Below are 229,706 nucleotides of genomic sequence, written 5' to 3'. Positions count from 1 at the left end.
CGATGGCGTCGAACGCCAGGGTGGTGATGTCCCCCTGCCAGATGTGCAGGCGGGAATCCGGTGCGTCGGCCTGCGCCACGCTCAATCGAGCAACTGTTCCAGCCAGTCGCGCACCGCGTCCTCGTCGGGCAGGCGATAGCGCGCATGCGAATTGCCGGGGCCGACCTTGATCGAGATGCCGTCCAGCGCATTGACGGCGAGGAAGCCATCTTCGTCGGTGATGTCGTCGCCGATGAAGACCGGTTTGCGCCCGGCGAAGGGGAAGGCCTGCATGAAACGGTTGATCGCCGCGCCCTTGCTCGCTTCCACCGGCTTGACTTCGACCATGCCGCGGGCGTGCATGACGCGCACGCCGCTGCCGGGCAGGCAGCCGGATTCAGCCGCCTTCGCCGCGGCCTCGCGCAGCTCAGGGTGACGATGGAAGTGCAGCACCATCGACAAGGCCTTGCGCTCGAAACGCACGCCGAGCGTGAGGTTGGCGAATTGCTCGCAAGCGGCGTGGGCCGTGACGAGGCCCGGCGGCGGCACCAGTTGCTCGCGCGTGGCGTGGGGCGTGAAGCGCCATTCGGCACCATGCTCGCCCGCAGCGGCCAGGCGCAGCGGTTCAAAGAGACTGTCGATGACTTCGATGCTGCGGCCGCTGACCATCGCCAGCGCGCCGTCAGCACGGTTGCGCAGTTCGGTCAGCAACGAGCGCAGACCATCGTCGACCAAGGGCACGGTTTCGTCGGGTTTGTCGAACGGAACCAGGGTGCCGTCGAAGTCGAGGAAAAAGGCGAGGGCTTCTGCCGCGAGGCGCGGGGGGGATTTTGTTTGCATGGGGGTAGTCCTTGCTGGGCGTGCGCGCTCTTCTGGGTATAGACGCTTGCCGCGGAAACTGGGTGTGCATTATCCCTGACTGTGCGTCCGGCCGCTTGTTCCGGCTCAAGGAAACAAAGCCGTGTGGCCGCGAAACTGGCTGCACCCCAACGAACCCCAAGAGGTGATCCATGTCGTGTTCCGACACCCTTGCGCAAGAGAACGGCGTGTTCGGCTTTGATGCGCGTGCCATTTCCAAGCGTTTCCGCCACGCCGCAATCTTTGGCGCGCTTGAGTCGCTCAACGATGGCGACGTGATGCGTTTCCAGAACGACCACGATCCGCTGCCCCTGCTGGATCAGATCCGCCACCGCTATGGCGACCAGATCAAGATTGACTATGTGGCGCGCGAGCCGGGCAACATCGTCATCGACTTCCGTGTGGAGTTGGGCGCTTACGCCGAGGCAGCCGCCCAGCAGAGCGCTGGTGGCGGCTGCGGTGGCAACGGTGCGGGTGGCTGCGGCTGCGGTAACTGAACGCGGCGGCTTTAGCGCGACGGGCGTCCCGACTCAGGTCTGGGCGCCTGTTTTCTTTCCAGCGCACGCATTCGCGAGCCAGTCACTCAGGTGGCCGACAAAGCCGCGCACTGCCGCCGACAGATGGCGGCGCGTTGGATACACCGCGTAGATCGTCAGCGGCTGTGCGCGCCAGGCGCCGAGCACTTCGACCAGCCGGCCGCTGTCGATCAGCGGTTGCAGGATGAAGTCCGGCGCCGAGGTCAGGCCGAGCCCCTGTGCGGCCAGTTCGGCCAGCAGCGGGCCGCTATTGGCGTGAGCCGGTCCGCGCACCGGCACCTTGATGCGCTCGCCCTCGGGGCCGCGGAACACCCAGTTCAAACCCTCCGAAGCGTAGGCGTAAGTCAGGCAAGCGTGCCGTGCCAGATCGTCCGGATGGCGGGGCTCGCCATGGGCCGCGAGGTAGGCGGGGGCCGCGGCAATCATCAGGCGTGCCTGGCCGATCGGCCGCGCGACGAGCGTCTGGCTACCGACCTCGCCCACGCGGATCGCGAGATCCAGGCCTTCCTCGATCAGATCGACCTGCCGGTCTGACAAAGCCACGTCGACGCGAACCGCCGGGAAGCGCGCCACGTAGGCCGCGATGGCGGGCGCCAGGTGGCTCACACCGAAGCTGATCGGGGCGGTGAGGCGCAGGGTGCCGCGTGGCTTTGGGTCGCGCGCGCCGGCGAGTTCTTCGGCCTCGGCGATGTCGGCCAGCAGTTGCACGCAACGTTCGTAGTAGGCGCGGCCGTTCTCGGTCAGCGAGAGGCGGCGGGTGGTCCGATGCAGCAGGCGGGCGTCGAGCAAGGTTTCGAGTTGCGCTACCTGGCGTGAGACGGCGGAGGTGGAGCGTTTCAGATGTTCCGCTGCAGCGGCGAAACTGCCTAGCTCCACCACCTTAGTGAAGATCGTCATTGCTTCGATGCGATCCATTCAATTGTCCCGATTAATGCAATAAATAATTGTCGTACGGCTACTTTATCCCTTTTTGTATTGATTGCAGACTGCGCTCCATCGCACTTCGCGAACCCCACAGAGGAGAGCAAACATGGAACACGCACAAACCGCCCAGATCGGCACCTTCGTCTTGCGCATCAGCCTTGGCTTGATGTTCGTTGCCCACGCACTTTTGAAGTTGCTTGTCTTCACCTTGCCGGGTACGGCCGCATTCTTTGCATCGCTCGGTTTGCCCGGCATGCTGGCCTACCCGGTGTTTGCGGCCGAGTTGCTGGGGGGTATCGCGCTACTGCTCGGCTGGCGCACCCGCCTGGTTGCCGCGCTGCTCACGCCGGTGCTGCTTGGCGCAAGCTGGGCGCATCTCGGGAACGGATGGGTCTTTTCTGCGCCTAACGGCGGCTGGGAATATCCGGTGTTCCTGACCGTGGCAACCATCGTGCAGGGCTTGCTCGGTGCTGGCGCGTTCGCGGTGGATGGTCGCAAGCCCGTCGCGGTGCCTGCCTTTGCCTGATTCACACCCCCGGGCGACCATGGGTTGCCCGGCGCTACAGCTCAACCCTCAACCCAACGGAGAAACCAAAATGAAACTGTTCTTCTCGCCCGGCGCCTGCTCGCTTTCGCCGCACATCGCGCTGCTCGAAGCCGGCCTGCCGGTTGAACTCGTGAAAGTGGATCTGAAGACCAAGCAGATGGCCGACGGCGGCGACTTCACCGCAATCAATCCGAAGGGCTATGTGCCGACCGTGCAACTCGACAGCGGCGAAGTCCTCACCGAAGGCCCGGCGATCGTGCAGTACATCGCCGACCAGAAGCCGGAAAGCGGCCTTGCGCCGGCGAATGGCACGATGGCGCGCTATCGCCTGCAGGAGTGGCTGACCTTCATCAACTCCGAACTGCACAAGACCTTTGGCGCACTGTTCAACCCGACGGCACCGGCCGAGACCAAGGATGCCGCCAAGGCCTTGCTCGCCAAGCGCTTCGAATATGTGGTGAGCCAGCTTCAGGGCAAGGATTACCTCACCGGCAGCCAGTTCACCGTGGCCGACGGCTACCTCTTCACCGTCATCAACTGGAGCCAGTGGGTCGGTATCGACCTCGCCCAGTGGCCGGTGCTGGCCGCTTTCCACGCCCGCGTTGCGGCGCGCCCGGCAGTTCAGGCGGCGCTGCGTGCCGAAGGTCTGCTGAAGTAAGCCTTGCCATCGTGACGCGGGTCGTGCCGACCCGCGTCACCTCATTCGGGAATTGATCATGAACACCGCTGCTGCCCAGTCCGTCCTGTTTCTCTCGCATGGTTCTCCGCTGCACGCAATGCTCGACAGCGACGCGGCCAGGGCCTGGGCGAAGCTCGGTGCATCCTTGCCGCGGCCGCGCGCGATCATCGCGGTGTCGGCGCACTGGAACACCGGTATCCCGATGCTGACCGGCGCCGAGGCGCCTGCAACGATCCACGACTTCGGCGGTTTCCCGGATGCGCTGTATCGCTTGCGCTACCCGGCCCCGGGCGCGCCGGCTTTGGCCGAGCAGGCGCGTGGGCTGCTGCGCGACGCTGGCCTTACTGCCGGCATTGATGGCGCGCGTGGTCTGGATCACGGTGCCTGGGTGCCGCTGCTGCACATGTTTCCGAAGGCCGATGTGCCGGTGATTCAGTTGTCGGTGCAGCCGGAGTTGTGCGCCCGCCACCACTATGCGGTGGGCAAGGCGCTGGCGCCGCTGGTAGCGGACGATGTGCTGATCGTTGCCTCCGGCCACACCACGCACAATCTGCGCGACGCCTTCCGGCGGCCGGATCTGCTGGGCCAGTCGGTTGAGCCGATGCCTTACGTAAAAGCGTTTGACGATTGGGTCGCGGCTGCGATCGAAGCGCGCCGCATCGACGATCTGCTCGACTGGACGCAACGTGCGCCGGATGCACTACGTGCCCACCCGAGCCCGGAGCACTTCCTGCCCCTGTTCGTCGCGCTCGGTGCAGCGGGCGACGGGGTCGGCGTGGAGCGTTTTCTCTCGGTGTTCGATGGCCCCGCGCTGGCGATGGACAGCTGGCGCTGGACGCCCGCTGCGGCCTGAACGGCGTTGCCTTCAGCCGTCGCTGCGGCTGTGCGTCACCCAGACGAGCTTGTCGGTCGGCAAGCCGAGTACTTGGGCATCGCGGATCAGTTGGTCGCGGACTTCCGGCGCGAGCTGTTTGTCGCGCGCCAGGATCCACAGGTAGTCGCGGCTCGGGCCGACCACCATCGCCCAACGGTAATCCGGATCAAGCCGCACGACGTGGTAGCCACCGTAGAAGGGGCCGAAGAATGAAACCTTCAGCGAGGCCCGGTTGGTGTCGCCGATGAACAGTGCGCGGCCGACCGCTTCGCGCCAGTCGTTTTTCTGCGCATCGAATCCCCGGTTGATGACCTCGATGCTGCCGTCGGCCTGCTGGCGGTAGCGTGCGCTGACGTCGCTCAGGCCGCGTTCGAAGCTGTGGTCCAGCCGTGCGATCTCGTACCACTTGCCGGTGTAGCGGGCAGCATCAAAGGGTGTGACCGACGTAATGCCTTCGGGCGGCGCGGTGGCGCAGCCAGCGAGTACCAGGGCGGCAAGGGGCAGGAAGATGCGACGGAGCGCAATGCGACGCAGGCTGAACATGGTGGACTCGCAGTTTGGGCCTAGGTGAAGGATGCGCCGATTCGATCAGCTTCGCCGGAGAACGTTCCGCGCTCTGCGTGGCGCTCCGCCTGCCGCGCAGGCCGATCGGAGCCCCCCGCGGCCAGCCTGCCTTGCTGTGAATGCCATATTTGACTATATTGAGTGCCATATGGCGAAAGGTGGTGCAGCATGAGTTCAGCCGCGTTGCAGCGAGAAGATCTGTCGATACAAGGCCTGCTTGGCGGGCACCGTGTGTTGCAGAGCGTGCCGCGCACGCCGCTCGAATGGGTGAGCCTGATTCGCCACGGGATACCTGCGCAGGCGGTGGAGTCGCTTGCCCGCATGATCCAGATGACCCAGGCGGAGCTCGCTGGCTCGCTGGGCATTCCCGAGCGCACGCTGGCGCGGCGCAAGCGTGAAGGCCTGCTCAACAGCGAAGAGTCGGCTAAGGTGGTGCGGCTGGCGCGGGTGGTGGAGCGCGCAGAGGAGGTGTTTGAAGACCTCGATGTCGCACTCGATTGGCTCAAGTCGCCCAACGCCGCGCTGTGCGGCGCTACGCCGATGTCGCTGCTGGATACCGATATCGGCGCCGAGAGCGTGCTGGATACGCTGGGGCGGATCGAACACGGCGTGTTTGCCTGATCGATGACCCTCACGGTCTGGCGGCTCGTCACCGCCCGATTTGCCGACAGCGCGTTCAGCGGTGAAGGCGCCCGCCTGTACGGCGGGCGCTGGAATCGCAAACATGTGCCGATGGTCTACACCGCGGCCACGCAGTCGCTCGCGATGCTCGAACTGCTGGTGCAGGACGACCCGCTGCGTGCGCGCTACGTGATGATCCCGGCGTTCATTTCCGCTGACCTGTCGATCGAACACCTGGCGGCCAACAGCCTGCCCGAAGGCTGGCGCGAGATGAGCGCGCGCGAGCACTTGCAGCAGATCGGCACGGAGTGGGCCCGTAGCCGCCGGAGCGCGGTGCTCGCAGTGCCGAGTGCAGTGATCCCTTCCGAGACCAACTACCTGCTCAATCCGCAGCATCCGGCGTTCAACCAGATCCAGGTTGGGGCACCGCTCGAATTCATCACCGATCTGCGACTCATCCGGCGGCAGCGCGGCACCCGCTGACAACCGATCGGGCCCAAGTGGGCCTTCAGGGGCCTTTAGCTTTGCCCACGCGCTGCCGTTAGTACCTCCGTACCCCTGTAACCCGGACAACGGACGATGGCGGTGGACCGCGACGACCACTCGAAGGATCACTTCATCACCCCGCAGCAACTGTGCATCGGGCTGCACATCCACCTCGACCTGTCGTGGATGGATCACCCGTTCACGTTCTCGAGCTTCAAGATCAAGAGCCTCGACCAGATTGCGACCCTGCAGTCGCTCGGGCTCGAGCGCATCCGTTACTCGCCCTCAAAGAGCGAATCGGAACCGCTTGCGCAGCCAACCGGCGAGATTTCGCCCCCGCCGCCGCCCGCGCTGTCGAAAGAGGATGACCCGGCCTACAAGGCCAAGCGTGAGCGCATACAACGGCTGACTGAGCAGCGCACGCGGGTAAACGCTTGCGAGCGTGAGTTCCAGAGCGCGACCAAGGCGATCAAGGCGATTACGCAGAACCTGTTCGCGCGCCCGAAGGAATCGTACGAGGCCGCTCGCGGCCTGGCCGAAACGATGGTCGACTCGATGCTGACCGATGCCGATGTCGCGATCACGCTGATGAACGACAAGGCCGGCAACGAGGATGTGTACTTCCATTCGCTCAACGTGGCGGTACTTGCCATGATGCTGGCGAAGGAACTCAAGGCGCCGGCCGAAGCGATCAAGTCGCTGGGCGTTGGTGCCCTGTTTCACGATATTGGCAAGGTCGAGATCCCGGACAAGGTGGTGCGCAAGACCGATCCACTGACGCACGCCGAGCAACAGCTGATGCAGCAGCATGTGATCTACGGGCTGGAGATCGGCAAGAAGCTCGAACTCAGCGGTGAGGTCATGGCGATCGTTGCCCAGCACCATGAGCACGCAGACGGAAGCGGCTATCCGCGCGGGTTGCAGGGCAATCAGATCTCGCTGCTGGCGCGCATCGTCACGATCGTCAACGCCTACGACAACCTCTGCAACCCGCCGAATCCCGCCAAGGCGATGACGCCGCATGAGGCGCTCTCGGTGATGTACGCGCAGCAGCGTGCGCACTTCGATGCCAATGCCTTGTCGGTGTTCATCCGTTGCATGGGCGTGTATCCGCCGGGTTCGATCGTTGTACTGTCGAACGAGACAATTGGCATCGTCGTGTCGGTGAATAGCACCCGGCCGCTCAAGCCCACCTTGTTGGTGTATGACCCCGCCGTGCCGAAAGAAGAGGCAATCCTTGTCGACCTGGAGCAGGAGGCCGACGTCACCGTGGCGCGCACGCTCAAGCCGCAGCAGTTGCCGCGCCCGATCTTCGAATACCTCTCGCCGCGCCGTCGCGTCACCTACTACTTCGACGCCGAACCTGGCGGGGCGCCCAGCGCATGAACGACACAAGCCAACTCCCGGCGGACTCGTTGATCCTGCAATGCCTGGCCCAGGGCGGCAGCACTGCGATGCTGCTGGTGTCGGCCGCTACGCGCTGCGTCGTGTTCGCCAATACTGCCGCTGGTCGTTTGTTGGGTATCGACGCCGAAGCCCTGCGCGGCCGCTCGATCAGCGACTTTGAAGCAAGCCTTGAGGACATGTTCTTCTGGGAGGAGGTGGCCTCTGGTCAGGCGCGCGACGCAGACCGCGTGCCGGGCGCCTACCGCCATGCCAACGGCAGCACGGTCCACGTCGAGAAACAGATCCGTGTGCTCGGCGACCCGACCTCGCCCCTGATCGCGCTGAACCTCACCGATGTCACGGCCGATGTGGCACGGGCGGACGAGACGGCCGAGCTGGCATCGTTGCTGGCCGCGACGCTGGAATCGATTGCCGATGGTGTGTTGGTGACCGATCTCTCCGGCACCTTGCGCAATTTCAACCGCCGTTTCGCGCACATGTTCGGTATCGCCGGGCGCGAGCTGGACGGCCCCGCCGTGATGGCTGCGGTACGGGACTTGTTGGCCGACCCGGTGCCCTGGCGTGCGCTGCTCGCGGCGGTTGCGGACGATCCGCAGGCCGACAGCGTGATCACCCTGGTGCTCGCCGACGGGCGCTACATCGAATGTGCGGCGCGCCCGCAATGGCTGCGCAAGCGTCCGGTCGGGCGCCTCTTCACGTTTTCGGATGTAACCGATAGCAAGCGCTACGAAGCCGCGCTGGTCGCGGCACGTGAAGCGGCTGATCGCGCCAACCAGGCCAAGTCGGCCTTCATCGCGTCGATGAACCATGAGCTGAAGACGCCGCTCAACGCGATCCTCGGCTTCGCCGATCTACTGCGGGCCGACTTGCCACCGGCCGAGGCCGAGTTCGCAGAGCACATCTACACCGCCGGTCAGCATCTGCTGGAGCTGATTGGCGACGTGCTGGATCTGGCGCAGGTAGAGGCGGGGCGTGTCGATCTGCATCCGGAGAATCTGGCGATGGAGGCCTTGCTCGACGAGTGCTTCACGATGACCGCGCCGGTCGCGTCGCGCTACGGCGTGACGCTGTCGCACGCCGTAGCGGCCGACGCCATCGCTTGCGCCGACCGACGTCGCACGCGCCAGATCGTGATCAACCTGATTTCGAACGGCTGCAAATACAACCGGCAGGGCGGGGCGCTGAAGGTCAGTGCCGAGCTTGACGGGCAGCAGCTCAAACTCAATTTCGCCGACACCGGCATTGGCATCGAAGCCGGCGATCTGGTTCGCATCTTTGAACCCTTCACTCGCGTGGGGGCGAGTCGCAGCGAGGTGGAGGGTACCGGCCTTGGCCTTGCGCACTCGCGCAAGCTCGCAAACTTGATGGGCGGCGACATCAGCGTCAGTAGCGTTCCCGGCGAGGGCAGCGTCTTTTCCCTGACCCTGCCGATCACCATGGAGCGCTACGAAACCCTCGACGATTAGGCATCGGCACCCTAAACGGAGCGCGTTGGCGCCGGCCCGGCTAAAATGCAGGCTTCGCGGCTGCGGTAGACGCCGCTTTGGAGTTGTCACCACTCGATGGAATTCTTCCTGCTGATTGGCCTGATCGTCATCAACGGCCTGTTCGCGATGTCCGAAATCGCGCTGGTCACCGCCCGCAAGGCGCGCCTTGCCAAGCTGGCTTCCGACGGCGACGCGAATGCAGAAGCGGCGGTGAGATTGGGCGAGGAGCCGACGCGCTTCCTCTCCACGATCCAGATCGGTATCACCTCGATCGGTATCCTCAACGGTATCGTCGGTGAGTCGGTGTTTGCCGCGCCACTCGCCAAGTGGCTGGAAACCTTCGGCTTGCAGGACCGCATCGCCGAAATCGGCTCGACCGCGCTGGTGGTGCTGGTCGTGACCTACATCTCCATCGTGGTGGGCGAGCTGGTGCCCAAGCGCATCGGCCAGAGCAACCCGGAACTCATCGCCCGAATCGTCGCCCGCCCGATGGAAGGCTTGGCGCTGATCACGCGCCCCTTTGTCCGCTTGCTGACGTTTTCGACCGACGCCCTGCTGCGGCTGTTCGGCATCGACCGTAACGGCGGGCCGGCGCTGACCGAAGAAGAGATCCACCTGATGCTCGAGGAAGGCTCCGAGTCGGGTGTCATTGAATCGCGCGAGCACGAAATGGTGCGCAACGTGTTCCGGCTCGACGAGCGCGAGATCGGCTCGCTGATGGTGCCGCGCGCCGACATCGTGTACATCGACCTGGAGCAACCGCTGGAACAGAACCTGCACCATGTGGCGGGTTCCGAATACACGCGGTTCCCGGTCTGCCGTGGCGGCCTCGATCACTTGGTTGGCGTGGTGCACGCGAAGCAGATCCTCGGGCAGACGCTGCGCGGCGAGAAGCCCGATTTCGAGAAACATTTGCAGCCCTGCGTCTTCGTGCCGGAGACGCTCACCGGCATGGAGCTGCTGGAGCACTTCAAGGCCTCGGCCACGCAGATGGTCTTCCTGATCGACGAATACGGCGAAGTGCAGGGCATCGTCACGCTGCAGGATTTGCTTGAAGCGGTGACCGGTGAATTCAAGCCGCGCGATGTGGATGACGCCTGGGCGGTGCAGCGCGATGACGGCAGCTGGCTGCTCGATGGACTGATCCCGGTGCCTGAACTGAAGGATCGCCTCGAACTCAAGGAAGTGCCGGAGGAAGACAAGGGGCGCTACCACACCCTGTCTGGCATGGTGATGCTGCTGCTGGGTCGCTTGCCGCACACTGCGGACGCGATCGAATGGGGTGGCTGGCGCTTCGAGGTTGTCGATATGGATGGCAAACGCATCGACAAGATCCTCGCCAGCCGGCTCGGACTCGGCGAAGAAGCCGACGGCTGAGTGGTGCAGCGCGATGACTGAAGCTGCGGGCAGGCGCCCGCGCGTCGCCATCATCGGCGGCGGCCCGGCTGGCCTGATGGCGGCGGAGGTGCTGTCACAAGCCGATGTGGCGGTCGATCTCTTCGAGGCCATGCCCTCGGTCGGGCGCAAATTCCTGATGGCCGGCAAGGGCGGCATGAACATCACGCATTCCGAGCCGCGCGAGCCCTTCCTCGGCCGCTACGGGGCCCGCCGTGACGTGATGACACCGATCATCGACGCGTTCGCGCCCGAGGCATTGCGTGCGTGGATCCACCAGCTCGGTGTCGATACTTTTGTCGGTAGCTCTGGCCGCGTGTTTCCGACCGACATGAAAGCCGCGCCGCTGCTGCGCGCCTGGCTTCACCGCCTGCGCGAGCAGGGTGTGCGTATCCATGTGAGGCACCGCTGGACCGGCTGGGGGGCCGACGGTGCCCTGAGTCTTTCGACACCCGAGGGCGATACCAGCCTGCGAGCGGACGCCGTGGTGCTTGCGCTTGGCGGCGGCAGTTGGGCCCGGCTCGGTTCCGATGGCGCCTGGGTGCCGTGGCTGCGGGCTCGGGGCGTGGATGTAGCGTCGCTGGTGCCAGCCAATTGCGGTTTCGAGGCGGGCTGGAGCGAGCATTTTCGTGAGCGTTTTGCCGGGGAACCGGTGAAGGCGGTGGTGGCGCATTTTCGCGATGTGTCAGGGCGCGAATGGCAGCGCCAGGGTGAGTTCGTCGTCAGTGCCACCGGGCTTGAAGGCAGCTTGATCTACGCACTCTCGGCGCCCTTGCGGGACGCGATTGCCCAGCTTGGCAGTGCCACGTTGCACCTCGATCTTGCGCCGGGCAAAACACTGGAGCGGGTGAGGGCAGAGGTGGCCCATCCGCGCGGTTCGCGCTCGATGGCAAGCCACCTGCAAAGCCGTGTCGGCATCGCTGGCGTGAAGGGCGGCTTGCTGCGCGAATGCACGTCGCGTGATACCTACGACGACGCTGATGCGCTTGCCGCGGCGATCAAGGCGCTACCGGTTCGGCTGCTAGCACCGCGCCCGATTGACGAAACGATCAGCAGTGCCGGCGGCGTGCGTTTCGAGGCGATGACCCGCGGGCTGATGCTTGAGGCGTTGCCTGGTGTGTTCTGCGCGGGAGAAATGCTCGACTGGGAGGCGCCGACCGGGGGTTATCTGCTGACCGGTTGTTTTGCAACCGGGCGGGCAGCGGCGCGTGGCGTGCTGGCCTGGCTCGGGCTGCAAGCGGTCGCTGATACAGCGAGTTGAGTTTGAGTCGATCGCGTGCCAAGGCAAGAACCTGCAGCGCCGCCGGCCGTGGTCTCTTCAGTAAAGGTTGCCATGAAAGCCCTTCCTAACACGGTGTGCCCGCTTTGCGGCGGTGCCAATTCGTGTGCACCCGCGCAGGCCGGGCGGCTCGACGTCGAATGCTGGTGCACCAAGACCATCATCAGCCCCGACGCCCTGGCGCGGGTTCCCGCCGAGCTTCGCAACAAGGCCTGCCTGTGTCCGCGTTGCGCCAGCGTCCTGAGTGCCGAGGACTAAGCTGGGCTGATCGGCGGACGAGGCCTGGACGCGCGTGCATGGGCGCTGCGCCGGCTGATCCGGATGACTGAAATAGCGCTGCCAACGGCCGCTGCATCGCGCGCGCCTCGCGGCTGCTCGCCGGTAGCGGTTTGCACTCATTTCGCCACATAACCCGGCAGGTTGTGATGACTGGGTTATCCTATCCCCCAGGATAGGAGTGCCGCCCATGAGTACCCACGCTTCACACCCCGACATCATCAAGCGTCTTCGCCGCGCCGAGGGCCATCTCAGAAGCATCGTCACGATGCTTGAGCAGGGGCGTGGCTGCCTTGAGATTGCCCAGCAGTTGCAGGCCGTCGAAAGCGCGGTGGCGAGCGCGAAGAAGACCCTGGTGCACGACCACATCGACCATTGCCTTGAACATGCGGTCCGCGATGGCCGGCAGAGCGCGGACGAGACGATCCGCGAGTTCAAGGCCATCACGAAGTACCTCTGAGACGTCCCCATGACTGATTTTTCGACCCTGCTGCAACAGGGCGCGGCCAACGCTTGGCTGTTCATCCCCAGCGCGATCCTCCTGGGGGCCTTGCACGGTCTGGAACCGGGCCATTCGAAGACGATGATGGCGGCGTTCATCATCGCCGTGCGTGGCACGCTCACGCAGGCGGTGTTGCTGGGCCTTGCTGCCACGCTGTCGCACACCGCGGTGGTGTGGGCAATTGCCCTGGGCGGCCTGTATTTCGGCCAGCAGTGGAGCGCCGAGACGAGCGAGCCGTATCTGCAGGTGGCTTCGGCGGCGCTGATCATTGCCGTGGCGGTGTGGATGCTGTGGCGAACGTGGCGTCACCGCCCCGGTTCGGATCACGGCCATGAGCATGATCATCATCACGACGCCGAGAAGCGCATCGATACCGGGCACGGTGTCGTGCGCCTCGAGGTGTTCGAGGAGGGCGTGCCGCCCGTCTTCAGGATGTATGCCGAAGGCGGCCGCAGTTGGGCGGCTGACGAGGTGGTCGTCGAGACCGAGCGTGCCGACGGAAGCCGCCAGCGCTTTGCGTTCGTTCAGCGCGAGGGCTTCGTCGAGTCCGATCAGGCGATTCCGGAACCGCATGAGTTCGTCGCGCGCCTGAGTCTGGGTCATGCTGGGCACCAGCATGTCTTCGACGTCGAGTTCGTCGAGCATGATCATCATCACCATGCCGTGGCCGATTACGAGGGGCTCGATCTGGCCGCGCCCGGTTACCAGGACCCGCACGAACTCGCCCACGCCAACGACATCCGCCGACGCTTTGCAAACCGTGAAGTGACGACCGCCCAGATCATCGTGTTTGGCCTGACCGGCGGGCTGATTCCCTGTCCGGCCTCGATCACGGTGCTGCTGCTATGTCTGCAGCTCAAGGAAATCGCGCTGGGAGCCACGCTGGTGCTCTGTTTCAGCGTCGGGCTTGCGCTGACCATGGTGACCTCAGGCGTGCTGGCGGCGCTGAGCGTCAAGCATGTCGCGACACGCTGGAGCGGCTTCGGCGAGTTCGCGCGCAAGGCGCCGTACATTTCAGGCGCGCTGATCCTGCTGGTTGGCCTCTACCTGGGGGTGCATGGTGTGACGGGTCTGATGCACTAGGCCGTTGTGCTGCCGCCAACACGTTGAGCGACCGACCGGCGGGCCAGGCGAAATTCTGACCGGTCTTTGATTTGATGGACTTCTGCCCGCGGCGTTTCCGGTCAGAGTATGGCTTTCGGGCGCAGCGTCACACGGGCTTGGTGTCTGGCTGCTTCGCTCTGTAGGGTCCATGGGCCGACCAGCGAACTCGCCCGAGACATGCCCCCTACGACGCCCGACGACACCCGCGACACCAGCGCCGAGAGGCGCTGAAGACCTTCCCGGATACGTAGCAATGTCCCTCGCACATATCACCACCTTGCTCAACAAACACAAGCTCGTCGAGGGGTTGGTGCATAGTCAGCCGATGGCGCGGCAAGCCCTCGTTGAGGCGATCGTCCACCGCAAGCATCTCAATGAAGTGCTGCAACTCCTTGAGAGCACTCCCGCCGCCGACATCGGGGTGGTGCTCGAATCGGTGCGATTCGATGATGCGGCATTCCTGTGGCAACAGTTGCCGGATGAGCGCCGCGGCGAAGTGCTGTGGGAGATTTCGGAGGAACTGAAAGACCACCTCAGCCTCGTTCGCGCAGTCGAGGTTGCCGAGAGTCAGATCAACGCTTTCGAGCTGATCGACGGCCGCCTGCGCCAGCGGGCGATTACATGCCGCGCGGATCTGGAAGGTATTCGCCCGATCTGGATTGATCTTTTCCATGCCAGCGATGCCGAGCGTGCTTATGTAGGCGCCCACTTCGGCTTGGTACTGCCAGATTCCGGCGACACCACCGACCTGGAAGTCAGTTCGCGCTTCCATGTTGAAGAGGCGGGTGAAATCCACCTGCACTCGAACTTCCTGCTTGATCGCGAAGGCAATTCGCGCAGCGTGCCGGTGGCTTTTGTGCTGCACGGCGACATCCTGTTCTCCGTGCGCAACGAAGAGCTACCGGTGTTCCGCCTGCAGCGGCGCAGGGCGCGGATGCAGCAAGGTTATGTGTCGGACTGCAAGGATGTGCTGCTCGATCTGTACGGTGCCGACGTCGAGTACTCGGCCGATGCGCTGGAAGGTGTTTACAACACGCTCGGCAAGGTGGGCCGCCAGGTGTTGAGCGAGACGATCAGCGATGAGGAAGCCGCCGGCATCCTGGCCGATATTGCCGAGGAGGAAGACCTCAACGGGCGCATTCGCAGCAACATTCTCGATACCCAGCGCGCGCTCTCGTTCATGATGCGTTGCAAGATGCTGTCACCTGCGGAAATCGAAGACGCGAAACAGATCCTGCGCGACATTGAATCACTCAACAGTCACACCGCATTCCTGTTCGACAAGATCAACTTCCTAATGGACGCCACGATCGGTTTCATCAACATCAACCAGAACCGTCGTGTATCCCAGCTGACTGTATTCGGCGTGGTCTTCATGCCGATCAACATCCTGGCCGGTATCGGCGGGATGTCGGAATTCTCGATGATGACGGCGGGCATCCCCTGGCCGATCTCGTTTGGTGCCTTCGTCGTCGGCATGGGGCTGATCGGCTGGGGCACCTACGTCGCGCTGCGGTATACAGAGGTCCGCAGGGCACGACAAGCGTTGAAGTCGAAGGCCGCGGCAATCTCCTAGGCACCCGGGGCCGCGAGTCCGCTCCGGGGGTGTGCGTCGGCCAAGCGCCGCGACGCCTGAACGCAATCTCTCGTCACTTTACGGACTGCCACCGCTCCGCCAAGCGCACAGACTGCGCGCACCTTGCGCCACTACTGCGCCACTGACGGAGCGTTCATGACCCAAGCCCACCCCACCGGCGCCCGCGCGCTGGTCGATGCCCTGCTGACTCACGGTGCTGACACTGCTTACTGCGTGCCAGGCGAAAGCTACCTCGCGGTGCTTGATGCGCTGTACGACGTGCGTGACCGATTGAAACTGGTCGTGTGTCGGCAGGAGGGGGGCGCCGCTTACATGGCGGACGCCTACGGCAAGCTCACCGGCAAACCCGGCATCTGCTTCGTGACCCGCGGACCAGGTGCGACCAATGCGGCAGTGGGCGTGCATACCGCGTTTCAGGATTCGGCGCCGATGATCCTGTTCATCGGTCAGGTCGGGCGGGGCATGCTGGAACGCGAGGCCTTCCAAGAGATCGACTACCGCCGCATGTACGGCCAGATGGCGAAGTGGGTGGCGCAGATCGACGACGCTTCGCGCATCCCCGAGTTCGTCTCGCGCGCCTTCCATATCGCCACCTCGGGCCGCCCCGGCCCGGTCGTGCTGGCGCTGCCGGAAGACATGCAGCACGAGCCTTGCACGGTAGCGCAGCCGCAGCCCTTCCGCCGCGTGATGCCGTCGCCCGCGCTGGCCGACATGGCCGAGTTGCGCAGCCGGCTTGCGGCCGCCCAGCGGCCGCTGATGATCCTCGGCGGGCGCGGTTGGAATGATGCCGCCTGCGCCGATATACGCCGCTTTGCCGAGGCTTGGCAGCTGCCGGTGGCCTGCGCCTTCCGCTACCAGGATTCGTTCGACAACACGCATCCGCTCTACGCCGGCGATGTTGGGCTGGGCATCAATCCCAAGCTCGCCGCACGCGTGCGCGAGGCGGATCTGGTGCTCGCGGTGGGCCCGCGCCTGGGCGAATCCACCACCAGCGGCTACGCCTTGTTCGACATCCCGCGCCCGAAGCAGGCTTTGGTGCACGTGCATGCGGGCATCGACGAGTTGGGCCGGGTGTATGCGGCCGATCTGCCGATCAATGCCGGCTATCCTGAATTTGCCGCTGCGGCGAGTGAGCTTGTACCGCCTGCAAGCCTGAACTGGGTCGGTAGTGCCGAGACGGCGCGCGGCGACTACCTCGCCTGGACCGAGCCACCCGCCACGCCGGGCGAACTGCAGATGGGCGAGGTGATGCGCTGGCTTCGCGAGCGTCTGCCGGCCGACGCGATCCTCACCAACGGCGCCGGCAACTACGCGATCTGGCTGCATCGCTTCTATCGCTATCGCCGGTTCGGCACGCAGCTGGCACCGACCAATGGCTCGATGGGTTATGGCGTGCCATCTGCGGTGGCGGCCAAGATCGCGCAGCCGGCGCGGATCGTCGTGTCCTTCTCCGGCGATGGCTGCTTCATGATGAACGGGCAGGAGTTCGCCACCGCAGTGAAGTACGGCGCGGCGGTGGTGTTCGTCGTGGTGAACAACAGCATGTACGGCACGATCCGGATGCATCAGGAGCGTGAGTTCCCGGATCGCATCTCCGGCACCGAATTGGCCAACCCCGACTTTGCTGCGCTGGCGCGCGCCTATGGCGCCCTTGGCGAAGTCGTGACGCGCACTGATGAGTTCGCGCCGGCGTTCGAGCGGGCGCTGTCCGCTGGCGGCCCGGCGCTGATCGAGCTACGCACCAACCCTGAGGTGATCACCCCCTCGGCAACCATCACGCAGATCAAGGGGCAGTCGAAGCGGCGCTAGGGTGCCGGGGTTGGGACGCAGGCGCTAACGGTGTCGCCGGCGGCTCGATCGTCGGGAACCCTCGACCTTGTTTTCAGCTCTCACCGCCAGATACCTCCAAGGCCCACAACCATGCCGACCAGATTGAAGATTGATTTTGTTTCCGACGTTTCCTGCCCCTGGTGCGCGATCGGACTCTATTCGCTGAAGAAGGCGCTGTCGGAACTGGGCGGCGAGGTAGCAGCGTCGCTGCATTTCCAGCCCTTTGAGCTCAACCCCGACATGGCGCCCGAGGGTGAGGAGATCCGCGCGCATCTGCGCAGGAAGTACGGATCAACCGACGAACAGCTCGCGCGTATCCAAGAGACAATTCGCGAACGCGGCGCGCAGTTGGGTTTTGATTTTGCGGTCGGGAAGCGTGCTGGCATCTACAACACCTTCGACGCACACCGACTGCTGCATTGGGCTGAACAGGAAGATCGGCAGCTGGCGCTGAAGGAGGCGCTGTTCCGGCGCTATTTCACGGAAGGCCAGAATCCGTCCTCCCACGAGGTCCTGCTGGCGGCTGTGCGTGAGGTGGGGCTGGACGAGGCAAGGGCCAGTGCGATTCTGGCCTCGGACGAGTTCGCGGCCGATGTACGCACCGCGGAGGCGCGCTACCTCAATGCCGGGATCAACTCGGTGCCTGCCGTGATCATCAACGACAGGCATCTGATCCAGGGTGGGCAACCGCCCGAAGTATTCGCCCAAGCGCTGCGGCAGATCGTCGGGCAGGCTTGAACTGGCAGGGGCGGTCGCAGCGGCGACCGCCCGCTGCGACCCGAGTCCGCCTAGCTGCGTAGCCGCGCCGCGACGCCGCCGACCAGACTGACCAGTGCCAGAACCACGCCGCCGGCGATGACGCCCGCCAAGGCGTTGAGCACCGTTGGTGTCAGTGCGGCGAGCAGGCCGCCGATCAACGGTGTCGATGCGACGGCGTTTGCGGCGGCTTCGAGCCAGTGATGAGCTTGTGGCAAACCGTGCAGCAGGATGCCGCCGCCGACGAGGAACATGGCAGCCGTGCCAATCACCGCCAAGGCCTTCATCAGGTAGGGCGCTGCGTTCACGAGAACGCGGCCGATGCCGCGCTGCAACGCTGCCCAACCGTTGGAGGCGGTTTTGCGCAGCAGGTAGAAGCCGGCGTCATCGAGCTTCACGATGCCGGCCACCAGGCCATACACGCCGGCGGTCATGATCAGTGCGATCCCCGACACGACCGCCACCTGCGAGCCGAATGCAGCGTCCTGCACCGTGCCGAGCGCGATCACGATGATCTCCGCCGACAGGATGAAATCGGTGCGCACGGCGCCCGCGATCTTGTCTTTCTCGAAGGCAACGATGTCGACCTCGGTGTCGCTCAGCGCTGCGGCCTCTGCCGCGTGTGCCGCCGCGTCGTCGCCGGATCCGTGCATGAACTTGTGCGCGAGCTTTTCGAAGCCCTCGAAGCACAGGTAGGCACCGCCGATCATCAGCAGCGGCGTGATCGCAACCGGAAGCAGGGCTGACAAGGCGAGTGCGGCCGGTACGAGGATCAGTTTGTTGCGCAGCGAACCCTTGGCAACCGCCCAGACGACCGGCAATTCGCGCTCGGCCCGCACGCCGGAGACCTGCTCGGCGTTCAGCGCCAGATCGTCGCCCAGCACGCCGGCCGTCTTGCGCGCGGCAACCTTGGTCATCAGGGCTACGTCGTCGAGTACCGACGCGATGTCGTCAAGAAGGGTGAGGAGGCTGGCGCCGGCCATCGGTTGATCCTGCTGTTGGTGTGGGCAGCAATGAAACCAGAAAACGTCGCGTGCTGCAGTGCTTTGCGCACCGGGGCTTGTCTGAACGGACCCGGCGAGGGCGACGCGGGCGCCGACCCGCCACAGAAATGTGACGTTTCATATTGCTGTCACATTCGTGTCGCATCCTGCACGGCGTTGAGTCCGGAAACCCGCAAAACGGTCCCCGGATACTGATGTAACCCCTCTGGAGAACTCCATGCGTTCGATGAACAAGACTGTCCTTGCCGCTGCCAGCTTTGCCCTGTTCGCCTCCGCTGCCCATGCCGAAGCGATCGTGAAGATCGACGGTTCGAGCACCGTGTATCCGATCACCGAAGCCGTCGCGGAAGACTTCCAGAAGTCCACCAAGGGTGCAGTCAAGGTCACCGTCGGCATTTCCGGCACCGGCGGCGGCTTCAAGAAGTTCTGCCGCGGCGAGACCGACATCTCCGACGCGTCGCGCCCGATCCTGAAGAAGGAAATGGAAGATTGCGCGAAGGCCGGCATCAAGTATTTCGAGCTGCCGATCGCGTTTGATGCACTGACCGTGGTGGTCAACCCGAAGAGCAAGATTACCCAGCTGACGGTTGCCCAACTCAAGGCGATGTGGGAACCGGCTGCCCAGGGCAAGGTCACGAAGTGGAACCAGATCGACGCGTCGTTCGGCGATGCCAACCTGAAGCTGTTCGGGCCGGGTTCGGATTCGGGCACCTTCGACTACTTCACCGAGGCGGTGAACGGCAAGTCCAAGGCCTCGCGTGGCGACTACACCGCGTCGGAAGATGACAACGTGCTGGTGCAGGGTGTTTCGCGTGACGCTGGTGCGATCGGCTACTTCGGCTACGCCTACTACTTCGAAAACAAGAACAAGCTCAAGGCGGTCGCGATCGTCAATCCGAAGGGCAAGGCGGTGCTGCCGTCCGAGCAGACCGTGATCGATGGTTCGTACAGCCCGCTGTCGCGCCCGATCTTCATCTACGTGAATGAGAAGTCGCTCGAGAAGGCGGAAGTGCGCCAGTTCGTCGAGTTCTACATGAAGAACGCCGCCGCGCTGACCTCGGAAGTGAAGTACGTACCGCTGCCGGCCAAGGCTTACACTGCGAACCTCGAGCACATCGCGAAGAAGAAGCTGGGCACCGTGTTCGGTGGCGAGGCTGATGTGGGTGCGACGATCGAAGAACTGATGTCGCGCGAAGCCAAGCTCTGATCCTGCCCGGATCAATCTGCCCGGGCAGTTCCTCTGCCCGGGCTGTTTTCATTTCGCGGAGGCCGCTGGTGAGCGCATCCCACACCTTGTCGCAGGGCATTGAATCAATGGAAGTGACCACAGTCAGTGACCGACTTTCCCGGAAAGTGGTCCGTAACATCAAGGAACGCGCGATCGAGGCGGTCATGTTTGCCGCTGCATCGATTTCCGTGCTGACGACGCTGGGCATCATCTGGGTGCTGGTGTCGGAGTCCTACCACTTCTTCGAACATGTGCCGATCTGGACCTTCCTGACCGACACCATGTGGACCCCGCTGTTCTCCGAGCCCCGCTACGGCATTCTGCCGCTGCTGATGGGCACGCTGACCACCTCGCTGGTGGCGCTCAGCGTTGCGATTCCGCTCGGCACGATCATCGCGATCTATCTTTCCGAATTTGCCTCGCCGCGTGTGCGCGAGGTGGTCAAGCCCTTCCTCGAATTGCTCGGCGGCGTGCCGACGATCGTCTATGGCTACTTTGCGCTGACGGTCGTGTCGCCGGTGCTGCAGTACTTCTTCCCGTCGCTGCCGGGCTTTTCGATGCTCGCGGCTGGTCTGGTGATGGGCGTGGCGATCGTGCCCTACATCAGCTCGCTCTCCGAAGACGCGATGCGCGCGGTGCCGATGAGCCTGCGCGAAGGCGCCTATGCGATGGGCAGCACCCGCTTCCAGACCGCCGTGCGCGTGGTGCTGCCGGCGGCGATCTCCGGCGTGCTGTCGGCCTACATCCTGGGTATTTCGCGCGCGGTCGGCGAGACGATGATCGTCGCGGTTGCAGCGGGTATGCAGCCGAACTTCACCATGAACCCGGCCGAGCCCGCGCAGACGATCTCGGCCTACATCGTGCAGGTTGCAATGGGTGATCTGCCGCACGGCTCCGTTGGCTATCAGTCGATCTTCGCTGCCGGCCTGAGCCTGATGCTGATGACCTTGTTCTTCAACATTCTCGGCCACGTCATCCGCCGCCGCTACCGCGAAGCCTATTGATCCGGATCCGACCATGAATCAAAAAGAACTCGCCGCGATCCGCGGCACCATTCGATCAAACCGCCGGCTGGACATCATCTTCGCGGTGGCTGGATTTGTCGCACTGCTGATCGGTGTGATGGCCTTCGTCACGCTGTTTGCGCAGATGGCCTACAACGGCTGGGAGCGCCTGAATCCGGACTTCTTCATGAACTTCCCGTCGCGCCGCGCCGCCAACGCGGGCATCCTCTCCGCCTGGGTGGGTTCGCTGCTGGTGATGCTGGTGACGGCGGTGTCGGCCGTGCCGCTGGGCGTGGCCGCCGGGGTGTACCTTGAGGAGTACGCGCCGAAGAACCTGATCACCGACATCATCGAGATCAACGTTTCGAACCTCGCCGGTGTGCCGTCGATCGTGTATGGCCTGCTGGCGCTGGGCGTGTTCGTGTATGCCTTCGGCTTCGGCCAGTCGATCCTCTCGGCGGGCCTGACGCTGGGTCTGTTGATCCTGCCGGTCGTGATCGTGGCGACGCGTGAAGCGCTGCGCTCGATCCCGATCCATATCCGCGAAGGCGCCTACGGCGTAGGTGCCACGCGCTGGCAGGTGGTGCGTGATCATCTGGTGCCGTACTCGACGCCGGGCATCATGACGGGCGTCATCATCGGCATGTCCCGCGCGATCGGCGAAACCGCGCCGATCATCACGATTGGTGCGCTGACTTTCATCGCCTTCCTGCCGCCGATGCCGATCTCAACGACTGCGCCCTTCGTCAGCTTTGACTGGCTGTGGTCCGGCTTCACGGTGATGCCGATCCAGATGTTCAACTGGACTTCGCGTCCGGAAGAGGCGTTCCAGCAGAACGCTGCGGCCGCCGGCCTGATCCTCGTATTCATGACGCTGATGATGAACGGCGTTGCGATCTGGCTGCGCTACCGCCTGCGCAAGTCGATCTCCTGGTAAGCCGCAAACCGATATCGCGAACGAACAAAGATACTTTCATGACGACGACCAACCAGACGCTGCCGACCAAGGCTGAAACCCGCGATTTCAACTTCTACTACGGTGCGTTCCACGCGCTGAAGTCGATCAACCTGCCGGTGGTGGAAAAGCGCGTCACCGCGCTGATCGGGCCTTCCGGCTGTGGCAAATCGACGCTGCTGCGGTCTTTCAACCGCATGCATGATCTCTACCCGGGTAACCGCTATCAGGGGTCGATCGTGCTGCACCCGGACAACACCAACATCCTCGACCCGAAGGTCGACCCGATCGAGGTGCGGATGCGCATTGGCATGGTGTTCCAGAAGCCGAACCCGTTCCCGAAGTCGATCTACGAGAACGTCGCCTACGGCCTGAAGGTGCGCGGCGAGAGCAGCCGCAGCGTGCTCGACGACAAGGTCGAGAACGCACTTCGCGGCGCCTCGTTGTGGAACGAGGTCAAGGATCGCCTGCATGCGCCGGCGACCGCACTGTCCGGCGGCCAGCAGCAGCGCCTCTGCATTGCGCGCTGTCTTGCGACCGACCCCGAACTGCTGTTGTTTGATGAGCCGACCTCGGCGCTCGATCCGATCGCTACCGCGAACATCGAAGAACTGGTGACCGAGCTGCGCGAGCGCGTGACGATCCTGATCGTCACGCACAACATGCAGCAGGCCGCCCGTGTGTCGGACTACACCGCCTACATGTACCTCGGTGAGTTGATCGAGTACGGCGTGACCGACGATGTCTTCATGCGCCCGAAGAAGAAGGCCACCGAGGACTACATCACCGGGCGTTTCGGCTGAGCAGAGTGGCTCGCCGCATCGAAAAGCGCGACCGTTTGGTCGCGCTTTTTTTATGGGGCAGCGGCTACCAGCCGTTCTCCAACGCGATATGCGCGGGCGCACGCAGGCGGCTGAGTCGGTAGCCCATCCGCATCAGTTGTCGGTGCGTGCCTTCGACCATCGCCGGGCCGCCGCAGACCATGAAACGTGAGAGCTCTGGCGTAAGCGCCAGGCCCGCGGCCGATTCGAGCGCACCCGATGCGAGCAGCGCCGGAATGCGTTCGCGCAGGCCCATGTAGCCGGCCTCTTGGGTGACGACTGGCACGTAGGTGAAGCGGGCGCGGCGATCCTCAAACAGCGGGTGATCGGCCGCGGGCTCCAACGCATCACGGTAGGCCAGTTCGGACGATTCGCGCACGCAGTGCACCGCGACGATGTGATCGAAGCGTTGCCATGTCGTGGGGTCGCGAAGGATCGAGACGAAGGGGGCGAGGCCGGTGCCGGTTGAGAGCAACCACAGGTCGCTGCCGTCCGCGAAGCGGTCGATCGTCAGAAAACCCTGCGGGGTCGCGTCGAGCAACAAGCTGCTGCCCGGTGTGAGCGGCCAGAGTTCGTTCGAGAACGGGCCGTTCGCGATGTGGACGACGAGGAACTCAAGCTCGTCGTCCCACGCCGCTGAGCACATCGATAGCGCGCGCCACACAAAGCCGCCATCGGCGCGCTGGATGCCGACGCGTGCAAATTGCCCCGGCGTGAAGCGGTAGCCGCGTGGGCGCGTGATGCGCAAGCTGCGTTGGCGGGCACTCCAATCGCGTAGATGGGTAATCGTCTCGCGGGTGAAACGGCTGTTGTCAGAAGCCATGGCTTGAACCTCCCGAATAGTTGATTAAAATACTCGGAAAAGGTTCCAGCCGCGCTTCAGCCGCCTGCCGGGCTCTCGAACCATTGAGCTACCGTTGCCGGGGCCGGCACGCCGCCAGCGTGTACGACCTTGCCGTCGATCACCACGGCGGGCGTCCGCATGACCCCGTAAGCCATGATCTTCTGCATGTCTTCGACCTTCTCCAGCGCGATTTCCACGCCGCGCTGCTGTGCGACTGATTCGACGATCTGCACCGTATTGCGGCAGTTGGCGCAGCCGCTACCAAGCACCTTGACCTGTTTCATGAGTTCCCTCCGGATTCAGAGTACGAGGTTGAAAACGTAGCCGACCAGCAGGATGCCGGCAGCGACAACGCCTACGAAGGTGGCAATCAGCCGGGGCTTGAGTACCTTGCGCAGGATGATCATCTCGGGGGCGGACAGCGCGATCACGCTCATCATGAACGCCAGCACGGTGCCCAGCGCCGCGCCCTTGCCGATCAGGGCTTCCACGATCGGGATGATGCCGGCCGCGTTGGTGTACATCGGCACGCCCAGCGCGACTGCGACCGGTACCGACCACCACGCGTCGCGGCCCATGATGCCGGCCATGAAGTCTTCCGGCACATAGCCGTGGATGCCCGCGCCGAGCGCAATGCCGGCGACTACATAGGGCCAGACCTTGCCGACGATTTCCCGAACATGGGTTCGCCCCGCGTCGAGGCGCTCGGCCCAGGCGGGGTTTGCGTCCGGTGTATTGATGGCGCCGCCTTCAATGATCGGGCGCACCCAATCCTCGAGATGCGCCTCCATGCGCAGGCGCCCGATCACCAGGCCCGCGCCAATGGCGACGGCGAGCCCCAGCACGAGGTAGAGCGCCGCCACCTTCCAGCCGAACATGCCGAACAGCAGCACCAGCGCGACTTCGTTGACCATGGGCGCCGAAACCAGGAACGAGAAGGTGACGCCGAGCGGGATGCCGGCCGACAGGAAGCCGATGAAGAGCGGCACTGCGGAGCAGGAGCAAAACGGTGTGACGATGCCGAGTGTCGCGGCCAGCACGTTGCCGACCCCTTCGCGGCGCCCGGACAACAGGGCGCGCGTGCGTTCCGGAGCGAAGAAGGTTTGCACCACGCCCATCACGAACACGATGCCTGTCAGCAGCAGCAAGACCTTGGGCGTGTCGTACAGGAAGAAGTGCAATGCCTCGCCGAGCGCGTTGCTCCGGCTCTGGCCGATCAGCGAAAGGGCGGCATCCGCGAAGTCAGTGAGCCGCCCGTAGGCCAGCCACCAGAGTGGTGCGAGCACGGCGAGCGCGACGAGCCAGCGCAGCAGCCGACGATCGTGGCGCAGAGGAGAGGGGGCAGACACCGACATGTGCGACTCCGGAAACCGCGCGGAACGGTCCGCTTACCCGGAAGACGCATCAACGCGGAAAAGGATGCAGCCTGGCGACCTCAGTCGCGCGGCACGAAGCAGCAGACCCGCCCGGCCTCGTCGAAACGCACCTGGCAGGCGGTGGCGAGCCGCGCTCGCAGGCGCTTGCGAGCACGCTGCACGCGCGACTTGGCGGCGGCGAGCGAAATGCCCAACTCGTCTGCATACGCCTGTTGCGACACGCCGGCCAGATCGCAACGCTCGATGGCGTCGCGGTCGTCTGCGCTGAGTTCCGCCAGTACGCGCGGCAGGCAGCGTGCGAGGCTATCCACCGGCGCAGGTGCCGCGTCCGACGCCGGCAGATCCTCAGGCAGTGGAAGCGCGGCGTGAGCGCGGCGGAAGTGGTCCGTCAGCCGGTTGCGCGTGACTTCGAACAGCCATGCGCGCCCGTTGCGCAGCGTTTCGATCTCTCCGCGATGTCGCATCGCTCGCAGGAACACGTCCTGCAGCAGATCGTCGGCGAGCGCCGGGTCGCCGCTGTGGTGCAGCAACCAGCCGCGCAGTTCGCGCTCGTGTGCGTGCCAGAGTTCGGTAAGCGTTTGCATGGGCTGTCGGTTCGAACGCGGCGCGCGGCCGCGTTCGATGAGTATGCGCCAGACTCAGATGAACAAGGTCGTACCGGACTCTGCTGCTTCACCGAGGAAGGCCGCGACGCCGCCCAGCTCGACGCCGTCGATCAGCTCTTCCTGGCGGATGCCCATGACGTCCATCGACATATTGCAGGCGATCAGCTGGGCCCCGCCGTCGACCAGGCCTTTGAGCAGTGCGGTAGGCGTTTCCACGCCCTTCTGACGCATCACGGTGCGGATCAGCTTCGCGCCCATGCCGGCGAAGTTCATCGTCGAGATCGAGTTCAGGCGGTCGGTGCCGGCCGGCATCATCGCGCCGAACATCTTGTCCATGAAACCCTTGGGTACCGCTGGCGCATCGGCGCGACGCAGCACGTTGAGCCCCCAGAAGGTGAAGAACACCGAGACCGGCTTGCCCATCGCGAGCGCCCCGTTGGCGATGATGAGGCTGGCCATGACCTTGTCGAGATCGCCGCTGAAGACGACCAAGGTGGTCTTGTCGCGCGCCGGTAGCAGTTGGGCGGCGCTGGTGGCGGGCAGGGCGGGGGCAGACTTGCCTTTGCGGATCAGCACCGTCACGAGGCCCTTCTCGGTCTCGACCGAGAGCACGTCGTTGCCGGTCTTCTTCGCCCAGGCGCGGATGTCGCGGCCGAAGGCGGGGTCGGAGGCCGTGACCTCGAGCAGCTCGCCCTCGTTCATCGCGCCGGCCGCGCGGTAGGTCTTCATGATCGGGCCGGGGCACTGCAGGCCGACCGCGTTGAGCGTGTGGCGGTTGCCGGCGTTGGCGACGATTGCGCAGCGGCCACCGCGCTCGGCTTCAATCTCGTCCGGGTCGCGGCGCTTGATGTCTTCGTAGTCGAAGATGTCCGGGTTCGATTGCTTGTCGATCGCCCAGGCGTAGGTCTTGTAGCCGCCGGACAGGTTACGCACGTCGGCGAAGCCTGCCTGCTTGAGGATGCGGTAGGCGAGGTAGCCGCGCAGGCCGATCTGGCAGAACACGATGGTCGGTTTGGCTGGATCGAGATCCGCCAGATGCTCGCGCAGGGTGTTCACGTCGATGTGGCGCGCGGCACGGATCGTGCCGAGCTCGAACTCCTCGGCGGTGCGCACGTCGATCAGCTGCACGGTGGTCGGGTCTATGCCCTGCAGCGTGCGCCAGTCGAGCAGCTCATGCGAGCCGTTGAGTACGTTGGCAGCGACGTAGCCGGCGATGTTCACCGGATCCTTGGCCGAGCCGAAGGGCGGCGCGTAGGCGAGTTCCAGCTCGGTCAGGTCTTCCACCGTCATGCCGGCATGGATGGCGGTGGCGATCACGTCGATGCGCTTGTCCGCACCATCCGCGCCCACCGCCTGCGCGCCGAGGATCTTGCCGTCCGGTGCATAGAGTAGCTTCAGGCTGATCTGCTTGGCGCCGGGGTAGTAGCTGGCGTGAGAACCGCCGTGGGTGATGCTGGTGCGGTAGTCGGCGCCGGCGGCGATCAGCTGCTTCTCGTTGAGGCCAGTGGAGGCGGCTGCGAGGTCGAACGCCTTGAGGATCGCCGTGCCCAGCGTGCCGCGGTAGGCGCGTTGGTTGCCATGCACCATGTTGTCCGCCGCCATGCGGCCCTGGCGGTTGGCCGGGCCGGCGAGCGGGATCAGCGCTTCACGCCCGTTGAGCGTCTGCGTCACTTCGATCGCATCGCCAACGGCGTAGATCGCCTCGTCGGAGGTCTGCAGGTATTCGTTGACCTTGATGCCGCCGGTGGCGCCGATCGCGAGCCCCGCTGCACGTGCCAGCGTGGTTTCCGGCCGCACGCCGATCGCCAGCACCACCACATCGGCCTGCAGGCGCTTGCCGCTTTGCAGGTAGACGACGGTGTGGTCCGTCTTGTCCTCGAAGCGTTCGATCTTGTCGGCGAGGTAGAGCTCGACATTCTTGTCGCGCATGTGGGCATGCACGATCGCGGCCATTTCGTAATCGAGCGGCGCGAGGATCTGGTCCGCGCCCTCGACGAGCGTGGTGAAGAGTCCGCGTTCATGGAAGTTCTCCGCGACCTCGATGCCGATGAAGCCGCCGCCGATCACTACTGCGCGGCGCGGCTGCTCGGTCTTGAGGTGTTCCATGATGCGGTCGAGATCCGGGATGTTGCGCAGGCCGAACACCCGCTTCGACTCGATGCCCGGCAGCTTCGGCCGCACCGGCTCGGCGCCGGGCGAGAGCAACAGGCGGTCGTAGGGCTCGTCGTACTCCTCGCCGGTGGCGAGATTGCGCAGGCGCACGGTCTTCGCCGCACGGTCGATCGCGATTGCCTCGGTGCGACTGCGGACGTCGACGCGATAGCGCGCCTCGAACGCCTCTTCACTGGTGACCAGCAGATGTTCGCGCTCGGCAATCGCGCCGGAGAGGTGATACGGCAGGCCACAATTGGCGAAGCTGATGTAAGGGCCGCGCTCGACCATCACGATCAGGGCGGACTCGTCGTTGCGGCGAATGCGGGCGGCTGCGGTGGCGCCACCAGCGACGCCTCCGACAATGACGAACTTCATGAGGGGATCTCCAAAAATCAACAAGCGCTATATAGCCAAAAAGCGATTAATTGAATTCTAAATCGAACGGTGTGGGCCGCACACCACGCGGATCATAGAATTTCCAGAAAGCTTTATAGCTATTGGGCTATGTCAACATCGGCAGCCGTCGTGACCGCAAAAATCGTCAAGTCAGTCGATTCCAGCGTGTGCCCATGTCCGAAGCCAAGCCCGTCGCCATCCCCGTCAAACCGGTCAAAGCCACCGATGAAGTCGCCTTGTACGAGGTGCGCCGCAAGGTCTATCCGCGTGCAGTGAGCGGCATCTTCGCGCGCTGGCGCTGGGCGATGGTGTGGTTCACGCAGCTCTTGTTCTATGGCCTGGCGTGGGTGCAATGGAACGATCGTCAGGCGCTGCTGTTCCACCTGACGGAGCGCAAGTTCTATCTGTTTGGATGGGTCTTCTGGCCGCAGGACGTGTTCTACCTGACCGTGCTGCTGATCATCTGCGCCTACTCGTTGTTCTTGTTCACCGCAGTGGCGGGGCGCCTGTGGTGTGGCTATGCCTGCCCGCAGACGGTCTACACCGAGATCTTCCTTTGGATCGAGCGGAAGATCGAAGGTGACCGCGCCAAACGGATGAAGCTGGACAACGCGGCGCCCAGCTTCGCGAAGTTCGCCACCAAGGCAGCCAAGTACGGGGCCTGGGGCGCATTGGCCTTGTGGACCGGCATTACCTTCGTTGGCTACTTCTCGCCGATCCGCGAGCTGCTCCCGAACATCGCCCGCTTTGAGCTGGGCGGCTGGGAGCTTTTCTGGATCTGCTTCTACGGTGGCTTCACCTACCTGATGGCCGGTGTGATGCGCGAGCAGGTGTGCAAGTACATGTGCCCCTATGCGCGTTTCCAGGGCGTGATGTTCGACCCGGATACCCTGGTCATCACCTACGACCCGGAGCGTGGCGAACCACGCGGGGCCAAGCGCAAGCAATCCGAACAGAAGCTGGGCGATTGCGTCGACTGCGGTATCTGCGTGCAGGTGTGTCCCACCGGCATCGATATCCGCGATGGTCTGCAGTACGAATGCATTGGCTGCGCTGCCTGTATCGATGCCTGCGATCAGGTGATGGACAAGGTTGGCTCGCCGCGTGGGCTGATCCGCTACACCACAGAGAACGCGATGAAGCAGCACTGGGGCATGCGTGATGTGCTGCGCCATGTGATCCGGCCGCGGGTGCTGGTGTACCTGTCGGTGCTGCTCGCCATCATCGTTGCAGGCGGCTGGTCGCTTGCCCACCGCGACACCCTGCGTGTGGATGTGATCCGCGACCGCACGACGCTGTCACGCGAGGTCGAAGGCGGCCTGATCGAGAACATCTACACCTTGCAGATGATGAACATGGCCGAGACCACGCGGCATATCCACGTGGGCGTCTCCGGGCTGGATGGCGTGACACTGGTCGAAGCGCCGGACTTCGAGCTGCCGCCTGCCGGGAACAAGGGCTTCACGATTCATGTACGGGTGCCGGCGGATTCGGCTCCCAAGGGTTCGCACAAGATTGTTTTCGACATCCGCAGCGATGGGGCCGAGGCCGCGCGATTGAGCGAAAAGGCCAGCTTCATGATGCCCTGAGGCTGCATCTTCTGACGGGGGACTCACCATGGCACTCGAAATCCTGTTTGGCAGCGACATCGGCTTGCTCAGCCTCTTCACCATCGTCTTCGTATTGGGCATGGGCGGCTACATCTGGCACTTCGCCCGCAAGCACATGAAGGACGAAGAGGCGCACCTGCCTCACTGAGCGCCTTTTGGCCATTGCTGCCCCGGCATTGCGGCCGGGGCTGTGCATGAGTCAGCGCTGCGTGTCGCCAGCCGGGCGCGGGGGGGACGATTTGTCACCCGGTGCGGGCGCAGCTGAGTCGCCGTCGGTGGGATGTGGCCGATTGGGGCGCGCCACCAGTCCCTTAGGGGAACTCGCGCATGTCGCAGGCACCACGCCTTCCGGGGTGGCGTGCTGCACCGTGGTGCCTTCTTTCTTACCCTTGCAGTCGGCGTAGGCCTGTGGTGGCGGTTCGTGCCGCTGGAGCTCGTTGCCGGGCGGCGTCGCCGTGGTCTGCGCGACGGTTGTGCCTGTTATCAATGCAGCGGTCAGAGTAAGTGCGGCGCTCATGATCTTCATGGTGGATCTCCCGGATTCCTGGGCCATCTGATGTTCACGGCGCGGCGAACAAAGCGTCGGACGCCGCGAGGTAGCTGCTGATCGTGCTCACGTCGGTGATTGGCGCTGCGTACAGGTAGGGCGCGGTCGCCGTGGTGTAGTCGAAGGGCGTGCCGTTGGCATAGCTGCCGGACAGGATCGAGTGGCGCAGCGCAGCCAGCTGGATCTTCTGCGCGGCCGACAAGCTGGCGTAGACCTGTGTGAAGACCGTCGCGTAGCGGTAGTTGTTCTCGCCGTCCAGTTCGCCGTAGGTCGCCGAGAGCGCGAGCACCTTCGCCTTCACCGCGTCCGCGTCTGCCGCCGAGACCCGCAGGCTGCGCAGCAGCAGGGCGATATCGGTACGCAGCTGCACGATATTGGTCGGGCCGGTGTAGAGGTTGGCGCGCTGCGTGTCCACCAGGCTGGACATGGTGGCCGCTTGCGCAGTGGTGACGTAACCCTTGCCGGCGTCGCTGAGCGCTGCCCCGGCGGTTGCTGTGAGCTGCTCGCTGATGCTGTAGCCCTCATGGCCGACGGCAGGCGCATCCTTGATGTAGAAGCCGCCGTAGTAGGTGCCATGACGTTCGGGGCAGAAGTACACATCGGCGTCGACGCTGCCGGCATACCAGCTGAACAGGTCACTGGCGTAGGTCATCACCGCCACCGCAGTGCCTTGCGGCAGACCGGCCATCTTCGCCTTGATCTGCGCGTCGGCGATGTCGGGCCACGAAGCCCAGCCCTTGCCCTTCATCGCGTCGAGGTAGGCCTTCTGGCTGGCGTCGAGCGAGCGGTAGAGGTTCGCGTAAAGCAGGGCGCGGTCGAAACTGATCTGGCCGTCGATCAGGTACAGCGCCCGCGAGGCCGCCTTCACCGCATCAAGGTTCAGGGCGGTGCCGCTGGGCATGTTGCCATCCATCTGGCGGCGGAAGGCCTGCATCAGCGTGAAACGCTGGTAACCGTACTGGTTGATCTGGTCGAGCTGGCTGGTTGCCAGCGCCTTGAGCTGCGCGAACTGCGCATCGTTGAGGATGTAGAGCACGTTGTTGGCCACCCGCGTCAGGAAGCTGGTGTTGTGCCCCATGTTGTCCGGGTCGTTGTCGCGCAGGTACTGGAAGCCGGTGTAGTCCGCCACCTTTCCGGGCGGGAAGAAGGACTGCGCCGCCAGGTTGCCCGTCATCAGCGCCAGGCCGTCGAAAGCGAGCGTGGTGCGCTGCGCTTGATCCGACAGGGTTTGCACCATGTTGAACGCGGGCGATCCGGCGGGCGTCTGGCCCACCGTGATGCGCTGGCTGCTGCTCAGCTTGCCGGCGGCGGTCGTGGCGGTCAGCGTCACCGTGTAGGTGCCGGGGGCCGCAAAGGCGTGCCCGGTGTTCTGCTGCGTGCTGGTGCTGCCATCCCCGAAATCCCAGGCCCATGCGCTGGGGCTGCCGCTGCTCGCATCGGTGAACTGCACGATCTGCCCGGCGACCGCCGCAGCGGTGGAGGGCGTGAAGGCGGCGCCGCTGGTGGTTCCGGTGGTGCCGGTCGTCCCGTTTGTGCCGGTGCTTCCCGTGCTGTTCGTTTCAGAGCCGGATCCCCCACCGCCGCAACCGGCGAGTACGAGGGCAATCAGCAAGATCGCCCGACGCAGCGGCTGGGCGGAAGGCTTGGGTCGTTTCATGATGGGTCTCCCCGCTTGGATGACGCTTCCATCGTGGCTCTGCCGGATGGCGGCTGACCCCGCCGCTCGATGACAGATCTGTAATGGATTCGCGCGCCGATCGGGCTAAGCTGCGCGCAGGAGGAGTGCATGAAAGTCCTGCTGATCGAGGATGAACGCAAGATCGCCGATTTCGTCACCGCCGGTTTCCGGGAGCAGGGTTTCGTGGTCGAGCACTGCGCCGACGGCAACCTCGGCTACGAAGTCGCCCGGCGCGGCGGGCATGACGTGATCCTGCTCGACATCATGCTGCCGGGGCGCGACGGCCTCTCCATCCTCAAGGCGTTGCGGCGTGCCGGCGATGCGACCCCGGTCCTCCTGCTGACTGCGCGCAACGAACTGGACGACCGGGTCGAGGGGCTCAACCTCGGCGCCGACGACTACCTGGCCAAACCCTTCTTCTTCGAAGAGTTGCTGGCGCGGGTGCAGGCGCTGCTGCGCCGGGTTTCCGGCGAACGTCAGAACTTCCTGATCGTGGGGGATCTTCGGCTCGACCGCATCGCCCGCGAAGTCACCTGGTGTGGCAAGGCGGTGGATCTCACCAGCCGCGAGTTCAACCTGATCGAGTATCTGATGCGCGCCCCCGGCCGGGTGCTGACCCGCACCCAGATTCTCGAACACGTCTGGGGCTACGACTTCGACCCGAGCACAAACGTGGTCGACGTCTGCATCCAGCGCATCCGCAAGAAGCTCGCGTCGCTCGAGGGTGAAACCGCGGGCGATTCGCCGATCGAGAGCGTGCGCGGCGTCGGCTACCGCTTCCGGAAGCCGGTGTGATTCGCAGCTTCCGATTCCGCCTCGCCTTGCTGGCCAGCCTGCTCACCGGGGCGGCGCTGCTGGCTTTTGGCGGCGGCGCATGGGCCTTGCTGAGGGTGCAGCGGCTGGACCGGCTCGATGCCGACCTGCGCGCCCACGCCGAGCGCGAGACTGGCCGGCGGCGCGATGTGGACGACTGGCGCCGAATCGAGTCGAGGCTTGCGGCAGACCTGGGTTTCGACGATGCGCGCGCGCTGGCCCTGGCGGTGAGCGACGGACAGGGCAGCGACTACCGCTCGCCGCATTGGCCCGCCGGACTCGCGATGGCGGCGCTGCCCTGGCCCGCTGCCGCCGAGGGGCGCGTGGGAGAAGCACCGCCGCGCCGGCCGCCACGGGAGGCACCCTCTGCGCCGCCACCACCTCGGCAGGACGAGGCGGGGGGCGATCGGCCGCTACCGCGAGATCGTCCGCCGCGTGACCGAGGGGGCGAGGATGGTTCGCCCGCCGAACGGCCCCATGTTGTGTCGCTTACCCGTCGCGCAGGCGAGCAGACCTGGCATGTCGCACTGGCGGTCGCAGGCGGCAACCGTGTCGCCGTCGCTGCCGACGAGCAGGTGGTTGCCGCCGAGATGGCGGAAGTGCGACGCGCCTTCGTCTGGGCGTTGCCGCCGGTGCTGCTGCTGGTCGGCTTCGGCGCCTGGCTGTTCTCGGCGCGGGCCTTGCGGCCGCTGAAGACTCTGACCGCGGTCAGCCGCGAGCTCAGTGTGGCGGCGCTGGACCGGCGCATTCCTGCGGCGGGCGAAGACGCCGAATTCGTCGAACTGATCGAAGTCTTCAACCACATGCTCGCGCGGCTCGAACGCAGCTTCGAGCAGGCGCAGCGCTTCTCGGCCGATGCGGCCCACGAGCTGAAGACTCCGCTCGCGATCCTGCAGGGCCAGCTGGAGCGCGCGATCCAGTCGGCCGAGGCGGGCTCGGCGCTGCAGGCGCAACTCGCGGACATCCTTGACGAAGTCCGTCGCCTTTCAAGCATCTCCGGCAAGTTGTTGCTGCTGTCGCGGGCCGATGCCGGGCGACTTCGCCTGCATCGCGAAGCGGTGGACCTGAGCGCCGCGCTGGCCGAGCTGATCGAGGACGCGCGCCTGCTTGCGCCGCACCTTCAAATCAATGCGAAGGTGCCTCCCGGCCTGGTCGTGCAGGCCGACGGCGCGCTGCTGCAACAGGTCCTGCATAACCTGCTCAGTAACGCGATCAAGTACAACACCGAGTATGGCTGGATCCGGTGCGAGGCATCGGCGGGCGCGCAGGGCATGACGCTACGCATCGCGAACGCCAGTCATCAACCGGCACCTTCAGATCCCGAGCAGTGGTTCGCGCGTTTCGTGCGTGGCGATGTGGCGCGCACCCGTGCGGTGGATGGCGTCGGGCTGGGGCTTAGCGTCGCACGCGAGATTGCGCGCGCCCATGGCGGGGACTTGCGTTGGGTGCCCGGCCCCGTGGGGGTGGTGTGCTTCGAACTGCAGTTGCGCTGACGGGCGGGCGCCCCAACTGAAACGCCCGCCGTCGGGTTAGCCGCCCATGCGCGACTGGAAGACCAGCCCCGCGTGCTCGCGCAGCGCGTGGAACTTGACCTCCGGGTAGCGTTCGCCGGCCACCTGCAGCTCGGCGCTGTGGCTGGCGAGGAAGGTCGGCGCATCGACCACGTCGTAGGCGATGCGGTGCGCGTTGGCGTCGATGAAGCGCTTGAGGATGTTCGGGTCTTCGCAGGTGACCCAGCGCGCGAGGCGGTAGTTGGTGCTGCCAAGACGCGCCTCGACGCCGTACTCGGTCTTCAGGCGGTGCTGCACCACTTCAAACTGCAGCGTGCCGACTGCGCCGAGCAGGATCATCGTGCCCGCTTGCGGGCGGAAGACCTGGATCGCGCCTTCTTCGCCGAGCTGTGCAAGGCCTGTGCGCAGTTGTTTGGTGCGCAGCGGGTCTTTCACTTCGACGGTCTGGAACAGTTCCGGTGCGAAGAAAGGCAGGCCGGTGAATTGCAGCACTTCGCCTTCGGTCAGCGTGTCGCCCAGTTGCAGCAGGCCGTGGTTCGGGATGCCGATGATGTCGCCGGGGAAGGCCTCGTCCACGATCTCGCGGCTTTGCGACAGGAAGCTCACCACGTTGTTGGTGCGCAGTTCCTTGCCGTTGCGCGAGATCTTGAGCTTCATGCCGCGGTCGAAACGGCCGGAGCAGATGCGCACGAAGGCGACGCGGTCGCGGTGCGCCGGGTCCATGTTGGCCTGGATCTTGAACACCACGCCGGAGAATTTCGGCTCGTCGACATGCACATAGCGCTGGATCGCGGTGCGGTCGCCCGGGGGCGGTGCCATGTCGACCAGCGCGTCGAGCACTTCCTGCACGCCGAAGTTGTTGATCGCCGAGCCGAAGAACACCGGCGTCTGCTTGCCGGCGAGGAAGGCTTCGCGGTCAAAGGCGGGCGCGGCCATTTCGACCAGTTCGATGTCGTGCTGGGCATGCTCCCAGCGGGTGTCGAAGCGCGCGGCGATTTCCGGGTTGTCGCGGCCGTCGATGGATTCCTCCTCGCCCGACACACGCTCTTCGCCAGCGCGGAACACCCGCATGCGGTTCTTCGGCATGTCGAACACGCCGGCGAATCCCTTGCCCATGCCGACCGGCCAGGTGAAGGGCACGGCCGGCATGCCCAGCGTGCGCTCGATCTCGTCGATCAGCGACAGCGGTTCCTGCACTTCGCGGTCGAACTTGTTGATGAAGGTGATGATCGGCGTGTTGCGCGCGCGGCAGACCTCGAGCAGGCGCAGCGTTTGCGACTCCACGCCGTTGGCGCCGTCGATCACCATCAGCGCCGCATCCACGGCGGTCAGCACGCGGTAGGTGTCTTCCGAGAAGTCCTGGTGGCCCGGGGTGTCGAGCAGGTTGATGACGCAGTCGCGGTACTCCATCTGCATCACCGACGAGGCGACCGAGATGCCGCGCTGCTTTTCGATCTCCATCCAGTCCGAGGTCGCGTGGCGGCTGGCTTTGCGTGCCTTCACGCTGCCGGCGATGTGGATCGCGCCTGCGAACAGCAGCAGCTTTTCCGTCAGCGTGGTCTTACCCGCATCAGGGTGGGAGATGATGGCAAAGGTGCGGCGTCGGGCGACTTCGCGCTCGATCGGGGAAACGTCGGACATTTTTGAACCCGCAGGCGGGCGCGTGGCGCCCGTGAGATGACGTAAAGCGTTGAATTATCGCACGTAAGCTGACCGTGGCGCTCGGCTTCAGGCAGCGTGTTGCGTGCCGCCGGCGACGATGCCCGCGTGCAACAGTGTTGAAACCTCGGCCGCCGGCATCGGGCGGGCGAAGTAGAAGCCCTGCGCGGAGTGGCAGCCTTCCATCGTCAGGAAGTCCAGTTGCGAGGGCGTCTCGACCCCTTCGGCAATTACGTCGAGCTTCAGGCTGCGTCCGAGCTGCACGATTGCACGGACGATTGCCGCATCGTCCGGATCGTCCGCCACGTCATTGACGAAGCTGCGGTCGATCTTCAGCCGGTCAACCGGGAAGCGCTTGAGGTAGGAGAGGCTCGAATAGCCGGTGCCGAAGTCGTCGATCGAAAGCTTCACGCCCAGCGCCTTCAGGTCGTTCATCGTGCGCAAAACCTCCTCGGCGTTGTGCATCAAGAGCGATTCGGTCAATTCAAGTTCGAGCATGCCTGGCGGGATGCCATGGCGGTCCAGCGCGGCACGCACCTTGCCAACAATGTCGGTGCGGCGGAATTGCAGCGCCGAGATATTCACCGCGACGGTGAGTGTGTCGATACCTTCGTCGCGCCAGCGCCGCGCCTGCGCGCAGGCTTCGCCGAGCACCCACTCGCCGATCGGCACGATCAGGCCGCTTTCTTCCGCCACCGGTATGAAACGTGCCGGCGAGACGTTGCCCAGGACCGGGTTGCTCCAGCGGAGCAGGGCTTCCACACCCAGCAAGCGCGTTGTCGTCAGCTCGACCTGTGGTTGGTAGTGCAGTGAGAGTTCGCCGAACTCGAGCGCCTGGCGCAGCGCGTTTTCCATGCGCAGGCGATCGATGGCCGAAAGGTTCATGGCTTCGGTGAAGAAGCGGAATGCGTTACGGCCCGAGTCCTTGGCGTGGTACATCGCCGAGTCGGCGTTCTTCAGCAGGGAGTCGACGTCGACGCCGTCTTCCGGGTAAAGCGCGATGCCGATGCTGGCGCCGGTGGACAAGGTTTGCGCCTGCACGTCGAGCGGCAGTGAAAGCTTGTCGACGATCTTGCGCGCAACGATGCCGACATCCTGCTCGTTCTCCACGCACTCAAGGACGATGAGGAACTCGTCGCCGCCGAGCCGCGCCACGGTGTCGGTGTCGCGCACGCAAGTGCGCAAACGCGCCGCGACCGCGCGCAGCACCTGGTCGCCGAAGGCGTGGCCAAGCGAATCGTTGATGTTCTTGAAGCGATCCAGGTCGAGGAACATCAGCGCGGCCCGCTTGCCGGCACGCAGCGCACGCGCCATCGCTTGTTGCAGTCGGTCGCGCAGCAGCGTGCGGTTGGGCAGGTCGGTCAGCGGGTCGTGGTGTGCAAGCCATTCAAAGCGGGCCTTGCTGGCGCGCTGTTCGGTGACATCCTCGATCGCGCAGATCAATTGTTCCGGCGCGCCGCTCGTGTTGCGCATCATCGACACGGTGGCGCTGACCCACAGCTCGTGGCCGTACTTGTGCTGCAGCCGTGCCTCGAGGCTGAAAGACTGTTGTGCGCCGCTCAGGCACGCTTCCACTTCGGTGCGATAGGCGTCTCGCGCGCCGTTCTCGGTCAGTGCAGCGAAGCTGGTGGCCAACAAGTCGACCGCGCCGTAGCCGGTGATGGCGCAGAAACGCGGATTGACCTGAAGGATTCGGCCATCGAGCGCGAGTATCGCGATGCCGACTGGCGCATTCTCAACGGTCAGGCGGAACCGTGCCTCGCTGTCACGCAAGGCTGCTTCGGCCCGCTTGATGTCGGTCAGGTCGACATCGATGCAGTACATCTCCGGCTCGCCATAGCGGTTGTGCGTCATGACGTGGCTTGAGAACACCGATACCAGCGAACCGTCCTTGCGCTGCAGATCGAGCTCGCCGGCCGGAATCGGTTCTCCGGTGCGTAACCAGTGCGTGTGCAGTCGCACCACCTCGTCACGCATCGGTTCGGGGATGATCAGCTCTTCCAGCAAGCGCCCACGCACTTCGCTCGCGCTGTAGCCGTACAGGCGTTCGCTCGCGCTGTTCCAGAACACCACGCGGCGTTGCGGGTCGTAGCCCTGGACGGAGATGTTCGGCACCTGTTCCATGACCGCGCGGAAGCGATGCTCGCTGTCGGTCAGGGCATGGTTCAGCGCGCGATCGCTGGTGACGTCGATCATCACGCCGGAAAGGCCGATCGCGTTGCCATCCTCGTCGAAGCGCACAACGACCAGGTCGCGGACGAACACCGCATGGCCGCCGGCGTGCACCATGCGGTATTCGATCTCGTAACGGTCGCTCTCGGCCGCGTGTGCCGCATCGAACGCCAGCGCGAAGCCGCGATCGTCCTGATGCAGATGGGCCTGCCAGAATCCAGGCGTGTACCACTCATCCTTCGCGTAACCCAGCAGGGTTTCCGCGTAGGGCGAGACGAAGCGGAACCGCCTTCCCGGCAGGTCCGCTTCCCACATCACCAGGTCCAGCCCCGCTGCGAGCGCAGCGAAGCGATCGTCATTCATGCTTGGGCGCTCCAGCCTCTGTTCGGCGGCCGGGCAAGCTTCCCGGCCCCGCGTCGTATCCGTGTGCCTTGCAGGCTATCGTTGACTTTGGCTACCAAAAGCCAAGCTGATTCGAGCGTTATCGGCGCGCCGCGGAAAACCTTGAGGGCCGGGTGTCACCTTTCAGGTGCCGCGCAAACCGCGCGCCCAGCGCCGATAGATCGCGTCGGCCACGCGCTGGCTCTGTGGCAGCAGGCTAGGTGTCCGTGAGTGGATTTCGGCTACGGACTGGACACCTGGCGATTGGCTTGCCGAGATTTCGGCGCGTCCCTCGGTGCTGGTGGTCCAGTCTGTGATCTTGTCGGCGGTGATTTCGCAATGAAATTGCATCGCCAGATGCAGCGAGCCGACGCTGAAAGCCTGATGGCGGCAGTGTTCGCTGCTCGCAAGCAGTTGCGCGCCGGCTGGAAGATCGAAGCTGTCGCCGTGCCATTGGAAGATCGGGAAGCGCTCGGCGCCAAACCAGGTGTTCGCGTTGGTCGCGGGATGCGTCGCGATATCGACCCAGCCGATTTCGGCGTGCGGGGCGCGCCGGATCGTTGCTCCGCACGCGCTGGCGAGCAGCTGCCCGCCGAGGCAGTGGCCGAGAACCGGCACGTCAGCGGCCATCGCGGCGCGGATCAGGTGCTCGGTCGCGCGCAGGTGGGGGAGCGGATCGTTCACGCTCATCGGGCCGCCGAGCACGCAGAGGCCGGCAAAGCCCCCTACCTGTTCCGGAACTGCATCGCCAGCCCAGATCCGGATGATCTGCAGCGTGTGGTTGTGGCGATCGGCCCAATCCGCGAAGTGGCCGGGGCCATCGTTGGGCACGTTCTGAATGACTGCGATGGGCAAGCGGGCCATGGGTATTTGAAACCTTGCGAGGACGATTGTGCGCGGCTAGACGGGCTACCGGCCTGGATTTTCAAATGGTACTATCGCAACACTAAAACGACGACGTCAAGAGTGCCAATTTGGTGCGTCGGCATCATTGTGGTGCCGAGTCGTCGGTTTGACTTTGCGCCCTGGAGGTTTGATGAGCGATCACGCCTTTCCGTACCTTTCCGCCAGCACCTTCTTGCTGGCGCCTACCCGACAACAGGCCCCGGATCGGCCGTTCTGCGTGGCCGGAGTCGCGTGGGATGGTTCGGTGACGAATCGGCCAGGTGCGCGTTTTGGCCCCTCAGCGATCCGGCGCGCGAGCCAGATGCTGTGCGATGCGGAGCATCCAGTGTTCAACCGCACGCCGCACGGTCAGGTCTGTGACGCGGGCGATCTGATGTTGCCCAACACCAGTCTTGAGACCATGCGCGCGGCGCTGCAGCCGCAAGCCGAGGCCTTGATTGCCGCGCATCGCATGGCGTGGATCGGAGGTGACCATTCGATCACGCTGCCGCTGCTGCGAGCCTACCGAAAGGTCCTTGGGCGCCCGCTGGCACTGGTGCATTTCGATGCGCACTGCGACACCTGGACCGACCACTTTGGCGAGCCCTCCGGCCACGGCACCTGGACCTACGAGGCCTTGCAGGAAGGGCTCGTGATTCCGGAGGCGACGGTGCAGATCGGTATCCGCTCTTCCGGCCAGCGTGAGGCGCGCGAGTATGTGAATAGCGTCGGCGGCAGGGTCTTCACGGCGCGTGAGTTACGTGGCGCCGAGAGTCCGTCGCAATTGGCCTTCGTGATCGACGAGATCCGGCGGCGCGTGGCGGCGGCCGGCAATCCGCCGCTATACCTGTCGCTCGACATTGATTGCCTTGATCCGGCGTTTGCGCCGGGCACCGGCACCCCGGAGCCCGGTGGCATGACCTCGGCGCAGGTGCTGACGATTCTGGAGGAAACCGCCGGCCTGCCTTGGGTGGGCATGGACTGCGTGGAAGTCGCGCCGCCCTACGATGTTTCCGAGCTCACCACCAACGCGGCATCCACCTTCGTATGGACCTGGCTCGCGGGACAAGCCCGATGAATACGCTGAACCAAAAACTGTCTGACGATCCGCGCGAACGCTCGCTGACCTCCAATTCCTACTACCTCGCGAGCGCGCCCTCGGTGGGGGCGTGGCCGGTGCTGGCCGGGTCGGCCGACTGCGATGTATGCGTGGTTGGCGGTGGCTTTGCCGGCTTGTCTGCGGCGATCGAACTGGCGCGGCGTGGCTTCAGCGTCACGGTGCTTGAAGCGGAGCAGGTGGGCTGGGGGGCATCCGGGCGTAACGGAGGCCAGGCGATCGTCGGTCATGCATCGGACGCACCGATCGAGAACCAGCTTGGCGACGATGCGGCGCGGCAGGCCTGGGCGGTGACGGTGGAAGGCTTGAACCTGATCCGCGAGCGGATTGCGGAGTTCAACATCGATTGCGACTTCGTGCCCGGCTACAAGTACCTCGCTGTGAATGAACGCAAGGCGCGGGCTCTGCACGAGTGGTTCGAGCATGTGACGCACTTCTACAAGCACCCTTACTGGCGCTGGGTCGGGCGCAACGAAATAGGCGAGCACATCGCCAGTCCGCGCTTTCATTCGGGGCTGCATGACACGCTATCGGGCCATCTGCATCCGCTCAAATACTGCCGCGGCTTGGCCCGCGCTGCCGCGAGCCTGGGCGTGCAGATCCATGAGAACAGCCGGGTGGTTGCAATCGAACGGGGCGAGCGCCCACTGCTCAAGACGGCTGCCGGCCAGGTGCGCGCGCGTTTCGTGGTGCTGGCGGGCAATTCATACCTTGGCGGTTTGGTGCCGGAACTGCAGCCGCGAATCATGCCGGTGGGCACTTATGTGGTGGCGTCTGAGCCGCTCAAACCTGAACTGGCGGATTCGCTGATCCGCGAGCGGGCTGCGGTGTGCGATTCCAATTTCGTGCTCGACTACTTCCGCGTGTCGCCCGATCACCGAGTGATCTTCGGTGGGCGCGTCAGCTATAGCGGCATGACGCCGCCGAACCTGGCTGCCGGCATGAAGCAGCGCATGCTCAAAACCTTCCCGCAACTGGGCGAGGGGGTGAAGGTGGATTACGCCTGGGGTGGCTTTGTCGATATCTCGATGAACCGCGCACCCGATTTCGGCCGGCTCACGCCCAACATCTACTACCTGCAGGGCTTTTCGGGTCACGGCCTGTCGCTCACCGGCATGGCGGGGCGCCTGGTGGCGGAAGCCATTGCGGGGCAGGCCGGGCGTTTCGACATTTACGCGCGTCTGCGCCATTTGCCGTTCCCCGGGGGGGCGCTGCTGCGCACGCCGGCCCTGGTGCTGGGGATGGCCTGGTATCGCCTGCGCGACCTTCTCTGACAGGGAGCGATGATGACAGCCAGCCTGATCGCGTTCCGCGAGAGCAGCACCGAACCGGAGGCGTTTGCGCCCGCCCCGGATCGCGTGTTGAGCGGTAATCCGCAGCAAGCCGCAATCAACTATTACGCCAGCGCGGGCGACCGGCTACTCGCAGGTGATTGGCGCTGCGACCCCGGTAGTTGGCGCGTGTGCTACGACCCGGATGAGTACGAGTTCTGCCAGATACTCGAAGGCCATGTTCGCCTGACCGACGAAACCGGGCTGGCGCGGGAATTCCGTGCTGGCGACGCCTTCGTGATCGAGGCGGGGTTCCGTGGGGTGTGGGAAACGCTCAGTTACTGTCGCAAGCTCTATGTGATTTGTCGCGTCCCGTGAGTCGCAGTGCGGCGTTTTTTGACGGCGACTAACGTGCGCCGGACGGTGGGCTGACGACGCCAGACCGTCGGCTTGGCCGAATCTGGATCGACCAAGCTAGGCTACCGAGAGTGGCAGCAAGCATGTCCTTGTGGGCGTCCCACATATCGCCTTGCTGGCCGTTGTACGACTCGGCATCCTGCGCCGAGAGCGTGGCGGCAACTAGCCATTCGAACCACTCATACCAGAGGCTGGTGACCATGATGGCGCTAACCGCGATGACGAAGCTGACTCTCGCGTTTGTCGCCCATCGCTGCACGGCAAAGCTCATGACAGCAGGCGTCAGGCAGAAGCCGTAAAGAAAGTGCACAAGGCGATCGAAGTTGTTCCTCTTCCAGCCCAATGCGTGTTCAAGCGAGAAACCGAAGGCTGCTGTGAGCCAGCGGTCGTAAGGAACGTTTGAATACAGCCAGCGGGCGGCAACCGAATGCACCGCCACGAATAGCATGATCAGCAGGTAGTCGCGATCGCTCGCACCGTGTAGTTTCACATGCCGCCATAGCAGGGCTACGCCGGCTATGGTCAGCGAACAATGCAGCAATTGTTCGGCAGGCCAGATCGGGTGAATCCAGGTCGCGCAAAAGACGGCGAGTGTCAACGCCGTGGAAACGGATTTTGGCGGAATAAGGGGCATCGCACGGAGGGAAACGCTTGGGGCGTCAAGTGAATGAAGCGCGAGGTTGTTGTACTACGGCGCGACGCTATTGAGTTGCTCCTGCGCTTCCATGAACTTGCGGCGGAACTGCATTGGATCTGCGATGTGAGGGATCGGCGCCTGGGCTTCACCGGCACCCGAGATCAGCAGCGAGCCGAAGTTGAGCAAACGCCCAGCGACGCTTTGGTCGACCTGAATGCTCTCGACCCGCGCGAGGTTGATTTCAACCGTGCGGCGTCGAATGAAGCCGAACTTCGCGATCACGCGCTTGTTGGTGATGGCGAGTTCCGTTGAGCGGCTGCGAACCCACGCGACGCCCCAGAAGATCAGGCCAACGCCAAATGCAGGCAGGAGCAGCAGCCCGAGCAGGATCGTGCCGGTTTGCGACCACAGGCTGATGCGGCCGATGTGAACGATGTGTTCGCCCTGTGTGAGGGCATCGTTGATGTAGCGGGTCATGGGTTTTGTGTTGCAGACGGGGGTAGGCCCGGCGCTTGGAGCGTGGGGCTGCTCAAACCGACGTGCCGCCAGGGGCGGCGGTAGTCGTCACCTGCGGCAAGGCGCAGCGGGTGCACCTTGCCGCGGGATTTTCAGCCGCCGCGCATCTTGCGGCGGGTTTCGTAGCGCTCTTGCGCTTCGACACTGAAGGTGGCGGTCGGGCGCGCGATCAGGCGTGCCACGCCGATCGGCTCGCCGGTCTCTTCGCACCAGCCATACTCACCGTTGTCGATGCGCTGAATCGCTTCGTCGATCTTGTGCAGCAACTTGCGTTCGCGATCGCGTACGCGCAGTTCCAGCGTGTGATCTTCTTCGACCGAAGCGCGGTCCGACGGATCGGGCGTGGCTTCGTTGTCGCGCAGATGCAGCGTGGTGTCCTTGGCCGATGCAAGCAATGCATCACGTTCCTGAATGAGGCGCGCGCGGAAGAAGGCCAGTTGCCGCGGCGACATGTAGTCGGCCTCCGGTGCGGCGAGCATCTCTTCCTGGGTCGGTAGCGTGCGCGGGGCGTCGAGGGTTTCGTTCATGGTTTTCCTCCTGTTGGCGCATTGTCCCGGAAACAGGCCCTCGTGTTTCGGGCAGGAATCCGGCTGATTCGGTGGCGCTTGGCTATTGCGTCAATGTTTGTCTCGCCGCGTCTTTGCACCATACACCACAAGCGCGTCCCGGCGTGCGCTGTGTGTTGCATGATTACCTTATCCGTCCCCCTGTGTGATGTATCTGTGGCGCGTCAAATGCCGGCGATGCCTTATGTCACTTAACGTCGGCCGGCCGAGGCAGCTTTGACGACGTTGCCGAGCAGGCGGCCGTAGTACGCGATTTTGTCTGTCGGCACATAGGCATAGCCGACCACCAGGCCACGTTCCTTCTCGGCACCAAGGTAGTAGGTTGATAGCGCGCGCACCTGCAGGCCCTGTTCGGCTGCCTCCTGGGCCAGGCGTTCATCGTCGGTACCGGGCGGCAGCTGGATTACCAGGTGCAGGCCCGATTCCTCTTTTGAGAGCGTGGCTGCGTTGCCGAGGATGGGCTTGAGCGTGCGCTGCAGCAATTCACGGCGTTGGCCGTAGAGCTGACGGATGCGGCGCACATGGGTTGCGAAATGGCCTTGTTCCAGAAAGTCGGCCAAGGCGGCTTGCTGCATCATCTGGCCGGGTCGTTGCAGGTCATAGAGCGCGCTGCGAAATGGTGCCACCAGTGCAGGCGGCACCACCATGTAGCCCACCTTGATGCCGGGGTAGAGGATCTTCGAGAAGGTGCCCATGTACACGACACGGTCGTGCGTATCGAGCCCTTGCAGCGACGACAGTGGCCGTCCGGTATAGCGGAACTCGCTGTCGTAATCGTCTTCAAGAATCCATGCGCCGGTGCGCGCTGCGATATCGAGCAGCAGGCGGCGGCGTGCGAGGCTCATCACCACGCTCTTGGGGTACTGGTGCGACGGTGTCAGGTAGATCAGGCGCGGCGGTTTGTGCTGGTCCTCGGCAGTGGGGTTCATGCCTTCGTCGTCAACCCGCACCGGATGCAAATCGAGGTCGCGTGATTCGAACACGCGTTGCGCACCCCAGTAGCAGGGGTCTTCAACCCATGCGGTGTCGCCGGCGTCCGCCAGCAGCTGTGCGCAAAGGTCCAGGGAATGCTGCGTGCCGCCGGTGATCAGCACCTGATCCACCGTAACACGCACCGAGCGCGATACCCGCAGGTAGTCGGCGATGGCGCGGCGCAACGGCAGGTAGCCGCCGTTCTGGCCGTAGTCCAGCAGCTCCGGTCGCGCCTCTCGCCAGTATTTGTTTTGCAGGCGTTGCCAGAGCTTGATCGGGAAGACCGAGAAATCGTCGTCTCCGGGCACGAAGGGCTGGATCTCGTAGCGATGGCCGGCCGCATGGTCTGCAACACGGCGCCCACGAACCGACAGCGTGGCACCCACGGCAGCAGTGGTGCCTTCTTGTGGTGCATGCTGCGGTGCAATGGCGCCATTGTGATGCGAATTTCTTGATTGTCGCTCCGGTGCCAATTCTTCGGTCGCTGGTTCGGGCAACGTGTCGGCCACGAAGGTGCCGCTGCCGGTACGGGAGCTGACATAACCTTCGGCGAGCAATTGCTCGAACGCCGTTACGACGGTGTTCCTTGAAAGTCCTAAATCCCTTGCAAGATCTCGTGTTGAAGGCAGTTTGCTGCCAACAGGAAGGCGGCGGGAGAGGATTGCGCTGCGAATCGCCTCGTACAAACGACGATGACGCGGCACGTTTCCTGCGCGGGCGCTCTGGTCCATTTCGGCCAGAATTAGATCGGCAATCGGCAGAGAGCTCACGGTGGCACCATCGAAAACGACAAAGTGGTGCTTTCAATAATACCAAAACGCGTTACATTGTCACTACCAATTGGATGGTTCAGCGACCACACTACACAGGTGGTGTGCGACGGGCGAGCGAGGGGGGAGACCATGCTTGTAGGCGTAACCAAGGAAATCAAGAACCACGAGTACCGCGTCGGCCTGACGCCGGCGGGGGCCGCGGAGTTGGTGCGAAATGGCCATCAGGTGCTGGTGCAGACTCAGGCGGGGGCTGGGGTCGGGTTCAGCGATGCGCAGTACGAAGCCGTCGGGGCGCGTATCGCGCCAGATGCTGCCAGCGTGTTTGCACAGGCGGAGATGGTGGTCAAGGTCAAGGAGCCGCAGCCGGACGAGTGTCGCGCGCTGCGGCCCGGTCAGGTGCTCTTCACGTATTTGCATCTCGCTCCGGATCCGGAGCAAACACGCCTGCTTGTGGAATCGGATGCGGTTGCGATCGCCTACGAAACGGTGACCGATGACCGCGGTGGCTTGCCCTTGCTGGCGCCGATGAGCGAAGTTGCGGGCCGCATGGCGATTCAGGCTGGCGCCAAGGCGCTGGAAAAGTCGCAAGGTGGTTCTGGCGTGTTGCTGCCTGGCGTGCCCGGCGTGCCCGCCGCCAAGGTGCTGGTCGTGGGCGGCGGTGTGGTCGGTGTGAATGCGGCGCGTGTCGCGATGGGAATCGGCGCGCAAGTCACGATTCTCGACGTGTCGCTCAACCGGCTCAAGGAACTCGACGCCCTTTACGGCCCGCGGCTGCAGACGCTCTACTCAAACCGCGCGAACCTCGAAGACGCGCTGCGCGAAGCGGATCTGGTGATCGGTGCGGTGTTGATTCCCGGCGCGGCTGCGCCAAAGCTGATCACGCGCGAGATGCTCGCGCTGATGAAGCCCGGTTCGGTGATTGTCGACGTCGCGGTGGATCAGGGCGGTTGTGCCGAAACCACGCATGCGACAACCCATCAGGAGCCGACCTACATCGTCGACGGCGTGGTGCATTACTGCGTCGCCAACATGCCCGGCGGCGTTGCGCGTACCTCAACGCTCGCGCTGACCAACGCCACGTTGCCCTTTGTTCTCCAGCTCGCGAACAAGGGCTATCGCCGCGCCCTGCAGGATAACCATCACTTGCGCAACGGCCTGAATATCCATCGCGGCAAGGTGACCTGCGAGGCCGTGGCGCGTGAGCTGGGTTACACCTACCACGCCGAATTCTGACCACTACCTCTGCCGATGAAGAAGCCAATCGTCCTCGTTCCCGCCTGCAGCAAGATGCTCGGCGCGCATCCATTCAATGCAGTCGGCAAGAAGTACCTCGATGCAGTGGCCGTGGTCGCCGATTGCCAGCCGCTGCTGATTCCGGTGCTGGGCGATACGCCTGATCTCGATGCGCTGCTGGATATCGCAGATGGCGTGATGCTGACCGGTTCCGTCTCCAACGTGCATCCGGCGCATTTCGATCAGGCGGTGCGAAATCCGGCGCTGCCGCTCGACCCGGCGCGCGACGCGGTGACGCTGCCGCTGACCCGCCGTGCGATCGCGCGTGGTGTGCCGCTGTTCGCAATCTGCCGCGGCTTTCAGGAGATGAACGTTGCGTTTGGTGGCTCGCTTCATCAGGCGGTGCATGAGACGTCGGGCTACATGGACCACCGCGAGGACAAGGCGGCCTCGCTCGACGTGCAGTACGGCGAAGCCCATCCGGTCACCTTGTCGGGCCGGCTCGCGGAGATCGTCGGCGCCACGCGCGTCGGCGTGAATTCGGTGCACGGCCAGGGTATCGATCGGCTTGCGGATGGCCTGGTGGCCGAGGCGCTGGCGGACGACGGTCTGGTCGAGGCCTTCCGGGTGGCAGCGGCCGAGGCGTTCGCCCTCGGTGTGCAATGGCACCCGGAATGGAAGGCCGCCGAGAACCCTGTGTCGACCCGGATTTTTGCTGCGTTTGGCGACGCCTGTCGCAAACGGATGCTGGCGCGGAGTGCGTGATGAACCGTGAATCCCGATTCGTCGTCTGGTTGGCCTACCTGCCCTAAGGGCGAACGCCAGCCAGCGGGCTGGCGGCGAGCCCGAACCCCAGCGAGGGGCCGATCGCCGCATGCGACGAAACCAAAGAGACCGACTATGACTTTGCGTGAAAACTTTTCCCATCAGGACATGGAGCGCTGGCTCGACGAGAAGCGCGTGACCGAACTTGAATGTCTGGTGCCCGACCTGACCGGTGTGGCGCGCGGCAAGATCCTGCCCCGCGAGAAGTTCACCCAGGACCGCGGCATGCGCCTGCCCGAAGCCGTTGTGGCGGGCACTGTGACCGGCGAGTACCCGGACAAGGATGAAGGCTACAACGGTGTGATTTCGGGCAACGATCGCGACATGGTCTTGCTGCCCGACCCCGCTACGGTTCGCCTGGTGCCTTGGGCTGCAGACCCGACTGCGCAGGTCATCCACGACTGCTACTTCTCGAATGGCACCCTCGTGGATTTCGCGCCGCGCAGCGTATTGCGCCATGTGCGCGACCTCTACACCGAGATGGGTTGGAAGCCGGTGATCGCGCCGGAGCTGGAGTTCTACCTGATCGCCCGCGCGCCGGACCCGGATATTCCGCTGCGTCCGCCGGTCGGCCGCAGTGGCCGCTCCGAGACCAGCCGTCAGGCCTACTCGATCGATGCGGTGAACGAGTTCGACCCGCTGTTCGAGGACATCTACGACTACTGCGACGCGATGGAGCTGGACGTCGATACGCTGATCCACGAAATCGGTGCCGGCCAGATGGAGATCAACTTTCTCCACAACGAGCCGCTCGGTCTTGCCGACAAGGTGTTCTTCTTCAAACGCACGCTGCGTGAAACTGCGCTGCGCCACGACATGTACGCCACCTTCATGGCCAAGCCGATGGCGGGCGAGCCGGGATCGGCGATGCATGTGCACCAGAGCGTGGTGGATGCAAAGACCGGCGAGAACATCTTCAGCAACCCGGACGGCACTGCATCGAAGGCCTTCTATCACTACATCGGCGGGCTGCAGAAGTACCTGCCGGCTTGCATGGCGCTGATGGCGCCGTACGTCAATTCCTATCGTCGCCTGGTGCGGCACACCGCTGCGCCGATCAACGTGCAGTGGGGTGCAGACAACCGCACCGTCGGCCTTCGCGTACCGCATTCCGACCCGAAGAACCGTCGCGTGGAGAACCGCGTGATCGGCGCTGATGCGAATCCATACCTCGCCTTTGCTGCCACGCTGGCCTGCGGCTACCTCGGCATCAAGGAACAGATCGAACCGACACCGGAAGCCAGCGGCAGCGCGTATGACTCCGACTACCAACTGCCGCGCAGCCTGGCTGAAGCGCTTGACCTGTTGCGTGGCTGCGAGCCGCTGCGCAAGGTGATCGGCGACCGTTTCGTAACCGTGTATTCGGCAGTGAAGGATCACGAATACGAAGAGTTCATGCGCGTGATCAGCCCTTGGGAACGCGAACACCTGTTGCTGCATGTGTGATTGACGCTGCCAAGGCGCGCCCGCGTGGCGCGCAAAGGGCGCCGTCTTGTCTGCGAGAGCATTCGAAGGAACACGAAACCATGAACATGAATGAAAACACCCGGGTGGATACCAAGGCGATCCAGGCGATCGACGGTGCGCACTACCTGCATCCCTTCACTGACAACCAGGCGCTCGGCCAAAAAGGGGCGCGCGTGATGGTGAAGGGGGAGGGGATCTATGTGTGGGATTCTGAGGGGCACAAAATCCTTGATGGCATGTCCGGGCTCTGGTGTGTGAACGTCGGCTACGGGCGCAAGGAACTCGCCGACGCGGCCTACAAGCAGCTGCTTGAGATGCCGTACTACAACAGCTTCTTCCAGACCACCAACGTACCCGCCGCGCAGCTTGCCAAGCTGCTGACCGAGGTGACGCCACCGCAGTTCAACCACGTCTTCTTCTCCGGCTCCGGCTCGGAGGGTAACGACACGGTGGTACGTATGGTGCGCCGCTACTGGGATCTCCTGGAGCAACCGCAGCGCAAGGTAATCATCAGCCGTCATAACGCTTATCACGGTTCGACGATGTGTGGCGCATCGCTTGGTGGCATGAGCGGCATGCACGCACAAGGGGATCTGCCGATCCCCAATATCGTGCATATCGAGCAGCCCTATTGGTACGAGAACGGTCGCGACATGGACCCGGACACCTTCGGCTTGAAGGCAGCGGGCTGGCTCGAAGAGAAGATCCTTGAAATTGGTGCCGACAAGGTGGCCGCTTTCATCGGCGAGCCGGTGCAGGGCGCCGGTGGCGTGATCATTCCGCCCAAGACCTATTGGCCCGAGATTCAGCGCATCTGCGACAAGTACGGAATTCTTCTGGTTTCGGACGAGGTCATCTGCGGCTTTGGCCGGCTGGGTGAATGGTGGGGCTGCGAGAAGTTCGGCTACAGGCCGGATCTGATGACCTTCGCCAAGGGCGTGACCTCGGGCTATGTGCCACTTGGGGGCGTCATGGTCGGCGATCGCATCGCAAAGGTGCTGCTGGAAAAAGGTGGCGAGTTCAACCACGGCTACACCTATTCCGGGCACCCGGTTGCCTGCGCCGTGGCGCTGGAAAACATCGAGATCATTCGCCGCGAACACCTGGTCGAGAAAGTGCGCGAAGAGACTGGTCCCTACCTGAAGGAGAAATTCGAGGCCCTGGCCGACCACCCGCTGGTGGGCATCGCAGAAACCTGCGGCCTGGTTGCCGGTTTGGTGCTTGTGAAGAACAAAACGACGCAGGAAGCCTTCGATCCTGCACTGGAAGTGGGCATGGTCTGCCGCGGCCACATGTTCGGCAACGGCATGATCATGCGGGCGGTCGGCGATCGGATGATCATTGCGCCGCCGCTGGTGATTACCAAGGCGCAGATCGATGAAATGGTCGGTCTGATCCGCAGCTGTCTCGACAAAACCTACGCAGACCTCAAGCAACGCAACTGGATCTGAGTGCGGCTGCATTTTGTGCAGGTGCACGGGTCCGATTTTTGCTAAGTTCGTGACATGCGTCAGAGCGGGGCGTTGCCGTGAAACAGCAGCCCCCTCAGCTCGCAAAGATGAAGCGTCATTCAGTCACTCGTTTTCCAGCCACCAGGAGGCTTCCAATGAAAGTGTTCTCGAACCGCGTCCTCAAGCGATGTGCGGTGGGCGTGTTTGCTGCGCTGGCTTTTGCGGCGCATGCGGAAGAAGAAAAGGTCCTGAACGTCTACAACTGGTCGGATTACATCGCGGAAGACACGCTCAAGAACTTCGAGAAGGAAACCGGCATCAAGGTCCGTTACGACAATTTCGACAACAACGAAATCGTTCACGCCAAGCTGGTGGCTGGCAAGACAGGCTATGACGTGGTGGTGCCGTCGTCCTACTGGGCGAAGATCCAGGCTGATGGCGGCCTGCTGATGAAGCTCGACAAGAGCAAGCTGCCCAACCTGAAGAACCTTGATCCCGACTTCCAGGCTGCGCTCGCGAAACTCGATCCAGGCAACCAGTACATGGTGAACTGGCTGTGGGGCTACACCACGGTTGGCATCAACGTTGACAAGGTGAAGGCGGCACTGGGCAACATGCCGATGCCGGAAAATGCCTGGGATCTGGTTTTCAAACCGGAATACATCTCCAAGCTCAAGAGCTGCGGCGTCTCCTTCCTCGACTCGGCGACCGAAGTGGTGCCGGCCGCGCTGCACTACCTGGGCAAGCCGGCCTACAGCAAGAATGTTTCCGACTACGGCCAGGTGCCGGCGCTGCTCAAGAGCGTGCGCCCGTACGTGACGCTGTTCAGCTCGTCGGGTTACATCAATGACATGGCGAATGGCTCGATCTGCCTGTCGCTCGGCTGGTCTGGCGACATCAACATCGCGCGTCAACGTGCCATCGACGGCAAGACCGGTCAGAACATCCAAGCCCTGATTCCGAAGACCGGCGGCATTGTGTTCATGGACACGATGGTCATCCCGGCCGATGCGCCGCACCCGGACAACGCGCACAAGTTCATCAACTACATCATGCGCCCCGAAGTGCATGGCAGCCTGACGAACAAAGTCTTCTACGCGAATCCGAACAAGGAATCGAAGAAGTTCGTGAAGCCCGAAGTCGCCAGCAATCCGACCGTTTTCCTCTCCGATGCGGACATGAAGAAGATGGCGATGCCGGACGCGATCAACAACGACATTCGCCGCCAGATGACGCGGATTTACACGTCGTTCAAGACTGGTCTGTAAGCGGACCCGAACGAGACGGAACGGAGGGAGGGGAATGGTGGTTTCGCAAGCACCGGCGTTTCTTCAGATCAAGGACGTCGTAAAGGACTTTGGCGGCGTGAAGGCGGTTAATCACGTCAGCATCGACATCGCCAAGGGAGAAATTTTCGCGCTGCTCGGATCGAGCGGCTGCGGCAAGACGACGCTCTTGCGGATGCTTGCGGGATTCGAAACCCCGACCTCCGGGCGCATCATCCTTAATGGCCACGATCTGGCGGGTCTGCCGCCTTATCTGCGGCCGATCAACATGATGTTCCAGTCTTACGCGCTGTTCCCGCATCTTTCGGTGGAGGAGAACGTCGCCTTCGGCCTGAAGCGCGATGGCATGCCGAAAGACGACATCGCTGCACGCGTCGAGAAGATGCTCAAGCTGGTGCAGCTCTCGAAGTACGCAAAACGCAAACCGCACCAGCTCTCCGGCGGTCAGCAGCAGCGCGTGGCGTTGGCGCGCAGCCTCGCGAAGCGACCCGATCTGTTGCTGCTCGACGAACCACTCGGCGCGCTGGACAAGAAGCTGCGCGAGGAAACCCAGATCGAGCTGGTGAACATCATCGAGCAGGTGGGTGTCACGGTCGTGATGGTGACGCACGATCAGGAAGAGGCGATGACCATGGCCTCGCGCATCGCGATCATGAGCGAAGGCAACATCCTGCAGATCGGAGCACCGAGCGAGGTGTACGAAACGCCAGCGAACCGTTTCGTCGCGGACTTCATCGGCAACGTGAATCTGATGGATGGCACGCTGATCGATGACAACCCCGACCACGTGATCATCGAGTGCGCCGACTGCAAGCACTACGTTGGCCACGGCATCACTGGTAACGAGGGGATGCCTGTTTCGGTGGCCGTTCGTCCGGAGAAGATCCACGTCACCCGGGAACGCCCGGAAGGCGAATACAACCATGTGCGCGGCACGATCAAGGACATGGTGTATTTCGGCAGCCACACCGTTTATCACATCCAGCTTGGCAGCGGCCTGGTGCTCAAGGTCAGCGAGAGCAACATCGCGCGTCATCGCGATGATCCGCTGACCTGGGGCGACGAGGTATGGGCGAGCTGGACGCCGCTGTCGCAGGTTGTGCTCACGCAGTGAAGGGCGCGCGATGAGACCTCAAACCTTCCTCGCGCGCTTGCGCAAGTCGAAGCTGCTGAGCGGACGCACAGCGGTTATCGGCGTGCCTTACGCCTGGCTGCTGGTGTTCTTCCTGCTGCCCTTCCTGATCGTCATGAAGATCAGCGTCTCTGAAATGGAGACGGTGCACTTCAAGGACTTGCTGACCTACAAGGACGGGCTGCTTCAACTCACGCTGAAGCTCAGCAACTACGAGTTCATTGCTGAAGATCCGCTGTACTTCAAGACCTACCTCGCGAGTTTGAAGTACGCCGCGATCACGACGCTGCTCTCGCTGCTGATCGGCTATCCGTTCTCCTACTTCATGGCGCGTGCCAAGCCTTCGCTTCAGCCTGCGCTGCTGATGATGGTGATGCTGCCGTTCTGGACTTCCTTCCTGTTGCGCGTTTATGCGTGGAAGGGCTTGCTGGGTGAAAACGGCTGGGTCGCCAACCTGCTCGAATTGCTGCGCATCGACCACCTGCTTGTAGCGGCAGGCTTGATACCGGCGCTGGGCAAGTTCATGAACACGCCGTTCTCGCTGGTGCTGGGCATGGTCTACACCTATCTGCCCTTCATGATCCTGCCGCTCTACGCCAATCTCGCGAAGATGGATCTGCGCCTGCTGGAAGCTGCGGCGGACCTCGGCGCCACGCCCTGGACCACGTTCTGGAAGATCACCGTGCCCTTGTCCAAGGCCGGCATCATCGCTGGCTCCATGCTGGTCTTCATCCCCTGCGTGGGCGAGTTCGTGATTCCGGAACTGCTCGGCGGGCCAGAGACGCTAATGATCGGCCGCGTGCTGTGGGACGAGTTCTTCTCGAACAACGACTGGCCGATGGCCTCGGGTGTTGCCGTGGTGATGATCCTGCTGATCATCGTGCCGCTGGCGATCTTCAACAAGTACCAGGCTGAAGCACAGGAGGCCCGCTGATGAATGGCAAGAAGCCGCCGATCTTCGGCGAAACCTTCAACCGGCGCTTCGGCAAGGCCTGGCTGGCGGGGGGCTATGCCTTCCTTTACCTGCCGATCGTCGCGCTGGTGATCTACTCGTTCAACAACTCGCCGTTGCCGACCACATGGGGGGGCTTCACCTTCAAGTGGTACGGCAAGCTGATGAACGATACCGAGATGCTCACCGGCTTCTGGCTGTCGCTGAAGGTGGCGTTCTTCACCGCCTGCGCCTCGGTGGTGATAGGCATGTTCGCTGCCTTCACGCTGGTCAAGTACAAGCGCTTCTTCGGCCGCACGATGTTCACCGGCATGGTCAACGCGCCGCTGGTGATGCCGGAAGTGATCATCGGCCTCTCGCTGCTGCTCATGCTCGTATCGGTGCAGCACTGGCTGGGCTTTCCGGAGCGTGGCGCGATGACGATCTGGATGGGCCACCTGCTGCTTGGCCTTGCCTATGCCACGGTGGTCATCCAGGCGCGCCTGCAGGATCTGAACCCGCAGATCGAAGAGGCCGCCATGGACCTGGGTGCCAAGCCGCACCAGGTGTTCTTCCTCGTGACGATGCCGATGATCGCGCAGGCCCTGGCTTCCGCCTGGCTGCTGACCTTCACGCTGTCTCTGGACGATGTCGTGCTGTCGGCCTTCTTGTCCGGCCCCGGCTCCACGACGATGCCGCTGGTGATCTTCTCGCGCGCACGCCTTGGCCTGAACCCCAGTGTCAATGCCGTCGCCACCGTGATCATCGCGGTCGTATCGATTGCAGTGATCACCGCCAGTTACCTGATTGCCCGTGCGGAGCGCCGTCGCGCCCGCGAAATGGCCGCCGCTCAGCGTGCGTCCTGATCCATTTACCAGACCAAACAGATTTCACCCAAGAGGAGAGCCCGATGAAAGCCTTGAAGGTCACCACCCTGGCACTGGCATTGGCCGCGGCGTTTCCTGCGGCCGCGCAGGCGCAGTCGAACAAGGAGCTGCTCAACGAACTGCGCGCGCTCAAGCAGCGGGTGACTGAGCTTGAGCAAAAGCTCAAGTCGGAAGAAAGCAAGAAGGCCGCTGCACCGGCTACCGCCGCGGTCGCCGTGCCGGCTGCCGAACCCGTACAGCCGGGCATGACGCCTGATCAGCAAGCCGAGTTCAACCGCATTGCGGTCAAGGCTGAGGCGCTGGAGGACGCGCGTGATGCCTCTGGCCTGCGGGGCTTGAAGATCAGCGGCTATATCGATCCGACCTTCATCTACAACCAGCGCCAGGATCGCGCCGGCTTCCAGTTCCTCAACCAGGTCGGGGACGATGGCTACAACTACGACAACGGCTACTTCGGCATGGGCCAGCTCGACATTCAGAAAGAAATGGATGGCGGCACGAAATGGCGCCTGACCTTGCAGCCAAACCGTGGCGTGGGTGAGGTGTTCAGCCCGGGCAACATCATCGCCGAGGCTTCGGTCTCGGTACCTTTGACCGATCTCCAGACGCGCTTCATCGCTGGTCAGATCCCTGATTGGTCTGGCTACGAATACCTGCCGGGCACGCAGAACAAGCTGATCACCCACAACCTGCTGTTCGACTTCACGCTGCCGACCGCTTACACCGGTGCCGGTATGGAAATCACCAGCGGTAAGTGGATCGTCAAAGGCCTGCTCGCGAACATGAACGCGAGCAAGAAGAACAGTGGCAACAAGGCTCCGGTGCTTGCCTACCGCGTTGACTACGCGAAGGGTGAGTTCAATGGCTTTGGCTTCGCCGGGGTGCATGGCAAGGCGGCGAACCTTCGTGCGGATGAAACCGATGACACCGGCAGCCTTGTGTACCCGGATCAGTCGGGCAAGGACACCGCGCTCAACTTGTTTGAACTCGACGGGTACTTCATCCGCGGTGACTGGACGGTGCAAGGCCAGGTCTCGTTTGGCCAGCAGAAGAAGGCGGCGGTCTACGCGAATCCCGATACAGGCGAACTGCAGGACGCACGCTGGTGGGGGCTCTCTGGCCTTGCTGCGTACAAGTTCACGCCGCAGCTCGAAGGCATCATGCGCGCCGACTACATCAACAACAGCAAGAACGGTGGCGGCTTGCTCGGATACAACTTCTCCGATGGTCGCAACGGCATCGGCCCGGGCTTTGTCTATGACGACGCAGCCGGCACCTGGGGTGAGGATCCGGACAGCAAGGGGTCCAACCGTTATGCACTCACCTTCGGTCTCGGCTACGCGTTCAACCTGAATACCGTGTTCAAGATGGAATACCGCTACGACGGTTCCAACAAGCATGTGTTCGAGAACGTGAAGGACGGTTCGTACAAGAAGGACAACCAGTTGTTCGGGGTCGCAACGGTGGTTTCGTTCTGACCCCCTGCTGGCCGCTTCGCTGGGGGGCGGAGCGGCCAGTACTTTCGCGCCGGGCGGGCGTCCGGCGCGGTTCAAAGCGCTGACGGAAAAATCTCATGGAACTGCAACGCAAGGACCTGCTGCGCCAGCAGGCCTATATCGATGGTCGTTGGTGTGACGCCGACAGTGGAAAGACTGCCGAGGTCATCAATCCTGCGACGGGGGTGAAGCTCGGCACCGTGCCGATGGCGGGTGTCGCGGAAACGCGCCGTGCGATCGAAGCAGGGCGAGTTGCGCAGAAGGCCTGGGCAGCCAAGACTGCCAAGGAACGCGCCGCAGTGCTGCGCCGCTGGTTCGACCTGATGATGAAGCATCAGGACGACCTCGCGCGCATTCTGACTGCCGAGCAGGGCAAGCCCTTTGCCGAAGCGAAGGGGGAGATCGCCTACGGGGCATCATTCATCGAATGGTTTGCCGAAGAGGGTAAGCGCATCTACGGCGACACCATCCCGCAGCACCAGGCGGACAAGCGGCTGATCGTCATCAAACAGCCGATCGGCGTGTGCGCCGCGATCACGCCGTGGAACTTCCCCAACGCGATGATCACGCGCAAGGCTGGCCCGGCGCTGGCAGCAGGTTGTGCGATGGTGCTCAAGCCCGCGACGCAGACGCCTTTCTCCGCGCTCGCGCTCGCCGCGCTGGCGGAAGAAGCCGGCCTGCCGGCGGGCCTCTTCAGTGTCATCACCGGCTCGTCAACCGAGATCGGTGGCGAGATGACCGGCAACCCGACCGTCGCGAAGCTGAGCTTCACGGGCTCTACCGAGGTGGGCCGGATCCTGATGCGCCAGTCCGCCGACACGATCAAGAAGCTCTCGCTCGAACTGGGCGGCAATGCGCCCTTCATCGTGTTCGACGATGCCGATCTCGATCAGGCCGTCGAGGGTGCGTTGATATCCAAGTTCCGCAACACCGGCCAGACCTGCGTGTGCGCGAATCGCCTGTTCGTGCAGGAGGGCGTTTATGAGGCCTTCGCCGCCAAGCTCGCCGCCAAGGTGGGTGCGATGAAGGTCGGCAACGGCATGGACGAGGGCGTGCAGCAAGGCCCGCTGATCGACAGCAAGGCGCTCGCCAAGGTCGAGGAACACGTCAGCGACGTGCTCGCCGCGGGCGGTGCGGTGGCGACGGGTGGCAAGCGCCATGCGCTGGGCCGCACTTTCTACGAGCCCACCGTGCTGACTGGTGTCACCCGCGACATGAAGATCTTCCGTGAGGAGACCTTCGGCCCGGTCGCCCCGCTGATTAAGTTCAAGGACGAGGCAGACGTCATCGCCATGTCCAACGACACCGAGTTCGGTCTCGCCAGCTACTTCTACAGTCGCGACATCGGCCGCATCTTCCGCGTCGCCGAGGCGCTGGAGTACGGCATGGTGGGTGTCAACACCGGCCTGATCTCGAACGAGCTCGCGCCCTTCGGTGGCGTGAAGCAGTCCGGGCTGGGGCGTGAAGGTTCGAAGTACGGTATCGAGGACTATCTCGAGATCAAGTACATCTGTCTCGGCGGCATCGACCGCTGAGCGTTGGGGGATAGATCTACTGCGCAGCCCGATCCCGACACTGCGATGCTCGCCGTACCGCCTGTACGGCTGCGCTTCTCCTGTCAGCCTCGGGCCGCTCGCGACGATCTCTCCACCAACGCCACGCCGCGTTGGGAACCGAAGAAAGCACAGGAATTGAAGTCATGACGACACAACAGAACTCCTGGACCGAGATGGCCGGCCGCATGAAGTTCGACGGCCGCGCCCTGATCAACGGTGAGCGCGTCGCTGCCGTGAGCGGGCAGACCTTTGAATGCAATTCGCCGGTCGATGGGCGCTATCTCGCCGCTGTTGCGCGGGGTGATGCGGCGGATATTGATGCCGCGGTGGTGGCGGCGCGCGCGGCGTTCGAGGACCGTCGCTGGGCCGGGCTGTCGCCGCGTTCGCGCAAGCAGATCATGGTTCGCTTTGCGGACCTGATCCTCGCGCACAAGGACGAACTCGCGCTGACCGAAACGCTCGACATGGGCAAGCCGATACGCAACGCCCGCGCGACCGACGTCAACGCCTGCGCAAATACGATCCGTTGGTACGGCGAGGCGATCGACAAGATCTACGACGAGATCGCGCCGACCAGTGACAGTGCGCTCGCACTGATCACCCGTGAGCCCGTCGGGGTCGTCGGTGCCATCGTGCCGTGGAACTACCCGATGCTGATGGCCTCGTGGAAGATCGCGCCGGCGCTGGCGGTGGGCAACAGCGTGGTGCTGAAGCCTTCCGAAAAGTCGCCGCTCACCGCACTGCGCCTCGCGGAGCTCGCACTGGAGGCGGGGATCCCGCCCGGCGTGTTCAACGTCGTGCCAGGCTTCGGTCACGAGGCCGGCAATGCGTTGTCGCTGCACATGGATGTCGACTGCATCGCCTTCACCGGCTCCACCCGCGTCGGCAAGCTCATCATCGTCAATGCGGGCCAGAGCAACCTCAAGCGCGCTTGGACCGAACTGGGCGGCAAGTCGCCGAACATCGTCTGCGCTGACTGCCCGGATCTGGACCGCGCGGTGGCGTCTTCGATCGGCTCGATCTTCTACAACCAGGGCGAGAGCTGCAACGCGCCGTCGCGCCTCTTCGTCGAGCGTTCGATCAAGGATGCCTTCATCGAACGCGCGCTGGCACTGATTCCCAAATACGCGCCGGCCGACCCGCTGGCTGACGAAACGGTAATGGGCGCCCTGGTCGACCGCACCCAGCTCGATACCGTGCTGCGCTACATCGACTCTGGCCGCAAGGAAGGCGCCAAGCTGCTTGCTGGCGGTGAGCAGGCGCGCGCCGAAACCGGTGGCTACTACGTCGCGCCGACGCTGTTCGATGGCGTGCGCAACGACATGACGATCGCGCGCGAAGAGATCTTCGGCCCGGTGCTCTCGGTGCTTGCCTTCGACACGGTCGAAGAGGCGATCCAGCAGGCGAACCAGACCATCTATGGCCTGCAGGCCGGCGTGTGGACCCGCGACATCAACAAGGCGCATCGCATTGCCCGCGCGCTGCGTGCCGGCACCGTGCATGTGAACCAGTACGACGAAGACGACATCACCGTGCCCTTCGGCGGCTACAAGCAGTCCGGCAACGGGCGCGACAAATCGCTGCACGCGATGGACAAGTACACCGAACTCAAGACGACCTGGATTGGTCTTGAATGAACAGCAGGAACCTGAACATGGCCAGCAACAAGGAACTCCACGAACGCCGTCTCGCCGCCACGCCGCGCGGTATCGCCGTCGGCAATTCGTTCTTCATCGATCGCGCCGAGAACGCCGAGCTGTGGGATGTGGAAGGGCGCCGCTACATCGATTTCGGTGGCGGCATCGCGGTGCTCAATACAGGGCATCGTCACCCGAAGGTGATGGCCGCCGTCGCCGAACAGCTTGAGCGCTTCACGCACAGCTGCTACCAGGTCGTTCCCTACGAGAGCTACGTCACCCTCGCGGAGAAGATCAACCAGCTGACGCCAGGCACGCATGCGAAGAAGACGGCGTTCTTCTCGACCGGTGCTGAGGCGGTCGAGAACGTCGTGAAAATCGCGCGCGCGGCGACCAAGCGCTCCGGCATCATCGCCTTCTCGGGCGCCTTCCACGGCCGCTCGATGATGGCTGCGGCGCTCACCGGCAAGGTGGTGCCCTACAAAGTCGGCTTCGGGCCATTCCCCGGTGAGATCTTCCACGCCCCATTCCCGGTGCCGCTGCATGGCGTGAGCGTTCAGGATTCGCTCGACTACATCCAGCACCTCTTCAAGTCCGATATCGAACCCGCGCGCGTCGCGGCGATCATCCTCGAACCGGTGCAGGGCGAGGGCGGTTTCTACCAGGCGCCGGTCGACTTCATGGTGGCGCTGCGCAAGCTGTGCGACGAGCACGGCATCCTGCTGGTTGCCGACGAAGTGCAGACCGGCTTCGGCCGCACCGGCAAGTGGTTTGCGATGGAGCACTACCCGGTGCTGCCGGACATCATGACCATGGCCAAGAGTATGGCCGGCGGCACCACGCTGTCGGCTGTCTGCGGCCGCGCCGAGATCATGGATGCGCCGCTGCCCGGCGGTCTCGGTGGTACCTATGCCGGTAGCCCGATGGCGATTGCCGCCTCGCATGCCGTGATTGATGTGATCAAGGAGGAGGGGCTGATCGAGCGCTCCAACGCCTTGGGCGAGAAGCTGCGTGGTTTCCTCAACGCGCAGCGCGCGAAGGTGCCGCAGATTGTGGATGTGCGCGGGCCAGGCTCGATGGTTGCGGTTGAATTCAACGACCCGGCCACTGGCAAGCCGGACGCGGACTTCACTAAGCGGGTGCAGGCCAAGGCACTGGAGAAGGGCCTGATCCTGCTGACCTGTGGCGTCTACGGCAACGTGCTGCGTTTGTTGTATCCGCTCACCACGCCCGACGCGATTTTTGACGAGGCGCTAGGGATTCTGGCCGACGCGCTGGCGGCGGCGTGATCGGCGCGGCGCGCCGTGCCCGGCTAAGGGCGGCTGCCGCGATCGCTCTGCTATGCGGTGCGCCGGCGAGCCAGGCGCAGACGGCCCGGCCTGCGATGGCCGTGGGCGTGAGCCTGCCGCTCTCTGGCGCGTCGGCCGAGATTGGCGTCAGCTTTCTCGATGGATTGCGCACCTGCTTGGCGTCTGATCCGGTTGGGCGAGGCGTGACATTGAAAGTCACGGACGACGCCGAGGCCGAACTGGCGGCGGAAGATCTGCGAGCATGGGAACTGGCGGGCAAGGACAGCGTGATTGCGCTGACCGGCTTCTTCGGTCGACACGACGCGGCGGAAGCCGCCAAACGCGCGGCCGCAGCGCGCCTGCCCCTGGTGGCGCCAATGTCGGGTGCGCAGACGATCATGCAGGACGCCAGTGGCTGGGTCTTCCCGGTCCGTAGCCCAGACAGAACGATTGCGACGAGCCTGGTTTCGCAGGCCGCGCGCCTCGGCGTGAAGCGACTAGGCGCGTTTGCAACGCGCGATGCGGCGGGTGCCGAATTGTTGGCTGTCGTGCGCGCCGCAGCGGCCGCGAACGGGGTTCAACTGGTTGCAGTGGCCGAGGCGGAGACCGGCTCGATGGAGCTCGATCCACAGGCCAGAGCGCTGCTCTCCGCCCGCCCTGACGCTGTGCTTTCGCTGGCCGGCTATACCTCGACGGCCGATGTGTTCATGCGCTTGCGCAGGGCCGGTTTCGTTGGGCAACTGCTCGCCCATGGGGATGTTGGCTCGCGTCCGCTGACGCGCTTGATGGGCCCCAGCGCACGCGGTGTCGGGATCGGCCTTGCCGTGCCGTCGCCCGCCAATGCCTCGCTACCCTTGGCCCGCGACCTTGAGGCGGCAGCACGCAAAGCCGGAAAGGCGCCGGATGAGTTCACGCTGGAGGGTTGCATGGCCGCACGCGTGATCTCGGACGGGCTGCGCCGTGCCGGCAGCCAACCGACGCGCGATTCCCTGCGCCGCGCCCTTGAAACGAACCGAAGCGTCGACGCCGGCGGCATCACCGTCATGCTTGCGCGCGAAGATCGTGAGCGGAACGTTGGCGAACTCGTGGTACTCGGGGCTGATGGCCGCATCCTGCGCTGAGCGTTACACGTAATCACAATGAAGAACCCCGAACGGAGAGATCGCCATGACCGCATCGAATGGCGTTGAGCAGCATCAGATTGACGCTTTGCGCCGCCGCTTGGGCGACGCTGGCGTGCGCTACGTGTTCGCGCAGTTCACCGACATCCAGGGTGTAGCCAAGGGCAAGACGGTACCGTTGAGCCACCTGGAAGATATCTTCACTGCGGGCGCTGGCTTTTCGGGCCCGTCGATCTGGGGCACGGGGCTGCCGCGCCATGGGCTGCGGTCCGAGTACTACGGTCGTGGCGATATCTCGACCGCGCAGGTACTGCCGTGGTTGCCGGGCCATGCGCGCGTGGTCTGTGATGGCTACGTGGGTGGCGAGTCGTTCGCGCTGTGCCCGCGCCAGATTCTGCGCCGCCAGGTGGCGCGGCTTGCGGAACGTGGCTGGACGCTGAACGCCGGCCTGGAGCCGGAGTTCTTTCTGCTGCAGCGCAACCCGGATGGCAGCGTCAGCCCCGCTGACGGACACGACCGCCTCGAAAAGCCTTCGTACGACTACAAGTCCCTCACGCGTCAGCAAGCGTTTCTGGGTGCGCTGACCGATGCATTGCAGGCGTGTGGCCTGGACGTGTTCCAGATCGACCACGAGGATGCCAGCGGCCAGTACGAGGTGAACTACCACTACAGCGATGCGCTGTCGGCAGCGGATCGCTTCATGCTGTTCAAGATGGCGGCACATTCGATTGCAGAATCGCTGGGCATGGTGTTCTCGATGATGCCCAAGCCCTTCGCGAACATGCCCGGCAGTGGCTTGCATTTTCACCTGTCGATCGCGGATGCAGGCGGGCGCGCGGTATTCACCGATCGCAGCGATGCGCAGGGGCTTGGGTTGTCGCAAACCGCTTACCACTTCCTCGCCGGCCTGCTGCATCACGCACCGGCGCTGGCTGCGCTGTGCGCGCCCACAGTGAATTCCTACAAGCGCTTGGTGGTCGGCGAGTCATTGTCTGGCACGACCTGGGCGCCGGCGCATATCGGCTATGGCGACAACAACCGCACCACGCTGGTTCGGGTCGCACATTCGCGGCTGGAGTGGCGTCTGCCCGATGCTTCGGCAAACCCCTATCTGGCGCTTGCGGGCGTGATCGCCGCCGGGCTCGATGGTGTCGAACGCAGCCTGTCTCCGGGTGCGCCGGTTGCCGATGATCTGTATGAGCTGATGCTGGCGGAGCTGCGCGTGCGTGGCATTGCCCAACTGCCGCAGAACCTGGGTGAGGCGGTGGCGGCGTTGGAGTCTGATACCTCGCTCGGCGAAGCGTTGGGTTCGGCGTTTACCGCAGAGTTCTGCCGCTTCAAGCGAATGGAGTGGGTCGAGTATTCACGTGCGGTGCATGCCTGGGAAACCGAACGCTACGCTGACCGCTTCTGAGGACTTTTCCACTTCACGGCAGGGGGCGCATGGGGCATGCTAGCCCGATGCGCCCATCGAACGTTTCCCGCCTCCTCGTATTTGCCGCCTGCGCGGTGACCTGCAGTGCCTGGGCGGACACCCTGCGTGTCGGCCCCGCCGAGCGTATCCACACCATCGCCGAGGCAGCCCGCGTTGCGCGTGACGGCGATGTCGTCGAGATTGCCTCGGGCGATTACAAGGCGGATGTCGCGGTCTGGACCCAGCAGGACCTGACGATTCGTGGTCTTGGCGCGATGCCGAAGTTGATCGCGATGGGGGCCGCGGCCGAGAACAAGGCGATCTTCGTCGTGCGTGGCGACCGCATCCGGATCGAGAACCTCGAGTTCCGCGGCGCCAAGGTTCGCGATCGCAACGGTGCAGGGATTCGCCACGAAGCAGGCAAACTGACCGTGGTCGGTTGCCGCTTTCTTGAAAACGAGAACGGCATCCTCACTGCCAACGACGAGCGCCTGTCGCTGGAGATCGAGCGCAGCGAGTTTGGCTACAACGGCTCGGGCGAAGGTCAGAGCCACAACCTGTACGTTGGTACCATTGCCAGCCTGCAAGTCACCGGCAGCTACTTCCACCACGCCAAGGTCGGTCATCTGCTCAAGTCGCGCGCGCGCGATAACCGCATTCTCTACAACCGTCTGACCGACGAAATCGGTGGCCGCGCGAGTTATGAGCTGGAGTTCCCATCCGGCGGTACGGCGCTGGTGGTGGGCAACCAGATCGAGCAATCCAGCACCACCGAGAACAGCAAGATCATCAGTTTCGGTGCAGAGGGGCTCAAGTGGCCCAAGAACGCGCTCTACCTGTCGCACAACACGATCGTGAACGATCGGCCACAAGGCGCCAGAATGCTCGATGTGCGCGCCGGTGTTGCGGTCGTGGCGGTGAATAACCTTCTGGTCGGGCAGGGCGCCTCGCTGGATCTTCCGGCGGGCGCCGGGCAGGGCAACGTCGTGGGCGATTGGCCGGACTTCGTGCGCCCGCAGCGTGACGACTACCACCTGCGCCGCGATTCGAAGCTGTTTGGCGCTACCGCCAAGGCGGGTCTGGCGTCTGGCGGCGTCGACCTCACGCCGGTTGCCGAGTACGTCCACCCACTACAAACCCGGCCCGTCGCGCCGCAGCGCTGGTCGCCTGGCGCCTTTCAGTCTCCCGGCGGCTAGGTCACGCGGCGCGAGGCTGGCGCCGCTCGAAGCGCATCTCGCGCAGGGTTTCGACGCGGCCGTCTTCGTGCTGGGTCTCAAGCCGTACGTTAAATCCCCATAGCCGCGCGACGTGTCGCAGCACTTCGTCCATCCCTTCACCAATTGGTCGGCGATGGTAGGCGTGGTGGCGCAGTGTCAGCGACCGATCGCCACGCAGATCGACGTTCCAAACCTGGATGCTGGGTTCGCGGCTGCCGATGTTGTACTGGTCCGATAACTTCTCGCGGATCGCGCGATAGCCGGCCTCGTCGTGGATCGCCGTGACATGTAGCTTCTGGTTGCGATCGTCGTCGAGTACGGCGAACAGCTTGAAATCGCGAATCAATTTCGGCGACAGGAACTGCGCGATGAAGCTCTCATCCTTGAAGCTGCGCATCGCGAAGTCGAATACCTCATGCCAGTTGCCGCCGGCGATGTCCGGGAACCAGCGGTAGTCTTCCTCGGTGGGGTGCTCGCAGATCCGGCGGATGTCGCTCCACATCGCGAATCCCAGGGCGTAAGGGTTGATGCCTGAATACCATTTCGAGTTGTACGGCGGCTGCATCACCACGTTGGTATGCGAGTGCAGGAACTCCATCATGAACGAGTCGGTCAGCAGCCCTTCGTCGTAAAGCGTGTTGAGCAGGGTGTAGTGCCAGAAGGTCGCCCACCCCTCGTTCATGACTTGTGTTTGCCGTTGCGGGAAGAAGTACTGTGCGATCTTGCGCACGATCCGGACCACTTCCCGTTGCCAGGGTTCGAGCAGCGGAGCGTGCTTTTCAAAGAAATACAGCACGTTCTCTTCCGGCTCCGGCGGAAAACGCACGGCTTGCACTTCGCTGGGCTTCACCTCGTGTGCGGGCAAGGTGCGCCACAGATCGTTGACCTGGCTCTGCAGGTACTCCTCGCGTTCATGCTGACGCAGTTGCTCTTTTTCCAGTGAGAGCTTTGGCGGCCGCTTGTAGCGGTCTACACCCACGTTCATCAGGGCGTGGCAAGAGTCCAGCAGCAGCTCGACCTCTTCCTCTCCGTAGCGCTCCTCGCACTGCGTGATGTAGCTGCGTGCGAACACCAGGTAGTCGATGATCGCGTCGGCATTCGTCCAGGTGCGGAACAGGTAGTTGCCCTTGAAGAAGGAGTTGTGGCCGTAGGCGGCGTGAGCGATCACCAGCGCCTGCATCGTCATGGTGTTTTCTTCCATGAGGTAGGCGATGCAGGGGTTCGAATTGATCACGATCTCGTAGGCGAGCCCCATCTGCCCGCGCCGGTAGCCTTTCTCGGTGGACAGGAAATGCTTGCCGAAACTCCAGTGGTGATAGTTCACCGGCATGCCGACCGAGGCGTAGGCATCCATCATCTGCTCGGATGTGATCACCTCGATCTGGTTGGGATAGGTGTCCAGACCGTGCATTTCGGCAACGCGAGCGATCTCGCGGTGGTACGCGTCGATCAGCTCGAAACTCCATTCCGCCGGGGCGGGTAGCGGTTTGTTGCGGCGTTTTTTCATACGCTGCTCTTCTTGAAGAGTTCGCGAAAGACCGGGTAGATGTTGGCCAGTGCCTCGATGCGCTGCATCGCAAAGTTGCTGTGGCCGCCTTGCAGCTTTTCGTACTCCCGCCAAAGGTTCTGCGGCTCGCCCGGCGTGATCTCGATGTAGGCGAAGTGCTGCACGAAGGGAAGGATGTTGTCCGCCAGCAACTCGCGGCAGCGCGGCGAGTCGTTTTCCCAGTTGTCGCCGTCCGATGCCTGGGCGCCGTAGATATTCCACAGGTTGGTGGCGTAGCGTTCCTGGATGATGTCCTTCATCAACTCCAATGCGCTCGACACCACGGTGCCGCCAGACTCGCGCGAGTGGAAGAAATCCTCTTCGTCGACTTCCTTTGCCACCGTGTGGTGGCGAATGAACACCACTTCGATCTTTTCGTAGTTCCGCGTCAGGAACAGGTAAAGGAGCATGAAGAAGCGCTTGGCCGTCGCTTTCTTCTCCTCGTCCATCGAGCCGGAAACATCCATGACGCAGAACATCACCGCGCGCGTGGAAGGCTTGGGCACGCGGATGCGGTTGTTGTAGCGAAGGTCGACTTTGTCGATGAAGGGAATGCCCTCGATCTTCGCTCGCAGCGTGGCGATTTCTTCCAGTAAAGCCTCGACCTCCGGGTCGGTGTCTGGACGCGTCTTGCGAAGGGTGTCGAGTTTGCCGAGCGCTTCGCGGAGTTGCGTGGAGTAGGGCGAGCCGAGCGCCAACCTGCGCCCCAGCGCACCGCGCAAGGAACGCACGATGTTGATATTGGCTGGCGTACCGCTGGATGTAAAACCAGCCCGCTGGAGCTTGTATTCAGGAATCGCCGCCAGCTGCGTCTTCACCAGATTCGGCAGCGCGAGATCGTCGAAGAAGACATCGAGGAACTCCTCGCGTGAGAGCTGGAAGACGAAGTCGTCCTCGCCTTCTCCCTCGTTGCTCGCCTTGCCCTTGCCGGAGCCGCCGGCTCCACCGATGGGGCGATCCACCTCGTCACCAGCGGCGAACTGGTCGTTGCCCGAGAAGACCGTCTCCCATTCGCCTCCACGCCCCAAGCCGAACTGCGGCTCGGAGATGTCCTTGGTTGGGATCGACACGCTTTCGCCGTTGTCGACGTCGCGGATCGAGCGGCCATCGATCGCGTCGGCTACCGCCTTGCGTATCTGCTGCTTGAAGCGCCGAAAGAAGCGCTGGCGATTGACCGCGCTTTTGTTCTTGCTGTCGAACCGCCTGTCGATGATACGGACCATCGTGGGCATCCCCGCGCCGGCTGATGGCCGGCGCAACCGTTCAGAAAGACGTGGCGATCAGGAAGACTTGCGAACGCGCAAGTACCAGTCGCACAGCAGCCGTACCTGGTTCTCGGTGTAACCCTTGGTGATCATGCGATTGACGAAGTCCTGGTGCTTCTTCTGCTCCTCCTGGCTGCCCTTGGGCGTGAAGGAAATCACTGGCAGCAAATCCTCGGTGTTCGAGAACATCTTCTTCTCGATCACGGCACGCAGCTTCTCGTACGACGTCCAGCTCGGGTTCTTGCCATTGTTCTTGGCGCGCGCCCGCAGCACGAAGTTCACCACCTCGTTGCGGAAGTCCTTCGGATTGCTGATGCCAGCCGGCTTCTCGATCTTCTCCAACTCATCGTTGAGCGCAGACCGATCGAAGATCTCTCCGGTGTTCGGATCGCGGTACTCCTGATCCTGGATCCAGAAGTCCGCATAGATCACATAGCGATCAAAGATGTTCTGCCCATACTCCGAGTAACTCTCGAGGTAGGCGGTCTGGATTTCCTTGCCGATGAACTCGGCGTAGCGGGGCGCTAGAAACTCCTTGATAAAGGCGTTGTAGCGCTGCTCGACCTCGGGCGGGAACTGCTCCTGCTCGATCTGTTGTTCCAGCACGTACATCAGATGCACCGGATTCGCCGCGACTTCGCGGTGGTCGAAGTTGAACACCCGCGACAGTACTTTGAAAGCGAAGCGGGTCGAGAGCCCGGCCATCCCCTCATCCACGCCAGCATAGTCGCGGTACTCCTGATACGACTTGGCCTTCGGGTCGGTGTCCTTCAGGTTCTCGCCGTCATACACACGCATCTTCGAATAGATGCTGGAGTTCTCCGGCTCTTTCAGGCGCGACAGCGCAACGAACTGGGCGAGCATCTTCAGCGTGTCCGGTGCGCAGGGCGCGGCCGACAGCGAGCTGTTCTGCAACAGCTTCTCGTAGATCCGGATCTCTTCCGACACCCGCAGGCAGTAGGGCACCTTCACCGTGTAGATGCGGTCGAGGAAGGCTTCGTTGTTGCGGTTGTTGCGGAACTGGATCCATTCGGATTCGTTCGAGTGCGCGAGGATGATGCCGTCGAAGGGAATCGCGCCGAATCCTTCCGTTCCCTTGTAGTTGCCTTCTTGCGTGGCGGTCAGCAGCGGGTGCAGCACCTTGATCGGCGCCTTGAACATTTCGACGAATTCAAGGAGACCACGGTTCGCGAGGCACAGGCCGCCCGAATACGAGTAGGCATCCGGGTCGCTCTGCGAATAGCGGTCGAGCATGCGGATGTCGACCTTGCCAACCAGCGAAGAAATGTCCTGGTTGTTCTCGTCGCCCGGCTCCGTCTTGGCCACCGCAGTCTGGTGCAGCGCGGACGGGCGCAGCTTCACGACGCGGAACTTCGTGATGTCGCCGTTGAATTCATGCAGGCGCTTGACCGCCCATGGCGACATGATCGTGTTGAGGTAGCGGGCAGGGATGCCGTAGTCGTCCTGCAGGATCCGCCCATCCTCCTTGAGATCGAAGAGCCCCAACGGCGATTCGTGCACCGGCGAACCCTTGATGGCATAGAAGGGCATCTTCTCGATCAGGGTCTTCAGCCGTTCGGCCAGCGATGACTTTCCACCACCCACCGGCCCGAGCAGGTAGAGAATCTGCTTCTTCTCTTCGAGGCCCTGCGCCGCGTGCCGGAAGTAGGAGACGATGTTCTCGATCGCCTCTTCCATGCCGTAGAACTCGCGGAAGGCCGGGTAGATCTTGATGACCTTGTTGGAGAAGATCCGCGACATCCGCGGGTCGAGCCGCGTATCGAGCATCTCTGGCTCGCCAATCGCCATCAGCATGCGTTCGGCCGCGGTGGCGTAAGCGAGTGGGTCGGACCGGCAAAGTTCGAGGTACTCCTGGATCGAGAGTTCCTCTTCCTTCGTGGCGTCGAATCGGGCCTGGTAGCTTGCGAAGATGCTCATGACCGAACCTCCTCCTCATGCCGTCCGATGGGATCGGACTGGCGCCGCACATGAGTTGCAATAACGGTTTTGCTGCCGGAAAAGTTGAGGTGATCGCAAAACGCCCCTGTGCGAGGACAGGCGTTCATTGAGTCTGGTTCCCTTAACAATAATCTGCCAGCCGGTTTTTGCGACGGTGTGTGGCGATGTTGCCAGTGCGTTGTCCGGACGCGTTTCGGTGGCGGTCCTGCGGGGCCCGCAGTTCTCCATTGAAAACAATGGCTTGGCCATGCGCGTTGGCCCTGTAGGGATGGTGCGGGTCGAGCCGGCGTGCTGTGGTAGCATTAAAGGTTTCGAGAACCACCGAAAATTACTGGCGGGCTCTCTGTCCTCCTGTGTCTCGCCGTACCGGCGACGCCACGGATAGGTGGCGGGGCGCCCTTCTGTCGTCATCCAAGGAATCAACTGAATGCAGACCAACGAAGTGACGCTTGGCGCACTCGAGCGCCGCATCGACATGTCCGTGACTGTCGCCGACGTCGAACGCGAAGTCGAAGCGCGCCTGAAGAAGCTCTCCCGCACTGTCAAGATGCCCGGTTTCCGTCCGGGCAAGGTGCCGTTCAAGATCGTCTCGCAGACGTATGGTCCGCAGGCGCGCTCCGAGGCGATCGGCGCCGCGGTTGAAAAGGCGTTCGGCGAGAAGGTGCGCGAGCAGAACCTGCGCGTTGCAGGCTATCCGCGCATCGAAGCGAAGCCGGGCAATGCGGCCGAAGTGCTTGAGTTCTCGGCGACCTTCGAGGTGTATCCGGAAATCGCACTGGCCGACATCAGCGGCAAGTCGATCGAGCGCCCGGTCCTGACCGTCGGCGAGGCTGAAGTCGATCGCACGATCGAGATCCTGCGCAAACAGCGCACGACCTTCGAGGCAGCCGATCGCGCCGCCGAAGAGGGCGATCGCGTGACCGTCGACTTCGTCGGCAAGAAGGACGGCGAGCCGTTCCAGGGCGGCACCGCCGAAGATTTCCCGTTCGTGATCGGCGCCGGGAACATGCTCGCCGATTTCGAGTCGCAGGTTAAGGGGCTCAAGGCTGGCGACAGCAAGACCTTCGATCTGACCTTCCCGGCCGAATATCAGGCGCAGGATCTTGCCGGCAAGACCGTGCAGTTCGAAGTTGCCGTGAAGAAGGTTGAAGCGCCGAAATTGCCGGAAGTTGACGGCGAATTCGCCAAGACCCTCGGTGTGGCCGACGGCGACGTCGCCAAGATGCGTGAAGAAGTGAAGGCCAACCTCGAGCGCGAAGTTCGTCGTCGTATCCAGGCGCGCGTCAAGGAGCAGGCGATGAACCTGCTGCTCGAAGCAAACCCGGTCGATGTGCCGAAGGCTCTGGTCGAGACCGAGAGCGCGCAACTGGCTGACAACGCGCGTCAGGATTTTGCTCAGCGCGGCATGGATGTGTCGAAAATGCCGATTGAACCGGCCTGGTTTGCCGATCAAGCGGTGCGTCGCGTGAAGCTGGGCCTTGTGCTCGCTGAAGTCGTGAAGAAGAATGAACTCCACGCCAAGCCGGAACAGATCCGCGCGATGGTCGACGACTACGCGTCGAGCTTCGAGGATCCGGCCGAAGTCGTGAAGTGGTACTACTCGCAACCGCAGCGCCTGGCGCAAGCGGAAGCTATCGTGATTGAAGACAACGTGGTCGAGTGGGTGCTCAAGACGGCGCAAGCGACGGACACTCCGGTTGCTTTCGACGAACTGATGGGCAACAACACCGGCCGCTAAGCGGAAGGGCTATATGAACCGTAACCGAACCAGCGCTTCGTGGCAGTCGGACTGGGAACCCCAGGGTCTTGGTCTGGTGCCGATGGTCGTCGAGCAGAGCGGTCGTGGCGAGCGTGCCTACGACATCTACTCGCGGCTGCTGAAGGAGCGCATCGTCTTCCTCGTCGGCCCGGTCAATGACGCGACCGCCAATCTGGTGGTCGCCCAGTTGCTGTTCCTTGAGGCAGACAATCCGGACAAGGATATCTACTTCTACATCAACTCCCCCGGGGGGTCGGTTACGGCCGGCATGGCGATTTTCGACACCATGCAGTTCATCAAGCCCGACGTCAGTACGCTGTGCGTCGGGCAGGCGGCAAGCATGGGCGCGTTCCTGCTGGCTGCCGGTGCGAAGGGCAAGCGGATCTCGCTGCCCAACTCGCGCATCATGATTCATCAGCCGCTGGGTGGTTTCCAGGGGCAGGCGTCCGATATCGAAATCCACGCGCGCGAGATTCTCTCGCTGCGTGCCAAGCTCAATGACATTCTGGCTCGTAACACCGGGCAGACGGTCGAGCAGATCGAGCGTGACACCGATCGCGACAATTTCATGTCGGCCGAGGACGCCGTGACCTACGGCTTGGTCGACAAGGTGTTGTCGAGCCGGGTTCAGGTCGGCGAGTAAAGAAGACGTAATTTAGCGAGACGCGAGCATGGCTGAAAAAAAGACCGGCGCTGAAAAGCTGCTGTATTGCTCGTTCTGCGGCAAGAGCCAGCACGAGGTCCGCAAGCTGATTGCGGGCCCGTCGGTGTTCATCTGCGACGAGTGCATCGAGCTGTGCAACGACATCATTCGTGATGAAGTCGGCGGTGATGCCACGGCCAAGGCCGATCGTGCGGACTTGCCGACCCCGAAAGAGATCGGTGCGATTCTCGACCAGTATGTGATCGGGCAGGATCCCGCAAAGCGGATTCTTTCTGTTGCCGTTTACAACCACTACAAGCGCCTGCGCCACCAGTCGCGCAGCGATGATGTCGAAATCTCGAAGAGCAATATCCTGCTGATCGGCCCGACCGGCTCCGGCAAGACTCTGCTTGCCCAAACCCTGGCACGTCTGCTGAACGTGCCGTTCGTGATGGCCGACGCGACCACGCTGACCGAGGCCGGTTACGTTGGCGAAGACGTCGAGAACATCATCCAGAAGCTGCTGCAGAAGTGCGACTACGACGTCGAGAAGGCGCAGCAGGGCATCGTCTACATCGACGAAATCGACAAGATTTCGCGTAAGGCGGACAACCCGTCGATCACGCGCGATGTGTCGGGCGAGGGCGTGCAGCAGGCGCTGCTGAAACTGATCGAAGGTACGGTTGCTGCTGTGCCGCCGCAGGGCGGGCGCAAGCATCCGAACCAGGATTTCGTACAGGTCGATACGACGAACATCCTGTTCATCTGTGGCGGCGCGTTCGACGGGTTGGAAAAAGTCATCCGCAATCGCTCCGAAACGGTGGGTATCGGCTTTGGCGCTTCCGTGAAGAGCCGGGACTCCCGCAACGTCGGTGAGGCATTGCGTGCAGTCGAGCCAGAGGATCTGATCAAGTACGGTCTGATCCCGGAATTCATCGGTCGCCTGCCGGTCGTCGCGACCTTGCAGGAACTCGATGAAGCTGCCCTGATCCAGATTCTGGTCGAGCCAAAGAACGCACTCGTCAAGCAATACCAGAAGCTGTTCTCGATGGAAGGCGTCGAACTGGAAGTGCGGCCGACCGCGCTGCAAGCGATTGCACGCAAGGCACTCAAGCGCAAGACGGGTGCGCGTGGGCTTCGCTCGATCATCGAAGCGACGCTGCTCGACATCATGTACGAGCTGCCCGGTATGGAAAACGTGTCCAAGGTCGTCGTCGACGACAGCACGATCGAAGGTACCGGACAGCCGATTCTCATCTACGCTGACCAGCCGAAGGTTTCCGGCTCCAACTGATCCGGCCCTCACAGGTCGGCTTGAAACGCGCACCGGGGATCCCCATATCCCCGGTACTCGCCAAGAAGGAAACGGACATGTCAAGCTTGCCTGACCTCCCCCAGGAACAGATCGAACTCCCGCTGCTGCCGCTGCGGGATGTGGTCGTGTTCCCCCACATGGTTATTCCGTTGTTCGTCGGGCGCCCGAAGTCGATCAAGGCGCTTGAAAATGCAATGGAGGCCGGCAAGAGCATTTTGCTTGTTGCCCAGAAGTCTGCCGCCAAGGATGAGCCGAGCGCCGAGGATCTCTACGAGATCGGCTGTATCGCCAACATCCTTCAGATGCTCAAGCTGCCCGATGGCACGGTCAAGGTGCTGGTTGAAGGGACGCAGCGAGCCCAGCTGAATGCGGTCGAAGACCAGCGCACGGTATTCGTTGCACAGGTTGTGCCGCTCAAGGGCGACGAAGTTCAGAACCATGAAGTCGAGGCCATGCGCCGCGCGATCCTCGCGCAGTTCGACCAGTACGTGAAGCTGAACAAGAAGATTCCGCCGGAGATCCTGACTTCGCTGTCAGGTATCGACGAACCGGGCCGCCTTGCTGACACCATCGCCGCGCACTTGCCGCTCAAGCTTGAGCAGAAGCAGAGCATTCTTGAGCTCGTCAGTGTCATCGAACGGATGGAGCGTCTGCTTTCTCAGCTTGAGACCGAGCTGGACATCCTGCAGGTCGAAAAGCGCATCCGTGGTCGCGTCAAGCGCCAGATGGAGAAGAGTCAGCGCGAGTACTACCTGAACGAGCAGGTAAAGGCGATTCAAAAGGAGCTCGGCGAGGGCGAAGAGGGCGCGGATCTCGAGGATCTTGAGAAAAAGATCAAGGCGTCCGGCATGAGCAAGGAGGCGACCGCAAAGGCGCAGTCCGAGCTCAAGAAGCTCAAGATGATGTCGCCGATGTCGGCGGAGGCAACGGTCGTTCGTAACTTCATCGAGACGCTCGTTGGTTTGCCGTGGAAAAAGAAGTCACGCATCAGCAAGGATCTCGCCGAGGCGCAGAAGATCCTCGACAAGGATCATCATGGCCTCGAGAAGGTCAAGGAGCGGATTCTTGAGTACCTTGCTGTCCAGCAGCGTGTCGACAAACTGAAGGCGCCGATTCTGTGCCTTGTCGGCCCTCCGGGTGTTGGCAAGACCTCGCTCGGCCAATCGATCGCGAAAGCGACAAACCGCAAGTTCGTTCGCATGAGTCTGGGCGGTGTGCGCGACGAGGCGGAAATTCGTGGCCATCGCCGGACCTACATTGGCTCCATGCCGGGCAAAATTCTGCAGAACATGACCAAGGTTGCGGTTCGTAACCCGTTGTTCCTGCTGGATGAAGTGGACAAGATGGGTGCCGATTTCCGTGGCGACCCAAGCTCCGCCCTGCTTGAGGTGCTTGATCCGGAGCAGAACAGCACCTTCGTTGATCACTACGTCGAGGTGGAGTACGACCTCTCGGACGTCATGTTCGTTGCGACGGCAAACAGCCTGAACATCCCGGCGCCGTTGTTGGATCGCATGGAGATCATCCGGCTGTCTGGCTACACCGAAGATGAGAAGGTGAGCATTGCGCAGCGCTATCTGCTTCCGAAGCAGATGAAGAACAACGGCCTCAAGCGCGAGGAGCTGTCGGTAACCGAGGATGCAATCCGCGACATCGTTCGCTTCTACACCCGAGAGGCCGGCGTGCGGAGCCTTGAGCGCGAGATTTCGAAGATCTGCCGCAAGGTCGTCAAGTCGATCGTGCTTCGTGCCCGTAGCAGCAAGATCGTGGTGAACGCCAAGAACCTCGACAAGTACCTCGGCGTGCGTCGCTACATGTTTGGCGTTGCCGAGAAAGACAATCAGGTTGGCCAAGTCACCGGTCTTGCCTGGACCGAAGTGGGTGGCGAGCTGCTGACGATTGAGTCGGTCGTTCTGCCGGGCAAGGGCAAGGTTCTGACGACCGGCAAGCTGGGCGAAGTGATGCAGGAGTCGATTCAGGCTGCGCTGTCAGTGGTCCGAAAGCGCGCCAAGCAGCTTGGCATCGCTGACGACTTCTACCAGAAGAGCGATATTCACATTCACCTGCCCGAGGGTGCGACGCCGAAGGATGGCCCGTCGGCGGGCATCGCGATCGCCACCGCCTTGGTGTCGGTGCTGACCGGTATCCCGGTCCGGGCTGACGTCGCGATGACGGGCGAGATCACCCTGCGTGGTGAGGTGTTGGCAATTGGCGGCCTGAAGGAGAAGCTGTTCGCCGCGGTTCGTGGTGGTATCCGGACTGCGCTGATTCCTGAGGAAAACGTCAAGGATCTTCAGGATCTGCCTCCTGAGATTCGCGACCGCCTGGAAATCGTTCCGGTGAAGTGGATCGATAAGGTGCTGGAGCTTGCGCTGGAGCGCAAACCTGAGCCGATCGACGAGGTTGTCACGGAGGATGCCGCGACGCCGCCGCAGGCTGAGGGTGAGCTGTCGGCGGCGCTCTTGAAACACTGATCCAGCCGCTGGCACTAGAAGAGGGCCGGACACTTTTTGAAGTGTCCGGCCCTTTGTTTTTCTGGCGTCTGACCCTGCTCAGCCTTGCCGCAAAGCGGCTTGACACCGTGCTTTCGGCTCGTTTATAAAGCCCTGACAGGCTTGTGGATGCGTGGGGTGCCGAAACCCGCGCCAGCATTGGCTTGCAGGATCCCATTTCCCACTACCGAAGAATTGAGGGGGCTTTTGTGAACAAATCCGAGTTGATCGAGGTCATCGCAAAGCAGGCCGAAATTTCCAAGGCAGCAGCAGGGCGCGCGCTGGACGCGACGATCGCTGCAGTCAAGCAGTCGCTCAAAAAGGGCAACGATGTGACGTTGGTTGGTTTTGGTACGTTCTCCGTCGGCAAGCGCGCAGCGCGTACCGGGCGTAATCCGAGAACTGGCGCGACCATCAAGATCAAGGCGGCTAAGGTTCCGAAGTTCCGCCCTGGCAAAGCGCTCAAGGATGCGGTAAACTAATTCGCTTTACTGATTGCCGCAGATTTACGGCGGCGCTCAGCAGAGCGGGTGCTTAGCTCAGTTGGTAGAGCGTCGCCCTTACAAGGCGAATGTCGGCGGTTCGAGCCCGTCAGCACCCACCAGCCCTTGGCTGGACAACTAGGCGCGGAGTGGTAGTTCAGTCGGTTAGAATACCGGCCTGTCACGCCGGGGGTCGCGGGTTCGAGTCCCGTCCACTCCGCCAAATCGAGGCGAACGTGAGTTCGCCTTTTTTGTATCCATAACTTTTCTTGGTCCCCCGATCGCAGCATGTTCGACGCAGTCCGCAACAATAAGCGCATTGTCCAGGTGCTCCTGGCGCTCATCGCGATTACTTTCGCGTTTTTCGGCATCGAGTCCTATCTGCAGAATATCGGGCGCGATGATTTTGTGGCCAAGGTTGGCCGTAGCAAGGTCACCCAGCAGGAGCTCGATCAGGCGCTGCGCGAAGAGCAGGATCGTCTGCGTAGCCAGATGGGCGAGGCTTTCGATCCGGCGATGCTGCAGCGCCCTGAACTGAAGCGCTCGGTGGTTGAGGGGCTCGTCAATCAGCGCCTGCTCCACTTGCAGCTGGATGCAAATGCGATGCGCGCTGCACCCGACGCTTTGCGTCAGGCGATCGCAGGCATTCCCGCGTTCCAAGAGAACGGCAAGTTTTCGCCGAAGCGTTACGAGCAGATGCTCGCCGCGCGCGGTTACTCGGTCGATCGATTCGAGTCTGGCCTTGCGCAGGATCTGGCCCAGCAGCAACTGATTGGCGGCCTTGCCCGGTCGGCGATTGTACCGGCGGCGACGATCGATCGTTGGCTTGAGCTTCAGGATGAAAGCCGCGAAGTCTCGATGTGGTCTCTCTCGGCAGCCACTTACGTTCCGCAGGTCAAACTCGCGGATGGCGCTGCCAAGAAGGAATACGAGGCCAATCGCTCGCGTTTCGAGACGCCGGAGCAGATCAAGGTCGAATACGTGCTCCTCTCGCAAGACGAGTTGGCCGCGCAGGCCACGGTGAGCGATGACGAAATCCGCAAGCAGTACGATGCCAACAAGGATCGTTACTCGGCGCCGGAAGAGCGCCGCGCGCGCCACATTCTGATCGAAGCGGCGAAGGATGCCGGCTCATCCAAGCGTGCTGCGGCCAAGGAAAAGGCGGAGGCGCTCCTCAAGCAATTGCAGCAGAAGCCGGATAGCTTCGCCGCGCTTGCAAAAGCCAACTCGCAGGATCCGGGTTCGGCCGCGAATGGTGGCGATCTCGGGTTCTTCGGCCGAGGCGCGATGGTCAAGCCGTTTGAAGATGCTGCGTACTCACTCAAGCCGGGGCAGTTGAGTGGCGTTGTTGAAACGGACTACGGCTATCACATCATCCGTCTGGAAGAGGTGCGTGGTGGCGGTACCAAGTCCTTCGATCAGGCCAAGGCCGAGATTGCGCAGGAACTGAAGCGTGCGGCTGCAGCGAAACGCTACGCGGAAATCGCCGACAGTTTTGGCAATACCGTGTACGAACAGCCGGACAGCCTCAAGCCGGCGGCCGACAAGTACAAGCTCGCGCTGCACCAGAGTGACTGGATCATCAAGGGTAGCAAGGGACCTGCGCCGTTCGACAATGAGAAAGTCATGGCTGCGTTGTTCGCAGCGGATGCCTTGAAGAATCGACGCAATACGGAAGCCATTGACTTGGGTAACAACACGCTCGTGTCACTCCGCGTGGTTGAGCACAAACCTGCGGCAGTGCGTCCGTTCGAAGAGGTGCGTGCAGCCATTGAACAGAAGCTGACCACCGAGGAAGCAATCAAGCTGGCAGCCAAAGATGGCGAAGCGCAGATCGCAAAGCTCAGCAAGGGCGAGGCGGTTGACGCCAAGTGGGGGCCGAGTGGTGCTGTTTCGCGTGGTAAGCCGGGCCCGCTTCCGCTTGAGGCGCTGAAGGCGGTCTTCCGGACGCCGGTCGACAAATTGCCGGCCTATGTGGGTGTGGCGGTACCGAACCAAGGCTTTGCCGTGTTCCGTATCAGCCAGGTGACGAAGCCGCAACTCGCGGCGAATGACCCGCGCCGCACTGCGCTTGCCGGTCAGTACGGCCGTCTGCTTGCAGAAGAGGATCTGCGTGCCTACGTTCAGGCGCTCAAGGATCGCTATTCGGTGAAGTTCAGCGCCAAGGCCTTCGAGGCGAAGGACTGATAGCGTTTCTGCCGCTGAATAGAGAAACGGGCCCAATCGGGCCCGTTTCTTTTTGCCTGTGAGGTGCCGTCAGCGCGACGGCACCTGTTTGGCGACTATTCTGCTGCGGCCAGTGCGGTGGTATTGAAACCGCCATCGACATACATGATCTCGCCTGTGATACCGGAGGCCAGGTCCGAGCACAGGAAGGCGGCGGCGTTGCCGACTTCTTCAATCGTGACATTGCGACGCAGCGGCGCATTCCGTTCGTTGAATGCCAACAGTTTGCCGAAATTGCCGATGCCCGATGCAGCAAGGGTCTTGATCGGCCCGGCGGAAATGGCGTTTACGCGGGTACCTTCTGGGCCGACGCAGGTTGCCATGTAGCGCACCGACGCCTCAAGGCTTGCCTTGGCGAGGCCCATAACGTTGTAGTTCGGCAGGGAGCGAACCGCGCCCAGATAGGACATCGTCAGCAAGCAGCCGTTGCGCCCTTTCATGAGTGGGCGTGCGGCCTTGGCGAGCGCAGGGAAGCTGTATGCGGAGACTTCCTGGGCGGTTCGGAATGCGTCGCGCGAGAAGCCGTCGAGGAAGTCGCCCTCAAGCGCGTCGCTGGGCGCGAACGCGATCGAATGCACAAGGCTATCCAGGCCGTCCCAGCGCTTGGCAATCGCGTCGAACAGGTCCGTGATCTGCGCGTCGTCGGCGACGTCGCAGGGGAAGATCATGTCCGAATCGAACTCTGCCGCGAACTTGCTGATCCGCTCATGGAAACGGTCGTTCTGGTAGGTGAAGGCAAGGTGTGCGCCCTCACGATGCATGGCCTTGGCAATACCGTAAGCAATCGAGCGATTGCTGAGCAGGCCGCAGATGAGGATGCGTTTGCCGGCGAGAAAACCCATATACAGTCTCCTTGTTGCGGACCCGGGATTATATCGGAGGTCCGCGCTGAACCCTTAACCCTGTCACGGCCGCAATGAAGGGCCATTGATACCAGTATATGAATTGCTGGAAGGTATGACGGAGGCCCTCACGAATCAGGCGATCACAGCGAGGCGGATCGAACTGGAATCCGTGCTGCTTGCGGCGGCCCCGTTCTGGCGCGAGATGCCGTTTCGCATCGAACGGCCGCAGTGGGTGGATGCGTTCCCGGAACTTGATGCAGAACTTCAGTGTATGCCGATGGGCGCGCTGGCGCAGCTACTTGGCGATAACAGTGCTTTGGTGCAATGGCTCTCGGATCGTGTGGCGATTCCCGGCTATCGCTCGGGTCTGATTCATGTGGCAGCGCTTGCCCGAGTTGGCGGCAATGTTGAGGCTCGTTCCGCATGGGGTGTGCCCGGGCGAAAGCTGGCGCAGATCGAGGCGTTCGCGAGTGCGGTTGGTAAGCCGCCGGCGGCCGTACTCGAATGGTGTGCGGGCAAGGGGCACCTCGGGCGTCTTGTCGCGATGACCCGTGGTGTGGACGTAACGTCGCTTGAGATCGATCCGGCGCTGTGTCACGCGGGAGAACGATTGGCCGAGCGAGCCAGGGCTGCAGGGCAGACCTTTGTGGTGGGTGATGCGCTAAGGCCAGAAGCCGCGGCGATGGTGGCTGGGCGTTACGTGATGGCGCTGCATGCCTGTGGCGACCTGCATCGCGACCTGGTCAGTGCGGCGGCCGGGGGCGGCGCAGCTGGGGTGGCGATATCTCCGTGTTGCTACTACCGCCTACGAGAGATCGAATACTGCCCGTTTTCTTCCGATTCCCGGTTGCGCGTATCTCGCGATGAACTCCACCTCGCGGTGACCGAGACGGTTACAGCGCCGGACCGCAACGTCCGAGAGCGGGATCGCGCTGCGCAATGGAAGCTCGCCTTTGTGGCATGGCGCGAGGCCTCGGGCGGCGGCTATCAAACTTTCAAACCGGTGCCGTCGGCCTGGATGCTTCAGCCTTTTTCCGAATTCATGGCGCGCATCTGCGATCGGGAGGGGCTAGCGAGTCCGCCGTCGTCGGCATTGTCTGGACTGCTCAAAGAAGGCCAGCGTCGATTCGACGTGATGATGCGGCGATCGGCCGTCCGCCTCGCGTTTCGACGGGTGATGGAGTTGTGGCTGGTCTGCGACCTTGCGACGCCCCTGATCGACGCCGGGTTCCGTGTGTCGATTGACGCTTTCTGTGACCGCATGCTGACGCCGCGCAATTTGCTGCTGAACGCCACGGCGCCGGGCTGACCACCCCTATCTCGGAGCGCCTTCGGGCTTAATTTGTTGGTTGAGTGCCTGTGCTGCGGCCGGCTCTATAGTGACGCGCGTCCGATATGCAAGCCAACGTGAGCGCCAGAAGTAGGCAGCCAGACCCGCTAGGGCAGCGGCAGCCAGCAACCAGAAGGTGACGTTCTCCCAGAAGGCGAGGGGATCGCTGCTAATGCTGAAATGATGTTCGATCGGCTGGCGGATCGTAATCCCGCCGGTGAGGAGGGCCCGCAAGGCTTTTGAGGCGGGCCAGCTGGCCGGGAGCAGGCTGGTCATGACGGCGCCGATCGTACAGACCAAGTCGGCCGCGTTGGCGCGGCTTTGCCTTCCAGGGCGGATATTGCTCTCGGTGCGCAGGAAAAGCGCTGCAACGAGGCTGGCGATAGTGCCGAGCGGTAGCACGATGAGGCCGAGTCCGAATGCGGTGGCTGCCGCAAGGAACGCAGCGCCTTCGAGCGCTGCGATGTGGGACCAGGTTGGCAAGAGCTGCCAACCGAGCAGTGCGGTCGGGATCGCCAAGACCAGAGTCAGCAAGAAAAAACGGCGGCTGCGGGCAAGCAAACGCTCGCCATCGCTCAGGGGCAAAGGGCTGGGCACGGTGCTGATCAATGGAAGCCGTTGCGGATCAGGCCAACGACAATGCCTTCCAACTGAAACTCGTCAGGGTGGGGTTCGATTGGCGCGAAGTCCGGGTTCTCGGCCAGCAAGCGGATACTGCTGCCGCGACGCTCCAGCCGTTTCACGGTGACGTCGTCGCCGAGCCGCGCAACCACGATCTGGCCATTGCGGGCCTCCGGCGTGCGATGAACCGCGATCAGATCGCCATCAAGAATGCCTGCATCGCGCATCGATAGCCCCTTGACCCGCAGCAGATAGTCGGCCGCAGGTGCAAACATCGCGGGATCCACATCGAGGCGCTGTTCGAGGTTTTCGCTGGCAAGAATCGGGCTGCCCGCTGCGACGCGGCCCACCACCGGCAGGCCCGTTTCTTCAAGCAGGCGGATACCCCGTGCTCGCCCTTCTTCCATCGCGATCGCGCCTTTTCGGACCAGTGCCTTCAGGTGTTCTTCCGCAGCATTGGGAGAGCGGAAGCCGAAAGCCTCACAGATTTCGATCCGTGTCGGAGGGCGGCCCTCTGTTCTAACGGTGCGCCGAATCAGGTCGAGGATTTCGGCCTGGCGAGGGGTAAGGTCGGATGCGTGCGTCATGACTGTATTTTTGTACAGAAACAGCTGTTGCGCAAGCGAGCTCAGGGGATCAGGACGGCTGCGCCCTGCAGCTTGCCGTTGCGTAGCTGTGCGAGGGCGTGGTTTGCGCGTGCAAGCGGAAAGCGTGTGACCTCGGTATGCACCGGATGCTGGCGCATGAGTTCAAGGAATGCGGTGCCATCCTGACGGGTGAGGTTGGCGACGGAGCGGATCTGACGTTCGCCCCAAAGTGCTGCGTAGGGAAAGCCCGGAATGTCGCTCATGTGGATGCCGGCACAGACCACCACACCGCCTTTGCGAAGCGCTGCGAGTGCCTTGGGCACCAGCGTGCCGACCGGAGCGAAGATCAGCGCCGCGTCGAGTTGCTCGGGCGCGGCCACGTCCGAATTTCCCGCCCACACCGCACCGAGCGAACGCGCGAATTGTTGGCTTTCGTGATCGTCCGGCCGGGTGAATGCATACACCTCGCGGCCTTGCTGGCGTGCCACCTGGGCGACGATGTGGGCCGCCGCACCGAATCCGTAGAGCCCGATTCGTGTGCCGCTGCCGGCCATGCTGAGCGCGCGGTAGCCGATCAGGCCTGCACACAGCAGCGGCGCCAAGGAGGCGGCGTCGACGCCATCCGGCAGCGCGAAACAGTATCGCGCGTCGGCGACGCAGTGTTCCGCATAACCGCCGTCGATCTGGCATCCGGTGAAGCGCGCCTGATCGCACAGGTTCTCGCGGCCGCTCACGCAATACGCGCATCGGCCACATGTCCAGCCAAGCCAGGGCACGCCAACGCGCTGGCCGCGACTGAAGCCGCCAACGCCTGCCCCGACAGCCTCCACTCGCGCGACGATCTCGTGTCCCGGTACGATGGGCGTGTGCGCTTGCGGCAGTTCGCCGTCGACCAAGTGGAGATCTGTGCGACAAACGCCACAGGCTTCGACGCGAAGGAGCAGTTGGCCGTATGCTGGCTGCGGCACAGCGCGTTCGATTTCGACGAGCGCTTGATTCGGGTGTTGCAGTTGCATTGCGCGGGACGTGCGAACCATGAGACCTCCTGATGTCGGATGCTTGTGGTGCAGCGTGGCTTGATCTAATCCTAGTGGACTTGCGGGCGCATGGCGCAGGAGGTGCGGCATGGAGTGCGGCGTCGGGGCAGATCGACTTCCGGTAGAATCCGGCCCACACCCGGGAGGCACAGCATTGGCTCCGGGCTGCGTCGCGCCGCACTTTGTGCTGCCCGATGCGGACATGGAGACTTTCGACCTGCGTGATGCGACGCAGCGTGGCGTGGTCGTGCTGTGCTTCTACCCTCGTGATGGAACACCTGCCTGTACGCGGCAGGCGATTGAATTCAGCGACCACGAAGACGACTTCATCCGTGAAGGGGCGGCCGTCATCGGGATCAGTCCGGACGATTGCCTGACGCACGCCGCGTTTCGCGATGAGCATGGGATTTCGATCCGCCTGCTGTCCGATCCCGACCTGGAAGTGTGCCGACTCTATGGGGTGCTGCACCGACGTGAGGGCTGTGAGCGCGATACCGTGCGCCGCACAACCATCCTGATCGATCGCGCCGGTGTTGTGCGTCACCTCATTGATGACGTTCAGCTACGTGGGCACGCAGCCGAAGTACTCAAGCTCGTTAAAGAAATAGCAAGGAACAACTAATGGAAATCGTAAAGAACGCCGTCGTGACCCTGAACTACACCGTTCATGACCCGGACGGCAACATGATCGACGACGGCAAGAACCCGCTGGTCTATCTGCATGGTGGCTACGACGCCATCTTCCCGCACCTGGAAGAGGCGCTGCATGGCAAGTCGGTTGGCGAGAAGATCGTCGTCAAGCTTCAGCCGGAAGATGCGTTTGGCGATTACGACGAAAGCCTGGTCATGATCGAGCCGGCCGACCTGTTCCCGGACAACATCGAGATCGGCATGGCGTTCGAGCGCGTCGGTGAAGACGGTGAAGAGGACATGCTTTTCCGCGTGACCGATATCGCCGAGGGCAAGGTCGTGGTGGATGGCAATCACCCGCTCGCTGGCACCGCGTTGGTGTTCGACGTGACGGTGGCGGAAGTGCGTATGGCGACGGCGGAAGAGATTTCGCATGGTCATGTGCACGGCGCAGGTGGTCACCAGCACTGATTGCTGAAGCGCCCGGCTTGCCGGGCGCTCTGCATGCAAGAAAACGGCATTCGGGCCTTGGCCTGGATGCCGTTTTCTTTTGTGCCGCCAGCAGGAAAGTTTCGGGCGCCTGGCAACAAGCGCTCAAGTCGGCAGCCCGGTAACGTCCGCCGCGTCATTGCAGTGTGGCGGGCCGCGTTGTTGGCACCGTGGTGGTGCCAAGTTGCTTGCCTGGAGGTGTCAGGCTTGGGATGTGGCGCGCGGCATTGCTTGCGACCTAGGCGGCGCTTGTCGATTGATATGCGGTGAATGTTGCGCGGAATGCGACTGGAAGTTCGATGTATTGCGTGAGTCGTGAAGAGCAGGGTGTGTCCAGGTCGTCGGATGGCTGCTTTGGCATGAATGCTGCTAAACCCGAAACTTTTACTGGATTCGTGTCTGATGTTTGAACCGATGTTGGATGCTGTAGCGCGGGATCGCGCGATTCGGATGAGTCTTGATGCCGGGTCGGCGCCGCGATGGATCGCGTCGTCATGATCGCGACAAAGCTGGGCTATCTGGCGGCGTTGCTGATGGGCGCGGCGCTCGTCCTGACCGGTTGTGATGAGGTGTGGAACAGCCCATATCCTGCGGCTGAGCGAGAAAAGCGCTTCCTGCACGAAGAGTTCAATTCGCGCCCGAAACACTTTGATCCGGTGCAGTCCTACGTCGAAGACGAAGCGTGGTTTACCTACTCGATCTACGAGACGCTCTACGAATTTCATTACCTCAAGCGCCCGTTCGAGTTGCAGCCGGGGCTTGCTGCCGCGATGCCGAAGGTCAGTTACCTCGACAAACAGGGCCAACCGCTGCCAACGGACGCCCCGGCAGCCGACATCGCACAAAGCGTCTACGAAATACCGTTGAAGTCGGGGGTGCGCTTCCAGCCCCATCCGGCCTTGGCGCGTGATGGCGCCGGCAAGCTGCGGTATGAGGGGCTCGACGATGCGAAGCTGGGCGGGCGTTCGCAGATCACCGATTTCGAGTTCACCGGCACGCGTGAGCTGGTGTCGGAGGACTTCGCCTACGGCATCAAGCGGATTGCGCGTCCGAAGCTGGAATCCCCCTCGCTCGAGCTATTCAAGCAGATCCTTGGTTTTGATGAGCTGATTGCCCAGTTGGAAGCCGACGTGAAGGCCGGCAAGGCGGACCCGGATGGCTGGATCGATCTGCGCAAGTACCCTTTGGCCGGCGTTGAGACGCCTGATCCGCACACGCTGCGGATTCGCCTGAAGGGCAAGTATCCGCAGTTCATCTACTGGCTTGCGATGCCGTTCTCGGCGCCGATGCCTTGGGAGGCGGAGAAGTTCTACGCTCAGCCGGGCATGGCCAAGCGCGAACTGACGCTCGACATGTGGCCGATCGGAACCGGCCCGTTCATGCTCACGCGAAATCGCCCGCTGCGCGAGATCCTGATGGAGCGGAATCCGAACTTCCGCGATCAGACATACCCGTGCGAAGGCGCGCCCGGCGACAAGGAGCGCGGCTTGCTCGACGATTGCGGCAAGCGTCTGCCGATGATCGACGGCGTGAAGTTCGTCTACGAGAAAGAGGCGACGCCGTTCTGGAACAAGTTCCTGCAGGGCTATTACGACTTCTATGCCTCGACTCGCTTCAAGACGATGGCGAGTTTCGATACCGCGCTGCAGATGCAGGGCGGTGGGCTCTCGCTATCTGATGCGATGAAGAAGCAGGGCATCACGCTGAAGACCGAGATCGAACCGGCCACCGAGTACTTCTTCGTGAACATGCTCGACCCGCTGATCGGCGATGGCGGGTCGACGCCGCAGGCGCGTGAGCGTGCCCGCAAGGTACGCCAGGCGATGGCGATCGCGTTCGACATGGAGGAGTACCTGTCGATCATGAAGAACGGCCTCGGCATTCCCATGCAGGGACCGATTCCGCCGGGGATCGCCGGCTACAAGACAGGCGAGGCGGGCATCAACCCCTATGCCTTCACCTGGAAGAACGGTCGCCCCAAGTTGCGCTCGATCGACGAGGCCAAGCGCTTGCTGGCCGAGGCGGGCTATCCGAACGGACGCGACGAAAAAACGGGCGAACCGTTGGTCATCAACCTCGACGTCTACGACGTATTCAAGCGCGAGCAGTTGGAGATCGTCATCAAGCAGATGAAGCGCATCGACATCCAGCTGGTGCCGCGACTGACAGAGTGGAACCGCTGGCAGGAAATGCACCGCAAGGGCGCGGCTCAGCTCTCGTTCTGGGGCTGGAACGCGGACTACCCCGATCCGGAAAACTTCCTCTTCCTCTTCTACAGCAAGAACAGCAAGGCGAAATACCAGGGTGAGAACGTCACGAACTACAACAATCCGGAGTTCGACAAGCTGTTTGAGCAATTCCGTGGCATGGACGTGACTGCAGACCGGCAGCCAATCATCGACAAGATGGCCGATCTGGTGAGGCGCGATGCGCCGGTGCTGGCCGGCTGGCACAACGAGGCCTTCGAGCTCTCACACAGTTGGCTGCGTAACTCGATGCCGGTGCGCATGCTGCACACCAATCGCAAGTACCTCTCGCTCGACGTTGCGAAACGCAATGCGCTGTCGGCACAGTGGAATCGCCCACAGCTGTGGCCGTTGGCGCTGCTGTTCGCGGCAATCGCTGCGCTCGCTGTGCTCAGCGTGCGCCACTACCGCCGCCATGAAGCCCAAACGGCCCGCTCGGAGGCTGCCCAATGATTGCTTACCTCATCCGGCGCCTGCTGTGGGCCTTGCCCACTTTGCTGGGCGTCAATCTGCTCGTCTTTGCTTTGTTCTTCATCGTCAGCAGCCCTGACGACATGGCGCGTGCACAACTGGGCGCCAAACGCGTGACGCAGGAGGCAATCGAACGCTGGAAGGCGGATCACGGCTACAACAAGCCGCTGTTCTACAACCACGACGCGGAGGGCTCGGCGCGGTTTACCGACACCATCTTCGTGCAGAAATCCGCCCGCATGTTCCTGCTCGATTTCGGCAAGAGTGACCTCGGGCGCGACATCAACCATGAGCTGTCTGCGCGCATGTGGCCGTCGCTCGCGCTGGCACTTCCGGTCTTCTTGATTGGCCTTTTTGTTGCAGTCGTCGCGGCAATGGTGTTGGCGTTCTTCCGTGCGACCTGGCTCGACTACTCCGGCGTGATTGCCTGCGTTCTGCTGATGTCGATCTCCAGCCTGTTCTACATCATCGCCGGTCAATTCATTGTCGCCAGGGCATGGAGCCTTGTGCCGATTTCCGGTTACCAGAGCGGCATGGATGCGATGCGTTTTCTGGCGCTGCCCGTGCTGGTCGGCGTGGTGGCGGGCTTGGGCTCGAACGTGCGTTGGTACCGCTCGATCTTCCTTGAAGAAATCGGCAAGGATTACGTGCGTACCGCGCGGGCCAAGGGCTTGTCCGAGGGCGCAGTGCTGTTCCGCCATGTGTTGAAGAACGCAATGATCCCGATCCTTACAGGCACCGTTGTGGTGATTCCGTCGCTGTTCCTCGGCAGCCTGATCAGTGAGGACTTCTTCGGCATCCCGGGGCTGGGCAGCTTCACGATCGAGGCGATCATGATGCAGGACTTCGCCATCGTCCGCGCCATGGTGTTCATCGGCGCCTTGCTCTACATCCTGGGCCTGATCCTGACCGACCTTTCCTACACCCTGGTTGACCCGCGGGTGCGACTGCAATGAGAGATTTCCAGATTGTTGTCCTGTGGTCGGACGTGCTGTTCGCGGTTCTGCTTGCTGCGCTCGCGGCCGGCATTACCTATGCGTTTCGCCATGAGCACCTGCGCCGCGCATGGCACACCGTGTTCGCGAACCGCAGCGCGATGGCCGCGTTGGTGATCCTGCTGGCTTACCTGCTGGTAACCGTGCTCGATTCCTTCCATTACCGCCCCGCGCTCGACCAGCCGGACGGTGCGCCGCAGACCAAGGTGCAGTACTCGGTCGAGGTGCTGTCGGTGTTGGACGTCGCGCTTTCAACGCTGCGCGATACCCGCGAGAAGACCTACTCCGCGCCATTCGCGACGCACTTCTTCGAAAAGCAGATGCTCGAAGCGCCGGACGGCAAGCAATACCGCGACTACCCACGGCTCAAGTTCGGCGGCGCGCACCTCAAGGATCCGGCGGAGCGCGCCGGCGACATTGCTGTGCGTGCCGCATGCGGCGCCGCGCTCGGCGGCCTTCTGTGGCTGCTGGCTATGCTCCCGATCGTGCGGGGCGTTGCGCGTAGGCATGGTTGGACGCTTGCGCGGGCCGCACACGAAGTGCTGCGCGGCGGCACGCAGATTGCATGGGACGGCTTTGCCTGGGCGTTGCTGTTCGTGCTGGTTCTTGCGGGCGTGCTCGGCATCCTGTCGGGCCACTACCATGTGTTCGGCACCGATGCGACCGGCAACGACGTGCTCTACCAGACACTCAAGGCGATGCGCGTCGCGCTGATGATCGGCACCCTGGCCACGCTCGTGGTGCTGCCGCTTGGCATCGGCCTCGGGCTCGCCGCGGGCTACTACCGTGGTTGGGTGGACGACACGATCCAGTACATCTACACGGTGATCAGTTCGATCCCCTATGTGCTGTTGATTGCCGCCGCATCGCTGATGATGACGATGCTGATCGAACGCAACGGGGCGCTGTTTACGACCGCTGCATCGCGCGCCGACGCCAAGCTGGTGGCCCTGTGCGCCATCATCGGCGCGATTTCCTGGACCACGCTGTGCCGGCTGATCCGCGCCGAGACCCTGAAGCTGCGCGAGCTCGACTATGTGCAGGCGGCGCGCTGCTTCGGTGTGTCGAGCCTGCGCATCATGCTGCGCCACATCCTGCCGAATGCCTTCCACATCGTGCTGATCACCGTGGTGCTGGATTTTTCCGGCCTGGTGCTCGCAGAAGCGGTGCTGTCGTTCGTCGGTGTGGGCGTCGATCCGACATCGATCAGCTTCGGCATGATGATCAACAAGGCGCGTGGCGAGCTCGCGCGCGATCCGCTGATCTGGTGGTCGATCAGTGCAGCCTTTGTCTTCATGGTGAGTCTGGTGCTCGCCGCCAACCTGTTTGCCGATGCTGTGCGCGAGGCGTTTGACCCGCGTGCTTTGCCGTCGCGCCGCCGCCTTCGCCTGGGAGCCGCAAAATGAGTCAGGCCCCCGTTGAAACCGTACTCGCGCTGCGCGAGCTTTCGATGCACATCGATAGCGAGCGGGGCGTCGTGCGCGCGCTCGATCGCGTGTCATTCGAAATCCGCGCCGGTGAGACCTTCGCGCTGCTCGGCGAATCCGGCTGCGGCAAGTCGATGACCGCACTCTCGCTGATGCGGCTGTTGCCGCCCGCGGGGCGTGTTGCCGGTGGCGAGGTGCGCATGGGTGGGCGCGATCTCTGCAGCCTGACCGAGGCGCAGATGCGCCGGGTGCGTGGCGGCGATCTCGCGATGATCTTCCAGGAGCCGGGCACCAGCCTCAATGCGGTGCTGACGGTCGGCCAGCAATTGGGCGAGGTGCTGGCGATCCACCGCGGCCTGAAAGGTGCTGCGGCGCGCGCCGAGGCTGTGGCGTTGATGAAGCAGGTCGGTATCCCCGATCCGGAACGCAGACTGACTGAATATCCGTTCCAGTTCTCGGGCGGCATGAAGCAGCGCGTGATGATCGCGATGGCGCTTGCCGGCAAGCCGAAGCTCCTGATCGCTGACGAACCGACGACCGCGCTGGATGTGACAATCCAGGCGCAGGTGCTCGATCTGATGGCGACGCTGCAACGCGAGCAGCGCATGGCGATGATGCTGATCACGCACGACCTGGGTGTGGTCGCCAAGATGGCGCATCGCATCGGCGTGATGTACGCCGGCCACTTGATCGAGGAAGCGCCGCGTGAGCGTTTCTTTGCCAAGCCGGCGCACCCCTATTCGGTGAAGCTTTTTGAGGCGCTGCCGGAGGGGCATCGCCAAGCCGGCAAACTTGCGACGATTCCGGGCTCGGTGCCGCCGCTCACCACTGATTTCATTGGCTGCCGTTTCGCCGAACGGTGCCCGCACGCGTGGGACCGTTGTCGGGGCGAAGCGCCTGCGTGGCACGACTTGGGCGAGGGGCAGCGGGTGCGTTGCCACCTTTACGATGCGGTCGAGGCAGGGCGCCTGGCCGCGCGCTCGGGCGCGGCAGAGCAAGTTGCAAAGCCGGTTACGCGCAGTGGCGATACACTGCTTGAAGTCGAGCAATTGCAGGTGCACTTCCCGATCAAGCGTGGGGTCTTCCAGCGCACCGTGGGCCACGTCAAGGCTGTGGACGGCGTGAGCCTGACGCTGCGCGCCGGTCGCACATTGGCGCTGGTTGGTGAATCGGGTTGCGGCAAGACCACCGCCGGCAAGGCGATTCTTCGCTTGATCGAACCCACCGGCGGTCGTGCCCGGCTAGGCGGGGCCGATCTCGGCGGGCTCGATGGCAAGGCGCTGCGTGCGCTGCGATCGAAGATGCAGATGGTGTTCCAGGACCCGTTCGGCTCGCTGAACCCGCGTTTGCGTGTGGCCGAGATCATCGACGAGGGGATGGATGCGCTGGGCATCGGTGGCGATGCCGACGCACGCCGGCAACGCATCCTCGAAATCATGCGGCTGGTTGGTCTGCGGCCCGAGATGGCGGATCGTTACCCGCACGAGTTTTCCGGCGGCCAGCGTCAGCGTATCGCCGTGGCACGGGCGCTGGCGGTGTCGCCTCAGCTGATCGTGTGCGACGAGCCGACTTCGGCGCTGGATGTGTCGGTGCAGGCGCAGATCCTGAATCTGCTGCAGGAACTGCAGGCGGAGCTGGGCCTCGCTTACCTGTTCATCACCCACAACATCGGCGTCGTCGAATACCTCGCGCATGAAGTGGCGGTGATGTATCTGGGCCGCATTGTCGAGCAGGGTAGCGCCGAAGAGGTGCTCAAATCGCCGCGCCACCCCTACACGCAGGCGCTGCTGGCGGCAGTGCCGCGGGCGGAACTGAGTGAAGCGCAAGCAAGCGCACTGCCGCCGCTGAAGGGTGATTTGCCATCGCCGTCGAACCCGCCGCAGGGCTGTCATTTCCACCCGCGCTGCCCGAAAGCCGGCGACGCATGCCGGCAGGACTATCCGCCCTCCGTCGCCATGTCCTCAACGCATACGGTGGCTTGCCACTTCGCGCGTTGAGCGCGATCGGTCCAGCAACAAGGCACCGTCGGGTGCCTTGTTGCTTTAACGGCGCGCATCGAAGAATCTGCTGCAGTCGGCGAATTTGACAAATCGCTTCTCGCGCTGGCTGCGTGCATAGAAAAGCAACGGGGATTCAGTTGCTTGGCGGCTGGGTACGTCTGATGCTTGTTTCAGGACAAACGCCTTTGGTTGTCAAAGGAGGGTGTCATGAGACGTCTGAACCAAGCAATTGCGGCGCTCGCCGCTGCGGGTTTTGGCCTCGCCGCAGCGCCGGCACAGTCCGCCGCGATCTCTGAATGGGGCTTCACGATCGACTCGGGCTTCATCGCCTACACGGATACCTACGGCGGCACGGCGGGCATCAGTGGCAGCGCGGCCAACGCACGCCTGAGCGCAGAGAACGGCATCATTGGTCTGCAGGGCGGCGGCGGGTTTGATTTTTCAACCGTTGGCGATGTGTATTCGAAGCTCGCCTGGGGCATTCCGGCCAGCGCGGGCGGGCAATCCTCGCTGTCGGTCGGTGCGGCGACGAATGGCCGTGAAACCGGGTCGCTGATGACCAACGGCGGTGAAGTGGCGACCGTCAAGGTGGTGCACAACAACTTCCCGGTCTATGCGCCATCGCTGCGCAGCGCGACCTTGTTCGACATGGTCAATCTGGATCCGTTGGTGCCGGATCTGCCGGGTTTCGATGCGCCGGCTTTGCTTTTTGCGATCCACTTCCTCGAAACGGATAACGACGGTTCCTGCGAAGTGGCGAGCCCGATCCCGTGTAACGACATCTTTGTGATTGATGTGGCGGGCGCCGGTTTCAACCCGGTCGACAAGACCTTCAATCAGACCTTTGCGTACGGTGCTGATCTCTACAACGCCAAGGTCAGGGTGGATGGTGTTGATGTGCTGACGAATGCCGCATGTGGCGCCGTGGGTGTGGCAAATGGCTGCCTTGGCTTCACGACCGTGGAAGGCCTGAGCAACGAGTTCCAGGTGTACTTCGAGATCACCGATAAGCCGTACGAAACGCCAGAGCCGGCTGCGCTCGGCTTGCTCGGCGCGGCGCTGGCCTTGCTTGCATGGCGGCAACACCGCAACGGCAGATGACCGACGGGTTTCGATCGAACAACGGCGGGGCAACCCGCCGTTTCTTCATTCCGGCAAGACCTTCGCCGGGTTGAGCAGATTCAAGGGGTCGAGTGCTTGCTTGATCGCTCGCATCACTGATACGGCCGTTTCTCCGTGCTCAAGCGCGAGGAACTGCGCTTTGCCGAAGCCGATGCCGTGCTCACCGGTGCAGGTGCCTTCATGGGCCAAGGCGCGCCGCACCAGGCGATCGTGAAACGCCTCGGCACGCGCGTTGTCATCGGGGCTGGCCGGATCGGTGAGCACCAGCACATGAAAGTTGCCGTCGCCGACATGGCCGAGGATCGGGGCGATCAATCCGTTAGCCTCGATATCGTCTCGCGTCGCGGCGATGCAGTCCGACAGTTGTGAGATCGGCACGCACACATCAGTCGTCAGTGAGCGCCAGCCAGGTTTGAGGTTGATGCATGCAAAGTAGGCGTCGTGACGCGCCTGCCATAGCCGGCTGCGGTCTTCTGGCCGGTTCGCCCACGAAAAATCGGTGCCGCCAAACTCCTTTGATACGGCTTGCACCGTACTTGCCTGTTCGTCGACGCCGGCAGCGCTGCCGTGGAATTCGAAGAACAGCGTTGGCGCTTCTTGCAGCGCGGTCTTGCTGTAGGCGTTGATCGCCTGAACCGACAGCGTGTCCAGCAGCTCGATGCGCGCGATTGGTACGCCGAGCTGGATCGTCTGGATCACGCAGCGCACCGCGTCATGCACGCTCGGAAAACAGCACACGGCGGCGGCGATGGCTTCGGGCACCGGGTAGAGCTTCAACGTGAGCTCGGTGATGATGCCCAGCGTACCTTCGGAGCCGACCATGAGGCGCGCAAGGTCGTAACCGGCCGCGCTCTTGCGCGCGCGCCCTCCGGTGCGAAGGACGCGGCCATCGGCCAGCACGGCGGTGGCGCCGAGCAGGTTCTCGCGCATCGTGCCGTAGCGCACCGCATTCGTGCCGGATGCGCGGGTCGCGGCCATGCCGCCCAGCGTCGCATCGGCCCCCGGATCGATCGGAAAGAACAGCCCGCTATCGCGGATTTCGGCGTTCAGCTGCTTGCGGGTGACGCCTGGTTGCACGGTGACATCGAAGTCCTCTGCGTGCAGGGTGACGATACGGTTCATCTGTGTGAGATCGATGCACACCCCGCCTCGTACCGCGAGCACATGACCTTCCAGCGAGGAGCCGGCGCCAAACGGAATCATCGGCACGCCGGCCGCATGGCAGGCGCGTGCGATCGCCGCGACTTCGTCAGTCGTATGCGGGAACACCACAGCGTCCGGCAGGGCAGGCGGGAAGTGCGACTCATCGCGGCCGTGATGCTCGCGCACCGCCTGCGCGACGCTGACGCGACCCGGCAACATGTGCTCGAGCGTTTCGATCAATGCTGCGGGAAGGCGGTTCATCGTCATGGTGTCCGCAGGCGCCCTTGGGGCTCAGCCTAGCGTTTCGAAATCGCTGTCGGTGAGTTCGCGCCAGAGGCCGTCGACGCGCCCTTCAAGCGGGCGGAAGCGCGACTTGTAGTTCATCTTTCGACTGTCACGAATCCAGTAGCCCAGGTAGAGGTAGGGTAGGCCGGCACGTCGGCAGGCGTCGATCTGCCACAGGATCGCGAACGTGCCGAGGCTCGCCGATTCGAGGTCCGGGTCGTAAAAGGTGTAGACGCTCGACAGCCCGTCGGTGAGGCAGTCAACGATGCTGACCATGCGCAGCACACCGGCCTCGCGAAACTCGATCAGTCGCGTGTCGATGTGGCTTTGCAGCAGAAAATGCGAGTACTGCTCGCGGCTATCCTGGTCCATGCCGCCACCGGCGTGGCGGCTTGCCTGGTAGCGCTGGTAGAGGTCGTAGTGCTCCTCGTTGAACACCAGTGCGTGCTCGGCAGCGACCAAGCCGGCATTCCGTTGGGCGGCCCGGCGCTGGCTGCGTGCTGGCAGGAAGCGATCAACCGGGACCCGCACCGGTACGCAGGCGCGGCAGGTATCGCAATGCGGCCGGTAGGTGAAGACGCCGCTGCGGCGAAAGCCATTGCGCAGCAAGTCGCTGTAGAGCGGCGTGTCGATCATGTGGCCCGGCGTAGCAACCTGCGAACGTGCGATGCGGTCGGGCAGGTAGGAGCAGGCGTAGGGCGCCGTGGCGTAGAACTGCAGAAACGCGTAGGGCAGGTCTTTCAGCAAAGTCATGTTTGCATGTCCCCCCAGTCAATGTCCTGCATTTGCGTGCGCAGCCAGCGGGCAGGCTGCGCGTCGGCCGCGTGGGCGTCCAGCAATGCGACGAACTCGCCACGCGGAACCTCTCTACCGCCAAGCGAGGCCAGATGCGCGGTGTTCATCTGGCAATCTATCACCTTGAAATCGCGGCGTTCAAGGTCGCGCACCAGATGGGCGAGGGCTGCCTTGGAGGCATCGGTTCGGCGGGCGAACATGGATTCACCGAAGAACACCTTGCCAATGGCCATGCCGTAAAGCCCACCGACCAGCTCGTCGCCCTGCCAGCTTTCGACGCTGTGCGCCCAGCCGAGTTCATGCATTTCGCAGTAGGCGGCGCGCATCTCGTCGGTGATCCAGGTGCCGCCGCCCGGTTCACGCGGGGCGGCGCAGGCGGCAATGACCTGTGCAAATGCGGTGTCGCAGCGGATTTCGAAGACACCGCGGCGCAAGGTCTTGCGCAGCGAGCGGGAGTACTTGAATTCACGCGGGAGCAGCACCATGCGCGGATCGGGGCTCCACCAGAGGATCGGGTCGCCCGGCGAGAACCACGGAAAAATGCCGCGGCGGTATGCCGCGAGCAGCCAGTCCGGTGCGAGTTGCCCGCCAGCCGCGAGCAGGCCGTTCGGCTCGCGTAGTGCGCGGTGAAACGGCGGAAAGGCAGGGCGACGCGGGTCAAGCCAGTCGATCATTGGGCGGGCGCATGGCAGCAGTATCGGCGCGAGTATAGGCCGGGCGCGACGCGGGCGACGCTGGCGCGCCCGCGCGTCGCCTATTCGCATGCGGCTGCCGCGCTCGCGAACGCTGGTGCTGCGCCGCAACGGCATGATCGGTCACTTTGACACGTCACGGCAGCTGCAACTGTTGGCTGCGTTGAACCGGGAGCATGCAATGCGGAAGAGTCTTGCCTGTGTGGGTCTGTTGTTGGGTACGAGTGCGGCACTGCCGGCCTATGCGGCAGAGGCGCAGGCCATGCAGGGTGCGATCAGCATCCCCGGCGCGGAGCAGATTCCGCAGCGCTGTGACGAGGTGCTGGCCTCGCTGCGCGCGCAAGTGAAAGCGCTTGAGGCGATCCCGCCCGGCAAGCTTTCCGCCGCGAGCGTGTTGAATGGCTGGAATCGAATGGCGCTCGATGAATATGCGCTGGTTGGGCCCTTGTCGCTTGCCGCGGAGACGCATCCCGAGGCGGCGGTGCGTACCGCCTCCGAGGCCTGCACGCTGAAGCTGGCTGCGTTCGACAACGAATACCTGCAGAGCGAAGCCCTGTTTCGCGTGATCAAGGCTGCGCAGGGTCAGGACGCAATCGAGCGCAATGCCCTCAGCCGCATCCTCGAGGACTTCGAAGACCGCGGCATCGGGCTCGACCCCGCGCGCCGCGAGCGGCTGCGCACGATCTTCGAACGGATCGAATTGCTCGCACAGGAGTTCAATCGCAACGTGCGCGACGTAACGACTCGCGTCAGCTTCACTGCCGCCGAGCTGGACGGTGTGCCTGCGGCCTACCTGGAATCCGCCAAGAAGAACGAGCAGGGCGAGTATCAGATCGGGCTGGATTATCCGGATCGCGATGCGATCCTGCAGAACGCGAAGAACGAGGACACCCGGAAGCGTTTCTACATCGAGTTCTTCCGGCGCGGTGGCGAGCGCAACCTTGCGATCCTCAACGAAGTGGATGGTCTGCGTACCGAGATTGCGGGCCTCTTCGGCCTGCCCAGTTACGCCGCGTGGCAGTTGCGTACCCGCATGGCAGGTACGCCGGAAACGGTTGATCGTTTCCTCGCCGAGATGCAGGCCGCTGTTGCGCCGGTGGAGCGTTCGGACATCGCGGTGCTGCGTGATGCAAAGCGCAAGCTGACCGGCCAGCCGGATGCCGAACTGAAGCGTTGGGACGTCGATTTCTACGACAACCTCGTCAAGCGCGAGCGCTTCAGCGTCGATCCGCAGCGGGTTCGCGCGCAGTTCCCGACCGAGCCGACGGTGGCCTGGCTGCTCGATGTCAGCAGCCGGCTGTACGGCCTGCGTTTCAAGGCCAACAGCACCTTGCCGGTGTGGCACAAGGATGTGCGCCCCTACGATGTAATCGATGCGAAGAGCGGGCGTTACCTGTCGAGCTTCTACCTCGATCTGTTCCCGCGTGAAGGCAAGTACAAGCACGCTGCCGCGTTCCCGGTGCGTCAGGTCAGCACGGCCGCGGGCTCGACGCCGATTTCCGTGATGGTGAGCAACTTCTCGCGCGAGGGATTCAGCCAGGACGAAGTGGAAACCCTGTTCCACGAGTTCGGCCACATCCTGCACGGCGTGTTGTCGCAAACCCGCTATGCGATGGATGCCGGCACCTCAGTTCGGCGCGATTTCGTCGAAGCGCCGTCGATGATGTTCCAGGAATGGCCGTGGCGGCCCGAAGTCACACGCCGCTTCAGCGCGGTGTGTCCGACGTGCAAGCCGCTGGATGCCAAGTTGATCGCCCGACTTGAAGCCGCGAGCCGCTTTGGCAAGGGCATCTGGTTTGCACGGCAGAATTTCTATTCACGCTACGACATGGCGCTGGCCAGCGCCAAGCCGGGTGAGGCCCAGTCGGTATGGCGTGCGATGGAGGCAGAGACCCCGCTTGGCACCGTTGAGGGCACGCTGCAGCCGGCCAACTTCGGCCACCTGCTCGGTGGTTATGCGGCGGGCTACTACGGCTACATGTGGGCGATGGCGTTGGGCCTGGACATGCTGACGGCCTTCGGCAAGGACGCAATGGACGTCAAGGTTGGCGCCCGTTATCGCAGCACCATCCTGGAACGCGGTGGTGAGGTTCCCCCGACCGAACTGGTCACGCAGTTCCTCGGCCGCAAGCCCGACAACCGGGCCTTCTTCAATCGCATCAACGGCAAGCCCTGAGGACGTTGCGCATGAGCGTGCATCACGATATCCGCTACACGATTACGCCGGTTGATCCGGCTGCGCACCTCTTCGAGGTGACACTGGAAGCGGACGCCCCGGAATCCGGCATGCAGTTCGTACTGCCGGCCTGGATTCCCGGGAGCTACATGGTGCGCGAGTTCGCACGCAACATCGTGTGGTTGAAAGCCGAGGTCGATGGCGAACCGGCAGCAATCGAGAAGTGCGACAAACACACCTGGGTGCTCGGCCGAGTGCCGGGCGGCGCGAAGTCGGTGCGGCTACGTTACGCCGTCTACGCATGGGATTTGTCGGTGCGTTGCGCGCATCTGGATCAGAGCCATGGGTTCTTCAATGGCACACAGGTCTTCCTGCGTGTCCTGGGTCGTGAAGCGCTACCGCACCGCGTGCGGATCGACCCGCCGGCGGGTGTGCGCGATTGGACTGTGGCCACGACGCTGCCTGAAGCCAGCGGGCGCGGTGCGGCGAAGCGTCGCGGTTTTGGCTGGTACGTGGCCGCCGACTACGACGCGCTGATCGACCACCCGGTCGAGATGGGGCGTCTGACCTGGGCGAGTTTCGATGTGCGCGGCGTAGCCCACGACTTCGCGATCAACGGCCGGCATGACTGCGATCTCGAACGGCTGATGGCAGATCTTGCGAAGGCCTGTGAGGCCCAGTGCGCGTTGTTCGGCGACGCACCGCCGCCGTTCGGCCGCTACCTCTTCATGCTGACCGTGGTCGGCGACGGCTACGGTGGTCTCGAGCATCGGGATTCGACGGCCTTGCTGGCGTCGCGGAGCGATCTGCCCTTCGTCGGCATGAAGGCGACGACTGAGGCGTATCGGGGCTTCCTCGGCCTGTGCAGCCACGAGTACTTCCACGCCTGGAACGTCAAGCGCATCAAGCCGGCCGCCTTCGCACCCTACGACCTCCAGCAGGAGAACTACACACGGTTGCTCTGGTTGTTTGAGGGCTTCACCTCGTACTACGACGACCTCGCGCTGGTGCGGGCGGGGCTGATCACGCGTGACGAGTATCTCGGCATGCTGGCGAAGACGATCTCTGCGGTTCAGCGCGGCGCCGGGCGCACGCTGCAATCGGTGGCGGACTCGTCTTTCGACGCCTGGATCAAGTACTACCGCCAGGACGAGAACGCACCGAATGCGATCGTCAGCTACTACGCCAAGGGCTCGCTGGTGGCGCTGGCGCTTGATCTGGCTTTGCGCGCGAAGAGCGGCGGCGAGAAGTCGCTCGATGATGTGATGCGCCTGCTCTGGGCACGGTTCGGCGACGGCTCTGGCGTGCCTGAGGCCGCGCTGCCTGCGCTGATTCGGGACGCGACCGGCGTCGATGTATCTCGACTGCTGCGTCAGGCGACAGAGGGCTGCGAGGATCTACCGTTGAGCAAGCTGCTGCGGGCGCTCGGTGTAAGCCTGACTTGGGAGGCGGATGGCGAGTTGCCGTCGATCGGCGCGAAAGTGGCGAGCGAGGGTGAGTCGATCAAGCTCGCGCAGGTCTTCACGGATGGCCCCGCGCATGCAGCGGGGCTGTCGGCTGGGGATTTGCTGGTGGCGCTCGATGGGCTGCGGGTCAAGGCCGGTGGGCTCGATGCGCGCCTCGCCCGCATGCAAGCCGGCGCCACCGTGTCAGTGCACGCCTTCCGCCGCGATGAACTGTTTGAGACTCGCCTGCAGTTGGCGCCGCCGCCTACGGTGAAGGCCAAGTTGGCAGAAGACAAGCGCGCCGGCAAACCGGTGGCTGCGCTGCGCGAGGCGTGGATCGGGCGTCGTTGAACGCCGTCAGGCGATCGGCTCGGGGTTGGTTGTGAAGCCGAAGCGGGCGGCCACGTCGGCCGCCTGAATCGGATTGACGGAGACGGTTCGTTCGCCCAACGCGAGCTCGCCGTGTTGAAGGTCGGCACCGAGCCGGAGTTGATCGGCGAGTGCGACAAGATCCTGGCTGGCGATGAGCCCGACACCAATGTCGGTGTCGACGAGCAGTGCGCCATGTTCGTCGATAAACGCTGCGCACGCGCTTGCAGTGTGGCCGGTATGGCTGATCAGTCGCTGCGGTGTCGCGGCATTCCAGCCAAACACCCACGGCGTGTAATCAAGGGTGACGTATACGCGCTGCGGGCCGTTCTGGAAGAACCAGCGCCCCTCATCATCGTGTTGATAGTTGCGGCCGATGAATTCCGCCAAGCCGCGATGGCGCACGACTTCGCCCTGCAAACGCCAGCGGCCGCCGCGATCCAGCGACAACCAGCCGTAGCAGGCCGGCACATTCGGCCAGCGAACGAGCGATCGGAGGACCGCCTCGTCCATCAGCTCAGGCGCTTACCAGATCTTCCACCACGGCCGCGCATCGGGACTCGCGTCCTTGTTGTAGCGGCTTTGTGGATAGTTGAGTGCCAGCACGCGGCGGGTGTCCGCCGCCAAGTCCTTCATCCCCAGCTTGTCGTAGCTGAAGATCATGATCGCCAGCGCGTCTTCGACTGAGGGCGAATTCGGGAAATTCTTGATCGTCGTCTGTGCCCGGTTGGCCGCTGCGAGGAATGCGTTGCGGTTCTGGTAGTAGCGTGCGACGCTGATCTCGTGTTTTGCCAGCGCGTTGACCAGATAGGCCATGCGAACCTTGGCGTCCTCCGCATAGCGGCTATCCGGGAAGCGCGTCGCAAGCTCCTTGAACGCCTGGAACGAATCGAGCGCAGCTTTCGGGTCTCGCTCGGTCAGATCCTGCTGGCCGATCAGGCCGACGAAGCCCTGATCCTCATTGAAGGTGATCAGGCCTTTCAGGTAGTAGGCGTAATCGACGTTCGGGTGATTCGGATGCAGCTTGATGAAGCGGTCGATGGCCGCCGAGGCTTGTGCCGGATCCTGGGCACGGTAGTACGCATACGCGATTTCGAGCTGTGCCTGCTGGGCATAGCGGCCATAGGGGTACTTGGCTTCCAGTTGCTCGAAAAGCTTCACCGCGCGGTCGTAGGACCCCGATTCCAGGTTGTCCTTCGCGTCGGCGTAAATCTCTTCGGCGGGGCGCTGGTCGATCTTGCCGCCCTTGTCCGATTCAAACCAGGAGCTCACTGTGGAGCAACCGGCGATCGAAACCGAAAGCAGCAGGCTTGCGGCTACACTACGCGCTCGCAAAAACGGCATCAAAGCACCCGTGAGTGAACAAAGCGACGATTATAACGGATGCGACGAGCTCGACCCCGACGCGTCATCGGTTCGACAGCTGTGCGTGCCGGATGCCGAGGCAGGTAGCCGGCTCGACCAGGCGCTCGCGCGTCTCGTCCCCGAACATTCCCGCAATCGGCTCCAGGCCTGGATCCGCGACGGGCGCCTGACTGTTGACGGGGTCCTGGTCGACGACCCGAAACGCAAGCTTCGCGGTTCGGAACGGCTCGAATTGACCGAGCCGCCGCCCCTCGATGTGGTGGCCGCGAGCCCTGAAAATATTGCGTTATCAATTGTGTTCGAGGATGCCGATATCCTCGTCATCAACAAGTCCGCCGGGCTGGTTGTGCATCCTGGCAGCGGCAACTGGAGCGGCACGCTGCTCAATGCGCTGCTGCATCACGTGCCTGAGGCGAGCCAATTGCCGCGGGCCGGCATCGTGCATCGTCTGGACAAGGATACGAGCGGCCTGATGGTCGTCGCGCGTACCCTGCTCGCGCAGACTGATCTGGTTCGGCAACTGCAGGCGCGGACGGTGAAACGGCAGTACGTTGCCCTGGCGCGTGGTGTGCTGCCCCGTAACACGCTGGTCGATGCACCGATTGGCCGCCACCCAACGCAACGCACGCGCATGGCCGTCGTGCCGGGTGCGCGGGAAGCACGTACCCAGGTCACGGTGCGCGAGCGCTTTGCGCGATGCACGCTGGTGGAATGCAGCCTGGAGACTGGGCGTACGCATCAGATTCGCGTCCATATGGCTCACCTCGGGCATCCGCTGGTCGGCGACACGCTCTATGGTGGCGGACGTGGCGCGCCCGAGTTTCATCGGCAAGCATTGCATGCCTGGAAGCTCGGATTGATCCATCCCCGCACGGGTGAAGCGATGAGCTGGGAAGCGCCGCTGCCCGATGATTTCGCCGCTCTGGTGGAAACACTGCGTGCGGAGTCCAGCCATGAATGACTGGATCATCCCGGACTGGCCTGCGCCGCCCTCGGTACGTGCGATCTTCACGACCCGCAAGGGAGGCGTCAGCCTCGCGCCCTACGCTGATCTCAACTTGGGGACGCATGTCGGGGATGATCCGGCCGCCGTCAGCGCCAACCGGGCACGGGTGAGAGCCTTGCTGCCCGCAGAACCCTGTTGGCTGGAGCAGGTGCATGGCGTGACCGTGGTGGATGCGGCCTTGCCGGCCGAGCGCAGGGCCGATGCGGCTTTTGTTGCAGTGCCGGATGTGCCATGTGTGGTGATGGTCGCCGACTGCTTGCCGGTCATCTTCTGTAACCGGGCTGGAACAGTGGTGGCCGCGGCCCATGCGGGCTGGCGTGGGCTGCTGGACGGCGTGCTGGAGGCGACACTGGCGAAGATGGGTGTGCCTGTATCCGACGTCATCGCCTGGCTTGGGCCGGCGATCGGGCCCGACTCATTCGCGGTGGGGCCTGAGGTTCGCGATGCGTTTGTGTCAAGGGCAGGGGACGACGCAGGGTGCTTCAGATCAGGGACAGGAGATCGCTGGTTTGCGGATATCTTCGGGCTTGCCCGTGCGCGACTCCGCCGGGCCGGCTTGGGGGCTGACGCGGTGTTTGGCGGGGGCGTGTGCACCGTGAGTGATCCGGCACGATTCTTTTCCTACCGGCGTGATGGGGCGTGCGGCCGGATGGGGGCGTTCATCTGGATTGCGGGGGATCGTTCGGCGGGGTGAGCGTTTCTGCCTGAGCCTCCCGTTCCGCCTGTCTGCGGCGTCGGGCGCCAGTGCCCGCGAGCCAGAGAAACAGGGCCAGCGGGAGCGTGAAACCAAGAAAGGTCATCACACCGCCGATAACGGATTGAGCGCCGATGGCGGCCATCAGCGCGACGTAAATCCAGGCGATTGCGGCGATATACATGCTTGTGTTGGGCGTTCGTGTGGTGCATCCCGGCGCAGTGTAGTGCTTGACCGGAAGTTTTGTGCGGTGCAAAAATCAGTCGAAACCCGCGCCAAATCTGGCTGCTTGGGCTGTGACAAGGCCCTGGCGTGCGGTGAGCGGCGAGCATTTTGACGTGGAGAACACAATGTCGGTTTCCAGTGAGCAGCCAGCTTTCGATGCCTCTGTCTGGCTCAAGGCCGGGCAGGGCATGATGCAGGGCTTGTTCGATTTTGCCTCGCGCCAGCAAGAAATGCTGAAACAGGCCGGGATCAATATCGCGCCGCTTGAAGCGGCGACAGCCGATTCTCAGCCCCTCGCGAAGCTTCAGCAGGAGATTGCCGAGCAGCATGCGCGTTTGTGGGCCGGCCTGGTTCAGCGCAAGCCTGACGAGCCTTATACGCCGGTGGTGCCGCACGACGCCGACCGTCGTTTTGCGGCCCCCGCATGGGCTGGCAGCCCCATGTTCGATTACATGCGTCAGGCTTATCTGCTGAATGCCGCATTCCTGACGCGTGCGGCCGACGTATTGCCGGTGGCAGACAAGCAGGCGAAGAGTCGCCTGCAGTTTCTCGTCCGTCAGTACGTCGATGCGATGAGCCCAGCGAACTTTGCGGCGACCAATCCCGAGTTTGTCGAAAAGGCGATCGCCAGCAAGGGTGAGAGCATCACGCGCGGCATCCTGAACATGATCGCGGACCTCGAAAAGGGCCGCATCGCGATGACCGACGAGAGTGCTTTCGAGGTTGGACGCAACCTTGCGGTCACGCCCGGCGCGGTGATCTTTGAAAACGAAGTGATGCAGTTGATCCAGTACGCGCCGCAGACCGCTGAGGTCTGCGAGCGGCCGTTGCTGATCGTGCCGCCATGCATCAACAAGTACTACATCCTCGATCTGCAGCCGGAGAACTCCTTCGTGCAGTACGCGGTGTCCCAGGGCATCACCACCTTCCTGGTGTCGTGGCGCAATCCGCAGCAGGCTCAGGGGCGCCTCGGCTGGGACGACTACATCGAAGACGGCGTGCTGCGAGCCCTGGAAGTTGTGCAGGCTGTCAGCAAGTGCGAGAAACCGAACATCCTCGGTTTCTGCGTCGGCGGCACGCTGACCAGCAGCGCACTGGCGGTGGCCGCTGCACGTGGCGAATTGCCGGTCGAGAGCCTGACGCTGCTGACGACGCTGCTGGATTTCGAGGAATCTGGCGATCTTGCGTGCTTTGTGGACGAGGCGAGTGTGGCCACGCGCGAGAGCACGATCGGCCAGGGCGGTCTGTTGGCCGGACGCGAGCTTTCCAGTGTGTTCTCGGCGTTGCGGCCGAATGACCTGATCTGGAATTACGTCGTCGACAAGTACTTGAAGGGCAATGCGCCGCCTGCCTTCGATCTGCTTTACTGGAATTCCGATAGCACCAACTTGCCTGGTCCGTTCGCGGCCTGGTACCTGCGCAACATGTATCTCGAGAACAATCTGCGCGTGCCGGGACGCCTGTCGATGTGCGGCGTGCCGGTGGACCTGGGACGCGTTACCTGCCCTGCCTATATTTTCGCGACGCGCGAGGATCACATCGTGCCGTGGCGCTCGTCTTACCTCGGGCGCCGCTTGCTGGGCGGGGATACCACCTTCGTGCTGGGCGCGAGCGGGCATATCGCCGGGGTCATCAACCCGGCGGCCAAGAACCGCCGCAGCTATTGGGTTGGCGCCAACACGACCGCCATCGCTGAAGATTGGCTCGCGGCGGCATCGGAGCAGCGCGGCAGTTGGTGGCCGCACTGGATCGAGTGGCTCAAGGCTCGCAGTGGTGCACTGGTTGCGGCGCCCAAGCGTGCCGGGGATCGGAAGTACAAGGAAATCGAGCCGGCGCCTGGCCGGTACGTTAAAGAGCCCGCCTGAAAAGGGCCTTGGTAGCACGGGCCGGATGCGCATAGCGGGGCGCATTGGTCCGGCAGGGATCTGCCCGCATCAGGCTGTCACGCATCAACGTGCCCGGCCGCACCATCCGGTACCGAGGCGATCGCGTCACCTCGGTTTTGATGTGGGTGCGGTGCGGGGCGCGCGAAGACGTGTCACCCCAATAACGAGAGGAGAGGAAGCACATGGTACGAGTTGCACTGATCACTGGCGGCATGGGCGGGTTGGGCGAAGCGATCTGCATCAAGATGGCGGCGTTGGGCTATCACGTTGTCACCACCTATTCGCCGAACAACACCAAGGCGCACGACTGGCTGCAAACCATGAACAACATGGGTTATGGCTTCAAGGCCTATCCCTGCGACGTGACGGATTTCGATTCCGCGAAGGCCTGTATTGCCGCGGTCACCAAGGACATCGGCCCGGTCGATGTGCTGGTGAACAACGCCGGCATTACCCGCGACATGACCTTCAAGAAGATGACCAAGGCGGACTGGGACGCCGTGATCCACACCAACCTCGACAGCGTCTTCAACATGACCAAGCAGGTCATGGACGGCATGGTCGAGCGCAAGTGGGGTCGTGTCATCAACGTGTCTTCGGTGAACGGGCAGAAGGGTGCTTTCGGCCAGACCAACTATTCGGCGGCCAAGGCCGGCATGCATGGTTTCACCAAGGCCCTCGCGCTTGAAGTGGCGAAGAACGGCGTCACGGTCAATACGATCAGCCCGGGCTATATCGGCACGAAGATGGTGACCGCGATCCCGCAAGAGATTCTGGATTCGAAGATCCTGCCGCAGATTCCGGTCAGCCGGCTCGGCAAGCCCGAGGAAATCGCCGGCCTGGTTGCGTATCTGGCCTCCGACGAAGCGGCGTTCCTGACCGGTGCCAACATTTCGATCAACGGCGGCCAGCATATGTTCTGACCGCGCTGCAGCGGTGCAGCCTCCTGCACGGCGTCGGGCCTCGGCGCTGTGCGGGTGACAATCGTTTTTATAACCGAGGCAAAGGAAGCAATCATGTCGAGGAAAGTCGCCCTGGTGACCGGGGGTATGGGCGGGCTGGGCACCGCCATCTGCAAGTCGCTCCACAAAGCCGGCTACAAGGTTGTCGCGAACTGCTTGCCGGGCTTGCCGGGCAAGGATGAATGGCTCGCCAGCATGCGCGCCGAAGGCTTCGATGTGGAGCCCGCGGACGCAGACGTGACCGACTACGAGCAGTGCGCAGCGATGGTCCGCAAGATCGAGTCGGAAATCGGCCCGGTCGATGTGCTGGTCAATAACGCGGGGATTACCCGCGATGCGATGTTCCGGAAGATGGACAAGGGACAGTGGGATGCCGTGATGTCCACCAACCTCGACAGCATTTTCAATGTCACCCACCAAGTGCTGGCGGGCATGGCAGAGCGCGGCTGGGGACGCGTGATCAACATTTCGTCGGTCAATGGCGTCAAGGGTCAGTTCGGCCAGGCCAACTACTCTGCGGCCAAGGCGGGCATTCTTGGTTTCACCAAGGCGATCGCGCAGGAAGTCGCGAAGAAGGGCGTTACTGTGAACGCGGTGGCGCCGGGCTATGTGGGCACCGACATGGTCATGGCGATCAAGCAGGAGGTGCGTGACCAGATCGTTGCGACGATCCCCGCGGGGCGCCTCGGCAAACCGGAAGAGATCGGCGACCTCTGCGCATTCCTTGCGTCGGATAGCGCAGGCTATATCACCGGTTCGACCATCAACATCAACGGTGGCCTGCACATGGGCTGATGCGCTGCACAGCGCCGCAATGGGGCTCCGCGAAAGGCGGAGCCCTTTTTATTTGTGCAGTGCTATACACTACGCCGCACAACAAAAACACCCATTCGAATTCGAGGGAGGAGACCGTCAATGGCACAGCTCAGACTGATCAAGAAGTACCCGAATCGACGGCTGTACGACACGCGCACCAGCTCCTACATCACGCTATCCGACGTGAAGGAACTGGTCGTCAATCAGGAAGAATTCCAGGTCGTCGACGCGAAGACCGGCGAAGACCTGACGCGCGCCATCCTGTTGCAGATCATCCTGGAAGAGGAGTCCGGCGGTGCGCCGATGTTCACCGTTGATCTGCTGTCGCAGATGATCCGTTTCTACGGCAATGCGATGCAGGGGATGATGGGCAAGTACCTTGAGAACAACATCCACGCTTTCACCGACCTGCAGTCCAAGCTGCAGGAGCACGCGAAGTCGATCTACGGCGAAAACAACCCGATGAGCCGCGATCTGTGGGCGCAGTTCCTGAACTTCCAGGGGCCGGCGCTGCACAGCATGATGGGTGCCTACATTGACCAGAGCAAAAAGATGTTCTCGCAGATGCAGGAGCAGGTAGAAAGCCAGACCCGTAATCTGTTCTCCGGCTTTCAGTTCCCCAACATGACGCCGCCCGGTGCCGCCGCAGACGAAAAGGACAAGACGCCGCCGAAACGGTAAACTGCCCGCCTTTCGCGAGTCGCCAGACGGCCTCTCGGTGTGTGAACGCAAGTTCTCGCACGGGAGGCCGTAGTCATTCCGGCGGCACCCAGCGCGCAGATTTCAGCAAGGCTAGACCATGAACAGCACAACCCGTACCCCGACCGTCGGCTTCGTCTCACTCGGCTGCCCGAAGGCGACTTCCGATTCGGAGAACATCCTCACCCGCCTGAGGGCCGAGGGCTACGACATCTCCGGCACCTACGACGGCGCGGACCTGGTGATCGTGAATACGTGCGGCTTCATCGATGCGGCGGTCGAGGAATCGCTCGACGCAATCGGCGAGGCGCTCAACGAAAACGGGCGCGTGATCGTCACCGGATGCCTGGGTGCGAAGAAGGATGCAGCGGGGCAGGGCATCGTCGAGCAGGTGCATCCGAAAGTGCTCGCCGTGACCGGGCCGCACGCCACCGAAGAGGTGATGGGTGTGGTGCATCAGCATTTGCCGAAACCGCACGATCCTTTCATTGATCTCGTGCCGCCGCAGGGCATCCGCCTTACACCGCCGCACTACGCCTACCTGAAGATTTCGGAGGGCTGCAACCACCGTTGCAGCTTCTGCATCATCCCGTCGATGCGCGGTGACCTCGTGTCGCGCCCGATCGGTGACGTGATGAAGGAGGCCGAAGCGCTGGTGGATGCCGGCGTGAAGGAAATTCTGGTGGTATCGCAGGACACCAGCGCTTACGGTGTCGACGTGAAGTACCGCACCGGGTTCTGGGGTGGTCGCCCGGTCAAGACCAAGATGTACGACCTCTGCAAGGCGCTTGGCGAGTTGGGCGTCTGGATTCGCCTGCACTACGTGTATCCGTACCCGCATGTCGACGACATCATCCCGTTGATGGCCGAAGGCAAGATCCTGCCGTACCTCGACATTCCGTTCCAGCACGCCAGCACCCGCGTGCTCAAAGCGATGAAGCGTCCAGCGGCCGCTGAGAATACGCTCGAGCGCATCCGTCGTTGGCGCGAGATCTGCCCGGACCTGACTATCCGCAGCACCTTCATCGCCGGCTTCCCGGGCGAAACCGAAGACGATTTCAACGAGCTGCTTGACTGGTTGTCGGAGGCGCAGCTGGACCGCGTTGGCTGTTTCTCGTACTCGCCGGTCGAGGGGGCGACGGCAAACGAGCTGGCGGGCCAGTTGCCGGACGAAGTGCGCGAAGAGCGCCGTGATCGCCTGATGGCTCACCAGGAAGACATCTCGACGCAGCGTCTTGAGCGCATGCTCGATCGCGAGATCACCGTACTGGTCGATGAGGTCGACGAAGACGGCGCGGTGGCGCGCTCGATGGGCGACGCCCCGGAAATTGACGGCCTTGTGATCATCCCGGACGGCACCGAACTTGAAGTGGGCGAGTTTGCCCGAGTGAAGGTGTCCGACGTCGATGTGCATGACCTGTATGCACAGCTGATCGAAAACTGAAGACTGATCACGACGCCCCGAAAGGGGCGTCGTGCTATGGACATGACGAAACTGCTCACCGAACTTGCCGCCATCGTTGGCGACGCCCACCTCATTACCGATCCTGCAGACCAGGCGCCTTACCTTCGCGATTGGCGAGGCCGTTACGAGGGTCGGTCGCAAGCGATCGTGCGCCCAGCCAACACCGAAGAGGTTGCGGCGGTAGTGCGGCTTTGCGTTGCACACGGTGTACCGCTCGTGCCGCAGGGCGGCAATACCAGCCTGTGCGGTGCGGCCACGCCAGACGAGAGTGGTAGCGCGGTTGTCATCTCCTTACAGCGCCTCAACCGGATCCGTTACCTCGATTTCGATAACGATACGTTGACCGTCGAGGCTGGATGCACGCTCGCCGAGGTGCAGGCCACAGCCGCTGCTGCCGATCGCCTGTTTCCACTGTCGCTGGCCTCCGAGGGCACTTGCCGTATCGGCGGCAACCTTTCCACCAACGCAGGCGGCGTTCATGTGCTGCGCTACGGTAATGCGCGTGATCTGGTGCTGGGGCTCGAAGTGGTGTTGCCGGACGGCCTGATCTGGCATGGCTTGCGCGCTTTGCGCAAGGACAACACCGGCTATGACCTCAAGCAGCTCTTCCTGGGTGCCGAGGGCACGTTGGGGATCATCACCGCGGCCGTGCTCAAGCTGTCGCCGCGTCCGCGCAGCCTATGCACGGCCTGGCTTGCCGTGCCAAATCCGGAGGCTGCGGTTGCCCTGCTGCGGCAGTTCCGGTCCGAATGTGGTGAGCGCCTCAGCGCTTTCGAGTTGATGAGTCAACCGACACTGGCACTGGTGCTGCGCCACATTCCGGGCGCACAGTGTCCGTTGTCCGAGGTACCGCCATGGTCGGTGCTGATTGAGCTAGGGGATACGCGGGCGGATGCTGGGCTCGACGAGATTGCTGAAGCGATTCTCGCGCCCGCGATTGAGTCCGGCCTTGTCCTCGATGCTGCTATCGCGCGCAGCGAAGCTCAGCGGGTCGCGCTGTGGGCATTGCGCGAAAACGCGTCTGAGGCGCAGCGCCACGAGGGGGTAAGCGTCAAACATGACGTGTCGGTGCCGGTCAGCCGAATTCCTGAATTTCTGCATCGCGCAGACGCGGCCCTGCTTGCTGCCTTCCCCGGCTTGCGCATCGTTGCATTCGGACACGTTGGCGACGGAAACCTGCACTACAACTGCTCAAAGCCCGATGCTGACGCAAACGCGGCCCTGATCGGTGAACGTGGCGACGTCAATCGCATCGTGCACGATCTGGTCCACGAACTGGGCGGCTCCATCTCCGCCGAACATGGCTTAGGACAACTCAAGCGCGACGAGATCCGCCGCTACAAGTCCGAACTGGAAATGGACCTGATGCAACGGATCAAGTCCGCCTTTGACCCGAAATGCTTGATGAACCCAGGCAAGGTTTTGTGAGTGTCGAGCGGATGTGGGCAGGCAGGGGGCGATAATTTGCGGGGGATCTGCACAGATTCTCAAAAATAGGGTTGACGTACCCCGATCTGTAGTCTAAGATCTCATCTCTTTCGCGGCGGGGGTATAGCTCAGCTGGGAGAGCGCTTGCATGGCATGCAAGAGGTCAGCGGTTCGATCCCGCTTACCTCCACCAAACAAGCTGCGAAAGAAAAAGTTGTACCGGGTCCCCATCGTCTAGAGGCCTAGGACACCGCCCTTTCACGGCGATAACCGGGGTTCGAATCCCCGTGGGGACGCCAAGTTTTGGCGAAGGCAGCGAAAGCTGCCTTTGATTTCGGAGCAGGCTGAACACTGCACCGAAAGAGCAGTTCAAGCGCGGAGTGGTAGTTCAGTCGGTTAGAATACCGGCCTGTCACGCCGGGGGTCGCGGGTTCGAGTCCCGTCCACTCCGCCACCCAATACAAGGGGCTGTTCAGACGACAGCCTTTTTTGTTGGAAGTAGTTTGTAGTACCTCTTTCGTGCTGGGGGTATAGCTCAGCTGGGAGAGCGCTTGCATGGCATGCAAGAGGTCAGCGGTTCGATCCCGCTTACCTCCACCAAGCAGCGAAAGAGAAGTTGTTCCGGGTCCCCATCGTCTAGAGGCCTAGGACACCGCCCTTTCACGGCGATAACCGGGGTTCGAATCCCCGTGGGGACGCCACCTTTTCGAAGGTGTGCAACACAGTGTGCGCACTGGCAGTTCAAGCGCGGAGTGGTAGTTCAGTCGGTTAGAATACCGGCCTGTCACGCCGGGGGTCGCGGGTTCGAGTCCCGTCCACTCCGCCACCTACTGAGAAGGGCTGACCAAACGGTCAGCCCTTTTCTTTTTGTTTTCTCCGCTGAATCACTGCTCCTTCGCGCCGCCCCGGCCCTCGATGATCTGCCGCACCAAGGCGATATGCTCGCGCAGGATATAGAGTTCGTTGGCGTACGAAAGCGGCACCTTCTTGCGAAGCGCGCGCTGCTCGATCAGGTCCAGTTGCGACTTCCAGCGGCCGACGTCACTTGCTTTGCCGTGGCGCGCTTCCTCCTCGAGAAATTTCAGCTCGCCGTACCAACGATAGATGCGTGAGCGTACATGCCAACGCAGCAGCGCAGGGGCCAGCTTCATGGTTGGCACCAGCAAGGCCATCAGCGGAATCAGTGTCCATAGCAAACGGTCCACCATCACCGCTGCCCAGAACGGCAGCACGCGCTGCAGCAGAGGCGGGCCGGAACGGTAGAAACGCGTGGCTTCCGGGCTCTGCGGTAGTTCATGGTCGCGTGCGGCGGGAAACTCGTTGCCTTTTTCGAACCAGCCTGGCGTGCGGTGGATTTCGCTTGCCGCCTGCATCAGCAGTGCGACCAGGGCCGGGTGCAGATCGTGACGCGCGACGAGGTTCGCGGTGGGCGCGACGAGGTGCAGGTCTTCTGGTGGTTGATCGGCGACCAGATCGATCGTGCCGCGCGGCAGTGTGAGATCGGTCAGTTGCGGCATCAGGCGGGTATAGGCTGCCGATTGGTCGAAGCCGAGCAGACGAACTCCCTTGAGGCGCAGCAGCGTTTGTACAGTCGGTGCTTGTGCGCCGTTGACGGTTACGAGTGCGTCGATCTCATGTTGCTGAAGCGCCTTGATTGCAGCGTCGCCGCCGATCGGAAGCAAGCTCGGATCGTCGGTCGCGATGCCGTTGCGGTTGGCGATTTCAAGCGCGAGCAGTTGCGCACCGCCGCCTGATACGCCGATGGCGACTCGGCGGCCCCGCAGATCTGCGATGCGCTTGACGTCGATATCGTCGCGAACGAAGACCCAGACGGGCTCGTAGTACATCGCGCCGAGCGTGACGAGATCCTCCGACTCAGGCTCGTGCAGCACGCCGCCCTGCAGAAAGCCGACATCGGCTGTGCCGTCGACGCCTTTGAGTCGACGCAGGTTTTCAATCGTGCCGCTGGATGGCTTGAGGATCAGCTTGACCCCCTGACGCGCGAGGATCTCGCGATAACGCTCTGCGTAGAGCGCATAGGCACCACCCGAGGCGCCGGTGGTCATGGTCAGCGTTCGCGGTGGGAGTGGTGCGAGGTAATGGAGCAGGACGAGGATCGCGGCGAGGCAGGCGAGCGTGCCGCCAATCAACCACAGCGCGAGTTGGCGGTGCGGATGGGTGTCGTCGTGTTTTTCCATGTGCGTGAGCCTAAGCGCCGCGCTTGCAACATGTCCAGTCTGTGCGGGGCGGCTCCGGTAGAATGCGCGACCCCCAAGCAACGCCCTTTGTTTTCAGGAATTCATGATTCGCCTGCTCTTGGCCCCGATGGAGGGGATGGTCGACGATGTGATGCGCGATGTTTTGACGCGTCCGGGCGGCTACGACCACTGCGTGACCGAGTTCGTGCGGATCTCCGGATCGCTGCTGCCGGCGCGCTGCTATACGCGAATCAGCCCCGAACTTGAAAACGGCGGGCGTACCTACGCCGGAACCCCGGTGCGGGTTCAATTGCTCGGTTCCGACCCCGCTTGCATGGCTGACAACGCAGCGCGCCTTGCCAGCCTGGCTCCGCCCGGGATTGATCTGAACTTTGGCTGCCCTGCGCCGACGGTAAATCGCCATCGCGGCGGGGCTGCGCTGCTCGATGAGCCGGAGCTGCTCTTCCAGATTGCCGCGGCGGTCCGAGCGGTGGTGCCGAGGAGCATTCCCTTCACCGCAAAGATGCGCCTCGGCATTCAGGATGCCTCGCGCGCCGAGGAGTGTGCCCGCGCGCTCGCCGACGGGGGGGTCGATGAGCTGGTAATCCATGCCCGCACGAAAGAAGATCGCTACAAGCCGCCAGCGTACTGGAGTGAGATTGCACGGATCGCCGAGCGGGTTGCGGTGCCGATCGTTGCCAATGGTGAAGTCTGGACCGTAGAGGATTGGGCGCGCTGCCGGGCAGAGAGCGGCTGCGTGGATGTGATGCTGGGCCGCGGCGCAGTGGCGGACCCGTTCCTTGCGCGGCGTATTCGCGGCGAGGCGCCGCCCAGCCTTGATGCGTGCTGGGCGGAGTTGCTCGAGTTGCTGGCGTTGTATTGGCGGCGCGTGCTGATCAAGCTGGATGCCCGTCATGCACCGGGACGCATCAAGCAATGGTTGCATCTGCTGGAACGCAATTACCCCCAAGCCAAGCGTTTGCTGGCGGAAGTGCGTCCGCTGCGCGACGCTGATCTGGTGGCGGACGTGATGCGCAATCACGGCGTGCCGATTGCGGTGGGAGTGGCAGGCTGATGTATGCCAATTCGCGCGACATCCGGTCCGCGCAGGACGATGTCCATTCCGGCCTGGCGCGTTTGCTCGACCGGCACCTGGCTGCGCCGTTCACCCGCCCCGTATCACCCGCGACACAAGAGGCCTACGCGGCGGTGATGGCGGGTTGGGATCGCCAGCGGCCGTTGCTGCTGGATGCCGGTTGCGGTGTGGGTTGGAGCACGCTGGCGCTGGCGCGGGCGTATCCCGAACATTTCGTGATGGGCGTCGATCAATCTTCCGATCGCATCGAGCGCGGAAAACCGGGTGAAGTACCGCCCAATGCGGTGTTTGTTCGTGCCGATCTGGTCGATTTCTGGCGCTTGTTGCTGGCCGACGGCATCCGGCTCGATCGGCATTTTCTTCTATACCCGAATCCGTGGCCGAAGATCGGTCACCTGGCCCGTCGCTGGCACGGCCACGCCGTTTTCCCCGACATGCTGGCGCTCGGTGGCACGCTTGAACTACGCACCAACTGGCGCATTTATGCGGACGAGTTTGCGTGGGCGGTGGCGCGAGTCAGTGGCCGGAACGCGCCGGTTTCCACGTTCGAGACTGAAACGCCGCTGACGCCCTTCGAGCGCAAGTATCGTGATTCGGGGCAAACCCTCTGGCGCTACGTCGTCGACCTGAACACGCAATCAGCAGGAGCCTGAATGGACCTTTGTCAGAGCTGCGGCGCTTGCTGCGCCGCGTTCCGCGTCAGCTTCCATGTGTCCGAACGTGACGATGAGCCGGGCGGTACGGTGCCCGAGGCTTTGGCCGATGAAGAAACTGCGACGACCTGCCGTATGCGTGGCACCGACCGATCGCCGCCTCGTTGCGTGGCCCTGGTTGGCAAGGTCGGCGAGGCGGTGCGTTGCGGCATCTATGAGCTGCGTCCTGGGCCATGTCGCGAGTTTGCGCCGCACGGCGTCTTCGGCGTGCTGAATGCTGCCTGCAACCAGGCGCGCGCACGCCACGGGCTGGCGCCTCTGCCAGACCCGGTGTTCCGGCCCTGAATGATCAGTCGAGCTTGAAGAGGGTGGGCTGCGCCACACCCACCGAGCGGAAGATCGTCCGGGCTGCCTGGAGGCCGGAGCGAACCGCGCCCTCGAGCGTGGCGGGATAGTCGGACGCCACGTAGTCACCGGCCAGGTAGAGCTGCTTGACCGGTGTCATCGTGATCGGCCGGAACGCGCCGGGCTCGCACGCAAAGGTTGCGCGCTTCTCGGTGATGACCTGAGCCCACTTGGGCGCTGGCAGACGGGCGGAATCGGTGGCGAAGAGGCGCTCGATATCCTGATGGGCGCGAAGTGCGATTTCCTCGCGGCTCAATTCAGTGCCTGCGGCGCTCACGACGCCCGCGAGCAGGCCATCCGGGCCACCAAGTTGCCCGCGGTCGAACACCCACTGCAGTAGCCCGTCATCGAGGCCAATCATCGGCCGTGCCAGCCGGATCGCCGGATCGTAAGCAAGGTAGGCCGTGGTGATGGCTTCGTGGCGCATGGCGTCGAGCTGATTGCGCAGGCGCTCCATCTCGCTGAATTCTGCGGTGAGTCCGGACACCTGCCACGGGGCTGTCGCCAGCACGACATGGCTGTAGCGCCCGTCAAAGGGGTCGCCTTCCAGGCTGAAGCCGTGTTCGGTTCGCGCGATGCCGCGGATCTTCGTCATCGTGTGCACGTTCTGCCCTTTGCGGGACAGGTAGAGCACAGCCGGCACAGGGAGCAGCTCGGTCAGGTCGATGCGCGGAATCAATACCTCCGACGCGCTTGCAGAAGCCGCAACGCTGTCGCGCAACACATTGGCGAAAACCTGGGCGGAGGCGCGTTCGGCGGGTGTGTTCAGCGCCGCGACGCAGAGCGGCTCCCACACCAGTCGGCGGAGTGTGGGTGTTTGCGCGGTGCGATCGAGAAGCGTACTGACGGTGACGTCTTCGGTGAGCACGAAGCGGATGCGCTTGAGGTGTGACAGCAATCGCGCTGCTGCGCGACGATCGGCCCAGCTCAGACCCTTTGCTCTCAGCAGGCCGACCGCGAGATGGAAGGGGGCGGGCAAATCCGCGGCCTGCAGATCAAGAACGCCCGGAATGTGAATGAAGAACGGCCTCGAATAAAGGCGCTTCGGGCTTACGCCAAGCAGTCGCAGCATCCGGAGCGTCTCGGTGTAGGCGCCGATCAGGATGTGCTGGCCGTTGTCGATGCGCCAACCGTCCTTTTCCACCACGCGGGCTCGCCCGCCCAGCGTTGCGCTGCCTTCGAAAACCGATACGCGGATGTCGGCGCGCGCGAGCTCAACCGCGCAGGACAGGCCGGCCCAGCCGCCGCCGATGATTGCAACGTGCGGCGTCATGCGGGCGTCGTAGGGGCAGGGATGTCGGCGACGTGAAAGCGGTACTGCCCCTTGCGGCGATCCTCGAAGTAAAGGCGCAGCGTCATCGCGACAGAGCGGAAGGCGAGTTCGTCCCAAGGGATTTCATGCTCGGCGAAGAGGCGGGTCTCAAGCGACTCCTCTCCGGGCCGGAAGTCGAGATCCAGCAAGCGTGCGCGGTACAGGATATGGACCTGGCTGATGTGCGCGACGTTGATCAGCGAATACATGTCGCCGACATCGATTCGCGCGCAGGCTTCTTCGGCAGTTTCTCTGGCCGCCGCTTGCGCAGTGGTTTCGTCGTTTTCCATGAAGCCAGCGGGCAGCGTCCACTTGCCATAGCGGGGCTCGATGGCGCGGCGGCACAGCAGGATGCGGTCTTCCCACTCGGGAATGGCGCCGACGACCATCTTCGGGTTGCTGTAATGGATCGTCCCGCAGGCATCGCAGACGTGCCGGGGCAGCGTGTCGCCGGGAGGGATCCGGTGCGCGACCGGGGCGCCGCATTGGGAGCAGAAGTTCATGGCCTGGTTTTCAGGAGGGGCGCGAGCAGCGGCGATTGTAAACCAGGGCTGGTGCGGGGCGGCGCAGCGTTTGCGAGAGCAGCCCTAAAGTTCTGCGAGTGCCGGTCGTTAATCGAGCGAATGCAGCAAAAAGACGCTTACATGACTGGTAATGCTTCCCTGAACGGTCTCTCAAAGCTTGAGCGTCTGCGTGCGACTGGTAATCTGCCGTCGCCTAAAGGTGTTGCGCTCGCGATCATGCGGGCCACGCAAGGCGACGATATTTCGATCGCCGAGCTGGGTCGCATCATCAAGACCGACCCCGCTTTCGTCGGGCGCCTGATCAAGGCCGCGAACGGCCATCTTGGCTACGGCCGCCATCCGATCGCCTCGGTGCAGGATGCGCTGATGGTGCTCGGCATGCCTGCGGTGCGGGCGCTGGCGCTCGGCTTCTCGCTGCTGTCGAGCCATCGCAGTGGGGCATGCCAGAGCTTTGACTACGAGGGTTTCTGGGCTTCCTCCCTCATGCGCGCCACGGCGATGCAGGCGATCACGCTGCGTACGCGTGCGGCACCTGCGGACGAGGCCTATTGCGTCGGTTTGCTGTCGCGTATCGGCGAGCTGGCGATGGCCACCTTGTATCCAGAGCAGTACGGCGACCTGCTGCGCCTGAGTGCAGCCGGTTCCGATGAGCTGGTGGCGCGCGAGCAGGCCGCGTTCGCGCTCGATCACCGTGAGCTGTCCGGTCTGATGCTTGCAGATTGGGGCATGCCGCGTACCTTCGCGCAGGTGGTAGCAGTGCATGGGCAGCCGGAACATGCCTGGCCGGCGGATGATTCGCGTGAGGCGACGCTGTGTCGGTCGCTGGCCTTGGCTGCTGAGCTTGGGCGCCTCTGCGAGACCGAGCGGAGCGAACATGCCCGGCGGGTGCCGTCTATCGTCGCGCTGGCTTCAAGCCTGCAGATTGATGGCGCCGAATTGAATGAAACCTGCGACGCCGCGATTCGCGATTGGTCGGAGTGGTCGTCGCTGCTGCAACTAGCCCCCGTCCAGATTGACGCTTTTTCGAGCCTCGTCGAGCGCAGTGCAGTGGCCGCGCCGGAGCCTGTGACGCAGGCGGCTCCCGCTGTGGCGGCCCCAACGGATGTTGCCGTGCCGCCACCGGCAAAACGCCATATGCGGGTACTGGTGGTTGAGTCTGACGCTGCGGTGAGGGCCTCGATTCGTACGCTGCTCCACGACGCCGGCCATGAAGTCCATGAGGTCGACACGATCGCGCAGGCGGCCGAGGCGGCGATCCTGACGCAGCCGCATTTGATGATCGTCGAGTGGTCCTTGTCCGACGGCAGCGGCCTGAAGCTTGTAGAGCGGCTGCGGCAGACGCGCGTCGGGCGCAGCATCTACGTGCTGGTGCTGACCAGCCATGAGAACGAACAGCGTTTGGTCGAAGCCTTCGAATGTGGCGTGGATGACTTCATTACCAAGCCGATCAACGGCCGCGTGCTGCTGGCGCGTATGCGCGCCGGGTTGCGTGTGGTGAAGCTGCATGAAGAGATCGAGCGCGATCGCGAGGAGATCCGCCATTTCGCGTCGGAATTGGCAGTCTCGAATCGCCGCTTGCAGGATGTCGCGCTGACCGATGTGCTGACGGCACTGCCGAACCGGCGCTACTTCATCGATCGCGTCGAGCAGGAGTGGTCGGCCGCTTCGCGCAGCCAGCGCCCGATGGTTTGCATGGCGATCGAAGTGGATGGCTTGGCCCAGATCCGCTCGACCTACGGTCAGATGATTGGCGACGCGGTGGTCAAGCATGTTGGCAGTGTCCTGAAGCAGGCCCTTCGCACCCACGATGTGTTGGCGCGAACAGACGACGGCGTGTTTTCGGTGTTGTGTCCCGACACCGATGTGCAGGGTGCGGGCCTTGTTGCCGAGCGTCTGCGTCAGCAAGTGGAGGCAACGCCGTTCCGGGTTGATCGGCTCCAGCTTCGAATTGCTGTCCAGATCGGGTTGGCGCAGCGGAATTCGTCGATGAGTGCACCTGAAACCCTCATCAGCGAGGCCTCAAGTGAACTTTCTGCCTCAAAGGGCGCTGTTGCCGGCACAGGCCGGGCGGCCGGTTTTGCTCTTTTTTCGGAGCGAGAGGGTGTTGTAACGCCTTGATTGTTTGAGGTTTGTTTCCGATTTTTGCGCCGTGTAGGTGAAATTCCTACATGGCGCTGGTCGTTTTCGCCTACGCGATTATCCGAAATCGCCCGACTCAAGTTTCCTGAGTGCCGTTGGTACTGTTGCTTCCACACGATAAGTCGCCAAAAAGGCGACGGACTGAGGAGGTCACCATGCGCACGGCAAACTTGGCGGAAGAGATCCGCGAACTGAATCTGTCCTACCTGATGCTGGCCCAGCGACTGCTGCTGGAAGACCGGCAGGCGGGCATGTTCCGCCTGGGTGTGGGTGAAGACGCGGCCGATGTGCTCGAGTCGCTCTCTCCGGCGCAGATTCTGCGCATGTCGAGCTCGGGCATGATGCTATGCCAGGTCCGCTTCGACGAGCGCCTGCTGCTCGAACTGCTCGCCAACCACGAGCGCGAGCCCGCAGTTGCAAGCATTCACGCCGCAATCCTGGCGGCCAGCCGCCCGGTCGAAAACCTCGCCTGAGGGTCGCGCCATGGCAACCCGAAGCGTGGTGCAGGATGCGATCGATACCCAGAGTGCGATCGAGATGATTCGCATGGGGGCGCGCATGCAGATGCTGGAGGCGGAGACCTCCTTGTCGCGCGAGCGGTTGCTGCGCCTCTACAAGGAAGTGCGCGGCGAATCGCCGCCGAAGGGCATGCTGCCGTTCTCGACCGACTGGTTCATGACCTGGCAACAGAACATTCATGCTTCGCTGTTCATGGGGTTTCATCGGTTTCTGCAAGAGCATGGCGGGCAACGCGGACTTGAGTCGGTGCTCTCGGCCTATCGCTTGTACATCGCCCACTGCGAAGAGCACGATCTTGAGCGCGTCTTGAGCCTGACGCGCGCCTGGACGCTGATCCGTTTTTTTGACGCGCACATGTTGCAACTCGCCGGCTGCACTCGCTGTGGTGGCCGCTACGTTGCGCACGCCTACGACCCGACGCACGACTACGTCTGTGGGCTGTGCAACGTACCCTCGCGTGCGGGCAAGACCCGCCGCGCCGCCGCCCAAAGCGACGCCAGTCTGACCGGCTGACCTCCTCCTTGCTCAGCAAGGAGCTGCGCCGTCGGCACGCAAGTGCCGACGGCTTTTTTTGCGCCGTAGGGCCCGCGAAATCGGCTGTTGCAGTGCAGCGCGGGTGCTCAAGTTTCTCTTGGCGCCGCCGTTACAGGCTCAGTCGGGTGCTGAAACACGGATGTTTCTGTAGGAAGGGCAGAAGGCAATGTTCCTGATCATTGGCTACGTGATCATCCTCGCCGCGTCAGTCGGCACATATGCGATCCACGGCAGCCTTGCGGCGTTGTGGGTCCCCACCGAGTACATCGCAATCCTCGGTTTGATGATTGGCGGCCTTGTGGCCGGCAATAGTCTCAAGACCATCAAGTCGGTCGCCGGGGCCGTTCCAGGCGTATTCAAGGGATCGCCTTACAACAAGGCGATGTACGTTGATTTGCTCGCGATGCTCTATGAGATCCTCGCCAAGGTGCGCAAGGAAGGGTTGATGTCGATCGAGAACGACATCGAAAACCCCGAGAGCAGCGCGATCTTTGGCAAGTACCCGAGCGTCACTGGTGATCACCATGCGATGGAGTTCCTGACCGACTATCTGCGCATGATGGTCGGCGGCAACCTCAATGCCTTCGAGATCGAAAACCTGATGGACATGGAGATCGAGACCCACCATCAGGAGGCACACACACCGGTGCACGCGGTGACCAAAATGGCCGACGGCGTTCCGGCCTTCGGTATCGTCGTCGCGGTGATGGGCGTGGTGAACGTGATGGGCTCGGTCGGTCAGCCGCCTGCGGTGCTCGGCAAGATGATCGGCGGCGCGCTCGTCGGTACCTTCCTCGGCATCCTGCTTTCCTACGGTTTCGTTGGTCCGCTGGCTGGCCAGATGGAACAGAAGATGGAAGAGGGCGGAAAGATCTTCCAGTGCATCAAGGTGGTACTGCTCGCAAGCATGAACGGCTATGCGCCGCAGGTCGCCATCGAATTTGGCCGTAAGGTGTTGTTCTCGACGGACCGCCCCGGCTTCAAGGAACTCGAAGACGAGATCAAGAGCCGCAAGAAGTAAGCACGGGCTTTGACCAGCCGGACCAAGTGACTACTCGCCTATCTGACTAAATGGCCGAAGCTACCCAACAACCAATTGTCATCAAGCGCATCAAGAAGGGCGGCGGTGGTGCGCATGGCGGTGCATGGAAGATCGCGTACGCGGACTTCGTCACCGCGATGATGGCTTTCTTCCTGCTGATGTGGCTGCTGGGTTCAACCACCGAGGGCGACCTAAAAGGCATCTCGGATTACTTTCAGGCACCGGTCAAGATGTCCGCACAGGGCGGGCGGGGGACCGGCGATGCGACATCGGTGATCCCCGGCGGCGGCAACGACCTCACCAAATCGGTCGGCCAAGTGGCCAACGCCGACTACGACCAGCCGAAGAAGCGTCTGCGCCAACCTAAGCTCATGCCGGCCGATAACGAGGCAATCGAGCGCGCGCGTTTCGAGGAAGTGAAACAGAAGCTCGAAGCGATGATCGAGGCGTCACCAGTGCTGCGCCCGTTCGCCAAACAACTGCTGCTCGACATCACGTCGGAAGGTCTGCGGATCCAGATCGTCGACGAGAAGAACCGGCCAATGTTCGATAGCGGTGGGGCGACGCTCAAGCCCTACACCCGCGAGATCCTGCACGCGGTTGCACAGACGCTTAACGAGGTCGGCAACCGCATCAGCGTATCCGGCCATACCGATGCCACCCAGTACGCCGGGGGCGACCGCGGCTTTGGCAACTGGGAACTCTCCGCCGATCGCGCCAATGCCTGCCGGCGCGAACTGGTCTTTGGCGGGCTGACTGATGACCGGGTGGCGCGCGTGGTGGGCCTCGCCGCGACGATTCCACTCAAAGCCGAAGATCCGTACGACCCGATCAACCGCCGGATCAGCATCGTGGTGCTGAACAAGCGCGCTGAGGAGCAACTCGCAACGGCAGGTCGCACGCTGGAGGTCAGCGGCGCGGCACCGACTGCCAGTGATGTCGGGCGCGAAATGGACGGCAACGCAGTAAGGCCGGCGCAGTAAGCGGAGACAGAGGCCAACATGAAGTTCAGCAAACGATCTGCAATGAGCGTCGGTGCGGGCCTGAGCGTAGTGGCGACGGTGCTTGCATGGTGGTTTGCGTGGCCTGGTCTTGCCGCGGCTCTCGTGGCGGCAGCGCCATGGGCAATCTGTGTCGCCCTGATTGAGGCTGGCGAGGAGCGGGGTGCCGTGAGGCAAGTCGAGCCCGTGGCTGGCCCATTGCCCTCCAGTTTGGGTGATGCCGGCAACAGTGCCGCCGCGCAACTCGACGCGGTTCGTGGCGAGGTCGAGCGGATCCGCAGCCTGCTGCAGGACGCGATCCAGAAGCTGGGTGACAGCTTCAACGGTATGCATACCCATACCCTTGCACAGCGAGAGATCGCCTTGCAGATCACGGCGCAAGGTTCGGACGACGTGGCGCATCAGGATGGCTTCGACCGTTTTGTCAGCAACACCTCAACGGTGATGCAACGCATCGTTGATAGCGTGATCGAGAACAGTCGGATCGCGATGGAGTTGGTTGAACTGACCGAGACGATTTCGAAACGCGCGACCGATGTAGAGCAGATCCTTGGCGAGATCGGCGCGATCGCAAAGCAGACGAACCTGCTCGCGCTCAATGCTGCGATCGAGGCTGCACGTGCGGGGGAGGCGGGCCGGGGCTTCGCCGTGGTGGCTGACGAAGTGCGCGACCTGTCTGCCCGCACCAGTTCGTTCTCGCAACAGATTGGTGGCCTGATGCAATCGATGCGGGATGGTGTGCGCAGCACCGAAGCGGCGATCTCGCAGATGGCGTCGCAGGACATGACCTTTGCGCTGAACTCGAAGAGCGAGGTCGAAGAGGTGCTGGCGGCGGTTGAGCGCCTCAACGCCCAGCGCCGCCAGGGCGTAGAGCAACTCAGCCAGCATTCGAGCGCGATGGACGACGAAGTGAACCGCGCGATCATGGCGATGCAGTTTCAGGACATGGTCTCGCAGTTGGTCGGCCATGTGCTGCAGCGCGTGGATGCGCTGGAAGCCCTCGCGAAGTCGATCGGCGAACTGGCGGCCGCCCAAGCGCTGCCTGGTGTGCGTGAGCGAGCCGAGCAGGCCATTACGGCGCGCGTCAATGCGCTGCCCGCGATCAAGGATGTGCATACGGTGAATCAGGCTCGGATCGCGGTTGGCGATATCGAGCTGTTCTGAACAACAGGCAAGGAAAGCTGAACATCATGGCAAAGACGGTTCTCACGGTAGATGACTCGGCTTCGATCCGGCAGATGGTCTCTTTCACGCTCAAGAGTGCTGGCTACGACGTGCTGGAGGCCGTAGACGGCATGGATGGGCTGGAGAAGGCGAAGGGCCGCCCGGTATCACTGGTGCTGACGGACCAGAACATGCCGCGCATGGATGGCCTCAGCCTGATCAAGCAATTGCGCGCGCTGCCCCAATACCGCAGCGTGCCGATCCTGATGCTGACCACCGAGTCGTCCGACACCATGAAGCAGCAAGGGCGTGCCGCGGGGGCCACGGGGTGGCTGGTCAAGCCTTTTGATCCGCAGAAGCTCATCGAGGTCGTCAAGAAGGTCATCGGCTGAATCTGTCGCGGCAACACGTACCGGGCCAGGGGAGAGCGGCATGTCATTCGACATGAGCCAGTTCCACGCGGTGTTCTTCGAGGAATCCCGCGAGCACCTCGAGAACATGGAGTCCTTGCTGCTTGCCGTTGACGTTGCGGCGCCCGAGAGTGGCGATTTGCCCGCCATCTTCCGGGCGGCACATTCGATCAAGGGCTCGGCGGCGACCTTCGGATTCACCGATGTCGCCGAGCTGACGCATGTGATGGAGACGTTGCTCGATCTCGTGCGCAACGGGGCCATCACGCTGACCGAAGAAATGGTCGACGCTTGCCTCGCAGCAGGCGACGTACTGCGCAATTTGCTCGACGCCCATCAGGGCCATGGCGAGGCCGACCATGCCGCGGCGGAAGCGATGCGTGCGCGCCTTGCCGTGCTCGCCGAAGAGGCGCAGCGTGCGGTCGGCGCGATACCGGCAGCACCGGGTACCCACAAACGGGCGCGCACCTACCAGCTGGGCTTTGCGATGCTGCCGGGCGATCCGCAGGCGGACGAATCGGTTGCCAATCTGATCGCCGAGCTCAAGGAGCTGGGGGAAGTCATCGATGCTCGCCCGCCTGCCGAAGGCGCTCGCACCTGGTCGGTGAAACTGGCGAGCGATGTCGATCCTGAAACCTTGCGAACGGTATTGGAGTTCGTTGTCGACAGCGCTTCTGTGTCGATCGATGTCGTCGATGCCGCACCGGTGGCGCCGAAGGCCGACGAGGCCTTTGGTCTCTTCGATGATGCGCCGGGCGCCCCGGCCGCCGAAGAGACGGCGTACGGCTTCTTCGAACCTCTGAGCGAACCGGCCCCGACAAGCTCAAGCGACGATCCGGGATACGGCTTCTTCGAAACGCTGCCCGATGCAGCGTCCGCTGCGACGAGCGATGCCGCCGATGGCTCCTACGGTTTCTTCGAGCCGTTGCCGCAGCCCGCGATGGCGGCAGAGCGTCTGTCGCCGGCGATTGCTGCCACGACGGAAGTTGCCCCGCGCGGCACCACAACGCCCGCCGCTCAGCCGGCGAAGGATGCCGCCGCGCGGCCCGTCAGCAAGTCGGACGCCAGCTCGATCCGCGTGAACATCGAGCGCGTCGATCAGATGATCAACCTCGTCGGCGAGCTGGTGATCACCCAGGCCATGATCAGCCAGGCCGCCGGCGCGCTGGACCCGGTGCTGTACGAGCGCCTGCATAACGGCATTGCGCTGCTCGAACGCAACACCCGTGATCTGCAGGAATCGGTGATGTCGATCCGCATGCTGCCGATCTCGACGGTATTCAATCGCTTCCCGCGCGTGGTGCGTGATCTCTCCGGCAAGCTCGGAAAGCGCGTCGAACTGGTCACCGGGGGTGAGAACACTGAGCTGGACAAGGGGTTGGTGGAGTTGATTGCTGACCCGCTGACGCACCTGATCCGCAACAGCCTCGATCACGGCATCGAATCGCCGGAGCGGCGGCGCGAGGCGGGCAAGAGCGAAACCGGCCGCATCAACCTGCGTGCCTACCACCAGAGCGGCAATATCGTCATCGAGGTGGCGGACGACGGCGCGGGGCTCAATCGCAACCGCATTCTCGCCAAGGCACGCGAGCGCGGCTTGCCGGTGTCGGACAGCATGACCGATCAGGAAGTGTTCCAGCTGATTTTCGAGCCGGGCTTCTCTACCGCCGAGCAGGTCACGGACGTCTCCGGCCGCGGCGTCGGCATGGATGTGGTGAAGCGCAACATCGGGTCGCTGGGTGGCCGCATCGAGCTCGACTCGATGCTGGGTGTCGGCACCCGCGTAACGGTGCGTCTGCCGCTGACACTGGCGATTCTGGATGGCATGTCGGTCGGCCTTGCCGGCGAGACCTACATCATTCCGCTCGACTACGTTGTCGAGTCGCTGCAGCCAACGGCGGCGATGCTCAAGGCGGTGTCAGGCGTGGAGCGCTTGCTCGATGTGCGCGGTGAATACCTGCCCATCGTCGACCTGCACGAAGCCTTCGATACGCCGGGCGAGCGCAGTGCGTACGAGGCCGGAATCATGGTGATCCTTGAGTCGGACGGCAACAAGGTTGCCGCGTTCGTCGACGCACTGATCGGCCAGCACCAGGTCGTGATCAAGAGTCTGGAAGCCAATTACCGACGGGTGCCCGGCATTTCCGGCGCCACCATCATGGGTGACGGCCACGTCGCGCTGATCGTCGACCCACCCCAGCTTGTGAGCATGGCGCGCCGCGCCGGCCAGGGCGCAGCATGAATACCAGTGGAGGCAAGCATGGTTGACGCCAACATGCAGATGACGGTCGCGCAGGAAGGGCGTGTGGTGGCAGGCGAATTCCTGACCTTCACGCTGGGCGGCGAGGAATACGCGATCGACATCCTGAAGGTTCAGGAAATCCGCGGCTACGACGCGGTGACGCGCATTGCCGGCGCGCCGGAATTCATCAAGGGTGTCATCAATCTGCGCGGCATCATCGTGCCGATCGTGGATTTGCGGATCAAGTTCAAAGCGGGTACCGCGGAATTCACGCCCTTCACCGTGGTGATCATCCTCAATGTTGGGGCGCGGGTAGTCGGCGTGGTGGTTGATGGCGTGTCGGACGTGCTGACCCTGGCACCCGAACAGATACGCCCTGCGCCGGAGTTCAGCTCCGCGATCCGCACCGAGTACATCGTCGGCCTCGCCTCGGTGGCAGAGCGCATGCTGATCCTGCTCGACATCGAACGCCTGATGAGCGCCAGCGAAATGGCGCTTGTTGACGAAGCCATTCTCTGACGCACCGACACACGATCCGACCGGAGCGCTGACATGCAAGCCCTGCTCAAACCCTCTCTCGCGTTGATGAACCGGCTGAATGTGCCGCGCAAGTTCGCGCTGATCGGCGTGATCGTGCTGTGCGCGCTCGGATTCCTCGTCTGGCAGGTGGATCATCGCATCGAGGCGGATCTGCACTTCGCGCGCACCGAGTCGCTTACGGCGCACTACTTCCTGCCGGCTCGCCAGATGATGGAGGGCGTGCAGGTGCACCGCGGTCAGGCGCGCCAGCTGATCGGTGGCAATGAAAGCGCCCGGCCCAAGCTCAAGGACGCCGCCGACAAGGTTGAAGCGGCGATCAAGGCAGCGGATGCGGTGATTGCACACGAAGGCCCGCAGTACGGGCTCGACGATGCCTGGGGCAAGCTCAAGGCGCACTGGGCGGATGTGCGCGCCAAGGCGATCACGGTGTCTGCGGCGGATAGCGTGAAACTGCATACCGAGCTGATCGGTGAGATCAAGGCGTTCATGACGCTGATCGCCGACAACACGAACGCCACGCTGGATCCAGAGGCCTCGACCTACTACCTGATGACAATCTTTACCGATCGCGCGCCGGACATCGTGGAAGCGCTCGGTCGGGCGAGAGCGCGCTCGGTCTCGGCTGTGCTGGCCAAGCAGGTGACGGTGAGTGACCGCGTCGAACTGGAAACGATGCTCGCGCTATCCGATCAAAGTCTCTCGGTGATGCAGGCCTCTATCGAGAAGGCGGCGAAGTTCGATGACACGGGTACGGTCTCACGCGATGTGGAGCCAAGCGTCAAGGCCTTCAGAACCAAGGCAGACGTGTTCCGGCAGGAGGTGCGGCGTCTGCTCTCGGCCGATAAGGTGGATGAGAGCCCGGACGCGCTTTGGGCCTTGTCGACCGAGGCCCTGCAGGCCGGTTACGCAGTGATGGACGCGGCGGCCAAGGCGTTTGACGACGCGATCGATATTCGCGTCGCTCGCCTTGAGCGCGAGCGCAACACCACCTTCGTGCTGGCCGCTTTGGCGGTGCTGCTGGCGCTGTACTTGTTCCTTGGCTTCCGGTCCGGCATGTTGCGTGCAATCGACATGATCCAGAACGGCGCGCGGCGTATTGCGCAGGCTGATCTATCGAACAACGTCGACGTTTCGTCGCGCGACGAGTTTGGCGAGATCGCCGCAACGCTCAACACCATGCGAGCGCAGTTGCGCCAGAAGATCGAGAGCGACCAGGCGCTTGCAGCCGAGAACTTGCGTATCCGCAACGCGCTGGACAAGACCTCCACCAACGTGATGCTCGCAGACAACGACGGCAAGATTCTCTACTGCAACGAGTCCGTCGTGACGATGCTGGGCGGCGTCGAGAACGAGCTGCGCAAGGTGTTGCCGCAGTTCCGGGCGCAGGAGATCGTTGGCCGCAACTTCGATGAGTTTCACCGTAACCCCTCGCACCAGCGCAACGTGCTCGGTGCGCTGCGCGGCAAGCATGTCGCCAACATCAAGGTCGGCCCGCTCAGCTTCCGGCTGACTGCCAACCCGATCATGGACAGCACCGGTCGCCGGCTCGGCACGGTGATCGAATGGCTCGACCGTACGGCCGAGGTCAGGGCCGAGGAGGAGCTCGCTGCGCTGTTGCGTGCCGCAGTCGCTGGCGACTTCGCACAGCGCCTGACGGTGGCAGACAAGGAGGGTTTCTTCCGGCAACTCGCGGAGGCGATGAACCAGCTGCTCGGCGTCGTTTCCGGCGGTCTTGAAGATGTGGCGGGTGTGCTCAACGCGATCTCGCAAGGCGACCTTACGGTGCGCATCCAGAACGACTACCAGGGCATGTTCGGCCGCCTCAAGGAGGATACGAATCAGACGGTCGATCGCCTGAACGCGGTACTGAGCCAGATCCGCGAGGCGAGTGATGCCGTGAATACCGCCGCGCAGGAAATCGCCGCCGGCAATTCGGATCTCTCCGGTCGCACCGAGGAACAGGCTTCCAGCCTTGAAGAGACCGCCTCCAGCATGGAAGAACTGAACGCCACGGTGCGTCAGAACGCGGAGAGCGCAGCGCAGGCGAACCGCCTCGCGTCGCAGTCGAACGCGGTGGCGCAGGAAGGCGGCGCCAAGGTGCGCCAGATCGTCACGACGATGGATGCGATCCAGTCCAGCGCAACCAAGATCGCAGACATCATCGGCGTGATCGATTCGATCGCGTTCCAGACCAATATCCTTGCGCTCAACGCCGCGGTAGAAGCCGCGCGGGCGGGTGAGCAGGGGCGCGGTTTCGCGGTGGTTGCCTCGGAAGTGCGCAACCTTGCGCAGCGCAGCGCGCAAGCCGCGAAGGAGATCAAGGGCCTGATCGCCGACAGTGTGGACAAGGTTGGCGAAGGCGCGCGCGAGGTGCGCGATGCGGGCGCCACGATCAACGAGATGGTGAGCAACTTTGCCGAACTCGCCCGGTTGGTGACGGACATCTCCCAGGCAAGCCGGGAGCAATCCACCGGTATCGATCAGGTCGCCGCCGCCGTGGGCCAGATGGATGAAGTGACGCAGCAGAACGCGGCGCTGGTGGAGCAGGCGGCGGCCGCGGCCGAGAGCCTGGAGGAACAGGCGAGGATGCTGGCGAGTTCGGTGGCCGCCTTCCGGCTTGACGCTGGCGCCGGCTATCAGGCGCCAATCACCATTGCGCAGGCGCCGGCCCATGCTGCATCGGTGCGCACCCCGGCAATCGCTCGTACGCCGGTGGCGCCAAAGGGCGTCCCGAAGCCGCGCAAGCAACCGGCAAGCGCTGAGTCCGACTGGCAGGAATTCTGAGCCGCGTAAGCGGCCAACGAGATACGGCAAAAAGGGGAGACAGCCTTCATGCGCATCAACACGCCGGTGACCGACCGCGAGGTCGAGCTCAGTGTCGACACGATGATCGTGTCGAAGACCGATACGAAGGGCCGCATCACCTACATCAACCGCGACTTCATCGACATCAGCGGCTTCACCGAGGCCGAACTGATGGGGCAGCCGCACAACATCGTGCGTCATCCGGACATGCCGCCGGAGGCCTTCGACGATTTGTGGAAGTGCCTCAAGGCTGGGCGTCCCTGGATCGGCATGGTGAAGAACCGCTGCAAGAACGGCGATTACTACTGGGTGGAAGCCCATGCGACGCCGCTGCGCGAGGGCGATCAGATCACCGGCTACATGTCGGTTCGCCGCAAGGCGAGCCGCGAGCAGATTCAGGCAGCTGAGACCTTCTACGCACAGCTGCGCGCACAGCGAGCCAGCGCCGTCGTGCGCAACGGCGAGGTGGTCGGCAACGGTATTCCCGCGCTGTTGGCGAAGTGGGCCGACGTGCCGCTCGTCAGCAAAGTCTGGCTGGGCTGTGCGCTATCGGCGCTGCTGGCGCTTGCCGCCGTATGGCGCGCGGGCGGCGGACATTGGGCACCGGATGTTCTGCTGCCCCTTGGGGCAATGCTCGTGGTGCTCGCGGGGCTCGGCAGGAGTGTGGCGCACAACCTGCAGCGCCGACTGGCTGCGGCGGTCACCACGGTTGAGCGTGTGGCGCAGGGCAATCTGAAGGATCGGCTGACCGTGGCGCGCAACGATGAGATCGGGCGGCTAGTGCAGGGTGTCGAATCGATGTTGATTCGCCACGGCTTCGACATCGCGGAGATTAACCGCGTGGTCGAAGAAAGCCTGCGCATCAAGACCGGCCTCGACAACGTTGCCACCAACGTGATGATCGCCGACCGCGACAATCGGATCATCTACCTCAACAAGTCGCTGGAGCGCACCTTCAGCGACGCTACGGAGGACATGCGGAAGGCCTTTGGCAGCTTTGATGTCTCGAAGCTGATCGGCACGTCGATCGACCAGTTCCACAAGAACCCTGCGCACCAGCAGCAGTTGCTGGCCAGGCTGCAGGGCACGCACAAGGCCGTGGTGTCGATCGGCAGCCGCACGTTCACGCTGACAGTGAACCCGGTGGTCGACCCCCGTGGCGTGCGTCTGGGCACTGCAGTGGAGTGGCTGGACCGCACTGCGGAGCTCGCGATCGAAGCCGAGGTGGCGACCCTGGTCGAGGGCACCGCAAATGGCGACTTCAGCCACCGGCTGGCGCTTGAGGGCAAGACAGGCTTCGCCCTGCAGCTCTCCGAAAACCTCAACCGCATGGTCGAAACGACCTCGGCCGGCCTGGGCGCAATTGCATCGATTCTGCAGTCGATCGCGCAGGGCGACCTGACACGCAGCGTCGAAGGCGACTATCGCGGCGTGTTCGGCCAGCTGCGCGACGATGCCAACACCACCGTTGCGCGTTTGCGTGACCTGATGGGCACGATCCAGCAGGCTACGGAAGCGGTGAACACGGCGGCGAAGGAGATTGCTGCTGGCAATGCGGATCTGTCGTCACGCACTGAAGAACAGGCATCGAGCCTGGAGGAAACCGCGGCGAGCATGGAGCAACTGAACTCCACCGTTCGCAACAATGCCCAGACAGCGGCCGATGCGAGTGCGCTGGCGCGTCAGTCCGACGGCGTCACGCAGCGTGGCGGCGAGATGGTGCGCCAGGTCGTCGGCACGATGGACGCAATCCAGAAGAGTGCCTCGAAGATTGCAGAGATCATCAGCGTGATCGACTCGATTGCGTTCCAGACCAACATCCTCGCGCTCAACGCCGCTGTGGAAGCGGCGCGGGCCGGCGAGCAGGGCAGGGGCTTCGCGGTGGTGGCGTCCGAGGTGCGCAACCTTGCCCACCGCAGTGCGCAGGCAGCCAAGGAGATCAAGGGCCTGATCGAAGAGAGCGAGGTCAAGGTGCGCGGCGGCGTGCAGCAGGTGCGCGAGGCGGGGGAGACGATCGAAGAGATGGTCGCCAACTTCCGCCAGCTGACGCAGTTGGTGAACGAGATCGCGAACTCGAGCCGCGAACAGGCAGAAGGGATTGATCAGGTCGCGTCGGCGGTGACGCAGATGGACGAAGTGACGCAGCAGAACGCGGCCTTGGTCGAGCAAGCGGCCGCAGCGGCCGAAAGCCTGGAGGACCAGGCGCATACCCTTACCGCGGCCGTGGCGACCTTCCGCCTTTCCACCGCGACACACCATCCCGCTGCACGCGGCCGGCGCGGGTTCTAGGCAGCAGATGGCGGGAAGGCAGCAGACATGAGCGACAAGCCTGATTCGAAGATTCCTCCGCGTGCGCCGCTGGTGCCGCCACGGGCAACGGCCGCGCCGGCGCGGCCGCCCCTCGGCACCACGACGCGCAAACCCCTAGCCCCGCTGTCACCTGCGCGGCCAGCGCCCGCGCCGCTGCGTGGCACAACGGCCCCCGCGCTGCCTGCGGGCGCGGCTGCACGCCAGAAGATCGTGGATTCGCTTGGCAAGATCGATGTGTCGGGGCGCGAATTCGCCTTCACGCCGGCGGATTTCGAACGGGTCCGGGCGCTCATCTACAAGCACGCCGGCATCGCACTGTCACCGATCAAGCAGGACATGGTCTACAGCCGCCTTGCTCGCCGTTTGCGTGCGCGCGGCGAACACCGATTCTCCGATTACCTGGATAACCTGGAGCGCAGCAACGATCCGAAAGAATGGGAAGAATTCGTCAATGCGCTGACGACCAACCTCACCTCGTTCTTCCGCGAAGCGCACCACTTCGACACGCTGGCGAACCTGCTGCGCAGCTTCGACCCCAAGCGTACGGTCAAGATCTGGTGCTGTGCGGCATCGACCGGCGAAGAGCCATACTCGCTCGCGATCACCGCCTGCGAGGCCTACAACACGCTTTCGCCTCCGGTACAGATCATTGCGACCGATCTGGACACCAACGTGCTCCGGCATGGCGAACTGGGCATGTACGGCATGGACCGTGTCGATCGCCTGCAGCGCGACCGGCTGCAGAAGTTCTTCCTCAAAGGCACCGGCGAGCAGGCGGGCAAGGTGCGTGTGCGGCCCGAGTTGCAGCGCCTGCTCAGCTTCCGCCGCCTCAACCTGCTTGAGCCCTCGTGGCCGGTGCAGGGGCCGTTTGATGCGATCTTCTGCCGCAATGTGATGATCTACTTCGACAAGCCGACGCAATACACGATCCTCAAGCGCTTCGTGCCTTTGCTGCGGCCCGAGGGCCTGATGTTCGCGGGCCACTCCGAGAACTTCATGCACGCGGCCGATCTGTTCCGCTCGCTCGGGAGAACGGTGTATGCCCGCACCGACCAGCGGGGCTGACTACGACCCTCTCGATCCACACCTGGCGGACAACGCCTACTACGATCGCAACTTCGCATGCGATGCGGTGAAGGTGTTGCCCGGCGAGTACTACGCCACGACGCGCGACATGGCGATCGTGACGGTGCTGGGTTCCTGCGTTGCGGCCTGCATACGGGACCGTGACAAGCGCATCGGCGGGCTCAACCACTTCATGCTGCCCGATAGCGGTGAGCGGGGTGTGCTATCCGAATCCGCCCGCTACGGCGCATTCGCGATGGAAGTGTTGATCAACCGGCTGCTAGGCATGGGCGCGCGGCGATCCAGCCTCGAAGCGAAGGTATTCGGCGGTGGCCGCGTGATGGCGGCGCTGACCGGATCAAGTGTGGGCGACCGCAATTCGGCTTTTGTGCTCGACTATTTGAAACTTGAGCGGATACCGGTGATCGCGCAAGACCTGCTCGATGTGTATGCGCGCAAGGTGTATTTCTTTCCGGTGAGCGGGCGCGTGATGGTGAAGAAGCTGGTCGATCTGCGGAACGAAACCGTGATCGACCGCGAACGCGATTACCGCGAGCGGCTCACCCATGCACCGCGACATAGCGGTGATGTGGAACTGTTCGATTAAGGCGAAGCAGACATGGCAATCCGCGTACTCATCGTGGACGACTCGGCAGTGATGCGTTCGGTGCTTTCCGAATTGATCAACCAGGCACCGGATATCGAAGTCGTCGGCACGGCCACTGACCCGATCGTTGCGCGCGAGATGATCAAGCAACTCAACCCCGATGTGGTGACGCTGGACATCGAAATGCCGCGCATGGATGGTTTGGAGTTTCTCGACAAGCTGATGCGGCTGCGGCCGACCCCCGTAGTGATGATCTCGACGCTGACCGAGCGGGGCTCGGATGTGACCTTCCGCGCGCTGGAGCTCGGCGCCGTCGACTTCATCACCAAGCCGAAGCTCAATTCGGCGCAGGGAATCCGCCCTTACGCGGACGAGATCTGCGACAAGATTCGCGCTGCGCATCAGGCGCGCCTGCGCTCACCGGCGAAGTACTCGCAGCCGGCGGCAGCGGCTTCAACGGCTGCCACCGCCGCGAGCGCCACGGGGGGCGCAACGCCCACGGCGCTGGATGGCAATACCTTGCGTGACCGCCTAGTATTGATCGGGGCGTCGACCGGCGGTACCGAAGCGATCAAGGAGGTACTGACCCGTTTCCCCGAGCAGATGCCCGGCATCCTGATCGTCCAGCATATGCCGGAGATGTTCACCGGCTCGTTCGCCAAGCGGCTGGACGGCCTCTGCAAGGTGCGCGTCAAGGAAGCCGAGGACGGCGAGAAGATCCTGCCCGGCCATGCTTACCTGGCCCCCGGGCATTCGCATCTGCTCGTCAAACGCAGTGGCGGGCTATATTGCTGCGAGCTATCGAAGGCCGAGCCGGTGAATCGTCATCGCCCTTCGGTGGACGTGCTGTTTCACTCGGCCGCCAAGCATGTCGGCGCGAACGGGGTTGGTGTGATGCTGACCGGCATGGGCAAGGACGGTGCACAGGGCATGCTTGCAATGAAGAAAGCTGGCTGCTGGAACATCGGCCAGGATCAGGAAAGCTGCGTGGTGTACGGCATGCCGCGTGAGGCCGCGCAGATCGGTGCGGTGGACGAGGTATCACCACTCAACGAAGTAGCCCAGCGGGTGGTGGCGCGGCTCAGGCAGTCGGTGCGCCGCGCCAGTTGATTTCAAGGCTTGAGCCAGGGAGCAGAAGATGGAAACCAATGTCACGACCCGCGACGGCGTCGCGTTGCTGAAACTCAGCGGGCGCTTCGATTTCAATGCACACCGCGAGTTTCGCGAAGCACTGGAGCGCATGGTGGCGCTCCCGGCGACCACCTCCTTTACGGTCGACCTCGCCGATGTCAGCTATCTGGACAGCTCCGCGCTGGGCATGCTGCTGCTGCTGCGCGACAAGGCGAAGCAGGCCAACAAGCTCGTCACACTGGCCGGTGTCAAAGGCAGCGTGCGCCAGGTGCTGGATATCGCGAACTTCTCGAAGATGTTCACGATTACCTGAACGCCTTGGGGGCGGTCAGCCCCCTGTTGCGTCTTCCCAGTGCTCGATCAGCAGCTGCAACGATGCCACGCCGCGGTATTCGTTGGCCGAGAGCCGGAACGCTGCACGCAGGCGATCCGGCGCCGGGTCGGCATGGCGGAAGCGGATCGCTTCGTAGCGTTCGTTGCCGCGCCGCAGCGTGAGCTTCACATGCTGATCCTTCAGCAGCCGTTGCGATTCCACTTCGAAGGCATCTGAGAAGAGCGGCGCCGGGAAGCCCTGACCCCAGATCTCGCGTTCGATCAACCGCGCGGCTTCGAGCGACATCTCGTGAGGGGAGAGTTCCCCATCCGTCTCAAGGCGCGGGTTGAGCGCCTCGTCATCGGCCAGCGCCTGCACTACGGCATCGAAGCCCGCGGCAAAGCGGGGGAAGTCCGTTTCACGGATCAACACGCCCGCGGCCATGGCGTGGCCGCCAAACGTCAGGATCAGATCCGGCTGGCGTTTGCTGAGCAAGTCCAGCGCATCGCGCAGGTGCACGCCGGCGACGGAACGCCCTGACCCCTTGATCAGGCCATCGTCGCTGCGCGCAAAGGCAATCACCGGGCGATGCAGCCGCTCCTTGACGCGGCCGGCGACGATGCCGACCACGCCCTGATGCCAGTCGGCATCGAACAGCGCTACGCCGTGCGCCGCGGAGTTGCCCAGCGCGTCCAGCATCAGCTCGGCGCTTGCCTGCATGTCTTCTTCGATGCTGCGTCGTTCCTGGTTCATGCGGTCCAGCTCGCGCGCGAGGTTCGTGGCACGGAGCGGGTCATCGGTAATCAGGCATTCGATGCCGAGCGACATGTCGGCGAGCCGGCCAGCCGCGTTGAGCCGGGGGCCGAGGCCAAATCCCAGATCGAAGGTGCTGGCCCGCATTGCGTCGCGCGAGGCCGCAGCGAACAGCGCCCGGATGCCCGGCTGCATCTTGCCGGCACGCATGCGGGACAAGCCTTGGTGCACCAGAATCCGGTTGTTCTGATCCAGCTTCACCACGTCGGCGACGGTGCCGAGCGCGACCAGATCCAGCAGATCGGCGAGTTTTGGTTCTTCGCGCGTGGCAAACCAGTTACGGCGCCGCAGTTCGGCGCGCAGCGCAAGCATCGTGTAGAACATGACGCCGACACCTGCGATGTGCTTGCTCGCAAAGCTGCAGCCCGGCTGGTTCGGGTTCACGATCACATCGGCGTCGGGCAACGTGTCGCCCGGCAGGTGGTGATCGGTGATCAGCGTTGTGATGCCCGCAGCGCGGGCGGCAGCGACGCCTTCCACACTGGCGATGCCGTTGTCCACCGTGATCAGCAGGGCGGGCTTGCGTTCGGCGGCAAGCGCCACGATCGCCGGTGTCAGGCCATAGCCGAACTTGAAGCGGTTCGGCACCAAGTAATCGACGGTGCCGCCGAAGGCACGCAGTGCGCGGATGCCAACGGCGCAGGCCGTGGCGCCGTCGCAGTCGTAGTCGGCAACGATCAGCATCGGCGCTTGCGCCGCCAGGGTGTCGGCCAGCAGTTCCGCGGCTTCTTTAACGCCGCGCAAGCCATCGGGCGGCAGCAGTGCGGTCAGGGCGTAGTCGAGTTCGTCCTTGCGCGCTACACCGCGTGCGGCGTAAAGGCGGGCGAGCAGGGGCGGCAGCCCGGCGTCGGCAAGGCGGCGAGCCGGGGCTTCCGGGCAGGGGCGGCGGGAAATTTGCATCAGCGTCCTGCAACGGCCGGCATTGGCGTGGTGAGCAGTTGTTCCGGGGCGATCGATTTGCGCCAGAAAGCCCAGCGCCGAGGGGTGACGTCAAGCGCGATGCCGCCACGTTCGCCGGGCGCGACAATCTCGGCACGCGTGACTTCACTGCGTTGCATGCGCGCTGCGAGCGGGGCGAATACGTCGGCTTCCAGTGCCTTGAGTGCATCGAGCCAGCGGCTGGTGTCGCGAAAGCGGGCGGGCGCATCCAGGGCGTCGATCAGCAACAAGGCTTCACGACATGCAGGTGCGTCGGCGAAGGTCGCAAGCGCCTGCGGCGTGCTGCCGGCCAGGCGTGCGAGGCCGGCTGCCACGGGGTTGTCGCAGTAGATTGCATCGGCGCTGTGCTGGGGCGTTGCGGTCAAGCGGCTTTCGCCCCAGAACCACAGGCTGTTCGCAGCGCGACGGCCGGCTGCCTCACGAGCGCGGTTTACCGGGTGGTCGTGCAGTGCGATCTGCACCGTATTGATGATTCGCCCCCAGCGCAGGCCGCCACGGCCCTCCGGCAGAAACAGTGCGACCGGGCGACCGGCAACGTCGATGAGATCACTGAAGATTGCATCGCTGGGTGCGTTCAGCCGCAGGTAGCTGCGTTCGGGGCCGGCCAGCACGAATTCGCCGACTTCCTGCAGCGCGTCGCGCAGGGGCTCCGCCAGTGACTGGGCTTCGTTCGCGTCCAGGGCGAGCCCCTCAGGCGCGGTCAGCACCATCTGGTCGCGCGCAAAATGCAGGCCGACCAGGTCTGCGCATAGCCAGATGTCTCCGGGTTGCGGCAAGGGGAGATGCTGCTCCCCGGCGCGCCGCAGGGTGGCCGTGGCGCAGTCTGCAACACCAAAACGGCTGGCGAAGGCCGATGTACTGCTGGCGGGTGCAATTTGAGCGAGCGTGGCGCGACCGAGCAGCCAGGCGAGGCCGGGCAGGGCGGTGCTGCGCAGGGCCGACGCGGCGTCTGCGGCATCGTTATGGAGCCCGGGTAGGACGATGGAGACTTGCATAATCTCAGGCAGATCAATGACTTCCCGCGCGACGGGCGGCGGAGTGTAACATGCACCGACGCGAGGCCTCCGCCCAGAAGGGCTGAGGCCTCGTGCGTAAAGATAACCCCTTCGAACTCCCTGCCGACGCGTGTGCGAACCGATATTTGCGCCGCGCCGGCCGACCGGTGCCGATGAACTACGAGCTCCTGATCGGACTCCGCTACGTGCGCGCCCGACGCCGCGCGGCGGGCCGCAACCGTTTCATTTCCTTCATCTCGATGGTGTCGATGCTCGGCATTGCGCTCGGCGTTGCGGCGCTGATCGTGGTGCTGTCGGTGATGAACGGATTCCAGCGCGAACTGCGCACCCGCATCCTTGGCGTCGCCGCCCACGCGCAGATCGTTGCCTACGAGGGCGACCTGACCGACTGGCAGGGCGCGGCGAAGATTGCGGCGGCGTATCCGGGCGTCAAGGCGGTTGCGCCCTTCGTGCAGCAGCAGGGCATGTTGTCGATGGGCGAATCCGTGCGCGGCACCCTGATCCGTGGCGTCATGCCGGAAGCCGAGGACCGCGTCGCGAATTTCGCCAAGAACATGAAGGCCGGCAAGCTGACCGATCTGAAGCCGGGCGAGTTCGGCATCATCCTCGGGTCGGAACTCGCCAAGGCGATGGGCGTGATGCCCGGCGAGAAGGTCACGCTGATTGCGCCAACCGGCCTTGTCACGCCGGCGGCGATCCTGCCCCGCCTGAAGCAATTCACCGTCGTCGGCGTGTTCGAAATCGGCATGTTCGAATACGACGTCGGGCTCGCTCTGATTCACATGAAAGACGCGCAGGCGCTATATCGCATGGGCGATTCAGTGTCCGGCGTGCGGCTCGCGCTGGACGATCTCTACGCGGCGCCGAAGGTGGCGCGTGGCTTGTTGAGCAAGCTCGACCCGAGCATCGGCGTATCGGACTGGACGCGCAGCCACGCCAACTTCTTCCGCGCGGTGCAGATCGAAAAGAATGTGATGTTCATCATCCTGTCGCTGATCGTTGCGGTGGCGGCATTCAACATCGTGTCGACCCTGGTGATGGCGGTGCAGGACAAGCAGGCGGACATTGCGATCCTGCGTACGCTGGGGGCTTCGCCCAAATCGATCATGACGATCTTCGTGATTCAGGGGGCGATCATGGGCCTGATCGGGCTCGGCATCGGCGTGACCGGCGGCGTGCTGCTGGCGCTCAACGTCGATGTGATCGTGCCTGCCATCGAGCGGACCTTCGGCATGCAGTTCCTCGCCAAGGATGTCTACTTCATTTCGGAACTGCCCTCGCAACTGCTGTGGAACGACGTCATCACGATCACCGTGCTGTCCTTCGCAGTGACGCTGCTCGCGACGCTGTACCCGAGCTGGCGTGCTGCACGCATCAATCCGGCGGAGGCGCTGCGCTATGAGTGAGAACGAAGTCTTGTCCTGCGTCGGCCTGGGCCGGCGCTATGGCGATGGGCCAGGTGCGGTCGTCGTGCTGGATGGCGTGGCGATGTCCGTGGCGCGTGGCGAAAGCGTCGCGATCGTCGGCGCGTCGGGCTCCGGCAAGAGCACCTTGCTGCACCTGTTGGGCGGTCTGGATAAGCCGACGGCCGGGACGGTGCGCCTGCTTGGGCGCGATTTCTCGACGCTGTCCGAGGCCGAGCGTGGCCACCTGCGCAACGCATCACTCGGCTTCGTCTACCAGTTCCACCACCTGCTGCCGGAATTCTCGGCGCAGGAAAACGTTGCAATGCCGCTGCTGATCCGCCGTATGCCGCGCGAGCAGGCAATGGCCAAAGCGGCCGAGATGTTGACTTCGGTTGGGCTGGGGCACCGACTTGAGCACGCGCCGGGCGAGCTCTCGGGGGGCGAACGCCAGCGCGCGGCGATTGCACGGGCGCTGGTCACCGAACCCGCCTGTCTGCTGGCCGATGAACCGACCGGCAACCTCGACCGCCATACCGCGGAGACGGTTTTCGATGTGATGCTGGCGCTGCGCCAGCGTATCGGCACCTCGGTGGTGATCGTGACGCACGATCCTGCGCTTGCGGCGCGGGCGGACCGCAGGCTGACCCTGACTGACGGCGTGCTCGCCGAGGCCTGACAGCGTGTTACGCCGCCGGCGCTCAGGCGCGCGGCGGCTCAAGTACGAGCATTTCTTCCAGTTCGCGGCGTCCGGCGGGCGAGCACATCGCAATCAGTGTGTCGTCCGGCATCACCACGGCGTCGTCTTGCGGATTGAAGATCCAGTCCTGCGTGCCCTTGATCGCAAGCAGCACGAAGTGCGCGCTGCGTGTGCGCAGCGACGATAGCGGGCGCGGTTCGAAGTCTGCGGGTACTCGGACTTCCTCGACACGCAGCCGGTGTTCGGAACGCAGCATCTCGTCCAGGAAGGACACCACGTGCGGGCGGATCATCGCGGCGACGATGCGCACGCCGCCGGTGAAGTCGGGCGACACCACCTCGTCGGCGCCGGCCTTGCGCAGTTTGCCGATGTTGCGCGGCTCGTGGCTGCGCGCAACGATGCGGATACGCGGGTTGATCTGCCGCGCGGTCATCGTGATCATCAGGTTGAGGCTGTCGTCGCCGGTCACGGCAAATATGCCCCGTGCGCGCTCGAGCCCGGCGGCAACCAGCAATTCATCATCGGATGCGTCGCCGTGCAGATAGAGCAGGGCTTCGTCGCGTTCCTTGCGCTCTTCGAGCATCGGCAGATCGTGGTCGATGGCGGCAAATGCGCGGCCGGTCATTTCGAGTTCCGCCGCAACGTTCTGCCCGACCCGCCCGAAGCCGCAGACGATGTAGTGGCCGTGCATCTTCCGGATCAGGTTTTGCATGCGTTTCCTCCGCAGCGTGGCGTTGAGGTCGACTTCCAGCAGGAAGACGGTCAGCGTTGAAAACAGGAACCAGACGGTGGCGAGCCCCGCGGTGCCGATCAGCATCGTGAAGATGCGGCCGCCGGGGCTGTGGTCGAGCTCGATCACTTCGGCGTAGCCGATTGTCGCGACGGTGATGAAGGTCATGTAGATCGCGTCCAGCCAGCTGTGCCGGTCGCCGCCGATGATGTGGTAACCGATGCTGCCGATCACCATGACCGCGCCTAATGCCCCGATCCCCCATGCCGCCTTGGCGGAGAGCCGAAGCGAGGTGCGCGACATGGCGCGGTGCACCGCCAGCGTGTAGTGATGCTGGGTGCGCTTGCGGCGTCGTATGAGGGCTCGAACCGGGTTGGGCAGTCGCATGATCTGTTCTTCCACCGGGTGTCACGATTCGAGCATGCGCTTGCAGGCAAGGACCCCGACGCAGATCAAAAGCGTGACAGCTGACGCAACGTGTTCAACACGGCGCGTATCCCGGGTGTTGCTGCGGTGGCAATCGCCTGAAATCGGGTCCATGCTGTTGGATTAAGGCAAAACCGGTCTGCCTACGACGCGGGGGTTGCGGACAGGCGTTGTCGCCGGGACCGGTAGGCGGGGAGACAACATGAGTTCATTTGCCGGAGCGGCGATGCGTGGGGCGGGCGTGTTTTCTGCACCGCCTGCGTTGGGGCCGGATCTTCAGGTGCGGCGCTCGCGCCGCTGGCGGGTTTTTGGCGCCGTGTTCATTGCCTGCAGCGTGCTGGGGTTGATCTACGACTTTTCGCGTCCGGCGGAGTATCGCGCCGAGGCACGTGTCCAGATCACGCCTGCCGCCAGCCTGCCCCCAGTATCCTCATCGCAGCAGCCGAGCAATGCGGCCCCGCCGCCGGCGCCTGGCCTGGCGGACGAAGTGCAGCGCCTGACTGGCCGCCCGCTGATCGAGCGCGTGCGTGACCAGTTGCATCGGGCGGGCGTCGAGATGGACGGCCTGGAGTCTGCCGATGCAATCCAGCGCATTTTGTCGGCCGAGGCCGTTGCCGACAGCCGTATCGTCGAGCTGTCTGCGGTGGGCCGTCACCCGGACGCGCTCGCACGCCTTGTGAATGGATTGATCGGTGTGTACCGCGACGAGATCGCCGAGCAGTTCCAGAAGACTGCGGCGCAGACACTTACGCAGTCGCGCGAGGAACTCGATCGCCTGAGCGCACGCATCGCGGAGAAGCGTGCCGCAGTGGAAGCCTTCCAGGCCCAGCACAACATCGTTTCGGCGAACCATCAGGAAAACGCGCTGCTCAGTGGCGTGAAGGACATGAGCACTTCGCTCAACGTCGCCAACGACCGCGTGGTGGCGGCCGAAGCGCGTCTGCGTTCGCTGCGTGAGTCGGCCGCCGCCGGCAAGTCGATCGAGCGCGCCCGCGACAATCCGACGCTCGCTTCGATCGAGCAACGCGCATCGCAAACGCGTGAGGCCTTGCGCGACATGGAGCGCAACTACACCGCCGATTACATGGCCATCGACCCGAATGCACGGGCGCTGCGGGCGCGCCTGGCCGAACTTGAAGCGCAGCTCAAGGCCCAACGTAGCGCCAGCCGCGACGCCTCGATCGCCGAAGCACAGGAGGAGCTCGCCACCGCCCAGGAGGCGGCCAACCGGCTCCGTCAGCAAATGGCCGGGGCACGGGGCGTGGTGCAGTCCTTCGCGATTCGCGTGAGCGAGTACAAGGCGATGCAGGACGAACTGGATCAGCTTGAGGCGCTACATCGTAGTTCGCTCGAACGCCTGGTCAAGCTTGAGGCGAGTGAGCGGGCGCGCATGCCGTCGCTGTCCGTGATCGAATGGGCGAGTACGCCACACGATACCTGGCGCCCCCGCTATGCGCGCGACGCAGCGATTGTCTTGGCGGCCGCGCTGCTGGCGGCGCTGTTCGCGGTGTGGCTTGTCGACTACCTGCAATCGCGCGGGCCACAGCCAGCGGTTGTTGTTAGCCCAGTCTGGCTGGGTGGTGGCGCGAGCGCAGTGCAGATCGGCCCGAACGCGCAGCCACCGCAGTTGCAAGCGGCTCGGCCGGATCTTTTGCCGGCACCGCTTGCGCTGCCTCGGGAACTGTCGGACTCGGAATCCAGTGCCCTGCTGGCCGCTGCATCGGGCGCGTCACGGGTTGCTCTTCGCTGCCTGTTCGCTGGTGTCGACCCCTCGGAATTGCTCATTTTGCGGGCGGGCGATGTGGATCTCGAGCAGGCAGCCCTACGCGTTGGCGGAGCGTCGCAGAGGCGGATCGGTTTGACCGCCGATGCATTGGCCGATTTGCGTAGCGAGGCTCCGGACCAGCCCTTGCTGCGTAATGCCGCCGGCGCACCGCTCGACCGGGCTGCGCTGGATAGCCTGTTGCTCTGCCTGGCCCATGATGCCGGGGTGCAGGCACCGGCGGAGGTCACGGCGGACGCTTTGCGCCACAGCTACCTCAGTCATCTGGCGCGACAGGGCGTGCGGTTCAGCGATCTGGCGCTTCGCGTTGGTGCTGTGCCTGCTGAGCGCCTGGCGGCCTACAGTGCGATGGCGCCGACTGGCCAACGCTTGGCGGCCGAACAGGTTGATTGGTTCTACCCGCCTGTCCACTGATTTGCTGCGTCACGCTGATGTGAAACGTCGCACGCGCATCTGAGGCCGATGCGGCGAGAATCCGCCGCATGATGCAAACGGCATGGCGCTGAGCAATTGGCGCTGATCCTTCCCCTTGCGGTTGGCCTGCTCGCGGGCACGTTGCTGCTGCAGAGCCAGCAGACGCTGCCGCCAACATACATCGCGTACGGGCTTGTCGGCCTTGGCGCGATGCTGTCGCTGTTCAGCCTGTCCGGCCGGCTTGACCGCCGTTTGGCCTGGGCGCTGGTCTGCGTCGCTGCCCTGACGTTCGGCTACGGTACGGGCGCGCTGCGCGCCACCGTCCGCTTGCAAGACCGCCTTGCGGCCTCACTTGAGGGGCAGGATATTGCGGTACGGGGTCGAATCGTCGAGATGCCGCGCCGGGTGGATCACGGCATCGGATTTGTGTTTGAAATCCTCGATCCGCCCGTTGGGGTGCCGTCGCGTCTGCAACTGAGTTGGTACCGCAATGCGCACGAGGTGGTGCCCGACCTGCGGGCCGGCGAAGCGTGGGCGCTGACCGTCCGCCTCAAGCGTCCGCACGGCAGCCTGAACCCGCACGGAAGTGATCGCGAGGCGCAAATGCTGTCGCAGCGCCTGGGTGCGAGTGGCTACGTGCGCGAGTCCCGCGATGCTGAGCGACTGCCGGATACGACACGCTCCCCGATGATCATCGTGGAGCAATGGCGGCAGGCGATCCGCGATCGCTTCGAGCGTGCCTTGCCGGACTCGCCCTGGCGTGCGGTACTGGTGGCGCTGGCGATCGGTGACCAGGATGGTGTGAGCAGCGAGCAATGGACCTTGTTTTCGCGCAGCGGCATCACCCATCTGATCAGCATTTCCGGTCTGCACGTCACGATCTGGGCGCTGGTTGCAGGGTCGGCGCTCGCGGCGCTTTGGCGGCGCGTGCCGTGGCTGGCCCTGCGGCTACCCGCCCAATCCGCCGGGGCCCTGTTCGGCTTGTTGGCGGCCACCGCTTATGTGGCGCTCGCCGGGGCTGCCGTGCCAGCGCAGCGATCGCTGGTGATGCTTGCGGTCGTTGCGTTCGCGAACTTTGGTGGCCGAGCGGTGCGGCCGGTCCTTGCGCTCGCTGCGGCGCTGGTTTCTGTGCTGCTGTGGGACCCCTGGTGTGTGCTGAGCAAGGGAACGTGGTTGTCCTTCATCGCGGTCGCGCTGCTGTTGTGGGCGGCGAGCCCGCATGAGCAGTCGAGTCCGGCGTGGCGCCGCTGGCTTGCTGCGCAGTGGGCGATCGGGCTTGGCATGTTGCCGGCCTTGCTGGCGCTCACCGGGCAGATGTCGTGGGTGGCGCCGGTCGCCAACCTGGTGGCCGTACCCTTGGTGACCTTCGTACTGCTGCCGTTGGAGTTCTTGTTTGTGGTGCTCGACTGGGCGCCGCTGCTCCACCTTGCGGCGTGGTTGTTCGGGCAACTTGCCGAGGTGCTGGCGTGGCTTTCAGGGCCTCAATGGGCTGTCTGGCAGCAGGCGGCGGCACCCTTGCCTCTGATCCTCGCAGCGTCGGTGGCCGCCGTGTGGCTGCTGGCGCCACGTGGGGCACCCGGGCGTGGCGCGGCAGCGGTGATCCTGCTGTCTTTGCTGTGTTGGCACCCAGCACGGCCACCGAAGGGCAGTTTCGAGATGACGATGCTGGATGTGGGCCAAGGCCTGGCGGTCCACGTGCGCACTGCGGCGCACGACCTCGTGTTTGATACCGGGCCGCGTTTTGGCACGAGCAGCGATGCGGGCCAGCGGATTGTTGTGCCTTACCTGCGTGGTGAGGGTGTCAATCGTCTCTCGGGCGTGGTGGTGAGCCATGACGACAGTGATCACGCCGGAGGTGCTGCAGCGGTGCTTGGCTCGATCACGGCGGATTGGCTGATGGGATCGCTTCCGACCTCGCATCTCTTGCGTGGCGCCGGTTTCAGGCCCTGTGCCCGCGGCGATGAATGGGCGTGGGACGGGGTTGTTTTCGAAGTGCTGCACCCCGCACCGGGGCGGGCCTTGGGCGGTAACCGCAACAGCTGCGTGATTCGTGTGCGCAGCGGTGTGCACACGGCCTTGCTCGCAGCTGATATTGAACTTGCCTCGGAACGTGAGTTGATCGAAGCCGGGCTGCTCGGCCCCGTCGATGTGGTCATCGCACCGCATCACGGCAGCCGCAGTTCGTCGGGCGACGATTTCGTGCACACCCTGTCGCCACGTTGGGTGTTGTACGCCGTCGGCTACCGCAGTCGCTTCGGTCATCCGCATGCGGAAGTTACTGAGCGTTACCGTGAAGCCGGCGCCGAGGATCTTCGATCGGATCGCGACGGCGCGATACAGATGCGATTCGCGCCTGACGGTGTCAGTGTAACGAGGTGGCGCGATGTGGCGCGCCGATACTGGCACGCGGAGTCGTCAGTCTCCCGGTGATAGACTCAAACACAGGTCGCGACGCAGCAGGAGGTTACCGAATGCTCACAGGCATCAAGGCTTGGTTTGGCGGGGGCTCATCGACTGCAATGCGTGAGGCCACCGTGCGGTGTGCGAATCCGCAGGGCTTGCACCGGATCGCGTACACCGAGTGGGGTGATCCGCATAACCCCGACGTCCTTGTCTGCGTTCATGGCCTGACACGCAACGGCCGCGACTTCGACGACCTCGCCGAAGCACTGTCATCGGACTATCGCGTGATCTGCCCCGATGTCGTGGGGCGAGGCCGCAGCGAGTGGCTGCCGGCAAAATCGGCCTACGGCCTGCCGCAGTATGTGTCGGACATGATGGTGCTGCTCGCTCGCAGCCGTGTGGAGTCGGTCCATTGGTTGGGCACTTCGATGGGCGGATTGATCGGCATGCTGATCGCCTCCCAACCCGACTCACCGATCACGCGCCTCGTGCTGAACGACGTTGGCCCGGTCATCACGGCTGCATCATTGCGTCGCATAGGCGATTACGTTGGCCGTGCGCCAGTCTTTCCGGACTTCGCCGCGGCAGAAACCTACATTCGCGCCGTCAGCGCGCCGTTCGGCCCGCTAACCGATGAACAGTGGCGTCGCATGACGCAAACCTCGGTGCGTGCGGGCGCAGGCGGCGGCTTTGAGATGCGCTACGACCCAGGCATCGGCGATGTGTTCCGAAGCGCGCCCGTGCTCAACGACGTCGACCTGTGGCCGATCTATGACGCGATTCGATGCCCGACGCTTGCGTTGCGTGGCGAAAGCTCCGACCTGCTGACACCCGAAACGCACCGCGAAATGGGTCGGCGGGGGCCGCAGGCAAAGCTCATGGAAGTACCTGGGGTCGGCCACGCGCCAATGCTGATGGACAGCGCGCAGATCGCGCTGGTGCGGGACTTCCTGCTCAGCGCTTGAGCGGGCAGGGGGCACCGCAAGAAGAGACGCGAGGAGGTCCTACTTCTCGGCGTCCTTTTCGAGCTTCAGCGAAGCCGAGTTGATGCAGTAGCGCAGCCCGGTCGGCTGGGGGCCGTCCTCGAATACATGACCCAAGTGCGCGCCGCAGTTGCGGCACAGCACTTCGGTGCGCACCATGCCATAGCTACGGTCGGTCGATGTCTCGATGTTCTCGGCCGCGGCGGCGGTCGAGAAGCTCGGCCAGCCGCAGCCGGCATCGAACTTGTCTTCCGAACGGAACAGCTCACCGCCACAGCACACACAACGGTAATCGCCCGCGTCCCAGACGTTCCAGTACGCGCCGGTAAAGGCGCGCTCGGTGCCTTTTTCACGGGTGACGTGGTACTGCTGCGGGTCCAGCACCTCGCGCCATTCGGCGTCCGGGCGTTCGACTTTACGGCTCATGTGCGCTGTCCTCCTGCGGGCAATCGTGCATGAAACGATCGACCGCAAAGCTGGGCGTCAGTTCAGTGCAGGTGGCGCGGCACCGCTTCGGCGCTGTCTTCCGGCAACTCGGCGTGAACCGCCTCGCCATCGGGCGACGGGTACATCGGCGCACCGCAGTCGTCGCAGTACTCCAGCGGGAAGGTGGTGTCGAGTTGCATGACGTCGGTCAGGCCGCAGGTACGCAAGGCCGTCTCGATCTGTTGCGGGATCTCGCTGTTCTCGTCTTCCGCACCGAGCAGCGGCCACACGACGCCGTGGATCACGTCGTCCGAACCCTTGCGTGTGAAGCCGACGCGGTACTCCTCCAACTGGCGATCCTGGAACGGGGCGATCACCGCGCGCAGCGTATCCGGCGGCGTCTCGAGCGTCGTCGTGAGGAAGGCAACCGATGCGCGCAGCGAGTAGGGGCGCGAGTCGCGGTCTGCCTGCCGGCTTGCCGCAAAGTAGGCGTCCGGTAGCACGACTTCGAGCGCGCAGCCCGGCATCAGTGTGGTAACCACCGCGCCGCCCTGCGTGCGCCACTGCGCCAGCGCCTGCTCGCGATTGCCGTCGCGCTCCTGCCAGCGGAACAGCGCGGCACCACGCGGTACGACGGCAGCGGCCAGGATGTAGCGCACGTCGGAGAGAAACTTTGCTGTTTCGGGCAAGGATTCGGTAGCGATATGCAGGTTCTGCCCAACTGCAGCGGCCTCGCCCAGCGCGGCCGCGAAACGGCGCGTTTCGCAGTAGCCCTGCGGCAACTGGTCGGGGGAGAAGAGGAAATCGGCCATGCCGAGCTTTACGCCGTCGGCCAGCACATGCGCTTGAAGGTGCACCCGCAGGTTTGCGAGCTGTGCTGGCGGGATCGTTGCGGCGGCGATCGCGAAGCGCGACCAGGCCATGACCGGCGCGGCGATCAGCAGTACATCGTGATCGCCTGCAATGCCGGACTCGGCGCGCGACTCGATGAGGTCAGCCAGTTCGTCGTAGGCATTGGCCTGCGTGGCGTAGAGATGATCCAGCGCGCTGTTGAGCGTGTCTTCATCGCCTTCGTCGAGCAGTTTTTCGACTTGCTCGGCGAGGCGGGTTTCCCAAAAGCTGTCTTCAGCGCGACTGCCCGACTCGGCAAGTCCGACGGCGAGCCAGGTCAGGTTCTCGGCGTCGCGGGAGAGGCCGCTACGGCGGCCGAAGCGGGAGCGTTTCATGACAGGTGTTCCTGCGCGGAATGGCTGCGGATTATACCGTGCCGGGCAGGCTTACCTGTGATGCCGCGCTTTGCGGGCCTGCCGCGCTGAACGGTACGACACCCAGCAACGGTGCCGGCAGGCGCGCGGCGAGCGCTTCCAGGTTCTCATCGAAGCGATTCATGCGAGGCGCCAGCGTGTTCGCGATCCAGCCCGCGAGATGCAGCCCGCGCGCAGTAATGGCCTCGGCGGTCAGCAGTGCGTGGTTGATGCAGCCCAGCCGCATGCCCACCACCAGGATCACCGGCAAACGCATCGCGAGTGCGAGGTCGGCGGTGTCGAGGCGATCGTCCAGCGGCACGCGGAAGCCGCCGACGCCTTCAACCAGGACGCAGTCAGCCCGCTTCGCGAGGCGTTCGAATCCCGCTACCAGCGGCGGTACGTCGAGCGCGACGTTCTCCGACGCGGCTGCAATGTGCGGCGCCACCGGTTCGCGCAGGCACAGCGGGTTGATCTCGTCGAGCACGAAGCCGGGGGACGAAGCGTTTTGCAGGCGCCGCGCGTCTTCGTTCGACCAGATGCCGTCGATCTCCTCGGCGCCAGCTGCGATCGGCTTGTAGCCGACGGCGCTGAGCCCGGCTGCACGTGCCGAGTGCAGTAGTGCGCAGGTGACGAAGGTCTTTCCAATCTCGGTATCCGTGCCGGTGATGAAGTAGTAGTGCATGAGAGTAGATCCGAATTCGTGGCTGATCTCTTCGCGGCTGGGATTCGGTCGGTGCTCGCGGGCGCCAGAGCCGTCCCGATGTGTCGCGCGCTTTGTCGTGCCTGTTGGGCAGCGTCGGTCTCGCCGAGTTCTTCAGAAATTCTTAGCGGATGGCTTCGAACATCAGAACATCGTAACGCGCTGGCAGACCGGCGGCTTCGCGGTGGACCTCGTACGCGTCGCAGAGGCGTTGCCACGCTTGCCGGCCGAGCATGCCGCGACGGCGGCTGTCGCCCAGCGTGTGCGCGCCGACTCCACGGATGTCGCGGAGCAGGCTCGCCAAATCGGGCGCGAAACCGGTTTGCGTGCATTGCTTGAAGCGTATCGACCGGAAGCCGGCGTGTCGGAGCGCGGCGAGCACCGCATCGGGTGGCTCGAAGCTGCGCACATGTTCGGCGCCGTCGATCGCTGCAAAGACCTCGCGCAACTCGCGCAGCGTATCGGGCCCGAGTGTCGCGACCTGAAGCACGCCGCCGGAGGCCAGCACGCGCGCGGCCTCGGCAGCCGCTGCGCCGCTGGCGCACCATTGCCAGGCGAGGCTGGACCAGTAGCGGCCAACGCATCCGTCGCGCAACGGCAGGCATTCCAGATCTCCGGCGATGCCGTGCTCGCCACGCCGGAGCGCTTGGCGCGCCATCGTGTCGGCAAGATCAAGCCCGATCACCGGTGCATCGTCGGTGCGCAGGGCAGCACTTGCGTAACCGGTGCCGCAACCGGCGTCGAGCGTTGGCAAACGGGCCGGGGCAGACAGTTCAATCCATGCGAGCAGGTCCGCGACGATCGCACGTTGGACTTCGGCGTGGTGGTCGTAGTGGGCGGCGGCGGCTGCAAAGGCCTCACGAATGCGCCGCCTCAGATCAGCCGGCGGCACCGGTAGGGAATCAGGCATCCGGCAAGGCCCCGAGAAAACGCTGCAATGCTTCAGCCACACCTCGCGCGTGCGTCACATGCGGTGCGTGGCCGCACTGTGGAAATAACTGCAGTTGAGCATGCGGCAGCTGCGCCGAAAGCCAGTTGGCCGCAGCCATCGGCATCAGGGCGTCGTTTTCGCCATGCAGCAACAAAGCGGGTACGCCGATATGGCGGACCTGCGTCCGCAGGTCCGCCCCGATCAGCGCCGACAGTGCGGGCGACAGCTTGGCCGGATCGGTTTCAAGGGCGTGTTCGAGCGCCGCCTGTCCAGCGCTCCGCTGGCTGTCGCCAAGCGTTTGGAGTGCGAGGAAACGCTTCATCGTACGATCCGGCTGTGCCGCGATGCCGGTCTGGAATGCAGTTACGGTGCTGGCATCCAGACCGTGCGGCCACGCTGCCGAGGTGACGAAACGCGGGCTGCCGCCAATCAACACCAGAGCCCTCGGCCGCGCGCCGGCTGCTACGGCGGCCATCGCCAGCATGGCGCCGAGCGACCAGCCGAGCAGCACTTCGTTGGCGCTCACTTGTCCGGCCAGTTCCGCAACCCAGGCGTTGAAGTCGCCGGAAGCAGGCGCGGTGAGCGCCGGCGTCACAAGCTCGCAGCCATCACCCAGGGCGGCACGCAGCGGGTCGAATGCGGCTGGGTCGAAGCCCCAGCCGTGCCAGGCTTGCATGCGTATCGTCATACTGCGAGATGGCGGTTGATCGCCGCGGCCAGCGCATCTACTTGCGCGGTGGTGTGGGCCGCCGACAAGGATATCCGTAGTCGCGCGGTGCCCGCCGGTACCGTGGGCGGGCGAATCGCCGGCACCCAGAGGCCTTCCTCAAGCAAACGCGCGGCGAGCGTTAGCGCCGCCTCGTTGTCACCCACCAACACAGGCTGGATTGGCGTGGTGGATGCCATGAGGCGTTCCGGGTGGCGGAGCTGGCTGCTCAGTCGCGCGATGAGCTGCGCCACCTGGGCTCGTCGCTCGTCGCCTGCCTCGATCAGATCCACCGCAGCGCAGATCGTCTCAGCCACTAGCGGTGGGGCACCTGTCGTAAAGATGTAGGTGCGCGCTTTCTGCATCAGCCACGCCACAACCTGTGTGTCGCCCGCAACGAAAGCGCCGTAAACGCCGGCCGCTTTGCCAAGGGTGCCGATATACAGTACGCGCGGCGAGCGGATGCCGTAATGCTGCAGGGCGCCGCGGCCCTGGGGGCCGAGCACGCCAAAGCCATGCGCGTCATCGACCACCAGCCAGGCATCAAAGCGCTCGGCGAGTTCGAAGAGCGCCGGCAAGGGGGCGATATCGCCATCCATGCTGAATACGCTGTCGGTCAGGATCAGCTTCCGCGGCGCGGTGCTTTCGGCAAGCATCTGTTCGAGCGCGGCGACGTCGCCGTGTGGATAGCGCCGAAGCTCGGCGCGACTGAGCAGGGCGCCGTCAACCAGCGAGGCGTGATTGAGGCGGTCAGCGAACACCGCGTCGCCACGGCCGACCAAGGCGGCGGCGATGCCGCTATTGACCATGTAGCCGGTGGAGAACAGCAGCGCTGCGTCGCAGCCAACGAAATTGGCCAGTTTTCTTTCTGCAGCGTCGTGTGCGGAAAAGTGCCCACTCACCAAGTGCGATGCGCCGGCGCCCATGCCCCAGCGTTGCGCGCCGGCAATCGCGGCGTCGACAAGGGCCGGGTGGTCAGCAAGGCCCAGGTAGTCATTGGCGCAGAAGTTGACGGCTCGGCGGTCGTCGACGACGACCTCAGCGCCATGTCGTTCGCTGATCGTTCGACGTCGCCGGCGCAGCCCAGCCGCATCGAGTGCTGCGAATTCTGCGTCAAGTGTTTCCCAGATCGCCATGGATCAGGCCACCAGCGCGGCGTCGATCGCTGCACCTGTGCGTTGCACCAGAAAAGCCGCGTCGGCGTCGTCGAAAATGTAGGGCGGCATCCAGTAGACCGTTCGGCCGATCGGGCGAAGCAGCACTTCGTGTGACAGGCCGGCCGCAAAGATCTTGCGCGATAGCTGCGGATCGTCGCAGTCGACGTCGAACGCCCAGATCATGCCGGTGCGGCGGAAGTTGCGGATTCGGGCATGCTGTTGAAGTGGTGCTGCCGCACGGGTGAGTGCGGCGGCGCGCTCGAGGTTTGTCGCGAGCACCTTGTCGCTCTCGAAGATATCGAGCGTCGCGAGCGCAGCGGTGCAGGCCAGCGGGTTTCCGGTGTAGGAGTGCGAGTGCAGGAAGCCCCGCACGGTGGCGTCATCGTAGAAGGCGCGATACGTTTCGTCGGTACTCAGCACGATCGAGAGCGGCAGGTAGCCGCCTGAAATGCCTTTCGACAAGCACAGGAAGTCCGGCTGGATGCCGCCCTGCTCGCAAGCGAAGAAGGTGCCGGTGCGACCGCAGCCCACTGCGATTTCGTCGGCGATCAGATGAACCCGGTGGCGATCACAGGCGGCGCGGGCGCGACGCAGGTATTCAGCGTCGTACATGGCCATCCCGGTGGCGCACTGCACCAGGGGTTCGACAATCAACGCCGCGGTGCTATCCGCGTGTTCGGCGAGCCAGGCATCCAGCGCTTCGGCTGCGCTGTGCGCAGCTTGTGCGCGGGTCGAAGCGTCGGCGCTGGCGGGGCTTGGCACGGTTGCCGATTGCCGTACGAGCGGCGCGTAGGCGTCGCGGAACAGATCAATGTCCGTCACCGACAGCGCGCCGGCGGTTTCGCCGTGGTAGCTGCCGGCAAGACTCAGGAAGCGGTTCTTGCCCGGCATCCCGCTGTTGCGCCAGTAGTGCGCGCTCATCTTCAGCGCAATCTCGGTCGCCGAGGCGCCATCGGAGGCATAGAACGCGTGCCCCAGCGCGTTGCCCGTCAGGGCTCGCAGGCGTTCCGAGAGCTCTACGACCGGCCGGTGGGTGAAGCCGGCCAACATGGCATGTTCGAGCGTCCCCAATTGGCGTTGCAGCGCGGCGTTGATCCGCGGGTTGCAATGGCCAAAGAGGTTCACCCACCAGGAGCTGACTGCATCGAAGTACCGACGCCCCTCGGTATCAAAAAGCCACAGCCCCTCGCCGCGTTCGAGCGGAATCAGCGGGAAGCGCTCGTGGTGCTTCATCTGCGTGCACGGGTGCCAGACGGCGTTGAGTGAACGTTGCAGGAGATCGTTGCTATGCATCGGCGGGAGGGCAGCGAACTGCCACGGAACAGCGGGGAAGGGTCTGCATGTTTCCCCACGCCTCGCGGTGTGTCAAATTGCCATGGGCCGGGGCGGGTGCAACTCGCGGGGGCGCTATCATGCTGTTCCGGCAAGTTTCCTTAATGCTTCGATGCTGATTCTTCTGTCTCCCGCCAAGTCCCTCGATTTTGAAACTGCTCCGCATACCGCACGTTCAACCCAACCGGATTTCCTCGACCACGCGGAGCCGCTGATCGAGCTGCTGCGCGAGCGATCACCAGCGCAGATTGCGACGCTGATGAGTCTGTCGGACAAGCTCGCGGCGCTGAATGCGGCACGCTACATGGAGTGGGCACCCGCGCATCAGCCGCCGATCGCCAAGCAGGCGGTGCTGGCGTTCGATGGCGATGTGTATGACGGCCTCGACGCCAAGTCCGTGCGGGCCGAACGGCTTGAGGGCTACCTGCAGTCACATGTGGGCATTCTCTCTGGCCTCTATGGCCTGCTGCGTCCACTGGACCTGATTCGGCCCTATCGCCTGGAAATGGGCACGCGGCTCACAAACCCGCGCGGCCGGGATCTCTACGCATACTGGGACGGCGTGATCGCTACCGCGATTGAGCGTCGCCTGGATGCGCTGGTCGATGCAGGCGAAGCGCGCGTGGTCGTCAACCTTGCATCCACCGAATACTCGAAGGCTGCGCAGCTTGGCAGCTTGCGCGCCCGCGTCGTGTCGCCCGTGTTCCAGGAACTACGCAACGGGCAATACAAGATCGTCAGCTTCAGTGCAAAGCGGGCGCGTGGTGCGATGACCCGTTTTGCGATCGATCACAACATTACCGATGTCGATGCGCTCAAAGCCTTCGACCTCGATGGCTATGAGTTCGATGCCAAGGCGTCGGACGCCGATACCTGGTACTTCCGCCGCCGTGCGGCATAAGGATCAACCGATGACTGTGTGTATCAGCAGCAACTTCGACAGCGGATCCATCGACGTCGTGGATGCGTCGGATCCGGGCAATGTACGTTTGCGTATCCGTGATGACCATGGTTCGAACGAGTTCCGGCAGTGGTTTCACTTTCGCATCTCTGGCGCCGCCGGCCAGGCCCTGACGCTGCGTTTCGAGAACGCCGGCCAATGCTCCTACCCCGACGGGTGGCGCGGCTATCGGGCGGTCGCGTCCTACAACCGGACCGACTGGTTCCGTCTTGATGACTGTGACTACGACGGTGACGTGCTCACAGTGTCGCTTACGCCAAAACACGATGCGATCTGGCTCGCGTATTTCGAGCCTTACTCGCAGGAGCGCCATCTGTCGGTGCTTGGCCGTGCCACGACGGCGGACGGCACGCGTGTCGTTCGCCTTGGCGCCAGCCTGCAGGGGCGCGATATCGACGTCATCGAACTCGGCGGCGGGCCCCGCCAGGTCTGGGTGGTGGCACGTCAACACCCGGGCGAGAGCATGGCCGAGTGGTTCGCCGAAGGGATGCTGGATCGCCTGCTCGATGAAGCGGACCCGGTCGCGCGTGAGATTCGGCGGCGTGCAACGGTGCACCTCGTACCCAATATCAATCCGGACGGCGCTTGGCTCGGCAACTTGCGATCGAACGCAGCGGGCGTCAATCTCAATCGGGAGTGGCATGCGCCGACAGTTTCGCGCAGCCCTGAGATACTCGCGGTGCAGGGCGGCATGGCGCAAAGCGGGGTCGATCTCTTCCTGGATATTCACGGCGACGAGACCTTGCCTTACGTCTTCATCGACGGTTCGCACATGGTGCCTGGCTACGGTGGCACGAACACCGCCTTGCAAGCGCAGTTCCTCAGCGATCTCGCTGCGGCGTCACCGGACTTCCAGCAGCGGCACGGCTATACCGACGACCGCTTTCAGGACGAACTGCTGACGCTGGGGTCGAAGTGGGTGGCGCATCGATTCGGTTGCGTCTCGCTGACGCTCGAGATGCCGTTCAAGGACAACGACAACGCGCCTGACGCACGCGTTGGCTGGAACGGCGCGCGAAGCAAGCGACTGGGCAGCGCGATGCTGTTGCCGGTATTGGCACATCTTCGCCGGCTTGATCCGATGTAAGTGTTGGGCGGGCGGCGATGCGCCGCCCGATTGATGCGCAATCATCAAAATCCTTGGATTTTGAGAGAGCGGGGCGGAAAATGAAAAACGCCCGCATCGCTGCGGGCGTTTCTTGAAACTTTGGCTCCTCGACCTGGGCTCGAACCAGGGACCTACGGATTAACAGTCCGGCGCTCTACCGACTGAGCTATCGAGGAACAGAAGCCGCCATAATAGACATGGCCGAGAAGCTTGTCAACATGATTTTTCGCCTTTTCGCTTCGAAGGGTGATTTGGGTTGCTGTAATATTCCAATGTGATTAACCGTTACGGGCCGAAAGGCCCGGCAGGAGTCAAGCTTGGACCGGTTCTCGGTGTTTTGTCGCACGGAAGCGGGCGACCGCATGATGGCGGAGCCAAAAGGCTCCGGGGATCGTTTGACGCGAAACGTGCTCGAAGCGGTCGATGGCTTTTCGACTGTTGGCGAACTGGTGACACGCCTGAAGGACGGCAAGTCCGTTCAGCGTGCCCTGACTGAACTTGAGCGAGCCGGTCTCATCGAGACGCTTGATGCCCGCATGGCGCGGGTGGCGGAGCAAGAAGCCCGCTGGTTGCGTGGCGATGAAACGCCGGCGCGCGTCGAGCCCCGCGAAATCGCCCAATCTTCACCTGCCGCCGCCGACCCGGCGCCAACCGCAGCGGATAAGCGCAAGCAGACGGCGGACGCTCGCCGCCTGGAGCGCGCGCTGGGGTCCGGCTCGCAGGCCTCGATTTTTGACAAGATTCGCGTTTTCTTCGGCACCTTGGGTCATCGAGCGGTCAGCGGCGGCGGCAAGGGGGGCGACAAGATTCGCCGCGGGCTGATGATTGTTGTGGCGCTCCTAATTGTTGGAGGTCTTGGGGCTGCCGTGGCCGCGCTGGCCTGGCAAGCCTCCACCCTGCGTCAGCGCGTTGAGCAGGATGCGGCGAACTGGTTGGGTGAGCCGGTGAAGGTTGGACGCGTTGGCGTCGCATTCCATCCGTGGCCCGTCTTTGAGTTGGGCGATATCCAGATTGGCGAGGGAGGGACGTCGCACATCGATCGAGCCTTTGGCGGCCCGGATTGGTTCCGCTGGGTGACATCACAACCGCAGCGACTGCGTGTCGCGCTGCATGGCGGTAGTTTGCAACCGTCGCTGCTGGCGCGCCTTTCGGGGCTCGAGTCGCCCGGGCGTGTTTGGCGTTTGAAGGAGGTTCAGGTCGACGCGTTGTCGGTGCCGGTCGGCAAGGCCGTGATTGCCGACCTGTCCGGCGCATTTCTGTTCTCCGGCGATGGGAAATGGGAGTCGGCGCGTCTGAAGCCGAAAGAAGTTGCCGTGACTTATGAACTGCAGGTGCAGGACGGCAACATCCTTGCCAGCGTTATTGCGCCCGAGTTCAAGTATGGCGAGACGAAGCTCGATAACGTTTTGATTTCGGGGCGCATGGGTTTGAACGGTATGGACGATGCCCAGTTCTCGGCCAACTGGCTGGGCGGGGCGATCAAGGGTGTCGTAAGTCTGGACTTCCTGAGTCGTGTAGCCGTCAAGGGGCAGTTCAAGGTTGATGCGCTGAGCTTTGATCAGTTGGCCGCCCTCATGGATACACAATCGCTCGTCAGCGGGCGTGTGTCCGGGCCGATGACGCTCAGCGGCGAAGCGGATAGCCTGGCTGATCTCGCGGGGGCGTCGAAATGGACGGGGAATTACGCGATCGCCGACGGTTCGATCAATCGGATTGATCTCGTTGAGGCCATGCGACGTTCCGGTAACGCACCGATTTCCGGTGGCGTAACGCGTTTCAATGTTATGGAAGGGGCCGTTGTTCGTGAGCCGGGCAAGGGCGTTCGATTGGAGATCCGTCGCCTCGATGCTGGTGCGTTGAGCGCGTCGGGCCGTGTTCAGGTCGATACCGAAGGTGTGGTACGCGGGGCGCTCCGCAGTGAGGTCAAGACGCCAGTCGAACGCATCGTTCGTCTGTTCTCGGTTGAGGGTACCTTGAAGACGATGCAATTGCGGCCACAGGGCGAGTGACGTAACGATCTGACGAGCAAACAAAAACGCCGGTCATTGACCGGCGTTTTTCTTGGCGGGCAGCTAGATCAGCCGCGCCGCATGGCATCGAAGAAATCGTTGTTGGTCTTCGTTGCCTTGATCTTGTCGAGCAGGAACTCCATCGCCTCGATTTCGTCCATGCCGTACAGGAGCTTGCGCAGGATCCATACCTTCTGCAGGATGGCCGGCTCGATCAGCAGTTCCTCGCGACGAGTGCCCGAGCGATTGACGTTGATTGCCGGATAGACGCGCTTCTCGGCCATGCGACGATCCAGGTGGATCTCCATGTTGCCGGTGCCCTTGAATTCCTCGTAGATCACGTCATCCATGCGCGAGCCGGTGTCGATCAGGGCGCTGGCGATGATGGTGAGCGAACCGCCCTCTTCGATATTCCGTGCGGCACCGAAGAAGCGCTTGGGCTTTTGCAGGGCATTGGCGTCGACACCGCCGGTGAGCACCTTGCCCGAGGCTGGGACGACGGTGTTGTAGGCACGCGCGAGGCGGGTGAGCGAGTCCAGCAGAATCACGACATCACGCTTGTGCTCGACGAGGCGCTTTGCCTTCTCGATCACCATTTCGGCGACCTGGACGTGTCGCGTTGCAGGTTCGTCGAAGGTCGAAGCAACCACTTCGCCCTTCACCGAGCGCTGCATTTCGGTCACTTCTTCCGGGCGTTCGTCGATCAGCAGCACGATCACCACGACGTCAGGATGGTTGGTCGTGATCGCGTGTGCAATGTGCTGCAGCATCACGGTTTTGCCAGACTTCGGTGGGGCAACCAGCAGGCCGCGCTGTCCCTTGCCGATCGGCGCGATCATGTCGATGACCCGGCTCGTGACGTTCTCTTCCGCCCGGATCTCGCGCTCAAGCTTGAGGCACTGGTTCGGATGCAGCGGCGTCAGGTTTTCAAACAGGATCTTGTGCTTCGATGCCTCTGGCGATTCAAAGTTGACCTTGTCGACCTTGACCAGCGCGAAGTAGCGCTCGCCATCCTTCGGTGTCCGGATCTCGCCCTCGATCGTGTCGCCGGTATGGAGATTGAAGCGGCGGATCTGGGAGGGGGAGACATAAATGTCGTCGGTGCCGGCCAGATAAGACGTGTCGGGTGATCTCAAGAACCCGAAGCCGTCCGGCAATACTTCCAGCACGCCGTCGCCAAATATCGGCTCACCTTTCTTTGCCCGGTTGCGTAACAGGGCGAAGACCAATTCTTGTTTGCGGAGGCGGTTGGCGCCGTCGATCTCGTTGGCGTGCGCCATTTCGAGCAACTGGCTGACGTGGAGTGACTTGAGCTCCGAGAGGTGCATGGAAATACCTGACCGGCGAGACTGAGCGCCGTTTGAAGTCGTGAATACGACGGGATGGGAAGGGAGTGTTGATTGAAAACGGCGCGCCGGGCGGCGCGCCGAAGCAGTTATGACGGCAATCTAGCCGTATTACAGGTTGCTGTCAATGAATGCGGTCAATTGCGATTTGGAGAGCGCGCCAACCTTGGTCGCCTCAACGCTGCCGCCCTTGAACAGCATGAGCGTCGGGATCCCACGGATGCCGTACTTGGCCGGCGTCTCAGCGTTTTCGTCGATGTTGAGCTTGGTTACGACGAGCTTGCCAGCGTAGTCCTTGGCGATTTCGTCAAGAATCGGAGCGATGCTCTTGCAGGGGCCGCACCACTCTGCCCAGTAATCGACCAGAACAGGCGTCTGCGCTTGCAGAACGTCCTGCTCGAAAGATGCGTCGGTGACGTGAAGGATGTGTTCGCTCATGATTCCTCGCTGTTTGGAACGGCCTCGATTGCCGATGTCCGCCGTGGGGGATTGCCACGCGGTCAGATCTCGGGGCAGGAGCCGGGTTTGAGTCCGGGCAAGCGGTGAATGCTACTAAAAAAAGATGAGTTGTGGCGCGCGCTTTGCCGGATCGTGAAACGGGTGGTGTTGGAGCGCAAGGAAGCTCCGGTATCATTGAGCCTCGCGGTGAAACACGCCCCAACCGCCGATGGAGAGACAAGAAATGACTTATGTGGTGACTGAAGCCTGTATCAAGTGCAAATACACCGACTGCGTGGATGTTTGCCCGGTCGACTGCTTTCGCGAAGGCCCGAATTTCCTGGCGATCGACCCGGACGAGTGCATTGATTGCACCCTCTGTGTGGCCGAATGCCCGGTTGAGGCGATCTATGCTGAAGACGACGTGCCGGCAGATCAGCAGTCGTTCATCGCGCTGAATGCCGAGTTGGCCAAGTTGTGGAAGCCAATCGTCGAGCGCAAGGATCCCCTGCCTGATGCGGACGAGTGGGCGAAGGTCAAAGGCAAGCTTGGCGATCTGCAGCGCTGAGCTGACTACGACGAGTAATGATGCACGGGCGACCTTCGGGTCGCCCTTTGTGTTTCTGGTAGGGCTGATGGGTATTCACATTCGGCCTGACCATACGGTAGAGTATGGTTTGCCCTGGTTGCCATTCAACCGCCATGTCGCAAACCGTTTCGAAGCGGTCTCATAACGAGGAGTGAGTGATGCTGGTAAGCGAAATTCTGGCGATCAAGGGCAAGGTGCTTTACACCGTGGCGCCGGGGACTGTACTGGCGGAGGCAGTATCGGTCATGAGCGAACAGGATGTCGGTTCGCTCGTCGTGTTCGATCATGGTCGCATGGTCGGCATGCTGACCTTCCGCGAAGTGCTCAAAGCGCTGACTTCCGCTGGTGCGGGCTGGGGGGCTCTGACCGTGTCGGATGTGATGCTGCGCGAGCCGCGTTCGGCTGGGCCGGACATGGAGATGGACGAGCTACGCCGCGTGATGGTCGATGACCACCAGCGTTACCTGCCAGTGATGGACGGCACAACACTGATGGGCGTTGTCTCATTTCACGATGTAGCCAAGGCGGTCCTCGAGGAGCAGAGCTTCGAGAACAAGATGCTCAAGAACTACATCCGCAATTGGCCCGCCGAGGCGGACGACGAGTGAGCTTTCAGGCGATACCGGGCGACGCTTTTTGGGCAGATGATCGAACAGTCGGCACTCAAAGCGCGTTCAGGAAAACATAAGACAACACCGGGGGTATGGAGATGGAGAAGGTCTGGCTCAAGAGCTATCCCGCTGGCGTGCCGGCAGACATCGACCTGACGCAGTACGGGGCGATTGGTGACCTGTTTGCCGAGGGCGTGCGCAAGTTCGGCCCGCGGGCGGCCTATGTCAATATGGACAAAGCGATCAGTTACGACGAGCTCGATCGCTTGAGTGCTGCGTTCGCCGGCTTCCTGCAGCAGGATTTGAAGCTCCCGAAGGGGGCGCGTATCGCGCTGATGATGCCGAATCTTCTGCAGTATCCGGTGTGTCTGTGGGGCGCTTTGCGCGCCGGCTATGTGGTCGTGAACTGCAACCCGCTATATACGCCGCGTGAGCTTGAACACCAGCTCAAGGATTCGGGCGCGGACGTAATCGTGATCCTCGAGAACTTCGCCTCGACGCTGCAGGAGGTGCTTGGCCACACCCCGGTCAAGCATGTTGTCGTCACCCGCATCGGCGACATGCTGGGTGGCCTCAAAGGGGCGCTCGTCAGCTTTGTGGTCAAACGCGTCAAGAAGATGGTTCCGGCCTGGAACATTCCCGGGCATATCCCCTTCAAGCAGGCGATGGCGCGCGGACAGGGCCGCAAGCTGGCGGCTGTGAAGGTCACGCAGGACGACATTGCATTCCTTCAATACACCGGCGGTACCACGGGTGTTTCAAAGGGCGCCGTCCTTACGCACCGCAACATCATTGCCAATCTTCAGCAGGCGCATGCGTGGATCAAGCCCTTCCTGAAGGAAGGCGAAGAGGTAATCGTTACCGCGTTGCCGCTTTATCACATCTTCTCGCTCACCGCGAACTGCCTTACTTTCTTCAAGGTCGGCGCGACGAACGTCCTGATTACGAATCCGCGCGACATTCCCGGTTTCGTGAAAGAGTTGCAAAAGCACCCCTTCACCGCGATCACCGGCGTTAACACGCTCTTCAACGCGTTGTTGAACCACCCCGATTTCGTCAAGCTCGACTTCTCGCAGCTGCGCTGCGCCTTGGGCGGCGGCATGGCTGTGCAACGCGCTGTCGCCGACAAATGGCGTGCGCTGACGGGGCGTCCGTTGGTGGAGGCCTATGGTCTGACCGAGACGTCGCCGGCGGTGACGATCAATCCGCTCGATCTGCCTGCCTTCAATGGCGCAATCGGCCTGCCAGTGCCGTCGACCGAGATTTCGATTCGCGATGAAGATGGTCGCGAGTTGGGTGTTGGCGAGTCCGGTGAGCTCTGTGTGCGTGGGCCGCAGGTGATGGCGGGCTACTACAACCGCCCGGACGAAACGGCCAAAGTCATGACGCCTGATGGCTTCCTGAAAACCGGTGACGTGGCGGTGGTCGATGAGAAGGGGTTCGTCCGAATCGTCGACCGCAAGAAGGACATGATTCTTGTATCCGGCTTCAACGTCTATCCGAACGAGGTGGAAGATGTCGTTGCGTCGCACCCGGGGGTAATGGAGGTGGCGGCGATTGGTGTACAGGACGAAAAGTCCGGTGAGGCCGTCAAGGTGTTCGTCGTCAAGAAGGATCCGAACCTTACCGCCGAGGCCGTGATCGCCCATTGCCGCGAAAAGCTGACTGGCTACAAGGTGCCAAAGTTGGTTGAGTTCCGGACTGAGTTGCCGAAGACCAACGTTGGCAAGATCTTGCGGCGCGCCCTTCGCGACGAAGCCAAGAAGGCCGCGTGAGGCAGATTTAACACAGTGAAAACATACCGCTTTGTCAGAGCTTGTCTGGCAATGTCGATGTCATTGAAACTGCATGGGAAATCACGCCATTTCGACATCTTCGTGCGCCTCGTGATCTCGCGGATTGCGCGTAGTGGTTTGATTTTTTGTAGGAATTTGTCTGACTTTGATGCCGATCGCAGCACGATTTTTCGTAAAGAGGCCCTTGAGCTTTCAGGGATTGTGTGCTGCAATTGAATCGTCGTTCCGTTTCCGTTGGCTTAACCGATCCATGCTCGCTTCTACGTACTTCTTCGACGTCCTGTCGGCTTCCGCTGTAGCGGTAGTAGTACGCGTAGTAAGCGTAGGTGCTTGCGCGCCGTAGCAGGGGTCCTAGGGTCAACAGGATTTCAACCCCGCCGGCGTGCAGCTGGCGGGGTTTTTTCTTTGCGGAACCGCAAATCCCAGTCAGCAGGCAGCCGGGTCATCTCACAGGAGAGACCTCATGGAAATGACTGGCGCACAATTGCTGGTCCGTCTGCTCGAAGCTCAGGGCGTCGATACGATCGCCGGTATTCCCGGCGGGGCGGCGCTGCCGCTCTACGATGCGCTGGCTTCCGCCGGCACCATCCGTCATGTGCTGGCAAGGCATGAGCAGGGTGCGGGCTTTATCGCACAGGGCATGGCCCGCGCAACTGGTAAGCCAGGCGTCTGCCTTGCTTCCAGTGGTCCGGGGGCGACCAATCTTGTGACGGCAATCGCCGATGCCAAGCTCGATTCAATCCCTTTGGTCTGCATCACCGGGCAAGTGCCGCTCTCGATGATCGGTACCGATGCGTTTCAGGAAGTCGATACCTATGGTCTGTCGATTCCGGTAACGAAGCACAACTACCTCGTTCGGCGCGCCGAGGACTTGCCTCAGGTGATCAGCGACGCGTTCCGGATTGCACAGTCGGGGCGCCCGGGCCCAGTGTGGGTGGATGTGCCGAAGGATGTGCAGACGCAGCGCGTTGATGCGCCGGCGCTCACGGCTTGCGCGCTCGACCGACCGCCGGAGGTGAGTGAAGAGGCCGTGCTGCGGGCCGCGGAGATGATCAACCGCGCCGAGCGTCCGGTGCTGTATCTCGGCGGCGGCGTGATCGCCTCGGGCGCGTCGCACTTGGCTACGACACTGGCTGAACAGGCGGGCCTGCCAACCACGATGACGCTGATGGCGCTGGGCGCAATGCCGGTTGATCATCCATTGTCGGTCGGCATGCTCGGCATGCACGGCGCTCGCTACACCAACTATGTGCTGCAGGAAGCGGACTTGCTGATCTGTGTTGGCGCTCGCTTCGACGACCGGGCGATTGGCAAGGCGGCGCAGTTCTGCCCCGACGCCAAAATCATTCACGTTGATATCGACGCCTCCGAGATCGACAAGATCAAGACGGCGCATATCGGCATCCAGGGCGACGTCGCGGCGGTGCTGGAGCGCCTCTTGCCCCATGTTCAGGTCCAGTTGCGCAAGAAATGGCTGTCGCGGGTGAATAGCCTGCGCTCAGCGCATCCGCTGCAAATGCCGGGGCTCGACGACCCGCGCAGTCATTACGGCCTTGTCAGTGCCGTGGCGGCCTGCCTCGATGATGAGGCCATCATCACGACTGACGTCGGGCAGCATCAGATGTGGGTGGCGCAGGCTTACCCGTTCAGAAGGCCACGGCAGTGGCTGACATCCGGCGGCCTTGGCACGATGGGCTTTGGCTTGCCAGCCGCGATCGGCGCGGCGCTCGCCGAGCCGGGGCGGAAAGTTGTCTGCTTCTCCGGCGACGGAAGCCTGCAAATGAACATTCAGGAAATGGCGACGGCGGCGGACGAGGGCGTTGATGTGAAGATCATCCTGATGAACAACCAGTCACTTGGCTTGGTACATCAGCAGCAAGACATGTTCTACGGCCAGCGGATCTTTGCCGCGGACTACAAGCGGCCGACCGACTTCATCCGCATTGCGCAGGGCTTCGGGCTGGAAGCCGTGGATCTGGATCGCAGTGCGCATCCGCGCGCGACGTTGGCCGAGGCGCTGGCGTCTAAGGGGCCGATGCTGATTCACTGCTCGATCGATGTGAATCAGAAGGTTTTCCCGATGGTCCCTCCGGGGGCCGCCAATATCGAAATGATCGGTGGGTGAGCCATGAGTGAAATGAACAATGCGGCGGTGGCCGCTGCGCAGAAGAAGGCCGTGCTTGAGTTGGCGGTGCGCAATCATCCTGGGGTGATGACGCATGTTTGCGGGCTGTTCGCGCGTCGGGCCTTCAACGTAGAGGGCATTCTGTGCATGCCAGTCGGCGATGGGGCAGAGAGCCGGATCTGGCTGTTGGTCCATGACGACGCGCGTTTGGCGCAAATGACGCTACAAGTCGAAAAGCTTGAAGATGTGCTGGATGTGCGGCGGCATGGCGCCGACCACGCCGTGTTCGAGCGTCTCGAAGCCTTCTTTCAGTGAAATCGGCCCGACGCCGCCACCGTTGCGAGGGGGGATGCGTCGCCCAGCGAGGCGGCGCCAGGGGAGGTGCTAAACTCGCGCCTCCCCAGCGAGTCTATAAATACCCATCGATATGTCCGGCAGCACACTAGGCACTCTCTTCACGGTTACCTCCTTTGGCGAATCGCACGGGCCTGCAATCGGCTGTGTGGTCGATGGCTGCCCGCCCGGACTTGAGCTGAGCGAGGCGGATATTCAGGCTGAGCTGGATCGGCGCAAGCCGGGTACCTCGCGCCACGTTACCCAGCGCAAGGAGCCGGATTCGGTCGAGATTCTCTCCGGCGTGTTCGAAGGCAAGACCACGGGCCATCCCATCGCGTTGTTGATCCGTAACACGGATCAGCGAAGCCAGGACTATTCGAAGATTTCGCAGACATTTCGCCCTGGCCATGCCGACTACACCTACTGGCACAAGTACGGCATCCGCGACTACCGTGGCGGTGGGCGCTCATCTGCCCGCGAAACTGCGGTTCGCGTGGCCGCCGGCGCCATTGCGAAGAAGTGGCTGCGCGAGCGTTACGGCATCGTGATTCGCGGATTCATGGGCCAGCTTGGTGAGATTCGCATCCCCTTCAAGGGCTGGGAACATGTGTCGGAGAACGCCTTTTTCGCCGCAAACGACGAGATCGTCCCGCGCCTTGAGGCCTACATGGATGAAATCCGTGCTGACCGCGACTCCATAGGTGCCCGTATCGATGTGATCGCCAGTGGTGTGCCGGTTGGTTGGGGGGAGCCGGTTTATGACCGCCTCGACGCCGACATCGCTTACGCGATGATGAGCATCAATGCCGTAAAGGGGGTTGAAATCGGCGACGGATTTGACGTGGTTGCGCAGCGGGGCACGGTGCATGGTGACGAGCTGACGCCGGACGGTTTTTTGTCCAACCACGCTGGCGGGGTTTTGGGGGGCGTATCGAGCGGACAGGATGTTCGCGTTTCGATCGCGATCAAACCGACCTCGTCGCTTCCTCAGAACCGTCGCTCGATCGATCTCGCAGGCGCGCCGACCGAAATGATGACCACTGGACGTCACGATCCGTGCGTTGGTATTCGGGCCACCCCGGTTGCCGAGGCGATGTTGGCGCTCGTGCTGGTTGATCACGCGCTGCGCCACCGCGCACAGAACGCCGATGTCCAGGTCGCGACGCCGCGTATCGCCGGCCTGGCGCCTGCGGGGCATCAGGATGTTCCTGGCCCCAAGGGCTGATCGCACGGTTCCGTCCCGGAGGCCCTGAGATGGCGATTTCCTTGGCTCGCGCTGTCCCGGTCTGGTTGTTGTGCGGCATCGCTGTGGCCTGTGCGACCGTGCAGACCACAGCGCCCGGCACGGTGGGCGTGGATCGTAAGCAGACCGTGTCGCCACTGGTTAATCGCGATGCGCTGAACAAACAGGCGGCGTCGCAATATCGCCAGGTCGTCAACACGGCCGAGCAGAAGAAGGCGCTCAACGTTGATCATGTGCAAACGGAGCGCGTACGCCGGATTGCGGCCCGGCTCACGCCGACTGTGGCGGCGTTCCGACCCGATGCTGTTGGCTGGCATTGGGAGGTCAACGTCCTGACCTCGAAAGAGGTCAACGCTTGGTGTATGCCGGGCGGCAAGATCGCCGTGTACTCCGGGCTGATCGACCAACTCAAGATTACCGACGATGAGTTGGCCGCCGTGATGGGGCACGAAATTGCGCATGCCCTGCGAGAACATGCCTGGGAGCGCGCTTCGCAGGCCATGAATGCCCAGATTGGACTCACGGTTATCGGTATCGCGCTTGGCGCGAGCGGTTCCACGATGGACATGGCCGGCATGGCCTATCAGGCGATGTTCGCGCTGCCGAATTCCCGCGAACAGGAAACCGAGGCCGACCGCATCGGCGTTGAGCTGGCGGCGCGCGCTGGCTACGACCCTCGCGCGGCAATTTCGCTGTGGGACAAAATGGGGCGTCTTGCCGGCAACTCGCAACCGCAGTGGCTGTCTACCCACCCATCACAGGCGTCGCGCCAAAAGGACCTGGCCGTGTACTCGGCCAAGGTGATGCCCCTCTATGAGCAGGCAACCGAACGGCGCTGATCGGCGCCCAACGATTTCGGTATCTGCTGGCTGCGCCGACGGACCGTCGCCACGTATGCCTACCTGGCGATGAGATGCAGCGAGGCGTTGCAATGATGTTTTGTTGCGCCGCCGCATGGCGGGCTGGTCAGCATGAACCTGCTGTGAAATAATTAAAGATTGCGTTTTTGTTGCGGTTTTTGGCTCATGGCACTGCACACGCTTTACGAAAAACTCTGGAACAGTCATGTCGTCCACGTCGAGGACGACGGTACGGCATTGATCTATATCGATCGCCATCTCGTGCATGAGGTGACCAGCCCGCAGGCCTTTGAGGGGCTCAAGCTGGCTGGTCGTAAAGCGTGGCGGGTTGGCTCGATCGTCGCGACCGCGGATCACAACACCCCGACCAACGACTGGGCGAGCGGGATCAAGGATCCGATCTCACGCCTTCAGGTTGAAACGCTGGACGCGAATATTCGCGCAGTTGGCGCCAAAGCCTACTTCCCGTTCAAGGATGCTCGCCAAGGCATCGTGCACGTGATCGGGCCGGAGAACGGCGCCACGCTGCCGGGGATGACGGTCGTTTGCGGCGATTCGCACACGTCGACCCACGGTGCATTCGCTTGCCTGGCACATGGCATCGGCACGTCGGAAGTCGAGCATGTGATGGCGACGCAGTGCCTGCTGCAGAAGAAATCGAGAACCCTGCTGATCAAGGTCGATGGGCCGCTGGGTAAGGGCGTCTCGGCCAAAGATATCGTGCTTCACGTCATCGGCCGAATTGGCACTGCAGGTGGTACCGGCTACGCCATGGAATTCGGCGGTTCGACCATCCGTGCGCTGTCGATGGAAGGGCGGATGACGTTGTGCAACATGGCGATCGAGGCGGGCGCACGCGCCGGTCTGGTCGGCGTTGATGACGTCACGATTGAATACTTGCGTGGCCGTGATTTCGCCCCGAAGGGGGATCACTGGGATCAGGCCGTGGCGTACTGGCGCACACTGGTGTCAGACCACGGCGCTCAGTTCGACCGCGTCGTCGAGATCGATGCGCGGCAGATTCAGCCGCAAGTCACCTGGGGCACGTCTCCCGAGATGGTGACCACGATCGACGGCCTGGTGCCCGATCCGGAGAAGGAAACCGATCCGGTGCGCCGCGAGGGTTACGGCCGCGCGCTGCAATACATGGGTTTGACGCCACGTATGCCGATCACCTCCATCGCGATCGACAAGGTTTTCATCGGGTCCTGCACGAACTCGCGTATCGAAGATCTGCGTGAGGCCGCAGCGGTTGCACGCGGCAGACGCATCGCAGACAACGTCAAGCTTGCGCTGGTCGTGCCGGGCTCGGGTTTGGTGAAGCGTCAGGCTGAAGCGGAAGGGCTCGACAAGATCTTCAAGGCGGCCGGCTTTGAATGGCGTGAGCCGGGTTGTTCGATGTGTCTCGCGATGAACGCGGACCGGCTGGAGCCGGGTGAGCGGTGCGCATCCACGTCCAATCGCAACTTCGAAGGTCGTCAAGGGCCGGGTGGGCGTACTCACTTGGTGAGCCCGGCCATGGCCGCGGCGGCGGCAATTGCTGGTCGCTTCGTCGACGTCCGCGAAATTCTCTGATTCGGCAAGGAGAATGGATATGAAAATTCTGCGTATTTTCGTTCTCGCGTTGCTCGCAACGTCGCTCTCCGCCTGCAATACCGTGCATGGCTTTGGCAAGGATATCGAGAAGGCCGGCGAAGCCATTCAGAAGGGTTCGAGCAAGTAATGGAAAAGTTCTCCGTCCTTGATGGTCTCGTGGCGCCGATGGATCGCGCCAATGTCGATACTGACGCGATCATCCCCAAGCAGTTTCTGAAATCGATCAAACGTTCAGGCTTTGGCCCGAACCTGTTCGACGAATGGCGCTATATGGACCACGGCGAGCCCGGCATGGACAACGCCAAGCGCCCGCTAAATCCGAATTTCGTGCTGAATCAGCCGCGCTTTCAGGGTGCCCGCATCCTGCTGACGCGCGACAATTTCGGTTGCGGCTCATCGCGTGAGCATGCGCCTTGGGCGATCGAAGACTACGGTTTTCGCGCGCTGATCGGCACGAGTTTCGCCGACATCTTTTTCAATAACTGCTTCAAGAACGGCCTGCTGCCGATCAAGCTGCCGGCAGCGGAAGTCGACGCCCTGTTCGATCAGGTTAACGTGACTCCGGGTTACAAGCTTCGGATCGATCTTGATGCGCAAACGGTCACTCGGCCTGATGGCAAGGTGATTCCGTTCGACGTGGATCCGTTCCGCAAATATTGCCTGCTGAACGGTTTTGACGATATCGGCCTGACCTTGCGTCACGCCGACAAGATCCGTGAGTTCGAGGCGCGCCGTCAGGCGGAACAGCCCTGGCTCTTTACCTGAGAGATTCAATGAAAGTCTGTGTTCTGGCCGGTGACGGCATCGGCCCGGAAATCGTTGCCGAAGCGGTGCGTGTGCTTGAAGCGCTGCGCAGCGATGGTCTCAAGATCGAAATGGAGCCCGCGCTGCTGGGCGGTTGTGCGGTAGATGCGGCCGGCGTGCCGTATCCGGAGGCGACCCAGAAGCTCGCGCGCGAGGCCGATGCGGTGCTGCTGGGCGCCGTTGGCGGGCCCCAGTGGGATGCATTGCCTCGCCCGCAACGCCCGGAACGTGGCTTGCTGGGCATCCGCAAGGATCTTCAACTTTTTGCCAATCTCCGCCCGGCGATTCTCTATCCGGAGCTCGCAAACGCTTCGACGCTGAAGCCGGAAGTGGTGTCCGGTCTCGATATCCTGATCGTGCGCGAGCTCACCGGCGACATCTACTTTGGTGAGCCACGTGGGATCGAGGTGCGCGACGGTCAGCGCGTTGGCTGGAACACGATGATCTATTCCGAGGCTGAGATTCGCCGTATCGGTAAGGTCGCCTTCGAGGCGGCGCGCAAGCGCAACAAGCGTGTGTGCTCCGTCGACAAGATGAACGTGCTCGAGACGACGCAACTGTGGCGCGATGTGATGATCGAGTTGTCGGCTGATTACCCCGACGTTGAGCTCTCACACATGTTGGTCGACAACGCCGCGATGCAGTTGGTGAAGGCGCCCAAGCAGTTCGACGTCATGGTTACCGGCAACATGTTCGGCGACATCCTGTCCGACGAAGCCTCGATGTTGACGGGTTCGATCGGCATGTTGCCGTCCGCCTCTCTGGATGCGAACAACAAGGGCTTGTACGAGCCCAGCCACGGCTCGGCACCTGACATCGCCGGCAAGGGCGTGGCCAATCCGCTGGCCACCATCCTGTCGGCAGCGATGATGTTGCGCTACAGCTTCAACAATGAAGCGGCCGCACAGTGTGTGGAGAGCGCCGTCAAGAAGGTGCTCGCACAGGGCTATCGCACCGGCGATATCTGGGAAGAGGGCACGCGCCGCGTTGGCACCCGTGAGATGGGTGACGCCGTGCTGGCTGCACTCTGAGCGAAAACCGATGAACTGTTCGCGCGCCATCGTGCTCCGCAAGCCCTTGCCGAAATCGGCAGGGCTGCGCGCGACCATCATCACCATCATTACGACCACCGGGATTAAAACCATCCCGGCCTGATCCATTGTCTCCTCCGCGCACATGCTCCCTGCCCGCGGTCGAGGCAAGGGAAGCGGGCAGGGGGCATTAAGAGGAAATTCAAATGCGAGTCGGATTTGTCGGTTGGCGCGGCATGGTCGGTTCCGTGCTGATGCAGCGTATGCGTGAGGAAAAGGACTTCGAGCTGATCGAGCCGGTGTTCTTTACCACCTCCAATGTCGGCGGCAAGGGGCCGGACGTTGGGCGCGATCTGCCGCCACTCAAGGACGCCTCCAGCGTCGACGAGCTCAAGGCGATGGACGTCATCATTACCTGCCAGGGTGGTGACTACACGACCGATGTCTATCCGAAGCTGCGCGCTGCGGGCTGGAACGGCTACTGGATCGACGCCGCGTCGACGATGCGAATGGATGACGATGCCGTCATCATCCTTGATCCGGTCAATCGCAACGTTATCGATGCGGCCCTGGCAAAGGGCGTGAAGAACTACATCGGCGGCAACTGCACCAACTCCATCCTGCTGATGGGCGTTGGCGGCTTGTTCCGTGATGGCTTGGTGGAATGGGTCTCTTCGATGACCTATCAGGCTGCGAGTGGTGGCGGCGCAAATCACATGCGCGAGCTGCTCAAGGGCATGGGCGTCGTGCATGGTGCAGTGGCTGATGACCTCGCGACGCCGTCGTCCGCAATCCTGGAAATCGATCGCAAAGTTGCCAAGGCAATTCGCGAAGACGTGCCGACGGAATTCTTTGGAGCGCCTCTCGCTGGCGGACTGATTCCGTGGATCGACAAGCAGCTCGATAATGGCCAGTCGAAGGAAGAATGGAAGGGTCAAGCTGAGGTCAACAAGATCCTCGGTACCGCGAGCACGATTCCGGTCGACGGCCTGTGTGTCCGTATCGGCGCGATGCGTTGCCATAGCCTGGCGCTGACACTCAAACTCAAGAAGGATCTGCCGCTCGCCGAGATCGAATCGATCATCAAATCGGGCAACCAGTGGGTGAAGTGGGTGCCGAATGACCGTGAGGTTTCCGTCAAGGAGCTCACGCCAGCGTCGATTACCGGTGGCCTGGAGGTCGGTGTCGGTCGCGTTCGCAAGCTGAACATGGGGCCGGAATACCTCTCCGCCTTCGTAATCGGCGACCAGCTCCTGTGGGGTGCGGCCGAGCCGCTGCGCCGCATGCTGCGTATCCTGCTCGGACGCTAAGTCCTTGTCATGACGGGCGTTGCGTTCGCAACGCCCGTATCTTAAGGCTCGCCGCCCGGTGAGTTTGCCAACGGCATCAAATACTCAGAGTTAGGTTTAGCTTGCGAGGCTAAATCTATGATGTTATTTTGATAAAACCATAATAAACGCGCCTATTTCGGCATGCCCATGAAGACGACTCTCCGTGCCTCCATCATCGCGGCCGCAATCGCGGCGTTGCCATTTGGCGCTTCAGCCGCAGGTCTCGGCCGGCTGAACGTTTTCAGCGGTCTTGGTCAACCGCTTCGCGCGGAAGTCGAGGTGACCGGCACGGCGGAGGAGTTGGACTCCTTGAGTGCCAAGCTTGCGTCGCCTGAAGCTTTCCGACGGGCGAACATCGAATACGCGCCTCAGCTCAGCGCGCTGCGGCTTTCAATTGAGAAGAAGGGCGCTGGCGCGGTCGTCAAGGTTGCCAGCGATCGTCCCTTCAGCGAGCCGTTTGTCGATCTGCTGCTGGAACTCAATTGGACTGGTGGTCGGTTGATGCGCGAGTACACCTTCCTCCTCGATCCGGTGGATGAAGGCACAAAGGCCGCTGCTCCTCAGGTTTCTGCGCCGATCGCAAAACCGCTGGAGCCAGCCACCCCGGTTTCGAAACGGAAGGAAAAGGCTGAGAAGGTTGAGCGTGCGGAGCGTCCGACGAAATCGGCCGAGACCGCCCCTGCGAAACCGAAGACCGATATTCCTGGTTCGGAATACACCGTACGCAGTGGCGACTCGCTGACTTCTATTGCGGCCCGAACCAAGGCAAGCGACGTCAGCCTTGAACAGATGCTGGCTGCGCTGTATTCGGCTAACGAGTCGGCATTTCCTGGTGGTGACATCAATCGCCTGAAGACGGGTCAAATTCTGAAGGTGCCTGAATCCTCGGCAGCGAAGGAATTGTCCGCTTCCGAAGCACGTCGAATCCTGTCGGCACCATCAGCTAATTTCGGTGCTTACCGGCAGAAGGCCGCGGCAGCCGTCGCTGACAGCAAGGCCAAGGAGAGCGCGGCGCAACAATCGTCGTCGGGCAAGATTACGCCGAAGGTCGAGGACGCAGCTAAGGCGCAAGAAGCCAAGGATCAACTGAAGATCTCCAAGAGCCAGGTGTCGAAGGACGCAGGCAAGGCCGATCCGAAGTCTGCTGGCCGTATCCAGGCTCTGGAAGAGGACTTGGTCGCGCGGGAGCGTGCGCTTAAGGAAGCGACGGAACGCGTTGCCGCACTTGAAAAGAACGTCAAGGATCTTCAGAAGCTGGTCGATTTGAAGAACCAGAATCTGGCGGATCTTCAAAAACAAGCCGCTGCTGCCAAGGCTGAGCCGGCCAAGCCCGCGGCCGATAAGGCGCCTGCACCTGAAGCCGCAAAGCCTGAGCCCGTGCCAACCAAGCCCGCGGTCGAGCAGTCGGTCGCTGTTGAGTCTGTTCAGTCGGCACCGGCGGAGGCGCCCGTCGTTGCTGCCAGTGCGCCGGCCGAAGTCGCGCCTAAGCCCGCTCCGAAGCCAGTGCCGAAGAAAGTCGCACCGCCGCCACCCCCGCCGGTCGTTGAGGAGCCAGGTTTCTTCGCGTCGTTGCTGGAGAACCCGGCAGCCGTGGGTGGTCTGGCGGCTGTGCTGGGTCTGGGTGGCTTCCTCGCTTATCGCTCACGGAAGCCCAAGCGCAATGTTGGCCCCGATACCACTGCTTTGAATGCTACTCAAACGGGTACCGAGTCCGTTATTGGACCGGCGGGTGGCCAAACAGTCGATACGGGTAGCAGTGTTCTCCCGACTGATTTCAGTCAGTCCGGTCTGACGTCGATCGACGCTGATGAGGGCGTTGATCCGGTCGCGGAAGCTGACGTCTACATGGCCTATGGTCGTGACGCGCAAGCGGAAGAAATCCTGCTTGATGCACTGAAGTCCGATCCCAGCCGTACGGCTATCCACGTCAAGTTGCTGGAGATCTACTCGCAGCGCAAGAGCCTCAAGCAGTTCGAAAACATTGCGACCGATCTGTATACGCAGACCGGCGGGGTTGGCACCGACTGGGTTCGTGCGGCGGATCTCGGTACCAAGCTGGATCCGGATAATCCGCTCTATCGTTCGCTGACCAAGGTGGCAGCTACCGCGGCAGAGCCCGCGATGCTCGACGAGCTGTCCTTCGTCGAGGCTGGCAACGCAACCGTCGAAACGCCGCAGGAGTTCGAGTTTGAACCGGCTGCTGACGTTGCAGAGGAAGAGCCGGCCGCACTGGAGTTTACGCCGGCGGATCAGTCGCCCGCCGCGCCGGCCTTTGCTGCGGCGTCCCCGTCGCAAATGCAGACGACTTGGACGATGCCCGGGGAGATCGGGCAGATTACTCGCACGCTGGAAGGCGAGTCCCCTGCTGCTGCTGAGGCAGCGGCGGGTTCGTCGGATGATCTTGGTCTGGACTTCAATCTCGACATCGACATGGTGCCGGGTGAGGAGGTTGGTTCTGCTCCCGAGGCTGAGTCGCTGCCGGATCTGAGCGCGGCGGATTTCTCGGCAGCCGAAGCGAAGCTGTCCACAACAAATCTTGGCGCCTCGCCCGAACAGCCGATGACTTTGGATCTGGACGGATTTGATTCCGGCGCACCTTCGCACGACGACATCGCAGTGGCTTCCGCTGTGGCGCCGCAACATGAAGCGGTGGTTGATCTGGAAAAAACGAACTTCGAAGGTGGTCTGCTCGACTTTGATTTTGACGTCGATCGCTCGCCGCAAACGCTGGCTTCGGAAGCCCCCGCGCTTGATTTGTCTGGGATTGACCTTGATTTGCCCCCTCAGGCGGCGCCTGAGCCCATTCGTCAGTCGGATGTGGATACCCATCCGGAACTTCCGATGACAGAGGACGATCTCGAAGTTGGCGATGAAGTGAATACCAAGCTGGAGCTTGCTCGGGCCTACGAAGAGATGCGCGATTTTGAAGGCGCAAAGGAACTGCTTGAGGAAGTGATGCAGGAAGGTACCAGCGCCCAGAAGGATGCTGCCGAGGCGATGCTTGCCCGCCTGTCCTGAAAGTCGGTAGGCGCGGTTTGCGAAAGCTGGGGGCAGGCGCAGGGCTGATTGCCTTCGTTGTGGGTGTGATAACGGTGCAGCGCTTGTCTGGCGCTGCGCTTCTCGCAACAGTGTTCGTCGCCATTTGCGTGGCTGCCTGGTTGTCCGGAAAACGGTTGTGGTCGCTCATGCGACGCAGCCGTTTTCTTTTTCTGGCGCTTGCGGCTCTATACAGCTTCTTCACGCCGGGGGATCGCATGTGGGTGGTAGCGCTCGTGCCGGCGCCGACCTACGAAGGCGCCTTGTTAGCACTTGAACATTCAACAAGGCTGGCAGGTGTTCTGGCGTTCGTTTGCATGTTGGTCACAAGCTATCCGCGTGACGTGCTTGTCGGGGGGATGCTCGCATGTCTGGCGCCGCTGCGTCGCTTGCGCCTTCCGGTAGATCGGGCTGCTATGCGTATGTCGATCGTCCTTGAAATGGTGTCGGCGCCTGAGGGCTTGCCGAACTGGCGAGAGTGCTTCTCGTCGGAGGTCGATGCCGAAAGCGCGAACGAAGCGGTTGTACAGGTCCATCTTCCGGACTGGGTGCGAGCTGATGCCATGGCTTTGCTCTTGCTCACCGTGGCGGCCGAAATCATTGTGAGGATGTTCCGTTGAGGGTTGCGCTTGGTCTGGAGTACGAAGGTGGCGCGTTCTGCGGTTGGCAAACCCAGTCCAACGGGGCGTCAATTCAGGACGCAGTGGAGCGTGCCGTGTCGGTTATTGCGGATGCTCCGGTGAGGGTCCACTGCGCAGGGCGGACTGATACAGGAGTGCACGCCGCCGTGCAGGTTGTGCACTTTGATGTCGATGTGTCTCGACCCCTGACTGCGTGGGTGCGCGGCGTGAACGCGCATTTGCCTGATTCGATTTCTGTTCGCTGGTCGCGCGAGGTTGATACTCGCTTTCATGCACGCTTTTCGGCCTTGGCGCGTCACTACCGGTACTTACTTCTGAGTCGTGACATCAGACCAGCAATCGGCTGCGGTCGTTGGGGCTGGACGCATTGGGATCTCGATTTGGCGGCCATGCAGGAAGCCGCTGCGCGCCTGGTTGGGCAGCATGACTTCACGAGTTTTCGTGCAGCGGAGTGCCAGGCCGCCAGCCCGGTGCGAACGCTGACACGGGCGGCGGTGCTGGAAACGGGCCCGTTGATCGCCTTCGAGTTTTCTGCGAACGCATTTCTGCATCACATGGTCAGAAACATGGTTGGCGCCTTGGTCCAGATCGGGCGGGGCGCTAGACCACCAAGCTGGATCGATGAGTTGCTGGCAGCCAAAAACCGTTCCCTTGCTGCGCCCACGTTCTCACCCGATGGGCTCTATCTTGCCGGCGTCGATTACCCGCCAGAATTTGGGCTTCCCAATCAGGGGCGAGTGAGGAATGAAACATTTGGGGGAGGTTTTCTGTGAGCCGAACGCGTGTGAAGATTTGCGGGCTGACGCGCGAGGAAGACGTCGATGCGGCTGTTGGCGCCGGCGCTGATGCGATCGGCTTGGTCTTTTATCCGCCTAGCCCCCGGTTTGTATCGATAGAGCGCGCTAAGCAATTGAGCCGCCGGGTTCCCCCCTTCGTCTCAATCGTAGGCTTGTTCGTCAATCCGGAGTCTGCTGATGTTCGAGCGGTACTCGACGCCGTGCCGATCCATCTGCTTCAGTTCCACGGCGATGAGGACGACGGCTTCTGCAGGCAGTTCGGGCGCCCATACCTGAAGGCAGTTCGAATGAGGCCCGGGGTCGATCTGATACACTACGAAGCTTCGTTTGGGTCTGCCCAAGCGCTTCTGGTCGACGCCTTTGTGGAGGGCTTCGGCGGGGGCGGGCAGACGTTCGATTGGTCCCTGATTCCCTCTGGTTTGACGCGCCCCCTGGTCCTTTCGGGGGGGCTCTCGCCAGCCAATGTCGAAGAGGCGATTCGTCAGGTCAGGCCTGCTGCGGTCGATGTTAGCAGCGGTGTCGAGGCCGCGAAGGGCATCAAGGATGCCCGGCGGATTGCTGAGTTCATTGCAGGAGTGCGCAATGCAGATGGCTGAAGTGCCGTACAACTTCCCCGATACGCGTGGCCATTTTGGTCCCTACGGCGGGATTTTTGTCTCTGAGACTCTGATTCCGGCGCTTGCCGAGCTAAATGAAGCCTACCGCGTTGCACAAAGCGATCCGGCGTTTTTGGCTGAGTTCGATCATGAGCTGAAGCACTACGTTGGTCGTCCGAGCCCGATCTATCACGCTCGTCGCCTGTCCGACCACTGCGGCGGCGCGCAGATCCTGTTCAAGCGTGAGGATCTGAACCATACCGGTGCACACAAGGTAAACAACTGCATTGGGCAGGCCTTGCTGGCCCGGCGTATGGGCAAGCCGCGCGTCATTGCAGAGACCGGCGCAGGTCAGCACGGTGTTGCTACGGCTACCGTCGCAGCGCGCTATGGGATGGAGTGCTTCGTCTACATGGGCTCGGAAGACGTTAAGCGCCAGGCTGCCAACGTCTACCGGATGAAGCTGCTGGGTGCCACCGTGATTCCGGTGGAGTCGGGCTCAAAGACGCTTAAGGATGCGATGAACGAGGCAATGCGTGACTGGGTCACGAACGTTGCCGACACGTTCTACATTATTGGTACCGTAGCGGGCCCACACCCCTACCCGATGATGGTCCGCGACTTCCAGTCGATTATCGGCCGCGAGGCTATCGACCAGATGCAGGAAGACTTCGGACGCCAGCCGGATGCGGTCATCGCTTGCGTTGGCGGTGGTTCGAACGCGATGGGCATTTTCCATCCTTACATTCCGCATCCATCGGTGAAGCTGATCGGTGTAGAGGCCGCCGGTGATGGCATCGAAACCGGCCGTCACGCTGCGTCGCTATCGGCGGGTACCCCGGGTGTTTTGCACGGCAACCGCACCTACCTGCTGCAGGATCCGAACGGCCAGATCATCGAAACGCATTCGATTTCGGCGGGACTGGATTATCCAGGCGTTGGCCCGGAGCACGCGTGGCTCAAGGATACGACCCGCGCCGAATATGTCGGTGTTACCGATGCCGAAGCCCTGCACGCCTTCCACACGCTGTGCCGCATGGAAGGCATCATCCCGGCGCTGGAATCGTCCCATGCAATCGCCCATGCAATGCGGCTTGCGCCGACGCTGCCGAAGGAAAAGCTCCTGCTGGTGAACCTCTCGGGTCGCGGTGACAAGGATATGCATACCGTCGCCGAGAAGTCCGGCATCAAATTCTGATGCGCTTGCCCACACATTGAAGCCTTCGATACCTACAGCATGTCCAGAATAAAGACCGTCTTTGACCGACTCGGTGCAGAGCAGCGCACCGCGCTGATCCCCTACATTGCCGCGGGGGATCCCTCGCCCGCGGAGACGCTTCCCTTGATGCATGCCCTGGTTGCCGGCGGCGCCGACGTGATTGAGCTTGGGGTGCCGTTTTCCGATCCGATGGCTGATGGGCCCACGATTCAGCGTGCCGCGGAGCGCGCACTGAAACACGGCGTTTCGCTGCGTGATGTGCTCGCGACGGTAAAGGCCTTCCGCACGACTGACACAGCCACGCCCGTGGTGCTGATGGGCTATGCCAATCCGATCGAAGCGATGGGTGTCGAGCGATTCGTAGCGGCAGCGGCTGAGGCCGGGGTCGATGGCGTGCTGGTCGTCGACTATCCTCCCGAGGAGGCGACGGACTTTGCAAACACGCTCAAGGCCGCAGGCCTGGATCCGATCTTCCTGCTTGCCCCGACCTCGACCGACGCGCGCATGGCCGGTGTTGCGAACATCGGCAGCGGATACGCTTACTACGTCTCCCTCAAGGGCGTTACCGGCGCTGGCCATCTGGATATTGGGGATGTCGTGTCGCGTATTCCCAATCTGAAGGCGCGCTTGGGAATGCCGGTAGGTGTTGGTTTCGGCATCCGCGATGCGGCTTCTGCCCGCGCGATCGGTGCGGTGGCCGATGCAGTCGTGATTGGTAGTCGTGTGATTGAAGAAATCGAACGCGCACCCGCGGGTGAAGCCCCCCAACGTGTGCGAGCGTTCCTGTCGGAAATTCGCTTGGCACTCGATGAACCTGTCGTGGAGTCCGCCCGATGAGCTGGTTGAACAAGCTGCTTCCTCCCAAGATCAAGCGCGACGCGCCGTCTCGCAAGTCGATTCCTGAAGGCCTGTGGAGCAAGTGCGAGGTCTGCGAGGCGGTCCTGTACCGCTCCGACCTCGAAGGCAATCAGCATGTCTGCCCGAAGTGCGGGCACCACAAGCGTTTGCGTGCACGCGCACGTCTGGATCTTCTGCTCGATCCGGACGCACGGTTTGAGATTGGCGCAGAGGTCGTGCCGGTCGATCCGCTTAAGTTCAAGGACAGCAAGCGTTATCCTGATCGCTTGTCGGCAGCGAACGATGAGACGGGCGAGGGCGATGCCCTTGTCGTCATGCAAGGGGCGATCAAGAGCGTGCCTTGCGTTGTCGCCGTCTTCGAGTTCGATTTCATGGGCGGCTCGATGGGCTCTGTGGTGGGCGAGCGCTTTGTGCGTGGCGTGACCGCTGCGCTTGAGCAGGGTGTGCCTTTCATCTGCTTCACCGCCTCGGGCGGTGCGCGGATGCAGGAGGGGCTTTTCTCGCTGATGCAGATGGCTAAGACGACTGCGTCACTCACCCGACTGTCTGAACGCCAGCTGCCGTTCATCACCGTGCTCACCGACCCGACGATGGGCGGCGTTTCGGCCAGCTTTGCCTTTGTTGGTGACGTCGTGATTGGCGAGCCGGGAGCCCTGATCGGCTTTGCCGGGCCGCGCGTGATCGAGCAAACGGTGCGCGAGAAGTTGCCGGAAGGCTTCCAGCGTTCTGAGTTCCTGCTCGAGAAGGGCGCGATCGACATGATTGTGGATCGCCGTGCCTTGCGCGACGAATTGGCCGATCTGCTGTCGTTGCTGACGCGTCAAAGCGCACCGAACTAAGAGCCGCATTCCTTCGCGATGGTATCGAAGTCCCTGTCGGACTGGCTCGACTATGCCGAGCGCCAGCACGTCAATGCAATCGAGCTCGGTCTGGATCGTGTCAGGGCGGTCGCCGCTGCCCTCGGCGTGCGGCAAACCTGTCCGGTCATCCTGGTAGGTGGCACGAACGGAAAGGGCTCAACCTGCGCGATGCTGGAGGCTATCCTCCGCGCTGCCGGCTATCGCGTCGGTTTGTATACGTCCCCACATCTGGTTCGATACACCGAGCGCATCCGGATCAACGGCGCCGAGGTCTCAGAGGAGGCGCTGTGCGAGGCCTTTGCCGAAATCGACAGCGCGCGCGGTGAGACGCCGCTTACCTACTTCGAGATCGGGACCCTTGCTGCATGGCAGGTTTTCAGCAAGTCCTCGCTCGATGTAATCATTCTTGAAGTCGGCATGGGCGGCCGCCTGGATGCGGTCAACGTGTTCGAGCCGGACTGTTCGATCGTGACCGGCGTGGCGATTGATCACACCGACTTCCTCGGCACAACGCGCGAACAGATCGGTTACGAGAAGGCTGGCATTTTTCGCCCAGCTCGGCCGGCCATTTGCTCCGATCCGAATCCGCCGGAGTCCCTCGTCAAACACGCGCGCTTGATCGGAGCCGATCTGCGACTGATCGGCCGTGATTTCTCGTACAAGGGTGATCGGCAGCAATGGAGTTTTGTCGGGCGGTCGATGAATCGCAACTCGCTGGCCTACCCCGCCCTGAGGGGGGCCAACCAGCTGCTCAATGCGTCGGCGGTGCTGGCAGCGCTCGAGACGCTCGCGGACCGTTTGCCGGTTTCAATGCAGGCTGTTCGCGAAGGCCTGCTGCATGTGGAGCTGACAGGGCGATTCCAGGTTCTGCCGGGGCGACCGACCGTGATTCTTGATGTCGCCCACAATCCACAGTCGATCGGCGTGTTGGCGGAGAACATCTCCAATCTCGGCTACGCGCCTGAGACCTATGCGGTTGTGGGGATGTTGTCGGACAAGGATGTGGTCGGTTCGATCTCCTTGATCGCCCGTCGCGTCGATCACTGGCTGGCTTGCTCGCTGCCGGGGCCGCGGGGTTTATCGGGCGACGCGCTCGCGGCCAAGCTTCGTGAGGCGGGCGTGGCGGGCGATATCGAGGTCTGCGACGGGCCGACGGCCGGGCTCAATCGCGCCAAGGAGCGCGCTCAGCCGGATGATAGAATCGCAGTCTTTGGATCATTCCTTACTGTCTCCGACGTGCTCCAATCGTCGGGGCGTCATTGAGACCCGCGCGCTGCTGCAATGGCCGAGAACGACACCCAACTCGAACTGAAGAAGCGCGCGCGCCGACGCTTGGTCGGCGCAGGCGCACTAGCGCTTGTCGCGGCGATTGTCTTGCCCCTTGTGATGGAGCATGAGCCAAAGCAGGCCGGTCAGGACATCCAGATCCGCATTCCGAGCCAGGAGGGCGCGAATTTCGCGTCGCGCGTGATCCAGGGAACCGCTCCAGCGCCGAGCAAGCCTGCAGTGCCGGTTGAGGACGACAAGATTCCATCTGGTGGAAACGTGCCGTCGCCGAGCGAAGGTGCGACCGCTTCCGGCCCGGCGCCGAAGGCACCTGAGCCGGCGCCCGCGCAAAGCGCGCCCAAGCCAACGGCGCCCGAAGAGCCCCATGTTGCGAAGACCGAAAAGCCAGCAGCGACCAAGTCTGCAGAGCCAGCCGCGAAGCGATCCGAGGCGGAGCGTGCCGCGGCGATCCTGAGTGGCGACAAGAGTGCAGCCGTTGAAACGGGCGGGGCCTACGTCGTGCAGCTCGGCGCATTCAAGGACGCGAGCAACGTCTCGTCGGTCCGGAGCAAGGTCAAGGCACAAGGCTACAATTCCTACACCGAGGTGCTGGGGGACAAGACGCGAGTGCGTGCAGGCCCGTTCGCGACGCGTGATGCGGCCGACGCTGCGGCAGCGAAGTTGCGAAAGGCGGGGCTGGCCGGCGTTGTAGCACCTCGTTCGTGACTCGATGAGCGGTTTTGACTACGCGGTCATCGCGGTTACGCTGATTTCGCTGGCGCTTGGCGCTTGGCGCGGGTTGGTCAGCGAGGTCCTGGCGCTTCTGGCGTGGGTGATTGCGTTCTTCGTCGCCAAACATTTTTCGCCGCTCGTCGTGCCGCTGTTCAGTGGCCTTACGAGCGAGCCGTTATTGCAGCAGGCAGGGGCGTTCGCACTGTTGTTCATTGCGAGCCTGCTCGTGCTTGGTTTGCTGCGCTTGTTGTTGCGCGAGTTGCTTCATGCGGTTGGGCTTGGTCTGGCGGACCGAGCCTTTGGCGCACTGTTCGGGTTGGCGCGCGGGTTGTTGCTGGTGCTCGCACTGGTAATGGTCGGCGGGCTGACAAATCTTCCGCGTCAGGCTTGGTGGCGTGACGCGGTATTGGCGCCCCCGCTTGAGGCGGTGGTGCTAGCGGTGGCGCCGTGGATGCCGGAGCCGCTCGCTAAACGGATTCAATTCAGATAGGTGATCGACGATGTGCGGGATTCTGGGTGTAGTAGCGACTACGCCGGTCAACCAGCTGTTGTATGACGGGCTCCAGGTGTTGCAGCACCGTGGGCAGGACGCGGCCGGCATTGCGACGGCGCAGGCCGGCAAGTTTCACATGCACAAGGGCTCGGGGCTGGTGCGCGATGTGTTCCGCACGCGCAACATGCGTAACCTAACCGGCAACTGGGGAATCGGGCATTGCCGCTATCCCACTGCCGGTTCGGCCTACAACCCGGCCGAGGCGCAGCCGTTCTACGTGAACTCGCCGTTTGGTCTGATGCTTGCGCATAACGGCAACCTGACCAACGCGGACGAACTCAAGCGCGAGATGTTCCTTGCCGATCTTCGGCATATCAACACCAGCTCGGATTCCGAGGTGCTGTTGAACGTTCTTGCACACGAGCTCCAGGAGCATGCCAAGGGCCCCCGTCTGGAGTCGGAGCAGATCTTCAAGGCGGTGGCGGGGGTGATGCGTCGCGTCAAGGGCGCCTACGCAGCCGTCGTGATGATTGCTGGCTATGGTCTGCTGGCGTTCCGCGATCCGCACGGCATTCGCCCACTGGTGATCGGCAGCAACGAAGCGCTTGGTGGCACCGAGTACATGGTTGCCTCGGAGAGCGTCGCCGTGGATGTGCTCGGTTTCAAGCTGCTGCGCGATATCGCACCGGGTGAAGCCGTGCTGATCAATACGCAGGGGCTGCTCGAGAGTCGCCAGTGCGCGTCGGGCCTGCCGCATGCGCCGTGCATGTTCGAGTATGTGTATCTCGCACGCCCGGATTCGCTGATCGACGGTATTTCCGTCTACGACAGCCGCGTCAAAATGGGTGAGTACCTCGCGGCGCGCATTCTCAAGAAATACCCGGATCTGAAGATCGACGTTGTTGTGCCGATTCCGGATTCGAGCCGGCCTGCGGCGATGGAGCTTTCGAATCGACTCGGCGTGCCGTACCGGGAAGGCTTCGTCAAGAATCGCTATATCGGCCGCACGTTCATCATGCCGGGGCAGGCAGTGCGCCGTAAGTCGGTGCGCCAGAAGCTCAACGCAATCCACCAGGAGTTCGCGGGCAAGAACGTGCTGCTGGTTGATGACTCCATCGTGCGCGGCACGACGAGCCGCGAAATCATCAATATGGCGCGCGAAGCAGGCGCCACCCAGGTGTTCATGGCTTCGGCGGCGCCGCCGGTGCGATTTGCCAACGTGTACGGCATCGACATGCCGAGCCGTAACGAGCTGATCGGCGCGTTTCGTTCGGAGGATGAGATTGCACACGAGATTGGCGCAGACGCCCTAATCTATCAGGATCTCGAAGATCTGAAGAAGGCAGTCAAGGAGCTCAACCCCGCGATTGAAGTGTTCGAGACCTCGTGTTTCGACGGCGTCTACGTCACGGGCGACATCACTGCGGCTTATCTGAACGAGATTGAAGATGCGCGCAACACGGATGCGCCAGCCTCGAATGGTCGTGATGATGAGGGCGATGAAGAAGGCGACGGCGGCCAGATGGATCTGAACCTCGTGTCTCACGAGGAGCGCTGACCGGCACTCGTTCGCGCCCACAGCCTTGAGTGGGGCCCCAAGAAAACAAACGCCGCGGGGTCGCCCCCGCGGCGTTTGTTTTTGCTGCGACGCTCAGCGTTCCTGAGGCGGCAATGCCCTGAGCAGGCTCGTACGCGTGATCGGTTTGGTCAGCACAGCGTCGAAGGGCGCGTCTTGGGTAATCTGGGCGATATGCTCGGCGCTCTCGCCGGTGTAAGCAACGATCCAGGTGGCAGGGTAAGCGGCGTTTGAGCGCAAGCGTCGACAGACTTCATCGCCTCGAAGATCGGGCAGATGGAGGTCAAGCAGGATGCAGTCGAAGTGATCCAGGCGGGCGACGTCGAGCGCTGAACTGCCATCCGCGACTTCCGTCGTGGCCCAGCCAAGCTGGCCCAGAATCAGCGCAGGGAGCCGACGATTCGGCTCGCTGTCGTCAACGATGAGCGCCTTGTTCATCAGCAGGAGCGGAATGCGAGCCCGTGCTCAGGCGTCCATTCCAGCCACTCGGCCTTGTCGTGCCAATCGTGCAGCACCCATCGTTTGCACGTTTTGCCGTCCACCACGTGCGTGTGGCAGGCGGGGCGATGGGTGTGGCCGTGAATGAGGTCGATCTGGCCCGCTGCGCGAATCGCCGTCTCAACCGCACCGAGGTTCACATCCATAATCTCGATGTCCTTGTCCTGCTTGGCGTGCTCACTCTTCATGCGGATTTCCGCAGCGAGCGCGAGTCGCTCCTCAAGGGTCTTCGCTAGTACCGCGGCCCGCCATTGCGGGTTGCGCACCATCGCACGGAACTGCTGATACGCGACGTCGTCGGTGCACAGCGCGTCGCCGTGCATCAGGAAGTAGCGGGTGTCGCCCAACGACAGCGCGTAGGGCTCCTCGATCAGGGTCGCACCTGCGGCCTCGGCGAAACCGCGATCGAGCATGAAATCGCGGTTGCCTTGCATGATGTAGATCTTCGTTCCGCTACCTGCCAGCGCGGCGAGTGCCTGCGCAATGCCACGCGCGGCGGGATCGACCAGAGCGTCGTCACCTGGCCAGGCGTCGAAAAGATCCCCGAGGATATACAGCGCATCGATCCCGCGCGCTGGGCCGCCGATGTAGCGCAAGAAGGCGGCCGCAACCTGGGGGTGCTTCGGACTCAGGTGGAGGTCCGAGATGAAGTGAATCATGCTGGCAACCGTTCGCTGTCAGACGACTTCAGCGCGTTCGATGACGACGTCTTCGTTCGGCACGTCCTGGAAGAAGCCGCGACGGCCAGTCTTGACGGCGCGGATCTTGTCCACGACGTCCATGCCTTCGACGACTTTACCGAACACGCAGTAGCCCCAGCCTTGCAGGTCCGGAGAGCGGTAGTTCAGGAATTCGTTGTCGGCAACGTTGATGAAGAACTGGGCGGAGGCCGAATGCGGCGCCTGGGTGCGAGCCATGGCGATGGTGCCGCGCTCGTTCTTGAGGCCGTTATTGGCTTCGTTCTCGATCGTGTCGCGCGTCGGCTTCTGCTGCATGTCCGGGGTCATTCCGCCGCCTTGCACCATGAAGCCATCGATGACGCGGTGGAAGATCGTGCCGTTGTAGTGGCCGGACTCGACGTACTCGATGAAATTCTTGACGGTCTTCGGCGCCTTCTCGGCGTCGAGTTCGAGCGCGATAACGCCGAGCGAGGTATGCAGTTTGATCATGTTGGATTTCCTGTTGGGCCGACCTGTGGGCCGGGTTACTGCTTGGCTGCCGCGGGAGTCACCCGGCGAGCCGACTTGATTACAACGGGCTTGAGCGGCACGTCACGTTGGCCGGCGACAATACCAGTCTCAACCGCTTCCATCTTGCGGACGGTCTCCATGCCTTCGACGACCTTGCCGAACACAGCGTAGCCCCAACCGTCGAAGGACGGATAGTCGAGCGAAGCGTTGTGCTTGAGGTTGATGTAGAACTGCGATGTCGCCGAATTCGGGTCTTGCGTGCGGGCCATGGCCAGCGTCGCGGTCTCGTTCTTCAGGCCGTTCTTTGCTTCGTTCTCGATTGGTGCCCGCGTGGGCTTTTCGCGCATGTCGGCGGTTACGCCGCCGCCTTGCACGACAAACCCGCGGATGATGCGGTGGAAGATCGTGTTGTCGTAATGGCCTGAGTCCACGTAGCTCAGGAAGTTCGCCACCGATTTCGGCGCTTTGGCCGGATATAGCTCGACGACGAAGGTGCCGACGCTGGTCTCGATCCGCACCTTCGGATCGCCGATTTCGGCGGCAACTGTTTGAGTGGCGAAACCGAGCGAAAGCCCGGCGAGCAGTGCGCACGCCAACGCGCGTCGGACGATGTTCACGCCTGTCCCTCGTACACGATTTTCCATTTCCCGCCTTCTTTGACCCAGTACTGGCGTTTGCTTGCCTGTTGCTTGAGGTTGTTGCTGCGATAGTCCTGATCGAAAGTCACGACGACCATATCTTCCTTGCCCGGGCTGCGGAACATGCTGATGTTCTTGAGCCGCACCTGCACCCAGGTCTTGTCCTTGGCAATGGCGCGTTTGCGCGCCGACCACTGCGTGCGGGTTGCATCATCACTCGCGAACTTGTCGGCGTAATGCTGCAGGTAGCGTTCGGTATCGCCGCTTTCCCAATCACGCCGCCACGTCTCGATCTGCTTTTGCAGCGCCGAGCGTTCTTGCTGCCAGTCGTCCAGGCTGAGCCATTCCACGTCGTTGCTGATAATTACGGGGGTCAGACCCAGTTGCAGGCGCGACGCAACCGCTTGAAGATCTGCGTTGGCGAGCACGACGCAGCCGTCCGAGGCCTTCGGCGGGCGCGACAAGGTGTCGCTGGGCACACCGTGCAGCCAGATGCCGTGGCCCGCGCGACCTTGCAGGCGGTCGTACTCGTTCGGGTAGTTGATCGGGAAGGCACCTGATCCGTAGAAGTCGGTGAGCCGCTTCTTGGGCACTTCGGATACGACGTGATAGACGCCTAGCGGGGTCCGCTTGTCGCCTTCGCGCGCCTTCTGCGCGCCTTCCTTGCCGTGGGTGATGTAGTAGTCGGCCACGAAGCGCGGGCGCCCCCCCTCGTTGGCGTAGAGGTAGAGGCGTGACTTCTGTGTGTCGACGACGATCGCGTACTTCTGGTCTGGCCGCATCTGCAGCAGGTAGCGCGGCACGTAGTTGTTCTGCGGGCGGTTCCGATAGGCCTTGAGTCGAGCGATCGCCTCTTCACGCAGTTCGCTCACCTTTTCGGGTGGTGCCGAGGGTGCATTGCCGAAGCCTGCGATCGGGCGGCTGCGCGCGAGCAGCAGATCGCCCCGGATCAGGTGTGCAAGCCGGAAGTTCGGATACACCCGCAGCAGTGACTCCGTTCGCTCCAGCGCGCTGTCGAGCTTGCGATGTTCGATGTCGTCGAAGACCTTCGACAGCGAAGCTTCGGGGCCGCTGTCGGAGATCGGGCCCCTCATCGGCTGGGCAGCGGACAAGCCTGCACAGCAGGCGCCAACGACCAGCGCAAATCGCGCCGCGTGGCGGAATACCTTACGCATCAGCCGCCGACCCGTTCCTGCTGGATTTGCCAGCGGCCATCGCGGTGCACGAGCACCAGCGTCTTCGTGGCGGCGGACTTCAGGTTCGCCGAGTCGTACGACTGGCGGAAGCGAACTGTAGCTTCGTCGTCGGACAGGCGGATCACGAGGTTGTCGGCGCTGACGCTGATCGGACCGGGCTTGGTCAGGCGCGACTCGCGTTCGCTCTCCCAAGCCTTGCGTGGCACGCCGCCCGGCGTCTTGAAGTCGCGCGCATAGTGGCTCAGATAGCCTTTGACGTCCTTGCGCGACCAGGCGCTCGCCCAGTTGTTTACCATCTTGCGGATGTCGGCTTCTGCCTTGTCGTTTGCGGCCGGTTTCTTGGCTGCAGGAGGCTCGGTCTTCGCGGCTGCAACCGGGGCAGGGGTGGCCGCAGGTTTGGGTGCTTCCACCTTTGCGACTGGAGCTGGCTTGGCTGGGGCCTCGACAGGCTTAGGTGCAGGCTCCGGGGCCTTCGCAACCGGCGGCGTCGGTTTCGCCTGGGCGGTGGCGACGGGCGCCGTAGCGACAGGCGCAGGGCTGGCCGCAGCGACCTGAACTGGTTTGCTGGTGGTCGGCGCCGTGCGTGCGTTGCGCGTGGTGCCGCCCATCAGGTCACGAATCATGGCGAGCTTGGTCTGCGCCTGGGTGTTGGCCGAGTCAAGTTGCAGGGCCTTGTCGTAGGCCTGGCTCGCTAGCTTTGCGTACACGTCGCCAAGGTTCTCGTGCGCGGTGGCATACGCCGGATGTGTGCGGATCGCGAGTTCCAGCGCAGCCTTCGCCTTTTCATACTGACGCTGCGAGGCGTAGATCACCGCGAGGTTGTTGTAAGGCTCGGGCAGCTCGGGGTAGTCCTCGGAGAGCTTCTGATACACAACCGCCGCGTCGTTGAGACGGTTCATCTCGGTCAGGATTACACCCTTCGTGAAGCGCGCCTGAGCATCCTTGGGGCGTACAGCAAGGATCTGGTCGACTTTTTCCAGTGCAGCCGGCAATTGGCCCTGCTTCATGTGCGCTTGAACCTCCGTGAGCGTCGGCTCCGCGGCGGCGGGCAAGGCGCACGCCAGCAGCATGGCGGCTGCCAAGGCGTTCAAGGTCGTGCGAAAGGGGCGAAAAGTCATTGTGCTAACATCCTGCGAGCAAGGCGCGACGCGCCTGTTCTAGCCCATCATTCTATCAACAAGCCCCGCAACGCGGGGGCCGCGGCGACCGCCGGATCCGGCGGTGCATGCACGGACACCATTCATGCTCACGATCTACAACTCGCTCACCCGCCAGAAGCAGCAATTTACCCCGATCGAACCCGGCAAGGTCCGCATGTATGTATGCGGCATGACGGTGTACGACCTGTGTCACCTGGGGCATGCGCGCTGCTTCCTTGGCTTTGACGTGGTGCAGCGCTGGTTGCGGGCGTCGGGTTATGAACTGACCTATGTGCGCAACATCACCGATATCGACGACAAGATCATCCGCCGTGCGCAGGAAAACGGTGAGCCGATTGCCGCACTGACCGAGCGCATGGTCGCCGAGATGAACGCCGACTTCGGCGCATTGGGCATCGAACGGCCGGATATCGAGCCGCGCGCAACCGACTATGTGCCGCAGATGCTCGAGATCATCGGCGAACTGGAGACCAAGGGCCTCGCATATCAGGCCGACGATGGCGATGTGAACTTCGCTGTGCGCAAGTTTCCAGGCTACGGCAAGCTTTCTGGCAAGTCGCTCGACGACCTGCGGGCTGGTGAGCGTGTTGCGGTCGACTCGTCCAAGCGTGATCCACTCGATTTCGTTTTATGGAAGGCAGCGAAAGAGACCGAGCCGGCCGATACCAAATGGGCCTCGCGTTGGGGCAAGGGCCGTCCGGGCTGGCATATCGAATGCTCGGCGATGAGCAGCGCGATCCTTGGCAAGACGCTGGATATCCATGGAGGCGGCCCGGATCTTCCGTTCCCGCATCACGAGAACGAGATTGCGCAGAGTGAGGGGGCGCACAACTGCACGCTGGCCAACGTCTGGATGCATGCCGGTGCGCTGCGCGTGGACAACGAGAAGATGTCGAAATCGCTCGGCAACTTCTTCACCATCCGTGAAGCGCTGAAGCAGTACGACGGCGAAGTGATCCGCTTCCTCGTGGTCCGCTCGCACTACCGCAGCCAGATCAACTATTCGCCGGATCTGCTGGCGGACGCCAAGCACGCTTTGACGCGGCTCTACACCGCCTTGCGCGATGTGCCCGCCGCGGATGTCACGATCGACTGGAATGATGCGCACGCGGCGCGCTTCAAGGCGGCAATGGATGACGACTTCAATACATCCGAAGCGGTGGCAGTGCTGTTCGAACTGGCGGGCGAGGCGCAGCGCGGGCGCGACCCCAAGGTTGCGGGTTTGCTCAAGGCCTTGGCCGGCGTGTTGGGGCTTCTGCAGCGTGATCCAGTCGCCTTCCTGCAGGGCGCGACCTCGTCGGATGGTCTGAGCGCCGAGGGCATTGAGCAACTCATCGCCGATCGTGCTGCCGCGAAGAAGGCGAAGAACTTCGCAGAATCTGACCGGATTCGCGACGAACTCAAGGCCGCCGGCGTAGTGTTGGAGGATTCCGCGCAGGGCACTACTTGGCGTCGCGCCTAGTTCGGCTGCGGGAATGAAAAAGGGCGGCGCCGGGCCGCCCTTTTTTGTTGCCTGAAGGCTTCGCTAGCGCCGCTGGATCACCACGCTGCCGATTGAGTAGCCAGCACCGAACGAGCAGATTACGCCCAGATCACCCTGCGCCAGATCCTCGTGATGCAGGTGGAACGCAATGATCGAACCGGCCGAAGCCGTGTTTGCATACTGGTCGAGAATCACCGGCGCCTCGTCGAACGTGGCGTCGCGCTCAAGCAGGCGGCGCGCGATCAACTGGTTCATCGACAGGTTGGCCTGGTGCAGCCAGAAACGGCGTACGCCGGCCGGTGCGCGGCCGAGTGCCGACAGATGGGTGCTGATGTGTTCTGCTGCCATCGGGCAGACTTCCTTGAACACCTTGCGACCCTCCTGGCGGAACAGCTTGTCGCGTGCGTCGGGGTCGGTGTCCTCACAACGGTTCAGGAAGCCGGCGTTGTTGCGGATATTGTTCGAGAAGCTGGTCGCCAGCTTGGTGCCGAGGATGGCCCAGCCGCGTTCGCCCATGTCGGCGCGCTCGACGAGAATCGCGGTTGCCACGTCGCCGAAGATGAAGTGGCAGTCACGATCACGCCATTCCAGGTGTGCTGAGCAAATTTCCGGATTCACGACTAGCACCGAGCGCGCGCTACCACTCCGCACCGCATTAGCGGCTTGTTCGATGCCGAAGGTGGCGGAGGAGCAGGCGACGTTCATGTCGAACGCAAAACCCTTGATGCCCAGCGCGTGCTGGATCTCGACCGCCATCGCCGGGTAAGGGCGCTGCATATTGGACGCTGCACAAATCACCGCGTCGACATCGGCCGCATCGCGCCCGGCGCGGGCCAGTGCGTCGCGAGCGGCCGCGACGCCGATCTCGGCTTCCAGCGACAGCGCGTCATCCGGCCGCGGCGCAAAGCGTGGGTACATGCGCGTGGGGTCGAGCACGCCGGACTTGTCGAGCACGAAGCGCTGCTTGATGCCGGATGCCTTCTCGATGAACTCCGCGCTTGATTCCGTAAGCGCGGTCAATTCGCCGGCAGCGATCTCGGCAGCGTGCGCGGCGTTGTACTTGGCAACGTAGGTGTTGAAGGCGGCAACGAGCTCTTCGTTGCTGATCGATTGCGACGGCGTGAACAGCCCGGTCGCGCGGATGACGACGTCGGTCATGAAGCTACCTTTACCGAAAAGTTGCGGGAAGGTAGCACATTCGCAGGCGTATGGTCCTGTCGCCGGACAAGGCAAGGCGCTTGCCCGGCGACATCCGGACTTGGGTTAGCTCAGCCGGGTGACCGCGGCCACATCGCGCGCCACGGCGAACGCCATGGTTGAGGCGATGGGTGCGCTCGGCGCCGTGTTGCCCACCAGCGGGTTGAGCTGGCGGAAGCTGCAGCGCATGCCGTCCGGTTTAAGCGATACCACCGCGTAGCCTTGTGCGTCGCTGACCATGTGGCGGATCCACGGGTTGCTGTTGAGGCTGGCGAGTTGCCCCGCGAGCCCGAGAAGCGATGTGGAGAATGCCGGCGTCGCTTTCAGCGCTGAAAGCACGGCCGAGGTGGTGGCGTCGAGCGCGGCCTCGCTGACGCCTTTTGCGCCGAGCGCGCGGCGTACCGGCAGGCGCACTTGCTCGGCCAATTCATCGAGTGTTGGCGCGGTGCGCTGCAGGGTGAAATCGAACAGGTTGAAGCGCAGATCGAGGGTGCCGATTCCGTCGACCGGCACCGAGATTGGCGCGAAGACGAGGTTCGACAGCAGCGAACCGGAGGTGGCATCGGCGAAGTACTTGAACCACGAATCCGAACTGATGCCGGCGGTGACGAAGTCCACCATCACCGGCGTGCCGGTACCGGTGGCGTCGTAGTCGTCATTGACGGTACCCGCATGGAAGGAGTGCAGGTCGCCGGTCAGCGCGACTACATTCCGGATGCCGTTGTCCTTCAGGTGCGCCATCAGGTGCTTGCGCTCGGCGTTGTAACCATCCCATTGGTCGCAGTTGAGCAGAAAGCGTGTGAAGTACGGCGCAAGCGAGGCGGCGACGCTGCCAACGAAGCCTGAGGCGGCACCCTTGGCGATGATGTCCGGCTTGATGTAGCCGAATGCGATGACTTGCGCACCAGCGCCTGCCTGCGCCGTGGCACCGCTCACTGCCGCGGCGGCGCGGTAAGCCGCGGCTGCCAGTGTCGCTTGCGAGGCACTCAGGCCCTTGGCGACCGCGGCGGCAACCGGATCGGCGGAACTGGCGACGGCGGTCGCGATTGCCATCGCTGCCGCGCCCGCCGTAGCCTGGTCGGCACCGGCCGTAGCGGCGGCCACCAGTGCGGCGGCGGCAGCAACATTGCCACTTGTGCTTGCAGCGGCGCCGGCGATGCTGCCGGCCACCGTGCTGACCGACTGCAGCGCAAGCAGTGTGGCGACGGCTGCGGTGCCGTCCAGCCCCATTCGCAGTAGCGACACCTCGTTACACCACAACTTCCAAGTGGCTGTGGAACTGCCCATCGTGTGCTTCCACCAATCGCGTTGCGTGGTGCCGAAGATGGACACCGGCGCCAACGTATCGCCGCCACTTGGTACTGCCCGCATCTTTGCCGCTTCAATGCTCTCCCGCACATCGGCCGGCACGAAATAGCGCGATCCCACCGAGCCGAGCGCGGCGCCCGTCGCCGGGTTGGGCGCGGCCTCCGGGACGATGTGATCGGCACGGTAGAGCCGCTCGTCGGTCACGACGAAGTGGGCAAGCTTGCCGAAGGGCAGATCGCGATAGATGCGTACGTTCTTGAAGCTCGTGGTCGTACCGTCGTAGCTGACGTCCGCCGGCATGAATTCGAACCAGGCCTGGTTGGCGCCTCGCCGGCGCGTGCTCTGATGGGCGTTGTCGCCCACGCCCGTCGTTGCGTCATAGCTGCCGTTGTCGTAAGTCTCGGCGTCCTGCCAGCAGTCGTCGGAGAACTCGTGATCGTCCCAGGTCGCAATGAAGGGCAGGCGCTCATGCAGGGCTTGCAGGCGTGGATCGGTACGGTACTTTTTGTAGAGGTAGCGGTAGTCGGCAAGCGTGGTGGCGTACTTGGCGCCGCTGTTGCCGGACTTGAAGCTACCGTCGGGCAGCACGAGCGCGTCGTGGCGAGCCTCGACGGCGCCGGTCTGGAATGCCTCGCCGACGGTTTCGTAGATGTAGTCGCCAAGGTGCACGACGAAATCGATGTCTTCTTGCGCAAGGCTCTCGAAGCCCGCCCAGTGATTCACGCTCCAGTCCTGGCAGGAAATGAACGCGAACTTCAGTTCTGCGACATCAGCATCTTTTGCGGGTGCGGTCTTGAAGCGACCGACGCGCGAGCGCACGTCGCCGGCCGCGAACTGGTAGAAATACACGGTGTTCGCTTGCAACCCGGTGAGCTTGTTGCGGACGGTGTGGTCGTAGCGAGCGAAAACCGGGATCGTGTTATCGACTACCAACTGACCGGCCAGCGCATCGGATGTGCCGAGCTTGGCAGTGTTGTCCACGGCCGTGACGAGCACGCGGATCGAAAAATCGCCGGCCTCCGGCGCGCTGGCGACCGCATCCACGTTTGTCGGGGTGACGCGGGTCCAAAGCATGACGCCGTCGGGACGTGGGTCACCTGAGGCGATGCTCTGCGGGAATTGCCAGTTCTTGCCGGTGGCCTTTGCCAGCGGCGATGCCGGCGCAGTGCTGCTATCGCTGCCGCAGGCGGCGAGCCCGCCCGCAGCGATTGAAGCCGTCCAGAAGCCGGTATTGCGCAGGAATGCGCGTCGATTCATCGTCATTCGTTCCCCATCCCAATTCGCTAGGCGGCGGCACTTATGCGCGCCGGAAAATACGCAAGCGTATGGTGGGGAGGTTACTTGCCGATGACTTGTGAGAAGGCGACAGCGCCTTTGTGCGCGGAAACCAGGCGAGGAACAGAGCGGCCCGACTTGTGCGGGCCGCTCCGGGGGCTTATCGGATGACGCGACCCTGACGGTCGATCACCGCCATTTCGGCAAACTCCACGCCGGTACGCCGGGTGCCGGCGAAACTGACGTTGATGCCGCCGAGGTCAAAGCGGTCGATGCTTGCCATTGCGGCAGGCAGCTTCGCGCGGGCACCGCCGGCACGGCGCAGGCCCTCGAACAGCGTGCGGGCAGCCACGTAAGACTCCATCATTGCCTGCGTGGGCTCGACGTCATTCGGGCCGTACTTCTTGTAGATGGTGCGGAACTCGCGCACCAAGGGCACGGATTCGTTCAGTGTGTTGGGCGCAGCTTCCAGCACCGCGACGCCATGCGATGCCTTCTTGCCGATGATGCGGGCCAGATGGCTGCCTTCCACGTACGACAACGTGGCGAGCTGAGCGGTGCCGCCCTGGGCGCGATAGCGCTGGATGAACGCCGCAGCGCCTGCCGTTTGAGATGCCAGCACGATCGCTTGGGGCCCGCTTGCGAGCATCTTTGACACCGCCTGATCGACCTGTGCCGAGCCTGCGAGGTAGCTGACGCCATTGAGCTTGATGCCGAGAACGCCAGCCTCGCTCGACGCGGCGGTCCATGCCTCGCGGCCGAAGCCGTTGTCCTCGTACACCACGCCGACGTTCTTCATGCCGCTGGTGGATAGATGCTTGAGTACCCGTGCCACCTCGAAGCTGAAGCTCGGCCGCGTGAGGAACAGTTGCTTGGACCCGCTCGCGAGACTGGAGGCGCCGACGCGGGGGCCGACCAGCGCGAGGCCGGTATCGTCGAGCAAACGGCTGTCCAGCAGTTGCTGAACGCTGTCTTCACCCATCAGGCCGAGCAGGGCGGCCGGGGCGTTCTTGTCGATCAGCGGGCGCAGCTGTTTGCTGACATCGCCCGGCTCCTGGCTGGCGGTCACGAGCTTCACCTTTTGCCCGGCGATGCCGCCGCGCGCGTTGAGGTCAGCCACGGCAACCTGGGCGCCGACTTGCATGTGCCAGCCAATCCCGCCGTAGGGCCCGGTGAGCGGGGCCATCTGCAGTACAGTGATATCTGCCGAAGCGATAGGAGCCGCGGCGCAAACGACGAGGGCGGCCAATGTCTTGAGCAGGCGCGAATGACGAAGTGTGTTCATGTCGATGATCCTTGGTGGCGACAACTCAGCGCTGCACATTGCCGGCGGCAACGGCCTGGACAAGGCGCGCCTGCGCGTCGCGCGTGCTCATGTTGGCGTCATTGAAATAGGCTGAGACAGCGGCTTGCATGGCGGCCTGAACGGCTTCGGGTGCGGCCATGCGGTGTGCCACGGATGGCACGAGACCACCGCTCTGCGCGGTTGCGCGGAAGGCTTCCGCAGAGCGCTTGGCGCAGTCGTCAAAGCGGTCCATACGCGCGTTGGTGCGGGCCGGGATCGAACCCTTTGCGAGGTTGAAGTTCTCCTGGAACTCCGCACCCATCAGGGCGTTCGCCAGATCTGCCTGCGCCTTCCGCGCTTCGTCGTGGCGCTGGCGGAAGAAGGCGAAGCTGTCGATGTTGTAGGTGTAGGCCTTGTCGGTGCCGGGCGCCGGCAGGCAGAGGTAATCGCGGCCCGGCTGCTTGCCGGCACGCGCGAATTCGCCCTTCGCCCAGTCGCCCATGAACTGCACGGCTGCCTTGCCGCTGATCACCATCGCCGTGGCCGCACTCCACTCACGATTTGGCGCGCCTGCGTCGATCAGCTTGCGCAACGACTTGAAGGTATCCAGCGCCTTGGTCATCGTGGCGCCCTGCAGGGTTGCGCTATCGAGCGAAACGAAGGCCTTCTTGTAGAAGTCGGCACCGCCGACGCCGAGCGCGACAGATTCGAACAGTGTGAAGTCTTGCCAGGGCTGACCGCCGTGAGCGATCGGCGTGAAGCCGGCCTTGCGGATGCTGTCGGCCGAGGCGATCAACGCGTCCCAGCTGGTGGGGGGCTCGACGCCGGCCTTCTTCAGTACTTCCGGGTTGATCCACATCCAGTTGACGCGGTGCACGTTCACCGGCGCGGCGACGTAGCGACCTTCGTACTTCATTGCGTTGGCAACGACGGCTGGCAGCGTCGCGTCCCAGTTGCCGGCGCTCGCCACGTCACCGATATCGGCGAGCAGGCCGTCTTCCGCCCATTCCCGGATTTCCGGCCCCTTGATTTGCGCGGCCATCGGGGGGTAACCGGAGACCACGCGGGTCTTCAGCAGCAGCATCGCGTTATCGCCGCCGCCCCCGGCGACCGAGAAATCGCGCCAGCGGTGGCCGCTGGCTTCGAGTTTCTTGGTCAGTTCGGCCAGGGCGCGTGCTTCGCCGCCCGAAGTCCACCAATGCAGGACTTCGATGTCCGCTGCGTGGCTGGCGACTGCGCCCAGCGCCAACCCGAGCGCGAGCATGGTCTTCGTCGTCTGGATGGGTTTCATGATTGTGCGTGTGTCCTTCAGTGTCCGGCGGAGGCGGCGCGCGACAGCGCATCGCACAGAGGTTTCCGCAAACGGAAGCCCATGCGTCGGGTACAGGATTGATGGAATTTCAGTGGTGGCCCAGCGTCGTGCCGAGGGGCCGACTAGGGTCGGTGCCGCACCGCGGGCGGTGGGTGGTGCAAGGGGCGAATGCGGGCCGCGCGTGGCCGTTCAAGATACTTTTCGGCGTTCACCGAAATCTCCTTTGTTGTCTCTGTGCTGCCGGTCGCTTGTTGTGTGCGCCGTGCTTGTTTTGGTGCTACGGGAAAACCCCGAGCGGGTTAACCCTAAATCTTTGTTTGTGGCTTGGCAATCGTGCCGCGCAGCAATCAATGTCAATTTTGATCAAGCAAAAATAAAAAGAGCTCCAACTGGAGCTCTTTTGTCGGGGGCTGCCTGGGCCGCCAGGTGGCGGATGCCGCTGCGACACGCGGCTTGGTCTCGGCGCGTTCAGTCGCTGAAGAACTCGCGAACCTTGTCCATCCAGCCCTTGGCACGCGGCGTCTGCTTGGCGGCGTCTTTTTGCGCCAGCTCCTCGAACTCGCGCAGCAGTTCCTTCTGGCGCTCGTTGAGGTTGACGGGTGTCTCGACGACGACGTGACACAGCAGGTCGCCCGGATGGCCAGAGCGCACGTTGCGGATGCCCTTGCCGCGCAGACGGAAGACCTTGCCGCTCTGCGTTTCGGCCGGAATCTTCAGGTTGGCTGCGCCGTCCAGCGTCGGGATCGCAATCTCGCCGCCCAGTGCCGCGGTGGCAAAACCGATCGGCATCTCGCAATGCAGGTCGTCATGGTCGCGCTGGAAGACCTGGTGCTCGCGGACGTGGATTTCCACGTACAGATCCCCTGGAGGCCCGCCGTTGACGCCCGGCTCGCCGTACCCGGCGTGACGCAGGCGCATGCCGTCGTCGATGCCGGCGGGGATCTTCACTTCCAGCGTCTTCTGCTTCTTGACCCGGCCGGCGCCGTGGCAACTGCCACAGGGGTCGGAGATGTGCCGGCCGGAGCCATGGCACTTCGGGCAGGTCTGCTGGATCGAGAAGAAGCCTTGCTGCATGCGCACCTGACCGGCGCCACCACAGGTGGGGCAGGTCTTGGGCTGCGTGCCCGGCTTGGCGCCGGAGCCGTGACAGATCTCGCACTCTTCCATGAGCGGGATGCGGATCGTCTTCTCGGCGCCGCGCGCAGCTTCTTCCAACGTGATCTCAAGGTTGTAGCGCAGGTCGGCACCACGATAGACGTTGGAACGCCCACCGCCGCCACCACCTCGGCCGCCGCCAAAGATCTCGTCGAAGATGCCACCGAAGGCATCCGAGAAGCCTTCGAAGCCCGCGCCGCCACCAAAACCGCCGGGCCCGCCGGCCGCAGACGGATCCACGCCAGCATGACCGTAGCGGTCGTAGGCGGCGCGTTTGTTGCCGTCGGAGAGCACTTCGTAGGCCTCTTTGGCCTCCTTGAATTTCTCTTCGGCGCTCTTGTCGTCGGGGTTGCGGTCCGGGTGGAACTTCATCGCGAGCTTGCGATAGGACTTCTTGATGTCCTCGTCGCTGGCGTCGCGATTGACCCCCAGTACGTCGTAGTAATCCCTTTTGGCCATCTGCTCTTTTCCTCTAACGCAAAGGCGCAAAGGACGCGATGCGATCCTTTGCGCCCTTCACGCCTTCGCGTTGTTCCGGCTTACTTCTTGTCCTTGACCTCGGTGAACTCGGCATCGACGACGTTATCGTCAGCCGGCTTGGCGCTCGCTCCGGCACCCGCGGTGGCGCCGGCATCGGCCCCCGCGGTTTGGGAGTACATCTTCTCGCCCAGCGTCTGGCTGGCGAGCGCCAGGGCCTGGGCCTTGGCTTCGATGTCTTCCTTGTCGGTGCCCTTGATCGCTTCCTCGGCTTCCTTGATCGCAGTTTCGATCTTGGCCTTTTCGTCGGCCGAAACCTTGTCACCGTGCTCCTGGATCGCCTTCTTGGCGGTGTGGATCAGCGCGTCGCACTGGTTGCGTGCGTCGATCAGCTCACGTGCCTTGCGGTCGTCTTCAGCGTGCGCGGCAGCGTCGTTCACCATCTTCTGGACTTCTTCATCCGACAGGCCGGAGTTGGCCTTGATGGTGATCTTGGCTTCCTTGTTGGTGGCCTTGTCCTTGGCCGACACATGCAGGATGCCGTTGGCGTCGATGTCGAAGGTCACTTCGATCTGCGGCATGCCGCGCGGCGCCGGCGGAATGTCCGACAGGTTGAACTGGCCGAGGCTCTTGTTGGCCGAGGCCATTTCGCGTTCGCCCTGCAGCACGTGGATCGTCACTGCGGTCTGGTTGTCGTCCGCGGTCGAGAATACCTGCTGCGCCTTGGTCGGGATCGTCGTGTTGCGCTTGATCAGCGGGGTCATCACGCCGCCCAGGGTTTCGATACCCAGGGTGAGCGGGCAGACGTCCAGCAGCAGCACGTCCTTCACCTCGCCTTGCAGCACGCCACCCTGAATCGCAGCACCCACAGCCACGGCTTCGTCCGGGTTCACATCCTTGCGCGGCTCCTTGCCGAAGAACTCGCGCACCTTCTCCTGCACCTTGGGCATGCGGGTCTGACCGCCGACGAGGATCACGTCGTCGATGTCGGTGACCTTCAGGCCCGCATCCTTCAGCGCCTTGCGGCACGGTTCGATGGTGGCTTCGACGAGCTCTTCGACCAGCGATTCGAACTTGGCGCGTGTGATCTTCATCGCGAGGTGGCACGGCGCGCCGTTGGCCATCGTGATGTACGGCTCGTTGATTTCGGTTTGCTGGCCGGACGACAGCTCGATCTTGGCGCGTTCAGCCGCGGCCTTGATGCGTTGCAGCGCAATCGCATCCTTCGACAGGTCGATGCCGTTCTGCTTCTTGAACTCTTCGACGATGTAGTCGATCACGCGCTGGTCGAAGTCCTCACCGCCGAGGAAGGTATCGCCGTTCGTGGCGAGCACTTCAAATTGCTTGTCGCCGTCGACGTCTGCGATCTCGATGATCGAAATGTCGAAGGTGCCGCCGCCAAGGTCGAACACGGCAATCTTCTTGTCCTTGCCGGAAACCTTGTCCATGCCGAAGGCGAGCGCAGCCGCGGTCGGCTCGTTGATGATGCGCTTGACTTCAAGGCCGGCGATGCGGCCTGCGTCCTTGGTGGCCTGGCGCTGGCTGTCGTTGAAGTAGGCCGGCACGGTGATGACCGCTTCCGTCACTTCTTCGCCAAGGTAGTCCTCGGCGGTCTTCTTCATCTTGCGCAGGACTTCGGCAGAGATCTGGGGCGGGGCCATCTTCTTGCCACGCACTTCCACCCAGGCGTCACCGTTATCGGCCTTGGTGATGGAGTAGGGCATCAGCGAGATGTCCTTCTGGACTTCCCGCTCCTCGAAGCGGCGGCCGATCAGGCGCTTGACCGCGTAGAGGGTGTTCTTTGCGTTGGTGACAGCCTGACGCTTGGCGGGTGCGCCGCAGAGAATCTCGCCGTCTTCCATGTAGGCGACGATTGACGGCGTGGTGCGCGCGCCTTCGGAGTTCTCGATGACCTTCGGCGTGCCGCCTTCCATGATGGCGACGCAGCTGTTGGTGGTGCCGAGGTCGATACCGATGATCTTGCCCATGTCTGTATTGTCCTTTCCGAATTCTGTGGTGATGCAAACCTGTTACCGAAGTGGGGTCTTGTCACGGGCTTTCAAGGGCCCGGGCGGCTCACGCTGCAAGACCGCACTTGCGGCGATATCAGTCCTTCGCCTTTGATACGGCGACCATCGCCGGGCGTACAACGCGACCTTCGATCAGATAACCCTTCTGGAAAACCTGGACGACGGTATTTGCGGGCTGGTCCGACTCGACCATGCTCATCGCCTGATGCTGGTGCGGGTCGAACTTCGCGCCAACCGGATCGAGTTCGGTCAGGTTGCCGCGTTCAAAAGCGCGCGCCAGGTTGCGCAGCGTCAGTTCCACACCCTCGCGGATCGATTCGAGCGTCGGGTTGGCCACCGCGAGCGTTTGCTCAAGGCTGTCCTTGACCGGCAGAAGCTCCGTAGCGAACTTTTCGATCGCGAACTTGGAGGCTTTCTGGATGTCTTCTGCAGCACGACGGCGGACGTTTTCGGTTTCGGCCTTCGCACGCAGCCATGCGTCGTAGTGCTCGGCGCTCTTCAACTCAGCCTGGCGCAGCTGCTCTTCGAGGCTGGGCAGGGTGTCGACCGACGCCGTTTCCGGGTTCTCGGCGCTAGCGGCTTCCGGCGAAGCTTCGGCGGCGGAGGTCAGTTCGACCTCGGGCTGCGGACTGGACTGGTTTTCCTGCATGACAATGAACTCCCTGATGGCAACTTTGCTTCCATCTGGGGCGGGTTCCGGGAATTTCAAGCCCTGTTTGTGGCAAAAGCGCGCGAGCGCTAACATGCCGACTGTTCACGGGGGAATACATGGCTGCGCAGCCGGAGAGAATCGGGAAGTACCGCATCATTCGCGAGATCGGGCGAGGGGCTACGGCCATCGTCTATCTTGCGGAGAACCCGTTCTATCCGGAGCCGATTGCCCTCAAGCACATCAGCTTCAACGACAAGGCGAAGGATCAGGCCAAGTGGAACCGCCGCCTGCTCAAGCTCTTGCGGGCTGAAGAAGCTGTCTCCAAGCGCCTCAACCACCCCAACATCATCCGCATCTTCGAGACCGTCATCGAGGCTGATCAGGCCTATGTCGTGATGGAGTATTTCGAGGGTTATTCGCTCGAGCGCTACTGCACCTTTGAGAATCTGCTGCCGATCCACCGTGTCGTCAGCATCATCTTCAAATGTTGCATGGCGCTGGATTACGCCTACAAGAACGGCATCATCCACCGCGATATCAAGCCGGCGAACATCCTGATCGATGATCAGGACAACGTGAAGATCACTGACTTCGGGCTTGCGCTGAACATCAAGAAGCAGAGCGACGAGGATTCGACCTTCATCATGGGCGTCGGCTCGCCGGCCTACATGTCGCCCGAGCAGGTGAAGTCCTACCCGCTGAACCAGAAGACTGACCTCTACTCGCTCGGCGTGGTGCTGTTCCACATGTTGACCGGGCGGCTGCCGTTCCGCGCGAAGAACCCTGCGCAGCTGGTGTATCGCATCATCAATGCCGATCCGCCCTCAGTGGTGCTGCTCAATCCGGCTGTGCCGGAGACGATGGATCCGGTCATCCGCAAGGCGCTCGAGAAGGATCTGTATTCCCGCTACAAGAACGGCGCGGAATTTGCGAAAGACCTGTCTGCCGTCCGCTACAAGATCTACGACGAGAACGAGCACCTCGAAGACAACTCGCACTTCGGCCAGCTGCGGCGATTGCCGTTCTTCACCGAATTCGACGATGTTGAGGTCTGGGAAGCGTTCCGGATCGGCAAATGGCGCCAATGTGGCGAGCTGACGACGCTGATCAAGGAAGGCAGCAGCGATGCGCGTTTCTGCATCCTGATCGAGGGGCGCGTTGAAGTATCGCTCGATGGCCGCAAGGTTGCAGAGTACGGCCCGGGTGAGGTTTTCGGCGAGAGTGCGTTCCTCGACGAGCAGGAGCGCAAGCAGTTTGCGACCGTCGTAACGCTGACTCCAGTGAGCTATCTGGAGATCAACCCTGCGGCGCTGGTTCTTGCGTCGGAGGAGTGTACTGACCACTTCCGTTCTCGACTGTCGACCGTGGCGATGCGGCGCCTGTCTGCCGCACTGCGCGTCTGCGCGAAGTCTGGCGAACCCGCCACCCGCGGCAACGACGGCGCGCCAAGCGGCGGCCTGGAGCTTCAGCTCGTCAACAGCTGAGGCGCAAGGCCGCCTGGCGGCGGTCAGACTGCGACGTCGATCTGCTGCATGGCGCCGACCTCGCCACTCTCCTTCAGGTAGATCCCGCTTGCACGCACGGCGCCCAAATCGGCGTTCTGGCCATCCTTCAGGGTGAAGGGCGTGTCGACGTGCCCCAGGTAGAGCGCGCCGACGCCCGCGCTGGCGATCGAAGTCAATGTGCCGGCCCCGTCGCTTGTTGGACGCCAAAGCTTGAGGTTTGCGAACGCCGGGTCAGACTCATCGATCCAGCCATTGCCGTCGGAATCAAGCTTGGCCAGATCCGCATAGCCGTCGCCGCTTTGCGGCCCGAACAACTCGGTGCCGTTGTCGATGCGGCCGTTGCCGTTCTTGTCCAAGGCCAAATACGCGGCGCCGCGGAGTACGGGGAGTTTGTCGGTAGACCCCTGACCGCTCAAATCAAAGCGGATCGTGTCTCCGGTGGTCGAGACGGCGTTTCCATCCAGACTGAGCACCAGCGGATCCTTCAACAATGCATCGCCGGCCCTGACCGAGACACTGGTTTCCTGCCGCTCGTAGCGCTCCATCGAGAGATTCAGCGAGAAGTTGATCTTCTGGCCGTCTGCGGTGGTCGCGGAACCGCTTGCCGAGAAACTCGTGCGTTCGTACTCCTCGCGTACTTCACGGGAGTCGAACTCCAACCCCCAACCGGCCCGCTGCGGTGCCTCGCTTGCGCCTGACTGAGTGCTGCCGGTCTGCGTCGTCGGGTTCGCTGGAGCTGTGTCCGAAGTGCTGCTGGTGTCGCTGCCTTGCAGTTGCCCCGGCGTCACGAAGCGGACCTCGCGACCAGTCAGGGCTTCGACAATGTCCTTGAGCAGTTGCAGGCGCGCGGGCAGGCCTCCGCCACGTTGTGCTTCATCCGTACCGCTACTCGCTTCGGTGTCGGCAACCTGGCCTTGCGGTGCCGCAGAACGCTGCGGCACACGCTCATTGCGCTGACTGAAGGCGAGTTGCGCTCGCGCGGCCTCGGAGAATTCGACGCGGCTGTGCTGGTTGAATTCCAGGCCGAAGCCCGGTGCCGTGCGTCCGCCGGCATTCGAGTCGGCCCAGACCCGCATCCGTGTATTGGTTTCCTGCGCGCGCCATGCCTCGTGGGATGAGGCAAGCGCCACATCCGATGATGTGATCTTCATTTGTCGCTCCTTCCGTCGGGTCCGGCTGTCCGGCCAGGCTGTGTCGCCTGAAGGTTGTAGCGGCAAGTCCTTGTTTTTCCTTGAAGGCCAGACGGGGGGACGACGCCCGGCGTGGTACGGGCAGATACATGTTGACACGCTAAAGTTTTTTGAAACTAGGCCGAAAATGCTCTTATCGCCGCCGTAGTAGATGCAACCCAATGGAGGAATGTCGTGGCCCGAAGCAGCGTTTATGGGATCAGCCGGGTGGACAACGAGGTCAGCCGCACCCATGGCTGGCTGGTGACCATCCAGCGGCGAGGGGTGATCTACCGCAAGCACTTCAGCGATGGCGTGCACGGCGGCAAGACCAAGTCCTTCAATGCCGCAAAGGCGTATCGCGACGAGGTGATCGCCAAGCACCCGCCGTTCTCGATGCGTGAATACTCAAACATCGTCAAGAAAAACAACCGATCTGGCGTGGTCGGCGTCTGCCGATACTGCGCCTCGGAAACGCGTGATATGCCGGAAGAGAAGCAACGTTGGTTCTGGGTGGCCTCCTGGCCACTGCCGGACGGGCGTCGCAAACGGGTGAAGTTCTCAGTGAAGAAATACGGCGAGGACGGTGCTTTCAAGATGGCGCTGAAAGCACGCAAGGACGCCCTGAAGAAGCTGGAAGGGGAGTTCGACCCGGGCGCCGTGCGGCGCAAACCCGCTCGTCGCCGTGCTGCAGCGAGCGAAGGGGCCCGCCGCGGCGCCTGATTCAGTCGCAGTTAGTGCAAAACAAGAACGCCCGCAGATGCGGGCGTTCTCTTTTTTTGGGGGACGATCAGCGGCGAGGTTCGGAAACCGCCATGCTGACCAAGGTGCACAGCACGCTGTAGAGCAGTGCGCCCCAGAAGGCCGACCAGAATGTGGGTACCACGATGCCGCCGATCAGCCCCGCGACGGCCCAGAAAGCCAGCGCGTTGATGATCAGCGCAAAGATCCCGAGTGTAAGCACGCTGATCGGAAGCGTGATCAGCAGCAACAAGGGTTTGATTGAAGCGTTCACCAGGCCGAGCAGCAGCGCGAAGAGCAGGGCGGCTGTCCAACTGCTCACGGTAATGCTGGTGACCACTTCGGGCACGAGCATCAGCGCAACGGTGTTCAGAGCCCAGATGGCAAGTCGATTCAGCATCAGTTTTGCGCTCCAAGTTTGGCCGCGCGTTGCGCGGCTAACGCCAGTTGCGTCGGGTCGGTAGCGGGTGCGGCCAGCCAGTCGCCGGCCTGACGCTCTACGAGGGCGACCAGCGCTCGGATCCAGTCGTCCCGTTCGTTAAGGCAGGGCACATAGCCAAATTGCTCGCCCCCCGCCGCGATGAACGCGTGTTTGCATTCCATCGCGATCTCTTCGAGTGTTTCAAGGCAGTCGGAAACAAAGCCGGGGCAGATTACATCCACCTTCTTGACGCCGGCTTTTGCCAGCGCTTGAAGCGTTGGCTCGGTGTAAGGCTGCAGCCACTCGGCGCGACCAAAGCGTGACTGGAAGGTCAGCACGTAGTCCTCTGGCTTGAGTGCGAGGGCTTCTGCGAGGCGCCGAGCCGTCTTGTGGCATTCGCAGTGATACGGGTCGCCGCGATCGAGCGTGTAGCGCGGCACGCCATGAAAACTCATGACCAACCGTTCAGCCCGGCCACTGCGCTGCCAGTGCTCTCGCACGCTGGCAGCCAGCGCGGCGACATAGGCGTCGTCGTCCGCGAAGGCGCGCACGAGCCGTAGCTCAGGCAAGTTGCGACAGCCCTGCATCCAGCTCGCGAGGGCGTCTGCGACCGACCCGGTGGTGCTGCCGGCGTATTGCGGGTAGAGCGGCACAACGAGGATGCGGGTACAGCCGGCGGCGCGCATGGCATCGAGCTGTGCAGGCATCGACGGGTTGCCGTAGCGCATCGCATGCAACACTTCGATCGGCTGCTGCCGATTCTGGCCAAGGTAGCCACGCAGCAGCTTTGCCTGGCGCTGCGTGTGCACCGCCAGCGGTGAGCCATCGCGGTCCCACACACTTGCATACTTCAGTGCTGACTTCTTTGGTCGCGTATTCAGAATGATGCCGTTGAGGATCGGCCACCAAACCAGACGCGGAATTTCAACGACACGCGGATCCGACAGGAACTCCTTCAGGTAGCGACGTAGGGCGCTCGGCGTCGGCGCATCCGGCGTGCCGAGGTTGACCAGCAGTACGCCGACCTTCGGGGCCGTGCCATGCCGGAAGGGCGGTTCGGGTTTGAAGCGGGGCATCAATGGGCTCAGTTCTGCGGGGTGAGGGCGCTCGAGAGCAGGCGCGCGGTGATGTCGACGATCGGGATCACGCGCTCATAGGCCATCCGGGTCGGGCCGATTACGCCGAGTGAGCCGACCACCTGCCCATCGACCTTGTAGGGGGCGGTGACGACGGTGCAATCGTCGAGCGATGCAATGCCGGATTCGCCGCCAATGAAAATCTGAACACCCTGTGCATCGCGCGACACCTCAAGCAGCTGCAGCAGCCCGGTCTTGTGTTCGAACAGCCGGAACAGGTCGCGCAGACGCGCCATGTTGGACGACAGGTCCTCGACTTCCAGCAGGTTGCGCTCGCCGCTCAGCACATAGGAGGACGCGTTCGTCTCGGAGATTGCATCCTGCCCCGCGGTGATCGCTGCGGACATCAGCTCCGACATGTCCTCACGCAACTGGACCAGCTCGGCGCGCACACGCTCGCGAATCTCGTCGAATTCGAGGCCGGCGAAGTTCTGGTTGAGGAAGTTGGTGGCGCGCACTAGTTCATCGCCGGTGTAAGGCCGCTGCGTCATCAGGATGCGGTTCTGCACATCCCCGTTCTGCGTCACGATGATCAGCAGGATGCGGCGTTCCGACAGGCCGACAAACTCCAATTGCCGGATGCGCGTGGCTTCCTTGCGGGCCGTCACCACCACGCCAGCAAAGCGGGTGAGTTCGGATAGCAGGTGTGACGCGGTGCTGATCACTCGCTGCGGCTGGTCGGGCTGTAAATGGTGTTCCAGCTCAAGCAGTTGCGCTTGCTGCAGCGGTTGCACCGTGAGCAGGCTGTCCACAAACAGGCGATAGCCCTTGGCGGTTGGCACCCGGCCGGCGGAGGTATGCGGCGACGTAACGAGGCCGAACTCTTCGAGGTCGGCCATGACGTTGCGGATCGTGGCGGGCGATAGCTCAAGCCCCGACGAGCGCGACAATGCGCGCGAGCCGACCGGCTGGCCGTCTGCAATGTACCGCTCGACCAGCGTCTTCAACAGGATCTGCGCACGCTGGTCGAGTGGCTGATTGGCGGGGCGTGATTCCATGTCGGCCATTCTAGGGAAAAAAAGCACGATCGCAACGCGTCGGCGCTATCGATCCGGAGGCGCGCCGTGCTTGCGGCAGCCGCAGTGCGCCTTGTGGTTAAATGGGTGCCATGCAGAACGGTTTCAAGACGATCGCGCTCATTGGAAAGTACCAGAGTCCGGAAGTGTCGGACGCGGTGCTTCGCCTTGCGCTGTTCCTGCGCGAGCGCGCCTGTGAAGTGCTGATTGAACAGGGTACCGCGAGCGCTACCGGCATTGGCGGTGAATTCCGCGTTGCGGCGTTTGACGAGATCGGTGCCAAGGCAGATCTTGCCATCGTGCTGGGCGGCGACGGAACGCTGCTGACCGCGGCGCGGCGACTCGCGAGCCATGCTGTGCCGCTGGTCGGTGTCAACCAGGGGCGCCTCGGCTTTCTCACCGATATTCCGCGCGAAGACATGTTCGAGCACGTCGGCGCGATCCTCGCTGGCCGTGCGCGGCACGACACCCGGATGCTGCTTGAGGCAGAAGTCGTGCGCGCGGGCGATCGCGTGTTCCACACCATGGCGCTGAACGATGCGGTGGTCAGCAAGGGCGAGATCGGTCGCATGATCGAGTTCGAACTGCATCTCGACGGCGAGTTTGTCTATCACCAGAGATCAGATGGCATCATCGTGTGTACACCCACCGGGTCCACGGCATATGCCATGTCTGCCAACGGCCCCATTCTTCACCCGGGCGTGACGGGTATCGCCCTGGTTCCTTTGTGTCCGCATGCGCTGACTCACCGGCCGATTACCGTGTCGGACGATTGCCGAATCGAAATCGTGGTGCAGCCACCGCATGACGCGCGCGTGCATTTCGATGGGCAGGCGCGCTTCGATGCCCGCGCCGGCGATCGGATACGCATCTGGCGTTCAGATCACGTCGTGACCCTGTTGCACCCGCCCGGTTACAGCTACTACTCCATCCTGCGCCAAAAGCTCCACTGGAGCGCTGCGCCACGACTTCCCTGAAGGACTTACCGTGTTACGTCGTCTGACGATCCGAGACTTTGTCCTGGTCGATCAACTCGACCTCGAATTCGCGCCCGGCTTCGGTGTGCTCACAGGCGAAACCGGGGCGGGCAAATCGATTCTGCTGGATGCGCTGTCGCTGCTGCTTGGCGATCGCGCCGATAGCGCCATGGTTCGGGCGGGCTGTGAGCGCGCCGAAATCTCAGGCATGTTCGATTGCGCACCGGTGGGCCCGGTTGCTGCCTGGCTAAACGAGAACGACCTTGAGGCCGATACCGAGGTTCTGGTCCGTCGCGTAGTCGATGGAGGGGGCCGTTCGCGTTGCTATGTGAACGGATCGCCCGTCACGGCGGCGCAGCTCAAATCGCTTGGCGAACTGCTGGCCGATATTCACGGTCAGCACGCGCACCATGCCTTGCTGCGAGGCGACGCGCAGCGAGAGCTGCTCGATACGCATGCCGGCGCAACGGCCTTGGCCAAGGAGGTGTCGGCGGCCTGGCGGGCCTGGCAAGCGGCGGTTCGTGCGCTCGAAACTGCTGAAGCCGAAGGCGAGGCTACCGCGCGCGAGCGCGAGATGCTCGAATGGCAATTGAGTGAAGCGCGCACGCTCGCATTCGTCCAAGCCGAATGGCAGCAAACCAATGCGGACCATCAACGCTTGTCGCACGCCGCGGGCTTGATCGAGGGTGCGGGCGCTGCGCTGGACGCCTTGGACGAGGGTGAGCTGGCGATCGCGACCGAGGTCGAACGGCTCGCCGCCCGCATGGCGGAGTTGGCCCGGTTTGACGGCCATCTCACGCCGGTCGCCGAATTGCTTGATGGCGCGGGTATCGCACTTGGTGAGGCGGTGGCCGAGCTTCGACGCTATCGCGACCGAATGGAGCTCGATCCGGAAGCGCTGGCCGAATGCGAGCGGCGCATTGCGGCGGTCACGCAGTTTGCGCGCAAGTATCGCGTGGCGCCGGAGGGGATCCCTGCTCTTGAGGCGGAATGGGGCGAACGCCTTGCCCTGATTGAACGGGCGAGCGACCTCGATGCGCTCGCGTTGGCAGAGTCGGATGCGCGCACTGCATACCACACGCTGGCTGCCGAGCTCAGTGAGCGCCGGCGCGTCGCGGCCGCGTCGCTTGGCTCAAGCGTCACCGAAGCGATGCAAGATCTTGCGATGGCCGGAGGCCGGTTCGAGATTCGGCTTGCTGAAGCGCCGTCCGGCGGTGCGCACGGTCAGGAAGTGGTTGAGTTCCTGGTTGCGGCAAATCCGCATCAGGAACCCCGCCCGCTTGCGAAAGTGGCGTCGGGTGGCGAGCTTTCCCGGATCGGGCTGGCGATCCAGGTGATCGCCAGTGAGGCGCAAGCGGTGCCGACGCTCGTTTTCGACGAAGTGGATGTCGGTATCGGCGGGCGTGTCGCCGAGGTGGTCGGGCGGCGCCTCAGCGAGCTTGGCAGGCGTTGCCAGGTGCTGTGTGTGACCCACCTGCCACAGGTTGCCGCGCGGGCGGATTGGCAGTGGCAGATTTCCAAGGAGTCGCGCGACGGGGCGACATACTCCCGCGTTCAAGTGCTGGATGCCGCCGCCCGTATCGATGAAATCGCCCGAATGCTGGGCGGTGAGCGGATTACCGAAACGACGCGAACCCATGCGGCTGAGATGCTGGGCTTCGAGGCAACGACGGGGTGATCGCGTCGCCGAGCACAGCCTGAATAAAAACGGCGCCCGAGGGCGCCGTTTTTCTTTACTCGTTGGCGTTCAGCGGGAACGCGGGCGGCATGTTCCGCTTGTGCGGACAATCGTCCTTGAGGCAGTCGACATACAGGTGAAGCGCATGCTCACGCACCTTGAAACCGCGGTCGCTGGCGATGCGGTTCTGCTTCTCTTCGATGTCGGCATCGTAGAACTCTTCGACGCGTCCGCATTGCATGCAGACAAGATGGTCGTGATGCTGGCCGTGGTTCAGTTCAAATACCGCTTTCGCGGATTCAAAGTGATGGCGCTCGAGCAAACCCGCCTGTTCGAACTGCGTCAGAACGCGATACACCGTCGCAAGCCCGATATCCATGTTCTCGGCCATCAGCATGCGATAGACGTCCTCCGCGGTGAGGTGACGCTGATCGGTACGCTGAAAGAGTTCCAGGATCTTGAGCCGGGGCAGAGTGGCTTTGAGACCCATGCTCTTGAGACTTTGGGAATTGGTCATGGAGGCCTGGCACGGGGGTCGGTTCAGACCCTTATGATATAGTCTGACGCTCCATTTGAAAACGCGACTCGCTCCGTCGAATCCATGCCGCGCTTGAGTTTTCGCTCTGCCGTACTGCTCTCCCTGTTTTGCCTGATCCCCTTGACGAGCGGTTGCGAATGGCTGCGCCCGTATCGGGTCGACGTCCGGCAAGGCATGTCCATCACCGGCGAAATGGTCGGTCGTCTGAAGACCGGCATGACGCCTGAGCAAGTGCGTTTCATTCTTGGCACCCCGTTGCTGAATGATCCGTTCCATGCGGATCGCTGGGACTATCCGTATGAGTTCCGCTCCGGTCGCAGCTCGTCGGTTGATCGCAAGGTGTTCTCGGTTTACTTCGTCGACGGAAAGCTTGCCCGCTGGGATGGCGACATCCAGCCGGCGCCGCCCAACGATGACGGACAGAATCGCCTGATCGAAATCGAGCCGCGCAAGAAGTAAGCCTGCCATACCCACCAATCGCAGCAACGAATCGTCTTTCGAGGATTGAGCATGACCGTCAACGTCGCGATCGCCGGTGCGTCCGGACGCATGGGCCGGATGCTGATCGAGGCCACTTTGCGGGATCCGGCGTGTGCGCTGGCCGCGGCGCTTGATCTGCCGGATAGCCCCTTTCTTGGGCGTGACGCTGGTGAATTGGTCGGTATTGGCCAGTCGGTGGCGATTAGCTCGGATGTTGCCGCTGCGTTCGACGTGGCTGATTGCTTGATCGATTTCACCCGCCCGGAAGGCACCTTGCGCCACCTTGAGGCGGCGCGCGTTGCGGGCAAGGCAATGATCATTGGTACCACTGGTTTCGATGCAGCCGGCAAGGAGGCCATCGCCCGCGCGGCCGAGACGATTCCCGTGGTGTTCGCGCCGAACATGGCCGTTGGCGTCAACGCCGTCTTCCGCCTGCTGGACGTCGCTGCACGGATCCTGGCGAGCGGCTACGACATCGAGATCATCGAGGCTCATCACCGGCACAAGATCGATGCGCCTTCCGGCACCGCGCTGCGCATGGGCGAGGTGGTGGCCAACGCGGTCGGGCGCGACCTTGAGGCCTGTGCCGTGTATGGCCGTGAAGGTGTTACCGGCGAGCGCCCGGCGCAGCAGATTGGTTTTGCCACGGTGCGCGGTGGTGACATCGTTGGCGACCACACCGTGCTGTTCGCCGGACTCGGTGAGCGGGTCGAGATTACCCACAAGGCCTCCAGCCGCATGCCCTATGCGCTTGGCGCCTTGCGTGCCGCCGCATTCCTGAAGGGCCGCAAGGCTGGGCTCTACGACATGCAGGACGTGCTTGGGCTGAAGTAGGGCGTTCGCTAACTATGGCTTAGCAAAAGCCATTGGCGATCGGGTCGACGCTTCAGGTACGCTGTGCGGGTGATGTGCTAACTCTGGCCCAAGCTCTTCCTACGGTACGACCGAATGCAAGCCACACAACCTGGCGACGATCGTAACTCCAGTTCCACCGAGCTCCCGGCTGGCGAATTGCTGGCCGACCAACTGAAACGCGCTTTCGGCGTTGACTCTCCCGCCGGTTTGCTCACGGCCATCGCAAGGCAGCCTTGGCGGCCGGATCAGCTTGCGGTAGCGCTGGCGGATCTGCTGTCGATGGTTGGTGGTGCTTACCGCCGCTACGAACAAAGGCTCACCGCGCAGCCGGTCTCCGAGGTGGGGGCGGGCTCGACGTTGTCGAACGAGAACGCCCGATTACGCAAGCAATGCGACGCCCAGCAGGCGGTCTTGAATGCCCTGCGGGATGCGCTGCGCGGCCTGGGTGATCGACGCGGCGAAGAGGCGGTTGAGCGCCTGGCGGCCGACGAGCTGTCGCAGTCCTTGTCGGCGCTCGTCAGCGAACGTCGCGAATCCTCCTTGCTGGTCGGTGTCAGCGAAGAGCGGTTGAAGCTCGCGCTGGACAGTTCCGAAGACGGCATATGGGATTGGGATGTCGCCGCCGGGGCGGTGCATTTCAGTGCGCAGTGGGCCGCGATGCTGGGTCTGTCGCTCGACGATGTATCTCCGACCGTCGAAGGATGGCAGTCATTGGTACATCCCGACGATCTTCCGCTGATGCGGGCGCGTTTGGACGACAACGTGACAGGCGTCGCCACGGACTACGATTGCGAGTTCCGCATGCGGACGCAGCGCGGCGACTGGAAATGGATTCTCGCCCGTGGCAAGGTGGTCAAGCGCGATGCGCAGGGCAAGGCCTTGCGTCTGGTCGGTACCCATCGCGACATCACCGAGCGCAAACGTTTCGAGCTCGAACTGCTGAATGCCAAAGAAGCGGCAGAGGCGGCCAATCGCGCAAAGAGCGATTTTCTGGCCAACATGAGCCATGAGATCCGCACGCCGATGAACGGCATCATCGGCATGACGGAGCTAGCGCTCGATACCGACCTCGATTCCGAGCAGCGCGGCTACCTTGAAACGGTGAAGTCCTCTGGCGAGGCCCTGCTGACAATCATCAACGACATCCTCGACTTCTCCAAGATCGAGGCTGGGCGGATGGATCTGGAGCTGATCGACTACGCGCTGTTCAACACCGTGGCGGATTCGATCAAGGCGCTTGCGCTACGCGCCCACCAGAAGGGCCTGGAGCTGATCGCCAGCATCGACGACGACGTGCCCGTGCGGCTCAAGGGTGATCCGGGGCGTGTGCGGCAGGTGTTGCTGAACCTGATCGGCAACGCCGTCAAATTTACCGAGCACGGCGAAGTCGAGGTCGGCGTCCGAGTGCTTGAGCGCGACGGCGCTTTTGCGCGGATCGAGTTTTCTGTCCGGGATACGGGTATCGGTATTCCTGCCGAAAAACATGGCGCCATCTTTGACGTCTTCTCGCAGGCTGATACGTCGACCACCCGTCGCTTCGGGGGGACCGGCCTCGGTCTGGCAATCTGCCGACGCCTCGTCGAGTTGATGGACGGGCGAATCTGGGTCGAAAGTACCCCCGAGAAGGGGAGCTGCTTCCGATTCACGCTACGCGCCGAGGTGCTCGAAGACCCGGCGCCTCTTACCTGCCGGCCCGAGTTTGCAGGCCGTCGCGCGCTGCTGGCGCTTGAAAATCGGACCTTGGCGCAGCGGATACATGGCTGGCTGGGTGCGGCCGGCTTGCCGGTGGTTTGGGTCGATTCCGTCGAGTCGGCTGAGGCTGCATTGAAAGCGGCCGCCGAGGCGGGGGGCTACTACGACCTGCTGCTGGTCGATGCAGGCTTGGGAGAGCCCGGCGGGTTTTCGCTGCCTTCGCGATTCTTCGACCTTGGTGCGTCGTGTGAGCGCATCGTCATGCTCCTCAATACGCCCAATCAGCGTGAGGATGCCGACCGTTGCCGGCGGTTAGGCACGCGGGCCCACCTCGTCAAACCGTTCTCGCGCCGCGATCTAGTTGATGCCGCGTTGCTCGCGTTCGGGGTGGATGCTGGTAGCGGCTTCTCGCTGGCAGAGTTCGATCTTGTTGCGGCGCGTGCTGCAACCGAGGCGATCGCCGAGCCGCTGGATGTCTTGCTGGTCGAGGATAACCCGGTCAATCAGGCGGTTGCGCAGAAAGTGCTGGAGCGGGCAGGGCACAGGGTGGTGCTGGCGAACAACGGCGCCGAGGCGGTCGAGTACTTCGATCGCGATGGGCGCTTTGACGTCATCCTGATGGATGTGCAAATGCCCGTCATGGGTGGAATTGAAGCGACCCGCGCGATCCGGGCACGTGAGGCGCGCAGGAGTTGGGCGGGCACCGGGCTGCTTGAGTCGATTCCGATCATCGCGATGACGGCGCACGCCATGCCTGCCGACAAGAACCGGTGCCTGGAGGCCGGCATGGATGACTATGTCGTCAAGCCACTCAAGCCGGCCGAACTGTTTGCTGCGCTCAAGCGAGTGGTGCGTCAGGAAACGGTGAGCGACGAGTACTATGACGGGTCGCGCACCGAGATCGAGGGGGATCCTTTCGTGACGAGCGGCGATGTGGCCGATCTGAACCAGACACGCGATACGCTCGACGGCGATGAATCCGCCGTGCAGATGCTGATTGGTGTGTTTCTGCAGGACTATGGCCGTTCCAGGTCGGAACTACTGCGTGCAGCAGAACGATCCGACTGGGAGGCCTTGTCGCGTGGTGCCCATTCGCTCAAGGCCTCGGCGGGCATCTTCGGTGCGTCCGCGGCAGCTGACTGTGCCTTGAAGCTGGAGATTGCTGCGCGTAATGCGAAAGGGCCGGAGGCGCTCGCCCGCTTGGCGGATTTGATCCCCGAGCTGGACCGCTTGGCCAATTATCTACGGCGCGAACAGGCCAAGTGATCTGATCTGGATTAGGGACAGCACGCTCGATTTGCCGTAAGCGGCGGTAATTGCTACAATTTCTCGATCTTGAAAGCGGGATGCGCCATGTGGCGAATCCCGTTTTTCATGTCCGGCGCCGGTTCCGGCGTCCGCTCAGAATTCCGGAATTTAGCGATAGTTTCAGGGAGTCCGCTGTGACAGCATTTCCCCCAGCCTTGCTCGCGCTCGCCGATGGTACGGTGTTTCACGGCAAGGGGATCGGCGCCGCCGGCAAGTCCGTCGGTGAAGTGGTTTTCAATACCGCCATTACGGGGTACCAGGAAATCCTGACCGACCCTTCCTACACCCGCCAGATCGTGACGCTGACACATCCGCACATCGGCAATACGGGTGCCAACAGTGAAGACTGCGAAGCCGGTCGCACCTATGCCGCCGGGCTGGTCGTGCGCGATCTGCCACTGCGTGTCTCCAGCTTCCGTGCCGAGCGTTCGCTCGATGTCTTCCTCAAGGAGGAAGGCGTCGTCGCGATCGCGGGGATTGACACCCGTAAGCTCACGCGGATTCTTCGCGAAAAGGGCGCGCAGTCGGGCTGCATCGTTACCGCCGCTGTAGGCGAGACGATCGATGTGGAAGCCGCTATCGCCGAGGCGCGGGCCTTTGCTGGCCTCGCTGGGATGGATCTGGCCCAGGTCGTGACCACCGACAAGGCTTATCAATGGACGAGCGGCGAGTGGCGGCTGGGCGAAGGTTTTCGCGAGCAGGCTGCGGCCCGGTTCCATGTCGTGGCATACGACTTTGGCGTCAAGCGCAACATCCTGCACATGCTCGCTGAGCGCGGCTGCAAGCTGACCGTGGTGCCTGCCAAGACCTCTGCGGCAGAGGTACTGGCCCTCAATCCGGATGGTGTGTTCCTCTCCAACGGCCCTGGTGATCCGGAGCCTTGCGACTACGCCATCGCTGCGATCCGTGAGTTCCTCGATCGCAAGATTCCCACCTTCGGTATCTGCCTTGGTCATCAGCTGATGGCGTTGGCTGCCGGCGCGAAGACCATGAAGATGAAGTTCGGCCACCACGGCGCGAACCATCCGGTCAAGGATCTTGATTCAGGCCGTGTGCTGATCACCAGTCAGAACCATGGGTTTGCTGCCGACCCGGCCACGCTGCCGGCCAACGTCAAGGTGACCCATGTGTCCTTGTTTGACGGCAGCCTGCAGGGCATGGCCTGGACGGATCGTCCCGCGCTGTGCTTCCAGGGGCACCCGGAAGCGAGCCCCGGCCCGCACGACGTGGCCTACCTGTTCGACCGTTTCGTTGGCTTCCTCGAGCAAGCCAAGAAGTAATTATCCCGGCGCGCAGCCCTGAGCTGCGCGCCTCGCCCCGGTGGTGAAGAGACATGCCCAAGCGTACAGACATCCAGAGCATCCTGATCATCGGCGCTGGTCCGATCGTGATCGGCCAGGCCTGCGAATTCGATTATTCCGGCGCGCAAGCCTGCAAGGCGCTGCGTGACGAGGGTTACCGCGTCATCCTGGTTAACTCCAACCCGGCGACGATCATGACCGACCCGGAGATGGCCGATGTGACGTACATCGAGCCGATCACCTGGCAGGTGCTCGAACGCATCATCGAAAAGGAGCGCCCGGATGCGGTGCTGCCGACGATGGGCGGCCAGACGGCGCTGAACTGCGCGCTGGATCTGTGGCACAACGGTGTGCTCGACAAGTACAAGGTCGAGATGATCGGTGCGAAACCCGATGCCATCGACAAGGCTGAGGATCGCCAGAAGTTCAAGGAGGCGATGACCAAGATCGGCTTGGAATCCGCCCGTTCCGGCGTCGCGCACTCGATGGAAGAGGCGATGGCCGTACAGGCCAAGGTCGGCTTCCCCGCGATCATCCGCCCGTCCTTCACGATGGGCGGCACCGGTGGCGGCATTGCCTACAACATCGAAGAGTTCGTCGAGATCTGCACCCGCGGCCTCGACCTCTCGCCGACCCGCGAGCTGCTGATCGAAGAATCGCTGCTCGGCTGGAAGGAATACGAGATGGAGGTCGTGCGCGACAAGCACGACAACTGCATCATCGTTTGTTCGATCGAAAACCTCGACCCGATGGGCGTCCACACGGGCGATTCGATCACGATCGCCCCGGCACAAACGCTCACTGATCGCGAATACCAGATCATGCGTAACGCGTCGATCGCCGTGCTGCGCGAGATTGGCGTGGACACCGGCGGTTCGAACGTGCAGTTCTCGGTCAACCCGAAGGATGGTCGCCTGATCGTCATCGAGATGAATCCGCGCGTGTCGCGTTCGTCTGCGCTGGCCTCGAAGGCCACCGGTTTCCCGATCGCGAAGATCGCGGCGAAGCTGGCTGTCGGCTTCACGCTGGACGAACTGAAGAACGACATCACCGGCGGCGCCACCCCGGCATCGTTCGAGCCGTCGATCGACTACATCGTTACCAAGATTCCGCGCTTCGCATTCGAGAAGTTCCCGGCTGCGAATGATCGCCTGACGACTCAGATGAAGTCGGTCGGCGAAGTCATGGCGATGGGGCGCACCTTCCAGGAGTCGTTCCAGAAGGCCTTGCGTGGTCTTGAGACCGGCGCCTACGGCCTGGATGAGGTCGAATGCGATCGCGAGGAACTCGAGAGCGAGCTCGCGAACCCGGGCGCGCAGCGCATCTGGTATGTGGGTCAGGCGTTCCGCGAAGGCATGACTCTGGATCAGGTGCATGCACTGACCAAGATCGACCCGTGGTTCCTGGCGCAGATCGAAGACATCGTGCTGACTGAGAAGTCGCTGGTTGGCCGTTCGCTCAAGGCGCTGCAGGCGCCCGAGTTGCGCGACCTGAAGCGCAAGGGCTTCTCGGATCGTCGCCTGTCGAAGCTGCTCGCCACGGACGAGACCAGCGTTCGCCTGCAACGTCACACGCTGGGCGTGCGCCCGGTGTTCAAGCGCGTCGATACCTGCGCAGCTGAATTCGCCACCGATACCGCGTACATGTACTCGGCGTATGAGGACGAGTGCGAGGCGCAGCCGAGCAATCGCAAGAAGATCATGGTGCTGGGCGGTGGGCCGAACCGGATCGGACAGGGTATCGAGTTCGACTATTGCTGCGTCCATGCCGCCCTCGCGCTGCGCGAAGACGGCTACGAGACCATCATGGTCAACTGCAACCCGGAAACCGTTTCCACCGACTACGACACCTCTGATCGGCTGTACTTCGAACCGCTGACGCTGGAAGACATCCTCGAGATCGTTGCTGTCGAGAAGCCCGTCGGCGTGATCGTGCAGTTTGGCGGCCAGACCCCGCTCAAGCGGGCGCGCGAACTCGAAGCCAATGGCGTGCCGATCATCGGCACCACGCCGGACATGATCGACGCGGCGGAAGATCGCGAGCGCTTCCAGAAGCTGCTCAACGACCTCGGCCTGAAGCAGCCGCCTAACCGCACTGCCCGCGCACCGGAGGAGGCTGTCCGCCTGGCCGCCGAGATTGGCTACCCTCTGGTGGTCCGCCCGTCCTACGTGCTTGGTGGCCGCGCGATGGAAATCGTGCACGAGCAGAAGGACCTCGAGCGCTACATGCGTGAGGCTGTGAAGGTATCGAACGACTCGCCGGTGCTGCTCGATCGCTTTCTGAACGATGCGACCGAGGTTGACGTGGATGCGCTGTCAGACGGCAAGCAAGTCATCATCGGCGGCATCATGGAGCACATTGAACAGGCGGGCGTCCACTCGGGCGACTCGGCTTGCTCTCTACCGCCCTACACGTTGTCCAAGGCGCTGCAAGATGAGCTGCGTCGTCAGACCGAGCTGATGGCCCGCGGCCTCAACGTCTGCGGTCTGATGAACGTGCAGTTCGCGATCCAGGGCAAGGGCGACGCCGCCGTGGTGTACGTGCTCGAGGTCAATCCGCGCGCATCCCGTACCGTGCCGTTCGTCTCCAAGGCCTGTTCGCTGCCGTTGGCGAAGATTGCTGCTCGCTGCATGGCTGGACGTTCGCTGGCGGACCAAGGTGTCACGGGCGAGGTTATTCCGCCTTACTTCTCGGTCAAGGAAGCCGTCTTTCCGTTCGCCAAGTTCCCCGGCGTCGATACGATCCTCGGGCCGGAAATGAAGTCGACCGGCGAGGTGATGGGTGTCGGCCGTACGTTTGCCGAAGCCTTCGTCAAGAGTCAGCTGGCGGCTGGCGTTCGCTTGCCCACCGGCGGTACCGCGTTCATCAGCGTCAAGCTGACGGATCGGCCGAAGGCGATTGAGGTGGCTCGCGAGCTGGTGGAACTCGGCTTCAAGCTGGTGGCGACGCGTGGCACATCGGCGGCAATCGAAGCGGCGGGTATTCCCGTTACGCCGGTGAACAAGGTCACCGAAGGGCGTCCGCACATCGTCGACATGATCAAGAACAACGAGATCAGTCTGATCATCAACACGGTCGAAGAAAAGCGCCAGGCTATCGCCGATTCGCGTTCGATCCGTACCAGCGCGCTTGCTGCCAAGGTCACGATCCAGACGACCATCGAAGGCGCGCGTGCTGCGTGCCTCGGCATTCGCCACCTGTCCGAACTGACGCCGTACGCGCTGCAGGCTCTGCACGCCGAACTGGCTTGAATGGCAACGTAAATGAACAAGGTTCCACTGACCATTAACGGCGCGGAAATGCTCCGCGCCGAACTGCAGCGTCTTAAAACGGTGGATCGCCCGGCCGTGATCGAGGCAATCGCCGAGGCGCGTTCACATGGCGATCTGTCGGAAAACGCCGAATACGATGCAGCCAAGGAACGCCAAGGCTTCATCGAAGGCCGCATCAAAGAGGTCGAAGGCAAGCTTTCATCGGCCCAGATCATTGATCCGAAGTTGCTGGATGCCGACGGCCGTTGTGTTTTTGGTGCAACGGTGGATCTGGAGGACCTCGAGTCCGGCGATTCGGTGACTTACCAGATCGTCGGCGAGGACGAGGCCGACCTTAAGTGCGGCAAGATCTCGGTTTCTTCGCCTATCGCGCGTGCGCTGATCGGCAAGTACGCTGGCGATGTGGCTGAGGTCCAGGCGCCCGGTGGTGTGCGCGAATACGAGATCCTCGACGTCAAATACATCTGATTCATGAACCAGATCGGGCGGCCGCTGTACTTCCTGGCACTGACGCTGTGGGTCGGTGCCCTTTGGACCATCGGCGGCATCGTTGCGCCGACGCTCTTTTCTGCGCTGCAGGATCGCAGCATTGCCGGGGCAATTGCCGGGCGACTGTTTTCGATTGCGGCATGGCTCGGCGTCGGTAGCGCCTGCTTCTTGATCATCTTTCAGATCATTGATGCCGGGGGGCAGGCCTTCAAACGTGCATCGCTCTGGGTGGTGGTGCTGATGCTGGTACTGACCTTGGCCAGTCTTTTCGGTATCCAGCCTCTGCTGGCCCAGCTCAAGGCAGAGGCGATGCCGCGCGAAGTGATGGAGAGCTTGGTTCGCGATCGCTTCGCCGCATGGCACGGCGTATCCAGCATCCTTTACCTGATCCAGTGTGCGCTTGGCGGCGCCTTGGTGGTGCTTGAAACCGCAAGCGGGCGTCGCTGAGGCGGTAGGCCTCAGCGATACTTCGCTTTAGCGTCCGCCGCCGGGTTTGCGGCCGCCACTTCGCGGCGCCAAACCACCGCGCGGACCCGCAATGTTGCGCGCGATGGTGCCGCTCTTCAGGCGGGTCGCAGGCCGAGCAAGCGTGCGAGCATCACCGCGTGCGGCGGATCGTGGCGTGACGCGTGGGCTAATTGCCGGTGCTTTGACTGCTGTCTTTGCCTTTTCTGCGAGCTCGGGCGACGGCCGATAGACGACCAGGAGCTTGCCGATCATCTGCACGGCAGCGCACCCAAGCTCGTTGCAGATGGTGTCCATGTATTGCTGACGCGCCTCGCGGTCGTCGCCGTAGACGCGGATCTTGATCAGCTCGTGCGCGGTCAGCGAACGGTCGATCTCCTTGAGTACCGTAGGCGCAAGCCCTTTTTCGGCAATACTTACGACCGGGTCGAGCCCGTGCGCTTTGGCGCGAAGATCGCGACGCTGTGCTGCGGTGAGTGTGTTCATATGGAATTTCTTGTGCAAACCTGCATTTTAGTGCGATGAAGCGAACCAAGACCAGCAAACAATGGATGCAGGAGCATGTCAACGACCCTTGGGTGCAGCGCGCCAAGGCCGAGGGCTTTCGCTCGCGTGCGGCGTTTAAGCTGACCGAGATCGATCAGAAGGATCGCCTGCTGTCGCGGGGACAAGTCGTGGTCGAACTCGGCGCGGCACCGGGTAGCTGGACTCAGGTGGTTGCGCGCAAGGTGCTGCCAGGTGGCGCGGTGATCGCACTCGATTTGCTGGATTTCGAGCCCATCAGCGGTGTTGACTTCATTCAGGGGGATTTTACTGAAGAGGCGATACTCGACGAACTGGTTCGTCGTCTGAACGGTCGACATGTGGACCTTGTGCTTTCCGACATGGCACCCAATATCTCGGGTATTGCGACGATTGACCAAGGGCGTTCGATCTACCTCTGCGAGCTGGCGCTTGATTTTGCCGAACGGCACCTGGTGGCGGGTGGCAACATGTTGGTGAAGGTCTTTCAGGGGTCTGGGTTCGACGAGTACCGCAAGGCGATGGGGCGCGTTTTTTCGCAGGTGCAGGTTCGCAAGCCGGCTGCATCACGCGACCGAAGCTCGGAAGTGTACTTGCTTGGTCAGACGAAACGTCTCTGATTGCACGGCCGGGCAGGGGCTGCGTTGGCGTCAGCCGTTGAACGGTCATAGAATGATCCGGTCTACTGTGGGGAGTGGCCCCGTTCGGGCCTGAGAAGGAAGCGACTTGAACAATCTTTTCAAGAATCTTGCGATCTGGTTGGTGATTGGCATCGTGCTGATGACCGTGTTCAACCAGTTCAATAGCCGGCAGACCGCGCAAAGCCAGATGGAATACTCCCAGTTCATGGAGGAAGCCAAGCAGGGGCGGATCGCCAAGGTCACCATTGAAGGCCGCACACTGCGTGCAACGACCCAGGACAACAAGCAGATCACGGTTTTTACGCCGGGTACGCAGGACCTCTGGATGGTTAGCGATCTGATGCGCTACGGCGTCAAGATCACGGCCAAGCCCGAAGAGGAGCAATCGCTCCTGATGAGCATCTTCGTCTCGTGGTTCCCGATGCTGCTGTTGATCGGCGTCTGGATCTTCTTCATGCGTCAGATGCAGGGCGGTGGCCGAGGCGGCGCCTTCTCGTTCGGCAAGAGTCGCGCTCGGATGCTGGACGAGTCGACCAATTCGATCACCTTTGCGGACGTCGCGGGATGCGACGAGGCAAAAGAGGAGGTCGCCGAGTTGGTCGACTTCCTGCGCGATCCGTCGAAATTCCAAAAGCTTGGTGGCCGGATTCCCAAAGGCGTGCTGATGGTCGGTTCGCCGGGTACAGGTAAGACGCTGCTTGCCAAGGCCATCGCCGGTGAGGCGAAGGTGCCGTTCTTCTCCATTTCCGGTTCTGACTTCGTTGAAATGTTTGTTGGCGTTGGTGCCGCACGCGTTCGCGACATGTTCGAGAATGCCAAGAAGCAGGCGCCTTGCATCGTCTTCATTGATGAGATCGACGCCGTTGGTCGCCAGCGTGGCGCGGGCCTTGGCGGCGGAAACGATGAACGCGAGCAGACGCTGAACCAGTTGCTGGTCGAAATGGACGGTTTTGAGGGTCAGACCGGCGTCATCGTGATTGCCGCAACGAACCGTCCGGATGTACTGGATCCAGCGTTGCTGCGTCCAGGCCGCTTCGACCGGCAAGTCGTCGTTCCACTGCCGGACATTCGCGGTCGCGAGCAGATCATCAAGGTGCACATGCGCAAGGTGCCTGTGTCACCTGACGTCGATGCGAACATTCTTGCGCGGGGCACGCCGGGCATGTCGGGCGCGGATCTGGCCAACCTTGTCAACGAGGCTGCACTGTTCGCCGCTCGCTCGAACAAGCGCCTGGTCGACATGGATGACTTTGAGCGCGCCAAGGACAAGATCTTCATGGGCGCCGAACGGAAGTCCATGGTGATCCTGCCGGAGGAAAAGAAGAAGACCGCTTACCATGAGTCAGGTCACGCGATTATTGGCTCAGTCCTCCCGGGTTGCGACCCGGTTCACAAAGTCACGGTGATTCCACGCGGACGGGCACTGGGTGTGACGTGGTCACTGCCGGAGATGGACCGTTTCAGTCTCTATCAAGACCAGATGCTGGCGCAGATCTGCATGCTGTTTGGCGGTCGCGTGGCAGAAGAAATCTTCGTCGGCAACGTCTCAACTGGTGCATCAAACGATTTTGAGCGTGCGACCAGCATCGCTCGCGACATGGTGACGCGCTACGGGATGTCCGAGGCGCTTGGACCGATGGTTTATGCCGAGAACGAGGGTGAAGTCTTCCTTGGAAGGTCGATCACGACACACAAGAATCTCTCGGAAGCGACACTTCAGAAAGTGGATACCGAGATCCGCCGGATCGTCGATGAACAGTACGCTTTGGCGAGAAAGATCCTCGAAGACAACCGCGATAAGGTTGAGGCAATGACGGCGGCTTTGCTGGAGTGGGAGACTATTGATTCCGACCAGATCGCTGACATCATGGCGGGCCGCCCGCCGCGTCCGCCCCACGCCAGTGGGCAGCCGAAACCCCCGGTGTCCGATGGCCCTGCCGATTCGACACCTAGCGCAACGGCTCCTGCCTGAGAAGAATTCCACAGTGAAAAGGGCCGGCTAAGCCGGCCCTTAGTTTTTGCATGAACGAAATTCGTCTCGGATCCTATCGCTTATCGGTCGCGCGTCCGCTGGTGATGGCGATTATCAATGCGACGCCAGACTCCTTCAGCGGCGACGGGCTGGCGGGTCGGCTGGATGCGCTCGTCGACAAGGCAAAGCGCGCGATTGATGCCGGGGCTCACATTCTGGATGTTGGTGGCGAATCGTCCCGTCCTGGGTCTTTGGGAGTGTCGGTCGACGAGGAGTTGGCCCGGGTTGTGCCTGTTGTCGAGGCCCTCGCAACCCTCGGCTGTCCAGTCTCGGTCGATACGGTTAAACCGTCGGTCATGCAGGCTGTAATCAGAGCTGGCGCGTCCATGATCAATGACATCAACGGGTTGCGCGAGCCGGGGGCGATCGACGCGATTGCCGAAAGCAACTGCGCCGTGTGCGTCATGCACATGCAGGGCCAACCGAGAAGTATGCAGACATCACCGGTCTACGCCGATGTCGTCGGCGAGGTGTATGCGTTCTTGAGCGATCGGTTCGATGCGCTTCGACAATCAGGTATTGACCAGAATCGTATTGTCGTTGACCCGGGCTTTGGCTTTGGCAAGACACTCGAACACAATCTGGCGCTATTCCGCGCGCTCGAATCGTTTCGAGCGATAAGGCCTGTCCTTGTCGGTGTCTCGCGCAAGACGATGCTCGGGCAACTCACTGGCTTTCCGGTCGATCAACGTGTCACGGCGAGCGCGGTAGCTGCTGTGGCGGCGGCCGCTCGCGGCGCTGCGATCTTGCGGGTCCACGACGTTGCTGAGACGGTGGCTGCGCTAAATCTTTGGCGTGAACTTGGGCTTGAGGCCAACGGCTAGCCTATTCATTGACCTGCGAAACACTACGGAGACTGCAATGGCGCGCAAGTATTTCGGCACGGATGGAGTGCGGGGACGTGTAGGCAATGCTCCGATCACGCCTGACTTTGTGATGCGACTGGGGTACGCGGCGGGTCGAACACTGTGTGCCGAACAGCAGGGGACACGCGGGCATGAGCGGCCAACGGTGCTGATTGGCAAGGATACTCGCGTCTCCGGCTATATGCTTGAGGCCGCTTTGGAGGCCGGCTTCGCTGCGGCTGGTGTTGACGTGGTGTTGGCTGGACCGATTCCTACCCCTGGGGTCGCGTATTTGACGCGGGCGCTTCGTCTTGATGCAGGGGTCGTGATTTCCGCCTCTCACAACCCTTATTACGACAACGGTATTAAGTTCTTTTCGGCTCGCGGCGCAAAACTTCCGGACGCGACAGAGACCGCCATTGAGGAGCGGCTCGATCAGCCCATTGGTTGTGCGGATTCCGCATCCATGGGGCGTGCGCGCCGTATCGATGATGCTGCCGGCAGGTATATCGAATTCTGCAAGAGCACGTTTCCGAATGACCTTGATCTGCGTGGTCTGAAGATTGCAGTGGATTGTGCTCATGGCGCCGCATATCACATTGCGCCACGTGTATTTCATGAACTCGGTGCAGAGGTCGTTGCGATCGGCAAGGAGCCTAATGGCTTCAACATCAACGATCAGGTAGGTGCCACCGTCCCTGAGGCGATCCGCGCTTTTACCTTGGCGCAAGGCGCCGATATCGGTATCTCGCTTGATGGCGATGGCGATCGCCTCATGATGGTGGACCGCGCCGGTCGCATCTATGACGGCGATATGTTGATCTATGTAATCGCGCGCATGCAGAAGGCTCAGGGCCGACTGCCCGGCGTCGTTGGTACGTTGATGAGCAACCTTGGATTTCAGCGCGCGATCGAGGCGCTAGGCGTTGAATTCGTGCGCGCCAAGGTTGGTGACCGCTATGTGCTTGAGTTGCTTGAGCAGCGCGGATGGAAGTTAGGTGGCGAGAATTCGGGCCATATCATCTGCCTGGACCGCCACTCCACCGGCGACGGTATTGTTGCCGCCTTGCAGGTCCTTGCAGCGTTGCGCGATGCGGGTGAGACCCTTGCCGACGCCTGTGGTGCGCTCAAGTTCTTTCCTCAGCGGCTTGTGAACGTTCGCACCGCCGGCGGTTTCGACTGGAAATCCGATCGGAGCATTCAGGATGCGGTAACCGCGGCAGAGCTGGAACTGGGTGACCGCGGCCGCGTCTTGCTTCGCGCGTCCGGCACCGAACCGCTGCTTCGCGTAATGGTTGAGGGCGAAGATCCCACGCAGGTTGAAGCGGTCGCCCAACGGCTTGCCGAGACGGTTCGCCAAGCGTTGGAGTAGGGCGTGGCTTGTGCCTGGCGCGAGGCTGGACTACACTGCCGGGTTTTGTAGTAATTAAACTGGGGTATCGCGTGAGCGGAATATTCTTCGGCCTTGTCCTGACGGTTCACGTTCTCGTGGGCGTTGCAGTGATCGGCTTGGTGTTGGTGCAGCACGGCAAAGGCGCGGACATGGGTGCGTCATTTGGCGGTGGCGCATCTGGCAGTCTTTTTGGTGCGTCGGGTTCGGCGAATTTTCTGAGCCGAACGACCGCGGTCTTGGCTACGGTCTTCTTCGTCACGAGTTTGGCGCTGACCTACTTGGCAAGCCATCGCGCTGGCCCCGCAAAGAGTGTCATGGAGGGCGCGCCAGCAGTGCAATCGCAGCCGGCAACGGCCGAGAAACCTGCGAGTGCCCCGGGTGCGGCCCAAGAGATTCCGAAGTAAAGAAATTCTTGGCAAGGCTGAATTGTTTATATATAATTCTTTTCTGTTGTAAGCGTGCCGACGTGGTGAAATTGGTAGACACGCCATCTTGAGGGGGTGGTGGCGCAAGCCGTGTGAGTTCGAGTCTCACCGTCGGCACCAATAATTCGAAACGCCCGCGTAAGCGGGCGTTTCTCCATCTGATGCAATTCCCGACTCTACGATCATGCTCGAGAACTATTTCCCGGTATTGATTTTCATCCTTGTCGGTATTGCGGTAGGCGGCGTGATGCTGCTCGCTGGGCGCATTCTTGGGCGCCACAATCCCGAGCCAGAAAAGCTCTCTCCCTATGAGTGTGGCTTTGAGGCGTTCGAGGATGCGCGCATCAAATTTGATGTGCGTTATTACCTGATTGCAATTCTTTTCATCCTCTTTGATATCGAGGTTGCCTTTCTGATTCCTTGGGCATCAATTCTCAAGGAAATTGCGGGCAACGAGTCGATTCGTCTATTTGGCTTCTTCGAGATGCTTGTGTTTCTGGGTGTCTTGATTGTTGGCTATATCTACGTGCGCAAGCGCGGCGCGCTGGACTGGGAATAACCGTACGTTTCGCGTTGGGGCGAGGCGTTGGGGGACGCAATGAGTGTTGAAGGTGTATTCCGCGAGGGTTTTGTTACCACGACCTTGGATAGCGTTCTGAATTGGACGCGAACGGGCTCGCTGTGGCCAATGACCTTCGGTCTTGCGTGTTGTGCCGTCGAAATGATCCACGCGGGGTGCTCGCGTTACGACCTTGATCGTTTTGGGGTTGTATTCCGACCGAGCCCTCGTCAGTCTGATGTCATGATCGTTGCTGGAACGCTCTGCAACAAGATGGCGCCAGCCCTTCGCAAAGTCTATGACCAGATGGCCGAGCCGCGTTGGGTGATTTCGATGGGGTCGTGTGCCAACGGTGGCGGCTACTACCACTATTCCTATTCGGTTGTCCGGGGATGTGATCGTATTGTGCCGGTGGACGTTTACGTTCCTGGCTGTCCTCCGACCGCTGAGGCGCTTCTGTACGGGATCATCCAGTTGCAGAACAAGATCAAGAGAACCAACACGATCGCTCGATAAGGCAAAGAGCCCTCATGAGTGCAAAGCTCGAAAAACTGCAAGAGGCGCTACATGCTGTCCTCGGTCCGCGGATCCAGACAATCGTCTGCGATCGCGGAGAGGTCACCATTGAGGTTTCCGCGAAGGACTACCTTGCTGTGGCGTTTGCGTTGAGAGATGACCCAAGTCTTGGGTTTGAACAGCTGATCGATTTGTGCGGCGTTGATTACTCAACGCACTCGACGCGTTCGTCGTCTGTGGCACGGTTTGCCGGCGTCTCTCATTTGCTGTCGGTGCGGAATAACTGGCGTTTGCGTCTGCGGGTGTTTGCGGAATCTGCCGAATTCCCAGTGGTAGCGTCAGTAGTTGGCGTTTGGCCAAGTGCGAACTGGTTTGAGCGTGAAGCGTTCGATCTGTTTGGCCTGATGTTTGAGGGGCATCCTGATCTGCGTCGAATCCTGACTGACTACGGTTTCGTCGGACATCCATTCCGCAAGGATTTCCCGATTTCTGGCTTTGTCGAAATGCGCTACGACGCGGAACAGGGGCGAGTGGTCTATCAACCCGTCACTATTGAACCGCGTGAAGTAACGCCACGAATCGTTCGCGAAGAAACCTACGGGCAGGTTGGGCATGGCTGAGATTCGTAATTACACAATCAATTTCGGGCCGCAGCACCCCGCCGCTCACGGCGTTTTGCGTCTGGTTCTCGAGCTGGATGGCGAGGTTGTAGAGCGCGCCGATCCGCATATCGGGTTGCTTCACCGCGGCACCGAGAAGCTCGCTGAGACGCGCACCTGGATCCAGTCTGTTCCGTACATGGATCGGCTGGACTATGTCTCGATGATGTGCAATGAACATGCTTATTGCATGTCCATTGAACGATTGCTCGGCTTGGAAGTGCCGCTTCGCGCTCAATACATCCGAGTGATGTTCGATGAGATTACGCGCATCCTGAATCACCTCCTGAACATCGGCACGCACGCGCTGGATATTGGTGCGATGACGATGGTTCTCTATACATTCCGCGAACGCGAAGATCTGATGGACGCCTACGAGGCGGTATCGGGCGCTCGTATGCACGCGGCGTACTACAGGCCCGGCGGCGTTTATCGTGATTTGCCGGACCAGATGCCCAAATACGAGGTGTCGAAGTACCGCAATTCGGCAACGGTCGCGCAGTTGAACGAAGCCAGACAAGGATCTTTACTCGACTTTCTGGATGACTTCACGCGTCGTTTCCCTGGTTATGTCGACGAGTATGAGACGCTGCTGACGGATAATCGCATCTGGAAGCAACGTACTGTCGGGATCGGCGTGGTGTCGCCGGAAGAAGCGCTGGCTCATGGGTTCACCGGGGCAATGCTGCGTGGGTCGGGCGTCGAATGGGATTTGCGCAAAAAGCAGCCTTACGAGGTTTACGACCGTGTTGATTTCGACATTCCGGTCGGTGTGAATGGCGACTGCTACGATCGCTACCTCGTTCGCATGGAAGAGATGCGGCAGTCCAACCGAATTATTCGGCAATGTATTGACTGGTTGCGCAAGAATCCGGGTCCGGTGATTTGCGATAACCATAAAGTTGCACCTCCCTCTCGTTCGGCCATGAAGGAGAACATGGAGGAGTTGATTCACCACTTCAAACTGTTCACCGAAGGGATGCATGTTCCAGAAGGCGAAGCGTATGCCGCTGTTGAACATCCAAAGGGGGAGTTTGGGGTGTATGCGATTTCCGACGGTGCAAACAAGCCTTACCGTGTGAAGCTTCGCGCGCCGGGATTCGCGCATTTGGCCGCGATGGATGCTATTGCCCGTGGCCACATGATTGCGGACGTTGTCGCGATTATTGGCACGATGGATATCGTGTTCGGCGAGATCGACCGTTAACTGCAGTCCGACGTTCAGAAGAGAGATGAACGAGTCATGTTGAACTCGGAATCATTAGGCAAGATCGACCAAGAAGTCGCCAAGTATCCCGCGGACCAGAAACAGTCGGCGGTAATCGCTGCGTTGCGCATCGCCCAGCAGGAAAAAGGCTGGCTCGCCGCTGAAACGATCGAGTACGTGGCCGCCTATCTTTGCATGCCAGCGATGGCCGCGTACGAAGTTGCCAGTTTCTACAACATGTATGACCTTCAGCCGGTCGGCAAGCACAAACTGACGGTCTGCACCAATTTGCCGTGTGCGCTTTCTGGTGGCGCCGATGCGGGTGAGTATCTCAAGCACAAGCTTGGGATCGAATTCAATCAGACGACGCCGGATGGCCAGTTCACCCTGAAAGAGGGTGAATGCATGGGGGCTTGTGGCGACGCGCCCGTTTTGCTTGTGAATAACCATCGGATGTGCTGCCGTATGACCGAGACGCAGATGGATCAACTCATCAGCGAGCTACGCAAATGAGTGAAAAGGCGTTTCTCCTCGCCGGTCTCGATGGCGACAACACTTGGAGCCTTTCGCACTATCTCAAGCGCGGGGGCTATGCAGCATTAAAAAAGATCATCAGCGATGGCATCACTCCAGATGTGGTCATCGCTGAGGTCAAGAAGTCCGCGCTTCGGGGGCGTGGCGGAGCCGGTTTCCCGACGGGGCTGAAGTGGAGTTTCATGCCGCGCCAGTTTCCTGGTGCGAAGTATGTTTGCTGCAATTCGGACGAAGGCGAACCTGGTACGTTCAAAGACCGCGATCTTCTACGCTATAACCCGCATATGGTCATCGAGGGCATGATCATTGCCGGGTTCGCGATGGGCTGCGAACGCGGATATAACTACATCCACGGTGAGATATTCGAGATCTACGAGCGTTTCGAGGCGGCTCTTGCCGAAGCTCGTGAGGCCGGATTCCTCGGCAAGAATATTCTTGGATCGTCGTTTTCTTTTGACTTGTTTGCGCATCATGGATACGGCGCGTACATCTGCGGAGAAGAGACCGCATTGCTTGAGTCAATCGAAGGCAAGAAAGGACAGCCGCGATTCAAGCCGCCGTTTCCTGCAAGCTTCGGGCTCTATGGCAAGCCGACGACGATTAACAACACCGAGACCTTTGCGTCGATTCCGTACATCATTAATAACGGCGGCGAGGCGTTCCTGGCATTGGGGAAGCCAAACAACGGTGGGACCAAGTTGTTTTCGGTTTCCGGACATGTAAATCGTCCTGGCAACTATGAAGTTCCGCTCGGTACCCCATTCCCGGAATTGTTGGAGATGGCGGGGGGTATGCGCGGCGGTCGTAGGCTTAAGGCTGTGATTCCCGGTGGCTCGTCAGCACCGGTGCTGCCGGCATCCATCATGATGGACTCGACGATGGATTACGACTGTATTGCGAAAGCGGGCTCCATGCTTGGATCCGGCGCGGTTATCGTGATGGACGAAAGCACCTGCATGGTCAAGGCGCTGGAGCGCTTGTCGTACTTCTATCACGAAGAGTCGTGTGGCCAATGCACGCCGTGCCGGGAAGGAACCGGATGGCTTTACCGCGTCATTCATCGAATTGAACACGGTCAAGGTCGGCAAGAAGATATCGATTTGCTCGACAGCGTTTCCGACAACATCATGGGTCGGACTATTTGCGCGCTAGGTGATGCGGCTGCTATGCCGGTCAAGAGTTTCATCAAGCATTTCCGTAGCGAGTTCCAGTATCACGTTGACAACAAGCGCTGTCTGGTGCCTGTTGAGGTTCAGCGTGAAGGCAGCAAGATCTACGTAGGCTGAACATGCTAGAGATCGAAATCGACGGCAAAAAGGTTGAAGTGGCTGACGGCAGCACCGTAATGGATGCTGCCAATAAAGTTGGTACTTACATCCCGCATTTTTGTTATCACAAGAAACTGTCGATTGCGGCGAATTGCCGCATGTGTCTGGTTGACGTTGAAAAGGCGCCAAAGCCTCTTCCCGCCTGCGCGACGCCAGTAACGAACGGCATGAAAGTCACGACCCATTCTGATAAGGCCGTCAAGGCTCAGAAGGGCGTGATGGAGTTTCTGTTGATCAATCACCCGCTGGATTGTCCGATCTGCGATCAAGGCGGCGAATGTCAGCTTCAGGATCTCGCTGTCGGCTATGGCGGTAACACTTCCCGATATCAAGAAGAGAAGCGTGTCGTCGTAAACAAGAATCTAGGGCCGCTGATTTCGACTGACATGACACGCTGCATTCACTGCACGCGTTGTGTGCGTTTCGGTCAAGAGATTGCCGGGATCATGGAACTTGGTGTTGCCAATCGTGGCGAACGCTCTGAGATCATGGCGTTTGTCGATCGCACCGTTGACTCAGAATTGTCCGGCAACTCGATCGACCTTTGCCCCGTGGGCGCATTGACCTCCAAGCCGTTCCGCTTTTCCGCGAGAACGTGGGAGATGTCGCGTCGTCGTTCGGTGAGTCCGCACGATTCGCTAGGCGCGAATCTCGTTGTGCAAGTGAAGCACGACCGTGTGATGCGGGTTCTCCCGCTCGAAAACGAAGCCATCAACGAATGCTGGCTGTCAGACAAAGACCGCTTTTCGTACGAGGGCCTGAACGCTGAAGACCGCTTGACGAAGCCCATGGTTAAGCAGGGCGGGAAGTGGATCGAGATTTCATGGCAAGACGCGCTGAACTACGCCACCAAAGCCATCCAGGGCGTTGTCGCCGAGCATGGCGCGGCGGCATTTGGCGCGTTTGTTTCGCCTCACTCGACGCTTGAGGAAATGTTCCTGACCCAACGACTTGTTCGTGCGATGGGTTCGGAGAAGGTGGATTTCCGCCTTCGGCAGTCGGATTTTTCGGCGGATGGCGTTCGGAGCGGAGCGCCATGGCTCGGCATGCCCATGCGGGATGTTTCGCAACTGGACCGCGTGCTGGTGATTGGTAGCGCGCTTCGCAAGGATCATCCGCTGCTTACCCAACGTTTGCGGCAGGCGGCAAAGCGCGGAGCCGAGGTATCGGTTATTGCATCGGCGATCGATGACCCACTGTTCAAACTCGCGCATGCGGCGATCGTCGCTCCAGACGCGATGGTCGGCGCATTGGCAAATGTTGCCGCCGCTATCGC

Annotated in this window: 205 protein-coding genes and 10 tRNA genes (2 of these 215 running past the window's edge); 148 read left to right on the top strand and 67 right to left on the bottom strand. The window is 62.7% G+C overall.

The window, feature by feature from the left end; translation table 11 throughout:
- Window positions 1-79, bottom strand: the 5' end (the start) of a protein-coding gene (locus JY500_RS13770) for an O-acetyl-ADP-ribose deacetylase (protein WP_246479628.1). 473 nt of this gene lie to the left of the window's left edge; the window shows 79 of its 552 coding nt (coding positions 1-79); it begins with the start codon at window positions 77-79; its stop codon lies off the left edge, out of view.
- Between the two features lie 2 nt (window positions 80-81).
- Window positions 82-819 (bottom strand): trehalose-phosphatase, encoded by a 738-nt coding sequence (otsB, locus tag JY500_RS13765; protein ID WP_172198529.1) that lies wholly within the window; start codon window positions 817-819, stop codon window positions 82-84.
- A 170-nt stretch (window positions 820-989) separates the two neighbouring features.
- Here otsB and JY500_RS13760 point away from each other — a divergent pair, with 170 nt between their 5' ends.
- Window positions 990-1,334 (top strand): DUF2249 domain-containing protein, encoded by a 345-nt coding sequence (locus tag JY500_RS13760; protein ID WP_206253219.1) that lies wholly within the window; start codon window positions 990-992, stop codon window positions 1,332-1,334.
- 33 nt (window positions 1,335-1,367) lie between these two features.
- Here JY500_RS13760 and JY500_RS13755 read toward each other — a convergent pair whose 3' ends face one another.
- The gene (locus JY500_RS13755; RefSeq protein WP_206253217.1) at window positions 1,368-2,288 is read right to left on the bottom strand and encodes a LysR family transcriptional regulator; all 921 of its coding nucleotides are present in this window, start codon (window positions 2,286-2,288) and stop codon (window positions 1,368-1,370) included.
- Window positions 2,289-2,403: 115 nt separating this feature from the next.
- Between JY500_RS13755 and JY500_RS13750 the strand changes: the two genes are divergently transcribed.
- From JY500_RS13750 to JY500_RS13740, 3 genes are all read left to right on the top strand, one after another.
- The gene (locus tag JY500_RS13750) at window positions 2,404-2,823 is read left to right on the top strand and encodes a DoxX family protein (RefSeq protein ID WP_206253216.1); all 420 of its coding nucleotides are present in this window, start codon (window positions 2,404-2,406) and stop codon (window positions 2,821-2,823) included.
- Window positions 2,824-2,893: 70 nt separating this feature from the next.
- On the top strand, window positions 2,894-3,502 hold the full coding sequence (gene gstA / locus JY500_RS13745; protein ID WP_206253214.1) for a glutathione transferase GstA: 609 nt from the start codon (window positions 2,894-2,896) through the stop codon (window positions 3,500-3,502).
- Between the two features lie 58 nt (window positions 3,503-3,560).
- The gene (locus JY500_RS13740) at window positions 3,561-4,376 is read left to right on the top strand and encodes a DODA-type extradiol aromatic ring-opening family dioxygenase (protein WP_206253212.1); all 816 of its coding nucleotides are present in this window, start codon (window positions 3,561-3,563) and stop codon (window positions 4,374-4,376) included.
- Window positions 4,377-4,388: 12 nt separating this feature from the next.
- Here JY500_RS13740 and JY500_RS13735 read toward each other — a convergent pair whose 3' ends face one another.
- Window positions 4,389-4,940, bottom strand: a complete 552-nt coding sequence (locus tag JY500_RS13735) for a lipocalin family protein (RefSeq protein WP_206253211.1) — start codon at window positions 4,938-4,940, stop codon at window positions 4,389-4,391.
- A gap of 189 nt (window positions 4,941-5,129) precedes the next feature.
- Here JY500_RS13735 and parS point away from each other — a divergent pair, with 189 nt between their 5' ends.
- From parS to JY500_RS13675, 12 genes are all read left to right on the top strand, one after another.
- The gene (gene parS / locus JY500_RS13730; protein WP_206253209.1) at window positions 5,130-5,582 is read left to right on the top strand and encodes a type II RES/Xre toxin-antitoxin system antitoxin; all 453 of its coding nucleotides are present in this window, start codon (window positions 5,130-5,132) and stop codon (window positions 5,580-5,582) included.
- A 3-nt stretch (window positions 5,583-5,585) separates the two neighbouring features.
- On the top strand, window positions 5,586-6,065 hold the full coding sequence (locus tag JY500_RS13725) for an RES family NAD+ phosphorylase (RefSeq protein ID WP_206253208.1): 480 nt from the start codon (window positions 5,586-5,588) through the stop codon (window positions 6,063-6,065).
- A 96-nt stretch (window positions 6,066-6,161) separates the two neighbouring features.
- Window positions 6,162-7,454, top strand: a complete 1,293-nt coding sequence (locus tag JY500_RS13720; protein ID WP_206253202.1) for a cyclic di-GMP phosphodiesterase — start codon at window positions 6,162-6,164, stop codon at window positions 7,452-7,454.
- On the top strand, window positions 7,451-8,941 hold the full coding sequence (locus JY500_RS13715; RefSeq protein WP_206253200.1) for a PAS domain-containing sensor histidine kinase: 1,491 nt from the start codon (window positions 7,451-7,453) through the stop codon (window positions 8,939-8,941). Before JY500_RS13720 ends, JY500_RS13715 begins: the two co-directional genes overlap by 4 nt.
- A 96-nt stretch (window positions 8,942-9,037) precedes the next feature.
- Window positions 9,038-10,339, top strand: a complete 1,302-nt coding sequence (locus tag JY500_RS13710) for a hemolysin family protein (protein ID WP_172198554.1) — start codon at window positions 9,038-9,040, stop codon at window positions 10,337-10,339.
- A 13-nt stretch (window positions 10,340-10,352) separates the two neighbouring features.
- Window positions 10,353-11,618, top strand: a complete 1,266-nt coding sequence (locus JY500_RS13705) for a TIGR03862 family flavoprotein (RefSeq protein WP_206253199.1) — start codon at window positions 10,353-10,355, stop codon at window positions 11,616-11,618.
- Between the two features lie 72 nt (window positions 11,619-11,690).
- Window positions 11,691-11,894 (top strand): cysteine-rich CWC family protein, encoded by a 204-nt coding sequence (locus JY500_RS13700; protein WP_206253197.1) that lies wholly within the window; start codon window positions 11,691-11,693, stop codon window positions 11,892-11,894.
- Between the two features lie 208 nt (window positions 11,895-12,102).
- On the top strand, window positions 12,103-12,372 hold the full coding sequence (locus JY500_RS13695; RefSeq protein ID WP_206253195.1) for a metal-sensing transcriptional repressor: 270 nt from the start codon (window positions 12,103-12,105) through the stop codon (window positions 12,370-12,372).
- Between the two features lie 9 nt (window positions 12,373-12,381).
- Entirely contained in the window at window positions 12,382-13,497 is a 1,116-nt protein-coding gene (locus tag JY500_RS13690; RefSeq protein ID WP_206253189.1) for a nickel/cobalt efflux transporter, read from the top strand.
- A gap of 274 nt (window positions 13,498-13,771) precedes the next feature.
- Window positions 13,772-15,094: a magnesium and cobalt transport protein CorA gene (locus JY500_RS13685; RefSeq protein ID WP_206253187.1), complete on the top strand. Its 1,323-nt coding sequence runs from the start codon at window positions 13,772-13,774 to the stop codon at window positions 15,092-15,094.
- Window positions 15,095-15,250: 156 nt separating this feature from the next.
- On the top strand, window positions 15,251-16,924 hold the full coding sequence (locus tag JY500_RS13680; RefSeq protein ID WP_206253185.1) for a thiamine pyrophosphate-binding protein: 1,674 nt from the start codon (window positions 15,251-15,253) through the stop codon (window positions 16,922-16,924).
- Between the two features lie 30 nt (window positions 16,925-16,954).
- Complete coding sequence (locus JY500_RS13675; protein ID WP_246479627.1) at window positions 16,955-17,683, top strand: DsbA family oxidoreductase; 729 nt, start codon at window positions 16,955-16,957, stop codon at window positions 17,681-17,683.
- Between the two features lie 50 nt (window positions 17,684-17,733).
- On the opposite strand, the gene JY500_RS13670 is transcribed toward JY500_RS13675, so the two are convergent.
- Complete coding sequence (locus JY500_RS13670) at window positions 17,734-18,684, bottom strand: DUF808 domain-containing protein (protein WP_206253184.1); 951 nt, start codon at window positions 18,682-18,684, stop codon at window positions 17,734-17,736.
- A gap of 247 nt (window positions 18,685-18,931) precedes the next feature.
- Between JY500_RS13670 and JY500_RS13665 the strand changes: the two genes are divergently transcribed.
- The 4 genes from JY500_RS13665 (at window position 18,932) to pstB (ending at window position 22,695) form a co-directional block, all read left to right on the top strand.
- Entirely contained in the window at window positions 18,932-19,912 is a 981-nt protein-coding gene (locus JY500_RS13665) for a PstS family phosphate ABC transporter substrate-binding protein (RefSeq protein WP_172200710.1), read from the top strand.
- Between the two features lie 107 nt (window positions 19,913-20,019).
- On the top strand, window positions 20,020-20,937 hold the full coding sequence (gene pstC, locus JY500_RS13660) for a phosphate ABC transporter permease subunit PstC (protein ID WP_172200713.1): 918 nt from the start codon (window positions 20,020-20,022) through the stop codon (window positions 20,935-20,937).
- Window positions 20,938-20,950: 13 nt separating this feature from the next.
- Complete coding sequence (gene pstA / locus JY500_RS13655; RefSeq protein WP_172198588.1) at window positions 20,951-21,874, top strand: phosphate ABC transporter permease PstA; 924 nt, start codon at window positions 20,951-20,953, stop codon at window positions 21,872-21,874.
- A gap of 38 nt (window positions 21,875-21,912) precedes the next feature.
- Entirely contained in the window at window positions 21,913-22,695 is a 783-nt protein-coding gene (gene pstB, locus JY500_RS13650) for a phosphate ABC transporter ATP-binding protein PstB (RefSeq protein WP_172198591.1), read from the top strand.
- 64 nt (window positions 22,696-22,759) lie between these two features.
- On the opposite strand, the gene JY500_RS13645 is transcribed toward pstB, so the two are convergent.
- The 5 genes from JY500_RS13645 to JY500_RS13625 form a co-directional block, all read right to left on the bottom strand.
- Window positions 22,760-23,536 (bottom strand): ferredoxin--NADP reductase, encoded by a 777-nt coding sequence (locus JY500_RS13645; RefSeq protein WP_206253182.1) that lies wholly within the window; start codon window positions 23,534-23,536, stop codon window positions 22,760-22,762.
- Window positions 23,537-23,592: 56 nt separating this feature from the next.
- Entirely contained in the window at window positions 23,593-23,841 is a 249-nt protein-coding gene (locus tag JY500_RS13640) for a thioredoxin family protein (RefSeq protein ID WP_172198598.1), read from the bottom strand.
- A 15-nt stretch (window positions 23,842-23,856) separates the two neighbouring features.
- Window positions 23,857-24,912 carry a permease gene (locus JY500_RS13635; protein WP_206253181.1) on the bottom strand — a complete coding sequence of 352 codons (1,056 nt, stop codon included), beginning with the start codon at window positions 24,910-24,912 and terminating at the stop codon, window positions 23,857-23,859.
- Window positions 24,913-24,992: 80 nt separating this feature from the next.
- Window positions 24,993-25,517, bottom strand: coding sequence for a sigma-70 family RNA polymerase sigma factor (locus JY500_RS13630; protein ID WP_206253179.1), 525 nt, complete (start codon window positions 25,515-25,517; stop codon window positions 24,993-24,995).
- A gap of 54 nt (window positions 25,518-25,571) precedes the next feature.
- Window positions 25,572-28,067 carry an FAD-dependent oxidoreductase gene (locus JY500_RS13625; RefSeq protein ID WP_206253178.1) on the bottom strand — a complete coding sequence of 832 codons (2,496 nt, stop codon included), beginning with the start codon at window positions 28,065-28,067 and terminating at the stop codon, window positions 25,572-25,574.
- 194 nt (window positions 28,068-28,261) lie between these two features.
- On the opposite strand from JY500_RS13625, the gene ccoG reads away from it, so the two are divergent.
- Both ccoG and JY500_RS13615 read left to right on the top strand, forming a co-directional pair.
- A complete protein-coding gene (gene ccoG / locus JY500_RS13620) occupies window positions 28,262-29,677 on the top strand; it encodes a cytochrome c oxidase accessory protein CcoG (protein WP_206253172.1) in 1,416 nt (471 codons plus the stop codon).
- Window positions 29,678-29,705: 28 nt separating this feature from the next.
- Window positions 29,706-29,846: a DUF3149 domain-containing protein gene (locus JY500_RS13615; protein ID WP_206253165.1), complete on the top strand. Its 141-nt coding sequence runs from the start codon at window positions 29,706-29,708 to the stop codon at window positions 29,844-29,846.
- Window positions 29,847-29,897: 51 nt separating this feature from the next.
- Here the strand turns inward: JY500_RS13615 and JY500_RS13610 are convergent, their stop codons facing one another.
- Window positions 29,898-30,224 carry a hypothetical protein gene (locus JY500_RS13610; protein ID WP_206253163.1) on the bottom strand — a complete coding sequence of 109 codons (327 nt, stop codon included), beginning with the start codon at window positions 30,222-30,224 and terminating at the stop codon, window positions 29,898-29,900.
- 34 nt (window positions 30,225-30,258) lie between these two features.
- Window positions 30,259-31,902: a PKD domain-containing protein gene (locus JY500_RS13605; protein WP_206253161.1), complete on the bottom strand. Its 1,644-nt coding sequence runs from the start codon at window positions 31,900-31,902 to the stop codon at window positions 30,259-30,261.
- Window positions 31,903-32,031: 129 nt separating this feature from the next.
- Between JY500_RS13605 and JY500_RS13600 the strand changes: the two genes are divergently transcribed.
- Window positions 32,032-32,718 (top strand): response regulator transcription factor, encoded by a 687-nt coding sequence (locus JY500_RS13600; RefSeq protein ID WP_206253154.1) that lies wholly within the window; start codon window positions 32,032-32,034, stop codon window positions 32,716-32,718.
- Entirely contained in the window at window positions 32,715-34,229 is a 1,515-nt protein-coding gene (locus tag JY500_RS13595; protein WP_206253153.1) for an ATP-binding protein, read from the top strand. The genes JY500_RS13600 and JY500_RS13595 overlap by 4 nt, the downstream gene beginning before the upstream one ends.
- A gap of 36 nt (window positions 34,230-34,265) precedes the next feature.
- Here the strand turns inward: JY500_RS13595 and JY500_RS13590 are convergent, their stop codons facing one another.
- The 3 genes from JY500_RS13590 to JY500_RS13580 all read right to left on the bottom strand — a co-directional run bounded on the left by JY500_RS13590 (window position 34,266) and on the right by JY500_RS13580 (window position 39,323).
- The gene (locus JY500_RS13590) at window positions 34,266-35,888 is read right to left on the bottom strand and encodes a peptide chain release factor 3 (RefSeq protein ID WP_172198612.1); all 1,623 of its coding nucleotides are present in this window, start codon (window positions 35,886-35,888) and stop codon (window positions 34,266-34,268) included.
- A gap of 87 nt (window positions 35,889-35,975) precedes the next feature.
- Window positions 35,976-38,441, bottom strand: a complete 2,466-nt coding sequence (locus tag JY500_RS13585; RefSeq protein WP_206253151.1) for a sensor domain-containing protein — start codon at window positions 38,439-38,441, stop codon at window positions 35,976-35,978.
- 162 nt (window positions 38,442-38,603) lie between these two features.
- Window positions 38,604-39,323 (bottom strand): type 1 glutamine amidotransferase, encoded by a 720-nt coding sequence (locus JY500_RS13580; RefSeq protein WP_206253149.1) that lies wholly within the window; start codon window positions 39,321-39,323, stop codon window positions 38,604-38,606.
- Between the two features lie 172 nt (window positions 39,324-39,495).
- Here JY500_RS13580 and speB point away from each other — a divergent pair, with 172 nt between their 5' ends.
- Genes speB through JY500_RS13565 form a run of 3 tightly spaced genes read left to right on the top strand, consistent with a single transcriptional unit; the run spans window position 39,496 to window position 42,110 of the window.
- Window positions 39,496-40,422 (top strand): agmatinase, encoded by a 927-nt coding sequence (gene speB / locus JY500_RS13575; protein WP_206253147.1) that lies wholly within the window; start codon window positions 39,496-39,498, stop codon window positions 40,420-40,422.
- The gene (locus JY500_RS13570; protein ID WP_206253145.1) at window positions 40,419-41,735 is read left to right on the top strand and encodes an NAD(P)/FAD-dependent oxidoreductase; all 1,317 of its coding nucleotides are present in this window, start codon (window positions 40,419-40,421) and stop codon (window positions 41,733-41,735) included. The genes speB and JY500_RS13570 overlap by 4 nt, the downstream gene beginning before the upstream one ends.
- A 12-nt stretch (window positions 41,736-41,747) precedes the next feature.
- Window positions 41,748-42,110 carry a cupin domain-containing protein gene (locus JY500_RS13565; RefSeq protein ID WP_206253143.1) on the top strand — a complete coding sequence of 121 codons (363 nt, stop codon included), beginning with the start codon at window positions 41,748-41,750 and terminating at the stop codon, window positions 42,108-42,110.
- 28 nt (window positions 42,111-42,138) lie between these two features.
- Here JY500_RS13565 and JY500_RS13560 read toward each other — a convergent pair whose 3' ends face one another.
- From JY500_RS13560 to pdxR, 4 genes are all read right to left on the bottom strand, one after another.
- A complete protein-coding gene (locus tag JY500_RS13560; RefSeq protein WP_206253137.1) occupies window positions 42,139-42,783 on the bottom strand; it encodes a DUF2238 domain-containing protein in 645 nt (214 codons plus the stop codon).
- 54 nt (window positions 42,784-42,837) lie between these two features.
- Entirely contained in the window at window positions 42,838-43,263 is a 426-nt protein-coding gene (locus tag JY500_RS13555; protein WP_206253136.1) for a PH domain-containing protein, read from the bottom strand.
- Between the two features lie 131 nt (window positions 43,264-43,394).
- Window positions 43,395-43,829: an RNA polymerase-binding protein DksA gene (gene dksA, locus JY500_RS13550; RefSeq protein WP_172198635.1), complete on the bottom strand. Its 435-nt coding sequence runs from the start codon at window positions 43,827-43,829 to the stop codon at window positions 43,395-43,397.
- Window positions 43,830-44,059: 230 nt separating this feature from the next.
- Window positions 44,060-45,571, bottom strand: coding sequence for a MocR-like pyridoxine biosynthesis transcription factor PdxR (gene pdxR, locus JY500_RS13545; RefSeq protein ID WP_172200716.1), 1,512 nt, complete (start codon window positions 45,569-45,571; stop codon window positions 44,060-44,062).
- A 171-nt stretch (window positions 45,572-45,742) separates the two neighbouring features.
- Between pdxR and ald the strand changes: the two genes are divergently transcribed.
- The 15 genes from ald (at window position 45,743) to JY500_RS13470 (ending at window position 64,534) form a co-directional block, all read left to right on the top strand.
- The gene (gene ald, locus JY500_RS13540; protein ID WP_172198639.1) at window positions 45,743-46,846 is read left to right on the top strand and encodes an alanine dehydrogenase; all 1,104 of its coding nucleotides are present in this window, start codon (window positions 45,743-45,745) and stop codon (window positions 46,844-46,846) included.
- Between the two features lie 15 nt (window positions 46,847-46,861).
- The gene (locus JY500_RS13535) at window positions 46,862-47,611 is read left to right on the top strand and encodes a gamma-glutamyl-gamma-aminobutyrate hydrolase family protein (RefSeq protein WP_206253134.1); all 750 of its coding nucleotides are present in this window, start codon (window positions 46,862-46,864) and stop codon (window positions 47,609-47,611) included.
- A 135-nt stretch (window positions 47,612-47,746) separates the two neighbouring features.
- Window positions 47,747-49,117, top strand: a complete 1,371-nt coding sequence (locus JY500_RS13530) for a glutamine synthetase family protein (protein WP_172198645.1) — start codon at window positions 47,747-47,749, stop codon at window positions 49,115-49,117.
- 80 nt (window positions 49,118-49,197) lie between these two features.
- Entirely contained in the window at window positions 49,198-50,589 is a 1,392-nt protein-coding gene (locus JY500_RS13525; protein WP_206253133.1) for an aspartate aminotransferase family protein, read from the top strand.
- 155 nt (window positions 50,590-50,744) lie between these two features.
- Entirely contained in the window at window positions 50,745-51,857 is a 1,113-nt protein-coding gene (locus JY500_RS13520; protein ID WP_206253132.1) for a polyamine ABC transporter substrate-binding protein, read from the top strand.
- A gap of 34 nt (window positions 51,858-51,891) precedes the next feature.
- Window positions 51,892-52,989 carry an ABC transporter ATP-binding protein gene (locus tag JY500_RS13515; protein WP_172198651.1) on the top strand — a complete coding sequence of 366 codons (1,098 nt, stop codon included), beginning with the start codon at window positions 51,892-51,894 and terminating at the stop codon, window positions 52,987-52,989.
- A 10-nt stretch (window positions 52,990-52,999) separates the two neighbouring features.
- A complete protein-coding gene (locus JY500_RS13510; protein ID WP_172198653.1) occupies window positions 53,000-53,941 on the top strand; it encodes an ABC transporter permease subunit in 942 nt (313 codons plus the stop codon).
- Window positions 53,941-54,804 carry an ABC transporter permease gene (locus JY500_RS13505; RefSeq protein ID WP_172198655.1) on the top strand — a complete coding sequence of 288 codons (864 nt, stop codon included), beginning with the start codon at window positions 53,941-53,943 and terminating at the stop codon, window positions 54,802-54,804. The genes JY500_RS13510 and JY500_RS13505 overlap by 1 nt, the downstream gene beginning before the upstream one ends.
- A gap of 44 nt (window positions 54,805-54,848) precedes the next feature.
- Window positions 54,849-56,303 carry a DUF3138 family protein gene (locus JY500_RS13500; RefSeq protein ID WP_206253131.1) on the top strand — a complete coding sequence of 485 codons (1,455 nt, stop codon included), beginning with the start codon at window positions 54,849-54,851 and terminating at the stop codon, window positions 56,301-56,303.
- 95 nt (window positions 56,304-56,398) lie between these two features.
- On the top strand, window positions 56,399-57,856 hold the full coding sequence (gene gabD / locus JY500_RS13495; RefSeq protein ID WP_206253129.1) for an NADP-dependent succinate-semialdehyde dehydrogenase: 1,458 nt from the start codon (window positions 56,399-56,401) through the stop codon (window positions 57,854-57,856).
- A gap of 164 nt (window positions 57,857-58,020) precedes the next feature.
- Complete coding sequence (locus JY500_RS13490; protein ID WP_206253127.1) at window positions 58,021-59,514, top strand: aldehyde dehydrogenase; 1,494 nt, start codon at window positions 58,021-58,023, stop codon at window positions 59,512-59,514.
- Window positions 59,511-60,803, top strand: a complete 1,293-nt coding sequence (gene gabT, locus JY500_RS13485) for a 4-aminobutyrate--2-oxoglutarate transaminase (protein ID WP_206253125.1) — start codon at window positions 59,511-59,513, stop codon at window positions 60,801-60,803. The genes JY500_RS13490 and gabT overlap by 4 nt, the downstream gene beginning before the upstream one ends.
- Window positions 60,804-60,910: 107 nt before the next feature.
- A complete protein-coding gene (locus tag JY500_RS13480; RefSeq protein ID WP_206253123.1) occupies window positions 60,911-61,924 on the top strand; it encodes an ABC transporter substrate-binding protein in 1,014 nt (337 codons plus the stop codon).
- 46 nt (window positions 61,925-61,970) lie between these two features.
- Window positions 61,971-63,338, top strand: coding sequence for a type III glutamate--ammonia ligase (gene glnT / locus JY500_RS13475; protein ID WP_206253121.1), 1,368 nt, complete (start codon window positions 61,971-61,973; stop codon window positions 63,336-63,338).
- Between the two features lie 47 nt (window positions 63,339-63,385).
- Window positions 63,386-64,534: a right-handed parallel beta-helix repeat-containing protein gene (locus tag JY500_RS13470; protein WP_206253119.1), complete on the top strand. Its 1,149-nt coding sequence runs from the start codon at window positions 63,386-63,388 to the stop codon at window positions 64,532-64,534.
- Between the two features lies 1 nt (window position 64,535).
- On the opposite strand, the gene JY500_RS13465 is transcribed toward JY500_RS13470, so the two are convergent.
- The 3 genes from JY500_RS13465 to JY500_RS13455 are packed head-to-tail and all read right to left on the bottom strand — an operon-like array spanning window position 64,536 to window position 69,304.
- Window positions 64,536-66,062, bottom strand: a complete 1,527-nt coding sequence (locus tag JY500_RS13465) for a SpoVR family protein (RefSeq protein ID WP_206253117.1) — start codon at window positions 66,060-66,062, stop codon at window positions 64,536-64,538.
- The gene (locus JY500_RS13460; RefSeq protein ID WP_206253115.1) at window positions 66,059-67,324 is read right to left on the bottom strand and encodes a YeaH/YhbH family protein; all 1,266 of its coding nucleotides are present in this window, start codon (window positions 67,322-67,324) and stop codon (window positions 66,059-66,061) included. The genes JY500_RS13465 and JY500_RS13460 overlap by 4 nt, the downstream gene beginning before the upstream one ends.
- Before the next feature lie 57 nt (window positions 67,325-67,381).
- Entirely contained in the window at window positions 67,382-69,304 is a 1,923-nt protein-coding gene (locus tag JY500_RS13455) for a PrkA family serine protein kinase (protein ID WP_172198681.1), read from the bottom strand.
- A 448-nt stretch (window positions 69,305-69,752) separates the two neighbouring features.
- On the opposite strand from JY500_RS13455, the gene tig reads away from it, so the two are divergent.
- From tig to JY500_RS13415, 8 genes are all read left to right on the top strand, one after another.
- On the top strand, window positions 69,753-71,063 hold the full coding sequence (gene tig / locus JY500_RS13450; protein WP_206253113.1) for a trigger factor: 1,311 nt from the start codon (window positions 69,753-69,755) through the stop codon (window positions 71,061-71,063).
- Window positions 71,064-71,076: 13 nt separating this feature from the next.
- Complete coding sequence (clpP, locus tag JY500_RS13445) at window positions 71,077-71,727, top strand: ATP-dependent Clp endopeptidase proteolytic subunit ClpP (protein WP_172198688.1); 651 nt, start codon at window positions 71,077-71,079, stop codon at window positions 71,725-71,727.
- Window positions 71,728-71,755: 28 nt separating this feature from the next.
- Complete coding sequence (gene clpX, locus JY500_RS13440; protein WP_206253111.1) at window positions 71,756-73,021, top strand: ATP-dependent Clp protease ATP-binding subunit ClpX; 1,266 nt, start codon at window positions 71,756-71,758, stop codon at window positions 73,019-73,021.
- Between the two features lie 77 nt (window positions 73,022-73,098).
- Window positions 73,099-75,516: an endopeptidase La gene (lon, locus tag JY500_RS13435; RefSeq protein WP_172198694.1), complete on the top strand. Its 2,418-nt coding sequence runs from the start codon at window positions 73,099-73,101 to the stop codon at window positions 75,514-75,516.
- A 212-nt stretch (window positions 75,517-75,728) separates the two neighbouring features.
- Window positions 75,729-76,016 (top strand): HU family DNA-binding protein, encoded by a 288-nt coding sequence (locus JY500_RS13430; RefSeq protein WP_281391263.1) that lies wholly within the window; start codon window positions 75,729-75,731, stop codon window positions 76,014-76,016.
- Between the two features lie 46 nt (window positions 76,017-76,062).
- Window positions 76,063-76,138 (top strand) — tRNA-Val (locus JY500_RS13425).
- Window positions 76,139-76,162: 24 nt separating this feature from the next.
- Window positions 76,163-76,239: transfer RNA gene (locus JY500_RS13420), tRNA-Asp, on the top strand.
- Between the two features lie 65 nt (window positions 76,240-76,304).
- Window positions 76,305-78,203: a SurA N-terminal domain-containing protein gene (locus JY500_RS13415; RefSeq protein ID WP_206253109.1), complete on the top strand. Its 1,899-nt coding sequence runs from the start codon at window positions 76,305-76,307 to the stop codon at window positions 78,201-78,203.
- Between the two features lie 95 nt (window positions 78,204-78,298).
- Here the strand turns inward: JY500_RS13415 and fabI are convergent, their stop codons facing one another.
- Window positions 78,299-79,084, bottom strand: a complete 786-nt coding sequence (gene fabI / locus JY500_RS13410) for an enoyl-ACP reductase FabI (protein ID WP_206253107.1) — start codon at window positions 79,082-79,084, stop codon at window positions 78,299-78,301.
- Between the two features lie 115 nt (window positions 79,085-79,199).
- On the opposite strand from fabI, the gene JY500_RS13405 reads away from it, so the two are divergent.
- Window positions 79,200-80,396: a methyltransferase gene (locus JY500_RS13405; protein WP_206253105.1), complete on the top strand. Its 1,197-nt coding sequence runs from the start codon at window positions 79,200-79,202 to the stop codon at window positions 80,394-80,396.
- Between the two features lie 6 nt (window positions 80,397-80,402).
- Here JY500_RS13405 and JY500_RS13400 read toward each other — a convergent pair whose 3' ends face one another.
- The 3 genes from JY500_RS13400 to JY500_RS13390 are packed head-to-tail and all read right to left on the bottom strand — an operon-like array spanning window position 80,403 to window position 82,662.
- Complete coding sequence (locus tag JY500_RS13400; RefSeq protein WP_206253103.1) at window positions 80,403-81,026, bottom strand: hypothetical protein; 624 nt, start codon at window positions 81,024-81,026, stop codon at window positions 80,403-80,405.
- Window positions 81,023-81,625: a transcriptional repressor LexA gene (gene lexA / locus JY500_RS13395; protein ID WP_172198710.1), complete on the bottom strand. Its 603-nt coding sequence runs from the start codon at window positions 81,623-81,625 to the stop codon at window positions 81,023-81,025. The genes JY500_RS13400 and lexA overlap by 4 nt, the downstream gene beginning before the upstream one ends.
- A gap of 41 nt (window positions 81,626-81,666) precedes the next feature.
- Window positions 81,667-82,662, bottom strand: a complete 996-nt coding sequence (locus tag JY500_RS13390) for a zinc-dependent alcohol dehydrogenase family protein (protein ID WP_246479625.1) — start codon at window positions 82,660-82,662, stop codon at window positions 81,667-81,669.
- Between the two features lie 202 nt (window positions 82,663-82,864).
- Here JY500_RS13390 and JY500_RS13385 point away from each other — a divergent pair, with 202 nt between their 5' ends.
- The 7 genes from JY500_RS13385 (at window position 82,865) to JY500_RS13355 (ending at window position 92,021) form a co-directional block, all read left to right on the top strand.
- Complete coding sequence (locus JY500_RS13385; RefSeq protein ID WP_246479624.1) at window positions 82,865-83,284, top strand: peroxiredoxin; 420 nt, start codon at window positions 82,865-82,867, stop codon at window positions 83,282-83,284.
- Complete coding sequence (locus JY500_RS13380; protein ID WP_172198717.1) at window positions 83,284-83,763, top strand: FKBP-type peptidyl-prolyl cis-trans isomerase; 480 nt, start codon at window positions 83,284-83,286, stop codon at window positions 83,761-83,763. The genes JY500_RS13385 and JY500_RS13380 overlap by 1 nt, the downstream gene beginning before the upstream one ends.
- A gap of 512 nt (window positions 83,764-84,275) precedes the next feature.
- Complete coding sequence (locus JY500_RS13375; protein ID WP_206253101.1) at window positions 84,276-86,480, top strand: ABC transporter substrate-binding protein; 2,205 nt, start codon at window positions 84,276-84,278, stop codon at window positions 86,478-86,480.
- Window positions 86,477-87,454: an ABC transporter permease gene (locus JY500_RS13370; protein ID WP_206253099.1), complete on the top strand. Its 978-nt coding sequence runs from the start codon at window positions 86,477-86,479 to the stop codon at window positions 87,452-87,454. Before JY500_RS13375 ends, JY500_RS13370 begins: the two co-directional genes overlap by 4 nt.
- On the top strand, window positions 87,451-88,899 hold the full coding sequence (locus tag JY500_RS13365; RefSeq protein ID WP_206253097.1) for an ABC transporter permease: 1,449 nt from the start codon (window positions 87,451-87,453) through the stop codon (window positions 88,897-88,899). Before JY500_RS13370 ends, JY500_RS13365 begins: the two co-directional genes overlap by 4 nt.
- Window positions 88,896-90,917: an ABC transporter ATP-binding protein gene (locus tag JY500_RS13360; protein WP_206253095.1), complete on the top strand. Its 2,022-nt coding sequence runs from the start codon at window positions 88,896-88,898 to the stop codon at window positions 90,915-90,917. Before JY500_RS13365 ends, JY500_RS13360 begins: the two co-directional genes overlap by 4 nt.
- A 210-nt stretch (window positions 90,918-91,127) precedes the next feature.
- Complete coding sequence (locus JY500_RS13355; RefSeq protein ID WP_206253093.1) at window positions 91,128-92,021, top strand: THxN family PEP-CTERM protein; 894 nt, start codon at window positions 91,128-91,130, stop codon at window positions 92,019-92,021.
- A gap of 45 nt (window positions 92,022-92,066) precedes the next feature.
- Here the strand turns inward: JY500_RS13355 and JY500_RS13350 are convergent, their stop codons facing one another.
- The 3 genes from JY500_RS13350 to aat are packed head-to-tail and all read right to left on the bottom strand — an operon-like array spanning window position 92,067 to window position 94,939.
- Entirely contained in the window at window positions 92,067-93,446 is a 1,380-nt protein-coding gene (locus JY500_RS13350; protein WP_246479623.1) for an FAD-binding oxidoreductase, read from the bottom strand.
- Between the two features lie 30 nt (window positions 93,447-93,476).
- Window positions 93,477-94,223: an arginyltransferase gene (locus JY500_RS13345; protein ID WP_172198738.1), complete on the bottom strand. Its 747-nt coding sequence runs from the start codon at window positions 94,221-94,223 to the stop codon at window positions 93,477-93,479.
- Complete coding sequence (gene aat, locus JY500_RS13340; protein ID WP_206253083.1) at window positions 94,220-94,939, bottom strand: leucyl/phenylalanyl-tRNA--protein transferase; 720 nt, start codon at window positions 94,937-94,939, stop codon at window positions 94,220-94,222. The genes JY500_RS13345 and aat overlap by 4 nt, the downstream gene beginning before the upstream one ends.
- 199 nt (window positions 94,940-95,138) lie before the next feature.
- On the opposite strand from aat, the gene JY500_RS13335 reads away from it, so the two are divergent.
- Both JY500_RS13335 and JY500_RS13330 read left to right on the top strand, forming a co-directional pair.
- Window positions 95,139-97,133, top strand: coding sequence for a M3 family metallopeptidase (locus JY500_RS13335; protein ID WP_206253082.1), 1,995 nt, complete (start codon window positions 95,139-95,141; stop codon window positions 97,131-97,133).
- Window positions 97,134-97,144: 11 nt separating this feature from the next.
- A complete protein-coding gene (locus JY500_RS13330; protein ID WP_206253080.1) occupies window positions 97,145-98,929 on the top strand; it encodes a M61 family metallopeptidase in 1,785 nt (594 codons plus the stop codon).
- 6 nt (window positions 98,930-98,935) lie between these two features.
- On the opposite strand, the gene JY500_RS13325 is transcribed toward JY500_RS13330, so the two are convergent.
- Both JY500_RS13325 and JY500_RS13320 read right to left on the bottom strand, forming a co-directional pair.
- Complete coding sequence (locus JY500_RS13325) at window positions 98,936-99,460, bottom strand: DUF2946 family protein (protein WP_206253073.1); 525 nt, start codon at window positions 99,458-99,460, stop codon at window positions 98,936-98,938.
- 12 nt (window positions 99,461-99,472) lie between these two features.
- The gene (locus JY500_RS13320; RefSeq protein ID WP_246479622.1) at window positions 99,473-100,219 is read right to left on the bottom strand and encodes an outer membrane protein assembly factor BamD; all 747 of its coding nucleotides are present in this window, start codon (window positions 100,217-100,219) and stop codon (window positions 99,473-99,475) included.
- An 82-nt stretch (window positions 100,220-100,301) separates the two neighbouring features.
- On the opposite strand from JY500_RS13320, the gene rluD reads away from it, so the two are divergent.
- Entirely contained in the window at window positions 100,302-101,273 is a 972-nt protein-coding gene (gene rluD, locus JY500_RS13315; protein ID WP_206256485.1) for a 23S rRNA pseudouridine(1911/1915/1917) synthase RluD, read from the top strand.
- Window positions 101,266-102,012 (top strand): peptidoglycan editing factor PgeF, encoded by a 747-nt coding sequence (gene pgeF, locus JY500_RS13310; RefSeq protein WP_206253070.1) that lies wholly within the window; start codon window positions 101,266-101,268, stop codon window positions 102,010-102,012. Before rluD ends, pgeF begins: the two co-directional genes overlap by 8 nt.
- Here the strand turns inward: pgeF and JY500_RS13305 are convergent.
- Window positions 101,978-102,196 (bottom strand): hypothetical protein, encoded by a 219-nt coding sequence (locus tag JY500_RS13305; RefSeq protein WP_206253068.1) that lies wholly within the window; start codon window positions 102,194-102,196, stop codon window positions 101,978-101,980. The two genes, pgeF and JY500_RS13305, sit on opposite strands and share 35 nt — an antisense overlap.
- A 166-nt stretch (window positions 102,197-102,362) precedes the next feature.
- Between JY500_RS13305 and JY500_RS13300 the strand changes: the two genes are divergently transcribed.
- From JY500_RS13300 to JY500_RS13245, 12 genes are all read left to right on the top strand, one after another.
- Window positions 102,363-104,102 (top strand): PHA/PHB synthase family protein, encoded by a 1,740-nt coding sequence (locus JY500_RS13300; RefSeq protein WP_206253066.1) that lies wholly within the window; start codon window positions 102,363-102,365, stop codon window positions 104,100-104,102.
- 203 nt (window positions 104,103-104,305) lie between these two features.
- Window positions 104,306-105,046, top strand: coding sequence for an acetoacetyl-CoA reductase (gene phbB / locus JY500_RS13295; protein WP_172198758.1), 741 nt, complete (start codon window positions 104,306-104,308; stop codon window positions 105,044-105,046).
- A gap of 93 nt (window positions 105,047-105,139) precedes the next feature.
- Complete coding sequence (gene phbB, locus JY500_RS13290; protein ID WP_172198761.1) at window positions 105,140-105,880, top strand: beta-ketoacyl-ACP reductase; 741 nt, start codon at window positions 105,140-105,142, stop codon at window positions 105,878-105,880.
- Between the two features lie 120 nt (window positions 105,881-106,000).
- The gene (gene phaR, locus JY500_RS13285) at window positions 106,001-106,582 is read left to right on the top strand and encodes a polyhydroxyalkanoate synthesis repressor PhaR (RefSeq protein ID WP_206253059.1); all 582 of its coding nucleotides are present in this window, start codon (window positions 106,001-106,003) and stop codon (window positions 106,580-106,582) included.
- 118 nt (window positions 106,583-106,700) lie between these two features.
- Window positions 106,701-108,044 (top strand): 30S ribosomal protein S12 methylthiotransferase RimO, encoded by a 1,344-nt coding sequence (gene rimO / locus JY500_RS13280; RefSeq protein ID WP_172198767.1) that lies wholly within the window; start codon window positions 106,701-106,703, stop codon window positions 108,042-108,044.
- Window positions 108,045-108,086: 42 nt separating this feature from the next.
- A complete protein-coding gene (locus tag JY500_RS13275) occupies window positions 108,087-109,493 on the top strand; it encodes an FAD-binding oxidoreductase (RefSeq protein ID WP_206253053.1) in 1,407 nt (468 codons plus the stop codon).
- A 117-nt stretch (window positions 109,494-109,610) separates the two neighbouring features.
- A tRNA-Ala gene (locus JY500_RS13270) sits at window positions 109,611-109,686 on the top strand.
- 30 nt (window positions 109,687-109,716) lie between these two features.
- Window positions 109,717-109,792: transfer RNA gene (locus JY500_RS13265), tRNA-Glu, on the top strand.
- Between the two features lie 78 nt (window positions 109,793-109,870).
- Window positions 109,871-109,947 (top strand) — tRNA-Asp (locus JY500_RS13260).
- A 70-nt stretch (window positions 109,948-110,017) separates the two neighbouring features.
- Window positions 110,018-110,093: transfer RNA gene (locus JY500_RS13255), tRNA-Ala, on the top strand.
- 25 nt (window positions 110,094-110,118) lie between these two features.
- Window positions 110,119-110,194, top strand: a tRNA-Glu gene (locus JY500_RS13250).
- Between the two features lie 48 nt (window positions 110,195-110,242).
- Window positions 110,243-110,319 (top strand) — tRNA-Asp (locus tag JY500_RS13245).
- A 58-nt stretch (window positions 110,320-110,377) separates the two neighbouring features.
- On the opposite strand, the gene JY500_RS13240 is transcribed toward JY500_RS13245, so the two are convergent.
- A complete protein-coding gene (locus tag JY500_RS13240; protein WP_206253052.1) occupies window positions 110,378-111,691 on the bottom strand; it encodes a TAXI family TRAP transporter solute-binding subunit in 1,314 nt (437 codons plus the stop codon).
- Window positions 111,692-111,797: 106 nt separating this feature from the next.
- On the opposite strand from JY500_RS13240, the gene JY500_RS13235 reads away from it, so the two are divergent.
- Genes JY500_RS13235 through JY500_RS13225 form a run of 3 tightly spaced genes read left to right on the top strand, consistent with a single transcriptional unit; the run spans window position 111,798 to window position 113,785 of the window.
- On the top strand, window positions 111,798-112,766 hold the full coding sequence (locus tag JY500_RS13235; protein WP_206256484.1) for a tRNA dihydrouridine synthase: 969 nt from the start codon (window positions 111,798-111,800) through the stop codon (window positions 112,764-112,766).
- The gene (trmB, locus tag JY500_RS13230; RefSeq protein ID WP_206256483.1) at window positions 112,763-113,440 is read left to right on the top strand and encodes a tRNA (guanine(46)-N(7))-methyltransferase TrmB; all 678 of its coding nucleotides are present in this window, start codon (window positions 112,763-112,765) and stop codon (window positions 113,438-113,440) included. Before JY500_RS13235 ends, trmB begins: the two co-directional genes overlap by 4 nt.
- Window positions 113,441-113,785, top strand: a complete 345-nt coding sequence (locus JY500_RS13225; protein ID WP_206253049.1) for a YkgJ family cysteine cluster protein — start codon at window positions 113,441-113,443, stop codon at window positions 113,783-113,785.
- A gap of 4 nt (window positions 113,786-113,789) precedes the next feature.
- Here the strand turns inward: JY500_RS13225 and hpnE are convergent, their stop codons facing one another.
- On the bottom strand, window positions 113,790-115,118 hold the full coding sequence (hpnE, locus tag JY500_RS13220) for a hydroxysqualene dehydroxylase HpnE (RefSeq protein WP_206253047.1): 1,329 nt from the start codon (window positions 115,116-115,118) through the stop codon (window positions 113,790-113,792).
- Window positions 115,115-115,660, bottom strand: coding sequence for an NUDIX hydrolase (locus JY500_RS13215; protein WP_172198785.1), 546 nt, complete (start codon window positions 115,658-115,660; stop codon window positions 115,115-115,117). The genes hpnE and JY500_RS13215 overlap by 4 nt, the downstream gene beginning before the upstream one ends.
- On the opposite strand from JY500_RS13215, the gene JY500_RS13210 reads away from it, so the two are divergent.
- The 15 genes from JY500_RS13210 (at window position 115,562) to JY500_RS13140 (ending at window position 133,503) form a co-directional block, all read left to right on the top strand.
- On the top strand, window positions 115,562-117,799 hold the full coding sequence (locus JY500_RS13210; RefSeq protein WP_246479621.1) for an HDOD domain-containing protein: 2,238 nt from the start codon (window positions 115,562-115,564) through the stop codon (window positions 117,797-117,799). The genes JY500_RS13215 and JY500_RS13210 overlap by 99 nt on opposite strands.
- A gap of 176 nt (window positions 117,800-117,975) precedes the next feature.
- Window positions 117,976-118,293 carry a flagellar transcriptional regulator FlhD gene (gene flhD / locus JY500_RS13205; protein ID WP_206253044.1) on the top strand — a complete coding sequence of 106 codons (318 nt, stop codon included), beginning with the start codon at window positions 117,976-117,978 and terminating at the stop codon, window positions 118,291-118,293.
- Window positions 118,294-118,303: 10 nt separating this feature from the next.
- Window positions 118,304-118,852, top strand: coding sequence for a flagellar transcriptional regulator FlhC (gene flhC, locus JY500_RS13200; RefSeq protein WP_172198794.1), 549 nt, complete (start codon window positions 118,304-118,306; stop codon window positions 118,850-118,852).
- A 187-nt stretch (window positions 118,853-119,039) separates the two neighbouring features.
- Window positions 119,040-119,894 carry a flagellar motor stator protein MotA gene (gene motA / locus JY500_RS13195; protein WP_206253043.1) on the top strand — a complete coding sequence of 285 codons (855 nt, stop codon included), beginning with the start codon at window positions 119,040-119,042 and terminating at the stop codon, window positions 119,892-119,894.
- A gap of 50 nt (window positions 119,895-119,944) precedes the next feature.
- Entirely contained in the window at window positions 119,945-120,898 is a 954-nt protein-coding gene (gene motB, locus JY500_RS13190; protein ID WP_172198800.1) for a flagellar motor protein MotB, read from the top strand.
- An 18-nt stretch (window positions 120,899-120,916) separates the two neighbouring features.
- Entirely contained in the window at window positions 120,917-122,080 is a 1,164-nt protein-coding gene (locus JY500_RS13185) for a methyl-accepting chemotaxis protein (RefSeq protein ID WP_206253041.1), read from the top strand.
- Between the two features lie 26 nt (window positions 122,081-122,106).
- Window positions 122,107-122,472: a response regulator gene (locus tag JY500_RS13180; RefSeq protein WP_172198805.1), complete on the top strand. Its 366-nt coding sequence runs from the start codon at window positions 122,107-122,109 to the stop codon at window positions 122,470-122,472.
- Between the two features lie 40 nt (window positions 122,473-122,512).
- A complete protein-coding gene (locus tag JY500_RS13175) occupies window positions 122,513-124,732 on the top strand; it encodes a chemotaxis protein CheW (RefSeq protein WP_206253039.1) in 2,220 nt (739 codons plus the stop codon).
- Between the two features lie 18 nt (window positions 124,733-124,750).
- On the top strand, window positions 124,751-125,251 hold the full coding sequence (locus tag JY500_RS13170) for a chemotaxis protein CheW (protein ID WP_172198809.1): 501 nt from the start codon (window positions 124,751-124,753) through the stop codon (window positions 125,249-125,251).
- 33 nt (window positions 125,252-125,284) lie between these two features.
- Window positions 125,285-128,056, top strand: coding sequence for a methyl-accepting chemotaxis protein (locus JY500_RS22330; RefSeq protein ID WP_206253038.1), 2,772 nt, complete (start codon window positions 125,285-125,287; stop codon window positions 128,054-128,056).
- Window positions 128,057-128,104: 48 nt separating this feature from the next.
- The gene (locus tag JY500_RS13160) at window positions 128,105-130,366 is read left to right on the top strand and encodes a methyl-accepting chemotaxis protein (RefSeq protein ID WP_206253036.1); all 2,262 of its coding nucleotides are present in this window, start codon (window positions 128,105-128,107) and stop codon (window positions 130,364-130,366) included.
- Window positions 130,367-130,393: 27 nt separating this feature from the next.
- Window positions 130,394-131,452: a CheR family methyltransferase gene (locus JY500_RS13155; protein ID WP_206253030.1), complete on the top strand. Its 1,059-nt coding sequence runs from the start codon at window positions 130,394-130,396 to the stop codon at window positions 131,450-131,452.
- Window positions 131,427-132,059 (top strand): chemoreceptor glutamine deamidase CheD, encoded by a 633-nt coding sequence (gene cheD / locus JY500_RS13150; protein WP_172198817.1) that lies wholly within the window; start codon window positions 131,427-131,429, stop codon window positions 132,057-132,059. The genes JY500_RS13155 and cheD overlap by 26 nt, the downstream gene beginning before the upstream one ends.
- 12 nt (window positions 132,060-132,071) lie before the next feature.
- Complete coding sequence (locus JY500_RS13145; protein ID WP_206253029.1) at window positions 132,072-133,169, top strand: protein-glutamate methylesterase/protein-glutamine glutaminase; 1,098 nt, start codon at window positions 132,072-132,074, stop codon at window positions 133,167-133,169.
- A 28-nt stretch (window positions 133,170-133,197) separates the two neighbouring features.
- The gene (locus JY500_RS13140; RefSeq protein WP_172198822.1) at window positions 133,198-133,503 is read left to right on the top strand and encodes an STAS domain-containing protein; all 306 of its coding nucleotides are present in this window, start codon (window positions 133,198-133,200) and stop codon (window positions 133,501-133,503) included.
- A gap of 15 nt (window positions 133,504-133,518) precedes the next feature.
- Here the strand turns inward: JY500_RS13140 and recJ are convergent, their stop codons facing one another.
- Window positions 133,519-135,219 (bottom strand): single-stranded-DNA-specific exonuclease RecJ, encoded by a 1,701-nt coding sequence (gene recJ, locus JY500_RS13135; protein ID WP_425493208.1) that lies wholly within the window; start codon window positions 135,217-135,219, stop codon window positions 133,519-133,521.
- Window positions 135,216-136,250: a hypothetical protein gene (locus JY500_RS13130; RefSeq protein WP_206253025.1), complete on the bottom strand. Its 1,035-nt coding sequence runs from the start codon at window positions 136,248-136,250 to the stop codon at window positions 135,216-135,218. The genes recJ and JY500_RS13130 overlap by 4 nt, the downstream gene beginning before the upstream one ends.
- Before the next feature lie 173 nt (window positions 136,251-136,423).
- Here JY500_RS13130 and JY500_RS13125 point away from each other — a divergent pair, with 173 nt between their 5' ends.
- A complete protein-coding gene (locus tag JY500_RS13125; RefSeq protein WP_206253024.1) occupies window positions 136,424-137,677 on the top strand; it encodes a lipoprotein-releasing ABC transporter permease subunit in 1,254 nt (417 codons plus the stop codon).
- Entirely contained in the window at window positions 137,670-138,353 is a 684-nt protein-coding gene (gene lolD, locus JY500_RS13120) for a lipoprotein-releasing ABC transporter ATP-binding protein LolD (RefSeq protein WP_172198842.1), read from the top strand. Before JY500_RS13125 ends, lolD begins: the two co-directional genes overlap by 8 nt.
- A gap of 22 nt (window positions 138,354-138,375) precedes the next feature.
- Here the strand turns inward: lolD and JY500_RS13115 are convergent, their stop codons facing one another.
- Window positions 138,376-139,491 (bottom strand): potassium channel family protein, encoded by a 1,116-nt coding sequence (locus JY500_RS13115; RefSeq protein ID WP_246479620.1) that lies wholly within the window; start codon window positions 139,489-139,491, stop codon window positions 138,376-138,378.
- 241 nt (window positions 139,492-139,732) lie between these two features.
- Here JY500_RS13115 and JY500_RS13110 point away from each other — a divergent pair, with 241 nt between their 5' ends.
- The 3 genes from JY500_RS13110 (at window position 139,733) to JY500_RS13100 (ending at window position 145,095) form a co-directional block, all read left to right on the top strand.
- Window positions 139,733-141,727 carry a hypothetical protein gene (locus JY500_RS13110; protein ID WP_206253017.1) on the top strand — a complete coding sequence of 665 codons (1,995 nt, stop codon included), beginning with the start codon at window positions 139,733-139,735 and terminating at the stop codon, window positions 141,725-141,727.
- Window positions 141,728-141,823: 96 nt separating this feature from the next.
- Entirely contained in the window at window positions 141,824-144,157 is a 2,334-nt protein-coding gene (locus JY500_RS13105; RefSeq protein ID WP_206253015.1) for a DNA internalization-related competence protein ComEC/Rec2, read from the top strand.
- A gap of 41 nt (window positions 144,158-144,198) precedes the next feature.
- A complete protein-coding gene (locus JY500_RS13100; RefSeq protein ID WP_425493183.1) occupies window positions 144,199-145,095 on the top strand; it encodes an alpha/beta fold hydrolase in 897 nt (298 codons plus the stop codon).
- Window positions 145,096-145,134: 39 nt separating this feature from the next.
- On the opposite strand, the gene msrB is transcribed toward JY500_RS13100, so the two are convergent.
- The 7 genes from msrB to bioA all read right to left on the bottom strand — a co-directional run bounded on the left by msrB (window position 145,135) and on the right by bioA (window position 151,573).
- Window positions 145,135-145,539 carry a peptide-methionine (R)-S-oxide reductase MsrB gene (gene msrB, locus JY500_RS13095; protein WP_172198849.1) on the bottom strand — a complete coding sequence of 135 codons (405 nt, stop codon included), beginning with the start codon at window positions 145,537-145,539 and terminating at the stop codon, window positions 145,135-145,137.
- Window positions 145,540-145,601: 62 nt separating this feature from the next.
- Complete coding sequence (locus JY500_RS13090) at window positions 145,602-146,765, bottom strand: DUF2863 family protein (protein ID WP_172198851.1); 1,164 nt, start codon at window positions 146,763-146,765, stop codon at window positions 145,602-145,604.
- A 31-nt stretch (window positions 146,766-146,796) separates the two neighbouring features.
- Complete coding sequence (gene bioD / locus JY500_RS13085; RefSeq protein ID WP_206253007.1) at window positions 146,797-147,468, bottom strand: dethiobiotin synthase; 672 nt, start codon at window positions 147,466-147,468, stop codon at window positions 146,797-146,799.
- A gap of 142 nt (window positions 147,469-147,610) precedes the next feature.
- Complete coding sequence (locus JY500_RS13080) at window positions 147,611-148,396, bottom strand: methyltransferase domain-containing protein (RefSeq protein ID WP_206253005.1); 786 nt, start codon at window positions 148,394-148,396, stop codon at window positions 147,611-147,613.
- A complete protein-coding gene (locus tag JY500_RS13075; RefSeq protein WP_206253003.1) occupies window positions 148,389-149,093 on the bottom strand; it encodes an alpha/beta fold hydrolase in 705 nt (234 codons plus the stop codon). The genes JY500_RS13080 and JY500_RS13075 overlap by 8 nt, the downstream gene beginning before the upstream one ends.
- Before the next feature lie 8 nt (window positions 149,094-149,101).
- Complete coding sequence (bioF, locus tag JY500_RS13070) at window positions 149,102-150,259, bottom strand: 8-amino-7-oxononanoate synthase (RefSeq protein WP_206253001.1); 1,158 nt, start codon at window positions 150,257-150,259, stop codon at window positions 149,102-149,104.
- Between the two features lie 3 nt (window positions 150,260-150,262).
- Window positions 150,263-151,573 carry an adenosylmethionine--8-amino-7-oxononanoate transaminase gene (bioA, locus tag JY500_RS13065; RefSeq protein ID WP_206252999.1) on the bottom strand — a complete coding sequence of 437 codons (1,311 nt, stop codon included), beginning with the start codon at window positions 151,571-151,573 and terminating at the stop codon, window positions 150,263-150,265.
- A 151-nt stretch (window positions 151,574-151,724) separates the two neighbouring features.
- Between bioA and yaaA the strand changes: the two genes are divergently transcribed.
- Both yaaA and JY500_RS13055 read left to right on the top strand, forming a co-directional pair.
- A complete protein-coding gene (gene yaaA / locus JY500_RS13060; RefSeq protein ID WP_206252997.1) occupies window positions 151,725-152,513 on the top strand; it encodes a peroxide stress protein YaaA in 789 nt (262 codons plus the stop codon).
- 10 nt (window positions 152,514-152,523) lie between these two features.
- Window positions 152,524-153,660 carry a M14 family metallopeptidase gene (locus tag JY500_RS13055; RefSeq protein WP_206252995.1) on the top strand — a complete coding sequence of 379 codons (1,137 nt, stop codon included), beginning with the start codon at window positions 152,524-152,526 and terminating at the stop codon, window positions 153,658-153,660.
- A 121-nt stretch (window positions 153,661-153,781) separates the two neighbouring features.
- Here the strand turns inward: JY500_RS13055 and JY500_RS13050 are convergent.
- Window positions 153,782-153,857: transfer RNA gene (locus JY500_RS13050), tRNA-Asn, on the bottom strand.
- A gap of 141 nt (window positions 153,858-153,998) precedes the next feature.
- On the opposite strand from JY500_RS13050, the gene JY500_RS13045 reads away from it, so the two are divergent.
- On the top strand, window positions 153,999-155,690 hold the full coding sequence (locus tag JY500_RS13045; protein ID WP_206252993.1) for an AsmA family protein: 1,692 nt from the start codon (window positions 153,999-154,001) through the stop codon (window positions 155,688-155,690).
- A gap of 68 nt (window positions 155,691-155,758) precedes the next feature.
- On the opposite strand, the gene rho is transcribed toward JY500_RS13045, so the two are convergent.
- Both rho and trxA read right to left on the bottom strand, forming a co-directional pair.
- The gene (gene rho / locus JY500_RS13040; RefSeq protein WP_172198868.1) at window positions 155,759-157,018 is read right to left on the bottom strand and encodes a transcription termination factor Rho; all 1,260 of its coding nucleotides are present in this window, start codon (window positions 157,016-157,018) and stop codon (window positions 155,759-155,761) included.
- 129 nt (window positions 157,019-157,147) lie between these two features.
- Entirely contained in the window at window positions 157,148-157,474 is a 327-nt protein-coding gene (gene trxA / locus JY500_RS13035; RefSeq protein WP_172198870.1) for a thioredoxin TrxA, read from the bottom strand.
- 244 nt (window positions 157,475-157,718) lie between these two features.
- Here trxA and fdxA point away from each other — a divergent pair, with 244 nt between their 5' ends.
- The 23 genes from fdxA to purF all read left to right on the top strand — a co-directional run bounded on the left by fdxA (window position 157,719) and on the right by purF (window position 181,852).
- Entirely contained in the window at window positions 157,719-158,042 is a 324-nt protein-coding gene (gene fdxA / locus JY500_RS13030) for a ferredoxin FdxA (RefSeq protein ID WP_172198872.1), read from the top strand.
- A gap of 179 nt (window positions 158,043-158,221) precedes the next feature.
- On the top strand, window positions 158,222-158,671 hold the full coding sequence (locus JY500_RS13025; RefSeq protein ID WP_172198874.1) for a CBS domain-containing protein: 450 nt from the start codon (window positions 158,222-158,224) through the stop codon (window positions 158,669-158,671).
- Between the two features lie 101 nt (window positions 158,672-158,772).
- The gene (locus JY500_RS13020) at window positions 158,773-160,449 is read left to right on the top strand and encodes a long-chain-fatty-acid--CoA ligase (protein ID WP_206252991.1); all 1,677 of its coding nucleotides are present in this window, start codon (window positions 158,773-158,775) and stop codon (window positions 160,447-160,449) included.
- Between the two features lie 484 nt (window positions 160,450-160,933).
- Window positions 160,934-162,595, top strand: a complete 1,662-nt coding sequence (ilvB, locus tag JY500_RS13015) for an acetolactate synthase large subunit (RefSeq protein ID WP_206252989.1) — start codon at window positions 160,934-160,936, stop codon at window positions 162,593-162,595.
- A gap of 3 nt (window positions 162,596-162,598) precedes the next feature.
- Complete coding sequence (ilvN, locus tag JY500_RS13010) at window positions 162,599-162,910, top strand: acetolactate synthase small subunit (protein WP_206252987.1); 312 nt, start codon at window positions 162,599-162,601, stop codon at window positions 162,908-162,910.
- Between the two features lie 112 nt (window positions 162,911-163,022).
- Window positions 163,023-164,156 carry a chorismate synthase gene (gene aroC, locus JY500_RS13005; protein WP_206252985.1) on the top strand — a complete coding sequence of 378 codons (1,134 nt, stop codon included), beginning with the start codon at window positions 163,023-163,025 and terminating at the stop codon, window positions 164,154-164,156.
- Window positions 164,157-164,185: 29 nt separating this feature from the next.
- Window positions 164,186-165,013 carry a M48 family metallopeptidase gene (locus JY500_RS13000; protein WP_172198886.1) on the top strand — a complete coding sequence of 276 codons (828 nt, stop codon included), beginning with the start codon at window positions 164,186-164,188 and terminating at the stop codon, window positions 165,011-165,013.
- A 186-nt stretch (window positions 165,014-165,199) separates the two neighbouring features.
- A complete protein-coding gene (gene leuC, locus JY500_RS12995; protein ID WP_206252977.1) occupies window positions 165,200-166,609 on the top strand; it encodes a 3-isopropylmalate dehydratase large subunit in 1,410 nt (469 codons plus the stop codon).
- A 19-nt stretch (window positions 166,610-166,628) separates the two neighbouring features.
- A complete protein-coding gene (locus tag JY500_RS12990) occupies window positions 166,629-166,757 on the top strand; it encodes an entericidin A/B family lipoprotein (protein ID WP_172198892.1) in 129 nt (42 codons plus the stop codon).
- Complete coding sequence (gene leuD, locus JY500_RS12985; protein ID WP_206252976.1) at window positions 166,757-167,395, top strand: 3-isopropylmalate dehydratase small subunit; 639 nt, start codon at window positions 166,757-166,759, stop codon at window positions 167,393-167,395. Before JY500_RS12990 ends, leuD begins: the two co-directional genes overlap by 1 nt.
- 8 nt (window positions 167,396-167,403) lie before the next feature.
- Window positions 167,404-168,465: a 3-isopropylmalate dehydrogenase gene (gene leuB / locus JY500_RS12980; RefSeq protein ID WP_206252974.1), complete on the top strand. Its 1,062-nt coding sequence runs from the start codon at window positions 167,404-167,406 to the stop codon at window positions 168,463-168,465.
- A 206-nt stretch (window positions 168,466-168,671) separates the two neighbouring features.
- Window positions 168,672-169,775, top strand: a complete 1,104-nt coding sequence (gene asd, locus JY500_RS12975; RefSeq protein ID WP_206252972.1) for an aspartate-semialdehyde dehydrogenase — start codon at window positions 168,672-168,674, stop codon at window positions 169,773-169,775.
- A gap of 168 nt (window positions 169,776-169,943) precedes the next feature.
- On the top strand, window positions 169,944-172,814 hold the full coding sequence (locus JY500_RS12970; protein ID WP_206252970.1) for a motility hub landmark protein FimV: 2,871 nt from the start codon (window positions 169,944-169,946) through the stop codon (window positions 172,812-172,814).
- Window positions 172,815-172,897: 83 nt separating this feature from the next.
- Window positions 172,898-173,452 carry an energy-coupling factor transporter transmembrane component T family protein gene (locus JY500_RS12965; protein ID WP_206252962.1) on the top strand — a complete coding sequence of 185 codons (555 nt, stop codon included), beginning with the start codon at window positions 172,898-172,900 and terminating at the stop codon, window positions 173,450-173,452.
- Window positions 173,449-174,246 (top strand): tRNA pseudouridine(38-40) synthase TruA, encoded by a 798-nt coding sequence (gene truA / locus JY500_RS12960; protein WP_206252961.1) that lies wholly within the window; start codon window positions 173,449-173,451, stop codon window positions 174,244-174,246. The genes JY500_RS12965 and truA overlap by 4 nt, the downstream gene beginning before the upstream one ends.
- Window positions 174,243-174,866, top strand: a complete 624-nt coding sequence (locus JY500_RS12955) for a phosphoribosylanthranilate isomerase (RefSeq protein WP_206252959.1) — start codon at window positions 174,243-174,245, stop codon at window positions 174,864-174,866. The genes truA and JY500_RS12955 overlap by 4 nt, the downstream gene beginning before the upstream one ends.
- Complete coding sequence (gene trpB, locus JY500_RS12950) at window positions 174,853-176,064, top strand: tryptophan synthase subunit beta (protein WP_206252957.1); 1,212 nt, start codon at window positions 174,853-174,855, stop codon at window positions 176,062-176,064. The genes JY500_RS12955 and trpB overlap by 14 nt, the downstream gene beginning before the upstream one ends.
- Window positions 176,065-176,103: 39 nt before the next feature.
- Window positions 176,104-176,922 (top strand): tryptophan synthase subunit alpha, encoded by an 819-nt coding sequence (trpA, locus tag JY500_RS12945; RefSeq protein ID WP_172198920.1) that lies wholly within the window; start codon window positions 176,104-176,106, stop codon window positions 176,920-176,922.
- On the top strand, window positions 176,919-177,782 hold the full coding sequence (accD, locus tag JY500_RS12940; protein ID WP_172198923.1) for an acetyl-CoA carboxylase, carboxyltransferase subunit beta: 864 nt from the start codon (window positions 176,919-176,921) through the stop codon (window positions 177,780-177,782). Before trpA ends, accD begins: the two co-directional genes overlap by 4 nt.
- An 18-nt stretch (window positions 177,783-177,800) precedes the next feature.
- Window positions 177,801-179,066, top strand: coding sequence for a bifunctional tetrahydrofolate synthase/dihydrofolate synthase (gene folC / locus JY500_RS12935; protein WP_206252955.1), 1,266 nt, complete (start codon window positions 177,801-177,803; stop codon window positions 179,064-179,066).
- Window positions 179,067-179,084: 18 nt separating this feature from the next.
- Window positions 179,085-179,795, top strand: a complete 711-nt coding sequence (locus tag JY500_RS12930) for an SPOR domain-containing protein (RefSeq protein WP_206252953.1) — start codon at window positions 179,085-179,087, stop codon at window positions 179,793-179,795.
- A 4-nt stretch (window positions 179,796-179,799) separates the two neighbouring features.
- Entirely contained in the window at window positions 179,800-180,291 is a 492-nt protein-coding gene (locus tag JY500_RS12925; protein WP_206252951.1) for a CvpA family protein, read from the top strand.
- A gap of 10 nt (window positions 180,292-180,301) precedes the next feature.
- The gene (purF, locus tag JY500_RS12920; protein WP_172198932.1) at window positions 180,302-181,852 is read left to right on the top strand and encodes an amidophosphoribosyltransferase; all 1,551 of its coding nucleotides are present in this window, start codon (window positions 180,302-180,304) and stop codon (window positions 181,850-181,852) included.
- A 93-nt stretch (window positions 181,853-181,945) separates the two neighbouring features.
- Here purF and JY500_RS12915 read toward each other — a convergent pair whose 3' ends face one another.
- Genes JY500_RS12915 through JY500_RS12890 form a run of 6 tightly spaced genes read right to left on the bottom strand, consistent with a single transcriptional unit; the run spans window position 181,946 to window position 186,510 of the window.
- Window positions 181,946-182,308: a response regulator gene (locus JY500_RS12915; RefSeq protein ID WP_206252950.1), complete on the bottom strand. Its 363-nt coding sequence runs from the start codon at window positions 182,306-182,308 to the stop codon at window positions 181,946-181,948.
- The gene (locus tag JY500_RS12910; RefSeq protein WP_206252948.1) at window positions 182,308-183,027 is read right to left on the bottom strand and encodes a UDP-2,3-diacylglucosamine diphosphatase; all 720 of its coding nucleotides are present in this window, start codon (window positions 183,025-183,027) and stop codon (window positions 182,308-182,310) included. Before JY500_RS12910 ends, JY500_RS12915 begins: the two co-directional genes overlap by 1 nt.
- 18 nt (window positions 183,028-183,045) lie before the next feature.
- Window positions 183,046-183,537 (bottom strand): peptidylprolyl isomerase, encoded by a 492-nt coding sequence (locus JY500_RS12905; RefSeq protein WP_172198938.1) that lies wholly within the window; start codon window positions 183,535-183,537, stop codon window positions 183,046-183,048.
- Window positions 183,538-183,572: 35 nt separating this feature from the next.
- On the bottom strand, window positions 183,573-184,169 hold the full coding sequence (locus JY500_RS12900; protein ID WP_425493207.1) for a peptidylprolyl isomerase: 597 nt from the start codon (window positions 184,167-184,169) through the stop codon (window positions 183,573-183,575).
- A 2-nt stretch (window positions 184,170-184,171) separates the two neighbouring features.
- Complete coding sequence (locus tag JY500_RS12895) at window positions 184,172-185,371, bottom strand: L,D-transpeptidase family protein (protein WP_206252944.1); 1,200 nt, start codon at window positions 185,369-185,371, stop codon at window positions 184,172-184,174.
- Window positions 185,371-186,510, bottom strand: coding sequence for a nuclear transport factor 2 family protein (locus tag JY500_RS12890; RefSeq protein ID WP_206252942.1), 1,140 nt, complete (start codon window positions 186,508-186,510; stop codon window positions 185,371-185,373). Before JY500_RS12890 ends, JY500_RS12895 begins: the two co-directional genes overlap by 1 nt.
- A gap of 124 nt (window positions 186,511-186,634) precedes the next feature.
- Here JY500_RS12890 and cysS point away from each other — a divergent pair, with 124 nt between their 5' ends.
- Window positions 186,635-188,014, top strand: coding sequence for a cysteine--tRNA ligase (cysS, locus tag JY500_RS12885; protein WP_206252941.1), 1,380 nt, complete (start codon window positions 186,635-186,637; stop codon window positions 188,012-188,014).
- 63 nt (window positions 188,015-188,077) lie between these two features.
- Here the strand turns inward: cysS and JY500_RS12880 are convergent, their stop codons facing one another.
- From JY500_RS12880 to grpE, 7 genes are all read right to left on the bottom strand, one after another.
- Entirely contained in the window at window positions 188,078-189,193 is a 1,116-nt protein-coding gene (locus JY500_RS12880; protein ID WP_206252939.1) for a beta-ketoacyl-ACP synthase III, read from the bottom strand.
- A gap of 105 nt (window positions 189,194-189,298) precedes the next feature.
- Window positions 189,299-191,797: an alkaline phosphatase D family protein gene (locus JY500_RS12875; protein WP_206252937.1), complete on the bottom strand. Its 2,499-nt coding sequence runs from the start codon at window positions 191,795-191,797 to the stop codon at window positions 189,299-189,301.
- A gap of 178 nt (window positions 191,798-191,975) precedes the next feature.
- Window positions 191,976-193,100: an ABC transporter substrate-binding protein gene (locus tag JY500_RS12870; protein ID WP_206252935.1), complete on the bottom strand. Its 1,125-nt coding sequence runs from the start codon at window positions 193,098-193,100 to the stop codon at window positions 191,976-191,978.
- A 25-nt stretch (window positions 193,101-193,125) separates the two neighbouring features.
- Window positions 193,126-194,391 (bottom strand): ABC transporter substrate-binding protein, encoded by a 1,266-nt coding sequence (locus tag JY500_RS12865; protein WP_172198954.1) that lies wholly within the window; start codon window positions 194,389-194,391, stop codon window positions 193,126-193,128.
- Between the two features lie 489 nt (window positions 194,392-194,880).
- Window positions 194,881-196,026 (bottom strand): molecular chaperone DnaJ, encoded by a 1,146-nt coding sequence (gene dnaJ, locus JY500_RS12860; protein WP_172198956.1) that lies wholly within the window; start codon window positions 196,024-196,026, stop codon window positions 194,881-194,883.
- Between the two features lie 80 nt (window positions 196,027-196,106).
- Window positions 196,107-198,032, bottom strand: coding sequence for a molecular chaperone DnaK (gene dnaK / locus JY500_RS12855; protein ID WP_206252933.1), 1,926 nt, complete (start codon window positions 198,030-198,032; stop codon window positions 196,107-196,109).
- A 118-nt stretch (window positions 198,033-198,150) separates the two neighbouring features.
- On the bottom strand, window positions 198,151-198,723 hold the full coding sequence (gene grpE, locus JY500_RS12850; protein ID WP_206252925.1) for a nucleotide exchange factor GrpE: 573 nt from the start codon (window positions 198,721-198,723) through the stop codon (window positions 198,151-198,153).
- Between the two features lie 119 nt (window positions 198,724-198,842).
- On the opposite strand from grpE, the gene JY500_RS12845 reads away from it, so the two are divergent.
- The gene (locus tag JY500_RS12845) at window positions 198,843-200,210 is read left to right on the top strand and encodes a protein kinase domain-containing protein (RefSeq protein ID WP_172198962.1); all 1,368 of its coding nucleotides are present in this window, start codon (window positions 198,843-198,845) and stop codon (window positions 200,208-200,210) included.
- Window positions 200,211-200,233: 23 nt separating this feature from the next.
- Here the strand turns inward: JY500_RS12845 and JY500_RS12840 are convergent, their stop codons facing one another.
- Window positions 200,234-201,382, bottom strand: a complete 1,149-nt coding sequence (locus JY500_RS12840; protein ID WP_206252917.1) for a hypothetical protein — start codon at window positions 201,380-201,382, stop codon at window positions 200,234-200,236.
- Between the two features lie 213 nt (window positions 201,383-201,595).
- On the opposite strand from JY500_RS12840, the gene JY500_RS12835 reads away from it, so the two are divergent.
- Complete coding sequence (locus JY500_RS12835) at window positions 201,596-202,123, top strand: AP2 domain-containing protein (RefSeq protein ID WP_172198966.1); 528 nt, start codon at window positions 201,596-201,598, stop codon at window positions 202,121-202,123.
- Window positions 202,124-202,190: 67 nt separating this feature from the next.
- Here JY500_RS12835 and JY500_RS12830 read toward each other — a convergent pair whose 3' ends face one another.
- Genes JY500_RS12830 through hrcA form a run of 3 tightly spaced genes read right to left on the bottom strand, consistent with a single transcriptional unit; the run spans window position 202,191 to window position 204,696 of the window.
- Complete coding sequence (locus JY500_RS12830) at window positions 202,191-202,541, bottom strand: phage holin family protein (RefSeq protein WP_172198968.1); 351 nt, start codon at window positions 202,539-202,541, stop codon at window positions 202,191-202,193.
- On the bottom strand, window positions 202,541-203,638 hold the full coding sequence (hemH, locus tag JY500_RS12825; protein ID WP_206252915.1) for a ferrochelatase: 1,098 nt from the start codon (window positions 203,636-203,638) through the stop codon (window positions 202,541-202,543). Before hemH ends, JY500_RS12830 begins: the two co-directional genes overlap by 1 nt.
- Window positions 203,639-203,646: 8 nt before the next feature.
- Window positions 203,647-204,696, bottom strand: coding sequence for a heat-inducible transcriptional repressor HrcA (gene hrcA / locus JY500_RS12820; protein WP_172198972.1), 1,050 nt, complete (start codon window positions 204,694-204,696; stop codon window positions 203,647-203,649).
- Window positions 204,697-204,806: 110 nt separating this feature from the next.
- Between hrcA and JY500_RS12815 the strand changes: the two genes are divergently transcribed.
- Together JY500_RS12815 and recN are read left to right on the top strand one after the other, a co-directional pair.
- A complete protein-coding gene (locus JY500_RS12815) occupies window positions 204,807-205,691 on the top strand; it encodes an NAD kinase (protein WP_172198974.1) in 885 nt (294 codons plus the stop codon).
- A gap of 10 nt (window positions 205,692-205,701) precedes the next feature.
- Entirely contained in the window at window positions 205,702-207,369 is a 1,668-nt protein-coding gene (recN, locus tag JY500_RS12810) for a DNA repair protein RecN (RefSeq protein WP_206252913.1), read from the top strand.
- A 55-nt stretch (window positions 207,370-207,424) separates the two neighbouring features.
- On the opposite strand, the gene fur is transcribed toward recN, so the two are convergent.
- Entirely contained in the window at window positions 207,425-207,886 is a 462-nt protein-coding gene (fur, locus tag JY500_RS12805) for a ferric iron uptake transcriptional regulator (RefSeq protein WP_172198980.1), read from the bottom strand.
- 93 nt (window positions 207,887-207,979) lie between these two features.
- On the opposite strand from fur, the gene JY500_RS12800 reads away from it, so the two are divergent.
- The 7 genes from JY500_RS12800 to JY500_RS12770 all read left to right on the top strand — a co-directional run bounded on the left by JY500_RS12800 (window position 207,980) and on the right by JY500_RS12770 (window position 217,751).
- Window positions 207,980-208,366 carry an outer membrane protein assembly factor BamE gene (locus JY500_RS12800; RefSeq protein WP_246479619.1) on the top strand — a complete coding sequence of 129 codons (387 nt, stop codon included), beginning with the start codon at window positions 207,980-207,982 and terminating at the stop codon, window positions 208,364-208,366.
- 51 nt (window positions 208,367-208,417) lie between these two features.
- A complete protein-coding gene (dapB, locus tag JY500_RS12795; protein WP_206252911.1) occupies window positions 208,418-209,221 on the top strand; it encodes a 4-hydroxy-tetrahydrodipicolinate reductase in 804 nt (267 codons plus the stop codon).
- Window positions 209,222-209,335: 114 nt separating this feature from the next.
- A complete protein-coding gene (locus JY500_RS12790; protein ID WP_206252910.1) occupies window positions 209,336-212,200 on the top strand; it encodes a hybrid sensor histidine kinase/response regulator in 2,865 nt (954 codons plus the stop codon).
- 176 nt (window positions 212,201-212,376) lie between these two features.
- Complete coding sequence (gene carA, locus JY500_RS12785; RefSeq protein ID WP_206252908.1) at window positions 212,377-213,522, top strand: glutamine-hydrolyzing carbamoyl-phosphate synthase small subunit; 1,146 nt, start codon at window positions 212,377-212,379, stop codon at window positions 213,520-213,522.
- A 53-nt stretch (window positions 213,523-213,575) separates the two neighbouring features.
- A complete protein-coding gene (gene carB, locus JY500_RS12780) occupies window positions 213,576-216,794 on the top strand; it encodes a carbamoyl-phosphate synthase large subunit (RefSeq protein WP_172198995.1) in 3,219 nt (1,072 codons plus the stop codon).
- 12 nt (window positions 216,795-216,806) lie between these two features.
- Window positions 216,807-217,283 (top strand): transcription elongation factor GreA, encoded by a 477-nt coding sequence (gene greA, locus JY500_RS12775; RefSeq protein ID WP_172198998.1) that lies wholly within the window; start codon window positions 216,807-216,809, stop codon window positions 217,281-217,283.
- A gap of 3 nt (window positions 217,284-217,286) precedes the next feature.
- Entirely contained in the window at window positions 217,287-217,751 is a 465-nt protein-coding gene (locus JY500_RS12770) for a DUF4149 domain-containing protein (RefSeq protein ID WP_206252899.1), read from the top strand.
- A gap of 27 nt (window positions 217,752-217,778) precedes the next feature.
- Here the strand turns inward: JY500_RS12770 and JY500_RS12765 are convergent, their stop codons facing one another.
- A complete protein-coding gene (locus JY500_RS12765; protein WP_172199004.1) occupies window positions 217,779-218,255 on the bottom strand; it encodes a YhbY family RNA-binding protein in 477 nt (158 codons plus the stop codon).
- A gap of 35 nt (window positions 218,256-218,290) precedes the next feature.
- On the opposite strand from JY500_RS12765, the gene JY500_RS12760 reads away from it, so the two are divergent.
- The 13 genes from JY500_RS12760 to nuoG all read left to right on the top strand — a co-directional run.
- Window positions 218,291-218,911: an RlmE family RNA methyltransferase gene (locus JY500_RS12760; RefSeq protein WP_206256479.1), complete on the top strand. Its 621-nt coding sequence runs from the start codon at window positions 218,291-218,293 to the stop codon at window positions 218,909-218,911.
- Window positions 218,912-219,017: 106 nt separating this feature from the next.
- Window positions 219,018-220,904 (top strand): ATP-dependent zinc metalloprotease FtsH, encoded by a 1,887-nt coding sequence (gene ftsH / locus JY500_RS12755; protein WP_172199010.1) that lies wholly within the window; start codon window positions 219,018-219,020, stop codon window positions 220,902-220,904.
- A 50-nt stretch (window positions 220,905-220,954) separates the two neighbouring features.
- Entirely contained in the window at window positions 220,955-221,788 is an 834-nt protein-coding gene (gene folP, locus JY500_RS12750; protein ID WP_206252898.1) for a dihydropteroate synthase, read from the top strand.
- Window positions 221,789-221,825: 37 nt separating this feature from the next.
- Entirely contained in the window at window positions 221,826-223,181 is a 1,356-nt protein-coding gene (gene glmM, locus JY500_RS12745) for a phosphoglucosamine mutase (protein ID WP_172199018.1), read from the top strand.
- Window positions 223,182-223,252: 71 nt separating this feature from the next.
- On the top strand, window positions 223,253-223,606 hold the full coding sequence (gene secG, locus JY500_RS12740; RefSeq protein WP_172200742.1) for a preprotein translocase subunit SecG: 354 nt from the start codon (window positions 223,253-223,255) through the stop codon (window positions 223,604-223,606).
- A gap of 56 nt (window positions 223,607-223,662) precedes the next feature.
- Window positions 223,663-223,747: transfer RNA gene (locus JY500_RS12735), tRNA-Leu, on the top strand.
- A 64-nt stretch (window positions 223,748-223,811) separates the two neighbouring features.
- Window positions 223,812-224,186 carry an NADH-quinone oxidoreductase subunit A gene (gene ndhC / locus JY500_RS12730; RefSeq protein ID WP_172199020.1) on the top strand — a complete coding sequence of 125 codons (375 nt, stop codon included), beginning with the start codon at window positions 223,812-223,814 and terminating at the stop codon, window positions 224,184-224,186.
- A gap of 39 nt (window positions 224,187-224,225) precedes the next feature.
- Window positions 224,226-224,702 carry a NuoB/complex I 20 kDa subunit family protein gene (locus JY500_RS12725; RefSeq protein ID WP_172199023.1) on the top strand — a complete coding sequence of 159 codons (477 nt, stop codon included), beginning with the start codon at window positions 224,226-224,228 and terminating at the stop codon, window positions 224,700-224,702.
- Window positions 224,703-224,716: 14 nt separating this feature from the next.
- A complete protein-coding gene (locus JY500_RS12720) occupies window positions 224,717-225,322 on the top strand; it encodes an NADH-quinone oxidoreductase subunit C (protein ID WP_172199026.1) in 606 nt (201 codons plus the stop codon).
- Window positions 225,315-226,568, top strand: coding sequence for an NADH-quinone oxidoreductase subunit D (locus tag JY500_RS12715; protein ID WP_206252896.1), 1,254 nt, complete (start codon window positions 225,315-225,317; stop codon window positions 226,566-226,568). Before JY500_RS12720 ends, JY500_RS12715 begins: the two co-directional genes overlap by 8 nt.
- Before the next feature lie 36 nt (window positions 226,569-226,604).
- Complete coding sequence (nuoE, locus tag JY500_RS12710) at window positions 226,605-227,081, top strand: NADH-quinone oxidoreductase subunit NuoE (protein WP_206252895.1); 477 nt, start codon at window positions 226,605-226,607, stop codon at window positions 227,079-227,081.
- Window positions 227,078-228,388 (top strand): NADH-quinone oxidoreductase subunit NuoF, encoded by a 1,311-nt coding sequence (gene nuoF, locus JY500_RS12705; protein WP_206252893.1) that lies wholly within the window; start codon window positions 227,078-227,080, stop codon window positions 228,386-228,388. Before nuoE ends, nuoF begins: the two co-directional genes overlap by 4 nt.
- A 2-nt stretch (window positions 228,389-228,390) precedes the next feature.
- Window positions 228,391-229,706, top strand: the 5' portion of a protein-coding gene (gene nuoG, locus JY500_RS12700; RefSeq protein WP_206252892.1) for an NADH-quinone oxidoreductase subunit NuoG. The gene runs 1,006 nt beyond the window's last position; only the first 1,316 of its 2,322 coding nucleotides appear in the window; its start codon is at window positions 228,391-228,393; the stop codon falls past the right edge of the window.

The organism is Niveibacterium microcysteis, from assembly GCF_017161445.1.
Taxonomy (GTDB): Bacteria; Pseudomonadota; Gammaproteobacteria; order Burkholderiales; family Rhodocyclaceae; genus Niveibacterium; species Niveibacterium microcysteis.
The sequence above is the reverse complement of the archived record's forward strand: the minus strand, read 5'-3'. Positions and strand labels throughout refer to the sequence as shown.

Bases quoted from the DNA above. Each gene is read 5' to 3' on its own strand.
- otsB (WP_172198529.1), bottom strand. From the start codon at position 819: ATGCAAACAAAATCCCCCCCGCGCCTCGCGGCAGAAGCCCTCGCCTTT.
- JY500_RS13760 (WP_206253219.1), top strand. From the start codon at position 990: ATGTCGTGTTCCGACACCCTTGCGCAAGAGAACGGCGTGTTCGGCTTT.
- JY500_RS13755 (WP_206253217.1), bottom strand. From the start codon at position 2,288: ATGGATCGCATCGAAGCAATGACGATCTTCACTAAGGTGGTGGAGCTA.
- JY500_RS13750 (WP_206253216.1), top strand. From the start codon at position 2,404: ATGGAACACGCACAAACCGCCCAGATCGGCACCTTCGTCTTGCGCATC.
- gstA (WP_206253214.1), top strand. From the start codon at position 2,894: ATGAAACTGTTCTTCTCGCCCGGCGCCTGCTCGCTTTCGCCGCACATC.
- JY500_RS13740 (WP_206253212.1), top strand. From the start codon at position 3,561: ATGAACACCGCTGCTGCCCAGTCCGTCCTGTTTCTCTCGCATGGTTCT.
- JY500_RS13735 (WP_206253211.1), bottom strand. From the start codon at position 4,940: ATGTTCAGCCTGCGTCGCATTGCGCTCCGTCGCATCTTCCTGCCCCTT.
- parS (WP_206253209.1), top strand. From the start codon at position 5,130: ATGAGTTCAGCCGCGTTGCAGCGAGAAGATCTGTCGATACAAGGCCTG.
- JY500_RS13725 (WP_206253208.1), top strand. From the start codon at position 5,586: ATGACCCTCACGGTCTGGCGGCTCGTCACCGCCCGATTTGCCGACAGC.
- JY500_RS13720 (WP_206253202.1), top strand. From the start codon at position 6,162: ATGGCGGTGGACCGCGACGACCACTCGAAGGATCACTTCATCACCCCG.
- JY500_RS13715 (WP_206253200.1), top strand. From the start codon at position 7,451: ATGAACGACACAAGCCAACTCCCGGCGGACTCGTTGATCCTGCAATGC.
- JY500_RS13710 (WP_172198554.1), top strand. From the start codon at position 9,038: ATGGAATTCTTCCTGCTGATTGGCCTGATCGTCATCAACGGCCTGTTC.
- JY500_RS13705 (WP_206253199.1), top strand. From the start codon at position 10,353: ATGACTGAAGCTGCGGGCAGGCGCCCGCGCGTCGCCATCATCGGCGGC.
- JY500_RS13700 (WP_206253197.1), top strand. From the start codon at position 11,691: ATGAAAGCCCTTCCTAACACGGTGTGCCCGCTTTGCGGCGGTGCCAAT.
- JY500_RS13695 (WP_206253195.1), top strand. From the start codon at position 12,103: ATGAGTACCCACGCTTCACACCCCGACATCATCAAGCGTCTTCGCCGC.
- JY500_RS13690 (WP_206253189.1), top strand. From the start codon at position 12,382: ATGACTGATTTTTCGACCCTGCTGCAACAGGGCGCGGCCAACGCTTGG.
- JY500_RS13685 (WP_206253187.1), top strand. From the start codon at position 13,772: ATGTCCCTCGCACATATCACCACCTTGCTCAACAAACACAAGCTCGTC.
- JY500_RS13680 (WP_206253185.1), top strand. From the start codon at position 15,251: ATGACCCAAGCCCACCCCACCGGCGCCCGCGCGCTGGTCGATGCCCTG.
- JY500_RS13670 (WP_206253184.1), bottom strand. From the start codon at position 18,684: ATGGCCGGCGCCAGCCTCCTCACCCTTCTTGACGACATCGCGTCGGTA.
- JY500_RS13665 (WP_172200710.1), top strand. From the start codon at position 18,932: ATGAACAAGACTGTCCTTGCCGCTGCCAGCTTTGCCCTGTTCGCCTCC.
- pstC (WP_172200713.1), top strand. From the start codon at position 20,020: ATGGAAGTGACCACAGTCAGTGACCGACTTTCCCGGAAAGTGGTCCGT.
- pstA (WP_172198588.1), top strand. From the start codon at position 20,951: ATGAATCAAAAAGAACTCGCCGCGATCCGCGGCACCATTCGATCAAAC.
- pstB (WP_172198591.1), top strand. From the start codon at position 21,913: ATGACGACGACCAACCAGACGCTGCCGACCAAGGCTGAAACCCGCGAT.
- JY500_RS13645 (WP_206253182.1), bottom strand. From the start codon at position 23,536: ATGGCTTCTGACAACAGCCGTTTCACCCGCGAGACGATTACCCATCTA.
- JY500_RS13640 (WP_172198598.1), bottom strand. From the start codon at position 23,841: ATGAAACAGGTCAAGGTGCTTGGTAGCGGCTGCGCCAACTGCCGCAAT.
- JY500_RS13635 (WP_206253181.1), bottom strand. From the start codon at position 24,912: ATGTCGGTGTCTGCCCCCTCTCCTCTGCGCCACGATCGTCGGCTGCTG.
- JY500_RS13630 (WP_206253179.1), bottom strand. From the start codon at position 25,517: ATGCAAACGCTTACCGAACTCTGGCACGCACACGAGCGCGAACTGCGC.
- JY500_RS13625 (WP_206253178.1), bottom strand. From the start codon at position 28,067: ATGAAGTTCGTCATTGTCGGAGGCGTCGCTGGTGGCGCCACCGCAGCC.
- ccoG (WP_206253172.1), top strand. From the start codon at position 28,262: ATGTCCGAAGCCAAGCCCGTCGCCATCCCCGTCAAACCGGTCAAAGCC.
- JY500_RS13615 (WP_206253165.1), top strand. From the start codon at position 29,706: ATGGCACTCGAAATCCTGTTTGGCAGCGACATCGGCTTGCTCAGCCTC.
- JY500_RS13610 (WP_206253163.1), bottom strand. From the start codon at position 30,224: ATGAAGATCATGAGCGCCGCACTTACTCTGACCGCTGCATTGATAACA.
- JY500_RS13605 (WP_206253161.1), bottom strand. From the start codon at position 31,902: ATGAAACGACCCAAGCCTTCCGCCCAGCCGCTGCGTCGGGCGATCTTG.
- JY500_RS13600 (WP_206253154.1), top strand. From the start codon at position 32,032: ATGAAAGTCCTGCTGATCGAGGATGAACGCAAGATCGCCGATTTCGTC.
- JY500_RS13590 (WP_172198612.1), bottom strand. From the start codon at position 35,888: ATGTCCGACGTTTCCCCGATCGAGCGCGAAGTCGCCCGACGCCGCACC.
- JY500_RS13585 (WP_206253151.1), bottom strand. From the start codon at position 38,441: ATGAATGACGATCGCTTCGCTGCGCTCGCAGCGGGGCTGGACCTGGTG.
- JY500_RS13580 (WP_206253149.1), bottom strand. From the start codon at position 39,323: ATGGCCCGCTTGCCCATCGCAGTCATTCAGAACGTGCCCAACGATGGC.
- speB (WP_206253147.1), top strand. From the start codon at position 39,496: ATGAGCGATCACGCCTTTCCGTACCTTTCCGCCAGCACCTTCTTGCTG.
- JY500_RS13570 (WP_206253145.1), top strand. From the start codon at position 40,419: ATGAATACGCTGAACCAAAAACTGTCTGACGATCCGCGCGAACGCTCG.
- JY500_RS13565 (WP_206253143.1), top strand. From the start codon at position 41,748: ATGACAGCCAGCCTGATCGCGTTCCGCGAGAGCAGCACCGAACCGGAG.
- JY500_RS13560 (WP_206253137.1), bottom strand. From the start codon at position 42,783: ATGCCCCTTATTCCGCCAAAATCCGTTTCCACGGCGTTGACACTCGCC.
- JY500_RS13555 (WP_206253136.1), bottom strand. From the start codon at position 43,263: ATGACCCGCTACATCAACGATGCCCTCACACAGGGCGAACACATCGTT.
- dksA (WP_172198635.1), bottom strand. From the start codon at position 43,829: ATGAACGAAACCCTCGACGCCCCGCGCACGCTACCGACCCAGGAAGAG.
- pdxR (WP_172200716.1), bottom strand. From the start codon at position 45,571: ATGGACCAGAGCGCCCGCGCAGGAAACGTGCCGCGTCATCGTCGTTTG.
- ald (WP_172198639.1), top strand. From the start codon at position 45,743: ATGCTTGTAGGCGTAACCAAGGAAATCAAGAACCACGAGTACCGCGTC.
- JY500_RS13535 (WP_206253134.1), top strand. From the start codon at position 46,862: ATGAAGAAGCCAATCGTCCTCGTTCCCGCCTGCAGCAAGATGCTCGGC.
- JY500_RS13530 (WP_172198645.1), top strand. From the start codon at position 47,747: ATGACTTTGCGTGAAAACTTTTCCCATCAGGACATGGAGCGCTGGCTC.
- JY500_RS13525 (WP_206253133.1), top strand. From the start codon at position 49,198: ATGAACATGAATGAAAACACCCGGGTGGATACCAAGGCGATCCAGGCG.
- JY500_RS13520 (WP_206253132.1), top strand. From the start codon at position 50,745: ATGAAAGTGTTCTCGAACCGCGTCCTCAAGCGATGTGCGGTGGGCGTG.
- JY500_RS13515 (WP_172198651.1), top strand. From the start codon at position 51,892: ATGGTGGTTTCGCAAGCACCGGCGTTTCTTCAGATCAAGGACGTCGTA.
- JY500_RS13510 (WP_172198653.1), top strand. From the start codon at position 53,000: ATGAGACCTCAAACCTTCCTCGCGCGCTTGCGCAAGTCGAAGCTGCTG.
- JY500_RS13505 (WP_172198655.1), top strand. From the start codon at position 53,941: ATGAATGGCAAGAAGCCGCCGATCTTCGGCGAAACCTTCAACCGGCGC.
- JY500_RS13500 (WP_206253131.1), top strand. From the start codon at position 54,849: ATGAAAGCCTTGAAGGTCACCACCCTGGCACTGGCATTGGCCGCGGCG.
- gabD (WP_206253129.1), top strand. From the start codon at position 56,399: ATGGAACTGCAACGCAAGGACCTGCTGCGCCAGCAGGCCTATATCGAT.
- JY500_RS13490 (WP_206253127.1), top strand. From the start codon at position 58,021: ATGACGACACAACAGAACTCCTGGACCGAGATGGCCGGCCGCATGAAG.
- gabT (WP_206253125.1), top strand. From the start codon at position 59,511: ATGAACAGCAGGAACCTGAACATGGCCAGCAACAAGGAACTCCACGAA.
- glnT (WP_206253121.1), top strand. From the start codon at position 61,971: ATGACCGCATCGAATGGCGTTGAGCAGCATCAGATTGACGCTTTGCGC.
- JY500_RS13470 (WP_206253119.1), top strand. From the start codon at position 63,386: ATGCGCCCATCGAACGTTTCCCGCCTCCTCGTATTTGCCGCCTGCGCG.
- JY500_RS13465 (WP_206253117.1), bottom strand. From the start codon at position 66,062: ATGAAAAAACGCCGCAACAAACCGCTACCCGCCCCGGCGGAATGGAGT.
- JY500_RS13460 (WP_206253115.1), bottom strand. From the start codon at position 67,324: ATGGTCCGTATCATCGACAGGCGGTTCGACAGCAAGAACAAAAGCGCG.
- JY500_RS13455 (WP_172198681.1), bottom strand. From the start codon at position 69,304: ATGAGCATCTTCGCAAGCTACCAGGCCCGATTCGACGCCACGAAGGAA.
- tig (WP_206253113.1), top strand. From the start codon at position 69,753: ATGCAGACCAACGAAGTGACGCTTGGCGCACTCGAGCGCCGCATCGAC.
- clpP (WP_172198688.1), top strand. From the start codon at position 71,077: ATGAACCGTAACCGAACCAGCGCTTCGTGGCAGTCGGACTGGGAACCC.
- clpX (WP_206253111.1), top strand. From the start codon at position 71,756: ATGGCTGAAAAAAAGACCGGCGCTGAAAAGCTGCTGTATTGCTCGTTC.
- lon (WP_172198694.1), top strand. From the start codon at position 73,099: ATGTCAAGCTTGCCTGACCTCCCCCAGGAACAGATCGAACTCCCGCTG.
- JY500_RS13415 (WP_206253109.1), top strand. From the start codon at position 76,305: ATGTTCGACGCAGTCCGCAACAATAAGCGCATTGTCCAGGTGCTCCTG.
- fabI (WP_206253107.1), bottom strand. From the start codon at position 79,084: ATGGGTTTTCTCGCCGGCAAACGCATCCTCATCTGCGGCCTGCTCAGC.
- JY500_RS13405 (WP_206253105.1), top strand. From the start codon at position 79,200: ATGACGGAGGCCCTCACGAATCAGGCGATCACAGCGAGGCGGATCGAA.
- lexA (WP_172198710.1), bottom strand. From the start codon at position 81,625: ATGACGCACGCATCCGACCTTACCCCTCGCCAGGCCGAAATCCTCGAC.
- JY500_RS13390 (WP_246479625.1), bottom strand. From the start codon at position 82,662: ATGGTTCGCACGTCCCGCGCAATGCAACTGCAACACCCGAATCAAGCG.
- JY500_RS13385 (WP_246479624.1), top strand. From the start codon at position 82,865: ATGGAGACTTTCGACCTGCGTGATGCGACGCAGCGTGGCGTGGTCGTG.
- JY500_RS13380 (WP_172198717.1), top strand. From the start codon at position 83,284: ATGGAAATCGTAAAGAACGCCGTCGTGACCCTGAACTACACCGTTCAT.
- JY500_RS13375 (WP_206253101.1), top strand. From the start codon at position 84,276: ATGATCGCGACAAAGCTGGGCTATCTGGCGGCGTTGCTGATGGGCGCG.
- JY500_RS13370 (WP_206253099.1), top strand. From the start codon at position 86,477: ATGATTGCTTACCTCATCCGGCGCCTGCTGTGGGCCTTGCCCACTTTG.
- JY500_RS13365 (WP_206253097.1), top strand. From the start codon at position 87,451: ATGAGAGATTTCCAGATTGTTGTCCTGTGGTCGGACGTGCTGTTCGCG.
- JY500_RS13360 (WP_206253095.1), top strand. From the start codon at position 88,896: ATGAGTCAGGCCCCCGTTGAAACCGTACTCGCGCTGCGCGAGCTTTCG.
- JY500_RS13355 (WP_206253093.1), top strand. From the start codon at position 91,128: ATGAGACGTCTGAACCAAGCAATTGCGGCGCTCGCCGCTGCGGGTTTT.
- JY500_RS13350 (WP_246479623.1), bottom strand. From the start codon at position 93,446: ATGAACCGCCTTCCCGCAGCATTGATCGAAACGCTCGAGCACATGTTG.
- JY500_RS13345 (WP_172198738.1), bottom strand. From the start codon at position 94,223: ATGACTTTGCTGAAAGACCTGCCCTACGCGTTTCTGCAGTTCTACGCC.
- aat (WP_206253083.1), bottom strand. From the start codon at position 94,939: ATGATCGACTGGCTTGACCCGCGTCGCCCTGCCTTTCCGCCGTTTCAC.
- JY500_RS13335 (WP_206253082.1), top strand. From the start codon at position 95,139: ATGCGGAAGAGTCTTGCCTGTGTGGGTCTGTTGTTGGGTACGAGTGCG.
- JY500_RS13330 (WP_206253080.1), top strand. From the start codon at position 97,145: ATGAGCGTGCATCACGATATCCGCTACACGATTACGCCGGTTGATCCG.
- JY500_RS13325 (WP_206253073.1), bottom strand. From the start codon at position 99,460: ATGGACGAGGCGGTCCTCCGATCGCTCGTTCGCTGGCCGAATGTGCCG.
- pgeF (WP_206253070.1), top strand. From the start codon at position 101,266: ATGAATGACTGGATCATCCCGGACTGGCCTGCGCCGCCCTCGGTACGT.
- JY500_RS13305 (WP_206253068.1), bottom strand. From the start codon at position 102,196: ATGTATATCGCCGCAATCGCCTGGATTTACGTCGCGCTGATGGCCGCC.
- JY500_RS13300 (WP_206253066.1), top strand. From the start codon at position 102,363: ATGTCGGTTTCCAGTGAGCAGCCAGCTTTCGATGCCTCTGTCTGGCTC.
- phbB (WP_172198758.1), top strand. From the start codon at position 104,306: ATGGTACGAGTTGCACTGATCACTGGCGGCATGGGCGGGTTGGGCGAA.
- phbB (WP_172198761.1), top strand. From the start codon at position 105,140: ATGTCGAGGAAAGTCGCCCTGGTGACCGGGGGTATGGGCGGGCTGGGC.
- phaR (WP_206253059.1), top strand. From the start codon at position 106,001: ATGGCACAGCTCAGACTGATCAAGAAGTACCCGAATCGACGGCTGTAC.
- rimO (WP_172198767.1), top strand. From the start codon at position 106,701: ATGAACAGCACAACCCGTACCCCGACCGTCGGCTTCGTCTCACTCGGC.
- JY500_RS13275 (WP_206253053.1), top strand. From the start codon at position 108,087: ATGACGAAACTGCTCACCGAACTTGCCGCCATCGTTGGCGACGCCCAC.
- JY500_RS13240 (WP_206253052.1), bottom strand. From the start codon at position 111,691: ATGGAAAAACACGACGACACCCATCCGCACCGCCAACTCGCGCTGTGG.
- JY500_RS13225 (WP_206253049.1), top strand. From the start codon at position 113,441: ATGGACCTTTGTCAGAGCTGCGGCGCTTGCTGCGCCGCGTTCCGCGTC.
- hpnE (WP_206253047.1), bottom strand. From the start codon at position 115,118: ATGACGCCGCACGTTGCAATCATCGGCGGCGGCTGGGCCGGCCTGTCC.
- JY500_RS13210 (WP_246479621.1), top strand. From the start codon at position 115,562: ATGGATCGTCCCGCAGGCATCGCAGACGTGCCGGGGCAGCGTGTCGCC.
- JY500_RS13215 (WP_172198785.1), bottom strand. From the start codon at position 115,660: ATGAACTTCTGCTCCCAATGCGGCGCCCCGGTCGCGCACCGGATCCCT.
- flhD (WP_206253044.1), top strand. From the start codon at position 117,976: ATGCGCACGGCAAACTTGGCGGAAGAGATCCGCGAACTGAATCTGTCC.
- flhC (WP_172198794.1), top strand. From the start codon at position 118,304: ATGGCAACCCGAAGCGTGGTGCAGGATGCGATCGATACCCAGAGTGCG.
- motA (WP_206253043.1), top strand. From the start codon at position 119,040: ATGTTCCTGATCATTGGCTACGTGATCATCCTCGCCGCGTCAGTCGGC.
- motB (WP_172198800.1), top strand. From the start codon at position 119,945: ATGGCCGAAGCTACCCAACAACCAATTGTCATCAAGCGCATCAAGAAG.
- JY500_RS13185 (WP_206253041.1), top strand. From the start codon at position 120,917: ATGAAGTTCAGCAAACGATCTGCAATGAGCGTCGGTGCGGGCCTGAGC.
- JY500_RS13180 (WP_172198805.1), top strand. From the start codon at position 122,107: ATGGCAAAGACGGTTCTCACGGTAGATGACTCGGCTTCGATCCGGCAG.
- JY500_RS13175 (WP_206253039.1), top strand. From the start codon at position 122,513: ATGTCATTCGACATGAGCCAGTTCCACGCGGTGTTCTTCGAGGAATCC.
- JY500_RS13170 (WP_172198809.1), top strand. From the start codon at position 124,751: ATGGTTGACGCCAACATGCAGATGACGGTCGCGCAGGAAGGGCGTGTG.
- JY500_RS22330 (WP_206253038.1), top strand. From the start codon at position 125,285: ATGCAAGCCCTGCTCAAACCCTCTCTCGCGTTGATGAACCGGCTGAAT.
- JY500_RS13160 (WP_206253036.1), top strand. From the start codon at position 128,105: ATGCGCATCAACACGCCGGTGACCGACCGCGAGGTCGAGCTCAGTGTC.
- JY500_RS13155 (WP_206253030.1), top strand. From the start codon at position 130,394: ATGAGCGACAAGCCTGATTCGAAGATTCCTCCGCGTGCGCCGCTGGTG.
- cheD (WP_172198817.1), top strand. From the start codon at position 131,427: ATGCCCGCACCGACCAGCGGGGCTGACTACGACCCTCTCGATCCACAC.
- JY500_RS13145 (WP_206253029.1), top strand. From the start codon at position 132,072: ATGGCAATCCGCGTACTCATCGTGGACGACTCGGCAGTGATGCGTTCG.
- JY500_RS13140 (WP_172198822.1), top strand. From the start codon at position 133,198: ATGGAAACCAATGTCACGACCCGCGACGGCGTCGCGTTGCTGAAACTC.
- JY500_RS13130 (WP_206253025.1), bottom strand. From the start codon at position 136,250: ATGCAAGTCTCCATCGTCCTACCCGGGCTCCATAACGATGCCGCAGAC.
- JY500_RS13125 (WP_206253024.1), top strand. From the start codon at position 136,424: ATGAACTACGAGCTCCTGATCGGACTCCGCTACGTGCGCGCCCGACGC.
- lolD (WP_172198842.1), top strand. From the start codon at position 137,670: ATGAGTGAGAACGAAGTCTTGTCCTGCGTCGGCCTGGGCCGGCGCTAT.
- JY500_RS13115 (WP_246479620.1), bottom strand. From the start codon at position 139,491: ATGCGACTGCCCAACCCGGTTCGAGCCCTCATACGACGCCGCAAGCGC.
- JY500_RS13110 (WP_206253017.1), top strand. From the start codon at position 139,733: ATGAGTTCATTTGCCGGAGCGGCGATGCGTGGGGCGGGCGTGTTTTCT.
- JY500_RS13100 (WP_425493183.1), top strand. From the start codon at position 144,199: ATGCTCACAGGCATCAAGGCTTGGTTTGGCGGGGGCTCATCGACTGCA.
- msrB (WP_172198849.1), bottom strand. From the start codon at position 145,539: ATGAGCCGTAAAGTCGAACGCCCGGACGCCGAATGGCGCGAGGTGCTG.
- JY500_RS13090 (WP_172198851.1), bottom strand. From the start codon at position 146,765: ATGAAACGCTCCCGCTTCGGCCGCCGTAGCGGCCTCTCCCGCGACGCC.
- bioD (WP_206253007.1), bottom strand. From the start codon at position 147,468: ATGCACTACTACTTCATCACCGGCACGGATACCGAGATTGGAAAGACC.
- JY500_RS13080 (WP_206253005.1), bottom strand. From the start codon at position 148,396: ATGCCTGATTCCCTACCGGTGCCGCCGGCTGATCTGAGGCGGCGCATT.
- JY500_RS13075 (WP_206253003.1), bottom strand. From the start codon at position 149,093: ATGCAAGCCTGGCACGGCTGGGGCTTCGACCCAGCCGCATTCGACCCG.
- bioF (WP_206253001.1), bottom strand. From the start codon at position 150,259: ATGGCGATCTGGGAAACACTTGACGCAGAATTCGCAGCACTCGATGCG.
- bioA (WP_206252999.1), bottom strand. From the start codon at position 151,573: ATGCATAGCAACGATCTCCTGCAACGTTCACTCAACGCCGTCTGGCAC.
- yaaA (WP_206252997.1), top strand. From the start codon at position 151,725: ATGCTGATTCTTCTGTCTCCCGCCAAGTCCCTCGATTTTGAAACTGCT.
- JY500_RS13055 (WP_206252995.1), top strand. From the start codon at position 152,524: ATGACTGTGTGTATCAGCAGCAACTTCGACAGCGGATCCATCGACGTC.
- rho (WP_172198868.1), bottom strand. From the start codon at position 157,018: ATGCACCTCTCGGAGCTCAAGTCACTCCACGTCAGCCAGTTGCTCGAA.
- trxA (WP_172198870.1), bottom strand. From the start codon at position 157,474: ATGAGCGAACACATCCTTCACGTCACCGACGCATCTTTCGAGCAGGAC.
- fdxA (WP_172198872.1), top strand. From the start codon at position 157,719: ATGACTTATGTGGTGACTGAAGCCTGTATCAAGTGCAAATACACCGAC.
- JY500_RS13025 (WP_172198874.1), top strand. From the start codon at position 158,222: ATGCTGGTAAGCGAAATTCTGGCGATCAAGGGCAAGGTGCTTTACACC.
- JY500_RS13020 (WP_206252991.1), top strand. From the start codon at position 158,773: ATGGAGAAGGTCTGGCTCAAGAGCTATCCCGCTGGCGTGCCGGCAGAC.
- ilvB (WP_206252989.1), top strand. From the start codon at position 160,934: ATGGAAATGACTGGCGCACAATTGCTGGTCCGTCTGCTCGAAGCTCAG.
- ilvN (WP_206252987.1), top strand. From the start codon at position 162,599: ATGAGTGAAATGAACAATGCGGCGGTGGCCGCTGCGCAGAAGAAGGCC.
- aroC (WP_206252985.1), top strand. From the start codon at position 163,023: ATGTCCGGCAGCACACTAGGCACTCTCTTCACGGTTACCTCCTTTGGC.
- JY500_RS13000 (WP_172198886.1), top strand. From the start codon at position 164,186: ATGGCGATTTCCTTGGCTCGCGCTGTCCCGGTCTGGTTGTTGTGCGGC.
- leuC (WP_206252977.1), top strand. From the start codon at position 165,200: ATGGCACTGCACACGCTTTACGAAAAACTCTGGAACAGTCATGTCGTC.
- JY500_RS12990 (WP_172198892.1), top strand. From the start codon at position 166,629: ATGAAAATTCTGCGTATTTTCGTTCTCGCGTTGCTCGCAACGTCGCTC.
- leuD (WP_206252976.1), top strand. From the start codon at position 166,757: ATGGAAAAGTTCTCCGTCCTTGATGGTCTCGTGGCGCCGATGGATCGC.
- leuB (WP_206252974.1), top strand. From the start codon at position 167,404: ATGAAAGTCTGTGTTCTGGCCGGTGACGGCATCGGCCCGGAAATCGTT.
- asd (WP_206252972.1), top strand. From the start codon at position 168,672: ATGCGAGTCGGATTTGTCGGTTGGCGCGGCATGGTCGGTTCCGTGCTG.
- JY500_RS12970 (WP_206252970.1), top strand. From the start codon at position 169,944: ATGAAGACGACTCTCCGTGCCTCCATCATCGCGGCCGCAATCGCGGCG.
- trpB (WP_206252957.1), top strand. From the start codon at position 174,853: ATGCAGATGGCTGAAGTGCCGTACAACTTCCCCGATACGCGTGGCCAT.
- trpA (WP_172198920.1), top strand. From the start codon at position 176,104: ATGTCCAGAATAAAGACCGTCTTTGACCGACTCGGTGCAGAGCAGCGC.
- accD (WP_172198923.1), top strand. From the start codon at position 176,919: ATGAGCTGGTTGAACAAGCTGCTTCCTCCCAAGATCAAGCGCGACGCG.
- folC (WP_206252955.1), top strand. From the start codon at position 177,801: ATGGTATCGAAGTCCCTGTCGGACTGGCTCGACTATGCCGAGCGCCAG.
- JY500_RS12930 (WP_206252953.1), top strand. From the start codon at position 179,085: ATGGCCGAGAACGACACCCAACTCGAACTGAAGAAGCGCGCGCGCCGA.
- JY500_RS12925 (WP_206252951.1), top strand. From the start codon at position 179,800: ATGAGCGGTTTTGACTACGCGGTCATCGCGGTTACGCTGATTTCGCTG.
- purF (WP_172198932.1), top strand. From the start codon at position 180,302: ATGTGCGGGATTCTGGGTGTAGTAGCGACTACGCCGGTCAACCAGCTG.
- JY500_RS12915 (WP_206252950.1), bottom strand. From the start codon at position 182,308: ATGAACAAGGCGCTCATCGTTGACGACAGCGAGCCGAATCGTCGGCTC.
- JY500_RS12910 (WP_206252948.1), bottom strand. From the start codon at position 183,027: ATGATTCACTTCATCTCGGACCTCCACCTGAGTCCGAAGCACCCCCAG.
- JY500_RS12905 (WP_172198938.1), bottom strand. From the start codon at position 183,537: ATGATCAAACTGCATACCTCGCTCGGCGTTATCGCGCTCGAACTCGAC.
- JY500_RS12895 (WP_206252944.1), bottom strand. From the start codon at position 185,371: ATGCGTAAGGTATTCCGCCACGCGGCGCGATTTGCGCTGGTCGTTGGC.
- JY500_RS12890 (WP_206252942.1), bottom strand. From the start codon at position 186,510: ATGACTTTTCGCCCCTTTCGCACGACCTTGAACGCCTTGGCAGCCGCC.
- cysS (WP_206252941.1), top strand. From the start codon at position 186,635: ATGCTCACGATCTACAACTCGCTCACCCGCCAGAAGCAGCAATTTACC.
- JY500_RS12880 (WP_206252939.1), bottom strand. From the start codon at position 189,193: ATGACCGACGTCGTCATCCGCGCGACCGGGCTGTTCACGCCGTCGCAA.
- JY500_RS12875 (WP_206252937.1), bottom strand. From the start codon at position 191,797: ATGAATCGACGCGCATTCCTGCGCAATACCGGCTTCTGGACGGCTTCA.
- JY500_RS12870 (WP_206252935.1), bottom strand. From the start codon at position 193,100: ATGAACACACTTCGTCATTCGCGCCTGCTCAAGACATTGGCCGCCCTC.
- JY500_RS12865 (WP_172198954.1), bottom strand. From the start codon at position 194,391: ATGAAACCCATCCAGACGACGAAGACCATGCTCGCGCTCGGGTTGGCG.
- dnaJ (WP_172198956.1), bottom strand. From the start codon at position 196,026: ATGGCCAAAAGGGATTACTACGACGTACTGGGGGTCAATCGCGACGCC.
- dnaK (WP_206252933.1), bottom strand. From the start codon at position 198,032: ATGGGCAAGATCATCGGTATCGACCTCGGCACCACCAACAGCTGCGTC.
- grpE (WP_206252925.1), bottom strand. From the start codon at position 198,723: ATGCAGGAAAACCAGTCCAGTCCGCAGCCCGAGGTCGAACTGACCTCC.
- JY500_RS12845 (WP_172198962.1), top strand. From the start codon at position 198,843: ATGGCTGCGCAGCCGGAGAGAATCGGGAAGTACCGCATCATTCGCGAG.
- JY500_RS12840 (WP_206252917.1), bottom strand. From the start codon at position 201,382: ATGAAGATCACATCATCGGATGTGGCGCTTGCCTCATCCCACGAGGCA.
- JY500_RS12830 (WP_172198968.1), bottom strand. From the start codon at position 202,541: ATGCTGAATCGACTTGCCATCTGGGCTCTGAACACCGTTGCGCTGATG.
- hemH (WP_206252915.1), bottom strand. From the start codon at position 203,638: ATGCCCCGCTTCAAACCCGAACCGCCCTTCCGGCATGGCACGGCCCCG.
- hrcA (WP_172198972.1), bottom strand. From the start codon at position 204,696: ATGGAATCACGCCCCGCCAATCAGCCACTCGACCAGCGTGCGCAGATC.
- JY500_RS12815 (WP_172198974.1), top strand. From the start codon at position 204,807: ATGCAGAACGGTTTCAAGACGATCGCGCTCATTGGAAAGTACCAGAGT.
- fur (WP_172198980.1), bottom strand. From the start codon at position 207,886: ATGACCAATTCCCAAAGTCTCAAGAGCATGGGTCTCAAAGCCACTCTG.
- dapB (WP_206252911.1), top strand. From the start codon at position 208,418: ATGACCGTCAACGTCGCGATCGCCGGTGCGTCCGGACGCATGGGCCGG.
- JY500_RS12790 (WP_206252910.1), top strand. From the start codon at position 209,336: ATGCAAGCCACACAACCTGGCGACGATCGTAACTCCAGTTCCACCGAG.
- carB (WP_172198995.1), top strand. From the start codon at position 213,576: ATGCCCAAGCGTACAGACATCCAGAGCATCCTGATCATCGGCGCTGGT.
- greA (WP_172198998.1), top strand. From the start codon at position 216,807: ATGAACAAGGTTCCACTGACCATTAACGGCGCGGAAATGCTCCGCGCC.
- JY500_RS12770 (WP_206252899.1), top strand. From the start codon at position 217,287: ATGAACCAGATCGGGCGGCCGCTGTACTTCCTGGCACTGACGCTGTGG.
- JY500_RS12765 (WP_172199004.1), bottom strand. From the start codon at position 218,255: ATGAACACACTCACCGCAGCACAGCGTCGCGATCTTCGCGCCAAAGCG.
- JY500_RS12760 (WP_206256479.1), top strand. From the start codon at position 218,291: ATGAAGCGAACCAAGACCAGCAAACAATGGATGCAGGAGCATGTCAAC.
- folP (WP_206252898.1), top strand. From the start codon at position 220,955: ATGAACGAAATTCGTCTCGGATCCTATCGCTTATCGGTCGCGCGTCCG.
- glmM (WP_172199018.1), top strand. From the start codon at position 221,826: ATGGCGCGCAAGTATTTCGGCACGGATGGAGTGCGGGGACGTGTAGGC.
- ndhC (WP_172199020.1), top strand. From the start codon at position 223,812: ATGCTCGAGAACTATTTCCCGGTATTGATTTTCATCCTTGTCGGTATT.
- JY500_RS12725 (WP_172199023.1), top strand. From the start codon at position 224,226: ATGAGTGTTGAAGGTGTATTCCGCGAGGGTTTTGTTACCACGACCTTG.
- JY500_RS12720 (WP_172199026.1), top strand. From the start codon at position 224,717: ATGAGTGCAAAGCTCGAAAAACTGCAAGAGGCGCTACATGCTGTCCTC.
- JY500_RS12715 (WP_206252896.1), top strand. From the start codon at position 225,315: ATGGCTGAGATTCGTAATTACACAATCAATTTCGGGCCGCAGCACCCC.
- nuoE (WP_206252895.1), top strand. From the start codon at position 226,605: ATGTTGAACTCGGAATCATTAGGCAAGATCGACCAAGAAGTCGCCAAG.
- nuoF (WP_206252893.1), top strand. From the start codon at position 227,078: ATGAGTGAAAAGGCGTTTCTCCTCGCCGGTCTCGATGGCGACAACACT.